This is a genomic window from Nonomuraea roseoviolacea subsp. carminata, assembly GCF_024172185.1.
Taxonomy (GTDB): Bacteria; Actinomycetota; Actinomycetes; order Streptosporangiales; family Streptosporangiaceae; genus Nonomuraea; species Nonomuraea roseoviolacea.
Genome location: NZ_JAMZEC010000001.1, coordinates 4,072,287 through 4,297,862 on the forward strand (window position 1 = coordinate 4,072,287; position 225,576 = coordinate 4,297,862).

A 225,576-nucleotide genomic window follows, 5' to 3' on the forward strand; every position below is an offset into this window, starting at 1 on the left:
CACGACGTCGACCAGGTGCTCCAGGGTGCGCGGGCCGGCGATGGAGCCCTCCTTGGTGACGTGGCCCACGAGGACGGTCGCCATGTTGCGCTCCTTGGCCAGGCGCACGAGGTTGGCGGCGACCTCGCGGACCTGGGTGACCCCGCCGGGCACGCCCGTGGCCTGGGCCGAGCCGATCGTCTGCACGGAGTCGACCACGAGGAGCTGCGGCTGGACCTTCTCGACGTGGGCCACCAGGGCCGACAGCTCGGTCTCGGCGGCGAGGTAGAGGCGGTCGCGGATCGCGCCGATGCGGTCGCCGCGCAGGCGGACCTGCGCGGCCGACTCCTCGCCGGTGACGTAGAGGACGGTGTCGCGCTCGGCGATGCGGGCCGCGGCCTCCAGCAGCAGCGTGGACTTGCCGATGCCGGGCTCGCCGGCCAGCAGGACGACCGCGCCGGGCACCAGGCCGCCGCCGAGCACCCGGTCGAGCTCGCTCACCCCGGTGGTGCGGGCGATCGCCACCTCGGCCTTGACGTTGCCGATGGGCAGGGCGGGGGCGGTGGTGGCGCCGGCCTGGACGACGTTGACGCCGGCGCGGGCGCCTTCCTCGTCGACCGTGCCCCACGCCTGGCACTCGCCGCACCGGCCCACCCATTTGGGGCTGCGCCAGCCGCACTCGGCGCAGCGGTAACCGGGTTTGGGGGCAGTCTTGGCCATGCGGAGCAGGCTAGCGGCCCCGACCGACAATCGCGGTGAGCGCCGCCGCCGGCGTCACGCCAGGCCGAGGTCGGAGACCAGCATGCGCTTGGGCTTGGCGCCGACGACCTGGCGCACCGGCTCGCCGTTCTCGAACAGCAGGAGCGTGGGGAGGCTGAGCACGCCGTACCGGGACATGATCTCGGGGTTCTCGTCGGTGTTGAGCTTGCCGATGGTCAGGCCGTACTCGCTCTCGATCTGCTGGAGCACGGGCGCGACCATGCGGCACGGCCCGCACCACTCGGCCCAGAAGTCGACCAGGACGGGCTTGTCGGCGCGCAGGACCTGCTCGTCGAAGTTCACGGTGGTGAGGGTGATCATCTCTCTCCTTGGATCGAAAACATGCAGCCGGAGCAGGACTCGCCGAGCTGGGCCGAGACCTCGGCGCGGCGGGCGAGCAGGGTGCGGATCTCGTCGTCGATCTCGACCAGCTTGCGCCGGTAGACCTCGGCCGAGTCGCGGCACGCGCCGCCCTTCTCGTGACCGGCCCGCAGGCAGTTCACGAACGGCCGGGTGTCCTCCAGCGTGAAGCCCACCGACAGCAGCGTGCGGATCTCCTCCACGAGGCGGACGTCGTCCTCGGCGTACTCGCGGTAGCCGTTGGCGCCCCGCCGTGAGGTGATCAGTCCGTGCTGTTCGTAGTAACGCAGCGAGCGGGTGCTCGCCCCCGTACGTCCGGCCAGCTCTCCGATGCGCATGGCCCCACGGTAAACGTTGACGCCAATGTCAAGGTCAAGGGGGTCAGAACAGGCGCCAGCGCAGCACGTTGGGATAGTCCAGCTCCAGGCCGGGGGTCTCGGCGATGGCCTGCCGGGCCACGTCCGGCGCGAACTCGATGCGCAGCACGGCCTCCAGGTCGGCCCGCCGCTCGAACACCATCCGCAGGTCGAGCTCCTGCCGCTGCCAGCCCTGCCGCGTCCAGAACGCCTCGACCTCGCGCGCCGAGTACGCGGGCACCGTGCGCGAGAACCAGCGGCCGAACGCCCCGCGGCCCGCGTCGAGGTCGACCACGAAGGCCGCGCCGCCGCGCCGCACGACCCGGGACAACTCGCGCAGCCCCGGCTCGCTGCCGGGACCGAAGAAGTACGCCCAGCGCGCGACGGCGACGTCCACCGACATGTCGGGCAGCGGGAGGTCCTGCGCGGCGGCGGCGTGGACCTCCACGTTGGGCAGCGCGGCGCAGCGGCGGCGGGCGAGCGTCACCAGGTCGCCGTGCGGCTCGACCCCGATCACCCGCGCCGCGGCGGCCGACAGGCCCGGCAGGTGGTAGCCGGTGCCGCAGCCGATGTCGAGCACGGTGGCGCCGTCCCACGGCCGGATCGCCCGCATGGCCGCCTCGGCCGCGCCGTCGGGGTCGACGGCGCGGTTCTCCAGCTCGTACAGCTGCGGGGTGTTCCAGATGTTGGGGCTGGGGATGGCGCCTTTTGCGATCCGGGGCATGACCCAACCGTAGGCGTCGCGCGCCAGAACCCCGTCACCGGCTTAGGCTGGCAAGGTGGCTGACGTCATCCGTGTGCCCAATGCGAAGATCGCATTGTCCACCGCCTCGGTATATCCGGAACGCACCCCTGACGCGTTCGAGCTCGCCGCTCGCCTGGGCTACGACGGTGTCGAGATCATGGTCGGCGCCGATCCCGTGAGCCAGGACATCGACGTGATCGAGCGGCTGTCCGACCACTACCAGGTGCCCGTGCTGGCCATCCACGCCCCGTGCCTGCTCGTCACGCAGCGGGTCTGGGGGCGCGACCCCTGGGCCAAGCTGGTGAGGGCCCGGCAGGCGGCCGAGCGGCTCGGCGCGTCCGCGGTCGTGGTCCACCCGCCGTTCCGCTGGCAGCGCGAGTACGCCCGCGACTTCGAGACCGGCATCGCCCGCATGCGCGACGAGACCGACGTGATCTTCGCCGTGGAGAACATGTTCCCGCTGCGCGCGCGGAACAACGACGTCGTTCCGTACTCTCCCGACTGGAACCCGATCGACTACGACTTCCCCCACGTCACGCTGGACCTGTCGCACACGGCCGTGTCGGGCTCCGACGCCATGGAGATGGCCACCAAGCTCGGCGACCGCCTGGCGCACCTGCACCTGGCCGACGGCGTGGGCGTGACGAACAAGGACGAGCACCTGGTGCCCGGGCGCGGCACCCAGCCGTGCGCGCCGATCCTGGAGCGCCTGGCGAACTCCGGCTACGGCGGGCTGGTGGTGCTGGAGATCAACACGCGCAAGGCGGCCAGCCGGACGGAGCGGATCGACGACCTCGCCGAGGCGCTCGCGTTCGCCCGCCTGCACCTCGCGGCGTCCGCATGACGGTCAAGAGGGGTCCCGGGCGCAGGCCGGGATCGGCCGACACCAGAGGGGAGATCCTGGCGGCGGCCCGGCGGGTGTTCGCCGAGAAGGGGTTCGACAAGGCGACGGTCCGGGGCATCGCCCGGGAGGCGCAGGTCGACCCGGCGCTCGTGCACCACTACTTCGACACCAAGGAGGGCATGTTCGCGGCGGCGATGCGGCTGCCGCTGACGCCCGAGCAGGTCGTGCCGGCCGTCCTCGACGGCCCGTACGAGGAGATCGGGGAGCGGCTGGTCCGGCTGCTGCTCAAGGTGACCGCCACGCCCGAGACGCGCGAGCCGATGATCGCGCTCATCCGGTCGGCGATGACGCACGAGTACGCCGCGTCGATGTTCCGGGAGTTCGTCTCCAACGCGCTGCTGTTCAAGGTGGCCGACACGATCGGCGTGCCGCACCTGCGGATCGAGGCGGCGTTCGCGCAGATGTTCGGCGTGCTGATGGCCCGCTACGTGCTCCGGCTGGAGCCGATGGCGGGGGCCGAGCCGGAGGAGCTGGTGGAGCTGCTGGCGCCGACGATCCAGCGCTATTTCACGCCGTAGCGCACCATAGAGCATTGTTCGGTAACGGCCGGTGGCCGTAGGGTGGGTCGCGTTATCCCAGTTATGTTACCGACGGGTAGGATTCTGGGGAGACCTGGTCGTTGCGTGGCTGACCGGCGCTCGTACGCTGGCAGCCAACGTCGTCTGTGGGAGGGCCCGTGCTCTGGGTAGCCATCATCGGACTCGTCATGACCGTCCTGGCGGTGGCCGTGGCGGGCCGTCGGGCGCTGTTCCTCTACAAGCTCGCCACCGTCGGGCCGCCCGCGCCCGAACGTCTGGAGTACGCCAGGACGCACGCCGGCGAGGAGATCAAGGCGCAGCTCGTCGAGGTGTTCGGCCAGAAGAAGCTGCTGAAGTGGACACCGTCCGGCGTCGCCCACTTCTTCGTCATGTGGGCGTTCTTCATCCTGCTGACCGTCTACGTCGAGGCGTACGGCGCGATCGTGCAGGGCGCGATCACCGGCCGCCCCGACTTCCACATCCCGCTCATCGGCCAGTGGGCCGTGCTGGGATTCCTGCAGGACTTCATCGCGGTCGCGTGCCTGCTGGGCCTCGTCGCGTTCGCGGCCATCCGGATCAAGAACTCGCCCAAGACGCTGGGCCGCGGCTCGCGCTTCACCGGCTCCCATCTGGGCGGCGCGTGGCTCGTCCTGTTCATGATCTTCAACATCATCTGGACGTTGTTCCTGGCCCGCGGCGCCGCGGCCGCCAACGGCAACTCTCCCTACTCCTCGGGCGCGTTCGTCTCGCTCGCCCTCGGCGACGTGCTGCCGCGCAGCTCGCTGCTGGAGGAGATCGCGCTGCTGCTGCACATCGGCTTCATGCTGGTGTTCCTGGTGATCGTGGTCAACTCCAAGCACCTGCACATCTTCACCGCGCCGCTGAACGTGCTCTTCTCCCGCCGGCCCGACGGCCTGGGCGGCGCTCCCGAGCTGCGCGTGGACGGCAAGCCGGTCGACTTCGAGGACGAGGACCTCGACGCCGAACGGCTGGGGCGCGGCAAGATCGGCGACACTACGTGGAAGGGCTTCCTCGACTTCTACTCCTGCACCGAGTGCGGACGCTGCCAGTCGCAGTGCCCGGCGTGGAACACCGACAAGCCGCTGTCGCCGAAGATGCTCATCCTCGACCAGCGCGACCACGCCTTCAAGGTGGCCCCGTACCTGCTGGCCGGGGCCGACACCAGCCACGCCGACACCGACGTGCTGGCGCTGCTGGAGAAGCCGCTGGTCGGCGAGGACGGCGTCATTCACCCCGACGTGCTGTGGTCGTGCACCAACTGCGGCGCCTGCGTCGAGCAGTGCCCGGTGGACATCGAGCACATCGACCACATCCTCGACATGCGCCGCTACCAGGTGATGGTCGAGTCGTCGTTCCCGTCCGAGGCGGGGGTGATGGTCAAGAACCTGGAGAACAAGGGCAACCCGTGGGGCATGTCCGAGATGAAGCGGGCCGACTGGATCGAGGAGCTCGACTTCGAGGTCCAGCTGATCGACGAGAAGATGCCCGAGGACACCGAGTACCTCTTCTGGGTCGGCTGCGCCGGCGCCCTGGAGGACCGGGCCAAGAAGACCACGAAGGCGGTCGCCGAGCTCCTGCACATCGCGGGCGTCAAGTTCGCCGTGCTCGGCCCCATGGAGGCGTGCAGCGGCGACCCGGCCCGCCGCCTGGGCATGGAGTACCTGTTCAACATGCTCGCGCAGCAGAACATCGAGACCCTCAACGAGGCGGGCGTCAAGAAGATCGTCGCCACCTGCCCGCACTGCTTCAACACGCTCGCCAACGAGTACCCGCAGCTCGGCGGCACGTACGAGGTCGTGCACCACACCCAGCTCCTCGCCAAGCTGGTCGACGAGGGCAAGCTCACCCCGATCACCCCGATCGAGGAGAAGATCACCTACCACGACCCGTGCTTCCTCGGCCGCCACAACAAGGTCTACTCCCAGCCGCGCGACATCATGTCCAAGGTGCCCGGCGTGCAGACCCAGGAGATGCACCGCCACAAGGACCGCGGCTTCTGCTGCGGCGCCGGCGGCGCGCGCATGTGGATGGAGGAGCGCATCGGCAAGCGCATCAACACCGAGCGGGTGGACGAGGCGCTGACCACGAATCCCGACACCGTCTCCACCGCGTGCCCGTTCTGCATGGTGATGCTCGGCGACGCGATCAACGAGAAGAAGAACAACGGTGAGGCCAAGGAGTCGCTGGAGGTCGTGGACGTCGCCCAGCTCCTGATCAAATCCGTGAAAACCCCTACCTGACACGGGAAGTCGGAACTCCTCCACAAGCAAAGTGGAGGAGTTTCGCATGTCAGGGCAACCCCCTGGAAGAAATCTGCCATCCACATAACGGGAAAATCACGGTAACCTCAACGACGCATGGCTTCATTCGACGGGGAGGGGGCTCGCGATGCGCGTCGTGGTCACAGACGCGGAAGTCACGCTCGCCGATGTGCTCTCCCTCCGGCTGGCCATGGAGGAGCCCCTGAGTGACGGCACCGAACTCGTGCTCAGGCACCGGACGACGGGGGTCGAACGCGAGGTGCTGCTGGGCACTCCCGGTGCCCGCGCGGGCGAGGCCACGCTGGCCGTCTCGCTGGCGCCGCTCATGCTGACGGCCGGGCGCTGGGACGCCTACCTGCGGCGCGACGGCCGGCGCGTGCGGCTGCGCAGCGTGGATCCGGGCTTCTCCCTCGACCATCTCGACGCGTACGCGCTGTGCAAGCGCACCCTCGCCTACCGCTCCTACCGCACCCGCAACGGCTACCTCGCACTGAAGATCGCCGACGCCGAGCCGATCGCGGAGGTGCGCTCGATCTGGTTCCGGGAGGGCCGCATGGAGGTCATGGGCCTGCTCGCCTTCACCGGCCTGGAGGACGACGACGCCCGTCACGAGGCCAGGCTCGCCCTGCACCGCAGGCAGTCCGGCGACCTCATGCGGCGCACCTGGGCGACCGTGCAGGGCGTGCGCTTCCACGCCGCGTTCTCCCTGGTGGACGTGCTCGCGGCCGACCCCGACCAGGCCGGCACCTGGGAGCCGGCGCTGGAGGTCGAGGGCGTGGCCACGCCGCTGAAGCTCGGCTCGCGGCTCGACGACGTCGACGGCAAGCGCCGCCGCCTGCACTACCCGTCGGCCCGGATCGACGGGGTGCCCATCCGGCCCTGCTACACCGCCGACGACGAGCTGCGGATCGAGGTGGGCGGGTGAAGATCACCCTGCTGCTCTCCTCCGCGTACGGCATGCGCGGCGACGTGCGCTCCACGCTCAACCTCGCCACCGCGCTGTCCGAGCGGCACGACGTCGAGGTGATCAGCGTCCGCAGGCACAAGGACCGGCCGTTCTTCCCCGTCGGGCCGGACGTGACCATGCGCTCGATCATCGACGCCAGGCCCGGGAGCCGGCGCCTGCTGCCGCGCGGGCAGGTGCGCGCCGAGGTCGCCCTGTGGCGGCTGCTGCGCAGCCTCAAGTCCGACGTGCTCGTCACCACCAGGCCGGCGCTCGGCGTCCAGGCCGCCCGCCACGCCCCGCGCGACCTGCTCAAGATCGCCCGCGAGTGGGGGCGGCCGGCCGTGCCCGCGCCGGTCAAGCGCTTCTACCCGCGCCTGCAGGCGGTCGTCACCGCCACCGAGGCCGCCGCCGAGGAGTGGACCAGGCTCCTCGACGGGTCGCCCGCCGTCCACACGGTGCCCGACGCGCTGCCGGACGGCCCGTGGCCGCGCTCGCGGATGGACAACCGCATCGTCGCCGCCGGCGGCCGGTGGATCCCGGTCAAGGGGTACGACCGGCTGATCAGGGCGTTCGCCACCGTGGCCGACAAGCGGCCCGACTGGCGGCTGCGGCTGTACGGCGGCGGCTCCGAGGAGCGGCGGCTGCGCGCGCTGGTGCGCGACCTCGACCTGCACAACCACGTCTACTTCATGGGCATGACCCCCGACCTCGCGGGGGAGTTCGCCAAGGCGTCGATCGTGGTCAACACCGCGCGCCACGGCGACCTCGGCATGACCGTGCTGGAGGCGATGGGGTGCGGGGTTCCCGTGGTGGCCTTCGAGGGCTCGCGGGGGCCCACGGAGTTCGTGGCCACGGGGTACAACGGGGTGCTGGTGCCGGAGGGCGACGGCGAGGCCGAGCTGGAGATGTTCGCATCGGCGCTGCTCGCGCTCATCGACGACGAGCGCAGGCGGCGGTCGCTGGCCGCCGGGGCGCTCGACACCGCGCTGCGCCACTCGGCCGCCGAGGTCGGGCCGCAGTGGGAGAAGCTGATCGCGGACCTCAGATGACTCGTGGCGGATGCGGATATCGTGGTGACCATGCACGGCTACACCGGTGACAAGCAGGCCTATCTGACGCGGCTCCGGCGCATCGAGGGGCAGATCAGGGGCCTGCAGCGGATGGTGGACGACGACGCGTACTGCATCGACGTGCTCACCCAGGTCTCGGCGGCGACGCGCGCGCTGCAGGCGGTCGCGCTGGGCCTCCTGGAGGACCACCTGGCGCACTGCGTGGCCGAGGCCATCAACAGCGGCGGTCCGGAGGCGGAGGCGAAGGTCAAGGAGGCCTCGGCGGCGATCGCCCGCCTCGTCAAGTCGTAGTCGTCCGTCGGGAGGAGGGTGGCCGGCGAACTGACTAGTCATGTCGTGGGAGGTGAGCCACCCTCCACACCACCGTCCCGGACCCCTCAGGAGTCCGGGACCAGGTCATGGTGATCGTCTTCAGCGACTCGCTGAAGTCCGCAATCCGAGCGCGTCGTCGAGCTCGTCCAAGGTCAGCCGCCGCTCGCTGATGGCAACAGCGGTAAGTACCTCGGCGTAGAGCGCAATCTCGTCCAACGCGACACGGTCGTGGACCCGAGAGTCCAGGTCGTCGTGCCCCACCGCGTCGTCCTTCCTTCCGCAGCCCACACCCTCTACGAGGTTACGGCCGGGGCCCTTCGGGCGACATGGCCCATCGGAGTCATTCCTTTGCGCGCCGCCGGGGCCCCACGGGGGTCATTTCCCCAATCAGAGATCACAATTCAGCTAAATAGCGGTACTTGGGGTCTTGGAACGATATAGGAGGGGTAAGAGTGAAATAACGGTATTAGTGGGTTAGGAGGGAAGATCGTCGCGCTCGTGGACGATCCTTCGCACCAGCGCGGCCTGCCCCGCGAACCCCCGCTCCGGCACCCTCGCCCCCGACACGGCCTGCCACGCCAGCCCGGCGGCGTACGCGGCGCCCAGCACGGCCGCCGCCGTGGCCCGGTCGGGCGGCTCGATCTCGAAGCCGGACGTGACGCGCTGACGCGGCCGCCGTGACAGGACCCGCCTGGCCACCGCCGCCGCCAGGCGCCCTGACCGGGTCCCCTCGCCTTCGGAGGCGCTCCGCACGATCTGGGGGAGACGTCCGGCCGCGCTCCGGGCCCGCGCGATGCCGCCCGTCCCGGTGTTGCCGGCGCCGGTGTGCTGTGACGCGCCGGCGTTTCCGGGGGCGCTCTTTCGGGGGTCGGCGTTCGCGGGGTCGGCGCTTCCCGGGCCGGTGTGTTCTGGGGCGGCGCTTCCTCCCGCGTCGCCGTTTCCCGTCCGGCCGGTGCTTCCGGTCCGGGGGATGCCGGAGCGCCCGTGCTCGCCGGAGCGCCGGAAGAGACCGGACCCGCCGCGCTGACGGTCCTCTCGGGGGTCGCGTTGGCCGGTGTTCGAGGCGTCGCGGTCGTTCGCGGCCGGACGAGCCGGAGGGTCCGGGCGGTCGAGGGCGTCCGGCCCTGTGCGCCCGAACCTGCGCGCCGCCTGATCCGGCCCGCCCGTGTGACGCCAGGGGGAGCCCACGTGAGGCTCGGGGAGCCCCGTGTGGGGCTCGGGGGAGCCGACGGAGCGTTCGGGGGAGCGGGCGTGGTCCGGCTGGCCCGTGTGGGGCTCGGGGGAGCCGGGGTGGGGCTGCGGGTGGCGTTCATGGGCGCCAGTGACAGGAAGCCCGGAGGCCGCCGCGGGGCCGCCGGGGGTCCAGGCGCCGGTGCTGTCGGCGTCGTCCGCCGGCGTCCAGGCGCCCGTGGCCGCACCGGGGTCGGCGGGCGCACCGGGGCCGCTCATCGCCTTCCGGGCGCCCGTCCAGTCCGTGGGCGTCCAGGCGCCCGTGGGGTCGGCCCGGGAGGACGAGCCGGGGGAGCGCGGCCCCGTGGGGCCGTCGGGCGTCCAGGCTCCCGTGGCGTCCGGCGGGTGCGGCGGGGCCCAGGCCCCCGTGCGCGCTCCCAGCGCCCCCGGAGGCCCCGGAAGGGGCTGGGACGGCCCCAGCACCTCGAAGCCGTCCGGATGCGTCGTCTCGGCCGCCGACGTCCCCGTCAGCCCCGCGCCGGCCAGCTCCTCGTACGCGTGCCGCAGCCGGTGGTCCAGCCGCCCCGGCAGCAGCCCGCGCGAGTCGGACAGGTCGGCCAGCAGCGTGGCCGCGGCCCGGGCCGGGTCGCGGGTGAAGGACAGCGCGTCCATCAGGTCGTACACCGTGTGCGCGAAGTGCGTCTCCGGGTCGGTCTCGGGGAGGAGGGCCCGGGCCAGCCGGGCGGGACAGCGTTCGAGCCACGCCTGCCGTACGGACTCGTCGTCGCGCCGCGCGGCCCGCTCGTCGAGCCCCGGCTGCGACAGCGCCGGCTCGACCATCGTGAGCAGCGCCAGCGCGCGCGGCCGGAAACGCGTGTCGGACAGCAGGATGTGCGCCGTGTCGGCCATGATCGCCGTCAGCCGGAGCGACTCACGAGGACGGCCGGCCCGTTGCCGTTCGGCGACCAGCCGGACGAGGTCCAGCAGCGGCGGCGCGGGCAGCCAGCGCACCCACTCGTCGCCGGGCAGGGGCCGGCGCAGGTACTCGCCGAAGATGGTCAGCAGCCGCTCGTTGCCGTCGAAGGCCGGCGCGTACGCGCACCACATCACGACCCCCCACACGGCCGCGACCGTGCTCGGCACGTCACCGGCGAAGATCTCGCCGAACGCCGTCAGCGGGAAGTCCAGCTCCGAACGTCGCCCCGCGGCCCGTACGAGCACCCGCACCTGCTCCGTGAGGTGGTCGGGCACGTCCGGCCCGACGAACGCCTGCGTCGAGCCCGGCTCGGCGGCGAAGTCCGGCCCCCGGGGGATCACCCGGGCGGGCAGCACCGCGGCGGCGTGCTCGGCCGGCCGCACCCGCGCCCCCCGGGGCGGCGGCGCCGGGTGCCAGCGGCCGTCGGCCGGGTCGTGCAGGTGCCAGCGCGCGTGCGCGCCGAACAGCCACCGGTCGCCGTCGGGCGTCACCAGCGTCCGCGACGCGATCGCCTGGGCGCGTACGGGTACGGGAAGGTCCTGCCAGCGCGGGTCGGAGACCATCGCGCGGACGTCCGCTTCGACGGCGGCGAACGCATCCCAGGGGCGCACGGCGGCCATCGTACTTGCCGCTTGGGGATCAACAACCGCCTTTACACGGCAGAATGTCCGACTATGAGGGCGAAAGTGGCAGGGATGTTGGTGGTGGCGATCGGGCTCGCCGGATGCGGGTCGGCCACCACGGCGCGGCCCTCCCCGGCCGCCGCGGGCGTGCTCGACGTGGCCAAAGCCTTACCGCCGGCCCCCGGCGGCGAGGTGGGCGAGGCGTCCACCGAGTTCGCCGCGGCCAAGGACCTGGACGCCTGGGTCAAGCTGAGCGACACCGAGAAGGACGTCGACCGCATCGCCAAGCTCGACGTGAACACCACGGCGAAGGGCTCGCTCTACCTGGAGCCCAGGACGTCGACGTGGTTCGACGGCTTCCGCGGGCCGTTCGTGTACCAGGAGCTGGCCGGCGACATCGTGATGTACGCCCGGGTGAAGGTCGAGGGCAAGAAGGGCGCCAAGCCGAGGCGGAAGTTCTCGCTCGGCGGGCTCATGGCCCGGGTGCCGGCCTCGTACGGCAACCCGACCTGGGTGTCGGTGACCACGGGCACCGCCGAGAAGAGCGGCCAGGTGGAGGCGAAGTACACGCTGAACGGCAGCTCCAAGCCGCTGGAGATCGCGGTCAAGGGGGGCTGGGTCGATCTCGTGCTGGCCAGGGCGGGCCGGCTCGTCGCGGCGTTGTACCGGGAGCAGGGCGGTTCGTGGAAGGTCGCCCAGCGCTGGCCGTCGCAGCTGCCCGAGGTGCTCCAGTGGGGCGTCACGGCGTACACCGACTGGGACAGCTACGCGGCGCTGAAGAAGGACGCGACGAAGGGCAACGCCAAGCAGGTCAAGGGCCTGCCCGACCTCAAGCTGACCGTCGACTTCGTCCACTTCCTGCGCCCGGAGCTCCCGGAGTACGCCGACCCGCTCAACACCGCCTCGGTGTCGGACGCGGCGCTGGTCAAGACGTTGACGCCTGCCGGTGCCTGATCGCCTTGGCCATGTAGTTGTCGGGCGTGCGGGCGAAGGAGGCGCGGTCGTCGTCGGTGAGCTCGCGCACGATCCGGCCCGGCACGCCGGCGACGAGCACGCCGGCCGGGAGGCGCTTGCCGGGCCCGATGACGGCGCCCGCCGCCACCAGCGTGCCGGCGCCGACATGGGCGCCGCCGAGCACGATCGCGCCGATGCCGATCAGCGCGCCGCGCTCCACGTACGCGCCGTGCACCATGGCCTTGTGGCCCAGGCTCACCCGGGGCTCCAGGATCGCCGGCTCACCCGGGTCGGCGTGCAGGCAGCACAGGTCCTGGACGTTGCACTCCTCGCCGATCTCGATCCGCTCGTCGTCGCCGCGGAGGACCGAGCCGTACCAGATGCTGGACGCGCGTCCCACGCGCACCCTGCCGACCACGACCGCGCCGGGCGCTATGTACGCCTCGGGGTGAATGTCGGGGACGGCCCCGCCGTCCAGCGCTGCGATGTACACCCGGCCCATCGTAATTCCCGCTCCACGTCAGGCGTTCCGCTTGCGGACGTGGGCAGATGGCAGGAGAGTCGTTTCCTGACGTCTCGCTGCCAGACCCTCACAACCCGCAGTTATCCCCCGGCTCACGCAAACCTTTAGGTAACCCCCATGACAAACCAGCACGAGAGCATTCCCGATCTGATGCAAGAGGACACCTTCGAGGTCGTGATGCGCGGTTACAACCGCCGTCAGGTTCACGACTACATGACGCGGACCCGCAACCAGATACGGGATCTCGAGGAACGGCTGGCCAGGGCGATCGAGCAGGCCGAGCAGGGCCGTGTCGAGCTGGCCGAGGCCCGGCGGCGCATGGTCGAGGCGCCGCAGAACTACGAGGACCTCAGCCCCAGGCTGGCGCAGATCCTCAAGCTCGGCGAGGAGGAGGCGGCGGCCAAGCGGGCCGACGCCGAGGCCGAGGCCGCCCGGCTGCGCGAGGCGGCCGCGACGGAGGCCGAGCGGCTCGTCTCCTCGGCCCGCGCGACCGCCGACGAGATCCTGACCTCGGCGCAGGCCGAGGCCGAGCGCCGGGTGGCCGAGGCCACGGCGGCGGCCGAGGGCATGCTGGCGCAGGCGGGCTCCGACGCCGAGGAGCAGCTCACCACCGCCCGCGCGGAGGCCGACGAGACCCTGCGCACCGCCCGGGCCGAGGCCGAGCGACTGGTCACCGGGGCCGAGCAGGAGTCGGCCCGGCTGCTGGAGTCGGCGAGCACCGAGGCCGAGCGCGTCCTCACCGCCGCCCGCAACGACGCCGAGTCGGCGCTGGAGGACGCCAACCGGCGCGTGGCCGCGCTGGACGAGCACGCGGGCCGCCGCGTCGAGTACCTGACCAACACCCACACCGAGGTCGTGCGCCGGCTCAGCGAGATCGGCTCGGTGCTGGGCGACCTGATGCGGAACGAGAGCGCGGCCGGGCCGCTGGTGCTGGAGCAGCCCAGGTCACCGCGCGAGCCGGCCGCCGGCCCCGCGCCCGACGACCACGCCGCTCCTAAGGACCGCGCCCCGGCCGACGACCACGCCACGCCGAAGGACCGCGCCCCGGCCGACGACCACGCCGCCTCGAAGAAGCGCGCCCCGTCCGGTGGCCACGCCACGCCGCAAGACCGGGCCGCGGCCGACGATCACGCCGCGCCGAAGGACCGTGCCGCGTCCGACGACCACGCGGCGGCCGACGACCAGGTCGGGTCCGCCGGCCAGGCCGTGCCCGCCGGCCAGGGCGCGCACGACGCGGGCACCGCGCCGGTCGGCCACAACCCGCGGCAGGCCCACGCCGCGCCGCCGCCTCAGGACCGGCCGGAGGAGGCGGGCGAGCGGCCGTTCGACCAGCGGGCCTTCGAGGGGCAGAAGACGGCCGGCGGCCCGCGGGAGCCCGCGGACCAGGACGACGTCCGCATCATCGTCCAGGACGATGAGCCTCGGCCGGGGACGCCGAACACATCCCGGGTGTCCGACGACACCGACGTCAACCTGGGCCGCCTGTCTGACCTGCACCAGTAACGCCGTTCTCACCCGGACCGCGTTCTCACCGCGACGGCCGTGAGGACGCGGCCCAGAGAGCGGAAGCCTCCGCCCCCGATCGGGTCGGAGGCTTCCGCGCACGTGGCCCCGTTGGTGGCCCGGTGCCGGGGCCGCCGAGACGCTGGACCCGGCACCGGGCTGCTCGTACGCGCCCGCCCCGGCCCGGTGCGGCCGGTGGCGCGCGCTCAGGACGGCGCGGGCCCGGCGCGCCGCTCCGGGTCACCGGCCGCGGCGGCCGGATCGCCGGCCCTGATCTCCTGCTCCCGGAGCCGCTCGCGCAGGTCCTCCGGGTCGTCCGCGTCGATGGTCATCGCGCATCCGGCGTCGCGCTGCGCGTCGCTGAGCGGTTGGTGACGTGTCGCCCACCAGCGGCCCGCGTCGCTTCGCCAGATGGTCCACTGGGGAAACTCCCGGGCGATGTCGGCGAGGTGCCGGTCAAAGGACATTCGGGTCATCCTTCCGGGGCCCCCTGCGAGGTTCCATCTCCTTGAAGGGTGCGCGACTTCTCTAGAGAAATCTATGATCGCAAAGGACAGGTCAACCTACCCGCTTGACAACGCCGCTTGACCTAGGCGTCGAAGTCGTACTGAAGTACGTAGGCCGCCGAGTCCAGCACCATCTCGTTGTACTCGACCGGCATGCCGCCCGCCGTGTACGCGGTGCGGGCGATCACGATCACCGGTGTGCCGCCCGGCAGGCCCAGCAGCTCACTCTCCCTCGGCGCGGGCATGCGGGCCCGGATCTCCTCGGTGAAGTGCGCCGGGGCGAGCCCGAGGTCGCGCAGCCTGGCGTAGACGCCGCCCGGCCCGGTGTCGGCCGCCGTGATGGCGCTGCCCTCGACCGCCCGCGCGGGGAAGTACGAGGTGGCGAGCTGCACCGGCCGCCCGTCGACGGAGTAGCGCCGCCGCCGGGTCCACGCCTCGCGGCTGTCCAGGATGTCGGCCACGTCCTCGGGCACCTCCTCACGCAGCACCTCCACCTCGTCCACGGTGAACGGCCGGCCGCGCGTGTCGGCGTCCCAGATGGCGCGTCCCTCGCCCCACTGGTCGCGTGCCAGGCGGCGCGAGCCGTGCCTGCGTATCGGCTTGAACAGGCGCACGTAGACCCCCGACCCTCGTTTGGGGACGGCAAGACCTTCGTTGATGAGGACGGCCAGCGCCTGGCGTGCCGTGGCGCGGGCGATCGAGTAGTCGGCCATCAGCGCGTTCTCGCCCGGCAGCCGGTCCCCGTCGCGCAGGTCGCCGGAGAGGATCCGGGCGCGGAGGCCGTCGGCGATGCGTCGATAGATGGGGGGATCGTGGGGTACCGGGGATTCAGACACGTTTGACCACCCTCTGTCACCAACCGGGTTTGGCGTCTCCAGAGAACTTGCCCCGTCTTGTCCACGATCGCACAGATACGCAGGTTGGTCGCGTGCTTCTTTTGAGCGAATCGTGCCCATGTGGCGAACCGGAATGGGTTTCCACCGTCCCTTATTCGGGAACCGTGCGCGTCTTTATCCGGACGCCCACCAGCGGCGAGTAACCAGCGCCGCCAGCACGGCGCCGGTGGTGTTGACGAGCACGTCGTCCACGGACGAGTAGCGGCCGAGCCGCAGCACGTACTGGAGCACCTCCACCGTGACCGACGCGGCGGCGGCGACGGCCGCCACCCGCGCCGCGGAGGCGAAGCGCGGGCCGCGTACCGGCAGCAGCGCGCCGAGTGCCGCGAACACCAGCAGATTGCCTCCGACCTGCGTCAACACCGCGCCCCCAGGCGCTCCGGCGAGAGTGACGAGGTCGGTGAACGGGACGAGACTGACACCTTCCTGACCGGTGGCCGGGGTGAGGATCATCCACAGCCAGGGAAGCGTGCCGGCCGGGATGCCGACGTCGGCCAGCGCCGTGCGGACCGGCGCGGGGTGGCCGGCGCGGGCCCGGCGCCGGGCGAGGAACCAGGCGAGGGCCGCCGCTGGCGGAAGTGCCAAAACGGCGGCGATGATGATATTTCCCCACAGCTCCCAAGTCCGCGCCATCGGACCATCATGGGGGCCGGATCATGGGTACGAGAACCTGTCCTTCAGGACAGCCCCGCCACGCCCTTTACACGTCTCCCTGACACGCCCGAACCCCGCCGGGCCGCTCACTGCCGCACTTCTCCGTGCCCGCCGAGCTCCGCTCCGTGATCATGAATCGTCCGGTAACCGGTGCGTTTACGAGATGATCGTTGATCATGGTCTTCACCTGGCTGGATGCTGTCTCCGTCGGCAGAGAGCGACTGACGGAAGGAGGTTCCCCATGATCGCCATCATCGGCTGGCCCATCTGATCCTCTGCGGCCTGGCAGCGGCCGGCCCGCGTCTTACGGCGGGCCGGCTGCCCGAACGGCCGTCGAACAGGTCAGGACAGATCAGGAGGGCGGGAGGTGGGCGTCGAGGAAGTCGAGGGCGACGCTCCAGGCGCGCCGCGCCGCCTCCGGGTGGTGGAACATCGGCGCCTCGCTGTTGTGGAAGGCGTGCCCGGCCTCCTCGTCCACGTACACCCGCACGCCGGGCCGCCCCTGCGCCGCCTCCTCGACCCGGGCCACCTGCTCGCGCGGGATGTACGGATCGCTCCCGCCGAAGACCAGCAGCAGCGGCGAGGAGATCCGCTCCATCAGCCCGGTCGCCTCGGGCACGGCCGAGCCGTAGAAGGACAGGACGGCGTCGAGCTCGGCCTGCGTGGCGAGCATGTAGTCCACCGAGCCGCCCAGGCAGAACCCCAGCGCCCCGAGCCCGCCCGTCACCTCGGGCAGCCCGCGCAGATGGACGAGCGTGAGCGCGCAGTCGGCCACGCCCTGCGGCAGGTCGAACCCGGCGGCCAGCTCGATCGACGCGGCCGTCCCCTCGGGGGTGTGCTCGCCGATCCAGCCCGGACGCAACCGCCAGAACAGGTCGGGCGCCGCCACCACGTAGCCCCGCCCCGCCAGCTCCTCGGCCACCTTCGTGATGTACGGGCCGACGCCGTAGATCTCCTGCACCAGCAGGATGCCCGGCCCGCTGCCCCGCTCGGGCAGCCAGAGGTGGACGTCGAACGAGCCGTCGTGTGCGGTCACCTGATCGATGCGCTTGTCCATGGTGTCCAGGATCGCGCATCCCGTACGAGAGCCGCACGGAATGGCCGCTGCCGCGCGGCGTCCGGCGGTGCGAAGCTGGCAGAGGGCAGGCGACGCGGACAGGACGGTACGGCATGCAGGACGAATGGTCGGACGCGGTGGACATCAGGGGACAGGCGGCCGAGCGGCTCGCCGAGGCGGCGCGCTCGGGCAAGCCGGGTCCCCCGGTCAGGGAGCTCATCAGCACGCCGGGCGACGCCTACGCCGTGCAGGAGATCGCGACCCGGCGGGCGCTCGCGGAGGGGCGGCGCCCGGTCGGCCGGAAGGTGGGGCTGACCAACGCGGCGGTGCGGGAGCGGTTCGGGGCCCGCGAGTGCTCCCACGGTGTCCTGTTCGCCGACATGGCGTTCCTGGACGGGCTGCCCGTGCCGGTGGAGCGGTTCCTCCAGCCGATGGCGGAGGCGGAGGTCGCCCTGGTGCTGGGCCGTGACCTGGTGGGCAGGCCGTTCACGGTGGCGGAGGTGATCAGGGCGGTGGACTTCGCGCTGCCCGCGATCGAGATCGCCGACTCGCGCGTGGCCGGCTGGGACATCACGCCGGTCGACACGATCGCCGACAACGCCTCCGGCGGCGGGTTCGTGCTGGGCGGCACCCCTGTCCCGCTGGCCGGGCTCGACCTGCGGGCCGCCGCGATGACGATGACCAGGGCGGGCACGGAGGTGTCGGCCGGCTCGGGCGCGGACTGCCTGGGCCACCCGCTGAACGCGCTCACCTGGCTCGCCGGGGCGGTCGGCCGCACCGACCGGCCGCTGCGCGTGGGCGACGTCGTGCTGACCGGGGCGCTCGGGCCGGTGGTGCCGGTGGAGGCGGGCGACGTGTTCGAGGCGCGGATCGAGGGACTCGGGTCCGTCCGCGCCGTGTTCGAGCGGTGATCCGGGGACGGGGGACGACCCGGTTCGCGGTGGTGCGCCGGGGGCGGGGGCCGATCGGGTTCGCGGTGGTGCGCCGGGGACTGGGGACGGCCGGGCTCGCGGCGGAGCGCCGGGGACTGGGGACGGCTGGGCTCGCGGTGGTGAGCCGGGTCCGGCCGGTGATCGGCACGGCGGGGAGGGCCGCCGCGGCGGCGGTGGCGCTGCTGGTGAGCGGGTGCGGCGCGTCGCCCGCGATGCAGGTGCGGCACGACCCCGTGGTCAAGGTGGGCGCGATCATCTCGCGGACCGGCGTGTACGCCCGGCTCGGCGAGGACATGGAGACCGCCATGCGCCTCTACCTCCAGGCCCATGACGGCCTGCTGGGCGGCAGGCCGGCGCGGCTCGTGGTCGCCGACGACGCGGGCAGCCCCGACCAGGGACGGCAGCAGGCCAGGCGGCTCGTGTCCCGCGAGGGCGTCAGCGTGATCACCGGCCTGGTCTCCTCCCCGGTCGCCGTCGAGGTGGTGAGGGAGGTGACCGGCACCCCCGTGGTGATCGCCAACGCGGGCGCGGACGAGCTCGGCGGCCCGGCGGTGTTCCGCGTGTCGTCCACCAACCGGGAGCAGGGCGAGGCGGCCGGCCGGTACGCGGCGCAGGTCCACGGCCGGGTCCGGGCCGTCGCGATGGCGTCCGACTACTCGGCGGGCGTCCAGACGCTCGACGGGTTCGCCGCGGGCTTCGGGGCCGAGCCGGTCAAGCGCGTGCTCACGCCGTTCGGCGACGCCACCGACCTCGGCCCGTACCTGAGCCGCGTCCCGGCGGACGCCGAGCTGCTGTACGCCTTCTACGCGGGAGCCGAGGCGGTGTCGTTCGCCAGGACGTACAAGCAGCTCGGTTACGACCGGAAGGTGGAGCTGCTGGCCTGCCAGCAGCTCGCCGACGAGGACGTGGTGGCGGCCGTCGGCGCCGACGCCGAGGGGATGACCAGCGTGGGCCTGTACTCGCCGGCGCTGACCAACCCGGCCAACACCGCGTTCACGGCCAGGTGGCGGGCGGCGACCGGGCGCGACCCGTCCACGGTCGCCGTGCAGGGCTGGGACGCCATGCGGCTGATCGACCTCGCCGTGTCGGAGGGCGGGGCCGACAGCGGCGACCTGACGCGGGCGCTCGGCCAGGTGAAGCAGGTGGACAGCCCGCGCGGCACGTTCCGGCTGGACCCGGTGACGCACAACCCGGTGCAGAACTGGTACGCCCGCCGCTACGAGAACGGGGTGAACCGGGTCATCGCCACCATTCCCCCCAGGGGGTGACACCGGAGCCGACGGCGGAGGGCTCGCCCGGCGGGGCGAGGCGGGCTCCCTCGTGAGAGGGAGGCGGAAGATCGCCGGTCTCGGCGATCCGCCGGAAAGGCGTGATCGACAGGATGGAGCCAGCTCGAAAACCCCTTCCGACCTGGAGATTCACCATCATGAACCGCACCCGCCTCGCCGCCGCCGCGCTCGCCGTCGCCGCCCTCACGACCGTCGCCGCCGGCCCCGCCGCCCTCGCCGCGACGCCCCGTACCGCCGCCGTCACCACCACGTACGGGACGGCCGCGGGGCTCCCGCCGATCAACGAGGCGGCGCTCAAGGCCGCCATCGCCGGCATCCCCGGCCCCGACGCCACGGCCGCCGAGGTCCGGATCGGCGGCACCAAGGGCTCCTGGCACGGCGTCACCGGCGTGACCGACGTGCGCACCAAGCGGCCCGCCCGCGAGGGCGCCCGGTTCCGCGCCGGCAGCGTCACGAAGATCTTCACCACCGCGGTCGTGCTCCAGCTCGTCGCCGAGGGCCGGATCAAGCTCGACGGCACCGTGCAGGAGTACCTGCCCGGCCTGCTCCCCGAGGACTACCCGGCCATCGCCGTCGGCCAGTTGCTCAACCACACCAGCGGCCTGCCGTCGCCGAAGGTCCCCGGCGACCTGGAGTGGGTCTACAAGACCCGGTTCCAGAAGTGGACCCCCGAGAAGTACGTCGCCAGGGCCGTCGAGAACCCGATCGAGTTCACCCCCGGCACGCGGCAGCACTACCTCAACACCAACACGTTCGTCGCCGGCATGATCATCGAGAAGGTCACCGGCCGCTCGTACGAGCACGAGGTCACCACGCGGATCCTGCGCCCGGTCGGCATGCGCGACAGCTACCTGCCCGGCGACTCGGTCCGGATCAAGGGCCGGCACAACCACGGCTACCAGGTGGTGCCCAAGGGCTTCCCCGACTCCTTCGCCTACGGCGACGCCCACCTCGTGGACATGACCGAGACGAGCGTCACCTCGACGTGGGCCTCGGGCGACCTCATCTCGACGACCGCCGACCTGGAGAAGTTCGTCAAGGCGCTGTTCTCCGGCAAGGTCGTGCCCGCGGCGCAGCTCGAACCGATGTTCACGGTCCCGGACGTCACGATGTTCGGCACGGACAAGCCGGCCGTCTACACCTCCGGCCTGACCCGCCTGGAGCTGCCGGGCGGCATCGTCGCCTACGGCAAGACGGGGGCGCGGTACGGCTCCTCGGCCGGCCTGGGCGCCACTCGCGATCTGAGCCGCACCCTGGCGTACTCGGTCAACTCCACCGACGCCAAGGCGCAGGGCCAGAACGAGCGGACCCTGCGCATCGCGCTGGCCGCCTTCGCGAAGTGAGGAGTCATGCGGTCAGGGCCGCTCGTCCAACGCCCTGACCGCCCGCTTCGGCGCGATGGTCCGGTAGCTCTCCTCGACCCAGTCGAGCAGGACCTCGGTGTCGGGCAGCTCGGCGAGGAACGGCACGGTCACCCAGCCGGCCTTGCCGAGCCCGTAACCGGTGGGGGCCGCGCCCTCGACGGTCAGCGCGTGGCCGTGCGCCTCGGACAGCAGCTTCACGCTGAAGCCCGGCGCCCACTTCCCGGCCGGGTCCTCCGTGGTATCGGCCGGCTCGTCCGTCCTCTCGGACGGCCCGTCCATGCCGAGGAAGAGGAAGACCTTCTTGCCGACCTTGACGACGGTCTCGCCCCACGGGTGGTCCTCGCGGGTCTCGGGCAGGCCGAGCGCGAAGTCCCGCAGCTCGTCACGCACTCGTGACCACTCGGTCATGTCGCCCTCCTGAAGTCGTCCAGTCTGGCCTCGATGGCGTCGCGGATCCGGTCCCGGGCCTCGGCCCGGGGGACGCCCGCCATCAGCAGCCTGTCGTAGTCGGTGTCGAGGTGACGGATCGACGCCACCACGGCCAGGGTGATCGCGTTCGCGTCGAGCGCCTTGGCCGCCGCCGTACGGCCGACCCGGCCGCTGCCGCGCAGGGCGGCGTGCGCGGCGATCTCCTCGGCCCGCTCGGGCGGGCAGCCGGGGAACAGGCTCCGGATCTCGGCCGCCATCCGCGTCAGGTACTCGACGTCCTGCTCGGCCCGGCGCTCCCGGTCGCGCTCGCGGCGGCGCAGCCGGGCCTCCTCGTCGGCCAGGCAGCGCTCCTCGGCCAGCGTGAGCGCGCGCTCCTCCACCAGCAGGCCCTTGCGCTGGTAGACCTTGCGCCGGCGGTTGTACTGCACGACGACGGCCGCGAGGCCGCTCTCCTGCTTGGCCCGGCGGCTGAGCGCCGCGTCACCCGACGGCAGGAACACCAGATGGTCCATGTCGGCGCAGGTCAGGCAGTGCGGCCGGTCGTCCTCCATGATCAGGTACGGGCCGGTGTCGCCGCACGAGGCGCACGTCCACGCCTCCAGCGGGGCGACGGCCACCAGGTCGGGGGCCTTGCTCTGGCGCTCGGCGAGCCGCCGCACCCGCGCCTCGCTCAGCTCCGGCGACACCCAATGGACGCGGAACGCCTCCTGCGGATGGTCGCCGGACGTGAACCGCAGCTCGCGCCGGTCACGGCCGCCCGACACGTACGACGCCTCCATCGGCCGCAGCCCCTGCCTCTCGGCCCACTCGCGCAGCAGCGCCGCCGCGCTGAGCAGTCGGTCGTCGTCCACCGCAGCCAGCTCGGCCAGCGTGGCGGCCCGGCCCTGCCGCCAGGTGTCGACGTGGCGCGAGTGCAGCCACCGCAGTCCGGTGACCACGTCCACGAACGTCACGTACTTCCGGTTGACCAGGGCGATCCCCGCGGCCTCGGCGACCCGGCGGGACAGGTTGGGCTTGCTCACGCCCCCCAGTGTGCCGCCTCTTTGACCTCCTATCGGCTTCGCTTGGGCCGATCACGGCAAGGATCCCTGCGGATCCGGCGCGCCGGATCAGGCAGTTCCGGAGAGACCTCGCCGCTCCGGAGTTTTCCGGCACCTCCGGAGGGGATCGTGCGCCTGTTCTGGCCCGCCATGCTCGTGCTCGCGACGTCCTGCGGAGTCGGTGACGGCGGGCTGCCGATGGTCACCGGCGCGTTCGGGGCGGAGCCGGCGGTGGCGATCCCCGCCGGCGAGCCGGGGCGCATCCCGCGCGTGGCCGTCCTGTCCATCGGCGACGGCCGCCGGACCGCTCCCGGGGACGTGGTGCTCGCGGACGTGTCCGTACGCCTGTGGTCGGACGGCAGCAGGCAGGGCGGCACGTACGACGCCCGGCAGCCCGTCCTGGTGTCCTTCGACGGCCGTGCGGTGCCCGCGACCTGGCGCGAGGCGCTCCTGGACCGGCCGGCCGGCAGCCGGGTCCTGCTGGTCGGCACGGCGGCGGAGGCGGCGGGCCCCGGCGTAGCCCTGGACGGGGTCGATCCCGAGGCGGTCGTGGTCGTGGTCTTCGACGTCCTCGGCGGCTACCCGCCGGACGCCCGCCTGGTGGGCAAGCCGCTGCCGAGCGTGCCCGACGGCCTGCCGCTCGACGGGCCGAGGACGCTCATCGACGGCTCCGGCCCGGAGGTGCGGGCGGGGGCGAGGGTGGTGGTGCAGTACCTGGCGATGCGGCTGCCCGAGCGCCGGGTCTTGGACTCGTCCTACCGGCGCGGCGGGCCGAGCGCCGTGACGCTCGCGCCGGGGGCGGCGCCCGCGTCGTGGGTGTCGGGGCTCGTGGGCGGCCACGTCGGCGCCCGCCTGGCCCTGTCCGAGCCGGGACGGGCCGCGGGCGAGCGGACGGTGTACGTCATCGACATCCTCGACGCCCTCCAGCCCGCCTGACCCCCGCCCATCACCGGGACACACGTGAGGACGGCGGCGGCGAAGGCCGGGGGAAAGGGCGGTGGCCCGGCGTCAGGAGGGGACGCCGGGCCACCGGGAGGAGGGAAGGAGATGGTTCAGGGGATCAGGTACAGTGCTCGAAGTCGCTGGTGTAGGTGGCCGTGCCCACCGAGCCGCCCCACTTGACGCACTTGTCCGCGGCCGCGGCCTGGACCGGGCCCGCGTAGTACTCGAAGTTGCCGCTGTCGGTCTTGCGCGTCGCGCCCTTGACCTCAAGGAAGGCACTGGTCGCGCTGGCCTTGCCGAGCGAGACCTTCTTGATGGTGGCGACGCAGTTCTTGCCGGCCGTGCTGCTGTACATCAGGTAGACCGTGCCGCTGGTGCCGAGGGCCTGCGAGTCGATGGTCTTGTAGCCGGAGCCGCAGACCTCCTCGGGGGTGTGCGGGTTGGTGGAGCCGCCGCCGCCCGTGCCGCCGGTCACGTAGCTCATGTACTTCGTCCAGTTCCAGTTCGGGCCCGGGTCGGTGTGGTCGGAGCCGGGAACCTGGTTGTGGCCGACGATGTGGCTGCGGTCCTTCGGGATGCCGTAGCGGTCGGCGATGTTGCGGGTCAGCGCGGCCGAGGCGCGGTACATCTGGTCGGTGAACCACGAGGCGTTGTCGACGTAGCCCTCGTGCTCGATGCCGACCGAGCGCCGGTTGTAGTTGCCGGCGTGGAAGGCCCGGTTCTTCTCGCGCACCATCTGGGTGATCTGACCGTCGGAGGAGCGGATCACGTAGTGGGCGGAGGTGGGGTTCGGGCGGGGACCGGTCTGGAACCAGGAGATCGTGCCCGCGTACGAGCCCTGCGTCACGTGGATGACGATGCGGTCGATCTTGTCGCTGGTCGGCCGGTTGGAGACGGCGTAGTTGCTGCTGTGCGCCGCCTTCCAGATGGCGCCCGGGTAGTCGGTGGAGGAGGCGAGGGCGCGCGGGGCGTCGTCGGCGTACTTGCCGCGGTCCGGGGTCACCTGCTCGGGCTCGGTCTGCACGCCCGCCACGTCGACGCCGGAGGTCAGGGCCTCGTAGACGGCGTCGGCGTAGATGCGCGCCGTGGTGTCGTCGGCCAGGTTGCCGTACGCGGCCACCGCGCCGTACCACTTGGCGGGGTCCTTGCGGGCGGTGGCGTCCAGCCCGAGCGCGTCGGCCTTGGCGCGCAGCACGGCGGCGCCGCCCAGGACGTTGGACGCGTCGTCGGTCTTCAGCTTGGCGACCGGGATGGAGGTGATCTTGGCCGCCTCCTCCAGTGCCTTGGTCTGGGGGTTGCTGACCAGGTGCATCACGCCGTAGCCGCCGCTCGCGCTCGGCTCGCCCTCGTGGTTGTCGAGGTGCGTCTCGGCGTAGCCCAGGGCGACCAGCAGGTCGCGGGGCACCTCGTACGTGGAGGCCGCCTTGGTGAAGGCGTCGGCCAGCGGGCCGGCCGCGGTGGTGGCGGCGGGGGTCGCGGTGGCGGCATGGGCCACCGCCGGGCCGGACAGAGCAATGAGTCCGGCGATCACAAGAGTTGTAGTCTTCATCATCCGCAATGCTCAGAGGGACTGGTGTAGGTGATGGACCCGGCGGAACCGCCCCATCTGACGCACTTGCCGGCGGCAGAGGCGGTCACGGGGCCCGCGTAGTACGCGAAGTCGCCGGTGTCGGTCTTGCGCGCCGCGCCCGCGACCTCCAGGTAGGCGGAGACCGCAGTGGCCGTGCCGACCGACGTCGACTTGATCGTGGCTACGCAGTTCGTTCCGTTGGAGCCGTTGTAGAGCAGGTAGACCGTGCCGGCGGACCCGAGGGCCGCGGAGTCGATCACCTTGTGGCCGGGGCCGCAGACGGACTCCGCGGTGTGCGGGTTGGGGGTGCCGCCGCAGGAGTTCCTGGAGGTGACGGTCTGCACGGGGTAGCCGAAGGTCACGCCGTCGAAGACGGCCTTCTGGATGTTCGCCGGGTAACTGGTGCCCTTGCGCACCTCGAAGTGCAGGTGCGGGGTGATGTCGTTGCCCGGTCTGCTGGTGTTGCCCACCGTGCCGATCGTCTGACCCTGCGACACGGTCTGGCCGGTGCTGACCGCGCGGCTGTTCAGGTGGGCGTAGTAGGTGGCGTAGCCGTCACCGTGGTCGATCTTCACCAGATTGCCGAAGCCGTTGGTCGAGCCCTGGTGCGCCGAGATCACGACCGTGCCGGCAGCCGCGGCGACGACGGTGTCGCCGAGGTCGGCGTCCGGGGTGCCGCCCCGGTTGAAGTCGATCTCGTACGACTGGTGGGCGCTGCTTCCGCTGGAGTTGCCCGTCCAGCTCTGGCCGCACGGGAACGGCAGCTGGAAGTTCGGTGCCGCGAGGGTCGTCGCCGTCTCCGCCGTGGCGGTGGAGGTCGGCGCGGGCACCGGCGAAGCCGTGGGGGAGGGCGCGGGGTCCGCGGAAGCGGCCGTACCGGTCCCCAGACTGACTAAGAGCGCGAAACCCGTGATCAGCGCTCCGTTGAGCTTCATCGGACGACCCTTTCTGGTGGGATCTCTGAGACAAGGGTGTGCATATGGCGCACAAGAAACGTCCAGACCCGGTACAAAGAGCTGTCACGCCTCCATAAGGAGCAGATGCGGTCATGACGGTCACTTTTCACGTGCTTGGACCGCTGGAGGTCCGGACATCGGGTCAACCCGTCCGGATCTCCGGCAAGAAGCCTCGCCTGCTGCTGGCCACGTTGTTGCTGGACGCGGGCGGGGTCGTCGGTGCCGACCAGTTGGTCGAGGTGCTCTGGCCCGAGCGCCCGCCTCGATCCGCGCAGGCCAACCTGCGCACCTATGTGAGCTCGCTCCGGACGGATCTGGGCGAGGAGGGCCGGTGCCTGCGCGGCAACGGCTCGGGTTACGCCATCGACGTGCCGGAGGGCGCGCTCGACCTCTTGGTCTTCGAGGAACTGGTGGGCCAGGCCCGCTACGAGGAGGCGCTGTCCCTGTGGCGCGGCGCCCCGCTCGCCGATCTGCCCGGCAGCCCGCTCTGGGACCGCCGCCTGGACCCCCTCCACGAGGTGCGGCTGCGCGCGGCCGAGGAACTGATCAGCCGGAGGATGGACCAGGGCGACCACGCCGGCGCCGTGAGCGAGCTGCGCGGCCTGCTCGCCGAGCACCCCTATCGCGAGGACCTGTGGGGACGATTACTCCTGGCCCTGCACCGGGGCGGCCGGAAGGCCGAGGCGCTGCGCGCCTATGCCACGGTCCGGCAGCTCCTCGTGGACGAGCTCGGCGTCGAGCCGGGCACCGGACTGCGCGCCGCGTACGAGTCGATCCTCGCCGACGAGGCGCCGCCCGCCGCCCCCCGCCAGCTCCCGCCCGACATTCCCGACTTCACCGGCCGGACCGACGCCCTCGCCGCGCTGAACGAGCCGTTCCAGGTCGCCGTCATCTCGGGGCCGCCCGGAGCGGGCAAGACCGCGCTGGCCGTGCACGCCGCCCACGCGCTGCGCGAGAAGTTCCCCGCCGGCCAGCTCCACCTCGACCTCGACGGCCGCGAGCCGGCCGACCTCCTCGCCGAGGCGCTGCGGGCGCTCGGCGCCGACCCGCCCCCGCCCACGGTCCACGAGCGCTCCGCGCACTTCCGCTCGCTGCTCGCCGAGCGCCCCATGCTCGTCCTGCTGGACGACGCGCTCGACGCCTCACAGGTACGGCCGCTGCTGCCGGGCAACGACTCCGTGGTCATCGTCACCAGCCGCCGGCGCATCACCGAGCTGCCCGGCTCCCGCCACATCGACCTCGGCGAGCTGCCGGTCGACGACGCCCTGCGGTTCCTCGGCCGGATCGTCGGACCCGAGCGGGTGGCCCGCGAGCAGGACGACGCCCGCGCCATCGTGGAGGCGTGCGGCGGGCTGCCGCTGGCCGTGCGCAGCGCCGGGGCCCGGCTCGCCGGCCGGCCCGGCTGGTCGCTGGCGGTGCTGCGGCAACGGCTGGAGGACGACCGGCTCAACGAGCTGCAGGAGGTGCGCGTCAGCCTCGACCGCAGCTACCGCGACCTGCCCGACGAGGCCGCCCGCATGCTCGGCACGTTCGGCCGGCTCGGCGCCCTCGCGCAGCCCGGCTGGGTGGTCGACGCGGCGCTCGACCGGCATCGCGCTGACGATGTGACCGATCTCCTCGTCGACGTGAACCTGCTGGAGCTCGTCGGCACCGACCCCGTCGGGCAGCCGCGCTACCGCGTCCCCGACCTGATCCGCCGCCACGCCCTCGAACGCACGCCCGACCGCGACGCCCTGGGCCGCGTGCTCGCCGCCTGGACCGCGACCACCGAGCACGCCATGGCGCGGCTGCCCACCACCGTCTTCAGCCTCACCGCCCCCCGCACGCCGCGCTGGCGCCTGCCCGAGCAGACGCTGGAGCGGCTCACCTCCAACCCGCTCGACTGGTTCGAGGCCGAGCACGACTCGCTCGTCGCGGCCGTCGGCGTGGCCGCCGAGGCCGGGCTCGCCGAGTCGGCCTGGGGCCTGGCCGCCGCCATGGTCCCGTACCTGGACCTGCACTGCCGGCTCGACACCTGGCAGCGCACCCACAGCGTCGCCCTGGAGGCCGCCCGCGCCGGCGGCGACACCTACGGCGAGGCCGCCATGCTGCGCGGGCTCGCCCAGGTCGCCCTCTACCAGGACCGCTACGAGGAGGCGGCCGACGGGTTCGTGCGCTCCCGCCAGCTCTTCCACGACCTCGGCGACGTACGGGCCGAGGCCACGACGATCTGCGGGCTCGGCGCGGTCAGCCAGTTCCGCGGGCGGCCGGCGCAGTCGCTCGGCCACTTCAAGCGGGCCCTGGCCATGTTCCTGGCCGCCGACGACCCCCAGGGCGAGGCGCTCGCCCGGCAGGCCATCGGCCGGGTCTGCCTCAAGTCCGGCGACCTGACCCAGGCGTCCGAGTCGCTGGCCCAGGCCATGCGGCTGGCCCAGGAGCTCGGCGACTCCCACCGCGAGGGCTGCGTCTGCCTCCAGATGGGGCAGTTGCACGAGGCGGTGTCCTTCCACCACCACGCCCTGGACATCTTCGAGTCGCTCGGCGACCGGCACTGCGGCGCGTACGCCCTGCAGAGCCTGGCCCGGCTCCAGGTGCGCCGCGGCGACCTGGCCCCCGCCTCGGCCGGGCTCCAGCGCTCGCTGGAGGTCTTCCAGGAGCTCGGCGACCGTAGCGGCGAGATGTCGAGCACGCAGCTCCTCGGCGAGCTGTACCGCACGGCGGGGCGCACGGGGCTGGCGCTCGACTACCTGAAGCAGGCCAGCGACCTGCGCCGCCACCTGCCCGTCTGAGATCCACCCACTTCCACGTCCGATCATTCGCAGGGGCCGTTCCGTCGGGACGTGCCGGATCGTTCCGGTCGTCCCGACGCCCCCGGCCACCCCGCTGGACGTCTCAGCACGTCCGGTCGTATCGGCTCGTCCAGGACGGCAGGGCGGCCCGCGCGGACAGGGGCGCGGGCCGGCGAGGGAGGCGGCCCGGTCCGGCGTCGCGGTCAGGAGCCGGCGACGATGCGGCGGACGAGCCGCCGCAGCCGGGACCGCTGCGGGATCCCGCGCAGCCCGTCGAGCGCCTCGGCCGCCGAGGGACGCTTGGCCGGCGAGTGGTCGAGCATCCGCCGCACCACGTCGGGCACCTCGGGCCCGAGCGCGTCCGGCCCGGCCGGCAGCTCCCCGGCGAGGAGCTGGTAGGCGATCACACCGGCGGCGTAGACGTCGGAGGCGGCCGTCATGCGGTCGGGCCGGTCCTGGCACTCGGGCGCCACGTAGTGACCGTCGAGGACGTTGCTCAGCTCATGGGCGACCGTGAAGTTGCGCGGGCCGGGCTTGGAGTAGTCGAAGCCGGTCAGCACGGCGTGGCCGTCGTCGGTGACGAGCACGCACGCGGGCGTGAGCGCGCGGTGGATGACGCCGTGGGCGTGCGCGTGCGCCAGGCCGCTCAGCAGGTCCGGGATCACGAACGGCGACCCGGCGCCCCGGCCGGGGCTCAGGTGCAGCGCCTCGCCGTGGACGTCGTCGAGCACCAGCACGAACCGGCTCTCGTCGTCGATGGCGAAGAAGTCGCGCGAGCGCACCACGCACGGGTGGGGCGGGATGCGGGCCAGCGACTGGTAGGCGTTGGCGATGCGCTGCCGCTCGGCGGCCCGGGCGGCCTCGTCGGCCAGGGGGTCGGCCTGGTAGACGCGCAGCAGCACGGTCTCGCTGCCGGGCAGCGTCGCGTTGAACGCGCGGTACTCGGTGACCCTGGTGTCGCCGCCGAGCTGCTCCTCGACCTCCCAGTTGCCGTACCTGGGGGGCGCGGTGCTGCGCCGTACGGTCTGGTTCAGGGCGTCGAGGACCGCCGTCAGGTACGGCCGGGCGTCGGGGCTGCACCCGCGCTTGACCCGCGACGCGTCGGCCAGCATCGGCACCAGACCGGCCAGGTCGGTGACGTGCGCCGCGTCGCGCCCGGTGGGATCGACGAGCTCCGCGTCGGGCGAGGTGAGCACGACGATGCTGTCGACGTAGACGCGTTCGAGCTGGGTGGCCCGGGACACCAGCAGGCCCTTGAGCGCCCGCGCGGTGCCCCGCAGCTTCGTCACCGGGGAGCCGAACGCCTCCCGGCGCGGCGGGAACCAGCGCGACCCCGACACCTGGATGCGGCCCCGCGTGCCCTTGACGTCGACCACTACCAGCGAGTGGCCGGTCAGGACCAGCAGGTCCACCTCGAAGATGTCCTCGCCGCGGGGGACCTCGACGTTGTGCAGCAGCAACCACTCGGCCGGGGCGTGGTCGCGCAGATAGGCGATCACGCGCCGTTCGGCGTCGTTGACCGGCCGTCCCCCGCCGACGATCTGTGCCATGCGCATATCCTCGCACGTGGAGGCATTGACAGCATGTTGTCGATATGACAGCGTGTTGTCATGATAAAGACGAAGAAGCCCGTACATGTAGGGATCTACGACACCTGGGCCGACTGGGAGGCCGGGCACGCGATCGCCCACCTCCGGGCCGAGCGGTTCCACCGCGAGCCCGGCGGCTACGAGATCGTCACCGTCGGCCTGTCCACCGAGCCGATCACCACCATGGGCGGGCTGCGCGTCGTCCCCGACCTCGTGCTGGAGGACCTCACGCCCGCCGCCAGCACCATGCTGATCCTCCCGGGCGCCGAGCTGTGGGACGCGGGCGACGCGCTCGCGCCCTTCGCCCGGGCGGCCCGCGAATTCCTCGACGCGGGCGTGCCGGTGGCCGCCATCTGCGGGGCCACGGCGGGTCTGGCCCGCGAGGGGCTGTTCGACGACCGCGACCACACCAGTGCCGCGCTGCCGTACCTGGAGGCGCAGCCCGGCTACGGGGGCGCCAAGCACTACCTCGACCGCGACGCGGTGACGGACGGCGACCTCATCACCGCCGGGCCCACGGAGCCGGTGGCCTTCGCCCGCGAGATCCTCGGCCGCCTCGACACGTACCGGCCCGAGGTGCTGGACGCGTGGTACAGGCTGTTCGGCAAGAGCGACCCGTCGGCGTTCAGCGTCCTGATGTCGGCATGACCGGGACGGAGCCTGCCTTTCCTGGCGATGCCGGCCACGAGGGGGCACCCGGACGTGAGGCGCGGGTGTCCGAAGGTGCCGTCGGGCAGGAGGCGGACGACGCGGCGGCGTTCCTGTCGGCCGCCGCGTTGACCGCGTTCCGGCTCAACGGCCGGTTCCTGGAGGTCGCCGAGGAGTTGGCCAGGCCCGCCGGGCTGACGGCGGCCTGGTGGCAGGTGCTCGGCGCCGTCCTGGCCGAGCCGCTGCCCGTGGCCGGCATCGCCCGCGCCATGGGCATGACCCGCCAGGGGGTGCAGCGGATCGCCGACCTGCTGGTGGAGCGGGGACTGGCCGAGTACCGGCCCAACCCCGCGCACCGCCGCGCCAAGCTGCTCCAGCCCACCAGGGCCGGCCGGGACGCGATCGCGCTGATCGTCCCCGGGCACCGGCGCTTCGCCGAGCGCCTGGTCGCGCGGCTGGGCGAGGCCGAGGCACGCGAGTGCCTGCGCGCCCTGCGCCACCTCTCGTCCGCCCTAGACGATCTGTCCCCCTGAGCGAGGCGATCTGTCCCCCTGAGCGAGGCGACCTGTCCCCCCGGGCGAGGCGACCCGGCCCCGGGGCGGGACGACCCGGGAGGAGACGGCCGCTCCCGGCGAGGCGAACGTCCTCCTGAACGAACGGCGCGCTCCAAGATTTGGATGATCGTGCTTAAACAACGACGTCCGCGCGTCGCGCCATTCTGTATATGGCGGTGATTCGGCAGGCGCCGCGGAAAGCGTGTGTGTGCCAAGAAAACGAGGTGGCTCCTTGACCGCCATGAGGCTTTCTTGGGTTGCGAGGCCCGTCCGGTGCCGGGATCGTTATTGACGGCACCTCACCGCCCCGTACAAACGACTATGGCGCCGGTGATTTCCGCGCCGATCAATGGAGGAAACAAACATGATCCGTCGTATTCTCGCCGGTGCTGCCATCGCGGGCATCGCGTTCGGTTTCTCCGCCACCGCCGCATCGGCCGACGACACCCCCTACAACAGCGGCAACAGCGTGCTGAGCCAGTTCAGCGCGCTCCACAACGCCACCGTGCTGAACGGCGTCCTCAACGACTCGGTCAAGGACATCGACGTCCTCAACGTCGGCAAGCTCGAGGACGTCAACGTCGCGGTCCTCAACAACGGCTGACCCGCTGCCACGGGGCGCGGGCGCGCGGTTCCCCGCCGACCGTCCGGCAGCGCCGGCGGGCCGGCGGCCGCCATCCCCGCGTGGTCCGGCGCCTCCTCACCTGCACAGAACGGCCGCGACTCCCCGTGAGGGAGCGCGCTCCGTCCGGCTCACCGAGCCCGACGCGACGGCGGCCCGGGACGTTCTCGCTCCGAAGCGGAACGCCCCGGGCCGCCGTCGTCGTTCTCCCGGACATCGCCGGCGTCCCTCCGCCGGTATCGGGCATTCACCGCCGCCCCCACAATAATCCGCTGAATGTGTCGTATATGGACATATCCGGGCGACGCATAATCAAGCGCCAAGTAATTGAGGGTTGCATTTGACTTGGGCTTAGCGAATTCGAGTTGCGGCGGGGCGGTGTCGCGCGGGATCGTTATTCGGCCTCTCGCGGTCCCGTGAGAGCGCGATTCAGAAGAAGCGCCTCCCCTTCCGCGCTGATTCCCACGAAGGAGAAATCAAAATGATGCGTCGCATTCTCGTCGGTGCAGCCCTCGCCGGTGCCGTCTTCGGCCTCTCGACCGTGAGCGCCCACGCGGACAGCGGCACCAGCGCGCTCTGCACCCCGAAGCCGACCGTCGTGACCGACTGCGCCCCCAAGCCCGTCGTCCTCACCCCCAAGCCGGTCATCGCGGTTCCCTGCGCCACCAAGATCGTGACGACCGCGACGCAGTGCACGACCACCTGCACCACCAAGTGCACGACCAACTCCGGGGCGACGCAGTCCTCCTCCACGCAGTCCACCCAGTCCACGCAGTCGTCGCAGTCCTCGCAGTCCTCGTCCACGCACTCCACGGCCACCAGCTCCACCGCCACGAGCTCGATCAGCTACGTGCCGATGAGCGGCCCGCTCAACACCGGCAACCAGATCGGCAGCCAGTGGTCCGCGGCCAACGACCTCGTTCTGCTGAACGACGTGGCCAACAACTCCGTCAAGCACATCGACGTCCTCAACGTCGGCAAGCTCGACAAGGTCAACGTGGGCGTCCTGAACAACCACCAGGCGGCGGCCACCTCCGTGCTCGCCCCCTGCTGAGCCACGGGTAGGCACGGACCGGCCTTCCGCCGGCTTCCGAGGGCACGCGTTCGCGCCGTGCTCGTCTGATCGGGGGCCCGCGTCCTCAGACGGCCTGGGTCCGGCCGGCACCCGTGTGCGAGCCCTCCCCGAGTGGCTCGTACGCGACGAAGCTCGACAAGGGGGAGCACCGGCCGGATGGCGGCGGTGCTCACCCGGGATCGGGCCGGCGGTGCCGGCGGGATGGTGCACTCCCAGGTGGACCCGGGCCCGCGGGTACGCGGTGACGAGCACGAAGTGATCCGCCGGCGGGTGTGGGCGGGTGATGGCGATCCTGTACTGGGGAGCCCATGCCCCGTCCGGCGGAGACCAACGCGAGGGTCAAGGCGGCCGCCCGGGCCATCAGGCCCGCGGCGGCCCGACGCGTACCGGCCCACGGGGCAGGGCGAGGGGTCGGCGGGTTGGGTACGTATCGGACAGAGCTATCTCAGACCGGCACATACCCCCACAGCCATACCACCCCTTTAGCCTAGACATCACTTAACGAAAGACAATTCGTGTAATCCTGGTTCCGGACTGGCGAGACACGCGACGCCGGTCCGTTCCCCCAGTGCGCAGGGGCCGGAGGACGACCCCCACGCTCGGAGAGATGGGGGTGCGCGGCCGATGAGCGGCGACACGGACACGAACGAGCGGCTGCTCTACGCCGACCGGCTCGTCCGGATCTCCCTGCGGATGCCTCTCCGGGATCCGCGGACCACACCCCATCTGCTGTTCACGCCGGGAAGCGCCGGCCCCGTGATCGCGCTCGTCGGCGAGATCGACGTGAGCAACTGCGAGGCGCTGACGCGGGCGCTGACCGCCTGCCGGGCCGGTGGCGGGCACGTGACCGTCGACACCGGCCGGCTGACCTTCATCGACCTGGCGGGCCTGCGGGCACTGATCATGCCCGCGCTCCCCGCGCCGCAGCGCTGGGTCCGCCTGCGCAACGTCACGCCGTACCAGGAGCGACTGCTGCACCTGATCGGCTGGCTGTACGAGCTGGACCCGGAGCCCGACAGCGCCGCGCCGCAGGCCACCCCCTAGACCGCCGACCCCCACATCATCGCCGCCGAGGTGCCGAGACCGGTGGGACCGGCCAGCCGCCACCGGGGCGGCTGGTGGTGGCGGCGCAGCGACTCCTCGTCGTAACGGCGGCAGTCGCGATGCCACACCAGGATGCCCGACATCCAGTGCTCCAGGTCCGTCACGTAGCCGCGCAGCGCCTCGCGCGCCTCCTCGCCCAGCCCGGCGTCGTCGTAGAGCACCGGCAGCTCGTGCTCGGCGACGTGCTGGAACTGCCGCATCCGCGAGTTGATGAGGTCGGTCGCGATGCCGAGCGCCTCCGGATAGCCGCAGCCGAAGAACGTCTCGGTGACCAGCACGACGTTGTGCGTCTCGCCCTCGAACTCGATCTCCTTCTGGTACGAGAACACGTCGTTGAGCAGGGCCGCGTAGTCCATGGCGGAGTTCTCCAGCGACCGCAGCGGCCCGCTGTCGTAGATCTCCGGCGGCACCCGGTCGCCGTGGGCCAGCCTGCACAGGCTCATCGTGAGCTCCGAGCCGAACGTCATGCGCCGCATCTCGACGTAGTCGACGGGGTCGGGCACCCGGTTGGCGATCTGGTTGGCCAGCTCCCACAGCCAGCTCCGCGCCATGTCCTCGATCGCCCCGCGGAACCGGCGGCGCGCCGCCGGCGCCATCGGCCCGGCCGTGCGCGTCCACAGGTCGGCCAGGCCGCGTTCGAGCGCGTTCACCGGCACGGCGAGCGGCGGCCCGTCGAGCGGCATGAACATCGTCAGCCGCTCGACGCACACCTTGGCCGCGGCCAGGTTGCGGGTGCGGCCGAACACGACGGGGAAGTAGTCGTCGCCGTAGGTGCCCCAGGCCAGCCAGGCCGACGACAGGTCGAGCTGGGCGGGGGAGGCGTCGGGGTGGATGCCCGCCGCGCACAGCGGCAGGTCGTAGTCGGCCAGCTTGTCGGCGTCCCACACGGCCGAGCCGACCACGCCGGGCTGCGCCTCCAGGATGCCCATCTCGCGCGCCCAGGTGATGACGTTGACGCGGGCCGCGCCGAGGTGGGGCGACAGCCGGGCCTCGAACGGCATGAGCAGCTCGGGGATGACCGACGGCCCGACCCGCCGGTGGGGGACGTGCGCGTACGAGCGGAACCGCTTGGCGCCGAGGATGTCGACGACCGCCCCCATGCCGAGCCCGGCGCCGCGCCCCGCGCGCTCGTTCATGTAGCGGCTGGAGCGCATGTGCCACTCGTGGCCGCCGGACTGCCAGTCCTGCAGCCCCTTGACGTAGGCGAGCACCCCGGCGCACGACAGCGGGTCGAGGCCGTGCTCGGCGAACAGCGGGCCCAGCTCGGTGGCCACCGTGTGCTCGAACTGCTGGAGCCGGGAGGTGAGCAGATCGTTGACGGAGTCGGCCGCCTCCTGCGTGGTGCAGCCGAGGAACGTCTCCAGCACCAGCACCCCGTTGCTCAGCTCGCCCTCCTCCTCCACCTCCCGCTGGTAGGAGAACAGGTCGTTGCGCAGGTGGACGGCGTCGGAGAACGTGTCGCGCAGCACCCGCATGGGCCGCGAGGCGGCGATACGGGCCGGCACCTCGGCCCCCACGGCGTGCTCGACGAGGCCGGCCGACCACGGCGCCCCGCCCACCTTGCGGCGCATCTCGATGTACTCGACCGGGTTGGGCACCCGGCCGATGTTGATGTTGGACAGCTCCCACAGCGACTCGTTCAGCAGGTTGCGGGTGCTCTCGGCGAAGCGCTCGCGCCACTGCTGCGAGCGGCTGGGCACCGTGCGCAGCCACAGGTCGGCCAGCCCGGCCTCGACCGGGTTGTCCGGCTCCGGCATGCCGGCCGCCAGATCCGGCGGCATGAAGGCGGGCAGCCGGTCGAGGTGCCGCTTGCCGGCCTCGCGGTCGCCGGTGCGCTTGAACAGCTCCAGGAAGTGGTCGTCGAAGAAGAACACCCACACGTACCAGTCGGTGACCAGGCTCAGCTCGGGCCCGTCGCAGTCGGGATGGGTGTAGGCGCACAGCAGGGCGTAGTCGTGGGAGTCGAGGTCACGCTGCTCCCAGACGCCGGAGCCCTCCAGCATGCCCATGGCGCGGGCCCACTCGCTGGAGTGGCGCCGGGCCTCCTCCAGGTGGGGGTTGAGCCGGGCGGGATACGGCAGGTAGAAGTCGGGCAGCTCGAACGGCTGGTCGGCCATGGGATCACTCCGCTCCGCTCGTGAACCTCTGATCGTGAACCTGGACGTCGGTGAGCATGCCGAGCGCGTCGGGCACCAGGACGGCCGCCGAGTAGTGGGCGCTGACCAGGTAGGAGGCGATGGCCCGCTCGTCGATGCCGGTCTGCCGCACGCTCAGCCCGGGCAGGCGCTCGCCGGGCAGGCCGGTCTGCCGCAGCCCCACCACGCCCTGGTCGTCCTCGCCGGTGCGGAACGCCAGGATCGCGGTCGTGCCCGCCCGGCTGACCGGCAGCTTGTCGCAGGGCAGGATGGGAACCCCGCGCCAGGCCGTCAGCGCGCGCCCCTCGACGGTGACGGGCTCGGGGTGGACGCCCCGGCGGTTGCACTCGCGGCCGAACGCGGCGATCGCCCGGGGGTGGGCGAGGAAGTAGCGGGTCTTCTTGCGCCGGCTGAGCAGCTCGTCGAGGTCGTCGGGGGTGGGCGGGCCGCCGCGCGTGGCGAAGCGCTGCCGGGGGTCGGCGTTGTGCAGCAGTCCGAAGCCCGGGTCGTTGACCAGTGCGTGCTCCTGCTCCTCCAGGACCGCCTCGATGGTGAGCCTGAGCTGCTGCTCGGTCTGGTCCATCGGCTGACTGAACAGGTCGGCGACCCGGGTGTGCACCCGGAGCACGGCCTGGGAGACGCTCAGCTCGTACTCGCGCGGGCCGGGGTCGTAGTCGGCGAACGTGCCGGGCAGCACCGGCTCGCCCCGGTGACCGGCGGCCACGGCGATGGCCGCCTCGCCGTGCTTGTTGCGCGGCCTGGCCAGCTCGGCGCGGTGCCGGTCGAGCCGGGCGCGCAGCGACGGAGACCGGTCGGCCAGCGTGTCGAACGCCTCCCACGGCAGGTACAGCACCGTGCAGGGCGTGCGGGCCTCCAGCGTGTACGGCCAGACCCCCTCGGCCCCGGACCGCTCGGCCCCGGGTGGCGCGGCGGCCCAGGACCGTTCGGAACCGGCGTGGTCGCCCGCCGACAGCGTCGCCCGGACCAGGGCGTCGCCGTACGGACCGCGCTCCAGCCGGGCCGCCTTGCCGTACGCCATCAGCACCAGGCCCCCGGCGGGCTCGCCGGCCCGCACGACCGCCTCGCCCGGTGCGTACTCCCGCTGCTCGAACAGGTCCGCCAGCCGCTCCAGGACGGCGGCGTCGGCGTACCCGCCCAGCGGCGGCAGCTCGGCCAGGCTGGGCGGGATCACCCGGACCCGCGCCCCCTCGAAGGCGAAGCCCACCCGGCCGCCGCCCACCGGGTAGGTGTGCCGGCGGTTGACCCGGTAGACGGCGCCGGCCACCTCCACCCAGGGCAGGACCCGCGTCAGCCAGCGAGGCGTGATCTCGCGCGCCTGCGGCGGGGTCTTGGTCGTCGTGGCGAGCAGCCGCGCGGCCTCGGTGCCGAGGCTCTGCTGTTCGGCCTCCGTGCCGAGGCCCTGCCGCGCGGCGTCCCGCTGCTGCTCCGTCAAACCGGCACCGTCCATCCTCGTTAGTGCTCGTGCCCGAGCTCGACGTCCTCCAGGACGGCCAGCGCGTCGGGAACCAGGACGGCGGCGGAGTAGTAGGCGGTGACGAGGTAGGAGATGACCGCCTTCTCGTTGATGTTCATGAAGCGGACCGACAGGCCCGGCTGGTACTCGTCGGGGATGCCGGTCTGGTGCAGGCCGACGACGCCCTGGCTCTCCTGGCCGGTGCGCATGAGCATGATCGAGGTGGTGCGGGTGTCGGTGACGGGGATCTTGTTGCACGGGAAGATCGGCACGCCGCGCCAGGCCGGCACCCGGTGCCCGCCGACCTCGCTCGCCTGCGGGTAGAGGCCGCGCTTGGAGCACTCGCGGCCGATGGCGGCGATGGCCTGCGGGTGGGCGAGGAAGAAGGCCGGCTCCTTCCACACCTTGGCGAGCAGCTCGTCGAGGTCGTCGGGCGTGGGCGGGCCGCCGCGGGTGCGGATGCGCTGGGAGAAGTCGGCGTTGTGCAGCAGGCCGAAGTCGCGGTTGTTGACCAGCTCGTGCTCCTGGCGCTCACGAAGCGCTTCGATGGTGAGCCTGAGCTGCTGGTCGAGCTGGCTCATCGGCTGGTTGTACAGGTCGGAGACGCGGGTGTGGACGCGCAGGATGGTCTGGGCGACGCTCAGCTCGTACTCGCGCGGCGCGAGGTCGTAGTCGACGAACGTGCCGGGCAGCGTCGGCTCGCCGGTGTGGCCCGACGACATGTCGATCGCGGCCTCGCCGTAGTCGTTGCGGGCGCGGTTGCCGACGTCGCGGATGCCGGCCAGGTGGTCGCGCAGCTCGGGCGACTGGTCGTGGATCTGCTGGAAGTCGTGCTGGGAGAGCACGAGGACGGTGCAGGTGGTGGCGGCCTTGGCGGTGAAGGAGAAGTGGCCCGGCTCGGTCAGGAGCTGCTCGCCGAGGTGGTCGCCGTCGGCCAGCACCCCGAGGGCCTGCTCGTCGCCGTAGGCGCCGTGGCCGCTCTTGGCGACCCGGCCGTGGGCGATCAGCACGAGCTGGTCGACGGGGCTGCCCTCGGTGACGATCGCCTGGCCGGCTTCGTACTCGCGCTGGATGAACCGGGCGGCCAGCGCCTCCAGCACCTCCATCTCGCAGAAGCCGCGCAGCGGGGCCAGCTCGGTGAGCTCCGCCGGGATGACCCGCACCTCGGCGCCCGTGGTGGTGAAGGTGATGCGGCCGTCGCCGAGGGTGTAGGTGAGCCGGCGGTTCACCCGGAAGACGCCTCCGGAGGTCTGCACCCAGGGCAGCAGCTTCAGCAGCCAGCGGGAGGTGATCTCCTGCATCTGGGGGACGGTCTTGGTGGTCGTCGCCAGATTGCGCGCGGCCTCGGTGCTGAGGCTGAGCTGCTGGTTGTGCCCGTTGGAAGCGGTCGACTCGGGTGTTTCTGTCATACTGCACCACCAATCTTCATGGGAACGACGCCGGTGGCCCGGCGCGGGGGGATGGAACGTTCCAGGACGCGGGGCGGGCGGCCGGGGCGGCCGCCGGACGCCTACCGGTCGCGGTGGGCGAGCCGCTCGGCCAGCACGGCCAGCGCCTCGCGCGCCTCGGTGGTCATGGGGGCGGCCCGCAGCTCGGCGGTCGCCTCGCGCACCCGCTGGGCGATCATGTCCTCCACCTCGGCGAGCGCGCCGGTGGCGACGATGATCTGGCGCAGCTCGTCGGCCTGCTCCTCGGTCAGGTCGGGGTGGCCGTGCCAGGTGCGCAGGTAGGAGCGCTGCGCGGGCGTGGCGCGCTGCACCGCGTGGGCGAACAGCACGGTGTGCTTGCCGTCGCGCAGGTCGTCGAGCGCCGACTTGCCCGTCTCGGCCGACGAGCCGAACGTGCCGAGCACGTCGTCGCGGAGCTGGAACGCCTCGCCCAGCGGCAGGCCGAAGCGGGAGTAGGACTCCAGCAGCTCCGGCGGCGCGCCGGCGAGGGCGCCGCCGATCTGCATGGGGCGCTCCACGGTGTACTTGGCCGTCTTGTAGCGGATCACGGTGAGCGACTCGGGCACGGAGGCGCCGGCGCGGAGCTGGGCCAGGATGTCGAGGTACTGGCCGCTGATCACCTCGCTGCGCATGGCGTCGAACAGGTGGTGGGCCACGCGCAGCCGGCCGGGCTCCACCCCGCAGGACGACAGCAGCGCGTCGGCCCAGGCCAGGCTGAGGGTGCCGAGCAGGATGCCGCCGGCCTGGCCGAAGGTCTCGGCGCCGGGCCCGGCGTGCAGCTGGGACAGGCGCCGGTGGACGGTCGCGTGGCCGCGGCGCAGCTCGCTGCCGTCCATGATGTCGTCGTGGATGAGCAGCCCGGCGTGGCACAGCTCCAGCGCCGCCGCCGCGCTGATGATCTCGTCGCAGTCGCCGCCGCCCGCCCCTCGCCAGCCCCAGTAGCACAGCAGCGGGCGCACCCGCTTGCCGCCGCTCAGGATGAAGTCGGTCAGCAGCTCGTACGCCGCGACCACGTCGGGGTCGGACACCGGCGCCCGCCACGCTTCGAGGAAGCCGGTCAAGCGCTGGTCAACGCGAGCTCCGACCAGGTTGTGAGTGAAGCCGACTGTCATGACTGAAGGCCCCTTCCGCCAAGGCCACACTACATGTAGTTATTCATCGAACACGGAGTGTGTAAAGTCTCTTCTGTGGCTCCAGGTGGGCGGCGTCGCGGCGGCCCACCGCCTGGAGGGCTCTGAGCTGGGAGGACCCGGCGACACGCTGACGCGCATGACTACGGAGCGCATCCGAAAGGTGTCTACTTGTAATTACACGCAGTGCGTTTCCAAACAAGTGGGGATTCCATGTCCATGCGCCGCTCACATCTGAGCCTGCTCCTCGTCGCCGTGGCCGCCGCCGCAACCGCCGGTTGCGGCGGCGGCGTCACCGACTCCTCCGCCTCCAGCGGGTCGTCGTCCGCGTCCGCTCCGGCCGCGAAGGCCTCCGGCCAGGACCGGGCCTGGATGCGGCAGATCCACCTGGGCGGCCTGGCCCGGCTGCAGGCGGCCAAGCTGGCTCAGGACAAGGGGTCACAGGACGTCAAGGCGCTCGGCGACACGCTCGTCAAGGACCAGGGCACCCTGGACGAGCAGCTCGTGCGCACGGCCGAGCGGCACGGCGTCCGCCTGCCCACCGGCCTGTCCAACGCCCAGCAGAAGGAGGCCGTCGCGCTGGAGAAGGCCGCGCACGCCCGGTTCGACCGGCGCTTCGTCAAGGAGATGGCCCAGTCGCACAAGCGGGCCATCAGCTCGACCAAGCGGGAGATCAAGAAGGGGTCCGCCCCCGAGATCGTCGCGCTGGCCAAGTCCACCCTGCCGTCCCTGGAGCACCACCTGGCCATGCTGCGCGAGGCGGACGACTCCTGATCCCAGGGTCGCCGTACGGCGGCTTCCGGCCGGGGCACGGGCCGCGTCCGGCCGGAGCCGTTTGGCGGCGGGTGTGGGGGTATGGGGGGTGCCGGCGGGAGGAGCGGACATGAAGGCCGTCACGTGGCACGGCAAGCGGGACGTGCGGGTCGAGGAGGTCCCCGATCCGGCGATCAAGGAGCCGACCGACGCGATCATCAAGATCACCAGCACCGCGATCTGCGGGTCCGACCTGCACCTGTACGAGGTTCTCGGGCCGTTCATGACCCAGGGCGACATCCTCGGCCACGAGCCGATGGGCGTCGTGGAGGAGGTCGGCGCCGACGTCGAGCACATCAGGCCGGGCGACCGGGTGGTCGTGCCGTTCAACATCGCCTGCGGCCGCTGCCACATGTGCGGCATGAAGCTGTACGCCCAGTGCGAGACCACCCAGGTGCGCGAGCACGGCATGGGCGCCGCCCTGTTCGGCTACACGAAGCTGTACGGCCAGGTCCCCGGCGGGCAGGCGGAGTACCTCCGGGTGCCGCAGGCCCACTTCGGCCCGATCAAGGTGCCGGACGGCCCGGCCGACGAGCGCTTCGTCTACCTGTCGGACGTCCTGCCCACCTCCTGGCAGGCCGTGGAGTACGCGGAGGTGCCCGAGGGCGGCAGCGTCACGGTCTTCGGGCTCGGCCCGATCGGCCAGATGACCGCCCGCATCGCCCGTCACCGGGGCTACCGGGTGATCGCGGTGGACGGCGTGCCGGAGCGGCTGGAGATGGCGCGCCGCCACGGGATCGAGGTCGTGGACGCGCGCGCGGCGGACGACGTGCCCGACGCGGTGCGCGGGCTGACCGGCGGGCGCGGCGCCGACTCCGTCATCGACGCCGTCGGCATGGAGGCGCACGGCTCGCCCGGCGCGAAGCTGGCCCAGACGATCACCGGCTTCCTGCCGGACGCGGTGGCCGCGCCGCTCATGAAGCAGGCGGGCGTCGACCGGCTCGTCGTGCTCAACCAGGCCATCGACACCGTGCGGCGCGGCGGGGTCATCTCCGTCATCGGCGTCTACGGCGGCATGACCGACCCGCTGCCCATGCTGCGCATGTTCGACAAGGGCGTGACGCTGCGCATGGGGCAGGCGCACGTCAAGCGCTGGATCGACGACCTCATGCCGCTGGTCACCGACGACGCCGACCCGCTGGCCGTGATGGACCTGGCCACCCACCGGCTGCCGCTGGACGAGGCGCCGCGCGCCTACGAGATCTTCCAGAAGAAGCAGGACGGCGCCATCAAGGTGCTGCTGCGGCCCTAGGGTTCCGGTCTGCGGGGTTTCGGTCCCCTTTCGGCGGGCAGCCCGGCCGGTATGAAGGTGGTGGTGGTCGGCGCGACCGGCAATGTCGGCACGAGCGTGGTGGAGGCCCTGCGGACGGACGACCAGGTGAGGTCGGTCGTGGGCGTGGCCCGCCGGTTGCCCGGGTGGCAGCCGGAGAAGGTCGAGTGGCGCCGTGGCGACGTGGTGACCGACGACCTGACGCCGATCTTCGAGGGCGCCGACGCGGTGGTCCACCTGGAGTGGCTGTTCCAGCCGACCCGGGACACCACCGTGACGTGGCGGGCCAACGTGCTGGGCGCCATGCGGGTCTTCCGCGCGGTGGCCGAGGCGGGGGTGCCCGCCCTGGTGTACGCCTCGTCGGTGGGCGCGTACTCGCCGGGCCCCAAGGACCGGGCGGTGGACGAGAGCTGGCCCACCCACGGCTGGCCGGGCGCCGCGTACGGCAGGGAGAAGGCGTACGTCGAGCGGGTCCTGGACGTCTTCGAGAACGACCACCCCGACATCCGCGTGGTGCGGATGCGGCCGGGGTTCATCTTCAAGCGGGAGGCCGCCACGGAGCAGCGCCGCCTGTTCGGCGGGCCGTTCGTGCCGCGCCGGCTGGTGCGGCCGGGGCTGATCCCGTTCGTGCCGGACATGCCGGGGCTGCGCTTCCAGTGCCTGCACGCCGAGGACGCGGGCGAGGCGTACCGGCTCGCGGTGGTCCGGCAGGTCAGCGGGGCGTTCAACCTGGCCGCCGAGCCGCCGCTGGACGCCGCCGGGCTGGCCCGGCTGCTGGGCGCGCGCACGGTGCCCGTCCCGCCGTTCCTGGCCAGGAGCGCGATGGCGGCGGGGTGGCACCTGCGGCTGCTGCCCGCGGCGCCGGGGCTGCTGGAGATGCTGCTCCAGGTTCCGCTCATGGATGTGACGCGCGCCCGGGAGGTGCTCGGGTGGACGCCCGCGCACTCCTCGCGGGAGGCGCTGGAGGCGGTCGTCGAGGGGCTGCACGAGGGCGCGGGGGCGGACACCGCCCCGCTCGCGCCCGACGAGGGCCTCGCCGGTCGGCTCAAGGAGACCGCCACGGGGGTCGGCGGCCGTCCCTGAGCCACGGGTCACCCGATGATCTGGTAGGGCCGCATCATCTCGTTGTCCTCGTGTTCGAGGATGTGGCAGTGCCAGACGTACCGGCCCGGCAGATCGAACGTCGCCTTCACCCGCGTGATCTCTCCGGGAGGCGCGATGACGGTGTCCTTGAAGCCGCGCTCCCATGGCTCCGGCGGTCGGGGGCCGCCGTCGAAGGGCTGCCGGTCGACGACCTGGAACTGCACCTCGTGGATGTGGATGGGATGGGCGTCCGCCGTGAAGTTGTACAGTTCCCAGACCTCGGTGGTGTTCAGGATCGGGTCCTCGGTGATCGGGTCGCTCCACAGCAAGGGGTTGGGGACGCCGTTCTTCACGGTGCCGAGCTGGACGATGACGGGGCTGACGTCCGGGAAGTCGACCGAGCCCTGCTCGGTGAGCGAGAGTTTCCTGTGGTTGACCGCCGGGCCGAGCGGTTGGAAGTGCGGCAGGTTCAGCCGGCTCGGCGGGGTGCTGGTGTCGTGGGAGGTGAGCCGCACGACCTCGAACTTCATGACCTGGCCGGTGGTGAGGGGGTCGGCGAACGAGTCGGGCGGCCCCGGGAAGGGCGCGTCGGGCCCCTCGTTGATCAGGTATATCTCCGTGCCCACCGGCAGGCCGGTGAAGTCCACGATCACGTCGGCCCGCTCGGCCGGCGCGAGCAGCAACTGGTCGAGCCTGACCGGCGCGGGCAGGAAGCCGCCCTCCGCGCCGATCATCCAGATGGGCAGCACCGGCTTGACCGGGCGGGGCAGCCATGGGTTCGACGCGAGCTTGAAGATGAGGAAGCGCGAGTCGCATCCGTTGAGGATGCGGAAGCGGTAGCGTCGCGGCTCCACCTCGTGCACCGGCCACGTCCTGCCGTTGACCACGATCGTGTTGCCGAAGAACTCGGGGTTCCAGATCGGCGGGACGTCGCTGGTCGGGGCGTACGGCCCGGGAAAGCCGTCGAAGAAGGTCCGGCTCCTGGGGTAGAACAGCGACCCGTCGTAGTTGAAGGAACGGTCCTGGACGGCCAGGGGGATCTCGTAGTAGCGCGTGCCCGGACGGTCGCCGACCTGCGGAGCGGGACCGGGCAGGCGCCCGCCCTGGAGGTCGCCGGGCCCGCCGCGGAGCAGGTAGAAGCCGGCGGGGCCGGCGTAGACGTTGGCCCTGGTCATCCCGAGGGTGTGGTCGTGGTACCACTGCGTGTTGGCCGGCTGGTCGTTGGCGTACTGGAAGACCGCGTTCCCGCGGCTCCAGAGGTCACCGATCGGCGACTTCTCCTTGAAGAAATTGTAGAAAGTGCCCTCGCGGGCGAATCCCGCGGGAATGTTGCGGGCCTTCGGCAGGTACCAGGCCTCGGGATAGCCGTCGCTGTAGTCGAAGGTGTGGTTGCCGTGCACGTGCGTGACGATCGGAACCGGTCCTCGGTAAGGCTGCTGGCTGGTGCCGTTCGAGTCACGGTCCGATATGCCGCCGGGCGGATTCGCCCAGTGCAGGGTCTGGTCGACCGGCAGGAGGTGCGGCAGGAAATCGCCGTTGCGGTCGACGAGGTCGTTGATCCACTTGACCCGGACCGGCCGTCGATGACGAGCGTTGATCGTGAAGGCCGGGTAGTTGAACGTGCCACGATGGTTGATCGACCCGTAGCCCCACACGGTCGTCGCCGGGAGGCCCGAAGGAAGGATCTGCTGCCTGAACTGGCGTACCGCGATCTCGTAGTAGTCGAGGCCGCGGGTGACCGAGGTCGGCGGCATGGCCGGCGGTATGACCAGCCGTGTCTCGTACTTGCGGATGACGGACGGGTTCAGCGTTCCTCTCGGCGAGGCTTGCGCCGGGGCCGCGCCGAGGAGCCGGGCCGGGGCCACCGTGACGGCTCCGGCAAGGGTGGCGATCTGGAGAAAACGTCGACGTTCCAATTCGGGCATACCTCCCCCAAGGCATACAGCTGGAGAAAGTCGCGGATTTCTTGGTTCCGTCCGACGCCGAAATATGGATATCTGCGGTTTCTCGCAAGAAAAATGGCGTCCGGTAAATCCGGATTTCCTGTGCCGAGACTGTATCGGAGGGGTCGAAGCCCGAGAGAACAGCGCGCCTTGTGTGTTGGGTAAATGGCCCCTTTATCGCCGGTCAGTTCTCGTCCGGCGTCCAGGCCGCCACCAGGGCGAGGAGGCCGGGGAAGCGCGCTTCGAGGTCGGCGACGCGCACATGGCTGCGCCGCTCCAGGCCGTACTGCCGTTGCCGGGTGACGCCCGCCTCGCGCAGCGCCTTGAAGTGGTGGGTGAGGGAGGACTTGGGGCGGTCGAGGCCGAACCAGCCGCAGGTGTGGTCGAACGCCTCCGACTCCAGGAGCAGCTTGCGCACGATCGTCAGGCGCAGCGGGTCGCTCAGCGCGCCGAGCACGGTCTCCAGGCGCAGGTCCTCGACCGCCGGTTCGGGCAGCGGCTCGGGCAGTCCCGCGGGCTCCGGAAGCGCCCTGAAGGCGGGCGCCGGACGCGTCGTCGTCGGCATGTTCGGCTCCTCGGTTCCGATGTCCGTTGTACGAGTCTCATCGTACTTCATGCTAAGTTCGACTCTGTTCGTACTGTGTCGGCCGGAAGGAGCCGCCATGTCCATGAGTCGAACGGTGCCCGTGAAACCGAGGAGCGAGCGCCAGGAGAAGGCCGCTCCCACTCGATGGGTCTGGCTGGCCGCCTGGCCGGTGACCGCGGTCTTCGTCCTGTCCAACGCGGCCACCCCGCTGTACGTGCTGTGGCAGCGTGACCTCGGCTTCTCCAAGGGCACCCTGACCGTGGTCTTCGCCTTCTACATCGTCGGCCTGATCGGCTCGCTGCTCGTCTCGGGCGTCCTGTCCGACCGGCTCGGACGCAAGCCCGTGTTGCTGCCCGCGCTCGCGCTCGCCCTCGCGGCCTGCCTGATCTTCGCCACGGCGGGCAGCGTGGCCGCGCTGATCGTGGCCCGGCTGTTCGCCGGCATCGCGGTCGGAGCCGTGGTCTCCGGCGGCATGGCCGCCGTGTCGGACGTGGCCGGCCCCGGTCGCGCGCGGCTCGGGGCCCTGCTGGCGTCCTGCGCCATGGTCTTCGGCGCCGGGCTGGGCCCGCTCCTCGCGGGCGTGCTGTCCGAGGCCCTGCCGGCGCCGACCGTGACCGTCTTCGCCGTGGAGGCGGCGCTGCTGGCGAGCGCCGTCGCCGTCGTCCTCCGCATGCCGCTCCCGGACGCCAGGGGACGCGCGTCGGCCGCGGGCTCCTGGGTACGCGTGCCCGCCGTGCCGCGCGGCAACGGCCGGCACCTCGCCCTGGGGGTGGCCGTGTTCGCGCCGGGCATCACGGCGACCTCGTTCGTGCTCTCGCTCGGCCCCTCGCTGCTGACCGGCCTGCTCGGCGGCACCAACCGGATCGTCCCGGGGGCCATGGCGTTCGTGATGTTCCTGGCCTCGACGGGGGTGCAGTTCGCGGTCCAGCGGCTGCGCCGCGGCGCGATCCTGATCGCCGGGGCGACCTCCACCGCCCTCGCCATGGTCGCGCTGGTCGTCGCCGTCCAGGCCGCGTCGATCCAGGTCCTCGCCGTCGCGGCGCTGCTGGCCGGCGCCGGTCAGGGCATGGGGCAACTCGGCGGGCTGTCCCTGCTCAACTCCACCGTCCCGGCCGGGCGGCTGGCCGAGGCGAACGCCGCGCTCAATGTCGGCGGCTACCTCCTGGCGGGCCTGCTGCCGGTGTCGGCCGGCTACCTCAGCGACGCCATGGGGCTGACCGGCGGCACGACCCTCTTCGGCGCCGTGCTGATGACGCTGGCCGTCGTCGGCGGCCTCGTGGTGGTGCTCGGCCGCCGATGGGTTCCGGAGCCCAGGTGACCAGCGGCAATCGTACTCTTGCAGATAATCCGCACTTGAACGACTTGGGTAGGCTGACGACATGACCGCGATGGCGCCCGCGCGCACCGAGACCGACCTGTCCTTCCTGCTCGACCACACCAGCCATGTGCTGCGCACCCGGATGGCGGCGGCGCTGGCCGAGATCGGGCTGACGGCGCGCATGCACTGCGTGCTGGTCCACGCGCTGGAGGAGGAGCGCACCCAGATCCAGCTCGCCGAGCTGGGCGACATGGACAAGACCACGATGGTGGTGACCGTGGACGCGCTGGAGAAGGCCGGGTACGCCGAGCGCCGCCCGTCCAGCACCGACCGGCGGGCGCGGATCATCGCGGTCACGGAGGCGGGCGCGGCCGTCGCCCGGCGCAGCCAGGAGATCGTGGACGGCGTGCACCGGGAGGCGCTGCACGCGCTGCCCGAGGACGAGCGGGAGGTCATGGTGCGCGCCCTGAACCGCCTGGTGAGCGGGCATCTCGCCGAGCCCGCCGAGGGGCCGCAGCCCGCCCGCCGGGCGCGGGAGCGGGCAAAGTAGGACCGAAGAGGATCGTCTATTACGGAACTATCTGCTACGGTCTCTCCTGTCGACTGATACGGGAGAGACCATGTCGTACATACGCAATTCGCCCTGGACCGCGCTGGGCGTGCTGTCCGCCACCGGACTGATGACCATCCTCGACGGCAGCATCGTGACCGTGGCGATGCCGGCCATCCAGCACGACCTGGGCTTCTCGCCCGCCGGGCTGAGCTGGATCGTCAACGCCTACCTGATCCCCTTCGGCGGCCTGCTCCTCCTGGCGGGCAGGCTGGGCGACCTGGTCGGACGCCGGACGATGTTCCTGGCCGGGAACGCGATCTTCACGGCCGCCTCCCTGCTGGCCGGCGCGGCCACCGGCCCCGGCCTGCTGATCGCCGCCCGGTTCCTGCAGGGCGTCGGGAGCGCGCTGGCCTCGGCCGTGGTCCTGGGCATCCTGGTGACGCTGTTCGCCGACCCCGTCCAGCGGGCCAAGGCGATCGCCATCTTCAGCTTCACGGGAGCGGCCGGCGCCTCGATCGGCCAGGTCCTGGGCGGCGTGCTCACCGACGGCCTGAGCTGGCCGTGGATCTTCCTCATCAACGTGCCGATCGGGGCGGTCACCGTCGCCCTGGCGCTGCTGGTCCTGCCCGCCGACCGCGGGGCCGGCCCGGCCGCCGGCGCCGACGTCGCCGGAGCCGTGCTGGTGACCGGCGGCCTGATGCTGGGCATCTACACGATCGTCAAGGTCGAGGAGTACGGCTGGCTCGCCGCCCACACCCTGGGCCTCGGCGCGGTGTCGCTGGCCCTGCTGGCCGCCTTCGTCGTCCGGCAGGCCACGGCCAGGACGCCGCTCATGCCGCTGCGGATCCTGCGCTCGCGCAACGTGACCGGCGCCAACCTCGCGCAGATGCTGGCCCTGTCGGGGATGTTCGCCTTCCAGGTGCTCGTCGCGCTCTACATGCAGCGGGTCCTCGGCTACGGGGCGCTCGACACCGGCCTCGCCATGCTCCCGGCCGCCGTCGGCATCGGCGCGATCTCCCTGTTCGTCTCGGCCCGGCTCAGCGCCCGCTTCGGCGCCCGCGCCGTCCTGCTGTCCGGTCTGGTGCTGCTGATCGCCGCGATGCTGCTGCTCACCCGGATCTCGGTGGACGCGGGCTACCTCACCCACCTGCTCCCGGTGATGGTGCTGATCTCGGGCGGCGGGCTGGTGCTCCCGGCGCTGGCCACGCTGGGCATGTCCGGCGCGCGGGAGAGCGACGCCGGGCTGGCCTCCGGGCTGTTCAACACCACCCAGCAGGTCGGCATGGCCATCGGGGTGGCGGTGCTGTCCACGATGGCCGCCTCGCGCACCGGCGAACTGCTGGCCGCCGGGGCGGGCCAGGCGGCCGCGCTGACCGGCGGGTACCGGCTGGCGTTCGGCATCTCGGCCGGGCTGCTGGTCGCGGCGTTCGCGGTGGGGCTCCTGGTCCTGCGCCGGCCCGCGCCGGCCGCGGACCGGCCCGAGCGGGAGGACGGCGCGGCGGTGGCGGAGCCCTCCGTGAGCTCCTGAAGCGTGCTTCTCCCGGCCGGAGGTCAGGCGACGCCGGTGCTCGTGTCGCCGGACCCTGGACCGTCAGGCGACGCCGGTGCTCGTGTCGCCGGGCCCTGGACCGTCAGGCGACGCCGGTGCTCGTGTCGCCGGCCGGGCGGCGCGGGGCTCGGGCGAGCTGAGGGCGGCGGTGAGCGCCTCCTGGACCGTGGCGTGGACGGGCAGGTGCTCGTCCACACGGGTGATCGCGACCAGACGGGCCGGCATGGGCTGCAGCGCCGCCAGCCGCACGCTCCCGCCGTGCGCCTCCGCGTCCAGGTAGGCGTTGAGCAGCGTGCGCAGCCCGGCGCTGTCCATGAACCGCACCTCGGTCAGGTCGAACACGAGATGATCGCCGGGCCGGCGGCGCGACTCGGCGATGAACGACTCCACCCGGGCGGCGTTGGCCGAGTCGATCTCGCCACCCACGGTGATCACGGTGGCTCCGGGCAGGTGCTGGCAGGCGAAGGTCAGCCGGGGCATCAACGCACCGGCCGGCCGCGGGGTCGTACGGCGCACGTCGCCATGAGCCGACGATATCCCCCAGGACCTCCGCCCACCGGCCCGGAGACCCCGGCATTCGCATCACGAATATCGCGGCGCGCCCGATGGCCCTCGCGAATTCGCTGTGCCGTGCCTCCGGGACCGGATCAGGCGTCGGCCGTGATGGCGGCCCGGGCCTGTTCGGCGTCGGGATAGAGGGCGAACGCCTGGGACAGCCCGGTCATGTGGAAGACGCGTTCCAGCCGGCTGGTCAGCCCGGCCAGCGCGATCGACCCCCCGCGTTCCAGGATGAGCTTGCGGAAGACCAGGAAGAGGCGGATGCCGGTGGAGTCGCAGAACTCCAGCCCGCTGAGGTCGAGCACCAGGTGACGGTGCTCGGGCCGCAGGGTGCTCTCCATGTCGGCCCGGAGCTGGGCCGCGCTGATGTAGTCGAGCTCACCGGCCAGGGCCAGGACGCACGTGCCCGTGGCCGGGTCAGCCGAGATCTGCGTCAGGTGAACTGGTGTGGTCACCGCGAGTGCCTTTTCACGATCGGAGGAACGGTCATGGACAGGATGGCCGTGTCGTCGGTCAATCCGGGGCCGAACGCGGACAGAGTCTCCTCCAGCCGCGTCACCACCGCCTGGGCGGGTTGTCCGGCCAGGCCGGCGGCCAGGCTTCGCAGACGGTCCTCACCGTACATGTGGCCGGCCGGTGTGCGGGCTTCGGTGAGACCATCGGTGTAGAGCAGCATGCCGTCGCCGGGGCGCAGCGTGGTCTCGGCGACGGCGAAACGCGCCTCCTGCAGGAGCCCGACGAGCATGCCGCCCTCGGTGCGCAGGGCCTCGACGTCGCCCTCGGCGCGGACGATCATCGCGGGAGGATGCCCGCCCCCGGCGACCTTGACGTGCACGCCCTCGCCGGTCGGCGTGAGCACGCCGTACAGGACCGTGCAGTAGCACGGGTCGGCGCCCAGGAACTCGTCCATGAGCACCATGTTGAGGTTGGCCAGCACGGCCTCGGGGTCCACCGCGTAGACGGCGGCGGCGCGCAGGGTGTGCCGGGCCAGGGCGGTCACGACGGCCGCGTCGGCGCCCTTGCCGCACACGTCGCCGAGGAAGAAGGCCCAGTGGTCCTCGTCGAGGCGGAACACGTCGAAGAAGTCGCCGCCCACCTGGTCGGCGGAGGCGACGTGGTAGTGCGTGGCGATGTCCAGCCCGGGGACCTTCGGCGGGGACGGCGGGAGCAGCACCTTGCGCAGCGTGGAGGTGAGCAGCTCCAGCCGGCCGCGTTCGGCCTCGGCCTGCTGGCGCAGGCGGCGTTCGAGCGTGACGGCGGCGCGGGCGGACAGCCGCGTCTCCAACTGGCCGGCCACCAGGGCGGCCAGATCGGTCAGCGTGTGCAGCACGGCCTCGTCCGCCTCGCGCGGCTCGACGTCCATGACGTTGACCGTGCCCAGGCGGTGGCCGTCGGCCGTAACGATCGGCGCGGCGGCGTAGAACCGCACGCGGGGCTCCTCACGGACCAGCGGGTGCTCGCACGCCTCCGGATGGGCGAGCGTGTCGGTCACCACGTAGGGATTCGACCCCCTGATCGCGGAGACGCACAGGCCCGGGTCACCCCCGAGGTCGTGCTCGACCCACGCCAGCCCCCTGTGCGCCTTGATCCAGACCCGCTCCTGCTCGACGAACGTCACGGACGCGATCGGCGCGCCGAAGGCGCGGGCCGCGAGCGCGACGACCCGGTCGAACGTCCCCTCGGGCGGGGTGTCGAGGACCTGGTACCGGCGCAGCGCTTCCAGCCGCGCGGCCTCGGCGCCGGGGTCGATCAGCGTTGCCGTCATGTACTCGCGTCACCGTTTCTCTTTCGAGGACGCACGAAGTTTACTTGTCAAGCTTCTCTGCTCCCGCCTGATTCGCTACAAAACCCCCAATGCCCCCAACATTCCCAAAAGATCCGGCGTGAAGACGGATCGCCGGTTCGACGGAGTACAGATGTGACCCCGTCGAAGGGACCCGACCGCATGACCGCTCCACCCGGAGTACCCGTGAGGACCGACGACGCCGCGCTCATCGAGGAGTCGTGGCGGCGTCCCGAAGCCTTCGCGGCGCTCTACGACCGCTACTTCGGCGACGTCTACAGGTACGTCGCCGGGCGGGTCGGCGCGCAGGTCGCCGACGACCTCGCCGCCGAGACGTTCGTCGTGGCGTACGGCAAGCGGGCGACGTTCGACCCCGGGCGCGGAGCCGTGCGCGCCTGGCTCTTCGGGATCGCCACCAACCTCGTGGCCCAGCACCGGAGGAGCGAGACCCGCCGGCTGGAGGCGCTGCGGCGGACGCCGGCCGAGGACGGCACGGACGACGGACACGAGGACCGGGTGGCCGCCAGGCTCCTCGCGGCGGGCGCGCGGGGGCGGCTCGCCGCGGAGCTGCGGCGGCTGCCCGACCACGACAGGGACGTGCTGCTCCTCGTGGCCCTGGCGGACCTCAACTACGAGGAGGTCGCGCAGGCCCTGGACATCCCGTCCGGCACCGTCGGATCCCGGCTCAACCGGGTCCGCAGGAAGCTGCGCGCGGCCCTCGGCGGCGCCGACCCGGCGATCGGAGGAACCGATGACTGACCTGAACGGGCGTCCCTTCCCCGGGCCTCCGGACGACCGGGCGGACCTCGACGCGGTGCGCGCCCTCGTCGGCTCGCCCGAGCCGTCGCTGGACACGGTCGTGGACGGCCGGGCCCGCCTGCTCGCCGCGCTGGCGCGGGACGCCGGCCCCACCGCGAGCGACGCCGCCTCCCTCCCCGACGCCATGTCCCTCACCGACGCCGGCGCTCTCACCGACGCCGGCCCTCTCACCGGCGCAGGCTCCCTCGCCGACGCCCGCACCTACCCCCACTGCCACCCCCACGCCGAGGACGCGGTGCCGGCGGAGCCCCGGGAGGCGCCCATCCTGCTCCGGGCCGCGCACGACCCTGCCGCCCGGGAACCGGGACGGACCCGTACGGCCGGCCGCATGAGAAGGCGGCTGGCCACCGCGGGGGCGGGGCTGGCCGCGGCGGCGACGATCCTGGTGGCGGCCGTCATCGCCGCGCCCGGCGGTCCGGTCACCTCGACGGCGCCCGGCACGCCCGCCGCCACCGCGCACGACACGCCCGACGCCTCCTCGACCACCTCGGCGGACCCGGGAAAGGCCCGCGAGATGGTGCTCGCCGCCGCCGACGCGGTCCTCAAGCAGCCCGCCGGCGAGGGCGCCTACTGGCGGACGAAGACGGTCACCCGGTGGCAGACGCCCACGGGCGACGGCGCGTACACCCTTGAGCTGGGCCTGTCGGAGGAGATGTGGCTGGCCCGCCGCCCGGGGGACAAGAGCTGGCGGATCTCGCGCTCCCTCGGCGCGAAGCCCGCCACCGCGAGCGACGAGGCGGCCTGGCGGGAGGCCGGATCGCCCTCCTCGTGGGACCTCTCGCCGTCCGGGGACAAGGGCGAGAACATCGTCGAGGCGAAGCCCTCCGAGCCGGTCCGCTCCGAGCTGCGCGGCGAGTGGAAGGGCTCCGGAGGAGACCTGGCCAAGCAGCTGATGACCTGGGACGACCTGGCGGCGATCCCCGACGACGTGGACGGGCTGCGGGCGTACCTGATGAAGCTCCTCCCCGATGCCGGAGCCACGGACCCCACCTCCGATCCGGAGGGGACGAGAAACCTGCTCGCGGAGGCGGTCGTGCAGATCATCGCCGACCTTCCGGTGACGCCGCAGGTGCACGCGACGGCCTTCCGGCTGCTCGCGACGATGCCGGGGGTGCGTGCCGAGGGCGAGGTCACCGACGGGCTTGGGCGCAAGGGCCAGGCGATCCTCTTCCGCTCGGACGGCCTCGTTAAGGCGCGGATCGTGGTGGATCCCCGTACCGGCCGGACGCTGGCCAGAGAGACGACGATCCTGGACCGGACAGGCGCCGGCCGGACGGTCCCGCTCCACCACGAGGTCTCGTACGAGCAGACCGGCTGGACCGACGAGCGGCCCCCAGGGCGGAGGTGACCTCAGCCGGTCACGCCGGGCGGACAGCGCGCCGGGATGCGGCCTGGGGCCGGTCCCCGCGCGCACCGCCCGCGCGCCACCGGCCGCTCATCCGCGCCGACAGCATCAAGGCTGACCAGCCGTACTTCTCCGGCAAACACCGCGTACACGTCGCTCATGTCGCCCGAGGACGAAACGGAGATCACTCTGCGGTGGCGTTGCTCGCCCTGGCGATGCGTGGGGCGAATTCCTCCATGTACTCGCGGTGCTCCACGTGGATCATGGACTCCGGGATGTCCCGAGGGGTGAGACAACCGTCCAGATCGGTCAGCGCGTGCAGGAGCGCCTCCAGGGCCCCCGGGACTCCTCGTGCCGGGTCAGCATGGCGATCAGCTCCCGGACCACCCTGGCTTGGGTGCCGGAGAGCAGGTTCACGCGGTCCCGAACGCGGTCGCTCGCCCCTGTACGCACGGCTTCGTCGAGACTCAGAAGGTCTCGGAGGAAGTCGACATAATGCTTGCTTTCCATGCGTCCCGTCTCTACCGGTCGAGTGTCGGTACGGCACCTACTTACCGCCACAACACCCTGACACCCGAGACCGCCTCTTCCAGATCAGCACGGCGGATAAGCCAATGTCGGGATTCGACGCCAAGGGACGGCCACGAGATTGACAGATCCAGTCCTTGTCCCCGCGGCACGGGCGCCGCCCAATAGAACATCCGACCCGAGAATCCTTGACTGCTCGCCCCGGTGTTCTGGACCGCCAGGCGCTTCGGTTGACCTTCGGCTCGCAGTTCCAAGCTCATATCGTCCAGCGACCCGGGGAGGGGAATGCTGAATCCGTCATCTGGAGGAAGCGCGTCTTCTCTTACGTGGTATCCCACCTGGACTTCCAGACCTCGAGAAAAAATCGCGATCCGCTCTACGAAAACAGCACATCGTCTGGCTTCCACGAACATCTGGCCAACCGGGATATTGGCCGGAATCTCGTTCGGTGGCAGATCGAAGGGGTCGACAATAAAGGTCATAATCTCTGTCATGTCGACCCCTTCAATGCGCCGTCACACGTTTACGATGGGCGAGCTGTCGAATCTAATCGCAGCCGATTCCGACCGCTGACGTATCGCTGTGCGCGACGTTGGTCTGCCCGTGATACTGGACCGTCAACCATACGCGAGCCTTGTAGGCGATGCTACCCTTGATGGGAGTGCACTTGTACTTCGCTTGGGACTTTGTGCCGAGCTTGCAGCCGTTCTTTGCGGGGCCGGAAGCGACAGTGATGTAGTCCTGCAGCGATTTGTCCCACCGCATGATCTCTGCCTCCAGCCTGCAATCGTCAGGCGGTGTCGGCGTACACCAGTTGATGTCACCGTCGGCGTATACTGTTTTTCCCGTACTTGTAAGCCTATAGGGATTGCTGATGTGCGCCTTGCAGGCAACAGCGTCCTGGGTTGTCAGAGGGCTCTGGGTTTCGGGGTTGATGACGGCCTCCACAGTCTCAGAGCCGTTCGCTTGGGAACCGAACTGCTCTGGTGTGGTCGGCGGTTCTGCCATGGCCGGTGCGGCCCCGACGGTGATCGCTGCCACGGCTGACGCCACCGTTATCGCAAGGCGCTTTACGCGCATGCAGGTACACTCCTCCCGGTGTTGTATCAGGCCACGAACGGGGAAATCTGGGGAGATGCACCTGTTCGTGGCCCCAAATTTTGGACACAGACAACCTTCCGCAGCTGCCGCCGCCGTTTCAAGATCCCACGGAGGGCTCGTAGGTTGCCGATACGGTAATGTAACTTTTCATATCACCTTTGTGGCCGGAAATTGGCCGCTATCCAAGTGCATTCGACGTGAAGCCGTAATAGCCGCTTCCCGAGGATCGATGACAACCGGTTTTCATTCACCGTCGGCGCGTCGTCGTTTGTTTTTGGAATCGGTAGGGTGACGGGGTCGGTACACCGTCCATCTTGTGCCGGTCCTTCCCCGGTGCTCGTCGCCGTGAGACACCACTTCTGAGCAGGTCGCACCCGGAGAGGTTTCCGTGGCCCGGCCCGGGAAAGAGGGCAGGCCATGACCACTCTGGAATCGCCTTCACGCCAGGGTGAGCGGGAGCCGGCCGCGCGATGCCCCCGGAGCGGCGCCGAGAGGTCGACGTCGCCGGTCCTGGGCGTGGACGACACCCCCGCCTTCCGGCTCAACCCGTACACCTTCATCTCCGAGCGGGCCAGGGACCTCGGCACGGACGTCTTCGACACGCGGCTGCTCCTGCGGGCGACCACGTGCATGACCGGGCCCGAGGCGGCGAGGGTCTTCTACGGCGAGCGCCGGCTCGTCCGCCACGGGGCGGCGCCGCGCCGGCTGCTGCTGACGCTGTTCGGCCGGGGCGGGGTGCAGTCGCTGGACGGCGAGGCGCACGCCGTCCGCAAGGCGATGTTCATGTCGCTCATGACGCCGCAAGAGCGGGAGCGGATGCGCGAGCTGGCCGGGGAGGCGTGGCGGGAGCGGATCGGCCGTTGGAGCCGGATGCCGCGCGTCAACCTGTTCGAGGAGGTCAGCGAGCTGCTGTGCGAGGTGGCGTGCGCGTGGACGGGCGTGCGGCTCGACCGGCGCAGCATCCCGCACGCGACCGCGCGGCTGCGCGCGATGATCGAGGCGCCCGCTGCCGTCGGCCCGCGTTACCTGCGCGGCCGCACGGCCCGCGTCCAGGCGGAGAAGGGCATCGCCGAGCTGGTGAGGCGGGTGCGGGAGCGGCCCGAGCGGTTCGCGGGCACCCCGTTGCAGGCCGTCGCGCTGCACCGCGACGCCGACGGCGCGCCGCTGGACCCGCGGGTGGCCGCCGTGGAGGTGCTGAACCTGCTGCGGCCGATCGTGGCCGTCGGCCGGTTCGTCACCTTCGCCGCCCTGGCCCTGCACGCGAACCCGCACTGCCACGAGCGGATCGCCGCCGGCGACGACGCCTACCTGGAGCACTTCGTCCAGGAGGTGCGGAGGTTCTACCCGTTCTTCCCGATGGTCGCCGCGAAGGTGGCCGAGCCGTTCGAGTGGAACGGCCACCGCTTCCCGAAGGGCCGGCGCGTCCTGCTCGACCTGCACGGCATCGACCACGACTCCCGGGTGTGGGAGGAGCCGGAGGAGTTCCGGCCGGAGCGGTTCGGCACGCGGGACGGCGGCGCCTTCGACCTCGTGCCGCAGGGCGGCGGCGACCACCACCGCGGTCACCGGTGCCCGGGCGAGTGGCTGACCGTCGACCTGATGAAGGTGGCGGTGACCGCGCTGACCCGCTGGATGTCGTACGGCGTGCTGCCGGAGCAGGATCTCAGCATCCCGCGGTGGCGCGCGCCCGCCCTGCCGACGAGCGGCTTCGTCATCGACCGGGTGATCCCCGCCTGACCGGGCGCGACGGGTCCGTCCAGTACGTGTCCATGATCGGCTCGTGCGCTTGGAGGCTACCCAGCGTTTCTGGTGATTCTCTGTCAATGCCCTAGTCAGAGGCGGTACGGGCGTCCCGCGGCAAGGTCTTTGGCGCGATCGCGTCTATGTACCGTCCGCGACGACGCCCTTACGTTCGAGTCATGTGCGATCTGAACCCACAGGAAAGCCGTGACGTTCTCGACTCCCTGAGCGAGATCCGCGCACTGTCCGACCAGGTGGCCACGCACGCCTCGGCCATCGGGGAGAGCTCCTACATGGACCACGCCGGCCTCGCCGCGCTGCTGACCGAGCTGCGCGACCGCGCCGACGCGACCCGGGTGTGGGTGGAGGCCAAGCCGCACCAGCACGCCGCGCACCACGGCCACTAGCGCCGTCAGGGCGTGCCGGTTCCGGCGGGGCGGCGGGGCTCTGCCGGAACCGGCCCTTTTTCGGGTTTTCGCGCCGACGTCCATGCGTGATTCAGCAGGTCCTCATGGCGTGCGTGTGCGAGTGGACTTTCCGCGCCTTTCCCGTTCTGATGATCTCGTCGGTTCATCCGGCGCGTGTTCGCGGAGCGAGGAGATGGCCCATGGGACCTCGGCGTCCGGCGCGGCTCACGCCTCGGTGGGCCGGTCGTAGCCTTCGGCCTCGCCGTGGACCCCGCGGTTCGGGTCCTGCTCCGGCTGGTTGGCCGGGTCCGTGGGCGACGGGTCGAACTCCTCGGCGAAGTCCGCGTCGTCGTACTCCTCGGGATTCTCCCGCCGGTCGGCGAGCGGTCGCTCGTCGGGCTGCGACATGGCTCCTCCTGCGATCGGATGCTCCGCCCGTGGCCGCGGGCCGGCGGGCGGCGGACATCGGGCCCCTGCCCGCGACGGGCGGGCTCATGTCGGCGGGCCCCCCGCAGGCCGCGCCGGGCGGCCGGTTACGGCTTCTCCCGTTCGCGAGATCCGGTCAGACAACCATGTGCCGGCATGACCGCCGCCGGGAAATTGGGCTCTAGGCGCGCATCAGATGCGGCGTTACCTTCCAGTGAGGCGGCATCGGGGGATCATGCCGCTTTTTCGCTGTGGAGGAGCCATATGCGCGTATCCATCATCAAAGGGGTCACCGCTGTCGTCGCGGCCCTCGCCCTCCCCCTGGCCGTCTCCGCTCCGGCGCAGGCCAAGGGGCTGGACGACGCCTTCGCCAAGCTGCTGATGGCGCAGGTCACGGGGGCGAACGTGCAGAAGCACCTGGCCGCGCTCCAGGGCATCGCCGACGCCAACGGGGGCACCCGCGCCGCGGGCACGCCCGGCTACGCCGCCTCGCGCGACTACGTCGCGGGCAAGCTGCGCAAGGCCGGTTACAAGGTCACGCTCAACCCGATCCACTTCGTGGAGAGCTGGACCGAGGACAGCCCGCCGACCCTGGAGCTGACCGCGCCGAACCAGAAGACGTACGCCCCGAACGACGACTTCTACACCTTCCAGCCGTCGCCGGCCGGCGAGGTCACCGCGCAGGTCCAGGGCGTGGACCTGACGCTGCCGCCGACCCCGACGCCCACCTCTACCAGCGGCTGCGAGGCGTCCGACTTCAAGGGGTTCGTGGCTGGCCGGATCGCGCTGATCCAGCGGGGCACGTGCGCGTTCGCGCAGAAGATCCGTAACGCCGGGTTCGCCGGGGCGTCCGGCATCATCGTCTTCAACGAGGGCCAGCCCGGCCGCACCGACGCGTTCCCGCTGAACATCGGCGAGTGGCGGGCCGGGGTGCCCATGGTCTTCGCCGACTTCGCGGTCGGCAACGCGCTGGCCGCCACTCCCGGCGCGACCGTCCACCTCAAGGTGAACACCACGCTCAAGCTCGGCACCGACCACAACGTCATCGCCGAGACGCGCTTCGGCGACCCGCGGAACGTCGTCATGATCGGCGCCCACCTCGACAGCGTGACGGCCGGGCCGGGCATCAACGACAACGGCTCCGGCAGCGCGACCATCCTGGAGACCGCCCTGCGGATGGCGCACTACCCGGTGCGCAACAAGGTCCGCTTCGGGTTCTGGGCGGCCGAGGAGATCGGCCTGCTCGGCTCCGACCAGTACGTGGAGAACCTGACCGACGCCGAGCGCGACCGGATCCGGCTGTACCTGAACTTCGACATGGTGGCCTCGCCGAACTACGCCTACAAGCTGTACGACGGCGACGACTCCGACGCCACCGGCTCCCCGGCGGGCCCGCCCGGATCCGCCCAGATCGAGAAGCAGCTCGAAGCGTTCTACGACGCGCGCGGGCTGGGTCACGTGGGCACCGACTTCGACGGCCGCTCCGACTACGGGCCGTTCATCGCGGTCGGCATCCCGTCCGGCGGCATCTTCACCGGCGCCGAGGGGATCAAGACGGCCCAGGAGGCCGCCGTGTTCGGCGGTACGGCCGGGACCGCGTACGACGCCTGCTACCACCAGGCGTGCGACACCACGGCCAACATCAACGCGACCGCGCTCGACGTCAGCGCCGACGCGATCGCCGACTCCACCGCCCGGTACGCCTTCAACCTGGGATCCATCCCGGAGCGGACCGGCACCGCGAGCACGTCCCGGGTCGCCCTGCGCACCGCGAGCTGACCCCGTCCGTCCCGAGGGCGGCCGCCGTGAGGCGGCCGCCCTTTCGCGTGCCGAAGATCACAGGCATAGCGGGAGGCGCGGCGCGGCGTCTGATGGATGACATCCACATCTCTTGGAGGTGACCGTGGACCCCGCAGACGAGCGAGGTTTCCGCGAGTTCGTTTCCGCCCGCTCGCCCGCGCTGATGCGCCTCGGTTACCTGATCACCGGCGGTGACCAGTACGCCGCCGAGGATCTGGTGCAGGCGGCGCTGGCGAAGCTGGCTTCCCGGTGGCGGCGCGTCGATGCGCCGGAGGCGTACGTCAGGCAGATCATGTACCGCCAGCACATCAGCTGGTGGCGCACGGCGGCCCGGCGCGGCGAGGTCGTCCAGGCCGCGCCGCCCGAGCTGCCCGGCGAGGACCGCACCCACCAGAGCGAGCTGCGCATGGTGCTGCGCTCCGCGCTGGCCCGGCTCACCCCGCGCCAGCGGACCATGCTCGTGCTCCGGTACTTCGAGGACCTGCCCGACCACCAGGTCGCCCGCGAACTCGGCTGCTCCGTCGGAACGGTACGCAGCACCACCCACCGATCCCTCGCCCGGCTGCGCGAGATCGCTCCCGAGCTCGCCGAGGAACTGGAGGCCGTCCGATGACCCGACTGCTGCGCGACACGCTGGAGGAGTGGGCCGGCGAGGCCCGGGTGCCGCACGACCTGGCCGACCGGGCGCTCGGCGTCCGGCGCCCGGCACGGACGCCGCGGGGGCGCGTCCGGCCGTGGGCGCTGGCCGCGGGCGCGCTCGCGCTGGCCGCGGGGGTGACCGTCGCTCTCGTCGTCCCGGGGACGGGCGGGGAGGACCGGGGAGCCACCGTACGGCCCGCGACGGGGCTGACGCTCCCGGAGCGGCCGTCGCCCGCGCCGACGGACATCCGCACGTACACCGAGGGACGGCCGCCGCGCACGCTCATCGCGGCCGGGAACGTCGCGGTGTCCGCCTACTGGACCACCACCACGGAGAAGGCCTCGGCGAATCTTCAGCGACTCCGGCGGACGTGGTGGCTGTACGACCCCAGGAACGACGGCTACGAGAAGACCGACTGGGCCTGGGTGGACGTCGCCCCCGGGCTGCAGACCGCCGCCGCGATCTCGGGCGGTCTGCTGGGCAGACAGATCGTGATCGTGGACATGGCGACGCGTAGGAACACGTCGGTCATCGGCCTGGAGCACGACGCCGGTTCGCTCGTCTGGTCGCCGGACGGCACCAAGCTGCTGGTGACCACCTACTCCGACTATCCCGACGTGTGGAAGGGGTCGCCGGACTCTCCCGACTGGCACACCGTCGGCGGAGGGCATCGCACCGGCTACTACCTCATCGACGTCACCACGGGCGAGAAGGAGTACCACGAGCTGCCCGAGCTGGCCGACATGCTGAACGAGCCGGCGGGCAGCGGCCCCGGCAACGGCAACAACCGCCAGGACCTCGGCTGGAGCCTGGACGGCTCGCTGATCTGGGCGCCCACCGACACCAGGCCGGACCGCCTCTTCTACACCCTGGACGGCAAGCGCCACGACCCGCCCGCCGACCGGTACATCCCCCACGCCGGCACGACAGCTCTGTCCCCCAACGGGAAGCTGGTCATCGGCCCTCGGCAGTCCGGCCTGCCCACGGAGATCACGGACGCGCGGTCCGGAAAGGTCGCCGGCCGGCAGAAGGTGCTCCAGCTCCTCGCCTGGGCCGACGACGACAACGTGGTCGCGCTGGGCTGCGCCCGGGAGTGCGACGACGAGTTCGACGCCGGGCTCGTGCTCGTCAGCGTGGACGGGACCAGGACCACCCAGCTCGCCGCCACCGGCAAGAGCGAGGGCGAGGGCTCCTGGCGTTGGGTGCTCACTCCCCGCTGACCTGCGCACACGTCTCGCCGAGGCTTGGACGCCGCGTTCTCGGGCACTCGGAAGGTCGTCTTCGGGCGATTTGAGGAGGTTCCGGTGACCACGGTGGAGAACGCCGGGCGGCAGGCCCGCGCGATGGCGCGGCGGGCCGCCGACCATCCGATGCTCGACCGGCTGGCCAGGGTGGGCCTGGCCTGCCGGGGTGTGTTGTACGCGCTCATCGGGGTGCTGGCGGTGCAGATCGCTCTCGGCAGCGGGGGCAAGCAGGCCGACAAGGGCGGCGCGATGACCACGATCGCGAGCCTGCCGTTCGGCTCGGTGCTGCTGTGGATCATGGTCGTCGGCTTCGCCGGCCTGGCGCTCTGGCAGGCGTCCGAGGCGCTGTTCGGCGGGCTGAGGATCACCAAGGACCGCGTCGAGGCGGCGTTCCGCGCCGTCGTGTACGCGCTGATCGTCGGCTCCCTGCTGACCCTGCTGCTGTCCGGGAAGTCCGGCTCCGACGACAAGAAGTCGCAGGACGTGACCGGCAAGCTGCTCGACCTGCCCGGCGGGCAGTTCATCGTCGGCCTGATCGGGCTCGGCATCATCGGGCTCGGCGTCTACTGGATCTACCAGGGGTGGAAGAAGAAGTTCCGCGAGGAGCTGGACCAGGGGCGCATGTCGTCCGGGGCGCGCAAGCTCATGGACCGCCTCGGCACGGCCGGCTACCTGGCGCGCGGCGCCGTCGCCGTCCTCGCCGGCGTGTTCGTGGTGCAGGCGGCGATCACCTACGACCCGGACAAGGCGGGCGGCATCGACGCCACCCTGCGGGCCTTCGCCGACACCCCCGTCGGGCCGTGGCTGCTCGTGGTGGTGGCCCTCGGGCTGGTGCTGTTCGCCGGCTACTGCTTCGGCGAGTCGCGCTGGCGCCGTACCTGACACCCGTCGGGTACGGATCCCGGCCGGGCCGGGGTCAGCCGTAGAGGACCGAGAGGAACCTGACCAGCACGGCCTCCCGCTGAGCCGCCGGGAGGGCGTCGAGGACGGTGTTCACCACGGCCATCTCCGGCTGGCCCCGGCCCGGCCGCAGGTCCACGCCCACGGAGGCGGCCAGCTCGGCGAACGTCGGGTCGTCCAGCGCCTCCAGGTCGAGCCCGGCGACCAGCTCCACCAGCCCCTCGGGCAGCGTGACGGGCCCGCGCAGCCGGGCCGCCTCCGCCGACTCGGCGATCACCTTGAGCATCGCGTCCACCCCGGCCCGGGTCACCCCGGTCACGGTGACGTGCAGGTTGGCCGGGATCCCCGCGTACGAGAGCTGGGGCTGCAGGAACCAGCCGCGCGCCCGCGCCTCGTCGGCCAGCACGAACACGTCCAGCCCGGCGTCGGCGGCGGCGAAGGAGACCAGTGACGACTCCGGCTCGCCGAGCACCCGCAGCCCCGGGACGCGGGCGATGCCCTCGCGCAGCGCCGCCGCCGCCTCCAGCGTGGCGCGGCCCAGCTCCAGATAGCCCGCCCGGCCGAGCGCGCGCAGCGTGGCCCAGGCGCCGGCCAGCGGCCCGGCCGAGCGCGAGCTCTGCACGGTCGCGTTGATGACGGTGTAGCCGGGCCAGGCCGCCGAGGCGAAGTACGCCCGACGGCGCATCGCCGGGTCGGCGAACAGCACGACCGAGGCGCCCTTCGGGGCGTAGCCGAACTTGTGCAGGTCGCACGAGAGCGAGGTCACGCCCGGCACCGACAGGTCGAACGCCGGCACGCGCGCCCCGGCCTCGCGCAGCCACGGCAGCAGCCACCCGCCCACGCACGCGTCCACGTGGCAGGGGGCGCCCGCGGCGGCGGCCACCGCGGCGATCTCCCCGACCGGGTCGATCACCCCCTGCGGGTAGGAGGGCGCCGAGGCCACGACGAGCACGGTGTCGGCCGTGATCGCCGCCTCGACGTCCGCCGCCCGCGCCCGGTACGTGGCCAGGTCCACCGGCGCCGGCCGCACGCGCACCCCCAGGTAGTGGGCCGCCTTGTGGAAGGCCGGATGGGCGGTGACCGGCACGACCATCTCCGGCCGCTCCCGGCCGGCCAGGTCACGGGCCGCCTTCACCGCCAGCATGATCGACTCGGTGCCGCCGCTGGTGAAGATGCCGTGGCCGCCGCCGAGCAGGTCGGCCACCGCGCCGACGACCTGCCGCTCCATCTCCACCACGCTGGGGAAGGCGGTCGGGTCGAGGCTGTTGACCTCCAGCATCTCGACGTACGCGCGGGTCGCCGCCTCGTGGACCTCCGGGCGGCCGGTGTCGTAGACGTACGCGGTCACCTGGCCGCCGCGTACGGGCAGGTCGTGCTCCTTGAGGCGGGCGACCTCGGCCAGCAGCTCCTCGGCCGTGCTCCCCGTGACGGGCAGGTTCACGCGGCCGAATGTAGATCCCTTCGGACGGAACGGTCAATCGGCGGCGGGTACGGGCCGGGCCTGCGCGCGCGTGCGCAGCCGGTGAACCCGCCGGTCGCCGCCCCAGCGGGCGATCGCCTCCTGGTCGGCGAAGGCCAGCGCGCGCATCATGTTGCCGCCGTCGGCCGCCTCGATCGTGCGGCGCAGCCGCCGCCGCAGCGGCTCCGTCAGCCGGTCCGTGCCGGCCTCCACCGCGTCGCCGTAGTGGGGGGCATAGGAGACCCCGGCGAAGCCGGTACGGCTCAGCAGGGTGCGCAGCGTCTCGGCCGAGTAGAACATCAGGTGGTTCTTGGTGAAGCCGCTCCACGTCGGGCCGTACGCCTTGAGCAGCAGCGAGCGGGCGTTCACCGTCAGCACGAGCAGCACGCCGCCCGGCGCCAGCAGCCGCCTGAACAGCGAGAAGTCCGACAACGGCCGCGGCAGGTGGGCGAGCACCGACCACAGCGTGATCACGTCGAAGCCGCCCTCCGCGATCTCCGGCACGTCCTCCGGCGCCCCGAAGTACGCCCGCGCCCGGGTCAGCCGCGCGTTGGCCTGCTCGACCGAGTCGGGCGACAGATCCACCCCGTAAGCCTCGAAGCCCCGCTGCTCGGCCAGCTCCAGGAACAGCCCCGCGCCGCAGCCGAAGTCGAGCAGCCGCCGGCCCCGCCCGTCGCTGAACACCGGCGCGAACGCGTCCATCGTCAGGCGGTAGCGGCGCTGCCGGTTGGCCGCGTAGTCGCCGGTCAGGAAGCCGCTGTAGCCGGTGGCGTACAGGTCGCCGAGGTGCTCGGGACGCACGTTCGGATTGCGGTACAGGAAGCCGCACGACGGGCAGCGGACGACCCGGTAGCTCCAGCCGTCGCCGTTGGCCGGCTCGAACAGCGGCTGCTGGCGTGACTGCCCGCACATCAGGCAGCTCACGAACTCCTCGATCGCGCCGAGCGGCGTGCGGGCCGCGTAGTCCGCGAGCGGCACCACCGGCGCGCGCCGCAGCCGCCAGCGCCACCGCGCCTCGCGCGCCAGCCGCTCGCCGGGACGCACGTAGACGCGCTGGGTCCAGTGGACACGGTCGTAGCGGGAACCGTAGACGATCCGGCTGATCAGCCGCCGCGCGGAAACCATGGCAACACCTCGAAAAAGAGCGGAATGCCGGGGATTTGCCCTCGTCTCTGAGCGGCTACGCCCTTGCCCGGGTCAAGACGGGGTTCCCGATGCCCCTGCGTGAGGTGTGGTGACCAGGGGGGCGGCGGGGGCGGCGGTGCCGTGGGTGAGGCCGTGCGCCTCGGCCCAGGCGTCCAGCCCGCGGATCGCGGCGTGGTCGGGACCGCCCGCCGGGGCGCTCATGAGCACGATCGCCTGCTCGCCGTCGTCCGCGCAGGTGAGGACCTGCCAGTCCACGCTGAACCGGCCCGCCACCGGGTGGTCGAGGCGGCTGCTGCCCGAGGTGCGCATGGTGACCAGGTGCTGGACCCACCAGGTGCGGAAGTCGGGGTCGCGTGCGGACAGCTCGCCCACGAGCTCCCGCAGCCGGGGCGCGTCGCACGCCACGCCGGCCGCCAGCCGCAGCGCCGACACGGCCTCCTGGGCGCGCTCGCGCCAGTCCACGAGCATGGAGCGGACGTGCGGGTCGAGGAACGTCATCCACACGTAGTTGCGGTGCCGGGGCTCCATCGCGGCCAGGTCGCCGAGCAGCGCGACGGCCAGCCGGTTCCAGGCGAGGACGTCGAAGTAGCGGCTCAGGACCAGGGCGGCGGTGTCGGTGAGGTTGGCCAGCAGGCGCTCCACCTGCGGGCTGACCCGCGGGGCGGAGCCGCCGCGGCGCTCGGCCTCGTCGGGGTGCGCGAGCTGGATGAGGTGGCGCTGCTGGTCGTCGTTGAGCAGCAGGGCGCGGCCGATGGCGTGCAGCACCGGCCGGGAGGCGGTGCGGACGCGGCCCTGCTCAAGGCGCGTGTAGTAGTCGATGCTGATGCCGGCGAGCTGGGCCACCTCTTCCCGGCGCAGACCGGGCACGCGTCGCGGGTAGCCGGTCTCCGGCAGGCCCACGTCCGCCGCGGTGATCAGGGAGCGCCGGGCGCTGAGGAAGTCGCCCAGCGGCCCTCTCGGGCTCGCGTCCGGTGGTCGCATCACCGGGATTATGGCATCTATACGGAGCTTTCACCGGGGAAAACCGTTCCTCGGAACGACGCATCCTTCCAGGTCAGCGCGGTAACCGCCAAGCTTTGACGTGGAGGGGGGAGGGGGCCGGCCGCCGCTGACCGGGAGGGAATCCGCAGCGGCCGGCCCCTTTCGTTGGGCCCTGTCCTGATTCGCGGCGTCCCACTGGCGCGGGCGGCTCAAAGGTGCGGGCGGCTCAGAGGTGCGCGGTGGCGCGGAACACCGGGCGGGCGGTGCCGTACGCGTCGAGGTCGTACGGGCTCTCCACGACCGGGCCGGCCAGCAGGAGCTGCGCGGGCGCCGCCTTGAGCAGCGCGGCCGCCCGCACGGCGGGCGCGAGCGTCAGCGCGAACAGCGCGCCCACGGCCGTGTTGAACAGCACGAACGCCGTCGTGCCGCTGCCCAGGCCGAGGAGCTGCGGCAGGCCGCCGTCCACGCCGGGGATCTTGGCGACGATCCAGCCGTACAGCGGGAACGCCAGCCCGGCGATCGCGACCGCCCACCACACGGTGGTGACGACGAACGCGGCCAGCGCGAACGGGAACGCCACGACGGCGTGCATCAGGTCCATCCACGCCCGGGGGCTCGTCAGCGGGTTCAGCGTCCGACGCCACCAGCCCGCGCCCGCCGGCGGCTCGGCGTACACCGGTCGTCCGACCGGGCGGCGCAGGACCTCGGCGAGCGACTCCCGCTCGCCGTCGGCGAAGTTGCGCGCGAGGGAGGCGGTGCCGGCCAGCACGGGAAGGCCGACGCCGGCGACCGCGCTGCCGGCCCCGGCCGCGACACCGGTCACGACCAGGCTGAAGGAGGCGAGCGCGGACGGCAGGCCCATGAACGTGTAGCGGGTGTCGGTCGCGATGCGGTGCCAGAGGGTCGTCATGCGGGAAACGCTACGGAACCGGACGGCGCCGGACGATGCCGCCGGCAGGTCAGCCGGGGGTAGGGAAAACCCTACCTCTGCTCGCGCGCAGGTCGCCAGGTCAGCGCATCGCCTGGCGGATGACGTCGCGGATGCGGTCGACCATCGCGACGGGCGTGCCGACCAGGAGGTTCATGGTGGCCGACTCCACGCCCGGGTGCGGGTGGGTGGGGGCCAGCGCCTCGGCGGCCTTGACGCCGGCGGCCATCGCGCGGCGCTCGGCGGGCCCGGTCTCGGCGCGCAGCCGGACGAACTCGTAGCGCTCCTCGCTGCGCGCGTGCGCGGTGACGGCGGCGCGCAGTAGCGCGAGCCGCTCCAGGAAGTCGGGGGCGTCGGGGCCCGCCTCCTCCAGCCGCTGGAGGAGCTCCTTGGCCTGCCGCTCCTCGGCCAGCCGGTCGTCCACCACGGCGTCGCCGCCGTCGACGACCTTGCGGACGTACGGGTGGACGATCTCCTCCTCGGCCGTCTCGTGGACGGCCAGCAGGCGGACCAGGCGGGTGAAGGCGGGGCCGCGCTCCTCCGGGCCCGCCTGCTCGACCTCGTCGAACATGTCCCTGATCATCGCGTGCTGGGCGAGGAGGAGGTCGATGACGTCCTTCTCCTCCATCGTCTCCGGCCGGCGCGAGCTGTCGGTCATGTCGGGTCTCCTCTCGGCTACGCCGCCGCCTACCCGTGGGGCCGGGCGCCACGCGCGTCATGACCCGTGAAACTTTCACGTCGCGAGCCAGGTGAGACCGGAAGGAACGCCGCGCGAAGCCGCCTTTCGTTGACATCCGGCCGCCGGCTCGCACAATCCTGCTTGGGAGCGCTCCCATCGCGCTCCCCGAAATCCAGGAGGTGAGGCCGCCCCCGCAACCGTGTGACCGTTCCATGACACCATCCCGCCCGGATGGCAGGGACGCGGCCGGCCGTGAGACCTCCCCCTTCTCCGCCAGCCGCGTCCTTCACGTCGTGGCCGCGCCCCGCGCTCAGCGAGCCGCCTGCCGCCGCTCGAACCGCGCGCGGGCCGCCTCGATCACCCCCTCGTCCGCGAACTCCTCGAACGCCTCCCGGTGATAGCGCTCCGGGACGATCTCCCTGACCCGGTCCGGATAGCCCGGCCCCGGCTCGGGCACCCTGACCCATGGCGCGGCGCCCAGCCGTACCGCGATCGGGCCGGAGGCGCGGACCGACATGGCCCAGTTCGTCCCTGTGCCGGTGACCGCGCACAGGTGCCGGGCGTAGACCCACCGCACCTGCGAGACCGCGCGGGCGTCCGGCGGGTCGAAGCCGAACGGCTCCACCGCGCACACCACCCGCCCGGCGTCCGCGCCGAAGTCGTGGCCGTGCTCGTGGTGCTCGGCCGGTGTCGCCCGTTCGAGCAGGGCGGTCACCTGGTCGCCGAGGCTCCGCTCCAGGTCGTGCCGTCCCGCCTGCTGGACCGCCAGCACCACGCTCACCCCGGCCAGCAGGACGAGGGCCGCGGCGACCGCCGCCACGGCCCCCTTCCGCCGGGTCAGGGTCACGCCGCCCTCCCCGGGCCGGGTGTCGCCTACGGGCTCGTGCACGTCAGCGTGGGAGCCGGGTCGGGGGCGTTGCCGGTGGCGTTGAACCCGAACGTGGTGCTGGAGTTCGCCGCTATCCGCGCGTTGTGGGTGGCGTTCTTGACCGTCACGTCGGGCGGCTGCGAGGACAGCACTCCGTTCCACGGCTGGCCCTCGAAGCCCTGGCCGCCGGAGTAGGTCCACTTGACCGTCCAGCCGTTCAGCGCGGTGGAGCCGGGGTTGCGGACGGTGACCTCGGCCTGGAAGTGGCCCGCCCAGCCGGGCGTGGCGATGGTGCGCCACGTGGCGGTGCAGGCGCCGGGGGAGGTCGGCGTCACGGTCGGGGTCACGGTGGGCGTCACGGTCGGGGTGACCGTGGGGGTGACGGTCGGGGTCGTGCCGGGTGACTGGCCGTTCGGGCCGACGCCGGTGACCTCGCCGTTGCCGCCGTCGAAGACCACGTCGGAGCAGCTGTAGAAGTTCTCCTGGCTGTCGGAGCGGATCCAGTGGATGAACAGGATGTGGCGCCCGCTCTTGCCGGACGGGAGCTGGACGTTCCAGTAGTAGTAGTTCAGGCCGCCCGTCCCGCCGGACTGCGGCGGGTTGGCCACGCTGCCGAACGACTCCAGGTCGGACCACTTGAGCGGCGCGTCGGGGTTCCAGCCGTTCTTGGTGATGTAGTACACGAACGAGCCGGGGTGCGCCGCCCAGTTGCTGTGCCGGACCTGGATGGTCGCCCCCGAGGTCAGGTGGGTGAGTGGCCAGTCGGAGCGGACCGCGTTGTAGGCGGTGAAGTCGTACGGCCCGCCCTGGCCGCCGCTGCAGATCTGGCCGTCCGGGATGAACCCCGACGTGCGGCCGCCGCCGTCGGAGCGCAGCACCGCGAACCAGTTGTAGAGCGGGGTCGTGCCGCTCTGCGCGACCGCCGCCGCGCAGGCCGGGTTGTAGGGGATGATCTGCCCGTTCTCGCGCAGGCCGTCCTGCCAGCACAGGAACGTGCGCGCGCCGGGGAACATCGTGACGCCGTGGGCCTGTGCCTGCTGTGGCGACAACGCCACCAGCAGGCTCGTCACCAGGGCCACGGCCGCCGCGGCCACCAGGGCCGCCGACCGGATCGGTCTCATGGAGGAGTCCCTTGTTCGAGCGAAAGAGGAACCCGTCCACGACCCGCCCCGCCCGGCAGCACCCGTGTGTGCGCATTGAAACACGGCGTCGCGGGCCCGGCAACGCGCGCTGAAACTTTCAGCTACGCCCGGGGGCACGCCAATGACTTCATCGCGCTCGCGAAGCTCCCGGATCTGGTCGAGGCCGCCGTACGTGCCGGGGACGCGGAGCCGGCTCGGGGCCGAGCCCTGGGCCCTGCGTGCGCGCGCCCTGTTGCGGGCGTTCCCCAAGCTGGGGATCTCGGCGCGCGCCCAGCTTCGCGACCTCGACCTCGACTGACGGGTCACCGACGCCCGTCTGCGGCGTCGCGGCGTTCACGGACGGCTGTAGCGGGCGTCGCGGGCGGCGGCGGCCAGTGCGGCGGCCCGGGCGGCCTCGGTCGGCGTGAACGGCAGGCCGGGACGCCGCAGCAGCAGCGCCCGCTCCGGGTGGACGGAGATCACCATCGTGCTGTTCAGCTCGGCCTCCTCCGCCACGGTCTCGCCCGGGCGCCGCCACTCGACCTCGGGCGCGCGCAGCAGCTCGCCCATCGCCTGGGGAAGCTGCCCGGGGTCGTCGTGGACCCGGCGGGCCAGCAGCAGACCCTGGACGCCGGGGTCGGTGAGGTCCTTGACCCGGGCGGGGACGACGAACACGTCCAGCCCGCCCGCGGCGGCGAGCGCGGCGCGCAGGGCGTCCGGCTCCAGGCCCGTGGGCGCCTCCACGACGAACTCGTCCAGCGCGTCGCAGCCCGCCGGAGTGATGGCGCTGCTGCCGGTGGGCGCGATGTGCAGGGACAGGATGTTGCACCCCAGACGGCCGAACGCGCCCGCGACCTCCGCGAGGCGGCCGGGCCGCTCGACCACGCGCATCCTGATCCGCCACAGGCTCATGACGGTCCCGGCGCCGCCCTCGGGCAGGGGCGCGCCGGAACCCTTCGCGCCCCTCCGTCCCGCTCTGGACCCCTTCGCGCCCCGCCGTCCCGCTCCGGAGGGCAGGCTGCCGTGCAGCCGCTTGTGGACGGCCGAGCCGACGACCAGCGCGGCCCCGAGCCCGACCAGCACGACCGGGCCCGGGTCCGTGTGGCCCAGGAGAGTGGCGAGCAGATGGGCCAGGCCGACCGCCAGGAACAGCGCGGTCACCTCGACGGCCTCCTGCCGCCAGGAGCGCGCGTGGTGCGGGCGGCCGGTTCCGGCACGTGGGTGGATCGCCTTCGGTGCATCGCTCATGGCCGCCAGTCTCACCACTGGCTGTTACGCGGCCACGATCCGTGGCATTGCGGCGGCATTAAACCGGGCGCACCAGGTGACCTGCGTGTGACGTCACGCGTGTCCCACGAGGTCAGGCGGCCGACGGGGCGTCGCCCGGGCGCCACATCGGCCAGAACGTCGCGCCGTCCGGCAGCGCGAACGTCTCGCGCGGCCGGTAGCCGTGCCGCAGGTACAGGTCGCGGCTGCGCGGGCTGCTCGCCTCCAGGTACGCGGGCAGCCCGCCGAGCCGGGCGTGGTGGTGGCGCAGCAGCGCGCTGCCGAGCCCGCGGCCCTGCCGCGCCGGGTGGACCGCCAGGAACGCCAGGTGGTGGTGCGGCTCGTCCGGATGGTGCTTGTCGAACAGCGAATCCAGCAGCAGGAAGCGCTCCAGCCACGGCCCGGCGGCCGCGGCGAGCCGCTGCTCGTAGCCGGGCGGCTCGGGCAGCGGTCCCACGCGCGGGAACCAGACGGCCACGGCGGGGGCGTCGTCGATCAGGTCGATCTCGCCGTGCCGGACGGCCTGCTCGACCAGGATCCGGAAGTCGGCGGTCATGATCTCGTGCCGGCCGCGCGGCTCGGGCACGAGGTACGACACGGCGGCGAGCGGCTCGAACGCCGTGGCGATCAGCTCCGCGACGCGCGGCACGTCGTAGGCGCCGGCGCGGCGGATCACGGGGGCGGGGGACGACGAGGTCATGGCGGGCTCCTCAGCGGGCGAGGTCGTGGACGGTCGCGGCCTTGGCGCCCAGGCCGACCCGGGAGTAGACGGCCGGTTGCCCGGAGCGCAGCACCATGGCCCACACCACGCCCACCACGGCGGCGACGCCGTACACGGAGGGCAGGATCCAGGCCAGCGGATCGCCCTCGGGCACGCCGAGCACGGTCGGGAAGTTGATCACCGCGAGGACGACCATGACGGCCAGCGCCGCCGCGGCCGGCACCGGCGCGGCCAGCCGCCGCCAGACGTCCTCGCCGCTCGGCTCGCGGGAGAAGAACGCGATGACCGCGATCGAGGTGGCGAAGACCAGGAGCAGCACGCCGAAGCCGCCGAAGGTGCCGCCGTAGAAGAAGAGCTGCACCAGCGGGTCGAGGCCCAGCACCGCGTACCCGACGATCACCAGGAAGCCCAGCACGCTCTGCGCGATCGAGCCGGCCTTGGGCGCGCCGGTGCGCGGCCGGGTGCGGCCGAACACGGCGGGCAGCACGCGCTCGCGGCCGAGGGCGAAGAAGTAGCGGGCCGTGGTGTTGTGGAAGGAGATCATCGCGGCGAACAGGCTGGTGACGAAGAGCGTCCGGGCGATGTCCACCACGGCGGAGCCGAGCTGCGTGGCGGCGATGACGAAGATGGTCTCGGCGCCGTCGCGGCGGGCGGCCTCGACGATGTGCGCGGGCCCGGTGGCGACCGTCATCGCCCAGGCGGACAGCGCGTACAGGCCGGCGATGATGGCGATCGAGGCGTACGTGGCGGTCGGCACCGTACGGCGCGGGTCGCGGCTCTCCTCGGAGAAGACCACGGCCGACTCGAACCCCACGAAGCCCAGCGTGGCGGTGATCAGCAGCGCGCCGACCCCCGGCACGAACAGCGCTCCCGGCGACAGCGTCTCCAGCGAGAGGCCGGCCGGCGCGGGCCCGGCGACGTCGGCCACGTCGAACAGCAGGATCACCGCGACCTCGGCCGTGAGCAGGACGGCGAGGAGCCGGCCGTTGACGTCGATCCGCATCACCCCGAGGACCGACACCAGCGCCCACGCGACCAGCGACAGCAGCCACCAGGGCGGCGAGACGCCGGTCCACCGCTCGACGAGGGGCGTGGCCGCCGCGCCGAACGCGCCGTACAGGCCCACCTGGAGCGCGTTGTACGCGATCAGCGCGACCCAGGCCGCGGCGATGCCGGCCGGGCGGCCGAGGCCGCGGCTGATGTAGGTGTAGAAGGCTCCGGCGTTGGCCATGTGGCGGGCCATCGCGACGTACCCGACGGCGAAGACGGCGAGCACGGCGCCCACGGCCAGGAACGCGACGGGCAGGCCGGTGATGCCGGTGACCGCGTACGCGGTGGTGACGACGCCGGCGACGACGGTCAGCGGGGCCGCGGCCGAGAGCACGAAGTAGACCACCGACGGCGCGCCGAGCCGGTCGGCGGCCAGCGCGCCGGCGATCGGATCAGGCCGGGTGGGGGAGGGGGCGACGGGCATCCGGTACCTCTCTGGGGGGTTCAGAACGGGGTCGGAACGGGTGCGGGGAACGGTCAGGTGCGATAGGTGAGGACGGCGTCGCCGACCGCCGCGCTGACGTGGCGGCTCAGGTCGCGCAGCGGCTGCGGCATGGCGGCGAGCACGGCGGCCAGGTAGCGGTGCGCGGTGGGCCGGTGGTCGGGGTCCTCGACGACGGTGTCGGTCATGCCGCAGGCGTCGACGAGCGCGGCCAGCAGCATGTCGTACGGGTTCAGCGGCTGGCGGCGGACCAGCGAGAGACGCAGCCGAGTGGACGGCCAGACGGCGGGCCCGAACTCGGTGGCGAAATAGCGATTCTGTTTGTGTTTCAACAATTTAGGCGTCACGCATTCCAGCAGCCCGACGGTGAGTAATCGGCCGGTGACATCGTCGAGGGAACGTTGCGCCAGATACGCCAGCCAGGTGCGCACGTCGGTGTGCTGGGGCGAATTCGCGATATCGGCCAGGGTCGCGTCGGCCACGCTCTCGCGCAGCGGCAGGCGGTCGAGGAGCTGGAGGCGCGTGCCGCTCACGGTGAGCCGGTTCTCCAGGACGAGCTCGCCGATCAGGGCTCCGGCCAGGCCCAACGTCAGGCCCTGGAGGTACAGGCGGGGCTTGCCGGTGCCGGTCGTGTCCCACGCGACGAGGAAGAAGTCATCGGCCAGCAACCGGATGCTCCCGCCGGGTGTGTCGCGACAGGTGGCGAACGGGGTGCGTCCAGGGGGAGGACAACCGAATCGGTTCGCTCACTATCGCCCTTAATGGATAGCCGGTTCATGAAATCGCGTGCTGGTGGCGCGAAAATGTTTATCAAGAACGCTGCGGCTGCGGCTAGGCCCCCCTTATCGCCAAGCCACTCCATTGGACGCATTAATGCTCTATATGATGATTTATCCGCCTTATTGAAGATCGTCACCTTGTCCTCTGGTGTCCCAGAGGACCCAGGCGTCAACCCCTGTCGTGGGTCAGATGGTGGAGCCGCCGTCCATCACCAGGTCGTGGCCCACCGTGAAGCCCGCATCCGGCGAGGCGATCCAGAGGATCCCGGACGCGGCCTCCTCCAGCGCGCCCACCCGCCCGACGGGCAACTGCTCACCGAGGCGGACGGCCCGGTCCGCCTCCGTCTCGCCCGGGCGCAGCGACATCGTCGTGTCGTGCGGCCCCGGGCTGACGGCGTTGATCCGGATCCCGTCCCGGATGTACTCCAGCGCGGCCGTCCGGGTCAGCGCGGTCACCGCCGCCTTGCTCGCCGCGTACGCGCCGGTGCCCGGGATGCGCTTGTGGGCGCCGATCTGCGAGGAGACGTTGACGATGACCCCGCCGCCGGCCGTGAGCATGTGGGCGATCTCGTACTTCATGGACAGCATCACGCCGGTGGTGTTGACCGCGAGCGTGCGGGCCCAGTCGGCCTCGTCGATCTCGGCCGCGCGTCCCATCGTGAGGACGCCGGCGTTGTTGACCGCGATGTCCAGCGACCCGTACGCCGCGACGGTCTCCGCCACCAGCCGCTCCACGTCGGCGGCGCGGGTCACGTCGGCCGTGACCGCCGTGGCCGTGCCGCCCGCCTCCTCGGCCAGCTTCACGGTCTGCTCCAGTGGCTCCCTGTTCCGCCCGGCGACCACGACGCGGGCCCCCTCGCGGGCGAAGGCGAGCGCGGTGGCCCGGCCGATGCCGGAGCCGGCGCCGGTGACCAGCGCGACCTTGTCGGCGAACCTCATGACGAACCTCTTTCCTCGCGGCCCGCCGTCTCGCGGCGGGACCTTTCAATTAGACCGAACGTTCCAGATAAAGGACATGCCGAAGAGGGGCGGGGCGGTCACAGCAGGCTGAGGGCGTGGGCCGCCGCGTCGCGCATCCGGGCCGGATCCGGCGACGCCTTGCCCATGACCCGCATGCCCTGGAGCACCACGATGAGGAAGCGGGCCAGCGCTCTGGGGTCCTTGCCCGCGTCCAGCTCGCCCTGCGCCCGCGCCCGGATGAGGGCCGAGGTCAGGGCCGTCTCCAATTTGTCCCAGTTGCGGTCGACGAACCGGCACACCTCTTCGTCGCGGGGCAGCAGCTCGGCCGCCGCGTTGACGATCATGCAGCCGCGTTTGCCCTCCTCGGAGGACGACTGCCGGGCGAACGACCCGACGAGCCGCCGCACGGCCGGAAGCGCCGGCCCGGGCTGGGACAGCAGCTCGACGGCCGACGGGTTCTGCACCTCCGTGAAGCGCTCCAGCGCCTTCATGTAGAGCTCGTGCTTGCCCCCGAATGTCGCGTACAGGCTGGCCCGGCCGATGCCGAGCCGTTCGACCAGGTCGGCCATCGAGGTCGACTCGTACCCGCGCTCCCAGAACAGCTCCAGCGCCGCGTCGAGCGCCGCGCCCGGGTCGAACTCCTTGCTCCTGGCCATGCCCGCGACACTACCTCTTTCTGGAACGATCGGTCAAAGTCGCCTGGACCCGACCAGGGAAGTGCCTTGTCGCGGCGGAAGAAGAACGTTTTAATACCCCCTGGCGCGGCCCCGCGTCCCCACGAACGCGTCCCGCGAGGAGCACCCTTTGATCGTCTACGGCGGCGACTGGAACCCTGAGCAGTGGCCCGAGGAGACCTGGGCCGAGGACGTCACCCTCATGCGCGAGGCCGGGGTCAACCGGGTCAGCGTCGGCATCTTCTCGTGGTCGTTCCTGGAGCCCGAGGAGGGCCGGTTCGACTTCGGCATGCTCGACAAGGTCATGGACCTGCTGGCCGAGAACGGCGTGCAGGCGTGCCTGGCCACGCCGACGGCCGCGCCGCCCCCCTGGTTCGGGCACACGTACCCGGAGGCGCTGCCCGTCGACGCCGACGGCCGCCGGATGTCCCACGGCAGCAGGCAGGGCTTCTGCCCCAGCTCGCCGATCTACCGCGAGCGGGCGCTGCGCGTCGCCGAGCAGGTGGCGCTGCGCTACCGCGACCACCCGGCGCTGGCCATCTGGCACATCCACAACGAGTACGGCTGCCACAACGTCCGCTGCTACTGCGACGCCTCCGCCGCCGCCTTCCGCGTCTGGCTGCGCGAGCGCTACGGCACGCTCGACGCCCTCAACGACGCCTGGGGCACCGCGTTCTGGTCCCAGCGCTACAGCGCCTGGGAGCAGATCCTGCCGCCCCGGGCGACGCCCACCTTCACCAACCCGGGCCAGCAGCTCGACTACCGCAGGTTCTGCTCCGACGCGGTGCTCGACCTCTACCGGGCCGAGCGCGACCTGCTCGCCCGCCTGACCCCCGGCGTCCCCGCCACCACCAACCTCATGGCCGGGATGCACTGGGAGATGGACTACTGGACGTACGCCCCGGAGATGGACCCCGTCTCCTCGGACCACTACCTCATCGGCGAGGACCCCCACATCCACCTCGCCTTCTCCGCCGACTTCGCCCGCTCGCTCAACCGCGGCCGGCCGTGGCTGCTGATGGAGCACTCCACCAGCGCCGTCAACTGGCAGGGCCACAACCCGGCCAAGCGCCCCGGCGAGCTGCTGCGCAACTCCGTCCAGCACCTCGCCAGGGGAGCGGACGCGATCATGTTCTTCCAGTGGCGGGCCTCCCGTGCGGGGGCCGAGAAGTGGCACTCGGGGATGGTCCCGCACGCGGGCACCGACACCAAGATCTGGCGTGAGGTCAAGGCCCTCGGCGCGCTGCTGAAGGACCTGGCCGAGGTCGAGGGCAGCACGGTCACGGCCGACGCGGCGATCCTGCTCGACTACGCCAGCATCTGGGCCGAGGACCACCCGGCCCAGCCGACCACGCACCGCGACCCGGTCGAGATCATCCGCCAGTGGTACGGCGCGCTCTGGAAGGCGGGCGTCACCTGCGACGTCGCCCACCCCGAGGGCGACCTGTCCCGGTACCGGCTGGTCGTCGTCCCCGCCCTCTACCTGATCAGCGACGCGGGGGCGGCCAACGTCGAACGGTTCGTCGCGGCCGGCGGCACCGTGCTCGTCGCGCCGTACAGCGGGATCGTGGACGAGCACGACCGGGTGCGGCTGGGCGGCTACCCGGGCGCGTTCCGCGACCTGCTCGGGGTGACGGTCGAGGAGTTCTTCCCGCTCGCGCCCGGGGAGCCGGTGACCGTCGCGGGCGGCGGCACGGGCACGGTGTGGAGCGAGCTGGCGCACGCCACCACGGCCAAGGTCCTCGACACCTACGCCGGCGGCGAGCCGGCCTGGACCCGCAACGCCTGGGGCGACGGCACCGCCCACTACCTGACCACGCTGCCCGACGGCGACCTCCTGGGGCGCGTGGTGGCCGAGGTCTGCGCGGACGCCGGCCTGGCCACCACAAACCACCCCGGGGTCGAGCTCGTCCGGCGGGCGCACCCCGACGGCCGGTCGTACCTGTTCGCGATCAACCACACGGAGGCCGCGGCGGTGGTCCCGGCCACGGGCGTCGCGCTGCCCGGCGGCCGGCCGGTGGACGGCGAGCTCACGGTCCCCGCGGGGGAGTTCCGCGTGGTCCGGCTCTTGGCCGTTTCCTGACCTCTCACTACCTACGTACGGACGCCTAGGTACCGAATTAGGGATTTATCCCGTCGTTCTGTTTCCCTGCGCCGGGCAGTCTGGGTGCTTAGACATGGGCTCAGCCGACCCGAGAAGAAGCAGAGAGGGACGAGCCATGTGCCAGCACCAGCCGCCGTGTCCACCGGCGGACGCCCCGTGCCACGACGCCGCCCGCCTGGTGGCCTTCCACCCCGAGCAGGGGTGGGGCCTCCTCTGCAACGGCGTAGTGATCTTCGATGACACGGGCGAGTTGCTGCCGGACGGCACAAGCATCTCCATCGGCCCCGTCTGCTGTGGAACGGCCGCCTGAGGCGGCTGCTGACGAAAGGACACGCAGCCCGTGCGCAGGATCCAGATCCGCAAGTCCAAGAAGCCGAGCCCCGGCCAGTCCGGCCTGGACCTGCGGACCCCGTCCGGCCGCCGCCTCCCGTACTGACCGCCCGCGGCCCCACGGGGCCGCGTCAGCCGTCGTGCTCGTTGACCCAGACCGCCACCTGGGCCCGCGAGTGGAAGCCGAGCTTGCCCATGATGTGCTCGATGTGACTCTCGGCGGTGCGCTGGGAGATCACCAGCGTGGTGGCGATCTCCTTGTTGGTCAGCCCCTGGGCGACGAGCCGGGCGATCTCCGTCTCCCTCCGGGTGAGCGGTCCGGTCCCCTTGGCCGCCGGGCGCTCACCGCCGCCGCCGGTGGAGCGCTCGCCGACGCGCTCGTCCCTCTGGAGCGCGTAGTCGAGCGCCTCGTCGAAGGAGAGCCGGACGCCCTCCTCGAAGGCCGTCTCGAAGGCGGAACGGCCGAGCGCCTCCCGGGTGAGGCGCTCGCACTGCTCGTGGTAGCGGGCCAGATGCCCGAAGCCGGACAGCGGCGCGCCGATCATCTGCCAGATGGTCCGCAGGATGCCGTACAGCCGCGCCGCCCGCCGGTGGTCGCGCTCGGTGGTCGCGATCCAGGCCAGCACCTCCAGGTTGACCCCCACGCCGAGCGGGTCGCCGAGCGCGCGGTTGAAGGTCAGGCTCTCCGCCTCCAGCGCGGCGGCCCGCGCCAGGTCGCCCTGCCGCCAGACGTCCACGCCGAGTGCCATCATCATGTACGCCTTGTGCCAGCCCTCCCCGTGCGCGTCGGCCACGGCGAGGCACTCGTCGCCCATCGCGATGGCCCGGCCGGAGTCGCCGCGGAAGGAGTGGGCCAGCGAGAGCCGGATGAGGGCCAGCGTGGTGCCGACCGGGTCGCCCAGGGCGCGGTGCCGGGCCAGGGCGTGCTCGTACAGCTCGATGGCGCCGTCGGTGTCACCCTCGCACATGGCGATCATCCCGGAGTAGAGGGCGACGTACCCGAGGACGTCCTCCAGCCCGAGCCGCTCGCCCAGGCTCTGGCTCTCCTTGAGCATCTCCGCCGCGGCCGGGACGTCGGCCTGGATGATGGCCAGCCAGCTTCCCGCCCACAGCGCCCGCGCCCGCGTCTCCGGGGTGCCCGCGCCGGCGGCGAGCGCGCGGTCGAGCCAGCGGCGGCCCTCGCCCAGGTAGTAGCCGGTGATCCAGTGGTAGAGCAGGTCGGTGGCCATCTCCAGGCAGGCTCCGGCCTCGTCGGGGTCGCACAGGCAGCGTTCGAGGGCGCTGTGCAGGTTGGCGTGCTCGTGGCGCAGCCGGGTGAACCAGGCGACCTGCGAGGGCCCGAAGAGGTGGTCCCGCGCCTCGGCGGCCAGCTCCCGGTAGTAGTCGCGGTGACGCCGTTGCAGCTCGCCCTGCTCCCCGTGGTCGGCGAGCCGTTCGAGGCCGTACTGACGGATGATCTCCAGCAGCCGGTAGCGGACCCGCGAGCCGTGCTCTTCCCTGATCAGGATGGACTTGGAGACCAGCGCGCAGACGAGGTCGAGCACCTCCTCGCGGTCGATGCCGTCGCCGGAGCAGACGGCCTCGGCGCCCTCCAGGTCGAGCCCGCCCGCGAAGACCGACGCGCGCGCCCACAGCAGCCGCTCCTTCTCGGAGCACAGCGCGTAGCTCCAGTCGATGAGCGCCCGCAGCGTCTGGTGGCGCGGCGGCTCGGCCGGGGAGCCGGCGGTGAGCAGCCGGAACCGGTCGTCCAGGCGGTCCAGGAGCTGGCGCAGCGACAGGGCGCGCAGCCGGACGGCGGCCAGCTCGATGCCGAGCGGCAGGCCGTCGAGCCGGTGGCAGATCTGCAGGACGATGTCGCGGTTGTCCTCGGTGAGCTGGAACGACGGCAGGACGGCCATGGCCCGCTCGGTGAACAGGCGCACGGCGTCGGTGCGGGCCAGCGACTCGATGGGCAGCTCCGCGCCGTCGGACCCGGGCATGGGCAGCGTCGGCACCGGCAGGATCCGCTCGCCCACGAACCCCAGCGCCTCGCGGCTGGTGGCCAGGATGCGCAGGTCGGGCGCGGCGCGCAGCAGCGCCTCGGCCAGGACGGCGCTCTCGCGGACCAGGTGCTCGCAGTTGTCCAGGATGATCAGGGCGTTCTTGTCGGCCAGGAAGTCGGTGAGCACCCGCAGCGGGGAGCGGGCGTTCTGCTGGCGGATCTCCAGCGCCTCGATCACGACCTGGGCCAGCATGTCGGGGCTCTCCAGCGCGCCCAGCTCGACGAACCACACGCCGCCGCGGAAGTCGCGCGCCATGTCGAGCCCCACCCGCAGTGCCAGCCGGGTCTTGCCGACCCCGCCCACGCCGGTGAGCGTGACCGCGCGTGACGCGGACAGCAGTCGCTTGACCTCGGCCACCTCGTGCCGACGCCCAACGAAGCTGGTCACCTCCGCGGGCAGCCGGACACACTGCTGCCGCCTGGTGTCGTTCATCGCCAGCATCATGAAAGCCCCGCCGGCCGGGCCACCGGGTTACGCCCGAGCCGTTCCTTCGAGCTTATGCGCTGGTCACCACGGGTGGGAAGGCGGGACCGGACGCCCGCTCATCCCTTGAGACCGCTGGCGAAGCCCTTGATGACGTAGCGCTGCAGCAGCAGGAACGCGACGACGACCGGCAACGCCCCGAGCACCAGGCCGGCGAAGACCAGGCCGTGGTCGGAGACGTACTGGCCGACGAACGCGAAGACGCTCACCGGGATCGTCTCGAAGCCCGACCCGCCGAGGTACAGCAGCGGGGTGAAGAAGTCGTTCCAGATGAACACGGCGTTGAGGATCAGCACCGTGCCCGTGATGGGCCGCAGCAGCGGGAAGACCACCTTGGTGAACGCGGTGAAGTGCGAGGCGCCGTCGATCTGCGCGGCGCTGGCGTAGTCGCGCGGCAGGGCCCGGATGAAGCCCGTGTAGAGGAACACGGTGAACGGGAGCTGGATCCCCGTGTAGAAGACGATCATCCCGGTGTGTGAGCCGATGAGCCCGAGGTCGGACACGAGCTGGTAGAGCGGGATCATGCCGAGCTGGAACGGCAGCACGATGCCGAGCAGGAACAGGATGTACAGCCCGTAGCCCATGCGGCTCTTGGCGCGGGCCAGGTAGTAGGCCGCGAACGAGCCGAGCGCCACCAGCGCGACCAGGCTGACCACGGTGATCACCGTGCTGTTGACCAGCGACGGGCCGAGCGCGGCGGCCGTCCACGCCTTGCCGAAGTTGTCCAGCGTGGGCGGCGCGGGCAGCGAGAGCGGGCTGTGCGCGATCTGCGCCGGGTCCTTCAACGACAGCGTGATCAGCGCGTACACCGGGAAGAGGAACGCCACGGCCACGGCGACCATGACGATCTCCAGCAGGAACGTCCGCTTCACTGGGCCACCTCACGGTTGCGGAGATAGTAGAGCTGCACCATCGACACGGCCGCCACGAACAGCGCCAGCACCAGCGCGATCGCCGTGCTGTAGCCGAACTTGCCGAAGACGAACGCCTGCTTGTACAGGACCGTCGAGAGCGTCTCGGTGGCGTACCCGGGGCCGCCGTTCGTGGCCGCGAAGACCTGGTCGAACAGCTTGAGCCCGCCGATCGTGGACAGCATCAGGTTGATGGTCAGCGACGGCGCGAGCAGCGGCCAGGTGACGTACCGGAACCGCTGCCACGTCCCGGCCCCGTCGATCATGGCCGCCTCGTGCAGCTCCGGCGGGATCCCCTCCAGCCCCGCCAGGAAGATGACCATCGAGTAGCCCGCGTACTGCCACACCACGGTGCCCGCGATCGACCACAGCGCGATCGACGGGTCGCCGAGCCAGTCGACGTGGGTGCCGAGCAGGCCGTTGAGCCCGGCGGCCGGGTCGGGGTTGTAGATGTACTTCCACAGGAAGGCCACCATGACGGGGCTGACCACCACCGGGGCGAAGAACACCACCCGCAGGACGGCGCGGCTCCTCAGCCTCACGTGCACGCCGAGCGCGAGCAGCAGGCCCACGCCGTTCTGCACGGCGACGATCGTCACGGTCAGCAGCAGCGTGTTGCCGATCGAGCCCATGGCCTGCTCGTCGTGGAACATGGCCGTGAGGTTGGCCAGCCCGACGAACGACTTGTCCGCGCCGATGCCGCTCCAGTCGGTGAAGGCGTAGACCATGCCGGCCAGGCTCGGGTAGAGCACGACCGCGGCGTAGACGAGCAGGGCGGGCAGGGCGAAGACCCACGACGGGGAGAGGGAGCTGAACCTCCTCCACGGCTTGCGGGCCGTGGAGGGAAGGCTCCCGCGGGCGATGTTCGCGGTCACTTGGCGTATGCCTCGTCCATCTTCTTCAGGGCGTCGTCAATCTTGATCTTTCCGGCGAGCAGCTCCTGGATCACCGCGAAGTGCACGGGCTGCACCTCGGCGTTCGGCCAGCGCTGGTCCATGAACGGGACGGCGCGGTCCTTGGTGAACGGCAGGAACGACTGCACGGCCGGGTCGATGGTGGAGCTGGAGTCCTGGGTGAGCGGGATGGCGGAGATGGCCTTGGCCCAGCGGTTGATGCTCTCCTGCTTGCCGAGGAAGTCGATGAACGCCTTGGCCTCGGCCACGTTCTTGCCCTTGGCCGAGGCGCCGAGGCCGACGACCACGCCGGCGGGGATCCACACCTGGTCGGCGGAGTCCGCGCCGGGCACGGGGAACATCGACAGGTCGGAGGGGCTGGTGGCCGACTTGCGGAAGTCGGGCAGCACGGCCGAGACCTGGATCGCCATGCCGGCCTTGCCGGTGGCCACCATGGAGGTCTGCTGCTCGAAGGTGGTGCCGTTGGGGTTGTCGTTGAAGAAGCCGCGCTTCTGCAGCTCCAGGTACATCTCCATGGCCTGGCGCCAGCCCGACTGGGCGAAGCTGGTCTGCCCGGCGCGCTGCTTGTCGTCGAAGGTCGGGTCCTTGGCGTACACGGTGGAGGGGACGAGCGCGTACGTGATGAGCTGGGTGACCCAGGGCGTCTGGGCGCCGAGCGCGATCGGGGTGATCCCGGCCTTCTTCAGCTTGTCGCACACGGCGAGGAACTCGGTCCACGTGGTGGGCGGCGCGTCGATGCCGGCCTTCTGGAACGCCTTGGTGTTGTAGACGGCGCCGATGACCGACGAGCCCGCCGAGTACATGTAGGTCTTGCCGTCGCTCTGGAAGGCCGGCTTGAACCCGGTCGGGATGGTCTGGGTCCACGCCTGGTCGGACAGGTCGGCGAGCAGCCCGGCCTTGGCGATCTGGCTCATCGACATGGCGCTGCCGTCACCCGGGTAGACGACGTGCAGGTCGGGGGCGTTGCCGGCGCCGAGCTGCGTGCGCACCGAGGTCTGCACCTGGTCGGTGGGGGCGAAGGTGGTGGTGAGGGAGACGGCGGGCTTGACCTGCTTGTAGGCGGCGACCAGCTCGTCCATCGCGGCCTTCTGGTCGGCGACGCCGACGAACTTGAGCTGTGTGGCGGCCGGCTGGCCCTGCGCGGTGGTGGTCTGCGGCTTGGTGGAGCAGGCGGCGCTGGCCGCGGCGGCCGCGGCCAGCCCGCCCATCATGCGGAAGAACTGGACGCGGCTCATCCTGGCTTCGCGTAGGTCGGTCATGGGGGTCTCCTCCGTGCAGGTCCCACGCGGGCGGGGGGTGTGGGCTGTTATGCGAACGTTTTAATCGGGAGGGTCCAAGATGTGAGGCGAGTCTGACAACATCCTGGGAGGAGCGTTAAATCTAACGCTAAAGAGTGTGAACTTGTGATGTTGCGTGGAGACTATGAGCCACTCCCCGAGGTGTCAAGGGTGTGAGAGATTGAGTCCCCGTAACGAACTCGGCCGTACGCGGCATGTCCATTCACGGTACGAGCATCCAGACATCGACATCCAGACATGGGAGCGCCAGCAGTGAAGTCGCGTCCACGCGCGGCCGGTGGGGCCAGCAGGCGCCAGGCGATGGCCGAGCACGTCATGCGCCAGGGCTCCGTCTCGATGACGGAGCTCGCCGAGATCTTCGAGGTCAGCGTGATGACCGTCCACCGCGACCTGGACCTGCTGGAGAGCCAGGGCATGGTGCGCAAGTTCCGCGGCGGGGCCAGCGCGCAGGCGTCCAGCGTGTTCGAGAGCAACATCGCCTACCGCAAGACCGCCCAGACGGCGGAGAAGGAGGCGATCGCCCGGCACGTGGTCGGGCTGATCGAGCCGGGCAGCTCCGTCATGTTCGACGACTCCACCACCGCGCTGGCCGTCGCCCGGCATCTGGGCGAGGTCACCCCGCTGACCGTGGTGACCAACTTCCTGGAGGCGATCCGGCTCCTCGCGCCCGTGCCCGGCATCCGGCTCATGGCGCTCGGCGGCGAGTACTACCCGACGCACGACTCGTTCCTCGGGGTGGCCTGCGTCGACGCGGTCGAGGCGATGAACACCGACACCGTCGTGGTCTCCACCTCCGCCGTGTCCGACCGGCACGCCTTCCACCAGGAGCAGGAGATCGTGCTGGTCAAGCGGGCCATGCTCGCCTCCGGCACGCGCTGCGTCCTCGCGGTGGACCACACCAAGCTCGACCGGGTGGCCCTGCACCGCGTCGCCCCGCTGGAGGCGTTCGACATCATCGTGGTCGACTCGCGCGCGCCGGAAGAGGCGATCCAGCGGCTGCGCGACCGGCACCACCGGGTGGACGTCGCCGAGGTCACCGAGCCGTAGCGGCCCCGCTCACCAGGTGACGGGCAGCGCGGTCAGGCCGTGGACGAGGTGGAAGGAGCGGAAGGACGGCCCCGGCTCGGCCAGGCGCAGCTCCGGGAACCTGCGCAGCAGCGCCGGGAACGCGATCCGCATCTCCATGCGGGCCAGCGGCGCGCCCAGGCAGTGATGGACGCCGTGCCCGAAGCCCACGTGGCCCGGCGCGCCCCGCGTGATGTCCAGCGCGTCGGGGTCGGGCAGCAGGCCCGGGTCGCGGTTGGCGGCCGGCAGCGCGCAGATGACCAGCTCGCCCGCCCGGATCGTCCGCCCGGCGATCTCGGTGTCGGCGGCGGCCACCTTGCTGGTGCCGGAGTGGACGATGCTGAGCCAGCGCAGCAGTTCCTCCACCGCGGCGTCGGCCCGCTCGGGCTCCTCCCGCAGCAGCCGGAGCTGGTCGGGGTGGCGCAGCAGGGCCAGCGTGCCGAGCGACAGCATGTTCGAGGTGGTCTCGTGGCCGGCGAACAGCAGCAGGCTGCCGATGCCGGCCAGCTCGGCCGGCGTCAGCTCGTCGCCGTGCTCGCGCACCAGCATGCCCAGCAGCTCCTCGCCGGGGTCGGCCATCACCCGCTCGACCAGCCCCGACATGTAGGCGCGCGACTCGATCTGCAGCTTCACGCGCTGCTCGACGGGCACCGACACGTCGAGCATCCGGCTGGTGCGGTGCTGGAAGCCCTCGCGGTCGTCGTACGGGACGCCCAGCAGCTCGCAGATCACCAGCGACGGGATCGGCAGCGCGAACGCCTGCACCAGGTCGGCCGGCGGACCGGCCTTCTCCATCGCGTCGAGGTGGTCCTCGACGATGCGCGTGACGCGCGGCTCCAGGCGGCGCATCCGGCGCAGCGTGAACTCGGGGGTCAGCAGCCGCCGCAGCCGCGTGTGCTCCGGAGGGTCGTGGGCCAGCAGGTTGCCCGCCCGCAGCACGGCCAGCTCCTCGTCGCTGACCGGCGGCGCGCCGGGCAGCCGGGCCAGGCCGATCTGGGCCAGCGGGAAGCGCTCGGCGTCGCCGAGGACCGCGCGGACGTCGGCGTGGCGGGTGACCAGCCACGCCTCCACGCCGAACGGGGTCATGACCCGCCGGACGCCCTCCTCGTCGCGCAGCGCCCCCAGCTCGGGGACGGGGGCGAAGCCGTCGCGGCGCATGTGCAGCGGCATCAGCGAGGTGTCCGTCATGTGTCCCCCCGGGTGACCGGCGATCCTGACCGCTCCTGACCACGACGGTACCAACCCGTCGGCGATGCGCAAGATCGAATCTTTGTCGTGGCTCTGACCTGCGGCGACCCCGGGAGGCGGCTCCGGGAGAGGCGTACGCTGAGGTTGACGGCCGGCGACGACGAGGAGGGGACCGGTCATCGGGTCGTGGAGCAGTCATGACGTCACGGGGAACTGACAGCTGGAGCGCCACCGGACTGCCGGCCGAGCTGACCAGCTTCGTGGGCCGCCGGCACGACATCGCCGAGGTCAAGCGACTGCTGGCCGGCTCCCGGCTGGTGACGCTCGTCGGCGTGGGCGGCGTCGGCAAGAGCCGGCTCGCCCTGCGCGTCGCCGCCGAGGTGCAGCGCGCCTTCCGCGACGGGGTCTGCCTGGTCGAGCTGGCCGCCCTGGAGAGCCCCGGGGTGCTGGCCCAGGCGATGATCGAGAGCCTGCGCATCGTGGACCACTCCTCCCGCGAGCCCATGGAGGTCCTCACCGACCACCTGCGCGGGCGGCAGACGCTCATGGTGCTGGACAACTGCGAGCACCTGCGTCACGACTGCGCCGTCCTCGCCGCGACGCTCGTGCGCGCGGCGCCCGGCCTGCGCATCCTGGCCACCAGCCGGCAGGCGCTCGGCGCCGCGGGCGAGCAGACCATGGTGGTGCCCGCCCTGCCGGTTCCCAGGACGAACGGCACGCGCCCCGGCGGCGAGCCGGCCGAGCGGTTCGACGCGATGCGGCTGTTCGCCGAGCGGGCCCAGGCCGTCGTGCCCGAATTCGAGATCACCGACGACAACCGCGAGACCGTGGCGCGGATCTGCCGGAGCCTGGACGGCATCCCGCTGGCCATCGAGCTGGCCGCCGTGCGGCTGCGCGTCATCTCCGCCGACCAGCTCCTCGCCCGGCTGGAGGACCGCTTCCGGCTCCTCACCACGGGCTCCCGGGCGCGCCTGCCACGCCAGCAGACCCTCAGAGCGCTCATCGACTACAGCCACGCCCTGTGCACCGACAAGGAACAACTGCTCTGGGCCCGGCTGTCGGTCTTCTCCGGCAGCGTCGACCTGGAGGCGGCCGAGCACGTCTGCTCCGGCGACGGCCTCGCCCCCGAGGAGATCGTCGATGTGATCATCGGCCTGGTCGACAAGTCCATCCTGGTGCGCGAGGAGCACGGCCCGATGGTGCGCTTCCGGCTGATGGAGACCATCCGCCAGTACGGCCGCGACCGGCTGCGCGAGTCCGGCGAGGAGGCCGAGCTGCGCCGCCGCCACCGCGCCTGGTACGTGGACCTGGCGACCCGGATGCACCACGAGTGGTTCACCCCCGCCCAGGTGAGCTGGTACGAGCGCATGCGCCTGGAGCACGACAACCTCCGCTCCGCCCTGGACCACTGCCTGTCCACGCCCGGCGAGGCCCAGGAGGGCGTGATCCTGGCGGCGGCGCTGCGCTTCTACTGGATCGCCGCCGACGCGCCGCGCGAGGCGCGCCGCTGGCTCGACGACCTGCTCGCCGCCGACCCCGCCCCGGTGCCGGGCCGGCTGTGGGCGCTCGGCGTCAACGCGCGCATCGCCGTGCTGCAGAGCGACTTCGCCGTGTCCGCCGGCCTGCTGAAGGAGTACCGCGAACTCGCCCGCACGCTCGGCGACGACACCGCCGAAGGGGGTGCCGCGTACGTCGAGGGGCTGGCCGCGCTGCTCCAGAGCGACCTGCCCGAGGCCGAGCGGCTGCTCGGCGCGGCGCTGGACTACGGGCGCGCCACCGGCGACGACATGCTCGTGGCCAACGCCCTCATCTACCTCGGGACCACCCTGTCGCTGCTCGGCCGCGCCGCCGAGGCGGTCGAGAGCTTCGAGGACTGCCTGCGCCTGTGCGAGACCCGCGAGGAACGCTGGTTCCGGTCGTACACGCTGTGGACGTACGGCATCGAGGTGTGGAAACAGGGCGACACGCGGCGCGCGGTGGAGATGGAGCGCGCGGCCATCAGGCTCAAGGAGCCGTTCAAGGACCCCCTCGGCATCGCGCTGTGCGCCGAGGCCCTGGCCTGGATGGCCGCCGGGGAGGGCGACGGGCGGCGGGCCGCGACGCTGCTCGGCGGGCTGGAGGAGATCCGGCGGGGGTTCGGCGGGCCGCTGTTCGGCAGCCTGTCGGCCTACCACGAGGCATGCGAGGCGGCGGCGCGGGCCGCCGTCGGCGACCGGGCGTTCGAGACGGCCTTCCGCAAGGGCAAGGCGATGAGCTCCGGCGAGGTCGTCGCGTACGCGCTGCGTGACGCCAGGCGCGGCGACGAGCGGCGCGGCGGGTCCTCGCCGCTGACCCAGCGGGAGATGGAGATCGCCCGGCTGGTCGCGCGCGGCATGAGCAACAAGGCCATCGCGGGCGCGCTGGTCATCGCCCAGCGCACCGCCGAGGGGCACGTCGAGAACATCCTCAGCAAGCTCGGCTTCAGCTCGCGCGTGCAGATCGCGTCCTGGGTCGGCCGCCAGGAACACCCCGAGGACGAGCCCGGACCGGGAGGCGCGCCGTGAGACCGGTGGCGGACGGTGACCAGACACGGTCCGATCCCGCCAAGGAGGCGTCGAGGGAGGCGTCGAGCTTCGTCGGCCGCAGGAGGGAGCTGGCCGCGGCCCGCAAGATCCTGTCCCGGGGGCGGCTGCTGACGCTGACCGGCACGGGCGGGGTGGGCAAGACCCGCCTGGCGCTGCGCATCGCCGACGGCCTGCGCGGCGCGTACAAGGACGGCGTTCACGTGATCGAGCTGAGCCTGCTGGAGACCGGCGACCTGCTGGTGCCCACCGTCGCGGCCGGCATGGGCCTGCGCGACGAGGGGCCCGACGCGATGGCGCTGCTCGTCGACTACCTGTCGGACAAGCGCATGCTGCTCGTCCTCGACAACTGCGAGCACCTGCTGCAGGACTGCGCCCGCCTCGTGGACCGGATCCTGCGCGGCGCGCCCCGCGTCCGGATCCTGGTCACCAGCCGGCAGATCCTCGGCGTGTACGGCGAGCAGGTGCTCGCGGTGCCGTCGCTGGCGGTGCCCGACCCCGCCGGCCCCCCGCGCGAGATCGCCCGCCACGACTCGGTGCGGCTGTTCGCCGACCGCGCGGCCAGCGTGTGGCCGGGCTTCGCGGTCGACGCCCGCAACGCCGAGTCCGTGGCGCGGCTGGCCCAGCGCCTCGAAGGGATCCCGCTGGCCATCGAGCTGGCCGCCGTGCGGCTGCGCACGCTGCGGCTCGACGGGCTGATGCGCGAGCTGGACGACTTCCTGGAGGTCCCCGCCCCCGGTCGCGCCGTGACGCTCCCGCGCCACCGCACGCTGCGCGCCACCATGGACTGGAGCTACCGGCTGTGCTCGCCGGCCGAGCAGCGGCTGTGGGCCCGGCTGTCGCTGTTCCCGGGCGGCGTGGACCTGGACACCGCCGAGGCGGTCTGCGGGGGCGACGGCATCGCCGCCGAGGTGTTCGACCTGATCGCCGGCCTGGTGGACAAGTCCGTCCTGGTCGGCGAGCGCTGCGACGACGGCATGCGGTACCGGATGCTGGAGTGCATCCGCGCGTACGGCGGCGAGCGGCTCCAGCCGGACGAGGACCGGGCCATGCGCCGCCGCTACGTCCGCCACTACCACGCCCTCGTCGGCGGCAACCGGGTGGACGAGCTCGTCCCCGAGCAGCTCGACCGCTACCGGCTGCTCCAGCGCGAGCAGCCGAACGTGCGCGCCGCCCTGGAGCTGGCCCTGAGCGAGCCCGGCATGGGGGCCGCCGCGCTGGAGACCGCCGGGACGATGTGGTCGTTCAGCCTGCCCTCCGGCTCGCTGACCGAGGGCCGCTACTGGCTGGAGCGCAGCCTGGAGCGCTCCCCGGAGCCCTGCGCCGCGCGCGCCACGGCGCTCTGGGTGGACAGCATGCTCGCCCTGCGGCAGGGCGATGTCGCCTCGGCCATGCCCCGGCTGGCGGAGAGCCAGGCGTTCGCGGCGGACACCGGCGACGAGCGCCTCCTGCCGTACGTCGTGCGCATCGCGGGGATCGCCGCGTACGTGGCCGGCGACGCCCGCCGGGGGCTGGAGCTGCTGGAGGAGTCGATCGCCCTGCACCGGGCCGTGGACGACACGGCCGGCGTGGCACTGGACCTGTACTTCGCGGCCACCTACGGCTCCGTCCACGCCCCCGAGCGGGCCGCCGCGCTCGGGGAGGAGCTGCTGGCGCTGTGCGAGGCGCGGCGGGCGGCCCTGTCGCGCGGCTACGCCCAGCTCTCGCTCGGCATCGCCGCCTGGAGCCTGGACGACCGGGAGCGGGCGGAGTCGCTGGTGCGCGAGGCCGCCGCGTTCACCGCGCAGATCAACGACCGCTGGTGCCTCACCCAGTGCCTGGAGGTCCTGGCGTGGATCGCCTGCGCCGGCGGCGAACACGCGCGGGCGGCCTGGGTGCTCGGGGCGGCGCACGCCCTGTGGCAGGCGGTCGACTCCTCGCCGACCCGGCTGTGGTACCACGCGACGTGGCACGAGCGGTGCGTGGAGCAGTCGCGGCAGGTGCTGGGCGACCGCGACTTCACCACCGCCTTCCGCGACGGGGCCCGGCACGGCCTCGACCGGGCCGTCATCCACGCGATCGGCGCCTGACGTGGGGGCGCGGCCCCCACGCCCCGGCTTTCACAGGCATGGTCTTCGCCGGTGGGGCGCTTCGCGCCTTTCGGCACAGGCTGTGTCTGATCGGGGCTTCGCCCCAAACCCCGGTCGAGGGGCTCCGCCCCTCGAGCACCCCGAGGCCGCTTGGCCACCTTGAGCCGAGGGCTTGGTTTACCCGAGCGTCATCCCCGAGACGAGCCCTCACTCCTCCTGGCGGAAGATGATCGCGGTGCCCAACGCGGCCTTGGCGGGGACGAAGATCTCTTCGCGGCCGGTTGGGCTCACATGGACGTCGTTGTCGTGCAGGAACTGTCGCGTGGCGGCGATGTCGCGTACCGACACCGTGCAGGCGACGAACGCCGGCAGGGCCGCAGGCCGTTCACCGGGTAGCAGGTCGCCGAGCGTCGAGGCGGTGACGACGGTGACGTTCGCGCGATCGAAGCTGTGCGGTCGGCCGTCGCGCGCCTGCCCGAAGTAAGTGGCATAACGCTGCGTCAGTGCAGGGAGCGCCTCGTCGGCGACGCACAGGACACATTCGACGAGCCCGGTCGCGCCGTTGGGGTGGACGGTATGCGGCTGGTTGCCGCGCAGTGGGGCCGGGGCGCTCTCGGCGAATCCGATCCTGCCTTCCGGCACGCGCCCGGCGGGCAGGCCGGGTGCGGAGATCTCCAGGTAGCGGACCGGTTCCATCGTGGTGCCGGTGTGGGTCTCGACGGGGCGCCGCACGGCGTGCACACCGGCATGGTCGATGTCGGCTGCGGTCAGTCTCGCGGCGATGCCGTCGATGTCCGGTGTATCGGCGATCATGATGTGCAGGCCCTGGAACCGCTGCAGGAACGACGCGATGTTGGCGGTGGTGGCGCCGATGGCCGCCAGCAGTCCGGGCAGCCTGTCGTCGGGCACCTGCAGCGGGGTCGGGCGGGCCTCGCCGGGCATGCGGCCGGGGTCGTCGATCACGGCCACCAACTCGATGAAGTTGCGCGGGAACTGCACGTGCGCGTTGGCCACGCCGAACGGCTCGGCGACTCCTCCGGCGACACGCGGCAGCAGGGGGTAGGCGGGCGCCGCCACGGTGAAACCAAGCCGACGATAGCAGTCCATGGCCTGGCTCATGTCGTGCACGATGTGGCCCACGTGATGCAGGCCGGTGATGTCGATGCCCATGATGAAGAGCCTCCGCGCTTCGAAGGGGTTGGATGCGCGTGCGGACCTGAGGGTGTGTCCACCCGATCGCACCTCGAACGATTTTGAGAGTACACTGTCATTAGACAGTGAGCTCTCTCTATTGGCTCAGTAGAGTTTCCCTATGGGAGAAGACGGGCTGCGCGAACGCAAGAAGGCCAGGACACGGGAGGCGATCCTTCGTGAGGCGTTCAGGCTCTTTCGTGAGCAGGGCTACCACGCCACCACCACCCAGATGATCGCCGAGGCCGCCGAGGTCTCTCCGGCCACCCTCTTCCGCTATTTCCCCACCAAGGAGCATCTGGTCGTCCTTGACCGCTTCCCGCCTCTCACCGAGGCGTTGGCCGCTCAGCCGCCAGGCGCCCCGGTTCCCCTGCTGCGGGGCGCGTTCCGCGCGGCCTTCGCTGCCCTGTCGCCGGAGGAGATCACCGCCGGACACGACCGGGAGGTGTTCGCGGCCACCGTGCCGGAACTACTGGCCGCCAACGTGCGCAGGAGTCCCGGCTTGATCGCAGAGGTCCGTCAGCTCGTGGCGGACAAGGCCAACTGCGCTCCTGAAGACCCGCGCGTACGCGACGCGATCGGCGCGGTCTTCGGGATCGTGGCCATGATCTGGATGCAGTGGGCACAGGATCCCGGCCTGGACGGTCCTGCCGAGATCGATACGGCACTGGCACACCTGGAAGCCGGCTTGAACCGGACGTAGATCAGCTGCCTGCTCGTGGCGGTGAAGTCATCGCCGGGGGAATCGACGGCACCGCGACGACGAACGCTCTTGCTTCTCACCAACATTGACATGCCGCGAGGGGAGCCAACCAGTCAGCCCTACCTCGACCAGGCGACCGAGCAAGCGGCGCGGCAGAGCACCGTGGCGGGTCCGACCAGACGTCGTGCTGCCCACGCCGACGAAGGGCCGACGCTGACGGTCTGTGACTCGGGTGACGTAACAGAGTGCCCCTGTTCTCGGGCTTGGATCGCCCGGCTGCCATCCCGGAGACGATCTGTCCGGGGGCCGGCAGCCGGGCTCGACACCGCGAGGGCCGCCGCCATTCACGAGCACCTGAACCGACGCGGCCCGCTACCCGCCGAGCACCACCTCGATGCGGGCTCGTCTTCGCGCGATGAACCGCTCATCGGCCACCCGGTTATGGCCAGGGCAGCACGGTCTCGCATTTGGTGTAATCCTCGAACTCCATTGACTGGCAGGTGTCGGTGCCCGAGTCGTAGTCGTATTCGCGGGCGTGGTCGGCGCCTCTGTCGCCCACGAGTAGATCGCCGTCCGCCCCGCCGTACAAATAGTCGTTCCCGTATGTCAGGTCGGAATTGTTGTAGTCGCCGTAGAGTTTGTCCGCGCCGGCGCCACCGTAGAGCCAGTCGTTGCCGCCATGGCCGTATATGACGTCGCCCCCGCTGCCGGGGCCGCCGTTCAGGGTGTTGTCCGCGTCGTTGCCGACGATGATGTCGGCGGACCAGCCACCGTAAATGTCTTCCACATCGTCCGGGATGTTCTCCTGTTCGCCGGCGATGCCGTCGTCGGCGACGCCATTCAGAGACGCCTGGACCTGCACCCCCTTGTCCGCGTAACTCACGACGTCCTCACCGCTGCCGCCGGCGTATGTGTCGACACCGTTCTCGCCTCGCAGGTCGTCGTTGCCCGGGCCGCCGGAAAGGCTGTCGTTGCCGTCCGAGCCCTCCAGGAGGTCGTCACCGTCCGCGCATTGCTGCGCGCACCCGCCGAAGAGCTGGTCGTTGCCGTTCTCCGGCTTTCCCTGGTTCGCGCGCAGGTCGTCCGGGCTGAGGCCGCCATTGATCCACTGCACGCCGGGGCCGCCGTAGATGACGTCGTTCCCGGAGCCGCCGTAGAGGCGGGCTGACGTCTTGTTGCTCGTGGGTAACAGGTTGATGATCGTATCGGCGCCCGCGTGCCCGTCCACGTCCAGCCCTGTGGGAGTGCCGCTCAGCCCGCATTCGACTTCGTGATCGGTGACGGCGATGCAGTCGCCGCCCGGCACCAGCGGGTAGTTCTCATCGGTGATGCGCACCCGGCCGTAGGCGGCCGGGGCAATGGTGATGCGGTTGCCCCCGTAACTTCCGTCGATGGTCAGCGTTTTTCCGGCCACGCCGACATGGCCTGCGGTGGGATCCACGTCGGCATTCGCGGCGGCCGGTGAGACCAACACCATTCCGGATGCCAGTGCTGCTGCGCCGATCCAGGGCATCTTCTTCCGCATACCACGCATCGCCGTACGAGCTCGTGCGGTTTTCTGTCGCAAGACATCGTCCTTCCTTGATGGCGCCAAGTGCGTGCGGCGCCGTGCGGATGGCCACACGGTAGTGCTTGCCGATCAAGGAATATGGGCGTTCGTAGATCTTGCCCGACGCTGGGGGGATCGTGCGTTGGCGCACGGAGGCCGCCCGCGCGGCCTGCCTGACCTGTGGTGCAGGTGGGGGCCTAAGGAGACGGGGCGCAGACGCAGGAGATCGTCCTCATGGTGCCGGCCTCCTCGTCGATGCTGGTGAGGTGGCGGCTGCCCAGGCAGTACCGGCAGTCGAGTTGCGAGGCGACGTACGGGTCCGACCAGACCCTGTGCTGCCACACCGGCGAAGGGCCGGCCGGCGGTGTCCCGGACCGCTCGGCGGGCTCGTTGGTGTCGCCCACCCAGCCGAGTCCGCCGCAGAACTGGCAGCTCAGAAACAGATCGCCGATCCGCAGGCCCTTGCGTCCCTCGCATTCGGGGCAGGCGATCCGGTCAGACAAGGCCGCTCACCGACGCCCTGTCCCGTCGCATGACGTGCAGGGCACCCACGTGCGCTCCTGGTTCTTCTTTCCGTTGAGCTCCATCCACTCGCCCTGGGCGCCGAGGCAGGTGCCGCAGATGGCGGGCTCCTGCTCGTCGTCGTCAGCCTTCTTGCCCATGGATCTCACGGTAGTTGCGTCGTGGCCTACTGTCTGTGACTTGGGTGACGTAATGAGGTGACCCTGTGCTCGGTCCCCTCCGACTAGTGACCTGACGCCTGGGCTCGGGAAGCGGGGCGAGAAGCCGGTGCCGCCGGTCACCTGTGGAGACGCTCTACTTTGCCCGGCTGGTTCGGGTGCGGCTCGTCCTGATCCTGGGTAGCTACTCTTCGAACATGTATCACTACTCTAAGTAGTTATCGGGACTTCTATGCGGTGGACGGCCAGGAGGAGAGCGACGGCTGGAGCTGTCGCATGAAGATCGCCGACGGCACCTACGACGGCTACTGGCTCGACTCCAGCGACGGGTACGTCTGCGCTGTGGGCTCCACCAGCCAGCGGTGGAAGTTCCTGGGCAGCGTTCCACCTCCGACGGGGCCAGCGGCAGGCGACTGCGCGCCCAGTACCGCGCGACCCCGGAGACCTACACCATCCGCAACATGGAGCTCTGAGCGCGCCTCGGTGAATCTCCGCCCATCGCCGGGACGCGGCGGCTTTCGCGATCGTGGTGGGCGGCGGAGTTGCGACAGGGACTCGCTGAACGACCACGGCGGCCCCAAGCGGACCTCGCTTGTGGCTCGAAACGTTTCCGCTGGTAGGGGCGTCTCCTGCGCGGACGGTTTCCACAGACATCACAGCCGGCGGCTGCTTGCGCCGCCTGCCGGGCGCGGTTCGACCCCTTCCCGGGACAGCCGCGCCGGCCTCAACGGTACGGGAGCATCATGAGCGACGACACGGAAGCGAAGCTGATCTACGGCAAGGGAGCCGAGGCGTGCCCCGAGGGCAACTTCTGTCTCTACCGGGCCTCGAACTTCAACGCGGGCCAGGGCCCGGGACGCGACAAGATCCTGGCCATCCCCATGGGCGTATACGTCAACGACTTCTCCGAGTACGGGTTCGACCACAGCGGTGACGGGGTGAGCGCCGTCGTCAACAACACGACCGAGGACAACACGCTGTTCTCGGCCGCCAACCAGCAGGGGCACTCACTGCCGGTGAACCGGGGCACCTCGATCGCGAATCTGCAGACGATCCCCATGGCCGGGAGCCCGAACGGCTCCTGGAACGACCAGGCCCAGTCCGCGCTGGCGTCCCGCTACGTGGGGAACCTGCGGGTCGAGCAGGAGCTGCGGGGCCACTGGGCGGAAGGCGGGGGACACCTCTACTCCTACCGGCTCACGATGCACGCCGAGGACACCCGCGTCATGAAATGGGCCGTGGGGTTCGGTGGCCTGCCGGAGGGAACCTCACTGTCCAAGAGCTTCATCGACACCTTCTGGGGTGAGATCCTCCGCGACGGCACCGACGGTGCCGTCCTGCTCGGCTCCCCCGAGCGCGGCGGACACAGCGTCGATCCCGGGACGGCCCTCCCCATCGACATCCAGGTCGTCTATCCCGGCCAGAGCTCCGCCTACGAACGCCTCATCGGCCTGAACGCCCAGCAACTGGGCTGACCCGGCTCGGTCTCTTCGACTGCATCGGCAAGGAGGACCTGAAGGGCCTCGGGAGAGATGCTCGGGGCCCCAAGGCCTGTTCCTGGCGCACCGCCCCCCTTGACATCGCCGCGCCGGCTGCGACGACATCGGGCTCACGCGCCTGTAGTACGGGCTGTCCGAGCGGCAGTCGTACTCCTTGTAATTCTCCATGACGAGCTTGGCCGTCCCCACCTTGACGCATTGCGTGAGCGTCCGGAAACCCCTGGTACGGCTTCCAGCCCGTGGCCGTGGCGCCGGCCGGGGTGGCGGCGGCGAGGGCGCCGACCGCGAGGGTGCCGGCCATGGCAAGGGTCACGCCGAATCGCGCGGGGGAATCCGTAGGAGCGCGCGGCGTCGCGGTGCCCGGAGCGGTCAGTAGTGACTGTTCATGGCGGCACGCACCTCGGCGAGGGTGGCATCGGCCACGGCGTTGGCCCGCTCGTTGCCCTCGCGCAGAACCCCGCGCAGGTAGGTGCGGTCCCGCGCGTACTCGGTCCGGCGGGCCCGGATCGGCGCCAGGCACTCGTTGACCGCCTCGGTCACGGTCCTCTTCAGCGCGGCGGCTCCCGCGGAGCCGATCTCGGCGGCGATCTGCTCGGGCGCGCGGTCCTGGCAGAGGGCCGCCATGAGCAGGAGAGAGGACACCTCGGGCCGGGTGGCCGGGTCGTAGGTGATGAAACGCTCGGAGTCGGTCTTCGCCCCCTTGATCAGCCGGGCCGTCTCGTCGGCGTCGGCGGCCAGGGTGATGGCGTTGCCCCGGCTCTTGCTCATCTTGGTGCCGTCCATGCCGAGCAGCAGCGGCGCGCTCGACAGCAGGGCGTCGGGACGGGGGAACACGGCGCCGCCGTCGCCGTAGCGGTCGTTGAAGCGGCGGGCGACGGTCCGGGTGATCTCCAGATGGGGGAGCTGGTCCTGGCCGACCGGGACGAGGTTGGCCTTGCAGAAGAGGATGTCGGCGGCCTGGTGGACGGGGTAGGTGAACATCAGGCCGCTGACGGCGGACTGGCGCGAGTGGGCGATCTCGTCCTTGACCGTGGGGTTGCGGTTCAGCTCGGAGACGGAGACGAGGCTGAGGAACGGCAGCAGGAGCTGGTTGAGGGCGGGAACGGCGCTGTGCGTGAAGATCGTGCTGCGTGCCGGGTCCACGCCGATGGCGAGGTAGTCCAGGACCAGCTCCTCGACGTACTCGGTCAGGTTGTCGGCGATGTCGCGGTCGGTCAGGACCTGGTAGTCCGCGATGATCACGAACGTCTCCACGCCGAGGTTCTGCAGACGTATCCGGTTGTGGAGGGTGCCGAAGTAGTGGCCGAGATGCAGCCGTCCGGTGGGGCGGTCGCCGGTCAGCACCCGGAACTGCCCGGGGGCCTGGCGGATCAGCTCCTCCAGGACGGCGCTGCGGGCGTGCGCGGCGGACGTCTTGAGGGGGTCGGCGGAGTCGGGGGTGAGGGCCTCGGAGTCCGCGGTCTGCAGGGTGGTGTCCATGAGGTGTTCTCCTGGCGGGTCGGGTCGGGTCGGTGTCGCCGTCAGGACGACACGCCCCCCTGCTCCGGGGAACACGAAAGGGCCGTCCGTCCGAACGGCCCTTTTTCTTCATGCCTGAGAGGCGGCCGCTCCTACGAGGAGCGCCACCAGCTCAGACAGGACGAAAGACGCATGGGCTCATCATAACGTCGGCTCCCCGTGCCGGGACAAGATCCAGCCGGGGACGAAGGAGGCGAAGCCGGGCGACGTATGGGTGGCCCTACCAGTACAGGGAGGCTGTCCCGACCCGTGATCTTCGTGGTCGCCGCAGGGACACGGCAGCGCCCAGATGATCCACTGGTTGCCCTTCGATGAGAAAGGAAGCGGCAGATGGAGCGGTGTGATCGGCGCGCTGCGATCGGAAGTGCGGCCGCGCTGGTGGCGAGCGGCGTGGCCGTGCTGGCGAGCGGCGGCCCCGCCCGAGCGGAGTCCTCCGGCGAGCAGGCCCGGGAGTCGTTCCGGGTGGTGGACCGCCGAGGCCGGCAGCGTTTCCTCGCGAGCTCGAGCAAACCTCCGGTGATAACGGGGGGTAAGACGTACCCCGCCGACCAACGCCAGGGGCCGGACGGCACCTACCTGATCTTCAATGACGGGGACGGCAACGAGAAAGGAGGAATCGTCGCCTCCTCCGTCGGGGCGAGTCTCTCCCTCGACTACACCAACGCGCAGGCGATCACGATGGCCACCCGCTGGGAGGGCGTCCACGGCGCGGCGATGCTGGAGATGAAGCACATGCCTGATCCAGCGCTCCCGATCGGCCAGGTGCCCGCCGTGCCGCCTCGCGTCCAGCTCGGCTGCAGCACCGTGGAAGGGGCCTTCCTCGTGCTCAGCGACTCGCGAGGACGCCCGAGGATCGTGCTGGAGATCGATGGCGCCGACAATCCGATGATCAAGGTCCTGGACTCCCAGGGCCGGGTGGTCGGGCAACTTCCCGACACCCCGGCCGGGCGGCATTCGTAACCGTCAATCGGGATCACCGGCCCGCCCGTCGGTCGGACGGCGGGCCGGGTGGACGATCTGCGAAGCCGGGCTGATGCTGATCACCTGATCGGCGGTCCCGTCAGGAGATGCGGGGGCTGCGGCGTTCGACGAGGACGACGTCGCGCCAGACGTCGTGATGGCGGCCGATCCGCTCGCGGGTGCCGACGACGCGGAAGCCGGCGCGGGCGTGCAGGGCGAGGCTGGCGGCGTTCTCGGGGAAGATCCCGGACTGGACGGTCCAGATCCCGGCCGCCTCGGTGGAGGCGATCAGGGCGCCGAGCAGGGCGGAGCCGACGCCGCGGCCCTGGGCGTCGGGATGGACGTAGACGGAGTGCTCCACGACGCCCGCGTAGGCGCATCGGTCGGAGACCGCGGTGGCCGCGACCCAGCCGAGAACCCGCCCGTCCTCGTCGAGGGCGACGTGACGGTGCGCGGGGAGCTTGACCGCGTCGAACCCCGCCCACGTGGGGGCCTCGGTCTCGAAGGTGGCGTGACCCTGGTCGATGCCGAGCTGGTAGATGGCCAGGACCTGCGCGGCGTGTTCGGGCGTCATGGCGGCGATCCGGATGGCGGCGCTGGTCATGCCGACACCTCGGCGTCGGGGAGGAGTTCGCGGATCAGGGCGCGGACGCGGGTCTCGATCTCGTCGCGGATGGGGCGCACGGCGCCGATGCCTTGTCCCGCGGGGTCGTCGAGCTTCCAGTCCTCATAGCGCTTGCCGGGGAAGATCGGGCAGGCGTCGCCGCACCCCATGGTGACGACGACCTCGCTGGCCTGGACGGCCTCGGTGGTGAGCACCTTGGGCAGTTCGGCGGAGATGTCGATGCCGACCTCTTTCATGGCCTCGACCACGGCGGGGTTCACCTGGTCGGCGGGGGCGGAACCGGCGGAGCGGGCCTGGACGCGGCCCCTGCCCAGGTTGGCGAGGAACGCGGCGGCCATCTGGGAGCGGCCCGCGTTGTGCACGCAGACGAACAGCACGGACGGAACGCGGGCGCTCATGAGCGTGACCTTTCCGGTTCGGCGACAGGATGAGCCGTGGCAGGACGGGCCACGGGTCCGGGTGCGGCCTGGGAGGCGGGGAACAGGATCTCCACCAGTCCCACACCCACGATGCCGCCCACCAACTGGGCGGCGACGAACGGGCCGACCGAGGCGGGAGCGATGCCCGCGTAGGTGTCGGTGAAGGCTCGGCCGATGGTGACGGCGGGATTGGCGAAGCTGGTGGAGGAGGTGAACCAGTAGGCGGCGCCGATGTAGGCAGCGACCGCCGGGGCGGAGAGGTGGGAGCGGCGCGTACGGGTCAGGCCGAGGACGAGCAGCACCAGCCCCGCGGTGGCCACCGCTTCGGCCAGCCACAGATGGCCGGCGAAGCGGGTGTGAGCCGACCAGTCCACCAGCGGCAGCTCGAACATCGCATTTGCGAGCGCGGCTCCGGCCACCGCGCCGCCGATCTGCGCGCCCGCGTACGCGGCCACCTCCCGCAGCGCCGGTCGCCCAGGCTCGCCTCGTTCCTGCCACCAGGCGGCCAGGGAGACGACCGGGTTGAAGTGGGCTCCCGAGACCGGGCCCAGCAAGGCGATCAGCACGCCCAGGCCGAGCACCGTGGCCAGCGAGTTGGCCAGCAGGGCCACGCCGCCGTCCGGGCTGAGCCGTTCGGCCTGGATGCCGGAGCCGACCACGACGGCGACCAGGAGCGCGGTGCCGACCGCCTCGGCGGCCATGCGCCGCCCCAGCGGTAGGCTCATCCGCCCGCGCCCGCGGGGACGGACGCCCGCACAGGCGCCTGGAGCAGGCCGGACAGCCGGTTCAACGCCGCCGGGATCACCCGGTAGTACACCCACGTCCCGCGTCGCTCGGAGCTGACCAGCCCGGCTTCCCGCAGCACCTTCAGATGGTGGGAGATCGTCGGCTGGGACACGTCGAACGGGCCGGTCAGGTCGCACACGCACGCCTCACCGCCCTCGTGCGAGGCGATCAGGGACAGCAGCCGCAACCGGACGGGGTCCGAGAGCGCCTTGAACATCCGCGCCAGCTCGGCCGCGTCGTCGCCGGCCAGCGGTTCGCGCACCATCGGCGCGCAGCACCCCTCACCGGCGGGGAACACCGGCAGCATCTGCTTCGACATTTGTCTATATTGACAGTCGCCTAATCGGAATGGCAACCTCCCCTATATCGACGCCTGTCGATACAAGGAATTCTGCGATGGGAGATCGCCATGTCCCGCGTCCAACTCGCCCTGCGCGTCGGCGACCTGGAAGGCTCGATCGCCTTCTACGCCAAGCTGTTCGGCGTCGAGCCGGCCAAGCGCCGCCCCGGCTACGCCAACTTCGCCATCGCCGAGCCCCCGCTCAAGCTCGTGCTCCTGGAAGGCGAGCAGGGCCAGGAGACCGTCATGGACCACCTCGGCGTCGAGGTCTCCTCCACCGGCGACGTCACGGCCGCCGCCGAACGGCTGGAGCAGGCCGGCCTGGTCACCTTCGCCGAGAACGACACCTCCTGCTGCTACGCCCTCCAGGACAAGGTGTGGGTGCGCGGCCCCGGCGCCGAGCCCTGGGAGGTCTACGTGGTCAAGGCCGACGCCGACACCCTCGGCAAGTCCGCCGCGGCCACCGCCACCGCCACCGCCACCGCCGGCCCGGCCGCGCCGTGCGCCTGCGGCCCGGCCGCCGAGCAGGCCGACGGGCGGAACGCGCCGGCGGCTTCCGGGACCGGCTGCTGCTGACCCGCCCCGACGCGACCATGCCCCACCGCCGCGCCGCGGTGGGGCATGGTCATGACCTCCTCGCCGGCCTCACCCCGGAGGGGCTACGTCCGGCGCACCCGCACGGAATTGACCTCAAGCTGACGTGAGGTTGCACAGTCGGGTTCATGAAGAGCTTCGAGATCGGCGTCATCCTGCCCGGGGTCGGCGCGCAGCGTGAGAACGGCATCGACCTGCGAGAGGCCGCCCGCCACGCGGAGGACGCGGGGCTGGACGGCGTCTGGCACGGTGATCACCTGGCCGTCGGCGGGCCGACACTGGACGCGCCGATCGCGCTGGCCACCGCCGCCGCGGCCACCTCGACGATCAGGATCGGCGCCAGTGTGTTCGTGCCGGCGATCCGGCCACTGGTCTGGGCGGCCAAGCAGATCGCGACCCTGCAGTACGTGTCCGGCAACCGGCTGATTCTGGGCGTCGGTTCCGGGGGCGGGCCGTGGCAGTGGGCGGCCGCCGGGGTGGATTACCGGCGGCGCGGCAGCCGTACGGACACCGCGCTGGAACTGCTGCCCGAGCTCCTCGCGGGCGAGGAGACCCGGCTGCGTGACGAGCCGGGGCAGCCGGCGGTCACGCTGGCCCCTGCCGCCGACATGCCGCCCGTGTGGGTCGGCAACGCGTCGGAGGCGGCCATCCGGCGGGCCGCGCGGCTGGGCGACGGGTGGTTCCCCTCCCTGATCCCGCCTCGGGAGGTCGCCGAGGGGCGGGCCCGGCTGGCGGAGCTGGCCGCCGGACATGGGCGGCCCCTTCCGGTCATCGCGATCGGGGGCAGCGCCGCTCTGGGGAGCGGGGCGGGTGTCCCGTCGCGGGAGCGGCTCGCGGCCGGCATCAGCGGAGCTTACGGCCGGCCGCTGGAGGACGTCATCGACATCCCGCTCACCGGCCACCCCGAGGAGGCCGCCGAGAGACTGAACGCCTACCGGGAGGCCGGGGCGGGTCACGCGGTCATCGGGGTGGCGGGGAGCGACTGGCGGGCGCAGGTCGATCTGCTGGCGGAGGTACGGGACCTGCTGCTCAGGTGACGACAGCAGGCCGCCGATTGGCCCGCGAACGCCGTAGCCGAGGCGGGCCTGACGACGCGCTCTCGGCCGGACGGGCACTCATCGACGGCGGCGCGCTCCCGGCCGGACGGGCAGTCACCGACGGCGACGCGCTCTCGGCCGGACAGGCAGTCACCGACGGCGGCGCGCTCTCGGCCGGACGGGCACTCACCGACGGCGCAGCAGGGCCGTGGCGATGGCGACCTGGGCAGGCTCCAGTGTCGCCTTGCCGTCCTCGATGTCCCACAGGGCGTTCTGCAGCACGCGGCCGAGCGTCCAGCCGGTCGCCCGCTCCCGGTCCAGGCCGAGAGCCTCCGTCAGCAGGTCGAAGCGCCGGAGCACCGCGCCGGGCACGTCGCCGGTGGCCTCCACCTCGTCCCACCGGTTGTCCAGTGCCGGCAGCAACTCGAACCCCGGGTCGCCGGCCAGCGGCTCGGGATCGATCGCCAGCCAGGGTTCCCGTTCTCCGGCGAGAACGTTGTCGTAGTGCAGATCCCAGTGCAGCAGACGGTCGCCGGGTTCGCCGACCAGTTCGGCCACGGCGGCCGCACAGGTGCGCACCAGCCGCTGCTCATCGGGGTCGCGCAGCGCCGGCACCGCCCGCTCGACCTCGTCGAGCATGGCGGCGGCGATGTCGGCAAGCCGCCGCACCCCCCGCGGGGCGGCCACCGACGTCAGCCGCGCCATCAGCTCCGCCAGGACCTGCAGCGCCACGGTGTCGTCGGGGATCGAGGACAGGGGCCGGGCCGCGTCCAGCCGCTCCAGCAACTGCGTGGCGCTGCTCTCGTCATGATCGAGCAGGCGCACGATCCCGTCGCCGTCCCACGCCCGCAGGCCGGTGGCCGTACCGGCGGTCTCCTCCCGGAGCTGCTGCAACTTCAGGACGGCGGGCGTCCCGTCGGCCTGGAGCACGGGCAGGACCAGCGAAGCCATGCCGTACGCGGGCCGGCCGTCAGGCCGCAACCCCCAGCGCTCCAGGAACTCGCCGCCCAACCGGGGCAACCCGGCGACCCATGCGCGTGCCTCGGCGCCGTGTGCGCCATAGGACGCGGCGAACGCGTCCGGTACGTCGATGGAGATCGACTTGGTCACGGAAGACTCTCCTTCGTCAGCTCAAGGTCAGGTGCGATGAACGAAGGAGATCGCGGAGGCGCCCGAGTGTCGGGCAGGCGTCAAAGCATGCTCCCATCCTAAGCGGGGACGATCACGGCGCAGAGCGGGGGCGAGTTGCCCGCTGTCACATTTCCGCCGCGCGCCGGGTCATGGAGGCGACGGAACGGGCTCGGTCGCCGACCTCACGGAGCATCTCTCGCGAGAGTCGTCACCTTCGCCGTGTCCGCCCCGTCGTGCGGGTGAAGACGAAACGCGAGCAAGTGGGTGTCCGTATATGTCAAGAACTGTGGACGCCTTCGAGGTCGTCCCGCCGGCGGCCGTCCACGAGGAGGGATCACCTGTCCTGGCACCCCCCTTTCAACGAACCCGGAGGGATTCGTCCATGAAACTCCCCGTCTTCGGCACCAGTGGTGGCGTCGATCGGCAACTGCTCGACCCGTCTCAGTGCCCACACGATCCCCCGTGCCGGATTCGCCCGTGCCTGCCGGAGGACAGGCTGGGCCGCTCTCACGGCCCTCTTTGGCCCGGGCGGGACGACCACGTTCCCACCCCGCCCCGGCCCGTCGAGCCTGCCCCGGATGACAAGGACGGCTACGAGGCGCGGACCGACAAGATCATGTCATTCGCCGACGTGATGCTGGAGGCCGCGACGAACATCGGCAGGATCAAGGCCGAGGTCCCCACGATCGGAGACGGCTGGTTCGACGTCCCCGCCGTCGTCCATCCCTTTCTCAACAGGTTCAACGGCTACGTCGAGGAATGGGTCGAAGCCGCGGGAACCCTGCAGCGCGTGCTCGAGGACGACGGGCCGAAGCTCGTCACCATGGCGAAGAACTACCGTGACGCCGACGAGGCCGCCGAAAAAGCCGTCGATCAGATCAAGCGGTGAAGGACGGCCCAGATGAGCCAGCGTGCTTCCAGTCTCGCCCTGGTACAAGGTCATATGAAGAGGCGGGCAGCCGAGGAGGCGGCCCGGCGGGCAGCCGAGCAGGCCACGGCTGCCCAGGTCGAGGTGGATCCGAGGTTCTTCAAGAGAGTGATGGCCCTGGTCGGGGAGAACAAACGGCCGGTCTTCACCGGGCTGGCCGGGGCCGGCCTCCTCGTGGCAGGCGGTGCGATGGTCGTCGCCGCCATCAGGAACGCGGCCGACCCCAGAGGGTTCTTTCAGGACCGGAGCAAGTGGAACGAAATATTGGGTGATCTCAAGCTCAGCGCCTGGGACGTGTGGATCACTTACTTCAGCGAGGTCGCGCCGTACTGGATGGGGCACGGCTCCGAAACGGTCCAGCGGTATCTCAGATTCGAGCTGATCGGCATGTTCGACGAGCTCGGCCGCGTCGCCACGGAGATAAGCAGCACCCTGACCAGCCTGGCCTGGGACGTCATGGACTACGACATGAAGCTCGTCGGGCTGCTGCTGGAGGCCGGCACGGTCTTCACCGTGCTCCTGCCGTTCAGGGCGACCGTGCCGGGCAAGATCGCCCTGGGGGCCGCCGCCACCGGGTTCCTCAAGCTGCTCCTGGACCTGATGAAGGAGTTCGCCGGCAAGATGAAGGCGCTCGACCTCAAGCTCGAAACCCTCGGCCACAAGGTCTTCGAACTCCGAGGGCTCTTCTCCGTGGGTGACGGCAAACTGCACCTGAAGCCGGTGGGCTACGACGCCAACCTCTGGGTGCCGGTCACCAAGGAGCACCGATGACGAACGGAGGCAAGGAGGAGGACCTCCCACGGTTGTTGGGTGAGATCGAGCGCGTGGCCGACGCGTTCGCGGGCGGCAGGAGCGAGCTGGACGAGCGCAGGGTGACGGGTACCGACGGCGCCGGCTGGGTGGTGGCCACGGTGTCGGGCTCGGCGCAGCTCCTGCAGGTGCGCATCGACCCTCGGGCGATGCGCGACCTCGACCATGTGGCGCTGAGCCAGGCCCTGCTGGACGCGATCGGAGCGGCGCGCGAGTCCGCGGCCGAAGGTCTGCGGGAGATCCTGGACAGGCTGAACGGTGGCCGGCCGCAGCCCGCCCAGGAGGACGATCCGTCCACGCTGCACCTCGACGCGATTCTGCGGGAGGGCGGGCTTGGATGAGACGGACAGATTGCGGATCCTCACAGAGCAGTTGGAGCGCCTGGAGCAGCGATCGGCGACTCTGGCGGAGGTCGGGGCGGCGGTGGAGCAGTGGGCCAGGCGGGAGTTCACCGGCAAGGTCGACCAGGGCGGGATCGTGGCGACCGTGGGCGCCTCGGGAAACCTGCTGGCGCTCGACATCAGCGGGCTGAGCAAGCGGCGGCACGACGGTGTGACACTCGGCGACGCGGTGCTGGCGGCGGTCCACGCGGCGGAGCAGGCCGCGGCGGAGGCGCGGACCACGATGATGCGTGACCTGGGCGCGGGGGCGCACCTGTCCACCCTCATGAACCAGGCCCGGCACGACTTCGAGGTCCGCACCACCGCCACCTCGCACCAGGACCCCGCACAAGGGTGACCGGCTCCCCGCCGCCACCGGGGTGACGGACACGACCAGCGCGGCTGGCGGGACAGCGGGGAACGCCCGCGAGGTCATGGCGCCGGCGCCTGCCCGGGCGACCCGCGGCGGTCCGGCGTCGACACGATCCCGCGTCGACGCCGGAGCCTGCGCGCCGGTTCCGATGGTCACGAGCTCCGAGGGAGTGGGGCTTGGCCGGTCTGCTCCGTCCGGCTGGTGCGATTCGCCGCTCGTGCGGTCAGGGCACCGACCGCGCAGATGATCGGCAGTCCGAACAGCACATACCGTGCCGAGGCGAGTATCGATTCACCACCCAGGTTGAGCAGAACTCCCGCGACCGCCGTCCCGAACGCGATCGACAGGCTCGTCACCGCAGCGATCGCCGCGGCGGCCCGCTGTCCTTCCTCCGGGTCGCGGGTGCTGGACATCGCCGCCACCGAAAGGTGCGGATACGCCAGACCGATGCCCGACCCCGCGACCAGCAGCACCGGCACCCAGACGGCCACCAGCCAGATCGGCGTGTCCGCGCGCTGCAGGAGCCCCTGCACGAGCAGACCGAGAGCCAGCACCATCGGGCCGAGCACGCACAACCGCCGCACCCGGCGTTCCCCGCTTACCGAAGAGCTGCCGATCTGGGTGAGTGACCACCCCAGCGAGATCGCCGCGGCGAAGAACCCCGCCACCAGCGGGGGTAACCCGGCCAGCCGCTGACCGAACAACGGCAGGAACGACTCGACGGCGACGCCGAAGGACAGCAGCCCCAGCGTCAGGTAGACCCACTTCAGTGACGACCCCCTCCGGTACGTCGCGCGCGGGAAGACCCGCAGTTCGCTTCGCCGCTCATGCATGACGAACCCGACCGCCGGCAGCAACGACCCCGCGACGGCCGCGACCTTCGCGAGCGTGCCCGGCAGCACTCCCGCCACGCTCACGGCACCCGCGGTCGCCATGACCAGCAGCAGCGACACGGCGGGGATCGGCGGGCGCGCGTCGCTGCGCTCGCCAGGCGGCATGACGCGGGGCACCATCGCGCCGCAGACGGCCGCCAGCGCCGCCATTGCCGCGAACGCCAGGCGCCAGACGCCCAACTGGGCGAACAGGCCGCCGAGCGCCGGGCCGGCGAAGTTGCCCACGCCGTACATCGCCGACATCAGCGCCGCACCGCGCGTCCAGAGCCGGGGCGGCAGCGCCGACCGGACGACGGCGAACCCCAGCCCGGACAGCAGTCCGGCGCCGAGCCCCTGGACGCCGCGGGAGAGCAGCAGCACGACCATCGACGGGCTCAACGCGCAGGCCACGGAGCCTGCCGTGAACGTGGCGTAGGCCAGAAGGTAGGCCCGGACGTTCCCCCATCGGGACAGCAGCCGACCGGTGAGCATCGTCGCGATCACCATGGCGACCAGGTAGAGGGTCATGTTCCACGCGTAGAAGCTCGCGCCGCCGAGATCGGACACCGCGGTCGGCAGCAGGCTCGCCGCGAGGTAGATGTTGATCGCGGCCACGAGTACCCCGCCGGCCAGCACGGTCGCCGCACCGAGGTGTTCTGCGCCGAGCAGTTCCCGCCAGGACGGCGGGTCGGGAGACGGGGCGACGTTCACGCGGTCACCTCCGTCGTCGGGTGCGGGCCGACGCGATCTCCGCCGAGTGCGGATTCGCCGCACGTCTTGCCGGAAGGCGTCCTATCAGGCTGTTCGTGGTCACCAGCGCTCATGGTTTCAAGCCTGTCGTTGAACCGGTCCCGGAAAGTTTCCCGTCGCCCGGTGGCGATCATGCTGGGCCGACGGGCCCGCAAGCCTCAAGCCCTGAGAAAACCTTTCGCCGGTCATGGGCGCTTACTGTGGGGGTGCGTGGCCACGATGGGGCGAACGCATTCGCGGCGTCCGCAAGCGCCGAGGCTTGACGCAACAGGGTCTGGCAGACCTCACAGGCGTGTCGGCGTATCGATGTCGTATCGAGGAGAATGCCGCAGCGTACGGCGGACGAGGGTCTCCGGACGCACGTCTCTACGCGCCTCCTGCTCCAGCTTGAGGATGAGGGAGACGTACCGGTGGCCGCTGCGTCAGGCCCCTGATGTGTGGACCGCTCTGCTGAGCGGCGAGGCACGGTAGTCAGCCACGGTCAGGCTTTCGTCCCGTGTCCAGACGTGTGGTCAACGGGGGTCGAAGGGGGGGCGGGAGCCCCCCTTGGGAGACTGTCCCGACTCGAAAGGCGCGAAGCGCCCCCATGGAGGGACCTTGCCTTTTGGCCTCTCCTACCGGGTCAGGGGAGCCAGCTCACCTTGCCGTGCAGCACCGCGTACCCCACGAAGGCCACGGCGTCGATCAGCGTGTGCGCCACGACCAGCGGCATCGCCCGGCCCCACCGTTGGTAGAGGCGGCCGAACACCAGCCCCATCACCACGTTGCCGACGAACCCGCCGAACCCCTGGTACAGGTGGTACGAGCCGCGCAGCAGCGACGAGACCGCCACCGCCCGCCAGGGGCTCCAGCCCGCCTGGTCCAGCCGGTGCAGCAGATAGCCGGCGACGAGCACCTCCTCCAGCACGCCGTTCTGCGCCGCGGCGAGCACCAGCACCGGCACCCGCCACCACTCGTCGGGCAGCGCCCCGGCCACCACCTGGAGGTTGACCCCCGCGGCGTACACGGCGAGGTAGAACGCCAGCCCCGTCCCGCCGATCACGGCCGCGAGGGCGGCGCCGCGGCCGAGGTCGCGGCCCGGCTCCCGCCCGTCCACGCCGATCGTGCGCAGCGACTCTCCGGAGCGGACCAGCAGGTAGGCGACGAGCGCGACGGGCGCTACCGTGATGGCGATGTTCACGAGCTGGAGCGTCAGGTCCAGCCAGGGGCGGCCGGGCGCGAGCGTGGGGGTGAGCACGGCGTGCTGGCTCTTGAGCCCGCTCGGGGCGGTGAGCGCGCCCACCAGCCGGACGAGCGCCACCAGGCCGCTGGCGCCCAGCGACACGGAGAACACGACGAGGAGCTCGGCTCCGATGAGCCGCCGGGACAGCACGGGAAGGCCGGTGGGGGCGGGCTGCGTGTGCACAGTCCGCAGGGTAATCGCCGATCCGTCGGACTCGGGTAAGCGGGCCCCGGGTGGCGCCGATCACAGCAACTCGGGCATATTGTCCTTTAGAGGCATTTTTCGGGTACTAGCGTTCTTCCGGGTACAGACTCACCCCGAGAGTGAGGGGCCGCCCATGCACGACCAGGCCACCACCATCTTCGGCCCCGAAGACGACGACGCTCCGGGACTGGACGAGCTGCTGGCCCACGCCGTGGGCGGCACCGGGGCGCACATGGGCGCCCTCTACCTCCTCTCGCCCGAGGGCGACACCCTGCGCATGGAGTCGACGATCGGACTCCCCACCCCCATCGCCAGCCAGTGGTCCAGGCTCCGCCTGGACGGCAGGGTCCCCGGCCCGGCCGCGGTGCGCGAGGGGCGCCTGGTGTGGGTGCCCGATCAGGAGGAGATGGCCCGGCACTACCCGGACGCCGCCCTCACCCTGCCGTATCCCTTCTCGACGGCCGCCGCGCCCATCCGAACCGACGAGCACGACTGGGGCGTGCTCGTCCTGTTGTGGCCCGCGCCGCACGCCCCCGAGCTCAGCCGACAGGAGCGGGACGTCATCGACCTCGACTGCCGCCGGATGGCCGTCCTGCTGCGGCGGGCGGCCGAGACCGGGCACCCGGTCGTGCCCGGCGAGCGGCCCCGCCTCCTCACCGTCGGCCGCGGCGTCGATGCGGACCCCGAGGAGGCCCGGGCCGCGCTCGACTACGTCAACCGGCTGCCCGAGGGGTGCTGCGCGCTCGACATGGACGGCCGCGTCACGTTCATGACGCAGACGGCCGCCGACCTGCTCGGCGGCAAGCTCTCCGAGCTGGTCGGGGCCCGGCCCTGGGAGGTGCTGCCGTGGCTGCGCGACCCGGTCTTCGAGGACAACTACCGGGCCGCGGCGCTCAGCAACCAGGTCACCGCGTTCACCGCCTGCAACCCGCGCGGCGAGCGGCTGGCCTTCGAGCTGCACTCCGACCCGTCGGGCATCAGCGTCCGGATCGTCCCCGTCCCGGGACCGGCCCGCCGGCAGGCGCCGGGGGAGACCGCGCACCTCATCAGGCCGATCCGGGCCGACACGCTCTACAACCTGGTGCACCTCGCGACCACCCTCACCCGTGCCGTCACCGTCCAGGACGTCGTGGACCTCGTCGCCGAGCAGGTCATGGTGGTCTGCGACGCCCAGAGCATGGCCATCCTGCTCGCCGAGAACGGCCGGATGCTGGTGGTCGGCTCCCGCAACTACGAGCCGGAGGTCATCGACCACTTCGACGGCCTGCCGCTCACGGCGCACACCGCGAGCCAGCACGTCATGATCACCGGCGAGGCCGAGTTCTTCGGAAGCTGGCAGGAGCTGGCGGGCCGGCACCGCGACGCGGTGCCCCAGCCCGGCATGGCCGCCTGGGCGGTGCTCCCGCTCATCGCCTCCGACCGCCCCATCGGCACGGTCGTCCTCGCCTACGAGCGCCCGCACGTCTTCACCGCCGACGAGCGGGCCACGCTCACCTCCCTGGCCGGGCTCGTCGCCCAGGCCCTGGAGCGCGCCCGGCTCTACGACGTCAAGCACCACCTGGCCGAGGCCCTCCAGGCGAGCCTGTTGCCGAGCGAGCTGCCCAGCATGCCCCGCCTGGACGTGGCCGCGCGGTACCTGCCCGCCACCCGCGGCATGGACATCGGCGGCGACTTCTACGACCTCATCAGGCTGGACGAGAGCACGGCCGCCGCCGTCATCGGCGACGTCCAGGGCCACGACATGACCGCCGCCGCGCTCATGGGGCAGGTCCGCACCGCCATCCACGCCCACGCGACCGCGGGCGCGAGCCCCGGCGAGGTCCTCTTCCACACCAACCGGCTGCTCATCGACCTCGCGCCCGACCTGTTCACGAGCTGCCTGTACGTCAACCTGGACCTGGAGCGGCACGTCGCGTGCCTGGCCAGCGCCGGCCACCTGCCGCCCCTGCTGCTGCGGCCCGGCGCGCCCGCGGAGATCGCGGACCTGCCCGCGGGGCTGCTGCTGGGGCTGGACCCGGACGCCGACTACCTGACGACGGAGCTGGCGCTGCCGCCCGGGTCCATGCTGGCCCTCTACACCGACGGCCTGATCGAGGCACCGGGCATCGACATCGGCGAGGGCATGGAGGCCCTGGGCCGCCGCCTCACCCGCTGCTCCGGCCGTCCGCTGGCCATGGTCGCGCAGACGCTCATCGACCACGCGCTCGACGTCCAGCAGCGTACGGACGACATCGCGCTGCTGCTGCTGAAGCACCTCTGAGATCACCCGAATAGCTGGGACTCCCGGCTTGACGCCATGCTTCCCTGCCCCTATAAACAGGTTATATCTACTAAATAAGTGGGGAATAGGGAGAACCAATGAACGCACGCGGGCTTCGCGGGGTGGTGGCCGCCGTGGCGGCTCTGGCACTCACGACCTTGACCGCGGCCTGCGGCGGGTCCGGCGGCGGCGACACCAAGGCGGGCGCCGCACCGGCCGAGGTGCGGCTCGGGTTCTTCCCGAACATCACGCACGCCACCGCCCTCGTCGGCGTCGAGAAGGGCCTGTACGCCAAGCACCTCGGCAGCGGCACCACGCTCAAGACCAGCACGTTCAACGCCGGCCCGGCCGCGATCGAGGCCGTCTTCTCCGGCGCCGTCGACGCCACCTACGTCGGCCCCAACCCGGCCATCAACGCCTGGTCCAAGTCCAAGGGCAAGGCCATCAACATCGTCGCGGGCGCGGCCTCCGGTGGCGTGTTCCTCGTCGTCAAACCCGGCATCACCACGCCCGAGCAGCTCAAGGGCAAGAAGATCGCCACGCCGCAGCTCGGCAACACCCAGGACGTCGCCCTGCGCTACTGGCTGACCGAGAAGGGCCTGAAGGCCGACACCAAGGGCGGCGGCGACGTCCACATCGTCCCGCAGGAGAACTCGCAGACCATCCAGACGTTCGCCACCGGCGACATCGACGGCGCCTGGGTGCCCGAGCCGTTCGCCAGCCGCCTCATCAAGGAGAGCGGCGGCAAGGTCCTCGTCGACGAGCGCGACCTGTGGCCGAACAAGCAGTTCGTCATCACCCACCTGATCGTCCGGCAGGAGTTCCTCAAGGAGCACCCCGACACGGTCCGCAAGCTCATCGAGGCGCACGTCGAGGCCAACGACCTGATCAAGTCCGACCCGGCCGGCTCCGCTCAGACCGCCAACGCCGCCCTGCAGAAGCTGACCGGCAAGGCGCTCAAGCCCGAGGTGCTCGACAACGCGTTCAAGAACATCACGTTCACCAACGACCCGATCGCCTCGTCGCTGGTCACCAGCGCCGAGCACGCCACCAAGGTGGGCCTGCTGGACCAGGTCGACCTGAACGGCATCTACGACCTCAAGATCCTCAACGAGGTCCTGGCCGCCAAGGGCCAGTCGCCCATCTCGGACAAGTGACTCCCGGACCAATGACTCCCGGACAAGTGACGGAGGTGTCATGACCGCTCCGCTGACGGAGCAGGCCGGCGGGCGGACCGACGGGCAGCAGCCCGCCGTCCGCCTCCAGGCCGTCTCCAAGACGTACGGGCAGGGCAAGGCGAGCCTGCTGGCCCTGGACAACGTCGCCCTCGACGTCGCGCCCGGCGAGTTCGTCTGCCTGCTCGGCGCCTCCGGCTGCGGCAAGAGCACGCTGCTGTCGCTGGTCGCCGGGCTCGACGCCCCCTCCGCCGGCCGCATCGACGTCGACCGGCGGCGGATCGCGCTCATGTTCCAGGAGCCGGCGCTGTTCCCGTGGCTGACCGTCTCGGCCAACGTCGAGATGGCGCTGCGCGCCAAGGGGCTCGGCAAGCGGGAGCGACGCGACCGGGCGGCGGAGTACCTGGAGATCGTCCACCTCGGCGGGTTCGGCCGCAAGCGCCCCCACGAGCTGTCGGGCGGCATGCGGCAGCGCGTCTCCCTGGCCCGGGCGCTCGCCCAGGACGCCGACGTGCTGCTCATGGACGAGCCGTTCGGCGCGCTCGACGCGATGACCCGCGACCTGCTCCACGACGAGCTGGAGCGCATCTGGCGCGAGCGCGACCTCGCCGTCCTGTTCGTCACCCACAACGTCCGCGAGGCCGTCCGGCTCGGCGACCGGGTCGTGCTGCTGTCCAGCCGCCCCGGCCGGGTCGTCGAGGACTTCCCGGTCACGCTGCCCCGGCCCCGCCGTACCGACTCGGCCGAGGTCGCCGAGCAGGCCGGCGAGATCACCCAGCGGCTGCGCCAGGAGGTCATGCGTCACGGCGCCGCGCCGAACCGCGTCCCCAGGGAGGCGGCCCCCGATGCCCGCTGACCCACCGGTCCCGACCCTCGCGATGGAGGTCGCCCCCGATGGCCGCTGACCCGCCTGCCCCGTGCCCCGCGATGGAGGTCGCCTCCGATGGCCGCTGACACCCACGCCCGGCAGATCGCCGGGCTCGACGCCCTGGAGCTGGCGCCCGCGCGCCGCGCCGGCCTGCTCACCCGGGCCTGGGCCGGCACGTGGCCCGTCGCCCTGGCCGTCGCCCTCGTGCTCGCCGCCTGGCAGCTCGTCGTGCTCGCCGGATGGTGGCCCGAGTACGTCTTCGCCGGGCCCGTGACCACGCTCACCGAGCTCGGCCACCGCCTCGGCGAGGCCGAGTTCTACCAGGCCCTGACGGTCACCATGCGCCGCGCGGTCGTCGGGTTCGCGCTCGCGATCGCCGTCGGGCTGGTCGTCGGCGCGCTGGTGTCGCGCATCCGGCCGCTGCGCCGCGCCGTCGGCTCGCTCATCACCGGCCTCCAGACGATGCCGTCCATCGCCTGGTTCCCGCTGGCGATCCTGCTGTTCGGGCTGAGCGAGAGCGCGATCCTGTTCGTGGTGGTGCTGGGCGCCGCGCCGTCCGTCGCCAACGGCCTGATCACCGGCGTCGACTACACCCCGCCCATCCTGCTGCGGGCCGGGCACATGCTCGGCTTCCGGCGGCTCACGCTGTACCGGCACGTCATCCTGCCGGCCTCGCTGCCGTCGTTCCTGGCCGGGCTCAAGCAGGGCTGGGCGTTCGCCTGGCGCTCCCTGATGGCCGGCGAACTGCTCGTCATCATCGCCAACCGGCCCTCGCTCGGCGAGCAGCTCCACTTCGCGCGCGAGCTGGCCGACTCGCCCGGCCTGCTCGCCACCATGATCGTGATCCTCGTCATCGGCATCCTCGTGGACCGGCTGTTCGGCCTGGCCGACAACGCCCTGCGCCGCCGCTGGGGCCTCCACCAGGTGACCGCCTGAACGACATGCGGATCTCCGCCCGGACCCAGTACGCCCTGAGAGCCGCCGCCGAGCTGGCCGCCGCCCCACCCGGGCCGGTGCCCGCCGAGCGCATCGCGGCGGCCCAGGGCATTCCCCGCAAGTTCCTCGACAACATCCTGCTCCAGTTGCGCCGCGCCGGCCTCCTGCACAGCCAGCGCGGCCCCGACGGCGGCTACTGGCTCGCGTACCCCAAGGAGCAGATCAGCCTGGCCGACATCATCACGGTGGTGGAGGGCGTGCCGGAGGGGGGTGACCACGGCGGGTACCCGGGGGTGGCGCGGCCCCTGGCGGACGTGTGGAGCGCCTTACGGGACCACGAGGAGACGCTGCTGTCGGAGATCACCCTCGCCCACGTGGCCGAGGGCACGCTCCCACCACCCCACGACCACCCCCGCCCCACCCCGCCGGTCGGGTCGTCTCCTCCCGACGGGTCGTCCCCGGAGGACGGGTCGTCTCCTCCCGACGCGTCGTCCCCGGAGGACGGGTCGTCCCCTCCCGACAGGTCGCCGTCCCCTCTTGACCGGTCGTCCCCACTTGTGCGGTCGTCTCCGCTTGACCGGTCGTCTCCCTCAGAGGAGTCGTCTCCTCGCGACCGGCCGACGTCCCCCTCGGACGGGGCGGGCGCGCGGCTCGCCGCCCGGCCGGGCTGAGGCGCGAGGCGGGTGCCGACGGCGGCCGCCGCGGCGGAGGGTGCCAGGATTGGGGCATGTCCGGGCTGGTGGAGCTGTGTGGGAGAGAGGCGGAGGCGGGCGCGATCGCGGCCTTGCTGGCCGGAGCCCGCCGCGGTGAGAGCGCCCTGCTGGTGCTGCGCGGCGAGCCCGGCATAGGCAAGACGGCGCTGCTCGACCACGCGGTGGCGGCGGCCGGTGACCTGCGGCTGCTGCGGGGCACGGGGGTCGAGTCCGAGGCGGAGTTACCGTTCTCGGGACTGGAGATGGTGCTGCGTCCGGCGCTCGGATGCCTCCCGGCTCTGCGCGCGCCGCAGCGCGCGGCGCTGGAGGCGGCGTTCGGGCTCGGCTCCGGGTCCGGCGCCGACCCGATGCTCGTGGGGCTCGCGGTGTTGTCGCTCCTCGCCGAGCACGCGGACAAGGACGGCCTGCTGTGCGTGGTCGACGACGCGCAATGGCTGGACCGGGCGTCCCGGGACGCGCTGCTGTTCGCCGCCCGGCGGCTGCGGGCCGAGGGCGTGGTCATGCTCTTCGCCGCGCGTGACGGCGAGGGCTCCTTCCCGGCGCCCGGCCTCCCGGAGCTGCGCGTCTCCGGACTGCGCCCGGAGGCCGCCGCGGCCCTGCTGGACCGTCACCCGCTGCCGCCCGCGCTGCGCTTCCGGCTGCTGGCCGAGGCGCAGGGCAACCCGCTGGCCCTGCTGGAGCTGCCGGTCGCGCTGGGTGCCGAACCAACCGCGGCGTTCGCCCCCGGGGCGCTGCCCATGACCAGCCGGCTGCAACTGACCTTCCACGGCCAGGTCAGCCGGATACCGGAGGCGTCCCAGACACTGCTCCTGGTCGCCGCGGCCGACGACGGCGGCGACCTCGCCGCGATCCTGCGGGCCGCCGCGAGCCTGGGGGCGGGCGTCGAGGACCTGCTGCCGGCCGAGCGGGCGGGGCTCATCGTCCGCGGCGGCCCCGAGGACGCCCTCCGCTTCCGCCATCCGCTGATCCGCGCCGCCGTCTACCAGCGCGCGCCGCTCGCCCACCGCCTGGCCGTCCACCGCGCGCTGGCCGCGGCTCTCGACGGCCCCGAGCACGCGGACCGCCGGGCCTGGCACCTGGCGGCCGCGGCCACCGGCCCTGACGAGGAGGCCGCCACCGCGCTCGAACACGCCGCGGTCCGCGCCCGCGAACGCAGCGGCTACGAGGCCGCGGCGGCGGCCTGCGAACGCGCGGCCCGGCTGAGCGCGGATCCCGAGGCGAGGGCGCGCCGGGAGGCGATGGCCGCCGAGGCCGCCCTGGAGACCGGCGACCTGGAGCGGGCCGGCGACCTGGCGCGCCGGGCAGGCGCGCGGGCCGGCGGCGTCCCGGCCGTGCGCGCGAGGCTGGCCCAGGTCCAGGCCCTCGCCGAGTTCTGGAAGGGCTCCTATCCGGCCGCCCACCAGCGGCTGCTCGACGGCGCCGCGCTCATCACCGGCGCCGACCCCGCTGCGCCCACCGGCGGCGCCGACCCCGCCGTGTCCACCGGCGGGGCCGACCCCGCCGTGTCCACCGGCGGCGGCGACCCCGCCGTGTCCACCGGCGGCGGCGACCCCGCCCAGGCCGCGGAGCTGCTGATCCAGGCCCTGCACACCGCCTGGTACCTCGGCGAACGGCAGCTCGCCGCGACCCTGGATCGGCTGTCGGCGCTGCCGCTCGCCGACACCGACCCCCTCGCCCCGATCGCCCGCTTCCTCGTGCACCTGCTGAACACCGGCGGATCGCAGCCGCCGCCGTCGCTGGGCGAGACGCTCGACGCCGTACGCCGCCGTGGCGAGGCGCCCGACCAGGCCCTGATGATCCTGTGCGGCGCGGCTTTGGCCCGCGGCCAGGACGCCGACGCCTACCTGCTGGCCAACGCGCTCGCGGCCGGACACCGGGCACGGGGCAGCGCCGGACGGCTGCCCACGGTGCTGTTCTTCACGGTCGAGGGCGAGGTCTTCACCGGACGTCACCTGGACGCGCTCACCACGGCCACCGAGGCGCTCGGCCTCGCCCGCGACACCGGGCAGCAGCAGTGGGTCAGCCAGTTCAGCAGCGTGCTGGCCTACCTCGACGCGGCCAGGGGCGACGAGGACGCCTGCGGGCGGCACGCCGAGGCCGGCCTGGCCGGGGCCGCCGCCGGGGCGATCTCCCCGGGGGCTCCCTGGGCGCACTGGTCCCTCGGCCTGCTCGACCTGGGCCTGGGACGCGCCGAGGCCGCCCTCTCCCGCTTCGAGCGCCTGGCCCGCGAGCCGATGCGCCACCACATCTGCGCCACCCGGTCCACCCCCGACCTGGTGGAGTCGGCCGTACGGGTCGGGGCGCCGGAGCGCGCGGCCGAGCCGCTGGCCCGCTTCGAACGGTGGGCGGAGTCGGTCCGGCAACCGTGGGCCGACGCGCTCGTCCTGCGCTGCCGCGGCCTGCTGGGCGCCGACGAGCAGGCCGAGCAGTCGTACGCGGCGGCGCTCAAGCTGCACGACCAGGACAGCCGCCCGGTCGAGTACGCGAGGACGGCCCTGCTCTACGGCGAGTGGTTGCGCCGGGCGCGGCGCAAGGCCGAGGCGCGGGGCCTGCTGAACGGCGCGCTGGAGGTCTTCGACCGGCTCGGCATGGCGCCGTGGGCGGAACGGGCCCGCGGCGAGCTCACCGCGACCGGCGCCCAGGACCAGGGGGCGCGTGCCGGTGGGGGAGCGGCGGCGGTGCTCACCCCGCAGGAGCTGCAGATCGTCCGGCTCGCCGCGCAGGGCCTGTCCAACCGGGACATCGCGGCGCAGCTCTTCCTCAGCCACCGCACGGTCGGCTTCCACCTCTACAAGGCGTATCCCAAGCTCGGCGTCGCCTCCCGCGGCGAGCTCAAGGACCTTGCCGTCACTCTGGGACTGTGAGTACCTTGGCCCGATGACACCGCCAGAACAGGTCCTACCTGGGCAGACACTGCCGATCGACGTCGACGCCGTCCCGGGGGTCGAGCTCGGCCCCGGAGTCCACGTGCGGATGCTTCCCGGGATGCCGGGGATCAGGACCTGGGTCGTCGATCTCAAGCCGGGCGCGGAGTGGCCGGAGCTCGACGTGCACGAGACCTACGGCGAGGCGTACTTCGTGGTCCGCGGCGAGCTCATCGAGGGCGAGCGCCCCCACGGCCCGGGCACCTACGTCGCCTTCGGGCCGAACACCAGCCATCGGCCCCGCTCCGAGACCGGCGTGCGCGCCTTCGGCTTCAACTACGACGCGTGACCGGGTCCGGCCGCGGTCGTCGTGGTCGTACGGGCGGGGGCGGACCGGTGACCGGGTCCGCCCGCCGACGTCAGGCTCCACCGGCCGGTCTCAGGCCCCGGCCGGCACCTTGTCGAGGAAGCCGAGCACCTGGGTGATCCGGCCGTCCTCGCCGATGACCGCGACGTCGAACCCGACGGCGAGCGGCTCGGCCCCCTCCGGGCCCAGGTTCCAGGTGAACCGGGCGATGTCGTGGTGGGCGTCCACGGCCCCGCCGAGGCTGAACACCAGCCCGCCGAACTGGCCCTGGACGGCGGCGATCGTCGCGTCCAGGCCGTCGAGGCCGCGCACCGACACCAGCGGGTCGGTGTACGTGGCGTCCTCGGCGAAGACCTCCGCCAGCGCCGCCCGCCGGGCCGTCGCGTCCGTCTCGTTCCAGGCGGCGAGGTAGCGCTGGATCAGCTCGTTGATGTCGCTCATGGTGCTCTCCTTCGTGGTCGTTCCTTCTGACGACTAAATTACGGAGCGGCCGGCGACGAGGAATCTGTCGTGCTTAGGTACTTGCTCAGGTACTTCGGGCACAGTCCGGATGTGAACGACGTCTGGGATCTCGTGGTCGTGGGCGGCGGCCCGGCGGGCGCGGCGGCGGCGCTGCGGGCGCGGCAGCTGCGCCCCGGCGCCCGCGTCCTGCTGCTCGACAAGGCCGGCTTCCCGCGCGACAAGGCGTGCGGCGACGGCATAGCGGCCCACGGCCGTGACGAGCTGGCCCTGCTCGGCCTGCCCGGCCTCATCGACGACTACCGGCCCACCTCCCGCCTGTCCGTGGTGTCGCCGAGCGGTTCGCGGGTGAGCGCCGAGGCGGCCCGGCCCAACCACGTCGTGCCGCGCCGCGTGTTCGACGCCCGCCTGGTCGAGGCGGCCCGGGCGCGGGGCGTCGAGGTCCGCCGCCACCGGGTCCGCTCGATCGACCAGTCCGGCCCGTACCCGGTCATCGACGCGGGGATCGCCGCCCGCGCGGTGGTGGCGGCCGACGGCGCCCACTCCGCCGTCCGGCGTCTCGTCGGCATCGCGCCCAACACGGCGCAGCACACGGCCATCGCCGTACGCGGGTACGCCGACGTGCCCGGCTCCGAGGACGCCCAGCTCATCGCCATGCAGAAGGAGGGCTGGCCCGCCTACGCGTGGTCGTTCCCGATCGGCGACGGCACCGCGAACGTCGGCTTCGGCATGCTGCTGCCCCGGCTGCACGCGCTCGGCGCGCCCGGCCGGGAGGTGCTGCACGGCCGTCTGGCCGAGCTGCTTCCCGACCGGCCGGCCCGGGAGCTGCGCGCCCACCACCTGCCGCTGTCGTCCGGACGGCCCGCGCCCGGCGCGGGCCGCGTCATGCTCGCCGGGGACGCCGCCAGCCTGATCAACCCGCTCACCGGCGAGGGCATCTACTACGCCCTGCTGTCGGGACGGCTGGCGGGCGAGGCGGCCGTCGAGGCGCCCGGCGACCCGTTGCCCGCCTACCGGCGCAAGCTGCGCGCCGCTCTAGGGCCGCACCTGCGGACCACCGACGTGCTGGCCCGCCTGGCCCAGTCGCCCGGGTTCATCGACGCGGCCATCGGCACGGCGGCCCGGCGCAAGGAGGTGTTCGACCTGCTGGTGGAGGTGGGGCTGGGGGCGGGGATGGTGCCGCTGCCGATGGCGCTCGCGGTGGGCCGCCGCTGGCTGCGCGAGTCCGTGTCGAACCTGCTGACGTTCAGGCGGTGAGAGCCGGGGGGTTACGCCCGGACGTTCAGGCGGTGAGGGCCGGGCCGTTGGCGAGCAGGACGAGGACACCCACCGCCGCCACCCCGATCGCGGCGGCGAACGGCGCCCGCGCCGACCGGCCGTGCAGCAGCGTGCCCGCCGCCACCAGCGCCCCCGACACCGCCACCGCCAGCCATCCCGCGACGCCCGTGTCACCCGGCGGCGCGAAGACCAGCAGCCACGTCGCGGCCAGCAGCGGCAGCGGGGCCAGCAGCCGTGTGCGCTCCGCGCCGAGCCGCTGCGGCCACCCGCGCACCCCGACGGCGAGGTCGTGGGGGATGTCGGGCAGGACGTTCGCCAGGTGGGCGCCGCACCCGAGCAGGGCCGCCGCGGTCACCGCCCACCACGCCGGCCACGGGTGCCCGGGAAGCCCGAGCGTCACGAAGGCGGGCAGCGAGCCGAACCCCACCACGTACGGCGCCCACGACAGGACCGTGGCCTTCACCCCCAGGTCGTAGACCCACGCGGCGGCCACGCCCACGAGGTGCGCCGACCCGGCGAGCAGCCCGGAGGCCAGCGAGAGCGGCCCGCACAGGGCGAGGGCGACGAACGCGGCGCTCCGGACGACGACGGCGCCGACCGTGCCGTCCACGATCGGTTTGCCGGCCCGCCCGGCCGCGGCGTCCTTGCCGGCGTCGACCGCGTCGTTGCACCAGCCGACCGAGAGCTGCCCGGTGAGCACGGCCGCCGCCACCAGCGCGCACCCGGCCGCGTCGCGCCCGCTCGCCACCGCGAGCGCGGTCACCAGGGACGTCACCGCGACGGTCGGGCCGGGATGGCACGCCCGCGCCAGCCCACCGGCTGTCCGCCACAGGCCACCCGGTCGCGCCGCCTCATCGCGAGTCACTTCTTGATCGTAGGCCGCGTCACCCGCCGTCGTGGATCCAGGGACGCGCCGACACGGCCGCGACGGAGAGCGGCGGATGACCGCGGCTTGCCAGGGATGATCGAAAAGGCAGGGGAATGTGGTCATCGCGATGGCTTAGCGGTCGTTGGGAGGGGAAGCGTCCGGAAGGTCGGAGTCGTACAGCGCCACGAGCCGGAGACCGCACATGACCCGTATCGCTGCCGTCCGTACGTCCTTCCCGCCCAACCGCTACCCCCAGGCGGAGCTGACGGACATGGCGGCGCGGATGTGCCTGCCCGGCGGCGCCGACCGCCGGCTGCTCGACCGGCTGCACCACAGCGCCCGCGTCGACTTCCGCAACCTCGCCCTGCCGATCGAGGAGTACGCCCGCCTCGACGGGTTCGGCGCGGCCAACGACGCGTACATCGCCACGGCCGTCGAGCTGGGCGCCGAGAGCGTGAGCGGGGCGATCAAGGCGGCCGGGCTGGAACCGGAGGACGTGGACATGATCATGTTCACGTCGGTGACGGGCGTCGCCGCGCCCTCGGTGGACGCCCGCCTGGTCGAGCGGGTCGGGCTGCGGCCCGACGTCAAGCGGCTGCCGGTGTTCGGGCTCGGCTGCGTGGCCGGGGCGGCGGGGATCGCCCGGCTGCACGACTACCTGCGCGGCTGGCCCGGCCACGTCGCGGTCCTGCTGTCGGTCGAGCTGTGCTCGCTGACCGTGCAGCGCGGCGACTCCTCGCCCGCCAACCTGGTCGCGAGCGCGCTGTTCGGCGACGGCTCGGCGGCCGTGGTGGCCTGCGGCGCCGAGCGGCAGGCGCACGGCCCGGCCGTGGTGGCCACGCGCGGGCACCTGTACCCCGACTCCGCGCACGTCATGGGCTGGGAGGTGCGCGACACGGGGTTCGGCGTGCTGCTGGACGCCAGCGTCCCGGACATGGTCCGCCGCTACCTGGCCGACGACGTGCGCGAATTCCTCGCCGGGCACGGGCTCACCGCGCGCGACATGGCCGTCTGGGTCTGCCATCCCGGCGGCCCCAAGGTGCTGGACGCCGTGGCCGAGGTGCTCGACCTGCCCGCCGGCGCCCTGGACCTGACCTGGCGCTCCCTCGCCGCCAACGGCAACCTGTCGTCCTCGTCCGTGCTGCACGTGCTGGGCGACACGCTGGACGAGCGGCGCCCGCAGCCGGGGGAGTACGGCCTGCTGCTCGCGATGGGCCCCGGTTTCTGCTCCGAACTCGTCCTCCTGCGCTGGTGACCCCATGACCTGGTATCTGATCCTCATCCTGCTCGTCGGCCTGGAACGCCTGGCCGAGCTGCGCATCGCCCGCCGCAACGCCCGCTGGAGCCTCGAACGCGGCGGCGTCGTCACCGGCCAGGGCCACTACCCCTGGATGGTGGCCCTGCACACCGGCCTGCTCGCCGGCGCACCGCTGGAGGTGGCGCTGGCCGACCGGCCGTTCCTGCCCGCGCTCGGCTGGCCGATGCTGGCGCTCGTCGTCGCCGCCCAGGCGTTGCGCTGGTGGTGCATCACGGCCCTCGGCCCCCGCTGGAACACCCAGGTGATCGTGGTGCCGGGGCTGCCGCTGGTGACGCGCGGGCCGTACCGGTTCGGATGGCTGCGGCACCCCAACTACGTGGCCGTGGTCGTGGAGGGGGCCGCGCTGCCGCTCGTCCACACCGCGTGGATCACCGCGCTGGCGTTCACCGTGCTCAACGCGGTCCTCATGGTCGTCCGCATCCGCTGCGAGAACGCGGCGCTGACCATGGCCGCCGGGCGGGCCGCCGCGTGATCGACGTCCTCGTCGCCGGGGGCGGGCCCGCCGGCCTGGCGACCGCGATCCACGCCGCCCTGGCCGGGATGGAGGCCGTGGTGGTGGAGCCGCGCGCCACGCCCGTGGACAAGGCGTGCGGCGAGGGCCTGATGCCCGGCGGGGTGGCGGCGCTGACGGCGATGGGCGTGGAGCTGACGGGCCGCCCGCTGCGCGGCATCCACTACCTCGACGGCCGCCACTCGGCGCGGGCCGCGTTCCACGACGCCGGAGGTCTCGGGGTGCGGCGTACCGTGCTGCACGCCGCCCTCGCCCGCCGCGCCGCCGAGCTGGGCGTCAAGACCGTCACCGGCCGCGTGTCGTCCGTGCGCCAGGACGGCGACGGCGTCGAGGCGGCGGGGCTGCGCGCCCGCTGGCTCGTGGCGGCGGACGGCCTGCACTCGCCGATCCGTCGCTCGCTCGGGCTCGGCCTGCCCGACGCCCGGCCACGCCGGTACGGCCTGCGCCGCCACTACCGGGTGGCCCCCTGGAACGACCACGTGGAGGTCCATTGGTCCGGCACGGGCGAGGCGTACGTGACGCCGGTGGCCGGGGACCTCGTCGGGGTGGCGATCCTCAGCACCCGCCGGGGCGGCTACGAGGAGCACCTGGAGGCGTTCCCCGCCCTGCTGGCCCGCCTGGACGGGGCGCCCGCGACGGCGGTGCGCGGCGCCGGGCCGCTGCGCCAGCGCGTGCGCTCGCGGGTGGCCGGGCGGGTGCTGCTGGTGGGCGACGCCGCCGGCTACACCGACGCGCTCACCGGCGAGGGGGTCTCGCTGGCGGCGCGGTGCGCGCGGTCCCTGGTCGACTCCCTGCGGCGGGGCCGGCCGCAGGACTACGAGCGGGCATGGGCGCGGATCTCGCGGGCGCACCGGCTGCTCACGGGCGCGCTGGTGTACGTGGCCCGCCGTCCGGGCACGGCCCGCCTCGTCGTACCGGCCGCCCAGCGCCTCCCGGCCGTCTTCACCGCCACGGTCCGCGCCCTGTCGTGAGACCGGGCTCTGACGCGTCTCCGGTGTGACGCGGATCACGGGCGCAACCGTGACAGAACGGTGTCGCGCCCTCCCGCCATCGTCGTCCTCATGACGACCACCACTCTCTCCGGCACCTTCTCCGGCACTCTCACCGGCCTGGACCCCGACGAACTGGCCGAGACGCGCGCCGTCAACGCCCGCACGGAGCGGTTGCTGGACCGCCGGACGCCCCTGCACGTCCAGGACGACGCGCCGGCCGCCCGGGAGGAACGCCGTTCGGGCGGCGGCGGGTTCCCTCCCGTCACCCTGCTCCCCGAGGCCCGATGGCGTACCGTGACGACGCCGGCAGGCCATCGGATCCCCCTGCGGGTGCTCCTCCCCGAGGAGGGGCAGCCGGACGGGGTGTACCTGCACTACCACGGTGGCGGAGGCGTGATCGGCTCCGCCGACGGTCAGGACCTTCGTCTGCGCGACCTGGCGAACGCGGCCAACGTGGCCGTGCTCAGCGTCGCCTACCGGTTGGCTCCCGAGCACCCGTACCCCGCGGGCACCGAGGACGCGGCGCAGGCCGCTCTGTGGCTGGTGGAGAACGCCGCCGCCGAGTTCGGCACGGACCGGCTGGTGATGGGCGGCGAGTCCGCGGGCGCCCGGCTCACCGTCACCACTCTGCTGCGGCTGCGGGACCGGCATGGGCTGCCGCCCGCCGAGGCGTTCCGGGCCGCGCAACTCTCGTTCGGCACGTACGACCTGGCGCTCGGCACCCCGAGCGCCCGCGGGGCGGGTGAGCGCAACCGGCTGATCAACACGCCGATCCTCGCCTGGTTCAAGGAACAGACGCTGCCGGGCCGGTCCGCGGAGGAGCGGCTCGACCCGGACATCTCACCGCTGCACGCGGATCTGCGCGGGCTCCCGCCGGCCCGGTTCGTGGTCGGCACCGAGGACCCGGTGCTCGACGACACGCTGTTCATGGCGGCCCGCTGGTGGGCCGCGGGCAACAAGGCCGAGCTGGTCGTGGCCGCCGAGGGGTGGCACGGATTCACGCTCTTCCCGACCGCGCTCGCCCGCCGCGAGCTGGCCGCACAGCAGGAGTTCGTCCGCGCCGCGGTGCGCGCCGACGGCGGCGTCTAGCCTGTGCAGCCATGAACCGCACCGAACGCCTGTACGCCCTCGTCGAGGAGCTGCGCGCGATCGCGCCCCGTCCCCGCACCGTGGGCTGGCTGGCGGCCCGGTTCGGGGTGTCGCGGCGCACCGTGCAGCGCGACATGCGGGCGCTGATGGAGGCCGGCGCGCCGGTGCGCTCCGAAGCCGGGCAGCACGGCGGGTGGTTCATCGACCGCGACACCACGCTGCCGCCGATCAACCTCACCGCCGCCGAGGCCCTGGCCGTGGCGGCGGCGCTGGCCGGGGCCGAGCACGCCACCCCCTTCTCGGCCGCGGGCCCCGGGGCCATGCGCAAGCTGGCCGCCGCACTCGGCGCGTCGGCGGCCGAGGAGGTACGGGCGCTGACCGAGCGCGTGCACGTGCTGCCCGGCGGCGCGGCCGAGGGCGTCCTGGCCGCCGTCGAACAGGCCGTGGCGCGGCGGCGGGTGGTGTGGATCCGCTACGCCGACGCCGAGGGCAGGCAGAGCGAGCGGGAGGTCGAGCCGAGCGGGCTGCTGGCGGCGTCCGGGGCGTGGTACCTGATCGGATGGTGCCGCGCGCGCCGCGCCGGCCGCGGCTTCCGGCTGGACCGCATCATGGCGGCCGAGCTGCGGGAGGAGAGCGCGCCCGGACACGCCATGCACGATCTCGACCACGAGCTGGCCGACCGCGCCCGCCACGCCGAGAGCCTGCGCACGCTCAGCGCCCGATGACGGCCGCCGTTCGCGCTCCCGGCTGTCGGCCCGACCCGGCGGTCGTTCCAAATCTGGGCATAGGCCCGCACGCCGCTCTGTCGGACCGCGGGGCCCGCCGGGAGACTGGGGCCATGAACGCGCGCGAGAGCGAGGCCGCCCCGGAGCCGGTCGAGTACGGGGGCGCCGTGTACGGCTCGCTGCTGGCCGCGTCCGTGGTGGCCGGAAGCGCGGCGGGCACGCCCAGCACGGCCGCCGACCTCGTGGCCCTGCTGATCAGCACGGGTGTGGTGTTCTGGATCGCGCACGTGTACGTCCGGCTGGTCGAGCAGGGCCTGCACCCGATGACCTGGCGCCGGATCCGCGCGGCGGGACGGGTGGAGTGGCCGGTCGCCCAGGCCGCGTTCCCCCCGGCCGCGGCGGCCGCGATCGCCTGGGCGCTGGGGCTGTCGGACGCCGTGGCCACGTGGGTGGCGCTGGGGGTGGCCGTGGCGAGTCAGGTGGCGTGGGCCGTCGCGGCGGCGGTCACGTCGGGGTCGGACAGGACCGGGATCATGGCGTCGGCGGTGATCAACCTGGTGCTGGGGCTGGTCGTCATCCTGCTGAAGACGCTCGTGGCCGGCCACTGACGGGCGTGGCCAGGACGGGCGTGGCCAGGACGGGTGTGGTCAGCGGGTGATGCGGCCCTCCCGCACCAGCCAGTCGACGGCCTCGGCGACGGCCTCCAGCGACGTGTGGCGGGGGCGGTGGCCGAGCAGGCGCGCGGCCTTCTCCATCGAGCAGTGCGGGCTGTGCGCGATATGGTCGTAGGTGACGCGGGCGTGCTCCTCCGGCACCGTCTCGCGCCAGCGCTCCCACGGCAGGTACGCCAGCCGAGCCTCGCGGCCGAACCAGCCCGCCACCGCCTCGGCGTAGCCGCGCAGCGTGAGCGCAGTGGCGGCGACCGAGTGGAAGCTCTCGCCGACGGACGCCGACGGGTTGGCCAGCGCGTCCATGAACAGCCGCGCCACGTCGTCGGCGTGGACGTGGTGGACGGTCTCCATGCCGAGGTTGGGCAGGGTGACCTCGTCGCCGTCGGCCAGCGCCTGGAACACGCCCGTGTCGAGGTTGCCCGCCGGGTTGACCGGCACCCAGCCCGGCCCCACGATGTGGCCGGGGTGGATCAGCGTGGCGGGGAACCCGTCGCGGTGCGCCCGGTCGAGCAGGTACGCCTCGATCGCGACCTTCTGGCGGCCGTACTCGCCGATGGGGCGGCGCGGACGGTCCTCGGTGGTGGGCACCCGGGTGCTCGGGCCGTGGATCCAGATCGTGCCGCAGTGCAGGAAGTGGCGGACGCGGCCGGTCAGGGCCTCGGCGAGCTGCCGGGCGCTGTCCTCGGTGAAGCAGATGAGGTCGATGACCGCGTCGGCGCCGAGCTCGGCGACGCGCCGGCCGAACTCGCCGCGCGCCTCCTCGGCCTTGCGGTCGACGGTCACGGTGGTGACCCGCTGCCACGCGCCATGAGGCGTGTACGGCTCCCGCTTGCCGCGGCTGACGGCCACCACCTCATGGCCGGCGTCGACCAGCCGGGGGACCAGGTAGGTGCCGATGTGGCCGCTGGCTCCGATCACCGCTACGCGCATGCGCCACAGCCTAGACCGGCGGCCCGCCTCCGTACGAGGGCCGCCGGCCGGACGGCGGAGGCCGCGAGCGCGCGGCTCCGGCCCGCTGGGGGAGGTAGCGAGCGCGGGGCTCCGGCCCGGCGGGGGAGGCCGGGAGCGCGGGCCTCCTGCCCGGCGGGGGAGGTCAGGCGCGCAGGGCGGCGGCGATGCTGTCGGCCAGCGGGGTCGTCGGGCGGCCGATGAGCCGCGACAGCTCGCCGGTCCTCCCCGCGAGGAGCCCGCGCGCGATGGCGCCGTCGATGTCCTGGAGGAAGGCGATCATGGGCTCGGGCACGCCGGCGCCGGCGAGGACCTCCCGCTGCTGCTCGGGCGGCACGGCCCGGTACGTGATCTCCTTGCCGGCCTGCCGGGACAGCTCGGCGGCGAACTCGTCGAAGCTCCAGGCGACGTCGCCGCTCAGCTCGTACGCCTTGTTCTCGTGGCCCTCGCCGGTGAGGACGGCGACGGCGGCGGCGGCGTAGTCGGCGCGGGCGGCGGAGGCGACCCGGCCGTCACCGGCACTGCCCAGGATGGCGCCCTGCTCCAGGAACTGGCCGAGGTTCTGCGTGTAGACCTCGGAGTACCAGCCGTTGCGCAGGAACACGTAGGGCACGCCGGAGTCGAGGATCGCCTGCTCGGTGTACTGGTGGTCGCGGGCCAGCCCGAAGTCGGCCGCGGGGCCGCCCAGGATGCTGGTGTACGCAAGGAGGCCGACGCCGGCCTCCTTGGCGGCGTCGACGACCGCCTGGTGCTGGGCGGGGCGCTGCCCGACCTCGTTGCCGGAGATGAACAGCACCCGGTCGCCGGCGGCGAAGGCGGCGCGCAGGCTCGCCGGGTCGCCGTAGTCGGCGAGACGGAGCTCGACCCCGAGGGCGGCCAGGTCGGCGGCCTTGTCCTTGTCGCGGACGACGGCGGCGACCTGGTCGGCGGGGACCCGGTCGAGCAGTTCCTTGACGGCGAGACGGCCGAGGGCTCCGGTGGCTCCGGTGACGACGTACATGGTTGTCCCTTTCCTGGTGGTCTGCAGGGCCGCACGTCAGGAGGCGAGCCCCTGTCGTGCGGACACCCCACCATGGCACTTTCTGCGAGAAAGTGCAAACTAAAAGAAAGTGCTAACCAGGGGGTAGTATCTGGGCATGGACGCACTCGTACAGCCCGCCGTGGAGGCGGAGCGGACTCTGCCGGCGCTGGAGTTCGACGTCTTCGCCCGCGCCTGCCCCTCGCGCGCGACCTTCGAGCACATCACCGGCCGCTGGGGCTCGCTGGTCCTGATCGGCCTGAACGAGCACCCCATGCGCTTCAACGAGCTGCGCCGCCGGGTCGACGGGGTGAGCGACAAGATGCTCACGCAGACGTTGCAGGCGCTCGAACGCGACGGGTTCGTCCACCGCAGCGCCCGCGAGGGGTTCCCGTCGCGGGTGGACTACAGCCTCACGCCGCTCGGCGAGCGCACCGCCGTGAAGCTGTGGGCGCTCATCGAGCTGCTGGAGGCGGACATGCCCGAGGTGCTGAAGGCGCAGGCGGCGTACGACGAACGGCGCTCCGGATGACGCAGATGCCCCGAAATAAAGGGACTTTTGGCCCCTATCTCCGCAAGTCGCCGGCCAGCAGACTGTTCGGATGTTCCGCATTCGGATGTCGCGCATGACGGCGGGCGGGCCGGTGCGATGACCGCCCGAGACCTCAAGGAGCTGTCGCAGGCCGACGCGCTGCGGCTCGTGGAGGACCCCGAGGAGGCGGCCTCCTATCGGGAGCGGCTGACCCCCTGGGTGGCGGGAGAGATGGACCAGGTCATCCGCATCCGCCCGGAAATGGTGACCGGATTCGAGCTGGTGCCCGCCGTGTCCTGGAACGACGCGCGGCACGCCGCGGGAAACGCCTTCGACGTGACCCGAGGCGGATAATGCCAAACACTGGGCGCGGGAAAATCCGTGGCATTTCCATGGCCGAAAGAAGGCCGTTGTCAATGAGCGGCGCGGCCCTTTCGTTTTCCGGGCGCCGGGGTATCATGAGCGCATCGGAGTTCGCCTTGCGGGCCCGTCGTCGGCGTGCGCTCCGGCGCGTCAGGCCGCTCGCCGCGAGGGCGGGCGGCCTTGCGCCGGGCGGTCACAGGAAAAGCTGGACCGTCGCGTTGTCACCGGTTACCAGGACGATGGTCACGACTACGGTGATCAGGCTGAGGATGAGAAAGGTGCGGCGTGGCGGCCGTACCCGAAACTCTCCGTCGATCCTGATCCTCAGGTTGCGAGAGGACTTCGGCATGACGCCCTCCTTCGGGTGGGCAATGGTCCGGCGGGGTCCGCTGGTTGACGGCCTATGGGCCTCGCCGGGCTGTTGATAATGAGCGTATCCCCACTAATGCACTCCGCCAATGATTTCCAGCTTCAACACGTCAATAAGGATTAGAGGCGGACCGTCGCGTCGTCCCGGGTAAAGGCGGCGCGACGGAAAAATCATCAGGTTGATGCCGCCCGGTGGATTGAAATCGCGAACGGCCGAGTGCGAGCGCGCCTCTCACCCCGATTTCTCGGTCGTGGACCAGATGGATCGGGATGGCGTCCATGAGGTCCGCGTGCTCGGCGCCCGCCGGGCGGAACGCGGCCGTCAGGCAGCCGTCGGCCATGAGGAAGTCGGCCACCCCTGGCGCCCGGAGCACGCTCCCGCACAGCCACACCGAGCCGCCCCGGCCGAGCGTCACCAGCGCCATCGAGCGCAGGAACTGCCCCAGGATCCCGCCGAACAGCCGCATCACCTGGACACAGAACTCGTCACCGGCCAGCGCGCCGGCGATGACGAGCGGGGCGATGCCGAGCCGTTCGCTCCTCGCGCGTTCGACCCCCGCGGCGAGCAGCGGCGCTGGGTCGATGCTCAGCGCCACGAAGTCGTACAGGTGCGTGAACCCCCGTGACCCGGAGATCGACTCCTCCACCGAGACGGCCCCGGCGGAGCCGGGAGGGGAGGCGTGCGCGCCGGGGGCGGGGGAGCCGGTGCGGTGGCCGCGCAGCCAGGCGAGGTAGTCGCTCTCGCGGCGGGTGCGCGGCTGCCAGGGGATGTGGCCGCCCTCGGTGCCGTGCGGGCGCCCGTGGGGGTCGAGGTGGCCGACGCCGACCCCGGAGTCCACGGCGACGACCAGCCGCGCCCGCCCGTCCGCCGCCTCTCCCGGCCCCGGCCCCGGCTCCGCGCCCGGCTCCGGGCTCGCGGCGGCGGTGAGGCGCTGGTGGCCGCTCTCGTCCAGCTCTCCGACGCCGGCGGCCATCGCCTCCATGTCGTTCACGGTCTCCACCCGGATCCCGTACGTCGCGGCGAAGCGGTCGCGCCGGAAGACCGGCCAGTCGGGCCGGTTGGTGACGCGGACGTCGCCGTTGGGGCGCGGCTGCCCGGCCACGCCCGCGACCAGCATCTGAGGCGTCCGCCCGATCATCGTCAGGCAGTGGTGCAGGAGGGCGTCGAGCGAGCCGAAGTCGGCTCCCCGGAACCCGATGGTCTCGCCCGTGGGCTCCCCGGTGGGCTCGTGCCGCACGAGGACCGTCATGCCCCCGGCGTCGACCCCGGCCAGACCCGTGCCGTCCGGCTCGACGGGCGGGAAGCGGTGGTCGAGCCGTCCCCCGGACCGATCCTCAGGCAAGATCCTGTCTCCGTCCGCGAGGCGAGTCGAGCGGCGGTACGGATCACATCATGACATTTACGTCCTGCGCCGGACGGCTCAATCCGGGAATAGGTCCGGGGATTCGCGGCGGCATTTCCTGGGGTGCGCCGGAAATACGCCACGACATAATGAGAATTATTCGGAAATATCGGTTTTATCAGCGCGGGCGTGGGCGCGGGCCACGCTGAGGCTGTCCTCGTAGATGTGGTACCGCGTGATCAGCCCGTCCTCGACCGTGAGGTGCAGCGCGAAGGGCGAGGTGTACGCGCGGCCGTTCGCCCGCACCGTCTGCCTGATGTGCCCCAGCACGACCGCGTCGGGCCCGTCCACCAGGATCCGCGCCACCGACGTGCCGTTCAGCTCGGGCACGTGGTACTCCTCCAGCATGCGGAAGTGCCCCGCCACGTCGCCCCGGCCGGTGCGCCGGCGGATCCACGGGGTGTCGGGGTGTTCCCCCTCGGGCCAGTCGAGCTGCCAGTCGATCTCCTCGGCGAACAGCTCGGCGGCCCCGTCGTGGTCGCCCTTGGCCATGCGGCCGAGCAGTTCCGCGACGGTTTCGCGGGTGGCGTTCATCAGGCGTTCCTCTCTGTACGCGGTGGTGCGGCACCAGTCTCGCGAACGCGCCTGACCTCAGTCGATTACCCGCCGGGTAATGCGCCTGCCTACCTTGAGGAAGCTTCGCAAAAAACGGATAATCCGCGGACCGATGAGTTTCCGTGCCGGCACCGGTCTGCACAACCGACGACCACAAGGGAGACAAAGATGATCAATGACCCCGCACTGCAGGCCCTGTCCAGGCTCGTCGGCACCTGGAAGATCTCCGGGGGACACGAGGGGACCGTGACGTACCGCTGGCTGAACGACTTCTTCCTCCAGCAGGACGTCCAGCTCGGCGACACCCACGGCATCGAGATCATCGGCCGGGAGCGGAAGCTGATGGCCGAGCCCAGCGCCGACATCAAGTCCCGCTACTACGGCGACGACGGCAGCACCCTCGACTACACCTACGCGCTCGACGGCGACACGCTCACCATCTGGGCGGGTGAGCGCGATTCCCCCGCCTACTTCCGGGGCGTCTTCAGCGCCGACGACCGCACCCTCACCGGAGCCTGGGTCTACCCGGGCGGGGGCGGCTACGACTCCAACGCCGAGCGCGTCGACTAGCGCCTCAGGGGAGACCGGCGCCTCAGCGGAGCTGGATGCCGATGACGCAGGTGTCGTCGTCCGTGTCGGACTTGCTGTACGTGAGCAGATGGTCGAGCCGCTGCTCCAGCGACGACACCTCGGCCGTGGCGACCGTCAGGAGCTGGCGCTGCGAGTGCTCCAGGCTGCGGTCCTTGCGCTCGATCAGCCCGTCCGTGTACATGAGCAGCACGTCGTCCTTGTGGAGCTGCACGCTGCCCTCCTCGAACCTGGCCTCCGACAATGCCCCCAGCAGGACGCCCTCGATCAGCGGCAGCTCCGACGCCTCGCCGTCGCGCAGCATGATCGGCGGGAAGTGCCCGGCCCGCGCCCACCGCAGGACGCGGGTCTCCGGGTCGAACAGGGCGCACACGGCCGTCGCGGTCACCTGCTCGGTCAGGTGGTGGGCGACGAGGTTGAGCCAGGTGAGGAGCTGCGCGGGCCCGGCGCCGGTGGTGGCGAGGCCGCGCAGCGCGTTGCGCAGGACGACCATGCCGGTGGCCGCCTCGATGCCGTGGCCGGCCACGTCGCCGAGCGACAGCAGCACCTGCTTGGACGGCAGCACCACGCAGTCGTACCAGTCGCCGCCGACCAGGTGCTCCTCCTCGGCCGGCCGGTAACGGACCCCGATGCGCAGGTCGAAGGCGTCGATCGGGCCGTGGGTGGGCGGCATGATCGCCTGCTGGAGCTGCAGGGCCAGCCGGTTGCGCTCGGCGGCCTGCTGCTCGGTGTGGGCGAGCTGGTCGCGGGTGGCGGCGAGCGCCACCTCCGTCCAATGCTGTGCGGAGATGTCCTGGTACGCGCCCCGCACGCTGAGGAGCCGCCCGTGCGCGTCGAGGACCGGCTCGGCGACCACGCGGATGTGCCGCGACACCCCGTCGGAGCGCTGGAGCCGGAAGGCCGTGGAGGCGGGCCGCTGGTGGTGCAGCAGGGCGCGCAGGAAGCGGCCGAGCGCCACGGCGTCGTCCGGGTGCGCGTGCGCCGGGAGTTGCTGGAGCGGGATGGGCGGCGCGGTCTGCGGCAGGCCGAGCAGCGTGAAGAGCTGGCCGTTCCAGGTGATCTCGCCGTTGACGAGGTTCTCCTCGAAACCGCCCATGCGCCCGAGCCGCTGCGCGTGCTGGAGCAGGCCGGCCACCCGCGCCGCCTCGTCGAGCACCCGCCACAGCAGCAGCACGCAGTCGCCGTGGCGGCTGATGCTGACGCTGGCCACCGCGGTCAACGGCACCTGGTCGATGATGGCGGTCAGCGGCATGCGCTCGGCGCGGAACGGCTCGCCGGTGGCGTGGACGCGCTCGACCTTCTCGAACAGCCCGCCCTCGCCGGCCGCCAGCGGGTACGCCTCCAGCAGCAGCGCCCCGTTGACCGCGCTGCGCGGGCGGCCGGCGAAGTCGACGAAGTTCGTGTTGACGTGCTGGATGCGGAAGTCGGCGAGGTTCCCGTCGGCGTCGAGGTGCGGCCGCAGGATCAGGGTGGGGTCGTGCAGGCCGTTGGCCAGGTCGAGCAGCTCGGAGTCGGGCGGGCGCGGGATCGACCGCGTCTCCGGATGGTCCTCCAGGGTGTGGGCGATCAGCTCGGCCAGCGCCTCCACCTGCCGCTGCACCGCCTGCGGCTGCGGCGGCAGCGGGTGCGGCCAGACGATCTCCAGCACGCCGAGGACACGCCCTCCGGTGCCCGTGGGGACCGCGACCCGGGCGCCGCTCTCGTCGGGAAGGTGGCCGATCGACGGCAGCCCGACCTCCGACACGTCGCCGAACCACACGGTGCCCCGCTCCTCCAGCGCCTGCCGGGCCGGCGTGACGACGCCGGGCGGCACGTACCGCCACCGGCCCGCCTCCCCGGGCGCGAACCCGGCCGCGCCCGCCAGGGTGAGCGAGCCGTCGGTACCGGCCGCCCAGACGGCGACGGCCGTCGCGCCGAGCGGCGCCAGCGCGTGCTGGAGCAGCGACTCGCTGACCGCCTGGGTGTCGTCCGCGGCGAGGACGCCGCTCTCCGCCGTGCGCAGCCGCAGCGTGATCGACGGCTTGCCGTCGCCGGAGCCGCCCGCGTCGGCGGCGGAGCCCTGACGGCCGACGGTCGCGCTGACGAACTGGGCGGCCGCCTCGGTCAGCCGGTCCTGGGCGGCCTGGTTGACGATGTCGGCGGCCAGTTCGAGCTGCGACAGCCCGGCCTGCTCGGCGAGCGAGGAGAGCTGTCTGGCGGCCTCGGCCGGGTTGCAGCCCAGCCGCTCCACCAGGATGCCCTTGGCCAGCTCGATCAGGGCACGGCCGTCGGCCGCCGCGTGCGCCTCGCGCACCTCGCGGCGCAGCCGCTCGACGGTGGCGGCGAGCCGCCCGAGGCGGGTGCCCTCATCGGCGGGCTGCTGCGGGTCGTGCACGTGCTGCTCCTCGACGCTGGTTGGGGCCGGCTGACGAACCGGGCGGCTGGATGACACGCCCAGGGGCTACCGGTTCAGCCAGCGCTGGATGCGGGCCAGCAGGTCGTCCGCGTCCACCGGCTTGGTCACGTAGTCGCTCGCCCCCGAGGCCAGGCTCTTCTCCTGGTCGCCGGGCATCGCCTTGGCCGTGACCGCGATGATGGGCAGGTCGGCGTACTGCGGCATCTTGCGGATGGCCGCCGTGGCCGCGTAGCCGTCCATCTCCGGCATCATCACGTCCATCAGGACGAGGTCGATCTCGGGGTGCGCGGTCAGGGTCTCGATGCCCTTGCGGCCGTTCTCCGCGTGCAGCACCTGGAGGCCGTGGATCTCCAGGATGCCGGTCAGCGCGAACAGGTTGCGGGCGTCGTCGTCCACGACCAGCACCGTGCGGCCGGCGAGGGTGTCGTCGACCTCCTTCGTGACCTGCTGGCGCACCTCCTCGGGCCGCACCAGCGGCAGCACGTCGTGCGGCCCCTCGGCCGACAGGTGCAGCGCGATGCGCTCGCGCAGCTCGTCCAGGCTGGAGAGCAGTTCGAGCGGCTGGGTGCCGGTGCGGGCCTGCAGGTTGGACTCCTGCCGGGGGTCGAGCCGCCAGTTGTTGTAGGCGAGCACGGGCACCCCCCGCAGCGCGGAGTCGCCGTCCATGTCCTCCAGGAAGCGCAGCGCCGCCCCGTCGGCCATGTCCAGCTCCAGGACGATGCAGTGGTACGCCTGGGCGGCGAGCGCCGTGGCGGCCTCCTGCACCCCGACGGCGGTGATGACCTCGACGGGGCCGCGCAGGTCGCCCCGGTCGCGGTTGTTGGCCAGGTCGGCCACCGCGCTCTCGGCCACCAGCGACAGCAGTCCGCGGTCGCGCTCCTCGATCACCAGCAGCCGCCGCTGCTGCTGCGGCTGGGGCGCCGCGACGGGCGGGGCGGCCGGGGCCGAGCCCGGCTCCAGCGCCTCGCGCTCCGGCCGCTCCTGCACGGCCGAGCCCGCGGGCGGCTCGTCGAAGTCGGGGCGCGCCACCGGCAGGTAGAGGGTGAACACGCTGCCCTTGCCGGGGGCGCTCTGCGCGGTGATCGCGCCGCCGAGCAGGTAGGCGATCTCGCGGCTGATCGACAGGCCGAGCCCGGTGCCGCCGTACTTGCGGCTGGTGGTGCCGTCGGCCTGCTGGAACGCCCCGAAGATGGCCTCCAGGTGCTGCTCGGCGATGCCGATGCCGGTGTCCTTGATGCGGAAGGCGATGGCCGAGCCGTGCATCCGCACCGAGGCGGGCACCTCGGCGGTCGAGGCCGGCTCGATGTGCAGCTCCACGCTGCCCGTCTCGGTGAACTTCACCGCGTTGGACAGCAGGTTGCGCAGGATCTGGCGGAGCCGGGAGTCGTCGGTCAGCACGTCCACCGGGACCCCGGTGGCCGTGGTGACGACGAAGTCGAGGCTCTTCTGCGTCGTCATCGGCCGGAACGTGGCCTCGATGTCGTCGAGGAGCTGCCGCAGCGGCACCCGCTCGGGCGCGATATCCATCTTGCCCGCCTCGACCTTGGACAGGTCGAGGATGTCGTTGATGAGCTGGAGCAGGTCGGAGCCGGCCGAGTGGATGATGCTCGCGTACTCGACCTGCTTCGGGGTGAGGTTGCGCGTGTGGTTCTGCGCGAGGAGCTGGGCCAGGATGAGCAGGCTGTTGAGCGGGGTGCGCAGCTCGTGGCTCATGTTGGCCAGGAACTCGCTCTTGTACTTCGAGGCCAGGGCGAGCTGCTGGGCGCGGGTCTCCAGCTCCTGCCGGGCCTGCTCGATCTCCAGGTTCTTGGTCTCGATGTCGCGGTTCTGGCTGGCCAGCAGCGCCGCCTTCTCCTCCAGCTCGGCGTTGGAGCGCTGGAGCTCCTCCTGCTGGTTCTGCAGCTCCTCCGAGCGGGCCTGGAGCTCGGCGGTGAGCCGCTGCGACTCGACCAGCAGCTCGTCGGTGCGGGCGTTGGCGATGATGGTGTTGACGTTGACGCCGATGGCCTCCATGAGCTGGTCCAGGAACGCCCGGTGGACGGCCGTGAACGCGTAGACCGAGCCCAGCTCGATGACGCCGAGCACCTGCTCCTCGACCACGATCGGCAGCACGATGACCGAGGTGGGCGCGGTCTCGCCGAGCGCGGAGGACACCTTGACGTAGTCGGCCGGGACCCCGTCCATCGCGATCGTACGGCGGGTGCGGGCGGCCTGGCCGACCAGCGACTCGCCCAGCCCGAACCGCGTGGGCCGCTCGGGGTCGGCCGGGTAGCCGTAGGCGTTGATGAGCTTCAGGACCGCGCCGCCGGGCGCCTCCTCGGCCAGGAAGAACGCGCCGTACTGCGCGGTCACGAGCGGGGCCAGCTCGCTCATGACCAGCTCGGCCACGGCGCTGAGGTCGCGGTGGCCCTGCATGAGGCTGGAGATGCGGGCCAGGTTGGACTTGAGCCAGTCCTGCTCCTGGTTGGCCCGCGTGGTCTCGCGCAGCGAGCCCACCATCGAGTTGATGTTGTCCTTGAGGTCGGCCAGCTCGCCCTCGGCGTCGACCGTGATGGAGCGGGTCAGGTCGCCGGAGGTGACGGCGCTGGTGACCTCGGCGATGGCGCGCACCTGGCGGGTGAGGTTGCCGGCCAGCTCGTTGACGTTCTCGGTGAGCCGCTTCCACGTGCCCGAGACGCCCTCGACCTCGGCCTGGCCGCCCAGCCGGCCCTCGCTGCCCACCTCGCGGGCCACGCGGGTGACCTCCGCGGCGAAGGAGGAGAGCTGGTCGACCATGGTGTTGATCGTGGTCTTGAGCTCCAGGATCTCGCCGCGGGCGTCGACGTCGATCTTCCTGGTGAGGTCGCCGCGGGCGACGGCCGTGGTGACCTGGGCGATGGAGCGCACCTGGTTGGTCAGGTTGTCGGCCATCGAGTTGACGTTGTCGGTGAGGTCCTTCCAGGTGCCGGCCACGTTGGGCACCCGGGCCTGGCCGCCGAGCTGCCCCTCGGTGCCGACCTCGCGGGCCACGCGGGTGACCTCGTCGGCGAACGCGGACAGCGTGTCGACCATCGTGTTGATCGTCTGGGCGAGCGCGGCGACCTCGCCCTTCGCCTCGACCGTGATCTTCTGCGACAGGTCGCCCTTGGCGACCGCGGTGGCCACCTGGGCGATGGAGCGCACCTGGCCGGTCAGGTTGGAGGCCATGAAGTTGACGTTGTCGGTGAGGTCCTTCCACGTGCCCGACACGCCGCGCACGGTGGCCTGGCCGCCGAGCTGGCCCTCGGTGCCGACCTCGCGGGCGACGCGGGTGACCTCGTCGGCGAAGGCCGAGAGCTGGTCCACCATCGTGTTGATGGTCTCCTTCAGCTCCAGGATCTCGCCCCGGGCGTCCACCCGGATCTTCTGCGACAGGTCGCCCTTGGCCACCGCGGTGGTGACCTCGGCGATGGAGCGCACCTGGGCGGTGAGGTTGTCGGCCATGACGTTGACCGACTCGGTCAGCGCCTTCCAGGTGCCCGACACGCCCTTCACGTCGGCCTGGCCGCCCAGCCGCCCGTCGGTGCCGACCTCGCGGGCGACGCGGGTGACCTCGTCGGCGAACGAGGAGAGCTGGTCGACCATGGTGTTCAGCGTGTTCTTCAGCTCCAGGATCTCGCCCCGGGCCGACACGGTGATCTTCTGGGAGAGGTCGCCGCGGGCGACGGCGGTGGCGACCTGCGAGATGTTGCGGACCTGGGCGGTGAGGTTGCCGGCCATGTAGTTCACCGAGTCGGTGAGGTCGCGCCACGTCCCGGCGACGCCCTTCACGTCGGCCTGGCCGCCGAGCTGTCCCTCGGTGCCGACCTCGCGGGCGACGCGGGTGACCTCGTCGGCGAACGAGGAGAGCTGGTCGACCATCGTGTTGACGGTGTTCTTCAGCTCCAGGATCTCGCCCCGGGCGTCCACGGTGATCTTCTGCGACAGGTCGCCCTTGGCGACCGCCGTGGTGACCTCGGCGATGGAGCGCACCTGGCTGGTGAGGTTGCCGGCCATGGCGTTGACCGACTCCGTCAGGTCCTTCCAGGTGCCCGACACGCCGGGCACCTCGGCCTGCCCGCCGAGCCGCCCGTCGGTGCCGACCTCGCGGGCGACGCGGGTCACCTCGGAGGTGAACAGCGAGAGCTGGTCGACCATGCCGTTGAAGACCAGGGCGATCTCGCCCAGCAGGCCACCGGCGTCGGTGGGCAGCCTGGTGCCGAAGTCGCCGTCGCGCACGGCGGTCAGCCCGGCCAGCAACTGCCGGAGCTCGGGCTCCTGCGCCCTGCTCACGCCCCGGCCGGGACGTGCCTGCTGACGGGAGCCGCCGGCCGTCGTCTCGCCCATCTCCACCCTCGTTCCGCTGAACCGCATGCGGTCGCATGCTCGGACATCATTATCGCTATATGGGGCATAACGGGCGGCCAGTCGCTGGGCCGCGCTGTGAATGTACCGGCAAGTAAACAGTTGTTCGGCACGGTCAGAAGAACCGTATCGATGTGGTCAAGATGCGTCACGCGGGACACCGCCCGGTCTGGTCGCCCGGCGGCCGATAACGTTCCCACTCCTCGCGGGTCAGGCCCCGGGCGGCCAGCAGGCACGCGCGCCGCGCCAGCGCCTCCGGCGCGAGCGGCCACTCCCGCAGCGTCCCCTGGGGGCCGGCGGCCAGCAGCGAGCCGCGTGCCGTGAACTGGAGGCCGCTCTGGAGGGTGTCCAGCAGCGGCTCGCCGAGCGGTTCCAGGGTCGCCGCGTCCCACAGCCGCAGCGGCTCGCCGCCCGCGAGGAGCGCGCCGTCGGGGCTGAATGCCAGGTCGCCCGACCCGGTCCTGAGCGTCCGCCGCGTCCCGCAGGCGCGCAGGTCGAGGAAGCGCAGCACGCCGTCGTCGCCGGGCACCGCCAGCTCCCGCTCGCCCGGCGCGTACCCGGGCTGCCCGGAGCCGGTGCTGGTCACCACGGCCCGCTGGTCGCAGCCGATGATCCGACGTCCGGTGGCCACCTCGCGCTCCGCGTACTGGCCGGGGGTCAGTGTCTCGGCCAGTCGGTCGCCCGCGTGGTTCAGCGTCCACTGGACCTTCAGCAGGGTGCTGGTCAGCCCCTCGGGCTGGGCGTAGTCCGACAGGACGACCCGGCCCGTCTCCGCCAGCCCCGGGACGCGGCGCGCCACCACGGTCATGCGGCCGGTCGCCGGGTCCTCGTCCGCGACGCCGAGCACCCGCCCGTCGCCGCTGAAGCGGGCCTCCCCGGTGACGGGCAGCCGCCCGACCACCTGGCCCTCGGCCATGCTCCACAGCAGGTGCTCGCCGCCGGTCGTGACCAGGAGGTGGCGGCCGTCGGGGGAGAAGGCCAAGCCGTCCAGGCTCTGCTCGGCCGGGAGGTCCAGCAGCTTGGCGTCGCGGCCCGTACGCAGGTCGCGCAGCGCCACGGACGCGCCGGGGCCCGGGTGGGCGGCGCGGGTGCCGTCGGGCGCCGGGACGATCAGCGGCAGCGCGCCCGCCGACGGGATCGTCGCCACCCGACCCGGCCGCAGCGCGGTCTCGGTGTCCCAGACGACCGCCGCGCCCCCGCTGCCCGCCGCCACCAGCCGGCGGCCGTCGTCGCTGAAGGCCAGCGCCTCCAGCCCGTCGAGGGCGCCGGGGAGCGGGTGGGGGCTCGGCCGCTCCTCGGTCAGGTCCCACAGGGTGACCTCGGTCGCCGACGTCCGGGTGGAGATGAGGGCCAGCGAACGGCCGTCCGGGGAGACCGCGGAGGCGTGGAGGGCCTCGAGGGACTGCTTTGCGCCGACGTCACCGGTGTCGGTCGTGACGGCCGCCGCCTCGTCCCAGCCCCACCGCACGGCCGTCCGCTCGTCGGCGGAGAACGCGACGCCGTCCGCCGGGGCCCGCGACCGATGCGCGCCGGTACGGGCGTCCAGCAGAGTCATGGCCCGCGCGCCCGTGCCGGCCGCCACTCCGGCGGCGAGCACGGTCCCCCTGGGGCTGAAACGGAGGGTGGGCCGCGGGTCGGGTATGTCGGGGACGGTCATCCGCGCTGACAGGGCCGTGCGTCGCCCGTCGGACACGCGGTAGGCCCCGATCCGCCCATCGGCCGTCCACACGGCCACGACCGCACCCTCGGGACCGCCTCCCGCCACGCGCTCACGCCCGCCCTTACCGGAGCGAGGGCCCTTTCCGGGGCCTCTGCCGCCGCCTCCTCCGGCCATCTCAGCGAGCCCCATGAGTCCTCCCGGAGCCCAGCCGAGACCCGCGAGCCCCGCCCCCATGCTTCCTCCCGGAGCCCTCCCGAGACCCACGGCCGCGGCCCTGCTTCCTCCCGTGGTCCTCACAAGCCCCGCACCATTCCCCAGACCCGCGCTGGCTCCCAGGCGCGCACCACTTTCGAGACCCGCACTGCCTCCAAGACGCGCACCGGTCGCGTGGCCCGCGCCGTCTTCGAGACGTCCGCCGTCCCCCAGACGCGCACCAACTTCGAGACCCGCACCAGTCGCGTGGCCCGAGCCGTCTACGAGACCTTCCCCTCCTCCCAGGCCCGCGCCTTCGACAGAGGGCGCGCCCTTCCCGCCGCCCACGCCTCCACCCGAGGTCACGCCTTCGGCGAGGACGGTGCCCTTTCCGGCGGCCGGGCCCGCAGCAGGGACGGGGCGGGCGGTCATGGCCACGATCCGCGACCCCTTCGACGGGCGGACGCTCCAGCGCAGCCCCCCGGTACGGGCGTCGAAGACGGACAGGCGGTCCGCGCCGCGCCCGGTGGCCAGCAGCACCAGCCGCCCGTCAGGGCTCAGCCCCGCGTTCTCGTACGGCCCACGGTGCCGGAGCCGCACCACGCGATCGGAGGTCATGTCCCACAGCACCGGGAACTCGGCGCGGTCCTTGCCGAACGCGTGCCGCCCGTCCGGGGCGATCCCGAACAGGGTGCCCGCCCGTTCGCCGGCCGGTTCGCCGGTGAGCAGGTCGGCGAAGACGACCCGCCCGGCTCCCGCCTGCGCCGCGACGCGCCGATGGTCGGCCGACACCGCCATGGGTCTCGCCGCCTCGGAGGAGAACGCGGCCAGCGTCCGCGCGGCGCCCGTCGTCAGGTCCCACACCCGGACGTCGCCGTCCTGCCCCGCGGCGGCCAGGAAGCGCCCGTCCGGGCCGAACGCGAGCTGCCGTACCTCGCTGATCTCCTCGGGCGGCCCGCGCAGCACCCGGGCGAACGGACGGCCCTCGGTCCACACGTAGATCCGCCCGTCGAGCGGGGCGCCCGCCGAGCCCGCCTCGGCGTAGTGGGAGGCCGCGATCACGCGTCCGCCGGGGGCGACCGCGACCGTGCCCAGGGAGAAGGGCACCGGGTCGCCCGGCCGGACGCGCGGGAACGCGACGATGCCGCGCATCGCCTCGTGCGTCAGCGACAGCAGGCTTCCGCGCGCCTGCGCGGTGCGGGCGGTGCGCCACGCCTCGGCGGCGAGGACCAGGGCGGCGTCCATCCGGCCGGCCCGCTCGGTCAGCGCGAGCGCGGCCAGCCGCCCGGACTCGGCGGCGAGGAACCAGCGGTTCGCCTTGTCGGCGTTGCGCGTGGCCACCACGGCCGCGGCCGAGGCGGACGCCGCGAGCACGGCCAGAGCCACGGCCACCGCGACGATCAGCCGCCGGGTCAGGCGGTGCTGCCGGACGTCCTCGCCGGTCAGGTCCTCCTTCGGCCGCCCGTGCAGGGGCGCGGCGAGCTCCGCCACCGCGTCGCCGAAGCGCGGGTCGCGCATGTGGAGCCCGTCGCGCGAGCGCGCCCACGTCAGGTCCACCCAGCGCGGCTCCTGCGGGTACGCGTCGCGCAGGACGGCCGGCAACGCGTTCGACCGCGCCGGGTCGAAGCCGTCGCCGGCCCATTCCAGCGTGCCGTCGGTCAGCACGAGGAGGAGGTCGTCCACCGAGTGGCCGGCCAGCCAGTGCTCGATCTCCCTCGACGGCCAGGGGGAGGCCGCCGCCTCCGGGGAGGCCAGCAGGATGAAGCACCGGGACGAGTCGAGCGCCTCGCGGATCGACGGCCACAGCCCGGGGTTCGCCGACAGGCTCGCCTGATCAAGAAAAATCCGTAAAGCGCGCATTTTGTACCAAGGGCGGATGAACCTATGCAGTTCATCGCGCAGCGCCTTGGCGATGGGAGCGTCCTTGGCCCTGCTGTACGAGATGAAGGCGTCGTAAACGATCGGCACTTTTGCCGGAAAAGGGGAGAATTCGCTCGCCGGGATCACCTCTCCGGTCGTGCCGCTGCCCGTCGGAACGCCGATGCTTCACCGTCAAGCCTAACAATGGCCGACTCCGTTGAAGGCCCTTCTCCGTTCTCGTACATTCAGGTGAGCCTTTTCCGGGATCTGGAGGTGGCCGTGCGGCACGCATTGTTCGCGGTATTCTCCTGGCTGCACTCCTCCATGAGCGCAGGGCGCCCGGCAAGCCCGACCAGCCTAGGAAGGCCCCAGACCCCAGCGCTCACGGTTCACCAGTTGGCGGGCACGCCCGGGATGTTCGCCGGCAACGCGTGCCCCGGCGGGTGGATGACGTACACGATGCCGCCGCTGCTGGAGCTGCGCTGCCACACGTTCTCGAAGTCGGCCCGCGGATACACCCGCCGCACCGCGTCGTTGCTGGACGAGGCCGGGTCGTTGGCGATCACGTCGCCGGTGGCGGTGAAGCCGACGACCACCATGATGTGCCCGTTGGTCCCGTACCCGGCGCCCGGCAGCTCGCCCTTCTTGAACGACTGCGAAGTGATCACCGGGATGCCTGCGGAGATGAATCGTTCCAGCTCGGTGAGAGACCGCAGCCGCGTCACGAACCCGTCCATGCCGTAGCGCCCCGCGTAGGCGGTGTTGAACGGCCAGTTGCCCGCGCCCTGGTAGGCGTGGTCGTAGCTGTACCGGGCGGCGTAGTCGACCTCGGGGTTCGGGTCGGACGGGTCCACCCAGGCGGTGTCCTCGGCGCTCGGCCACCTGTCCCAGTAGCCGAGGACCATCGTGGTCGAGGTGGGGCTGCACCAGGCCTGCCCGCCGCCGTCCCACTCGGGGTAGTGGCCCTCGTGGACGTTCTGGGAGCGGCGCGGCACGGGCAGCTCGACGCCCCACGCGCCGCCGGCCGGGCTGGCCGGTACGGTCTTGCGTTCGGGTACGGACGAGGCCATCGCGCCGAGCGTGCGCACCCGGGGCGTGACGCCGGAGCCGGGCGTCCGGTAGAGGGTGAGGCGGAGCTGGTAGGCGTCGATCTGCCGGCCGGCCGCGGCGACCAGCGTGTCGACGGAGACGGTGGCGTCGGCGTCACCCTGGCCGGGCACCGACGTGCGGCGGATGGCGTCCTCGCCGTAGGCCCAGCGGCCCAGCACGTACCACTTGGTGAGCCCGGCGGAGTTGCGGGCGCGCGCCTCGACCTGCATCCAGCTCCCGGCCGGGATGTCGGCGGTCCAGGAGGCGATCAGTTCGGTGGCGGGGAAGCCGACCTGCTCCTCGGGACCGGTCCAGCGGGCGTACTCCCACGTCCTGGTGCCGAGCGCGTCGGTGTAGTCGGTGGTGCCGATCGCGGAGGCGAAGGTCAGGCTGTCGCCGTCGCCGGCCGTTCCCTCGGGGGTGCCGGTGGAGAAGTCGGAGCGCCGGTAGGCGACGTCCGAGGTGCCGGTCGCCGGTTTGGCCCGGACCGCTCCAGCGGCTGGGGTGGTGAGAGTCGTGACCACCAGGACGGTGGAGACCAACATGGATAACGCGCGCATGAACCCACCTTGCTCGGACGCCGCTCGACGCGGCCGAGAGTAGACAGATCCGGCATGTCACCACATCGGGAAATCTACGTATGCCCAGCAAGGGCGATGGGTGCCGACCGCCGGGTCAACACGCTGTGAACAGCTCGTGACTCGCCTCGGGGTGCGCGAAAGGGACGCCTCATGAGCAGTTCCGAGGGGGTGCGAAGGGAATTGCCGGGATCGGTGGAGTAAGCGGTGTAGGCAACAGAAAGGGACCCTCCGCATGACCGCTCCACCCGAGGTGGGCGATCCCCTGACCCAGGCAGCCGACGACGCCGTCGCCATCGTCGCGTCGGTGCGGGAGCCGGAACGGTTCGCGACCCTCTACGACCGGTACTTCGAGGAGATCTACCGCTACCTGGCGGTGCGGGTCGGCCCCGAAGCGGCCGACGACATGGCCGCGGAGACGTTCCTGACCGCCTTCCGCAAGCGGCACACCTTCGACCCCGACCGCGGAGCCGTACGGCCGTGGCTGTACGGCATCGCGACCAACCTCGTCGCGCTGCACCGGCGAGGGCTGTCGCGCATGCTCGCGGCCTTCCGCCGCGCGCCGCGCGCCGACGAGGTCGAGGCCGGGCTGGAGGACCGGGTGACCACCCGGGTGGACGCCGCGGGCGCGCGGGGGCCGCTCGCGGCGGCGCTGGCGGGGCTCTCCCGGGGCGACCGCGACGTCCTGCTGCTCGTCGCGCTGGCCGGCCTGACCTACGAGGAGGTGGCCGAGTCGCTGCGCATCCCGTACGGCACCGTCGCCTCGCGGCTCAGCCGGGCGCGCAGGAAGGTGCGGGCCGTCCTCGGCGACGTCAACCCCATGAACGGAGACGCAGATGGATGACCTGTCCGCGGTACGGGAGCGGTGCGCCGTGCCGGGACCCTCGGCGGAGACGAAGGCACGCGGCCAGGCCCGGCTGTGGGCGCTGATCGAGGAGGAGCGCTCCGGATCCGTCCGCGCCGGCCACGAAGGGTCCGCGCACCCGGGGCCGGCGGACCACGCCGGGCCGCCGGCGCCGCCGCGGTCCCATCCGGCCGGGACCAGCCGGAGCGGGCGGCCCGGCGACGGACCGGCCTGGGGATCGGCGCGATGGCGTTCCGGGATGTCCGGCCGAGGCGGGGCGCGAGGCGGCCGGCCGCCCGCCGCGTCCGGCCGAGCCGGGCGGCGGCCGATGCGGGCAGCGCTGTGGCCCGCGCTCGGGATGGGCCTGGCCGGCGCCGCCGCGGCCGTCACGCTGGTGCTCTCCTCGGCCGCTCCGCCGCCCGCCGCGCCGCCGGCGCGGCCGAGCGCCCAGCAGATCCTGCTGGCCGCCGCCACCTCGGCCGCCCGGCAGCCGGCCGACGGCGACTGGTGGGGCGACAAGCTCGTACGCGGCGTCCGGGTACGCGAGCCGGCCGGCCGCTACACCCTCCAGGTCACCGGCTCCGAGCAGACCTGGATCCCCGTGGCGAAGCAGGACTCGTACTGGCTCGTGCAGCGCTACCTGGGCGCCCGGCCGGCCACGCCGCGCGACGAGCAGGCGTGGCGGGCCGACGGCTCGCCCACGGCCTGGACGTACGAGAAGACGACGACCGGCGCGGCGGTCATGGTCGGCGCGGACCCCGACCGGCTGGAGGCGGCGCCAGGCCCGGCGGAGTCCACGGAGTCGGCGGACGTCGACTGGCGGATCATGTTCGCGGGCAAGCCGCTGACGAAGATGGACGACTTCCCGGCGGACCCGGTGCGGCTGCGCGCGCTTCTGGAACCCAAGCCGGGCGCCACCGCCGCGTTGCTGGCCAACCTCACCAGCCTCATCGCTCATGTCCCGGTCTCCCCGGCGACCCGGGCCGCCGCCTACGAGCTGATGGCCTCCCTGCCGGGCGTCACCGCGCAGGGCGAGGTCACCGACCAACTGGGACGCACCGGCCAGGCGGTCGCCTACACCGGGCCCGACCCCCTGCGCTCCGAGCGTGAGGTGCGGACGCGGCTGATCGTGGACTCCGCGACCGGCGCCCCGCTGGCGGTGGAGACGCTCGCCGCGGACACGGGCGAGATCATCCGGTTCACCGCGGTCGAGTCGATCGGCTGGACCGACAGGAAACCAGACCTGCCCGACCCCCATCCCCTCGACGACGAGAACTGACGAGAACTGACGAGAACTGACGAGAACTGACGAGAACTGACGAGAACTGAGGAACCTGATATGCGCAAACCCCTCGTGATCACCGTCGCCGCGCTCGCCCTGGCGGCCACGGCGAGCCCCGTCCTCGCCGCCACGGCGCCTCCGGCCTCGGCCGCGGTCTCGGCGGCGCCGCAGGGCACGTACTGGCACGTCAGGAGCGTCTACACCGCGACGCATCCCCGCCAGGTGGGGACCAAGGAGAAGTACTGGGTCGTGACGGAGCGGGTCTCCGAGCACTGGGCCGATCACGACGGCCGTATGTGGTGGTCCACCAGCGACCAGGCGCGGCCGAAGAGCGCCGCCGACCTGGCCGCGTGGAAGCGGGACGGCTCGCCACAGAAGTGGACGTACCGCACCGAGGGCATGCTGGTGAAGCTCACCGCGAACCCGCACCAGACCCCGGTCAAGCCGATGAGGGGCAACGACTGGCTGATCGGCGAACGGAAGCTGTCGTTCCAGGAGATCCAGAGCCTGCCGACGACGCCCGAGGGGCTGCGGGGCTGGCTCGTCGAGGCGTCCGCCGTGGGAGAGGACCCCGTGCTGCCCCAGAACTTCGACGACTGGGTGAAGGGCGCGTACACCAGCCTGCTCTACCGGCTGCCGGCGCCCAGGCCGGTCCGCGTCGCCGCGTACCAGGCGCTGTCGGGCCTGGCGGGGGTGAAGTCCGCCAAGCAGGCCGGGAACGCGGTCAAGCTGACGTACGGCTACGACGCCGCGGGCTACGAGGCCAGGTTCGGGATCGTGGTGGACACCGGGGCCATGGCGGTGGTCGAGACGTCGGTCGACACCAGCCGCGACGGCAAGCCGTTCAAGGCCAAGACGTCCGTCACGAGGTACGAGACCGGGTGGAGCGACACGCTGGGGTCGTGACCTGAGATCGTGGCGAGCGCGGACCTCTTCCCCGCGCTCGCCATCCGGTATCACTGGAAATCGGATGAATCACTACGCTGCCTCCGTGACCACCGAGAGCCCGGCGGCTCCTCCCGGCGCCGCCGAATGGGCGCGCCGGATCGCCTGGGGAGCGCTCGCGCTGTTCCTGGCCGCCTTCGCGATCTTCGAGAGCCAGAAGTACGGGCTGCCGACCACGCTGGCCATGCTGGTGTTCCTGGCGCTGCCCGACCTGGCCAGGTTCGCGGGGGTCCGTCCGCCGGGCCCGCTGTACGGGGCCGTCCACAGGGTGTGGATACCGCTCGCGATCCTCGTGGGCTACACCGTGGGGCAGGTCTCGTGGCCGCCCCTGTTCACGGCGGGGCTCGGATGGCTCACCCGCATCGCCGTCGAACGCGCCCTGGGCCGCCGCCCGACCTCCCCACCCCGCTGACCCCGAGGCCCCCGAGGGGCGGGCTCCGGTGCTCGCGCCCACCCGGCCTACGCCGGCGGGGCCTCCGGCACGGGCATCCGGTCGAGCAGGTCCGCGAGGAGAGCCGGGTCGGTCCCGCCCACGGCCGTACGGGCGCCGTCCAGTACGGAGGCCGCGAGCGGATCGCCTCCCTCGGCGGCGCGCCGCAGCCACTTCTCGGCCGTCCAGTCCTCCCGGTTGGCGCGGTGCGCCTTGGCCAGCCGGAACGCCGCCCCGGCGTGCCCCCGCGACGCCGCCAGCAGGAAGAAGAACATCGCGTAACTGAGCCGGGGAGGCTCGGCCTCCTGGTAGCCGATGCCGTGAAGATAGGCGTGCCCGGCGGCGCGCTCCTCCGGCCGGGGATGGTTGAACAGCTCGGTGGCCTCGTGCCGGCCCGCGTCCCCGGCCCGGCGCAGCCAGTCGCGCGCCACGTCCGGGTGGTTCCTCAGCAGCGTGACCACGGCCAGTCGCATGCAGTCCCGGCCGTCGGCGGGGTCGCTCTCGCGCAGCAGGCGCAGCCCGGTCCTGCCGTAGATCCGCAGCAGCTCCCGTTCCTTCTCGGACACCGGCTCCGCGGGCTCCTCCGCTCCCTCATCGGGTACTCCGCGCAAGACGGGTGGTTCGGCCGGGTCGCCGGGGACGGGCCTGCGGGGCCGCCACGGCAGCACGCCGGAAGCCGGGGCCGCGGGGTCGGCGCCGACCACCGGCGCAGGCTCGGCACCGACCACCGGCGCGAGCTCGGCGACGGGCCGCGGCAGGTGGCCGGGGACCGGCTGGGACGGCGGCGCGAGAACGGCGGGCGGCTGGGGTGGTGGCGCGAGGACGGCGGCGGGCGGCGCGACGGCCAGCGCCGTGGCCCCGCTCAGGGCGGGGACAGGGGTGAGCGCGGCGGCGTCGTGCGCGGCCCGCCAGCACGCGTACCACGCCTGGATGTCGCCCATGCCGCCCACGTCCAGCCCGCCCTGCCCGGCCGCCGTGGCGCAGGTCGTGACGAAAGAGTGGACGAACGTCCACTTCGGCACCCGCTTGCGTTTGCCGGTCAGGACGTCGGAGACGGTGCTCTTCCTCAGCTCCATACACGCCTTGTTGGAGCGTGACAGCCGGCACAGCTCGGACAGCGCCGGGGATCCGGCCAGCGCGTGCAATTCCCTGAGCCGCATGACGAAGGGGTGCGGGGCCCCGTCGTGAAGTAGTTCAGCCATCGTCCCAGCCGGAAAATGAGTGATCTTTGATAAACGGTGAATAACACAAGTCATCCTGGCACCAGTGGGCGCACAAGCACGGCGAGATCCGATATTTCCTGTCGTCCGAGATCAACCGGCGACCGCACCGCCTCAGACTCCCCGCGCCCGCCGTCCCGCCGCACGCGCAGTCGGACGCATCCGTATATAGGCGAACTATTCCGGACGACTCCGGACGACTCTGAACAGCTCTGAACGGCTCTGAACGCTTCTGGACGACTCTGGACGACATCGGATGACACGCGGCGCTGCATCGGCACGCTTATCCGGATATAGCGCTATCTGCTCCGGAGTTGTCCGGAGGCGTTTGCATCGGTGGCACCCGAGCCCGTCGCCTCGGCAGTGTTGACCGCGTCCCGACCGCCGACGATGGAGAAGCTCATGCCGTGCGCCGCCGCCGCTCCGCACACCTTCCTGCGCGTCACCGGCGACCGGCGGCCGGGTCGTCCCCCGGGGCCGTGGGCCCACGACGACGACCAGCTCCTCATCCTCCTGGTGACGACGTGGGCGCTGGCCACGGGCCGCACACCGCCCGGCCGCCCCGCCGACCGGCTGACCCCCGAGGAGCTGATCGAGTTCTGGGCGGACGAGCGGACCGCGTCCGGCGACCCGCCGCCTCCCGGGCGACGCCGACCCACCTGTTGAAAGGATCTCCGATGGGCATTTCGCACTGTCACCTCCCGGCGCTGCCCGCGCCCGGCTCGCGGGCCGCTGTGATCATCGTCGTGGTCGTCGTCTCGGGGGCGGCGGTCCTGCTCCTGCGCGCCGGCATCGGCGTCGAGGGCGCGATGGGCCTGCTGGCGGCGATCACGGCGTGCGTCGCGGGCGTCGCCCGCCACCTGCATCCCCGTACGCCGGGAACGGACACCCCGCCGGCCGCCTGACCGGCCCGCTCCGACCGCCCCGCCACGAGCCGGCGGGCGGAAATCCGCTGGCCCGGAGGGTGGCGGGGCGGTCATCATGGCCCGCATGCCGATCCGCGCCGCGCTCCCCGGCGATCTGCCCGCCCTGCTCGCCATGGCCGTCGACTTCTACGCCGAGGACGGCTTCACCACCTCGCGCGAGGACCTGCGTGCCAACCTCGCCCACCTCGTCGCCTCGCCCGCCGCCCGGGTGGCGGTGAGCGAGGAGGAGGGCCGCGCCGTCGCGTTCGCGATCACCACGACCTCGTTCGGGCTGGAGTCGGGCCCGCTCGCCGAGCTGGAGGACCTGTACGTCGTCCCGGACGCGCGCCGGCGGGGCGAGGCGGAGCGGCTCATCGAGGACAGCCTCCGCTGGGCCGCCGCACGAGGATGCACGGCGGTCGAGATCGTCGTCGCGCCCAACGGCCACGACGTGAGCCACCTGCTCGCCTACTACGGCCGGCGCGGCTTCCGCGACGAGGGCCGCCGCCTGCTCACGCATCCGCTTGATCTTCGTCCGCCCGTCCGGCAGGCTTTCCCGGCAGAGACGGAGGGCTGACGCCGATGGATTTCGCGACGGTGATGCGGGTGATCATCGGCGTCTTCACGCTCGTCCACATCGCGGCCGCCATCTACACGTCGCTCACCGGACGGACGCCGCCCCTGCTCAGCCGCCGGCCGGTCGGTCGCATCCGGCCCCGCGTCTGGGGGCACCTTCTGGCGGGGGTCTTCGGCGTCATCGCGCTCAGCGTGCCGGCCGTGAGCGACTCCACTCTGGTCATGGTGCTGTCCGGGCTGGGGTTCGCCTGCATCGCGGCCGCCCCGATCCTCTTCCTGGTCTCGACGCACCCGCCGAAACGCGCCCCCTGACCTGGTCCTCCGACCTAGTCGACAGCCTTTCGGAGCGCGCCCACGTCGAGCAGACCGGCGTCGACCACCGCGCGGCCGAAGGGGCGGGCCAGCTCGGCCAGCCGCTCGCAGCCGTCCTCGCCCAGGGCGCCGTACGCGGGCAGGGCCAGAGCGTCGGTGCGGTCCTCGATGTGCCGGCGCAGGGCCGCGCCCTCGGCGCTGAGCGTCTCGTCCGCGCCGAGCAGGCCGCGCTCGCGCAGCCGGTCCACGGCGGCGGCCCACTCCTCGTCCGGCCAGGCGCGGCTGACCCGCAGGACGGCGGAGGGCACCTCGCCGGCGGCCCCGTGCAGCACCAGGGCCTCCAGGCCGCCGACGCCCTCGGTGAGCAGCGCCGCGATGTGGCCGTCCCCGCGGAACTCGCGCAGCAGGGTCTGGGCGTGCCACAACCGCCGGATCGGCTCCTCCGGCCACGGCAGGGCGGCGTGGGCGGCGAACAGCGGGCGGCCCTGCAGGTGCTCGCACGCCGCGAGGGCCGCCCGGCTCGCGAGCGCGACGGTCTCGTCCAGGTGGGGAAGCTCGTGGAGGCCCGCCCGGCGGAGTGCCTCGGCGGCGGCGTCGGAGCGGGCGGTCAGCATGTCCTCGGGGGTGACGACGTCCCAGGCGGCGGGAAGCGCCCGGCGTACGAGGTCGGGGCAGAAGTTGTAGAACGTCGCGATGACCTGTTCGGCCGAGGCGCGCCCCAGCGCGGCGCCGCGGGAGGCGAAGTACCCGGCCCGGCCCTTGAGCCCCAGCGCGGCGTACCGGCGCGTCGCCTCGGGGGCGAAATAGATCATGCCGTGGACGGGCTCCAGCCGCCGCCACGCCTGCCGTGCAGCCTTCATGCGCTCCGCCTCCGGTTGGACCGACCAGTCAGTATGTAGAATCTAGTTCGGTACTTGAGGCCGCGTCAATGATCCTCCAGGCCAACCGACAAACTGGACATAAAGCTATAAATCGGAAATATGGAGGTGCGCCATGCCGGTGACCAGCCGTGCGGTCCATCTGATCGCCCGTCCCGTCGGCGAGCCGAAGCCGGGCGACTTCGAGCTTGTCGAGTCGACGCTGCCCGACCCGGAAGAGGGGCAGATCCTCGTACGCAACGACTGGCTGTCCGTCGACCCCTACATGCGCGGCCGGATGAACGACACCAAGTCCTACGTCCCGCCGTTCCGGCTCGGCGCGGCCATGGACGGCGGCGCGGTCGGCACCGTCATCGCCTCCAACGCCCCCGGTGTGCCGGTCGGCGCGACCGTGCTGCACTCCCGCGGCTGGCGCGACCACGCGCTCCTCGACGCCTCCCACGCCCGGGTCGTGGACACCGACATCGCGCCGGCCCGCACCTATCTCAGCGCGCTCGGCATGACCGGGCTCACCGCCTACGCCGGGCTCAAGGAGGTCGCGCCGGTCACGGAGGGCGACGTCGTGTTCGTCTCGGGCGCGGCCGGAGCCGTCGGCATCGTCGCGGGGCGGGTGGCCCGCCACCTGGGCGCCTCCAAGGTCATCGGCTCCGCCGGCGGCCCGGAGAAGACCCGCCGCCTGGTGGAGGAGTTCGGCTACGACGCCGCCGTCGACTACCGCGCCGGAGACCTGGGCGGCCAGCTCGCGGCAGTCGCCCCCGACGGCATCGACGTCTACTTCGACAACGTCGGCGGCGACCACCTGCAGGCGGCCCTCGGCGCGCTCAACACCTTCGGGCGGGTCGCGCTCTGCGGCGCGATCTCCCAGTACAACGCCACCGAGCCCGTCCCCGGCCCCACCAACCTCTTCCTGGCCGTCGGCAAGCGGCTGACGCTGCGCGGCTTCATCGTCAGCGACCACCAGCACCTGGCCGCCGAGTACGCCCGGCTCGCCGCCACCTGGCTCCGCGAGGGAACCCTGCGCAGCCAGGAGACCGTCGTGGACGGCCTCGACAACGCCGTGGACGCCTTCCTCGGCCTCCTGCGCGGCGCGAACACCGGCAAGATGCTCATCCGCCTCACCTCCGCGGATTGAGGTCGGGCGGTCAAAAGCCGGGCGTTCAAAAGCCGGGCGGTCAGCAGCCGGTCGGTCAGGACGTGTGACAGACCGTGCCGTTCAGGGTGAAGACCGGCGGCAGGATGTTCGGGCCCGTGTACCCGGCGACGAAGCCCGCGCTCACGCTCCCCCCGCGCGCCGCGAGCCGGCCGTTGGAGTCCAGGCTGGTGGCCTTGACCGTGCGGCCGTTCTGGTCCCAGGTGGCGTTCCAGCCGCCGTTCATCCGCTGCCACGCCGTCGGCCAGTCGAACGTCAGCGTCCAGCCGTCGATCGCGTCCGGGCCGTCGTTGGTGATGTCCACGCCCGCGACGTAGCCGTTGCCCCAGTCGTTGTTGTCGGTGAACCTCACCGTGCACGTGCTCGTGGCCGGGCTGCCGGTGGTGAACGTGAGCGGCGGCGAGGGCGGGCCGAGCTTGCCCGCCGTGTCGCGGGCCAGCACGTTGACCGTGTAGCGGGTGCCCGGGATGAGGTTCGCGACGGTGAACGACGTGCCGGTGGTCTCGCCGAGCTGCTCGTCGGTCGCGCCGTTCTGCCGGTGCAGCTCGTACTTGGCGACGGGGTGCCCGCCCGCCGCGGCGGCCGTCCAGGTGAGGGTGGCCGTGCGGTCGGTGACGGCGGACACCGTGGGTGAGCCGGGCGCGCCGGGCGTCCCGGTGACCTGGCTCGCCGGGTGCAGCACGAGCGTGGTCAGCGAGTACGGCGGCAGCGTCCGGCTCGTCGCCGTGCCGGACTGCGCGGTGGTGAGGCCGGTGCCGCCGTTGACGTAGGTGTGGACGGTCGGCGCGGCGGCGGCCGGGGTGTAGCCGGTGTACGCGATGCCGACCGTGCGGGCCGCGTCCGGGTCCTTGTTGACCAGCAGCACGGCCAGGTCGCCGTCGGGGCGGCGGACGGCGTGCGCGGTGACCAGCGGGTCGTCGGTGCCGGCCCGGACGAACCGGTCGCCGGGCCGGGCGAAGGCGTTCATCATGGCCAGGCCGTGGTACGGCGCGAACGGCGTGTTCAGCGGCGGCTCGCAGGTCGTGCCGTCGGCCAGGCAGGTGCCGCTGGACAGCAGGCCGAAGTCGCCGTAGTCGGTCCGGCCCGCCACCGTCGAGACCGTGCCGATGCCGTTGTGCACGTTCCACCACTGGACCGTGAAGACGCCGCTCTCCAGCAGCCCGCTGTAGGCGTCGGCGAGGAACAGCGCGCCGGGCTGGGTGTCCGGGCCGACGCCCACGTTCGTCTCGGTCAGGCTGATGCCGATGCGGCCGGCGTCCGCCGGCGCGTACCGGGCGATCTGCTCCCGGGCCAGGTACACCGCGTCCGTGATCTGCTCCGGCTTGGCCAGCGACTCGGCGGCGGTGCTCCCGCCCGGGTACCAGTGCAGGTCCACGAAGTCGATCTTCGATCCGGCGACGGTCAGCACGGTCCGGTTCCACGTGGCGGGATCGCCGCCGGCCACGATCCCGTCCGGCCAGTTGCCCGGCATGGTGAGCACCGCGCCGACCTTGATCGTGGGGTCGACGGCCTTCATCGCGTCGGCGAACGCGACCACGCCGTCGGCGTACGCCTGGGGGCTCTTGTCCGGATGGTTGTCGGCCTCCCATTCCGAGCCGTAGTGGCCGTTGCCGTAGTTCTCGTTGCCGACCGTCCAGTACGTGGCCCCGTACTTCTTGGTGACGTTGGCGTACCGCACCCAGTCGGCCGCCTCCTCCGGCGTGCCGGTGCCGTAGTTGGCGATGATCATGGGTTGGGCCCCGGTGCGCTGGACGGCGGCCATGAACGTGTCGAAGTCGGTGCCCGGGGCGACGTAGCCGCCCGGCGCGGTGTGGGTCTTCCAGTGGTAGATGTCGCCGTAGGAGCCGCCCGGATACCTGACCATCCGCACGCCCGCGTTCTTCAGCAGGTCGGACACCGCGGTGGTGCCCAGCTCCTTGTCCCAGATCGCGTCGTTGATCCCGAGCCCGGTGTCGGGCATGGTCGCGAGGCCCGCGTTGGCGTTCACGGTGACCTGCACCGGCGCCCCGGCCGTGCTCGCGGCGGACGGGTCCGGCCCGGCGAGGACGAGTGCGCCCAGGAGCGCCGCCGAGGCCGTGGCGGCGCGGAGTCGGTGAGTCCGCATGGGGGTCCAATCGACGCGCGGTGATCGAGGTGGCCTCATGCTGGGTTCGCCCCGGCCGCCTGTAAAGGATCACCGCGACCGGGGCCCGGCGGGTGCCGAGAAGACGCCGGTGGACGCCGGAGACCGCGGGTCCCGGCGTGAAAGTTTCACCCCGCGCGAGGGCGCGTCCTCACTGGCTGCTGAGGTAGGTCAGGACGGCGAGGACGCGGCGGTGGCCGCTGTCCTCGGGTGAGAGGGCGAGCTTGGTGAAGATGCCGCCGATGTGCTTGTGGACGGCGTTCTCGGTGATGACGAGCCGGGCCGCGATCGTGGTGTTGTCCGCGCCCTCGGCCATCAGGGCGAGCACCTGGCGTTCGCGCGGAGTGAGGCCGGCGATCGGGTCGTGGGCGCGACGGGTGAGGAGCTGCGCGATCACCTCGGGGTCCATGACGGTGCCGCCGCCGGCGACCCGCCGCAGCGCGTCGACGAACTCGCTCACCCGGCTCACCCGGTCCTTGAGGAGGTAACCGACGCCGCCGCGCCCGTCGGAGATCAGCTCGCCCGCGTACTGCTGCTCGACGTACTGGGAGAGGACGAGCACGGGCAGGCCGGGATGCCGGCGGCGGACCTGGAGGGCGGCGTGGATGCCCTCGTCGCGGAAGGTCGGCGGTAGCCGGACGTCGACGATGGTGACGTCGGGGCGGTGCTCGGCGACGGCGGTGACGAAGCCGGCGGCGTCCTCGGTGATCGCGGCGACGTCGAAGCCCCTGGCGGTCAACAGGAGCTCCAGCCCGCTGGACAGCAGGACGTTGTCCTCGGCGATCACGACTCGCACGGCAGGCTCACAGTGATCGTGGTCGGGCCACCGGCAGGGCTGTGGACACTCAAGACGCCGTCGAGCGCCAGGACGCGGTGGCGGATCCCGGCGAGGCCGGTGCCCAGCGTGGCGTCGGCGCCGCCGATCCCGTCGTCGGTGACCTCGATCGACAGCCGGTCGCCGGCGCGTGCGGCGCGGACGGTGGCCCGGGTCGCCCGGCTGTGCTTGGCGGCGTTGGTGAGCGCCTCGGCGATCGTGAAGTAGGCCACGGCCTCGACCGCGGCGGGGATCGTGCCGAGGTCGCCGATGTCGAGGGCGGTGTCGATCGCCGATCGGGAGCCCAGGGCGGTCAGCGCCCCGGCGAGTCCGCGGTCGGCGAGGATCGGCGGGTAGATCGTCCGGATCACCCCGCGAAGCTCCGCCATGGCCTCCTCGGTGTTCTCGTGCGCCTCCCGCAGGAGCCTGCCGACCAACTGCGGGTCCTCGCCGAGCGACTCGCGGGCCACGCCCAGCCGCATCGCGATGGCCACCAGCCGGGCCTGGGTGCCGTCGTGCAGGTCACGTTCGATCCGGCGCAGCTCCGCGCCGTGCGCCTTCATCGCGTCGGCCCGCGTCTCGGTCAGCGTCTCCACCCGCCGCGCCAACCGGTCCGCCGCCGAGGGGGACAGCGACGCGACGCAGATCCGGGCGTGCAGGCGCGCCAGCAGCGGGACCAGCCAGTACGTCAGAGCCGCGAAGGCGGCGAACTGCGCGGTCCCCAGGGTCAACGCCGTTCCCCATCCGGTCAGGGGGACACCGGCGGCGAAGCCGCCCGCGCGGGTGCCGGGCGGGAGCGCCCACCACAAGGGCACCGTGACGGCCGTGGTCACCGCGTTGCCCGCGCACACCACCACGACGATCCCGAACGCCAGACTCGTCCCGATGAACGCACCGAGCCACCCGAGGACACGCCACGTGCCGACACGGACGGGACCAGAGGGCGGAGACAGGAGCAACCGGTCGGCACGGTGACGATGCCACGACGCCCAGGCGCGAGCCATCGCCGGAAACACGAGCACGGGCAGCGCGAACAGGGCGACCACGGCGGTGGTCAGGCTTCCCAGCAGATAGCCCAGACCCCGCCACATCGCCCGAAACCTGCCGGCCCCATGGTGGTTCATCCGCACAAGTCTGAGCCATGGCCACCGGGCCGGGCACTACAGCCCGCTACCCCCTTTTCTCGCTAGTGGGCTGTATCGTCCGGTTCCCCCCGCCGGACCTAGCGTCGAGACCCATGACGAGGACTCATTCGCCGCGACGGCGCGGCCGATCCATCCGGCGGAACCTGACCCTGGCCGCCGTCGTGGCCGCCACCCTCTCCGCCGGCCTGCCCGGCGCGAGCGCCGCCGACCGGCCCGACGACCGGTCCAGGCTCCGGCGCGACGCCGCCGCGATCACCGCGCTCGGCGTCACGGGCGTCCAGGCCCGCCTGACCACCTCTGACGGCCGGGACCTGACCGCCACCAGCGGCGTCGCCGACGTGAAGACCCGGCGGCCGGTCCCCTCGAACGGCTACTTCCGGATCGCCAGCGTCACCAAGGCGTTCGTGGCCACCGTGGTCCTGCGGCTCGCCGCCGACGGCCGGCTCTCGCTGGACGACCCGGTCGAGCGCTGGCTGCCCGGCGTGGTGTCCGCGAACGGCGACGACGGCCGCGCGATCACCATCCGCCACCTGCTCCAGCACACCAGCGGCATCCACGACGACTACCCCGACTTCACCTCGGCGAAGGACTTCCGCCGGCACCGGTACGACACCTTCACCCCCGAGCAGACCGTCGCCAGGGCGATGCGTCACCGCCCGGACTTCCGGCCCGGAACGCGGTGGAGGTACTCCAACACCGGCTACGTCCTGCTCGGCATGATCATCGAGCGGGTGACCGGAAACCCCTGGCATCAGGAGGTGCGGGACCGGATCGTCCGGCCGCTCGGTCTCCGCCACACCTTCCGGCCCGGCGCCTCACCCACGCTGCCCCGGCCGCACGCCAGGACGTACCAGCAGTTCAAGCCCGGCGAACCCCGCGTGGACGTCACCGAACAGGTCGGCCCCGGCACGAACGGAGAGGCCGGGCTCGTCTCCACCACCGCCGACGTCAACCGGTTCTTCCGCGCCCTGCTCGGCGGCCGGCTCCTGCCCCCGGCGCAACTGGCGCAGATGAAGCGGACCATCCCGGTCGGCAAGGAGTTCGAGCCGTTCATGCCGGGCGCGCGTGACGGCCTGGGGCTCTTCTCCCGCCCGCTGTCGTGCGGCGGCACCTACTGGGGCCATGAAGGCGGCGACTCCGGCTGGGTCGGCGCCGCCGGCGTCACCGCCGACGGCCGGCGCGGGGTCACCGTCTCGTTGTCGGGCGTGTCCGCTCCTTCCGCGGACGACGTCCTGCGCGTGGAAAAGGCGATGAGCAAGCTGATCGACGACGCGCTGTGCGCCGGGCACCCCGCGAAGGCGACGTCGCCGAGCCGCTGACCTCCCCCTTCAACTCCTCCGCAGGCGCGGTGGCCGAACCTGCCGTCACCTCGCAAGCCGGTTGAAAGCGGTATGACGGACATTGCGGTCAGTCACGAGAGGTCAGCCACGAGAGAGGAACTCTCCGATGTCGATCGCCCGCCCCCTGATCGCCCTGTCCGGTCTCGCCGTCGCCCTCGTCGCCTTCACCCCCGCCGCGCAGGCGGCCGCGGCCACTTCCTGGGGCCCGTACTACGCCCCGGGCCACGCGGCGAAGGCCGCCGGAAGCCTCACCGCCTCGGGCGAGGACCACGCCGACATCCCGGCCGCCGACGTCGTCAGGATCGCCGGAACGGTCCAGGACAACACCCGGTCCACCGCGACCTGCGGCTGGGCCGTCTTCCGCGTCACGTACCGGGACTCCTCGAACAACCTGCCGTTCATGCACCACAGCTTCCGCGACTGCTCGTACGGCACCCCGAAGCGGTTCTCCTTCAGCCACCACGACGTCTACCAGGTCGAGCTGAAGGTCTGCGCGCAGCCCAGGAGCGCCACCAAGCCCTCCGACACCTGCCTGTACGCGGGCACCTGGAAGGTCCTCTACCTGTCGAAGTAGGACGCCGGGTCAGCCCGTCAGGGAGTGGACGGCGCGGACCTCCGTCACGGTGAACTCGTCCACGATGTGCCGGTTCTGCACCAGGAACCCGACCAGGCCCGCCACGGCCTCCACCCCCTGGGCCGCCCGCACCTGCCCGGTCAGGAGGAAGATCAGCGGAGTGGACGGCTGGTCGAGCGCGAAGTGCTGGCCGTGGCGGTGCACGTCGTGCAGCGCCCTGATCGGGATCGGCCGGGCCGAGGTGAACCACGCCGCCACCTCCCAAAGCGGCAACGACGCGTCGGCGTCGGCGCAGGCCTGGTAGCACGTCACACAGCCCTGCCCGGCGTGCCGGCCGTGGGGACAGGTCCAGCGGTCGACCTCCGCCTGCGACTGGGCGCGACCGGCGAGGATGGCCCACTCGGTCACGCGGCGGCGCACCGGCCGTGCCGGGGATGACGCGGCGTGTTCGCTGATGAGGACTCCTTCGCGTTCGCCGACCGTATGTCCACCATACGCCCGGACGGGAGATCTACCGGGATCCCGACGCGACGGCGGCGGCGATCAGCAGGACGCAGACGCCCGCGATCGCCGCCACCACCCCGGCCACGCCGATCGCCGCCACCGCGAGCGGCAGCAGCAGGACGACGGCGACCCCGCCCAGCAGCACGGCGGGACGCACGACCGGCCGGTCCGCGATCGCCGCGTGGACCAGCCACAGCAGGACGAGGAACACGCCGACCGGGATCGCCACGGCGTAACAGATCACCAGGGGCGACGCCGCGACGTGGTGCCCGGTCTGCTCGACCGCGACCTCCAGGCCGGCGCCCAGAGCCGCGAGAGCCGCGAACACGCCGTAATGACCGTATCCCCACCGGAACGACCGATCGCGGCGGTCGCTGAGCCCTTCGCCCGCCGGCGCCAGGAAGTACAGCCACCACAGGGCGAACAGCAGGACCAGCCCCGAGACCGCGATCACCACGAGGGTGCCGCCGACCGCGGTGAACTCCAGCGCCGCCGTGACCCCCCGCGTCACGGCCAGCACGCTCTCGCCGAGCAGGATGATCGTGAACAGCCCGTAGCGCTCGGCGATGTGGTGCGGATGCCAGGCGGTGGACCGGCTCCGCTCCGCCCACCACGGCACCATGAGCTCCAGAGCGGCCAGGGCGACGAAGGACGGCACCCGGGCGGCCGGCGGCAGCGCGTCCGACTCCGCGAGCACCAGGCGGATCACCCAGCCCACCTGCACGGCCGTGATGCCGGTCGCGTAACGCAGCGCGGTACGCCGGCCCGCCGGATCCTCCACGCCGGCCCGCACCCACTGCGCGACCAGCGCGACCCGCATGATGAGGTAACCGATCGTGACGACGCGGTAGTCGGCCGAGGCCGCCGCGGCCGGCACACCGGCGGCGAGGACCAGCACGCCGCCCATCTGCAGCATGGTCAGCAGCCGGTAGGCGATGTCGTCGGTGTCGTACGACGAGGCGAACCAGGTGAAGTTCATCCACGCCCACCAGATCGCGAAGAACACCTGGAGGAACAGGACGAGCCCGGCCGTCGCGTGACCCGCGGCGACGTCGTGCGCGAGCTGGGCCGTGGCCGCCGCGACCGCCACCACGAACGTGAGGTCGAACAGCAGCTCAAGCTGGCTGGAGACACGGTGCGGCTCGTCGACCGCCCGCGCGCTCATGGGGACGCGCAGCCTCGTGCCGGGTGGTCGCATGGGTGATGACACGTCTCCGACGATATTTCGCCGCCACCGTCACGGGCACACGGCCCCCTGGGCCGGCGGGCGCGTCAGCCGGATGAGGCGTCGCGCTCCGCGAGGCGGGCCCGCAGCCGGGCGGGGTCGGGCCAGTGCACCCCGTACGCCCAGCCGGTCCGCTCGAACCAGCGGATCAGCCGGGCGCTCGGATCGACCTGCCCCCGGAGCACCCCGTGCCGGGCGCAGGTCGGCTCCACGTGGTGCCAGTTGTGCCAGCCCTCGCCGAGTGTCAGCAGCGCCACCCACCACACGTTCGACGAGCGGTCGCGGGTGCGGAACGGGCGCTCGCCGAAGGTGTGGGCCACGGAGTTCACCGACCACGTGACGTGGTGGACCACGGCGTAACGGACCAGCCCGCCCCAGAAGAACGCCGTCCACGCGCCCGTCCACGACCACGACCACAGCCCGCCCACGAGGGCCGGCAGCGCGAACGACAGCGCGGCCACGGCCGGATAGGCGGCGTCGAACCGGCGCACGTCCGGGTCGGCCAGCAGGTCGGGCACCCAGTGCCGGGGGCTGGAGCGGCGGCGCGCGGTGTAGAACCAGCCGACGTGGGCGTGCGCCATGCCGCGCAGCAGGGCCCAGCCGTCGTCGCCGTAGCGCCACGGGGAGTGCGGGTCGCCCTCGCGGTCGGCGTACTTGTGGTGCCGCCGGTGCTCGGCCGTCCACAGCGTGACCGGGCCCTCGACCGCCATGCCGCCCGCCAGCATGAGCGCGACGCGCAGCGGCCGGCGGCACCGGAAGGCCCGGTGGGTGAACAGCCGGTGGTAGCCGATGGCGATCCCGAAGATGCTGACCAGGTACATCACGACCGCGATGACGAGGTCGCGCGGCCCGACGCCCCACCCCCACGCGGCCGGCACGGCGAGCGCCAGCAGCAGCACGGGGAGCACGACGAGGACGACCAGGTAGACGGTGCGGCGGCCGGTGGTGACCGTCACCGTCTCCGCCGTGCCCGTACCCGTGCCCGGCTGGGGGATGGCCGACGAGGTCACGCTACCTCCCGTGATCATGAAGGGGATGCGGCTTCTCATTCAAAGGTCGCGTCCCCCGAGCCTGGCAATGGCCGGGAAGTGACGACATCGTCACTGTGAGGAAGCAAAACACTGCGCACCGTAGCCCTGAGCCCGCGCCGCGTCCCTGTCTAGATTGTGGCTACACAACGTGATGATCTCTGTTCGCTCCGGCTTCAGACGGAAGGGGCCACTGGCATGGGCGCTGCCGGTCAGACGACCACGGGCGGCTTTCTCGACCGATACGACGAGGCGCTGGCCCGCGACCCGATGTCCGCGTTCGGCCTCGTGCGGGAGTGGATGCGCACCGACTGGCGCGACCTGTTCGCCGAGCTGCGCGAGCGGCGTCCCGTCTTCGTCACACCCGCCTTCACGGTGGTGACCCGCTTCGCCGACGTCGCCGAGGTGCTCTCCCACGAGTCGGTCTTCTCGGTACGCGCCTTCGGCCCGCGCCTCGACGCCGCGCTGGGCGGCCCGTTCATGCTGGGCCGCGACGCCACCGCGATGAACTGGCGCGACCGGGGCCTCATGCAGGTCATGCTCGACCAGCGCGACACGGAGCGGGTGCGCGAGCTGGCCGGGCGCGTCGCCGACGAGGCGCTCGACGCCGCCTGGCCGCACGGCCGCGTCGAGGCCGTCCACGCGCTGTTCCGCCACGTCGCGCTGGAGGTCTGCGCGACCTACTTCGGTTTCCCCGGCCCCGACCCGCAGACCCTGTCGCGGTGGACGCGGGCGATCGTCACCGACGGATTCGCCAACTTCGCGGGCGACCCCGACCTCCAGGCCGCGTCGGCGCAGGCGGGCGCCGACATGACGGCGTACCTGCGCGACCGGCTCGCCGAGCTCCGGGCCGCCCGGCGAGCCGGGGAGCGGCCGCCCGACCACGTGTTCGCCCGGCTCGCGGACACCGTCCTGCCCGCCGGCATCGGCGTGGACGACGAGCGCATCGTGGTCAACATGGCCGGCCTGCCGCTCGGCTTCGTGGAGAGCGCGCCCGGCGCCATGACCGAGGCGGTCGAGCAGCTCCTGCTGCGACCCGAGGTGCTGGCGCGGGCCGTCGAGGCGGCCGCCGGACCCGATCCCGCCCGCTTCGACGCCTACGTCTGGGAGGCGCTGCGGTTCAACCCGTTCTTCAAGCTGCTTCCCCGGCTGTGCGAGCACGACCACGTGCTCGCCGCCGGCACCCCGCGCGCCACGCTGATCCCCGCCGGGACGTTCGTGCTCGCCGCGCCGGCCTCGGCCATGTTCGACGCCGACGTGGTGGCCGAGCCCGACGCGTTCCGCCTCGACCGGCCCGCCCACCACCACCTGTTCTTCGGCCACGGCCACCACGCGTGCCTCGGCGTCCATCCCGCCAGGGTCGTCATCTGCGAGGTCGTCCGCCGCCTGCTGCTGCGCCCCGGCGTACGCCTGCTCCCGCCGCCGGAAGGGCAGGTCGTCCGCTCGCACGGGATCTTCCCCGACCGGTTCGTCCTCGGGCTCGGCGGCGAGGGGGAGCGGGCATGACGGGCGCGCGCGGCATCGCGGTCGACGGGGCCGCCAACCGGCTCAGGTTCCTGGCGCTCACCAACGGCCGGCCGTTCTGGGACCTCGTGCAGTCCGTACCGCCGCTCCGGCGCCGCCTCAACGCCGCGCTGATCGACCACGCGGTCCGCGAGATGCCCCCACGGCCCGAGCCGCTGAGCACGATGGCCGGCTACACGTCCTGGGCGTCGCTCACCGACCGCACCTACAGCGGCCGGCACCTGCCCCCGCACACCGCGCCCGGCGACGGCCGGCCCACCCCCGAGCGGGCCGCCGAGCTGTTCACCCGCGGCGACGCCATGATCCCGTGCCCGCGCTCCACGGTGCTGTTCGCCTACTTCGCCCAGTGGTTCACCGACGGCTTCCTGCGCGGCGACGTCAACGTCCCGCGCGACCCGCGCAAGAACAGCTCCAACCACCACATCGACCTCAACCAGCTCTACGGCCTGCACCCCGACGCGACGGCTGCGCTGCGCGCGTTCGACGGCGGGCTGCTCAAGAGCCAGCTCGTCAACGGCGGCGAGTTCCCGCCCCACCTGTGCGAGAACGGCAAGATCAAGCCCGAGTTCGCGCCGCTGCGCGTGATCCGCTTCGACGAGCTCACCGACGCCCAGCGCGACACGCTGTTCGCGACCGGCAGCGACCGGGGCAACATCCAGATCGGCTTCACCATGCTCACGGTGCTGTTCCTGCGCGAGCACAACAGGGTGGCCCGGCGGCTGGCCGAGGCCCATCCGCGCTGGGACGACGAGCGGCTGTTCCAGACCGCCCGCAACATCCTCATCGTGCTGCTCATCAAGCTGGTCGTCGAGGAGTACATCAACCACATCACCCCCTACCACTTCCGCTTCACCCTCGACCCGCGGCTGACGACGCTGCTGGCCCGCGCGCCCTGGCACCGCGAGAACTGGGCGTCGGTCGAGTTCAACCTCGTCTACCGCTGGCACGGGCTGATCCCCTCGCGGCTGGCGGTGGGCGAGCGCGAGCTGCCGATGGCCGACACGCTCCTGGGCGGCGCGCTGATCCCCGAACCGGGCCTCGGGCGTCTCTTCGAGGACGCCTCCCGCCAGCGCGCCGGCCGGATCGGGCTGTTCAACACCGACCCGCTGCTGCGTGAGGTGGACGCGGCCAGCATCGCCGACTCCCGGACCCTCGCCCTGGCGCCGTACAACAGCTACCGCGAGCACTGCCGGTTCCCCCGGGTGCGCCGCTTCGAGCACGTCTCCGGCGACCGGCGGGTCAGCGGGGCGCTGCGGGAGCTGTATCGCGACGTGGACGACCTCGACCTGTACGTGGGGCTGTTCGCCGAGGAGCCGGGATCTCCCGACGCCATCCTGCCGCCGCTCCTCACGAAGATCATCGCCATCGACGCGTTCTCCCAGGCGCTGACCAACCCGCTGCTGGCGCCGAGGGTGTTCAACGCCGCCACCTTCTCGCCGACCGGCATGCGGATCATCGCGTCCACGCGGACGCTGTCGGACGTGGTGCGCCGCAACGTCCCCGAGGACCCGCGTCCGCGCTTCGTCAGCATGACCCGCGCCGCCGCCCCCTTCTCCCGCGCCGGCACGACCCACGGCGCGCCCCGATGACCGCCGACCCCGGCACGTCCGGGGAGCCGTCGCGTGGGCCGGCGGGCGACGGTGCCGGCCCGGCTTCGGAAGCGTCGAGCGGTTCGGCGGGCGGCGGGACCGGTGCGGCCGGGGGATCACCGGGTGATCCGGCTGGCGGCGAGGCCGGTCCGGGGGCTGAGTCGTTGCGGGAGGCGGCGCGTGAGCTGGTGGACCTCGGGGTCATGATCCGCGGGGCGGCCGTCCACGCCACGGCCGCCATCACCGACGCCGCCCTGCTCCAGGCCCTGCCGCACGCCCCCTCCGCGGGCCGGCGGACCCTGCGGGCGCTGCTGCGCGCGATCACCGACCGCAGGGGCCTCGGGTGGGCGCCCGCCGGCGGCCGGCCCGCGTCCCTGGCCGCCGCGCTCGGCGCGTTCGCGGGCGCGGAGAGCCTGGCCGTACGCGTCCTGGCCACCTCGCTGCGGCTGCGGATCGCGGCCGTCGCCCTCGACCACCCCGAGCTGACCGGCGACCCGATGCTCAACCGGCTCGTCGAGGCGGCCGCCGCCGACCGCGACCTGGAGGCCGTCCGCGCCCTGCGCGCGCTGCTCAGGGACCGCGGCGCCGTGCGCGTGCTCAGCCAGCTCGCCCCGGTCTTCGGCGAGGTCCTCGCCCTGCGGGCGCTGCTGGACGAGAACCCGCTCAACGACGCCACCGCCTGGCTGATCGCCACGGGAACGGGCTACGCCACGGCCGACCCGGTCACCGGCATGAGCAACCGGGCCGTCGCCGTGCTCGACAGGGGCGAGGGGGCCGCGCGCCGGGTCGAGCCGGCCGAGGCCGAGTCGGCGCGGCTGGCCACGAAGGGGTCCCTGCTCGGCTTCCTCGGCAACATCAGCGTGATCGGCACCACCGGCCGCGTCCTCATCCAGAGCGTCGAGGGCCCCGACGGGGTGGTGCGCCACGTCGTCCAGGCGCCCGGCATGCGGACCGGACGGCCCGACCACGACTCGCCCCAGGACCTGCTCGGCGCCTTCAGCAGCGCCGTGCTGGCCGCGAGCCCGTACAGCCGCGCCCTGGCCAAGGCCGTCGCCGACTACGGCCTGCCCGAGGGCGCCGAGCTGGCTCTGATCGGGCACAGCGCGGGCGGCGCGGCCGTCATGAACCTCGCGCAGGACCCCGCCTTCTGCGCCCGCCACACCGTCACCCACGCCATCGCGGTCGGCGCGCCCGTCGACTTCAAGCGGCCCGCCGACCCCGGCACCTGGGTCGCCAGCGTCACCAACCAGCACGACATCGTCCCCACCCTCGACGGCCAGGGCGCCGGCGGCTGCTTCGACCTGCACCCCGACTGGTACGTGGTGGACTACTCCGACGCCACCCACCTGTTCCCGCTCTGCCACAGCATCGACCGCTACCTCGCCAACATCGCCGCCGACCTGCCCGAGGCCCGCGACCACATCGACGGCCGCCTCGCGCCGTACCGGGGGCCGGTCGTGCGCTCGCAGGTCTATCGGCTGTTCGACCACCCGCCCGAACCCGAGGGGTTCCCCTTCCTCACCGTGCCCACCCACGCGGTGCCCGGCCCGGGCGGCCGGGTCGAGCTGCCGATCCGGTGCCAGGACGGCGGCGCGCTCACCGCGTACTTCGCCGCCGACCCGGCCGTGGCGGCGGCACTGCTGGAGGGCACCGGGCTCGGTCCCGCCGTGCGGGTCGCCGGCCGCGCCGTCGTCGCCGTGCACGCGGCCTGGAACCGGCGTACGAGCGTGGGCGTCCACCGCGAGCTCCACGTCGGGATCGTGGTGCCCGGTCCGTGGCGGGCGCGGGGGCCGCTCGGCTGGTACGACCTGGTGCGCGGGGCCGACCGGCGGCGCTCGGGCCTCTTCCTGGCCGGCTCCGTGGTGGACACCGCCGTCGTCGCCGCCCTGGCGCCGCGACTGTGGGGCGGCGAGCCGTCGCTGCTGCCGCTGGAGTTCGGGCTGGCCACGGGGGTCGCCCACATCACGGCCGGGGCTTCCGGTGCCGGGGAGTGGCTGCTCGTCCTGGGCGGGCGGCTCGGTCCCGGGCTGCCGGTGAGCGAGCGCGACCTGGTCGGCTACGCGCGGGCGGCGGGCACGACGCTGCGCTCCTGCGTACGAGCCCGTGGCCGGGCACTGCTGCACCCCGCGCCCCGGCTCCGGCTCACCGTCGCGCCCGGCTCGCCCCACCCGCTGGCCCACCTGCTCCGCGACCTGGGCCTCGACGGCGCCCGCCCGCTGCTCTGCGTGTCGGCCACCGCCCGCCGGACCCTGCGTGACGCCGCCGTCCCGGTGCCGACCACCTGACCCGCCCTACCGTCCGTGGTGCCGCCGTCCCGGTGTCGCCCCTCTGATCGGAGGACCACATGCGCCGTCACCCCGCCAGGCGATCGGCCCGGCGCCCGGTCGATCCCGCGTCGATCACCGCGCACGCCGTCGTCCTGGAGACCGACGCCCGCACGCTGGCCGAGTGCGCCGAGCGCCTGCGCGGGATCACCGAGCGGCTGGAGGCGGGCGGCGTCGCGCCGCGCTGGCTGCGCCAGGCGGTGAACGCCCACCTGGCCGCCTGCGCGACCGCCGCCGCCGACCTCGCCACGGCCGCCGCCCACCTGCGCCACTACGCCGCCGGCGTCCGCCCCGCCCCCCACTGACCCTCACCCGCGAGAAGCCCTCGCGCCGAGCGTCGGTCCGAGGTCAGGGAGCCTCGTGCACCGCCTGTGCCGCGCTCAGCCCCGACTCCAGCGCCCCCTCGATCCACGCGTGCCACAGCGAGCAGTGCTCGCCGGCGAAGTGCACCCGCCCCTCCGGCGCGACGATCGCGTCGTGCAGGCTGGTCTGCTGGTGCGGCTCGAACAGGGCGAACGCCCCGGCCGCGTAGGGGTCGTTGTACCAGGCGTGGGTGACGCCGAACTCGAAGTGGTCGTGGATCTCGGGGTGGATCTTGGCGACGTCCTCCAGCGCCTGCTCGATCCGCTTCTGCGGGGACATCGCCCCCCAGCGCAGCGCGTCCTGGCCCCAGGTGTAGCTGGCCAGCAGGACCGCGCGTTCGTCGCCCGGCGCGGGGTGCGAGGGGTAGCAGATGCGCCGGATCGGCAGGTCGGTGACCGTGGTGCCGCCGACGATGCCGTCGCCGCGCTCCCAGAACGGCCGCCGTACCTGGAACAGGATCTTGGTGGAGGCGTTGTAGTGCAGCTCGCGGATGGCGCGCTGCTTGCGGCGCGAGAAGGCGGGCCTGGTCTCGACGTCGCGCAGCACCGAGAACGGGATCGTGCAGATGGCGAAGTCGCCGGTGAACGTGGTGCGGCCGGAGGCGGTGCGGACGTGCAGGGTCACCGAGTGGTCGTCCTGCTCGATGGCGGTGACCTCGTGGCCGAAGCGGACGTGGTGCCTGAGCTCGTGGTAGAAGGCGGTCGGCAGCAGGTCGCAGCCGCCCTCGATCTCCTGCATGTCCTCGAACGCCCGCCCGATGATCTCGCGGAACTGCTCGATGACTGCCGCGTTGAGGTTGGCCTCCCGGAAGCTCATGACGCCGTAGAGCTCGACGGCGCCCTCGGAGAACCCGCGCTCGTGCAGGAAGCTGCGGATGGAGTAGCGGTCGTACTCGGCGCAGATGCGGTCGAGCGCGTTCTCGCCCTCCCGCTCGTACAGCTCGTGGATCTCCTGGGTGGCGGTGCGCCAGAGGTCCTCGTAGGTGCGGCCGCGCTCGTGCTCGGCCAGGCCGAAGTCGACGATCCCTGGGTCGTCGTTGAGTTGCCCGAGCGTGGTCCTGACGCCCTGGATGTAGGCCAGGGCGGCGGGGTTGCCCATGACGAACGGCCGCAGCTTCAGGCCGAACTTCGCGCAGTAGGCGAGGGTGAGGTCGTGCACGCGGGGGATGCGCATCGCGCCCGCCTCGGCGTACAGGCCGGGCGCGAACCCGCGCAGCGTGAGCACGCGCCCGCCCACCCGCTGCTGCGCCTCCAGCACGACGGGCTCGTGGCCCTGGCGCATCAGCTCGTACGCGGCCACCAGCCCGGCCATGCCGCCGCCGATGACCAGCACGCGCTTGCGGGGACGGCCGCCGCCGGCCAGGCCGCGCTCGGCGGTCGCGACCACGCCGGCCGGCACTCGGAGATCGTGACTGGGTCGGGGCGCCGACGACGTCGACTGGCTCTCGTCCAGGGTTTCACACTCCTTCATCGTCACGTAAAGCGATTGTAGAATCGCTTTACGTGACGATCCAGAGCTGGGCGCCCACCGGAGCGCCAGGTGGCTTGCGGCGCGCGTTCCAGCCGGGCCGCCCGGCCGCGTCGCTGCCGCAGCACCTCGACGTCATCGAGGCGATCTGCGCCGGCCTTGGTCGTGGCGTCACGACCTGACGGCGGGTCGGCGCAGGTCGTGCCGGTCCGCCCAGGCCGAGACGGCCGCGGCGATCAGGGCGGGCTGGTCCTCCGGCGTGTGGTGCCCGGCGACGGCGTCGGAGCGCTCGATCTCCAGGGCCGCCATGGTGTCGGCGCACCACGCGACCATGTCGTCGCGCACCATCACCCCCACCCCGGGCGCGAACGTCATCATCAGCTTGGGCACGTCCGCGCTGACCGCCAGCCACCGGTCGTACGCCTCGACCCGGGCCACGACGTCGGCGGGCTCGCCGTCCAGCGGCATCGAGCGCGCCCACCGCAGGAGCGGCAGCCTGCTCTCGCGCGTCGGGTACGGCTTGCGGTAGACGTCGAGGTCGCCCTCGGACATCGGCGTCGCGGTGCTGCCCGGCAGGCCCTGCTCGATGAAGGCGTTGTGGTCCAGGAGCATGGCCTCGCCGACGCCCTCGGTCTTGATCGCCCGGAACAGCTCGCGGCCGTCCTCGGGGAACTCCTCCCAGGTCATCGGCTTGACGATGGTCTCGGTGAACGCGATGCCGCGCACCCGGTCCGGGTGGCGCGCGGCCCAGTCGAAGGCCAGGGCGCCGCCCCAGTCGTGGCCGACCAGCACCACGTCGCGCAGGCCGAGCGCGTCGAACCAGGCGTCGAGGTAGCGGGCGTGGTCGGCGAAGGTGTAGGCGATGTCGGGTTTGCCGGACTCGCCCATGCCGATGAGGTCGGGGGCCAGCAGCCGCCCGGCGCCCACGGCCGGCATGACGTTGCGCCACAGGTAGGAGCTGGTGGGGTTGCCGTGCAGGAAGACGAGGGGCGTCCCGGTGCCGGACTCCCGGTAGTGGATGGTGGAGTCGAGGACGTGCTGGACAGGCATGATCGGTTCCTTAGAGGTTGAGCCGGATGACGCGGTCGACCGCGATCTCGATGACCACGCGGCCGGGCGGGTTCGGCGGCGGCGACCCGTAGCGGGCGGCGTAACGGCGGGCGCCCTCCGCCACCCGGTCGGGGGCGTCGTGGACGGTGGCGGCGCCTTCGAGCGTCACCCACCGGAACCCCTCCGCCTGGCAGAGCGCCACCCGCCCGCCCGGCCGGGCCAGGTTCCGGGCCTTGCGGGTGGCGCCGGTGGTCAGGACCCGCGCCAGGCCGGCGGCGGGGTCCCAGGTGAAGCGCACCGCGACCACGTGCGGCGAGCCGTCGGGGCGCAGGGTGGTGAGGGTGGCCAGCCGCGGCTCGGCGAGGAAGCGCTCGGCCGCGGCGCTGAGGAGGGTGGTGGCGCTCATCGGAAGGCGGCCAGGTCGTGGGCGGTGGTGCTCATCGGAAGGCCGCCACGTTGCGGGCGGCCCAGTCGGCGAAGGTGCGCGGCGCGCGGCCGAGCACGCGCTCGACGTCGGGGCTGACGGCCTGCTCGGCCGCCGTGGGCGTGCCGAGGATCGCCAGCGTCCCCTCGACGACGGGCTCGGGCATCACCTGGAGCAACTGCGCCCGCGCCTCCTCGCGGGTCTGCTCGACGAACCGCACCGGCTCGCCGAGGGCCGCGCCGATCGCGGCCGCCCGCTCGCGCGGGGTGACGGGCGCGGGTCCGCTCAGCTCGTACGTACGGCCCGCGTGCCCGGGCTCGCGCAGCACCGCGGCGGCGACCTCGGCGATGTCGGCCGGGTCGATGGCGGGCAGGCCGACGTCGCCGAAGGGCGCGGCGGCGGTGCGCGTGGTCCGGATGGACTCGGCCCAGGCGAAGGAGTTGGAGGCGAAGCCGCCCGGCCGCAGGATCGTGAAGTCCGCGCCCGACTCGCGCACGGCCTCCTCGTACTGGACCGGGTGCCGGTAGACCTCGGGCCGGGTGCCGGCGCCCTGCGAGGACAGCAGCACGATCCGCCCGACGCCCGCGGCCTCCTTGAGGATCGCGTGCGGGTCGCCGCCCGCCACGAGCAGGAAGAGCGCCGCGGCGCCGTCCAGGGCGGGCCGCAGGCTCGCGGGGTCGTCCAGGTCGGCGCGGTGGTGCCGTACTCCGTCGGGGACCTGGGCGGCCTGGCGGGAGACGGCCGTGACCTGCTCGCCGGCGGCGGCGAGGGTGGCGACGAGCGCGCGGCCGACGTTGCCGGTGGCTCCGGTGACGACGATCATATTGTCTCTCCTAAGAGTTAGTTATTTGGCTGACTGAAAGGAACCCTAGCGGGTCGTGAGGGTCGGTGTCCACAGCAAGTCAGTCGAATGACTAACTTCTCCGACGAAAGATCGTCGGCGCGGCCGAACCGACGGCGCCGGCACCGCCGCCTTCGTTACGCTCGAAGATCCACGAGCAAGGGATGGACGCCGTGCTGATTCGATTGCTCGGACCCGTCGAGGTGGAGCGCGCGGGCCGGCCCCGGCCCGTGCGGCCCCCGCAGGTCGCGCTCGCGCTCGCCGCGCTCGCCTGGGAGGCCGGCCGGGTCGTGCCGGTCGAGTCGCTGCTCGCCCGCGTGTGGGGCGACCAGGTCCCGGCCGGCGCGCGGCACACCCTCTACACGGTCATCACCCGCATCCGCCGCGAGATCCTCGGCGACGACGGCGCGGTCGTCCACCGGCTCGGCGGCTACCTGCTCGACGTGGACGAGTCCGCGGTGGACGTGTCGAGGTTCCGCGGCCTCGCCGACCAGGCGATGGCCGACCCCGACCCGGCCCCGCTGCTCGGCGAGGCCCTCGCGCTGTGGCGCGGCGACCCGTTGACCGGCCTGCCCGGCGAGTGGGCCGAACGGGCCCGCAGCCGCCTGCGCGACGAGCGCAAGGAGGCCGCGCTGCGCTGGGCGCGGCTGATGACCGGCCGCGACGCCGCCGCGGCCGTCGCGGCGCTGTCGCCGCTGGCCGACGAGTACCCGCTGGACGAGTTGCTGGCGGCCGCGCTCATCGAGGCGCTGCACGCGTGGGGACGGACCGCCGAGGCGCTGGCGCACTTCGCCCGGGTGCGCCAGACGCTGGCCGAGGAGCTGGGCGTCGAGCCCGGCACGGAGTTACGCCGCGTGCACCGGATGCTGCTGCTGTCCGGCGACGCGGCCGAGACCGCCGGCGTGGTCCCCGCCCAGTTACCGGTCGATCTCCGGTTCTTCGTCGGGCGGGCCGCGGAGCTCGACCGGCTGGCCGCCGTCGCGACCGGCGACCCGCCGGCGACCGCCGCGATCTGCGCCATCTCCGGACCGCCGGGGGTGGGCAAGTCATCCCTCGCGCTGCACTGGGCGCACCTGAACCGCGACCGCTTCCCCGACGGGCAGCTCTACGCCGACCTCAGCGGGGTCGACGCCGCCGACGCCGCCGTGATCCTGCCCCGCTTCCTCGGCGCGCTCGGCATCCCCGAGGCGCAGATGCCGTCGGGCGTCGAGGCCCGGGTCGGGCTCTACCGCAGCCTGCTGGCCTCCCGCCGCATCCTCGTCGTGCTCGACGACGCCCACGGCGCCGAGCAGGTGCGCCCCCTGCTGGCCACCGCGCCGGGCTGCATGACGCTGATCACCAGCCGCGCCGAGCTGTCCGGCCTCGCGGTCGCCGAGGGCGCTTCCCTGGTACGGCTGGGCGTCCTGCCCGACGACGACGCCCACCGCCTGCTGGCCGCGCGCCTGGGCGAGCCCCGGCTGGCGGCCGAGCCGGAGGCCACGGAGCAGATCATTGACCGGTGCGGCCGGCTGCCGCTGGCCCTGGCCATCGTCGCGGCCCAACTGGCCGGACGCGCCGACCAGTCGCTGCCCGAGGTCGCCGCCGACCTCGCCCGGAGCGGCGCCGATCTGGAGCCGTTCGCCCACAGCGACCCGGCCATCGACCTGCGCACCGTGTTCGGCCGCTCGTACCGGGACCTGCCCGAGCCGGCGATCCGGCTGTTCCGCCGCCTCGGCCGCCACCCGGGCCCCCACCTGCCGCTCGCCGCGGCGGCGAGCCTGGCCGCCGTGCCGGTGGACCGGGCCAGGGAGCTGGTCGCCCGGCTCGAACGCGCCAACCTGGTCGACGTCCGCGCGCCCGGCCGGCTGCGGCTGCACGACCTGCTGCGCGCGTACGCGGCGGAGCAGGAGCGGGCCGCCGAGAGCCGGTCGGTGCGGCGCGGGGCCACGCGGCGGCTGCTCGACTACTACCTGCACTCGGCGTGCGCCGCGAGCGAGGTCTGCTACCCCCACCGCGAGAAGCTCGACGTGCGCCCCCGGGCGCGAGGGGCCGTGGCGGAGCGCTTCGCCGGGCGGGCCGATGCCCTGCGCTGGTACGCCGACGAGGTCGTGGCGCTGCCCGGGCTGCTGGCGGAGGCGACCGGGGCCGGGCTGGACCGGCACGCGTACGAGCTGGCGTGGGCGTTCGCGGAGTTCATGCAGCGCCGCGGCCCGTGGGAGCAGATCCTGCGCGTCCAGGCCGTGGCGCTGGAGGCGGCCGGCCGGGCCGGCGACCCGCTCGCCCGGGCCCGCTGCCACAACAGCATCGCCCGCGCCCACGCCAGGCTCGGCGGCCACAAGGAGGCGGTCGAGCACTTCGAGCGGGCGGTCGACCTGCACCGGTCGCTCGACGAACCGGTCCTGGAGGCGCACGTCCACCTGGGCCTGTCGGCCTCGCTCACCGTGGTGCGACCCGGCGAGGCGCTGGACCGCCTGCTGGGCGCGCGGGATCTGTTCCGGCGGGCCGGCGACGTCGTCGGCGAGGCGCGGGCGTTGAACAACGCGGGCTGGCTGCGCGCCCAGAACGGCGACCACGAGCGGGCCCTGGCCGACTGCCGCCGGGCGCAGCGCATCCTGGCCGAGCACGGGTACGCCCAGGGCGAGGCGCACGCCTGGGACAGCATCGCGTACATCCTGCAGACCATGGGCGAGCACGCCCAGGCGGTGGTCTGCTACGAGCGGGCGGTGGAGCTGTTCCGCTGGTGCGACGATTTGTACCCGGCCGCCGAGACGCTGGTCCGCCTGGGCGAGGCCCACGTGGCGGCGGGCGACACCGCGGCCGCCCTGGACGCCTGGGAGCGGGCGGCCCGGTGCTACGACGCCGTCGGCGACGCCCGGGCCCGTACGGTACGCGACCGCGTCGCCGCCCATGGTCAGCACGGAGCGGCCGTTGAGAAATCATTGAGAAATCGCTCAGACCTCTGACGCAGTCTCAGCGACGAGCGGCGGGACGGCGACCTCGTGAGGTGAGCCGTCGCTCCCGCCGCGCCGGGCGCGGGAAGCCACGCCCGGAGCGTCGATTGGGAGGTTCCATGCGCGTCATGAACAAGATGGCCGACCGGCTCCTGGAGCTGTTCGCGCCCCACACCGCGGCTCGGGCGACGGACTGCGACTACCAGTGCTGCAACCGGTCCACCAAGAAGTACTGCTGCTACTACCCGAGCGGCGGCCAGCACTGCGGCGGCTGCGTGTCCACCAGGGACTGCGCCTGACGGCACCCCTGGACGCACGTCCCCGCGACGCGCGCGGGCCGCGGCCCCCAGGCCGCCCGCGCCCGTCCCCACGGTGACGAGCCCGTCGCGATGACCGTGCCCGGCGGCGGCCGTCCGCCGCCGGGCACACCCTCATGATCTTTCGACACGGAGGTGTCCTGTGCCCTATCTGATCGCCATCGTGGTCGTCGTGGGCCTCCTGTGCCTGGTGGACCTGCTGCTGACCCTCGGGGTGGTCCGGCGGATCAAGGAGCACACGAAGCTCATCGACGCCCTGTACGAAGTCGTCGCCTCCGGCGGCATGCCCGGGACGAACGCCGGCCTGGCCGTGGGCGAGGCCGTCGGCGACTTCGACGCGACCACCGTGGACGGCGACCACGTGACGCGCGACGGCCTGGCCGACGGCACCGTCGTCGCGTTCCTGTCGCCGGACTGCGCGGGCTGCCGGGAGCAGCTCCCCGAGCTGGCCTCCTGGGCGGCCGGTCAGGACCGCTCCCGCGTGGTGGCGGTGGTCGACGGCCGCGAGGGCGACGTCGCCCACCTGGTCTCGACGCTGTCGCCCGTGGCGCGGGTGATCGTGGAGGACGCGACGCCGCCGCAGGTCGCCGAGGCGTTCAAGCTGCAGGCGTTCCCGACCTTCTACCAGGTCGGCGCGGGCGGCAGGCTCCTCGCGACGGTGCCCAAGGTCTCTCGGCTGCCGGCCGGGTCGCCGGCGTGACCAGCCGCCGGCCGGACGCGCCGCCGGCGCCCCACGGCCTGGCGGGATGCGCGGTCCGCGCGGCCGGGATGGTGTGGCGGGCGGCGCCGGCCCACGTCCTCGGGTACATGGCGGTCACCCTCGTGGGGGCCGCCGCCCCGGTCGCCCTGGCCTGGCTGACGAAGGCGGTGCTGGACGGCCTGGCGCACGGCCGGACCACCGTGCTGCTCGGCCTGGCGGTGGCGATCGCCGTCGTGACGACCGTCGCCGCCGCGGCCGCGCACGCCACGCAGTACGTACGCGCCGAGGTGGACCGCCGGGCGGCGCTGCGCGCCAAGGACGAGCTGTTCGCGGCGGTGACCCGCTTCACCGGACTGGCCCGGTTCGAGAGCCCCGCCTTCCTGGACCGGCTGCGCCTGGCCCAGATGAGCGCCGCCAACCCGGGCAGGCTGGTGGACACCGCCACCTCCGCCACGCGCAGCGCGGTGACCGTCGCCGGGTTCGTCGGCTCCCTGGCGCTGATCAGCCCCGTGTTCACCGCCCTGGTCCTGTTGTCGGCCGTGCCGGCGCTGTTCATCGAGCTGCGCATGTCGCGCCGGCGGGTCGCGATGCTGTGGCGGATCGGGCCGGCCGAGCGCCGTGAGGCGTTCTACGCGCAACTGATGGCGACCGCGGACGCCGCCAAGGAGATCCGCCTGTTCGCCCTCGGCGACTTCCTGCGCCTTCGCATGCTGGCCGAGCTGCGGACCGCCGACGCCGCCCGCCGCCGGACGGACCGGCGGGAGTTCGTCGTGCAGGCGAGCCTGTCGGCGCTCTCGGCGGGCGTGGCCGGCGTGGGACTGGTCTGGACGATCCTCGCGGCCGGGCGCGGCGAGCTCGGCGTGGGGGACGTGGCGATGTTCGTCGCGGCGGTCACCGGTGTCCAGTCGGCGCTGAACATCATGGTGTCGGCCGGGGTGATGGCCCACGAGCAGCTCCTGACGTTCCGCCATCACGTCACGATCGTGTCCGCCGGGCACGACCTGCCCGAGCCGCGCGACTCCCGGTCGCTTCCCGCGCTGCGCCGCGGCATCGAGCTGCGCGACGTGTGGTTCCGCTACGGAGAGGACCATCCGTGGGTCCTGCGCGGCGTCGACCTGTTCATCCCGCACGGCTGCACGGTCGCGCTCGTCGGCCTCAACGGCGCCGGCAAGAGCACGCTGGTGAAGCTGCTGTGCCGGTTCTACGACCCGACGCGTGGCGCGATCCTGTGGGACGGTGTGGACATCCGCGACGTGCCGCCGGAGACGCTGCGCTCCCGTGTCGGCGCGGTCTTCCAGGACTTCGTGGCGTACGAGCTGACTGCGGCCGACAACATCGCGGTGGGTGACCTGGGCGCCGCCCAGGACCGGACGCGGATCGAGCGGGCGGCGCGGGAGGCCGGGGTTCACGACGCCGTCGCGGCCTTGCCCCGCGGCTACGACACGCTGCTGAGCCGCGAGTTCGACCAGGACCCGGAGGACGAGGCGGATGCGGAGGACTCGTTCGCGGGGGAGCCGGCCTCGGAAGGGTCGGCCTCGGGTGTGCTGCTCTCGGGTGGGCAGTGGCAGCGGCTGGCGCTGGCGCGGGCGTTCCTGCGCAGCGACCGGGACCTGATGATCCTCGACGAGCCCAGCTCCGGCCTCGACCCCGAGGCCGAGCACGAGATCCACAGCCGGCTCGCGCTGCTGCGGTCCGGCCGTACCAGTGTGGTGATCTCCCACCGGCTCGGCGCGATCCGTGAAGCCGACCGGATCGTGGTGCTGGGCGACGGGCGCGTGACCGAGGAGGGCACGCACGCCTCGCTGCTGGCGGACGGCGGCGCTTACGCCCGGTTGTTCACCCGGCAGGCCGCCGGCTACCGGGACGACGTCGCGGAGCCCGTCGGCGCTTCGGAGGCCGGGACGGGGGTGGCGCGGTGATCGGCGTCGTCGTGGTGGCGGCCGCGTGTGTCGTCGTGGCGCTGGCCGTGGTGTGGGTGCTGCGGCGGCGGTACGTGGTGGTGACCGTTCACGGGGAGAGCATGCTGCCGACGTACCGGCCGGGGGAGCGGCTGGTGGTGCGGCGCGCGTCGGCCCGCTCCCTGCGCGGCGGGCAGGTCGTGGTTCTCGCCGGTCACGCCCACCGGCCGCGCGCGGACGGAACGCCCGGGGACGAGGCGGGGGAGGAGGCGTGGAAGAGCCCGCGCTGGATCGTCAAGAGGGTGGCGGCCGTGCCGGGCGACCCGATACCGCGGGAGACGGTGCCGGCGCTGCGCACGGCGCCGGGGACGCGGGTGCCTGACGGCCACCTGGTGGTACTGGGCGACAACCCGGACAGGTCCCACGACTCCCGCCACGCCGGATATATGACGACGGACCGCCTTCTCGGCGTGGTGCTCCGCAAGGTCGGCCAGCCATGACACACGCCTCGTGGGAGGCTTGACCGCGACCGGGAGACTTGACGGTGATCGGGGGACGCCCCGAGGGCCTCGCTGATACCTTTCATGCAGTGTTGACGCGTTCTGGGGGGCCAGAGTGAACCAACCGCTGATGGACGACGATCCGCGGCGGCTGGGCCCGTACGACATCACGGCACGCCTCGGAGAGGGCGGCCAGGGCGTCGTCTACCTGGGACGGACGGCGACCGGCGAACAGGTCGCCGTCAAGCTCCTCCACCACGGCCTGCTCAGTGACCCCGAGGCGCGGACCAGGTTCCTGCGCGAGGTCGAGCTCGCCCGGCGCGTGGCCCGGTTCTCCACCGCGCCCGTGCTCCACGCCGACCTCGCGGGCCGGCGGCCGTACATCGTCAGCGAGTACGTTCCCGGGCCCTCGCTGCGCGAACTGGTCACCGGGGAGGGGCCGCGCCGCGGCGCCGCGCTGGAACGCCTGGCGATCAGCACCGCCACCGCGCTGGCCGCCATCCACCGCGCGGGCATCCTGCACCGGGACTTCAAGCCCGCCAACATCCTGATGGGGCCGGAAGGTCCCGTCGTGATCGACTTCGGCATCGCCCGCGCTCTGGACGCGCCGGGCGTCTCCTCGACCGGATCGACGATGGGAACCCCGTCCTACCTCGCGCCGGAGCAGCTCGGCGGGGAGGCGGTGACGGAGGCGGCCGACGTCTTCGCATGGGGCGTGACCATGGTGTTCGCCGCCTCGGGACGCCCCGCGTTCGGCGCCGACTCCACCCCGGCCGTGATCAACCGCATCCTCAACCAGGAACCGATGCTCACCGGGCTGGACGGGACGCTGCTCGCCCTCGTCACCGCCGGCCTGTCCAAGGACCCGGCCCGGCGACCCAGCGCGGAGGACCTGGTCGCCGGACTGACCTCCCACCCCGGGCGCCCCCTCGGGCGGTCGCTGCCGCCTCCCGAACACCCTGCGCCGCCCACCGCCCTGGCCGGCTCAGGGGCGCCTCCCGGGCGGCCCGTGGACTCGCCGACGGCTCGGGGCCGAAGCCGCCGCCGTACGCTGGCCGTCACCATCGCCGGCGGCGCGGCGGCGGCGGCGCTCCTCGTGACGGTTGCGGTGCTGGTCAAACCCGGCGGCGACGACCCGGTCGGCTCGTCACCCGCCGTGGCGGAGACGACGTCCCAGCCCTCGGCACGACCCACCACGGCCGCCGCCACGGCGGCGTCCCCGGCGATGTCCACGAAGAAGGAAAGCCGGACCCCGCCCCCGGCCCCCAAGCGGACGCCCCACTTCAGGACCCCGGCCCCGACCGCGAAGCCCGCCCGCACGGGCAGACACGTGGTCACGCCGCCCAACGACGAACCCCGGCGCGACGCGACCACCGACCCCACCGCCGACACCGTCCCCGACCGGGCCCCCGAGACCACCGCCGCCCCACCCCCGCCATGGCAGCAGCCCACCCTGGAGAACCCGTTCACGTGCATCCCGCAGACATGCTGATCCTTCGCGGCTGAGCTGACCGGGACCGGCGAGACGCGACCTTCTTCTCGCTCCGCCGAACGGCCGGCGGAGACGTAGGCGCGAGCGTTTCCTGCCGGTGGCGCGGTCGATGGCGAGAATCCGTTGGAAGTTGTCGATCCAGCCCATGGGAGCCGGTGGCGGGCCGCCCTAACGTGGCCGGCACGCCCTCACCTCAGAACGGAACGCGACCTCCCATGTCCATCATCATGCCCATCGTCATCGGACTGATCGCCGTCACCCTCGTCTCCCTGATCCCCGAGCCGCAGCGCCGCCTCGTCAACGCCGTGCTGGTCGCCGGCGCGGGCGCCGCCTACCTCAGCGGAGGCGGCCTCGGGTACGCGGAGTTCATCCTGCCGATCGTCATGACCTACGTCGCCTACCGCGGGCTCAGCAGCTGGACGTGGATCGGCATCGGCTGGCTGCTCCACACCACCTGGGACGTCCTGCACCACCTCGGCGACAGCCCCCTCCTGCCCTTCGCCCCGCTCTCCTCCTTCGGCTGCGCCATCTGCGACCCGGTGATCGCGCTGTGGTGCTTCGCCGGTGGGCCGTCGGTGCTGGGCCGACTCCGCGACCGCCTGTCCCGCAGGGCGGAGGACGCACCGCAGGTCTGACCGCTGCATCAAGCCAGGAGATGGGCCGTGGGATCGGCGACCGTCCATCCATGACTGTGGGCTGTGATCAGCTCTCGGATGAGTCCGCGGGTATCAGGGTCGCGTTCGGCGATCGCTCGCAGGGTTCCGGCTGCTCGTCCGACGCGCTCCACGATCGCCGCGATGACGTCGATCGTCTCGCCTTCCTGGCCGGTGTACGACTCGAAGCCTGGTTCAGGTTGGAAACACCCCCACCAATCGAGCAGGACGCAAAGGGCGATGCGCCTCGGCAGTCCGGGATGGTCGGCGATGACCTCCAACAACAGGTCGGTCCCTGCGACGGCGGCCGGGTAGAGCGTCCCCGCGTGGTCGTTTCCCAACGCCGACCGAATTCCGTATCCCTCGTCCCGGTCACTGCTCGCGCTGCCGAGCAAGTCGTCGAAGGCTTTCACGATGTCCTCAGGCCGGTACCACTTCGGCCCAGGAATGGCCGCCCAGTCCACAGCCTGTGGATTCATGCGGCCACCATAGACCGTGGCGCGACAATGCGTTTCCGGAAGCGGCCGTGCTGGAGGGGCAGGAGTTGCGTGCGGTCGAGCTTCTCGAGTACGTGGGAAATGACATGGCTCAAGGCACGGTGGCGGTCAGTTTCGTCTTTCGGGACGGCCGGATAACGGTCTACAACGCGCTGGACGAGAACGGCATCGACTTCGAGCCGCCGGGCTGCCGAGATGTCCGCCACATCGCGGGAGAAGCGAGCGACACGTAGGCGGCCTGAAAGGTCGGTGTTCTCCACGACCGGCCAGTCGCCGTCCGCGGCGGCCCCACGGCCGGGCGGCCGGCCGGGCGATGTGCTCCCGGCCGGCCGCCGGCCCCCGTGGTGTTACGGGCGTACTCGTCCAGCGGCTGAAGCGGCTGCCGCCTCAGCCGGAGAAGACGGCGCTGTGGACGTCCACCGGGTTGGCGGTGTCGCCGGTGGCGACGCTGTACGTGGCCGTGAAGCCCGTGCCGGTCGAGACCAGGCCGGTGTAGTCCCCGACCAGGCGTCCCGCGCTCGTCGCCGGGACCTTCCGCGCGTCGAACGGCCCCTCGATGTGCTGCTCGCGCCACGCCCCGGGCGTCGTGCAGCTCTTGGCGCACGTCACGGCCCAGAAGTCGGTGGGCAGGGTGGCGGGGTCGGACGTGTTGTTGCGGAAGTCGTAGTACGTGACCGCCACGGTCCCCGTACGGGACACCGCGACGGCCGGCACGGCGGCGGAGCCGGTGGGCGTCCGGTCCACGCGGACCGGGCTGGACCACTTCTTCCCGCCGTCGGTCGACCGCGAGTAGGCCACGTGGAAGGTGCCGTCGGAGTCCTGGCTCTGCCAGACCGCGTTCACCACCTGGGTGCCCGGCTGGGCGGCCAGCAGCGGCAGGGAGGCGTTACGCACCGGGTCTCCCGAGTTGTCGGGGTCCGGGATGCGGGGGCCCACCGCGAGCGGGGCCGGAACGTTCAGCGTCGGCGCCGACCAGGTGCGGCCGCCGTCGGTGGAGCGGATGACCTGGGTGGCGCCCTCGGTGTCGGTCTCGTGGTGCATGCCGATCAGCAGCGTCCCGTCCGGGAGCGGCACGAGCTGGGTGCCGATGACGCCGCTGTTGGTGGGCACGTCGTACACCTTGCTGGTGGTCCAGGTGCGTCCGTCGTCGGTCGACTTGGCCAAGTAGATCGGCTGTACCCAGTTCTCGGTGGTGTCGGTCGACTGGTTGTCGATGCGGTCCCACACCGCGTAGATCACGCCCGGGTGGTACGGGTCCGCGGTCACCGAGGGGCGGTCGTTGAAGAACCGCGGGTTGTCGTCGCGCTGCAGGGTGACCGGCGTGTCCCACGTCCAGCCGCCGTCAGCGGACCGGGAGACCAGGATGGCGGTCACGTCGCCGGTACGGGACAGAGAGAACGACGCGGCCACCGCGGTGCCCGTCGGTGCGACCGTGACCCAGTTGTCGGTCGTGACGTCGTAGTCCCCGCCGTTGGCGGTCGTGCCGCCGTTGCACCGGGAGAAGGCGGGCAGGTTCTCGGACGGCTGCCAGGTGCGGCCGTAGTCCTCCGACACGGCGGTGACCGCGCCGTTGCTGCCGTACCGGTTCCAGCGGTCCTGCTGGAACACCGTGACGAGGTGCCACGGACGGTTGGGGTCCCGCGCCAGCATGGGCAGGACCTCGGTGTTGGGGTTCAGCGTGTAGCCGTCGGCGGGGGGAAGCCCGCAGTTCGCGGGCAGCGGGCTGAAGCCCGAGACGGGCCGTACGGCGGCGGACGTGGGAGATGCGGCATCATCCGCGGAAGCGGGCTGGGCAACGGCGCAGGCCAGCAGGACGGCCGCTGCGACTAAGGATGCCCTGGAGCGTCGGATCACGTGCTTTCCTCATCTTCGCTGTGACTAGAGGGCGCGTTACCGCCTCGCCTGGGCGCGGGGCGTACCCGGTGAGCCAGGCAAACGATCAAGGGCAGGGTACTGCAGAAGATCAGTTTCGTCCTGTCCGTTATTCATGACTGCGGTGGAGAGGTCTCGTCAGCGCGGGCAAGTCCACCCTGACTCGCTCGACAGGCGAGGCCGGATCGAGGAGATCGGCAGGGCGGCGTTCTGGACCGAGCGCGGCGGCTCGGCCACGATGAGGCCATGACGGGAAGCGGATCAGCGGGCGGAGGAGCAGGCTCCGGTTTGAACTGGACAGCGGTGAGCGCCATGGCGGGTGCGATCGCGGCCGTGGTCGCGCTGATCGCCTACCTGGCGCCGCCGACTCCGGTTCCACAGCCCCAACCCCAGCCGCAGCCCGACACGGTGGTCCCCACTCCGGCCCCGGAGTCATCGTCTCCGGACCCGGTCCCCACCCCCCGGCATACGTCAAGGACCCGGCGTCCCACGCATGAGCCCAGCACGCCCGAACCGCCGCCGAGCCCCACTTCCGAGGTGCCGGACTCGTCCCCACTGGTGGCACCGGTCCGGCCCGGCGGCTGCGACGAAGCGGCGGAGGCGCTGACCGCATACCGCCGGAACGCCGGGACCGTCCGCAGCAGCCAGGCGGCGGCGGCTCAGCAGGCGGGCCAGGACCTGATGAGCGCGGTCCTCGACGCGCAGGGAGTGGTGGGACAGAAGATCAGTCTGCTGTCCCGCGAGTTCCAGGAGCTGAACTTCCGCCTGACCGGCATGGTCGTCAGCGACCCCAACGAGGTGATCGCGGACATCAACACGGACATCGCGGAGCTCAACCGGCTGTGCAAACCCACCTGAGAACCCCCGTGGCGCCCCATCAGGTCGTGTCGACGACCTCTTCCACCGCGCTGCTTCCGCTGCCCGGGCGGGACTCCCACTCCCATGACTCGTCCAGTCGCAGACGTCCGTCGGCCAGCACCGTGATGCGGGATACGCAGTGACCGCTGGAGGTCTCGCCCGCCAGGTTGAGCTGGGTGTAGCGGAAGTCGACGCGGTCGCCGTCGAGGGTGCCGACGAGGAAGCCGCGACGGACTGAGCCGCCCGCGTAGGTGCCCCAGATCTCGCTGCCGTCCTGGTGATAGGTGAAGATCGTCTCGGTGCCGACCTCGCCGCCTGCCACATCCGCGACCGCGCGGAAGCGGCGGCCGTCCAGTGAAGGAACCGTCATGAAAGCCTCCTGCCGAGGACCCGGTTGCCCGGGCGAAGTGCCCAGGAGGCGAGGGTGCACAGCGCGAAGAGCGATGTGTAGGCGACGTGGTACCACGCCGAGCCCGACACCAGGTGAGAGGTGACGGCGCCGGAGAAGTTGAAGAACGCGCCCGCGTACGCCCATTCCTTCAGCCGGGTGAATCCCGGCAGCAGGATCGCCGCGGGCGCCAGCACCTTCCAGAAGCCGATGACGTACAGGAAATACCCGGGGTAGCCCAGGGCCACCATGCCTCCGACGGTTTCCGGGCGATGAATCAGGTCGGCCACACCACCGCTCAGCAACGCGCCCGTGAAGCTCAGTGAGACCACCCAGAAGGCGATCGTCGTCGCCGTGTTTCGCCGCGGAACGCCCGGGAACAGATCGGCGGCGGAGTACGGCGCCGGGTGGCGGCGGCTCGCCGGCCGCAGCGCCCAGGAGATCATCGTGATGGCGGCGAAGCCCAGCGGGCCGATGCCCGTGCCGACGTTGCCCACGAAGAAGTGCGAGGCCGCGGCGCCCGTATAGACGAAGATCGCTCCCGCGTAGACCCATTCCTTCAGCCGGGGGAAGCGCCGGGCCACCAGGATGAGCGCGCCGGGGATCTTCCACACCCCCAGGATGACGGCCACGTACCACGGGTAGCCCAACTGCCGCTCCAACACGTCACGGACGTAGTCGGTCCGCAGCACGTCCCACACGCCGCCCACCGCCGACTCCAGAGCGATGATCGCCGTGGTCAGCCAGTAGAGGATGCCGCGAACGCGGGAGCCGGTGTCGGAATCGAGGACGCGCATCGGCGTGATCGTCTTCGCGCCTTCGGACAAGGCGTACTCCTCTCGGGTCACACCAACGGCCGTCCGCTGGTCATGACCATGACTCCGGAAACCCGAAGAATGTGACCACTCCCGCTGTCACATTTCCGCCGCGCGCGGAGTCATGGAGGCGACGGAACGGGCCCGGCCGCGTCTCTCCGAGGCTCTCCCGCCGGTCGCCGTCCACGAGCGGGGATCACCTGCCCCGGCAACCCTCTTTCCACGAACCCGGAGGGATTCGTCCATGAAACTCACCGTCTTCGGCGCCAGTGGCGGCGTCGGCCGGCAGTTGCTCGACCAGGCTCTGGCCAAGGGGCACGACGTGACGGCCGTCGTACGGAATCCGGCCAAGCTGGACGGCAAGCCGGTCCGCGTCGTGCGTGCCGCCGACCTGGCCACGGCCGACGTCGGAACCCTGCTGCCCGCCGTCGAAGGAGCCGACGCCGTTCTGTCGGCGCTCGGCCCGCCGAACAACGCCGCGGCCGGGGTGGCCTCCAGAGGCACCAGGGCGATCCTCGCCGCGATGCGCGCCGCCGGGACCCGTCGGCTGGTCGTGGTGAGCGCCGCGCCGGTGGGCACCACCCCCTCTCCCGGCCGTCCCAACCCGCCCCGGCACGACCCCGGCGACGGGCCGTTCCTGCGCTACCTGGTGTATCCGATCGTCAAGGCCGCGCTCCGTCCGCAGTACCTCGACCTGGCCGTCATGGAGGACGACGTGCGCGACAGCGGCCTGGACTGGACGGTGCTCCGGCCGGTGCAGCTGACCGACAAGCCGGTGACCGGCGCCTACCGGACGGCGGTGGGACAGAACGTGCCGGGCGGCCGGTACGTCTCACGCGCCGACGTGGCCCACGCCATGCTCGCGGTGCTCGACCGGCCGGACACGGTCGAGCAGGTCATCGGCATGGCTAACTGACCCCCTCATCACCGACCACAAGGGAGAAATCATGAACGAAGTACCGATCACCCGTACCGAGACGCCGGTCGACGAGCCGATCACCATGATCAACGCCTTCACCGTCCCGGTGGAGGAGTCGGAGACGTTCCTGCCGCTGTGGATGGAGAACGCCGAGATCATGGCGAGGCAACCCGGATTCGTCCGCGCCCGGCTGCACCGGTCGATGATCGACGACGCCGAGCTGCGGTACGTCAATGTGGCCCACTGGGAGAGCGGGAGGCAGCTCGAAGAGGCGCTGAGCAGGCCCGAATGGCAGGAGAGCGCCCAGCGGCTGCTCAATGATCCCGGTCTGCACATCACCGCGCGGCCCAGCATCTACGAGGTCATCGTCGACCTCCAGCCCTCCGACGACGGAAGCGCCGCAACGATCTGAAGCCGGCGCCGTGGCCCGGGCATCCGCTGAAGGAGACGCGGATGCCCGGGCCACGGTGTTGTGTACGGCAGGCGACCGGAGTCCCCTACCGGACGGTCGACGCCCGGCGGATGCTCCGCTCGTCGAGAGGGTGGAGAAGGTCCCGCCAGTCCGCCGGCCAGTTCGCCAGCGCCACGCCGATCATGATGGTCAGGTGCAGCGGCGCCGACACCTCCTCATACCAGGGCGCGACGTCGATGAGGTGCGTCGTCACCGCGCCGATCAGCACGAACACCAGCCCCGCCGCGCCGATGAACCTGACCCGCCGCCGCGGGACGAGCATCATCAGCCCGAGGACGAGCTCCAGGGCGCCGACCACGAACCGCATCCACGGCGGCCAGCCCCAGTCGACGAACTTCTCCGCGTAGGCCGGACCGAAGAAGGTCGGCCCGGGCCAGAACTTGGTGACGAAGCCGATGAAGAACGACGCGGCCAGATACCAGTAGAGGATCGTGGCCAGCCGTCGTGGCCAGGTACGTGCGGTCATGAGCACTCCGTCGTGTTCGCCATGCGGCTCAGCCCCACTTCTGGCCGGCGAGCTGCCGGGTGGTGACGTTGAGCCGGTTCGACAGGTTCGTGACCGCGGCCATCAGGATGATCGCGGCCAGCCCCGCCTCGTCGTAATGCCGGGCCGCCTCGTCCCAGATGTCGTCGGGGACCGGGTCGCTGCGGTCGGCGAGCCGGGTGGCGGCCTCCGTGAGGGCCAGCGCGGCCCGCTCGGCGTCGGTGAAGTACGGCGTCTCTCGCCAGGCCACGACCAGCCCCGTCCGCTCGTCGCTCTCGCCGCTCTTCCTGGCGCTACGGACCCCCGACTCCACGCAGGGGCCGCACCCGTTGATCTGGCTGGCGCGCAGGTGCACCAGCCCCAGCGTGGTCTCCGGCACGCCGCCCGTACGGGCGGCCTTGAAGAGCTCCTGGATGGGGGCCATCGCCGCCGGCAGGACGACGGCGGGATTCTTCATCCGTGTCTGCATGTGTTTCTCCGCTCCATGGGCTGGACTTCCGCCCTGATGACGCGCCCCGAGGGAAGGTTGTGACAGCGCGCCGTCTGTCACATCTCCGCGGTCGTTTGCGTCATCTGTTGCAGAGAGCACGAGAGGGACGGCGTCATGGTCATGGAGGAGAAGGAGCTGCTGGCCGGTTGGTTCCAGCAGCATCGCGACCATCTGTGGGCGGTGGCCTACCGGCTGCTCGGCTCGTCGAGCGAGGCCGACGACGCGCTCCAGGAGGCATGGCTGCGGCTCAGCCGCGCCGGCGCGGAGGACGTGCGGAACGTTCCGGGCTGGCTCACCACGATCGTCGCGCGGGTGGCGCTGAGCATGCTGCGCGATCGCCGGACGCGCCGCGAGGAGCCGCTACGTGTCTCCGGTCCGGACCCGATGGCCGGCCTTCGCGAGGCGGACGACCCCGAGCACGAGGTGGTCGTCGCCGACTCGGTCGGCCTGGCTCTGCTGGTGGTGCTCGACATGCTCGCGCCGGCGGAACGGATCGCGTTCGTCCTGCACGACATGTTCGCGGTGCCGTTCGGTGAGATCGCGTTGATCGTGAACCGTTCGCCGGCCGCGGCCCGGCAACTGGCCAGCCGCGCCCGCCGGCGCGTCCAGCACCCGACGACCCCGGAGGGCGGGACCGACTCCGTCAGACAGCGGGAGATCGTCGCCGCCTTCCGGGCCGCGTCACGCGACGGAGACTTCGCGGCCCTGCTCGCGCTGCTCGACCCCGACGTGGAGATCAGCGCGGACCGCACCGCCGTGCTCTCCGGCGCGTCGAGCCTGGTACGCGGGGCGGACGGCGTGGCGGAGACGTTCGCCGGCCGGGCCCAGGCCGCCGAGCTCGCGCTCATCGACGGGGTGCCGGGTCTGGTCTGGGCGCCGGGCGGACGGCCACGGGTCGTCTTCGCCTTCACCATCGCGAACGACCGGATCACCCATGTCGACCTGCTCGCCGACCCCGAGTACCTGGAGGACGTCGACCTGGTGATGCTCGGCGGGTAGGCCGCCCCTCGCCGGCCGAACAGGGAAGTGCTCAGGGTGAGGCGCGGGCACCGCGTCCTCACCCTGAGCGAGTCCGCCGGTTACTGCCTCCACTGCTCCGTCGGCGACACACCGGGCAGCGGCTTGCCGATGAGGGCCAGGGGGATGAAGAAGCAGACCTGGCCGATGGCCATGATGAGCGTGGCGAGGGCCTTCTCGTCGTAGTGCTCGCGCGCCCGCTCGTACAGCTCGTCGGAGACGCGCTCGCCGGTCGGGTTCGCGGTGAGGACGGCCTCCACCAAGGCGAGCGCGACGCGCTCGGCGTCGGTGAAGTAGGGGGCGTCCTGCCAGGACGCCACGGCGGTGATGCGCTCCTCCGCTTCGCCGGCCTTGCGGAGGTTGCCGGTGTGCAGGACCGTCAGGTACGTGTTGCCGACGATCTGCCCGGCGCGCAGCTGGAGCAGGCTGATGGTGGTCTCCGGGATGGAGCCGTTGCCGGTCGCCCTGAACATGGGGCCGCCGATGTCCTTCAGCTCGGGGACGAGCACGGCGGGGTTGGACAGGCGCGACTGGCGGTGCTGCTGCTCGGTGCTGGTCATGGTGATGGGATTCCTTTCTGAACGGTGTTTCGCCGCTATGACGCGCCCCGCGGGTCGAAGGTGACCGGCGACGGGCGTCACCGGGGGGTGCTGCCGAGGGGCTCGGCGCTCCGGCTGACGGGACGTGGCCGCAGGAGCAGGACGGCGGCGAGGATGGCGGCCAGGTAGAACGCGCCCGCCCCGAGCAGGCCGGCGGTGTAGCCGCTGGTGAGCGCGTCGTGCGGGGGCGTGCCAGGCGGTCGGCTCGCGGTGGCGGCGACGGCGATGCCGGCCAGGACGGCCAGCCCGAGTGCGCCGCCGATCTGCTGGCTGGTGTTGACCAGGCCGGAGGCGATGCCGGAGTCGCGGGACGCCACGCCCTGGACGCCGCCGATGGTGGCGCCGACGAAGCCGACGCCCAGGCCGACGCCGCCGGCGAGCTGGGCGGGCAGCAGCACGAACAGGGGGTTCTGGTCCGGGGTGAGGAGACCGAACCAGCCCATCGCCGCGGCGGCCACCGCCATGCCGGTCGCCAGGACGGTCCGGGTGGAGGTGCGGGCCTGCAGCGCGGGACCGACGACGCCGGAGCCGATGCCGATGCCGACGGCGAACGGCAGGTAGGCCAGCCCGGTGATCATGGGGGAGTACTGCTTGATCGTCTGCATGTAGAGGGTGAGGAAATAGAAGGTGGCCAGTTGGCCGGCGCCCATGAGCAGCATGACTATGTTGGCGCCCAGCCGGCCGCGGTCGGCCAGCACGCCTGACGGCAGCATGGGGCTGCGCGCGCCGCGCTGGATGGCCACGAACGCGACGAGCAGCGCCACCGCCACCGCGCCGAAGGCCAGGGTGAGCCCGTCGCCGATGCCGTGGGACCCGGCCCGGTTGATCGCGTAGACGAGCGAGCCGAGGGCCAGGGTCGCGGTGAGCGCGCCGGGCAGGTCGAGCCCGCCGCGCTCACGGGTGCCGGGCACCAGGGCGAACGTGCCGGCCAGGACCAGGAGCGCGATGGGGATGTTGACGAACATGATCCACCGCCAGCCCAGGTACTCGGTGAGCGCACCGCCCAGGAGCAGGCCGGCGACCGAGCCAAGGCCCCCCATGGCGCCGTACACGCCGAGCGCCCTGTTGCGCCGGGGACCGGCCGGGAAGGTGTCGGCGAGCAGGGACAGCGCGGCCGGGGCGACGATCGCGGCGCCGAGGCCCTGCAGGGCGCGGGCGGCGATCAGCACGCTCGCGTTGCCCGCCAGGCCGCCCAGCAGGGAGGCGGTCAGGAAGACCGTCAGTCCGGCGCGGAACAGCCTGCGCCGGCCGAACAGGTCACCGGCCCGGCCGCCCGCCAGCAGCAGGCCACCGAAGGCCAGGGCGTAGGCGGTGAGGACCCAGTCCAGGTCCGCCTCGTCGATGCGCAGGCCGGCTCCGATGACGGGCAGCCCCACGGTCACGATGGTGCCGTCCATCACCATCAGCAGTTGCGCGGCCGCGATCACCAGCAGGGCCAGGCTGGTGTCGCGGGTTCCGGAATGCGAGGTCATGTGGGCTCCTCAGGAGGCGGTGGCGGCGCTGTGGACGGCGGCGGCCAGCCGGTCGTGTTCGGGGTAGGACCAGCCGAAGCCGAAGCGGCGGCGGGTGTAGCCGAAGGCGATGCCGCTGAGCGGGTCGGCGAAGGACTCCGAGCCCGCCGAGCCGTCGTGGCCGAAGGCGTTCGCGGCGAGGAACGGGTAGCGCAGGCCCTTGGCCTGGAAGCCGAGCGCGTAGTTGCCCTGCTCGCCGCGGACCAGGTCGGCGCCGGTGGAGTGCAGCATGGAGAACTCGCCGACGGTGTCCGGCTTGAGCAGCGGGGGAAGTCCGTCGATGCCCCAGACGGCCGCCGCGTACAGGCCGGCCAGGCCGCGGGCGCTGCCCACCCCGCCGGCCGACGCCTGGCCGTTGGCGCGGACGGCGCGGGTGTTGGCGAAGGCCACCTGGTCCAGCGGCGGCGTGCTGTTGAGCCCGTACCCGATGCCGAGGATGCTGTGCGGGCCGGGCACGTTCGACCAGAACGCGGCCTCCTGCTCCGGGGTGGCGGTCCACCACCGGATCGGCCGGAAGCGGTGCTCCTCGGCCTCGGGCAGCCCCAGGTAGAGGTCCAGCCCGTACGGGGCGCGGATGCGCTCGTCGTAGACCTGCTGCAGCGACCGGCCGGTCACCCGCCGGATCACCTCGTTCACCATGGCGAACGAGACGAACCCGCCGTAGCCGTAAGCCGAACCCGGCTTCCAGTACGGCCGCTGCCCGGCCAGGCGGCGCGCGATCACCGCGTCGTCGGCCAGCTCGGCGGCCGACAGCCCGCCGTCGACGCCGATGACGCCGGAGCGGTGGGTCAGCACGTCCCGCAGCGTGATCCCGTCCTTGCCGGCGGCGGCGAACTCCGGCCAGTGCCGGGCCACCGGCTCGTCGAGACCGAGGACCCCCTCCTGCACCAGCAGCGCCACCACCAGCGTCGCGGCGCCCTTGGTGGAGGAGTACACGCCGGTCAGCGTGTCGCCGCTCACCTCGTCCCCGGTCCACAGGTCGACCACCCGCCGGCCGTGCGCGTAGGCGGTCAGTTGCGCGCCCACCTCGCCGTCCTGCTCGGCGGTCACCTCGGCGAACGTTTCGCGGACCTGCTCGAAGCCGTCCGCGACCGTTCCGTGGACATCTGTCCTGCTCATCCTCGGCAACCCTTCGTGAGTGAGTGTCGGTCGCCGGCATGACGGACGGTCAGGGGGAAAGGTGACCGGGTGCGTTCGCGGTCACCTTTTACTGGTTCGACGCGTCAGCATTCTGACCTGGCCGAGATGAGAGGAATGCGATCGTGACGCCCCATGACTTCCTGGCCGACCAGTTCCAGGGGCATCGCCCGCGTCTGCAGGCGGTCGCCTACCGCATGCTCGGCTCGCTGAGCGAGGCCGAGGACGCCGTCCAGGAGGCATGGCTGCGGCTGGCGCGCTCGGACGCGCGCGACATCGACAATCTCGGTGGCTGGCTGACCACCGTGGTCGGCCGGGTGTGCCTGGACATGCTCCGTGCCCGCAGGTCCCGACGCGAGGAGTCGCTGGAGGAGCGCCTGCCCGACCCGGTGATCAGCCACGCGGATGCCACCGACCCGGAGCGGGAAGTGCTGCTGGTCGACTCGGTGGGCCTGGCGCTGCTGGTCGTGCTGGAGTCCCTGACTCCCGCCGAACGGCTGGCGTTCGTGCTCCATGACATGTTCGGGATGCCGTTCGAGCAGATCGCGCCCATCGTGGACCGCACCCCCACGGCGGCCAAGAAGCTCGCCAGCCGGGCACGCCTGCGGGTCCGCGGCGCGACCCCGAGCCCCGACCCCGATCTGAGCAGTCAGCGCCGGGTGGTGGACGCCTTCCTCGCCGCCGCCCGCGACGGCGACCTCGCCGCGCTGGTGTCCGTCCTCAACCCCGACGTGACGCTGCGCGCCGACGGCGGGACGCTCACCGGCGGCATGCAGGTCGTCAGAGGTGCCGCGGCCGTGGCGGGACGGCTCGCCACCTTCCAGCGCATGGCCACGAGCGCCACCACCCACCCGGCGCTGGTCAACGGCCTTGCCGGCCTGGTCAACACCATCGACGACGAGCTGATCTCGGTCATGAGCTTCACCGTCTCCGACGGGAGGATCGCCACGATCGACATCCTGTCCGACCCCGACCGGCTGGCGCAGCTCGACCTCACCCACCTGGAGCCGTGACGAAGATGAACTTGACCCTGACACCGTGTCAGACGGCACTGTGCGGAGCATGTCAGTGACCTATGTCGGCTCCGGGCCGTACTGCTACGCCAACTCCCTCGCGATGGTCCTGGGCGGCGAGGCGCCGCCTCCGGCCGTGATCGAGGTCCTGACGGGCTCCCCGTACGGGATGCAGCTCATCGGCGGCCGGTTGCCGCTGTTCGACGCGTTCGGCTGGGACCCCGAGATCGGGATCGACGCCGCGCTCGGCCTGCTCGGCTGGGAGTGCGAGCGCGCGGACGGCGGGACGGCGGCGGCGGCGCTCGACCGGCTGCGCCGGGCCTGCCAGGACGGCCCGGTGCTGGCCGGGCCGCTTGAGCTCGGTCTGCTGGCATACCAGCCCGGGTCGGGCAGAGCGGTCGGCGCCGACCACTACCTGGTGGTGCTGGAAGTGGCCGGCGACACCGTGCTCGTGCACGACCCGCAGGGCTACCCGTACGCCACCCTGCCGGTCGACGCCTTCGCCGAGGCGTGGCGCGGAGAGCTGATCCCCTACCTGGAGCGGCCGTTCCGGATGCGGCACCGGTTCACCCGTCGCGAGCAGGTCGGCCCGGAGGAGGCGCTGCGGCGTTCGCTGCCCGCCGGACTGGCCTGGCTGGCAGGCCGTACGGACGTGGAGGTCCCGCCCGGCACGCTGGGGCTGGCCGAGGCCGCCGAGCGCACGGCCGAACTGGTGGAGGAAGGGCTGGACCCCGAGATCAGGACGCTGTGGCAGGCGTTCGCGGTGCGCGTGGGCGCCCGCCGCCTCAACGACCTGGCGGCCTGCCTGTCGTCCCTCCGCCTCGACGCGGGCGCCGCCGTCGCCGCCGAGCAGGCCCGCATCGTCGGGGGGCTGCAGGGTCCGCTGGTGTGGGGCGACGACGCGGCGCTGGCGGCGGGCCTGCGCCGGTTGGCTCCGACGTACGAACGGCTGCGCACAGCCCTGATCACCGCCTGAAAGGCGTCCCAGGACATGGAGGAAACACATCAACGAATGATCTGACGATCGATCGCGCTTCGATCAGGCTTTACGGCCGGTCGCCAGGACGAATATCGAGGGCGACTTGGTAGACCCCGGGCCGTGGAATCACATGAAGGCCGGGATCGTCCATCAGCCGTTGCATCGAGGCGCGCCATCCAGGGTCGGTCCGGGCCTGCTGGAGAGCTTTTCCGCTCTCCCATTCGGCGTGCGTGATGAAGCGCAGCTCGATGTCGTCGACCAAGGACCGGTACATACGGGTCCGGACGAATCCCGGCAATGCGGCCATGGCGGCCGCATTGCCTGTCCACAGCTCCAGAAATCGCTCTGCCTCCTCCAGCGGCACGGTGAAAGCATTGATCATCGTCACCGGCTCACTCACGGGCGCTTCGGGGATCGACACCTTCTCGCTCATTCATTCTCCTTTCTGTCCTGCACGCACCCATGGGCGGCGCAGGGAATGGCATCAATTGCTGACGCTCATCACTCGATCCACCTGAATCTCGATGACCACGAGCCCGGGCTGGGAGAGCGGCGGGGCAATATAGCGCCTGGTGTAGCGGCGCACTCCCTCAGCCACCCGCGCGGGGTCGTCGAATACCCTGGCGGGTCCTTCGAGTGTGATCCAGTGGAAGCCCGCCACCTGACACACCACAGCGCGGCTCCCGGGAGCAGCGATCAGGTTCCGGGCCTTGCGCCGCGCGCCGATCGTCAGGACACGGGCCAACCTCGCCCTTCCGTCCCAGGTGAAACGCACAGGCGCGACATGAGGGGACCCGTCAGGACGCAGGGTGGTCAGCGTGCACACGTGATCCTCGGCCAGGAACGCCTCGGACCAGGCCGGCAACCGCAGGGAACCCACCTTCATCATCCTCTCCACTGGTCGCTTCCCGCTCACGGCTGTGGCACGACACCCAGCTGCTGCATGACCTCAAGGGCGTTGAATTGATTCCAGTGCTCGCTGACCTTTCCGTTCTTGAAACGGAAATAGTGGAAATCGGCCAGGTCGACCGGCTTCCCCGTCGGTGGCACGCCCATGAGCGGCCCGTCATGGACGCCGGTCGCGAGAACGCGAGCCGCGACGAGATCGCCCTCGGCCACCACCAGGTCCAGTTCCGCCTTCAGACCACTCAACCCGTTTCGGGCCATGAGCGCCATCTGCTTGAATCCCTCGCGGTCGGAAGCCGCCGAGAAGAATCGCGCATGCTGCAGCGAGTGGTCGACGAAATCCTCCGCGAGGAGTTCGTCGACGACCTCCACGTTGCCTTGTTCGAAGACCTCGCGCACGATCCTGCGGATGACATCCTTCTGCATCTCCAGCATTTCCGACTTCTCCTTGCGTCGCGGCTCACGTGCGACGCTATCAACGACCTGTTCAGTACCGTCAACGCACCGAAGGGTGCGTTTTCCGGAGAAAATCAGACGCGATCACCTAGCATGACTTCATGGACGTTCACGCTGCTGCTCCTCCCGAAGCGGCGACCTGCCCGATCGAGCTGGCGATCCACATCATCGGCGGAAAATGGCGCATGCTCGTGCTCCGCTCGCTGTTGCTGGGAGGAGCCCAGCGGTACAACGGTCTTCTGGCGAGCGTCGCGGGCATCAGCCCGAAGGAACTGACGCGGAATCTGAGAGGGCTGGAAGACGCGGGGTTGATCGTCCGGGAGCCGGTACGGCGCGGTGAGTGCGAGATCGACGTCTACGCGGTGACCGAACTCGGCTCTGCCCTGCGCCCTGCCTTGAGCAGCCTCGGATCATTCGGAGTGCGCCTCATCCAAGACTTCGCGGCAAGGGAAGGGCGGGAGCGGCGGTGAGCTCGCGTGGCGAGGTGTGGCGTTTGGCGCGTCATGAGAAGGCAGAGGCGCTCGTCCCGCGGGGAGCACCCCGAACCGGCGGTCCCCCTTCGGTCTCCCAAGAGAGCTCCAGGAACTCCGCGGATTCCGGGACAGGGGTGAAACCACTGGTCAGGAGGGCGAGGAGTGGTAGGGCGCCCGGGGCTCGAACCCGGAACCTACGGATTAAAAGTCCGCAGCTCTGCCAATTGAGCTAACGCCCCATGCACAGCAAGGGTACAGAGACTACCGTCCGGTACGCGACGCCGTTCTCGCCTCATCACAGTAGCGGATCGGCGCCCCGCCGATGTCCCGCGCGGGCCGCCTTCATCGGTTCACGACGGGTCGGCGTGCAGGCGGTGGAAGTCGTCCAGGCTCTTGCGGTAGAGGGCGAGGTCGCTCTCCAGTTTCTGCCTGGTCAGCCGCTCCGGCTCCGCCTCGCGTACCGACCTGCCGAGTTCGGTCCAGAACGCGTCCGGAGGCAGTTCGTCCTCGTCCGGCGGGAAGAACTTCAGCGCCTCGGCGACGGCGTCGGCGGCGAAGCGCCAGTCGGTCGCCACACTCTCGTAAAGGTCGTCGTCCGACGGGTCGGCGGCGGCGAACAGCGCGCCTTCCAGCGCCCGGCTCGCGTACGTCGTGGCGACCAGGGCCCACTGCCCGGGGTCGATCAGCTCGGACATGCCGGAGCCGAAGAGCGCTCCTTCCTCCCGGGCGCCGGCCTCGGCCTCGTAGGGGACGAGGATCTCCGTGGCGCCGAGGGTGACGACGATCCCGTCCGGCTCGCGGGTGAGCGTCGCCTGCCGCGATGCCCCGGGCTCGCCGTCGTGGTTCAGCAGGTCCAGGTGGAGGTACGCCTCCACCAGGGAACGGGCCAGGCCGCGCTCAGGCATGGCCGGCCGCCAGTTCCTGGTAGGTGTCGCGGACGACCAGGAGCCGGTCGAGCTCGAACCGGCCGGGTTCGGTGGCCCGCATGCGTTGGCCGCGCTCGGACCAGAACGCGTCGTCGGGCACCGCGTCGGCCCCGGGCGGCACGAACTTGACGACCTCCTCCACGGCCGCCGTGGCGACCCGCAGCGCCCGCCGCGCCTCGGCCTGGTCGTCCACGGGCACGTTGCCGGCGCTCAGGTCGGCCACCCACAGCCACTCGCCCGCGTCGAGCAGCTCCGACGGTTCCGTGCCTCCGAACGTCGGATAGCCCGTGGGCATCACGGGCCGCTCGGGCAGCCCGAACAGGTACTCGCGGGAGGTCCCGCACTCCTCGCACGCGCCCGCGTAGCGGTTGACCAGCTCGCCCTCGACGCTGACCAGCCCGCTGCCCCAGGTGGTCTCCGCCGACCCGCACGCGCACGGGTGCAGGTCGAGATAGAGATGCGCCTCGTCCCTCGTCCGCGCCACCGCGAATCCCATAGTCGTCCTCTCCTCGACAGTCCATCATGCCGGAACCCGAAACGCCGTCGTGCCCCTCACACCGCGATCACGCGCTCCTCGGGCGGCGTCCGCTCGGGCTCCGCGCCGGGGCGACGGCCGCACCGGCACGGCTCGTCCGCGGGGCATTCGCACTCCGGCTCCTCCAGCTCGTCCGGCTCCTCCAGCTTCTCCGGCTCCTCCGGCGGCAACCAGCCGGTGGTGTCGGAGAGCGCGCGCACGCGGTTCAGGTACGCCGCCCAGTCCCGGGGACGTCTGCCGCTCCTGAGCTCGGCGAGCTCGGCGGCCACCGGCTCGGGGAGGAGCCGCCACACCTGGAGCGGGGTCGTGGTGATCAGGTCGTACAGCATGCCGAGCCGGCCGCGCTGCTGGGACGCGGTGGCCGTGCGCGCCTGTCGTACGGCCTCGTGCAGCTCGGCCAGGGCAGCGTGGTGGCCGGGGTGGCCGCCCCGCGCCCGGGCGACGGCCGCGGCGGCGGTCGCGGCCGCGGCTCGTTCGTTCGCGCCGATCGTGAGCCGGCCGTCCACCCGGTACGTCAGCATGCCCGGCTCGGGAGCCCCGGCCCGTTCCGGCTGGACCTCGACGGGGATGGGCGGGCGGCCGGGGATCACGATGTCCAGCAGGCCGGGGCCGAGCACCTGGACATGCGCCCCCATGAGCGCCGCCGCGCGCGCCATCGCCGCGGCCGCGGCCGTCTCGGGCAGCGTCTCACCGCCGCGGATGGCGGCGACGTCGGCGGGGGAGAGCGCGCCCGCCCGCGCGAGCGCCAGCAGCCTGGCGGCGGCGCCGTCCTGGCCCGGCGCGAGTCCCGCCCGGCTCATCTCGGCGCGCAGCGCGGACCGCGCGGCCGCGGCGCCACGGAGGCCGCCCTCGGAGATCATGTGGACGAGGCCGCGGAGCCGGGCGAGCGTCATGGCGTCGGGCACGCCGAGCGCCCGGGGGGACACGACCGGGCCCGGCCCGAGCAGCCGTTCGCCGGACCGTCCGGCCAGGATCGCGGCGTGCCCCGCCACCTGCTCGGCCACCGCGGCCGTCACGCCGGCCCCGCCCTCGCCGGGCACCCGGAGCGTCAGCCGGTCCCTGGTACGCGTCTCGACGCTCACCTCGGTGGCGTCCCGCGCGGCCTCGACCAGCTCCAGCGTGAACCCGCCGCCGGGCGTGGTCACCGTGAACTGCCTCACCTGGCCCGGCACCAGGCTCACGTCGGCCACGCCGGCGATCCGGGCCACCTGGGACAGCCCAGCCGGTGAGGTGTCCAGCCCCGTGGCGGTCCCGCCGCCGAGCAGCCGGGCGATCCTGCTCTGGGGTTCGGCGGGGGCCGGCGCGCGCGGGCCCGTGCCCCACGGCGGGGCGGGCGGGGTGTGGCCGCGCTGTTCGATGTCGGCGGCGATGGCGTCGATCGCGTCGGCCAGCACGGCGCGCGTGGCGCGGTCGGGGGCGGCGCGCCACTTGCCGGACAGGTGGGCGTGCTCGTTCAGGCGCGGGACCAGGCAGTGATCGGTGCCCTCGGCCTGCTCCTGCGCGAGCGAGGACCGCAGGACGCCCTGCGGCGCGCCCGCGGCGACGGCGGACGCCTCCTGCAGGACGTGGGACAACTCGTGGACCAGGACCGAGGACACGACGTCCGGGTGGATGCGCGTCCACATCCGGATCACGTGCGGGTCGTCCGGCGTGCCGGCGCGTGGCTCCACGGCGGCGTTCAGGTCCTCGCCCGGATCCGCCATCACCACGCGGACGTGCTGGTCGGGCGCGCCGGGTACCTGGACGGTCATCGTGTCGCCCGACCTCCAGGTGACGCGCGCGGCGGCCCCGCCCAGGTCGGCCGCGGAGACCGCCTGGGCGCGCACCTCCGCCACGGTGAGGTCCGGAACGGTGTCGGGGCGGGCCGACCGGGAGAAGGGGGTGTTCTCGATCGCGGGCGAGGTCACGCTGGGAGGCGCCACGTTCTGGCCGACGCTCCCGCCCACCGGCTGGCTCGCGAGCCGCCGCTCGGCCGGCCAGAGCGGCTTCTGGGTGTCGACCGCCAGGACGCCGTGCGCCATCAGCGCGGCCTTGACCTGCTTGGTGAACGTGCCGGGCACGTCGGTGTTCAGGAAGACGTCGCGCAGGTCGAGGCCGATGGCCGAGGCGGCGTCCAGCACCGTCGCGGGCAGGGTGGCGAACGCCTCGGCGAACCAGCCGTCGGGGGTCGTGCTGCGCATGGAGCCGTCCGGGTGGACGTGGTAGCGGTGGAGGCCGTACGCGTCCCTGACCGCCACGACGGCCACCGCGCCGCGTTCGCGGGCGGCCAGCCGCGCGTCCCGCAGGGCCTCGATCAGCCCCTCCCGGCCGCGCGCGGGGAGGAACATGAAGGTCGGCTGCCCGGCGACCGGCGGCGCGACCCGGACGTTCGCCTCCATCCTCGCCTGCAGCTCGGCCAGCTCGTCCGCGAAGAGGACCACGTCGACCACGCCGCTGGTGGCCCCCGGCAGGTGGACGGGCCTGCCGACGGGATGATCGTCGCTGCTCCGCGGCCGGGCCACGTTCTGGAAGGTCAGGTCGTAGTCGACCCTGAGACGGACGGTGTACGCGAGGCCCTTCCGGAACATGCTGCGCTCGCGCCGTCCCCCGTGGTGGTCGCTCACGCTCTCGGAGGTCTGCTCGCCGACCTTCCCGCCGCCGTCGAGACCCGTCTCGCTGTCCTTGACGTTGCCGCCCATGCCGATGGGGACCACGTAGTTGCGCGACACGGTCGCGTTCTGGGCGTCGGCCAGCCGGTCGACCTCTCCGATCTCCGCCTCGAACGGCCCGGAGACGATGGTGAGGTCCGACAGGCGGGCCTTGACGTTCACCTCGGTGCCCTGGCTCCTGAACTTCTGCCTGGCCGTCCGCACGAGCACCTCGCCGTCGGGCTCGACCATCCGCTCGAACGCGGTCAGCAGCGAGGACGGGAGCAGCCGCCGGACCAGCTCCGGACGGATCTCCTCGACCGCATTGGGGCCCACCATCTTCGTGAGCTGCGCCGTGATGACCTCGTACAGGCTGGGCCGGTTCGGGTCCCCCCAGATCGACGACGGGAACTGGCCGGGCAGCAGCTCGACCCGACGCGGATCGGACACGGTCGGCATCGGCCCGGGATCCTGCGACGCTGGCCGGATCATGCCGGTCGGGATGAGCCTGGTCAGGGAGGCCCGATAGACGACCCGTCGCGAGGGACGGACCCTGCGCCGGAGCTTGCCGGCCACCCGGTGGACGCTGCTCGACACCCGGCCCCGCACCGGCCGGCGCTCGACCTCGATGACCAGCATCATGTCCTGCTGGACCCGGTCGAGGCCGTTGAACAGGCCGATCCGGTTGAGCCGGGTGCTCTGCCGGTTGATCGAGCCGTTGTACGAGCCGCCCCGGTGCGTGGACACGCCGCCGCCGTTGCCGCCGCTCGCGTCCGAGGTGCTGTAGTCCAGCCCGCCCGAGTAGGAGCGGTTGTACGACCGCGAGTGCGAGCGATCGGTGAAACGGTAGCGCTGGATGATGATCCCGGCCTCGTTCGTGTGGGAGAGGAACCTCGCGCGGCGGGGGTTCTTGGAGTCGGCCGGCACCAGCCGTGCCCTGACCGTCACCTCCTCGATCTTCGAACCCGGCAGGGTGCCCTGCACGTGGTAGCTCTTCTCGTACCCCTGGGGCGACCACATGTCGAGGACGTGGATCCGGGCCGCGTCGTCGGAGAAGTTGACGGCCAGCTCCTCGCTCAGGGTCGGGCTGCTCTCCACCGCCCCGGGGATGGTGGCGCTCACGGCCCGGGTCACCGCGTCCAGCATCGACACCGGTCTGCCGCGCTTGCCGTGCGTGCGGCTCCAGTGCCAGCCGCGCTTCTCGGTCAGGTCCAGCGACTCCACCGTGCTGGTGCCCACCGCGCGGTCGTGCGAGGGGGCCAGCACGACGTCCCGCGAGCGTTCGAGGAGATCCGCCGCGGCGCTGAGAGTCCGCTTGAGCTCCTTCGCCGGGTTGCCCCGGCGCCGGCCCTCCTGAGCCGCAGCCGGGTCGGGCGTGATGCCCATCACCTCCTTGACCCGGGCGAGCAGGGCCTGCGGGGTGTGCCGCGCCGCGTAGCCGACGTCCGCGCCGGCCTTGCGCGCCCTGGCCACGTCCTTGACGTAGCGCTGGACCAGGGGGACGGCGACGCTGGGGTCGAGGTCGAGACTGCGGTTGAGGAAGCGCTCGACGGCGTCGGCGACGAGGGCTGCCGGCAGCTTGAGCTCGCCGTCGATGTACATCTGCAGCGCCTCGTACTCGGAGATCATGCCGAGCACGGTGCCCTGCGCCGTGGCCGTCCGGGTGTGGCCCTGGGGTATCCGCCGCCCGGACGGCAGCGGGTGCGCCCCGCTCTCCGTGCCGGTGAAGGTGAGCGTCGTCGACGCGCGGACGATGTACTGGCGGCCGTACTTGATCGTGAGCTCTTCGTTGCCCCAGATGTCGAGGATCGAGGTGGAGTCGGCGGTGCCTGCCGACCGGGAGGGCAGCGTCACCGTGCCTCCGTCGCTCGACGTGCCTCCGTCGTCGAGGTCGGAGGCGCTCACCGAGGAGCCGACGGACAATCCCGACGATCCGCCCCAGGACACGCCGGCGCTGCCGAGCCCGAGGAGGATGTCGCCGTTGACGTGGTCGACGGCGCCGATCACCTCCGCCTCGCCGAGCTCGCCCTCCACCGACAGCGTGGAGCGGGAGGGACGGCCTTCGGAGCCCACGCCGAGGACGACGGACAGCGCCCGGGTGAACAGCTTGGTGTGGGCGACGAGGTTGCGCACGCTCAGCATCGCGGCGATGATCTGCCTGGCCCGGGAGCCGGCGCGCATGCTCCCCGGCGCCACCTGCCGGGCGGCGTCGTGACTGCCCGGCACGTCCATGTGCAGGATCATCAGCTTGCTGCGCGCCCTCCTGGACAGCTTGCCCAGGGGCGCCGGCGGGGTGCCGTTCTCCTCCGGCAGGAGGTCGGCGGCGAACTTCAGCTCGGCCCGGCCGCTCTCGGTGGCCAGGTTCGTCGACCCGCCCTTGTGCTCCAGGTCCGCGATCAGGTCGTGCCCGAGAGTGGTGATCGCGACCAGATCGCCGCTCTCGTCCAGCTTCACGACGTTGTCCGTGGTGCCGTCGCTGGAGCCGTGCGTACGGGTGCGGTTGCCGCCGCCGTTGACGCCCACCTCGTGCGCCAGGCCGTCGTGGCCCTTGTCGGGTCCGTCGCCCTCGCTGACGGAGACGCCGCCCGAGTACGTCCGCGAACGGCTCACGGCCCGGGCCGAGGTGTCGGAGCCGATGTCGAGGTTGACCACCGTCTGGGAGTCGGTGTGCTTGAAGGGGCCGACCTCGTTGAACTTCTGCTTCAGGGACAGGCGCAGCGTGTACTCCTGCGGGCCGTGCGGGCCGTGCAGCGTCAGGTCGAGGGTGATGCCCCCCTGCGCCAGGGTGTCGTAGGCGGCCCGGATCCGGTGCTCCGTCAGCTGCTCCATGACCTCCTGCTCGTTGAGGATCTGGCTGGCGCGTTCGAGCGGGTTGGACGCGTACTGAGCCCTGCCGTCGACCATCCTCGGGACGATGCCGCGCTTCGCGAGCTCCTTCAGCACCTTCTCGCGGAACTCGTCCACACCTGTGACGTCCCCGACGAGGGCGGGGCCCGCGCCGCGCATCTGCCCGGGGCCGTCGCCGAGCCAGACGGGCAGCGCGGCCTTGCGGCCCGGGGGCGGACCGGGCCGCGGATCGCCGCGCAGCACCTGGTTGCCGTCCGCGTCGAGCAACGGCCGGCCGTCCTTGTACACCAGCGCCGCGCTGTCGACGGGCAGCCCGTAGCGGTAGGCGGCCGACTCCCGCATGCTGACCACCGCCGTGCTCCGCATCGGCCGCAGCTTGACCGGAGGCTTGCCGAACACCTCCACCGTGAACGTGGTCTCCACGACGAGCTTGTAGCTCTGCTTGGGGCTGGTCTTCCTGTGCACGCTGGGGTGGATCGCCTGCTTGTTCGCGGTCGAGGAGTACGACTGCGACACCGACCTGGACCCCCTGGCCCTGGGCCCGATGGCGGGTTCGTAATCGCCGGGGCCGTCGAACTCCTGCAGCCAGGGGGTCTTGTAGCCGACGGAGGCGTTGCCCTCCAGCGACCTGCCCGCGGAGGCCCCGCTCGGCAGCGCGACGAAGTCGGTGACCACCTCCTCCTCCCACTCCTCGGCGTTAGCCCCGCCCAGCGGCTCGCACCGCACCAGGACGACCCGGCTTTCGGCGCGGACCTTCGCGTGGGGCTGGCCGTCGCGGGTGAAGACGCGCTCGTAGCCGTTGTTGACCGCCTCACGCAGCTGCAGGGGCAGCTCTTCGGTGACGAACGTGCGGAGCTCGTCGTGCGTGACGGCGCCCACCCGGGTGTAGTCGCCGCCGAGCGCCGCCGCGACGGCGTCGAGGCCGCCCTCCAGCCCGGTCATGTGCGCCAGCACGTGCCGGGGAAACTTCGGGTCGCGCTTGGCCTCGTCGATGCGGGCCAGCTTGCGCGGGGGGTGGTCGGCGTAGGACTGCGAGAGCCAGAGCCGCTGCGCGGTGGCGTCGCCCGGGGCGCCGGTGTCGACCGTGACGCTGTCGGACCAGCCGTCGGACTTCCTGGTGCGCACCTCGACGCGCCAGCTCGCGTCGGCGTCGAACAGCAGCGGCTCGCTTCTGTCGTCGGCGACGTAGCCGCCCTGCGCGAACGCCGCGGCCCCGCCGGTGACCGACCAGTTGCGCCCGACGCTCGCCCCGACGCTGACCCCCAGCATCTCGACCAGGTGCCTGGCCGTCTGGCCCTCGGCCAGCAACGGCGCCAGGGCGGCGGTGTTGAAGCCCCCGGACATGTTGGTGCTGTCCGCCTCGGTGACCGTGGCCGTGCGGCTCGACTGGAAGAACAGGCCGACCATCATCTCCGACCCCTTGATGGCCGGATCGATCACCTCGACCAGGTCGGACAGGGTGAGCTTGACCCGCACCTGCGCCGCCGACGAGCCGCGGCCCACCCGCAGCACCACGCCGTCGGGGGAGACGGCCTTGTGGAAGTCGGCCCTCAGCGCCTGCTCCAGCTCCAGCGCCGTGAATCGGTAATCGGACTTGTTGTCCGCCAGCATCTCGTTGACGGTGGCGGTGAGCCTGGTCAGATGGGGCAGCCGGCCCGTCGGCAGGGCCGCGGACAGGCCGATCTCCTGCGGCAGCGCCACCGCCAGCGCGTCCAGGTAGCCCTGGTGCTGCCGCCGGGCCCTGGCCTCCAGGTTCTGGGCGATGTGACGCATGCCCACCTCGCCGGGCCGGGTGGCCGTGCCCGACTGCTTCATGGCTATGACGAGCTGCTCGTACGTCTGGCGGGCCTGCGTGGCCTCGGCCAGCGCGGCACGGTAGGCCGCGGCGCTCCTGAGGTTGCGGGCCCGGGCGGCGCGCAACGCCCGGTTCTTCTGCCGCTCCTTGCGTGCTCGCGTGAAACGCCCCTGGTCGTGCTGCTTGGCAGCCTTACGGGCCTCACGCGTGGCCTTGCGGGCCTGCTCCTTCGCCTCCTCGGCCTTGCGGGTCTTGGCCTGGATCTGCCGCCTGAGCGCGTCCTCGGCCTTCAGGAGCGCGTCGACGACGCCCTGGATGTGGTGGGCCGGCGAGTCCTTGGGGGGTAAGGACGGAGCCTGCTGGGTCCGCGTGCCCGGGCTGGGCGCCCAGGGCGGTGGCGGCGGGTTCTGGCCGCGCTCGATCAGCTGGCGGGACACGCCGTCGAAGTCCACGGCGAGCCGGCGCTGCTCGGCCGGCGTCGAGGCGCCGTGCCACTTCTCGGCCAGCAGCGCGAGTTCGTTGAGCTGCGCGTTCGCGCACATGTCGCGGGTGTTCTCGCCGGCGTGCCGGTGCGGCAGCATGCGCTGCCGTCCGCCCTCCTCGGAGGCCAGCACCTCCTGGAGGGTGTCGGTGATCTCGTGCAGCCACACCCGGGAGACCTGGCCCTCGCCGATGCGCGGGCCGAAGTGGACCAGGTGCGGGTCGCTCCTGGTGCCCGTCCGGATCTTGGTCTCGCCCATCAGCTTCGGGCTCATGCCGCCCTCGTCGGCGAGCCGGAGCAGGGCGTTCGTCTCGTTGCCCGTCAGGGCCAGGGCCTGGGCCAGGGTGGTGAGCGTCTGCGCGGACGGACGCCGCCCTCGGCCCTCCTCGATGCGGGCGTAGTCGCCGGGTGACAGGCCCGCCCGGCGCGCGACCTCCTCCCGGCTCAGCCCGTGGCGGGTGCGGTGGCTGGTCAGGGCGCTCAGGACGTCCGTCCACCCGATGGCGGGGCGGAAGTAGAGGGTGCCGTTCGACTTCGTGTGGACCGCGAGCAGGCTGCCCTGCTCCAGCCACGTGAACCCGGTCACCTCCTCGCCGAGGAAGTGGCGTGGGCGCACGTCGGCGAAGGCGCGGTGCACCTCGTCCAGGGTCAGGTCGGGGCCCTGGCGGCCGTCGGGCACGTGCCTGGTGCCGGGGACCGGCCGCGCGGTGACCGTGCCCGGCTTGCCGGCCGGCGCCGTGGCCGCCGGGTCTCCCTGACCGGGCGCGGGGGCCGGGGCGGTGCTCTCGCCCTCCTGGGCGACCAGCAGCATCGCGGCCGCCTCCGCCTGCAGGTCCGTGACGTCGGTGACGGCCTGGGCGCGGGTGTTCAGAGCGGCGCGTACGCGGTGCATGGTGGCGGCGGGGATCACGCGCACGTCGGAGCCCGAGGTGATGAGCAGGTCCCCGGTCGGGCCGATCACCGCGTCGGGGAAGCCGGTGGCGAGCGCGCCGATCAGAGCTGTGCGGGCCCGCTCGGCGGCGGCCTGGGCGGTCATCGCGGCGTTCTGCCCCGCGGAGGCTGCGGTGTCCACCGTGCCCTGGACGGCCGGACCCGTCTGACCCGCGTGGTGGGCCGGCTGGGCGGACGCGGTCTGGTCGGTCGTCGTGGCCGGGGCGGCGTGGGACGACTCGCCGGAGGCATGGGCGGGCCGGCCGTCCGGCTGGGCATCCGGTTGGGCGTCCGGCTGCGTGGCCGGGTGATCCGGTTGCGGGGCGGCGTCACCCCTTCCTTGCGCCTGCCCGTCGGCGGCGCGCCGGCCCTGCGCGTCCCCGGAGTCGGGCCCGCCGGGCGAGGGCTGCTGCGCCGTGTGCGGTGCCGTCCCCGTCTGGCCCTGCGCCTGCGCGCCGGGGCCGCGCCCGGCAGGGCGGTGCGCGCCGTCGGCCGCATCAGGCGCGGCGCCGGTCCGGCCCTGCGCGTCCGGCTGGGCCTGCGCGTCCGGCCGGCCCTGCGCGTCCGGCTGGGCCTGGTGCGCCTGGGAGCCGGAGCCGCGCCTGGCGCCTGACCCGCCCAGTTCCGGGGCGGCGGCTCCGCGCCCGGCGCCGTCGCTCTGGCCGGCGGCCGACGGGCCCGCACCCGCCGTCGCGGGGGAGTGAGGGGTGGCGCCGGCCGCCCTCGGAGCACCGGCCATCGCGGGCTCGGGCACGCGCACGACACCGCCCTGGTGACCGCCGTCGGGGCCTCCACCGGTGCCGGGCCCGCCGCCCGCCGGACCTCCATCCGGGCTTCCCCCCGGGGGGCCGCCGGCCGCGTGGGCGGCGTCGGCCCGCGCCGCGAGGTCGTAGGCGGAGGCCAGCGTGGTCAGCGGGTGGATCAGCGCCGAGGCCACCGAGGGATTGAACGGGCTGATGGATCCGGTGCGCCCGGCGCCGCCGAAGAAGCCGCCCATGATGCTGTCGTAGGTGAACGGGTTCTCCCACTGGCCGTAGATCAGGCCGTTGGCGACGTAGCTGCCGACCGGGGAGGCGATCGTGTTGGTCACGCCGGTGGTGAGCGCCCGGCCCGCGAACCCCGGCACGCGGCCGGTGACGCGGGAGACGGGCCCGGCGACCCCCATGCCCGCGATCGCGCCGCCGCCCGCCCCGATGATCGCGGCCAGGGACCGGTCGAAGTCCCATTCCTTCCTGGTCCCCATCTTGATCTGCTGGTACTGGGCGACCGCGTCGATGAAGAACTCCTCGCCGATCTCCTCGACGAGTTCGTGGCCGATCGTGGTGCCCAGCAGCCGGCTGATCAGGCCGGGACCGGTGGCGCCGCTGAGCGTGCTCACCCGCGAGAGCTGCGTCGCGGTGATCGGCCTGGAGGCGGCGACCGCGAGCCTGACGAGGATCCGGCTGATGACCGCGCGGGCGCCGGCCGCGGCCGGGCCGATGAGCGCGGTGGAGGATCCCGCGGTGAAGAAGTTGACGATGATGGCGATGGCGATGGCGACGACCGTGACCCAGAACGCCACGTTGATGGACAGCTTCGAGTACTGGGTCTCGACGGCGAAGTTGCTCGCCTGCTGCGCGTAGGCATGCGCGTTCCTGGCGACCCCGGCCATACCGCCCTGGTGGCCGTACAGGAACCTGGCCCTGGCGACGAAGTTGGCGGTGGCCGGCGCCTTCCAGCCGGTCACGATGGTGCGCGCGGCGGTGCCGGCCCGCGGCGTGCAGCCGGTGACCCCCTCGCCCAGGCCCTCGTACGCCTGGCACAGCTTCGACAGCCCGCTCTCGCTGGCCTCCGGCCATTTCTGGCCGGCGGACAGCATGGGGATCAGCCAGTTGACGACCCAGGGCGGCAGCGCGTTGGTCTCCCAGGCCGGCATGACGTCCCGGTCGATGCGCACGGTCGACCGTTCGCCGGGCCCCGAGCCGCTGTAGCTGACGGGGCCGGAGGCGCCGTTGTGGCTCACGTCGTGGGCCTCAGATCTCCTTCAGCCCGGTGGTGACGTCCTCGTAGGTGGCCGCGTTCGCGTACAGGGTGTTGTCCACGGTCGTGCGCAGCCTCTCGCCGGCGTCGGTGATCTGCGTGGTCAGGTCGACGCATTGGGTGAGCATCTGGTTCGGGCCGTCGCCGTTGAAATGCGCGGCCTTGAACTGCAGGCCCTCGATCCCGTCGCCCCACGGCGCGGCGGCCAGCGCTTCGCTGACGGCCGCCATGAGCTGCGGCGCTTCGCGTTCCCAGTCCTCGGCCATCGTGGTCCACTGGGAGAGGCCCAGCTCCACGACCTGCTTGGCGACGTCCACGCCATCCCGGGGGTTCAGCGGGTGCCTCCCATCTGCTCGGTGAAGCGCGCCATGACGGCTTCGAGGTCACCGTCGAGGTGCGCCTGGATCTCCTCGGCGGGGATCACCGGCTCGAAGATCTCGACGATGCGCTCCTGGGCTCTGACCGTCGCCCGCCTGGCGGTCTCCGCGATCGTGTCGGCCAGGTGCCGCGCGTCGGGCCGCCGGTAGATGCGGGGGTCGAGGTCCAGCCGGACGAGGTCGCCGCGAGCACCCACCGTCACCGAGACCAGGCCGTCGCGCGAGGTCTCGGTCACCTGGATCGCCCTGGCCTTGGCGTGCAACTCCGCGCCGGCGTCCTGGATGCGTTGGAACATGCCTTGCAGTTCTTCGGCGTACGCCCTCATTCCCGCTATGTCGGGTCGGTCGAGCGAATCCATGACACCCCCAGACGCACAAGCCCGCGTGTGTCTCTTACGGCACTGTCGTATTTCCCCCAAGTTTCCGTCACATGAACATCAATAGACAAGAGTTTCCTGTCAATCGTGATGTTGCCCGATTTCAAGGGGTACGGGCTGCTCGTGTAGGTCGGTGACCTCCGCTGCGGGAACCCACAGGCGGTAGACGCCCCGCTCGACCCGTTCCAGCCCCAATGCCCGCGCGGTGAGGGCGGACCCGCCCAGGTATTCGAGCAGCAGCAGCCCGTCCCGTTCGTCGTGCACGTCGAAACGCTCGCCGCGCCACCGGCACACCGTCGAGACGAATTCCAGGCCGTCGCATTCCGCCGCGGGGACCGTGCGCACGTGACATCCCGGCTCGACCTGCTCGAAACCCGCCACGGGTTCGGAGCTGCGCAGCCGTATCCACAGTTCGAGGGAGTGCGGCTCGGGTGCGGCCACATACACCGCGCCCCGCCAGCGGGCCCGGTAGAAGTGCAGGCTCACGCTGTCCGCCTCCCCACCAGCAGCCACCGCCGCAGGTCGCCGTGGTACATCGCGCGCCGTCGCTCGGTCCCCTCCAGCGTGAGCTCCCAGATCTCCGCGCCGTGGGGCAGGCCCACGCCGTACACCTTGTACTCGCGGATGAGGTGATCAGGGCTGGGCACCAGGCCCATCCCGATGAACGGCGGCTCCTCGACCACCCAGCCGGCCACCGCGCTCATGCTCTCGTCGTCGATCCCCCCGTAGGGGGTGCGGTAGAGGTTGAGGCCGACGGGCCGCCAGCGCAGGATGATCAGGGATCCGTCCTCGGTCACCATGCCGGGCTGGCCCAACGCCTCGGCGAGGAGGGCGGGCGTGGCGATGTGGGAGACGTCCAGCGCGTGGTGGCAGTAGCCGGACACCCGAGGCTCACCGCCGGTCAGCAGGTCGTGGGCGTCGGCGGGGGACAGCAGCTTCTGCACCACCGGCACGCCCGCCCCGGGGTCGAGCAGCAGGTCCTGCGTCAGCGTCGGGACCGCGAGCCTGGCCACGGTGCCCGGCTCCAGCAGGAAGGCGGTCGGCAGGCCCGGGTTGACCGCGAGGCCCCAGCGCGGGTCGGGCCAGCCGGCCGCCAGTTCGGGCAGCGAGGAGATCCGGCAGTGCGTCGCGACGCCGCCGGTGGCCAGGCGCATGGCCTCGACGGAGGTGTAGGCCAGCAGCCAGGTCCGCTCGGAGTCCGCGGCCGTCGCCCAGGCGGCGGTCGCGGTCCCGTCCGCCGCGGCGGCCGTGATCGGCAGTGCCAGGTCGGCGTCGCGGAGCAGGCTCAGGCACAGGGCTTCCTGGCCGTCCTCACGGGCGGCCAGCAGCCGCTCCTCGAAAGGCGTGGCCGGGTGAAGATCACTCCTCATGCGCCCAGTCTGCCCGCAGCGCGACGAGGCGGGCTCAGCGGAACGCGTCGAGCCCCGTGAGCGCCTTGCCCAGCGTCAGCAGGTGGACCTCCTGCGTGCCCTCGTACGTGAGCACGCTCTCCAGGTTGTTCATGTGCCGGATGACCGGATACTCCAGGGTGATCCCGTTGCCGCCCAGGACCGAGCGCGCCTCCCGGGCGATGTCCAGGGCCGCGCGCACGTTCGCCAGCTTGCCGAAGCTGACCTGCTTCGGCTCCAGGCGTCCCGCGTCCTTGAGCTCGCCCAGGTGGAACGCGGTCAGCGACGCCTGCGCCATGCCCACGTACATCCACGCGAGCTTCTCCTGCGTGAGCTGGAACGACCCGATCGGCTTGCCGAACTGCACGCGCGTCTTCGCGTACTCCACCGCGGCCTCCAGGCACGCGCGCGCCGCGCCCACGACCCCCCACAGGATGCCGAAGCGCGCCTCCGACAGGCACGACAGCGGGCCCTTCAGGCCCGTCACCCCGGGCAGGACGGCCGAGCCCGGCAGACGGACGTCGTCGAAGTACAGGGACGACGTCACCGAGGCCCTCAGGGACAGCTTGCGGTGGATCTCGGGGGCGGAGAAGCCCGGCGTGTCGGTCGGCACGACGAAGCCGCGGATGCCCTCGTCGGTCTGCGCCCACACGACGGCGACGTCGGCGACCGAGCCGTTGGTGATCCACATCTTGGAGCCGTTGAGGATCCAGTCGGACCCGTCGCGCTTGGCGTAGGTGCGCATGCCGGCCGGGTCGGAGCCGTGGTCGGGCTCGGTCAGGCCGAAGCAGCCGATCGCCTCGCCGGCCGCCATCCGGGGCAGCCACTCCTCTTTCTGCTCGTCGGAGCCGTACCGCCAGATGGGGAACATGGCCAGCGAGCCCTGCACCGACACGAACGAGCGCAGCCCCGAGTCACCGGCCTCCAGCTCGCGGCAGGCCACGCCGTACGACACGGCGTCGGTGCCGGCGCAGCCGTACCCCTCCAGGTGCATGCCGAGCAGCCCGAGCGAGCCCAGCTCGGGGGCCAGCTCGCGCGCCGGGAACACGCCCTCCTCGAACCAGCCGGCCACGTGCGGCAGGACCCGGTCGGACACGAACGAGGCCACCGTGTCCCGGATCAGCCGCTGATCACCGTTGAGCCGGTCGTCCACGCGCAGCAGGTCGTCCATCGGGATCCTCTCCTCGCACCAGCGCCTACACGTAAGGGGCTACCAGGGTTTCTACAGGGTGATTCCCGATGTGCCAAAGAGGGCCGCGGAGGCACTCTTGAGACATGAACGACAACATCAAGCAGTTGCGCAGGACTCACGACGGCAGGATCATCGGCGGCGTCTGCTCGGGCGTCGGGGAGTACCTCGGCGTCGACGCCAACCTGGTGCGCATCGCGCTCGCGGTGGCGACGCTCTTCGGCGGGGTGGGGGTCGGCCTGTACGCGATCGGCTGGCTGCTCATGCCGGAGCAGGGCAGGGACACCTCGATCGTCCAGGACGTGCTGGCCAAGCAGCAGGCCAAGTCCACCTGGCAGACCAGCACCAGCACCCCCGCCTCCTGGGACGACGAGCAGAAGCCCCAGCAGTGATCAGGTGGGCGCCGAGGCGCGGACCCGGCGGGGGCCGTCAGTCCGGGACTCGGTCCAGAGCATGGCCAGCGCGGCCGCGCACGTCACTCCCATGACGCCGGCCAGCGCCACCACGAGCTCCGGGCCGAGTCTCTCGGCGGCCAGGCCGCCCACGAGGATCCCGGCGCCCTGCGCGGCCATCAGCCCCGACTGCGCCAGCCCGAACGCCTGCCCGCGCCGCTCGGCCGGCACCCGCTGCACGAACGCGGCGTTGGCCGCGAGCTGGTAGGCCCCGCCCACCCCCGACAGGACCCAGGCCGCCAGCACCACGACCAGCGGCGGCCGCAGCGCGCTGACCGCCAGCGGCAGGCAGCTCAGCACCGCCATCCAGCCCATCAGCCGCAACCGCCGCGACGGCGAGACGAACCTGCTGAACAGGAACGCCCCCAGCACCGTGCCCGTCGGCATCGCCGCCATCAGCAGCCCGGTGACCACCGGGGCGGGCAGCGCGTCGGTCGCCAGGGTCGCCGCGTACGGCGCGGCCAGCCCCTCCGGCAGCACGTAGAACCCGCACAGCCAGGCGAACATCACCAGCGTGCGCAGCCCCTTGTCGCCGAAGACCAGCCGCGCGCCCTCCCTCGTCATCGCCCACATGGACGGCCGCTCGCCCTCGGGCGCCGCCGACGGCCGCCGCCGTACCCCCGAGACCAGGATCAGCGCCGAGCCGAGGAACGTCGCCGCGTCGAGCGCCAGCGCGCGGTACGGGCCCAGCGTGGCGATCACCGCGCCGCCCGCGGCGAAGCCGAGCATCTGGACCGCCTGGTTCGTCATGTTCTGCAGCGCCGTGCCCACGACGTACCGGTCGCCCTCCAGCACCTCCGGCAGCAACGCCGCCCGCGCCGCCGAGAACGGCGCGCCGAGCAGCACCACCAGGAACACCAGGGCGCACAGCACCGGGAACGGCATGCCCGGCAGGGCCATGACGGCCACCAGGACCGCGCGCAGCAGGTCGCAGGCCAGCATGACGCCCCGGCGGGCGAACCGGTCGGCCAGCCCGGCCAGCAGCGGGCCGCCGGCGATCGACGGCAGGTAGGTCAGCGCGTAGACGGCGGCGGTGGCGAGCGGCGACCCGGTGCGGTCGTAGACGAGGACGGCGAGGGCCACCTGGGCGAGCTGGTCGCCGAGGAGCGACAGGCCCTGGCCGTACCAGAGGGCCCGGAACTCGCCGATGGCGAGGACCTCGCCGTAGGTGGCTTGGTGATCTTCAGCACGGCGATGCCGTCCCGGCAGCCGTCGCGTCCGCATGGCCCCCATTGGACTCCGCTGTGCCTGACTCTGAGTATTCAGTACGTCACCTAAGGTGCCTGATCAGGCCACGTACCGCAAGCAGAAGAGGACAACCGGCGCCCTCCGGGTCACCAGCCCAGCTCGTGCAGGCGCGCGTCGTCGATGCCGAAGTGGTGCCCCACCTCGTGCACCACCGTGATCCGCACCTCCCGTACGACCTGCTCCTCGGTGTCGCAGACCCGGCAGATCGCATTGCGGTAGATCTCGATCCGGTCGGGAAGAACCGCTGAGTACCAGTCGCCACGCTCGGTAAGGGGAATTCCGGTGTACAGGCCCAGAAGGTTGGGTTGGGGCGGATCGTCCACCACCGTGACGACGACGTTGCTCATGACGCGGGTCAGCTCGGGAGGGATCGTGTCCAGCGCCTCGGAGACGAGCTCCTCGAACTTCTCCCGCGTAACCTCGATCACAGATGCCATTCTGCCTCGCGAGGCGGGTAGGCACGTCACCCCATGAACGTCGCTCGCATCCTCCGGACAGTCGTCGCGTCCAGAGCGTCGAGGATCGCGGCCGTGCTCGTCGTCGCGGCCGTCGGCGCCTGGCTCGGCATCTTCCTCAGCGGCACCGTACGGGCCCAGGTGGGCCCCGTCGAGACCGGCATGTCGCTGCGCCCGGCCTGGCGCGGCGAGACGGTCGTCGACGCGAGCCCGTTGGGCACGCTCGCCTTCCACACCCACGACGCGCCGCTGCGGCTGCGCATCACCCTGGAGAACATCGACCAGGAGCGCGCCAAGGCCCTCATCGAGGACCCGCGCCTGGCCGACCGGCTGCCCGGCATCATCGAGCGCGACCTGCTCGACGGCGTGCGCGCCCTGGTGATCCGCTCGCTGCTCTGCGCGGGGGCCGGGGCGCTGGTGGCGGGGGTGCTGGTGTTCAGGCGGCCCAAGGTCGCGCTGCTCGGCCTGCTGGCCGCCGCGGTCGGGCTCGCCGGCACGGGCGCGCTGGCCGCGTTCACGTTCCGGCCGAACTCGCTGGTCGAGCCGCGCTACTCCGGCCTGATCGCCGCCGCGCCGTCGCTGGTGGGCAGCGCGGAGTCGATCGTGACGAAGTTCGAGTCGTACCGGTCGCAGCTCACCAAGCTCGTGACGAACGTCTCGAAGCTGTACGACACGGTCTCGACGCTGCCGCTGTACGACAGCGACCCGCGCTCGATCCGGGTGCTCCACGTCTCGGACATCCACCTCAACCCGCTCGCCTGGAACGTGATCCGGTCCCTGAAGGACCAGTTCGCCGCCGACATGATCATCGACACGGGCGACATCTCCGACCACGGCACCAAGCCCGAGAACAAGTTCGTGGAGGAGATCGGCCGGCTCGGCGTCCCGTACGTCTACATCCGCGGCAACCACGACTCCATGACCACCCAGAAGGCCGTCGCGAAGCAGAAGAACGCCGTCGTGCTCGACGACAGGTCGCAGACCGTCGGCGGCCTGACCATCTACGGCCTCGGCGACCCGCGCTTCACCCCGGACAAGTCGGTGGCTGTCGACTCCGACCCCGCCAAGCTGGAGCAATGGGGACGCGACCACCTCGCCAAGGCCGGCAAGCCGGACCTGGTGGCGGTCCACGACGGGATCATCGGCCGCGGCTTCTCCGGCGCCACCCCGATGGTCCTCGCCGGCCACGCGCACGCCCGGTCCACCACCATGCTGCCCACGGGCACGCGCGTCCTCGTCCAGGGCTCCACGGGCGGCGCCGGCCTGCGCGCCCTCGAACACGCCGAGCCGACTCCCGTGCAGGCGTCCGTCCTGTACTTCGACCGGGAGACGAAACGCCTGCGGGCCTGGGACGACATCACCCTCGGCGGGCTGGGGGAGCAATCGGTGTACATCCAGCGTCACGTGGAGGAGAACCCGGGACGTATGATTTCCCCAGCGCCGACGAACACCCCGACACCATCGGGGACCGTGAGCGGCGCGCGAACGCCGGCCGCCGGCCCGCCACTTTGGCATCAGGGGCAATCGTCCCCTATGCTTCAGAGGTCTCCGACGGAAGGCGACAGGGAAACCTGAGCCCCCATCGTCTAGCGGCCTAGGACACCGCCCTTTCAAGGCGGCGGCACGGGTTCGAATCCCGTTGGGGGCACCGCGAAGCGCCTGGCGCTACCGGGGAAACGGCAGGTCGAAGACCTCCGAAGAACTGGTAAGCTAAGCGAGTCGCAAGGCAAGAACAGCAAGACAAGCAAGGTCCTGTAGAGCAGTTTGGAGTGCTCGCCACCCTGTCAAGGTGGAGGTCGCGGGTTCAAGTCCCGTCAGGACCGCTCTGGGTCAGGTAGCTCAGTTGGTACGAGCGTCCGCCTGAAAAGCGGAAGGTCGGCAGTTCGACCCTGCCCCTGACCACCTTCTTGAACAACCAAGATGCCCCGAAGCGTTCAATCGCTCCGGGGCGTTTTCGCGTTCTGGCGAGGACGAGTGAGCGGGAGCACGTCGCGCTCGTGACCAGCATGCGAAGCGTCATGGCGAGCCAGGCCCCCTTCGCAGGCTTCAGAGCCCCTGCCAGCGCCACCGGTCGAGCTCGGTCCACTCCGCTTCGAGGGCGGCGGCGAGCCGGCCGCCGAAGGCGACCGTTCCCTCGTGGGAGGCGAACGCGATCCAGGTGAGCGTGTCATCGCTCCACACGCCCTCGGCGCCGGTGTAGTGAGGTGCGAACATCTCTACATCCACGAGGTAGTCCGCGCCGTACTCGCGGAGTTCTGTCACACGGCCGCCGCTCATGTCGTGTAGTGCGGCGCGTACCTGGGCGAGTGCCTGTTCGCTCCACATCGACGCCTCCATCAGCACGAGCACGTCGGGTGGAGTCGGCTCGGCGAGCATGGGGTGCCACGACCTGCCCACCAGCCCCCATCGCTGCCGCAACTGTTTCTGTCGTTCCGCCGACTCGGCGGGCGTCAACACGCGTCTGTACGGCAGCGGTTCCACCGGAAGGTCGGCCCGCGTTGCCCAGTCTTGCAGGATCGACTGAAACAGCCGGCGTTCCTCGGCCATCGCCTTGGCCTCGGTCCTGTTCGATGCCGGTTGTGTGAACGGCGACTGGGCCGTTTCGGCCGCCTCGGACAGGGCGTCGACGAGGTCGGCGAACTCGGGCAGCCGGTCTGGATCGAGCCGTTCCACGTGTTCCAGGATCGCTGCGATCACGTTGTAGCGAGGGAAGATGCGCCAGGCTTCGCGACGGTAGGAGTATCCGAATGCGGACCGTCCCTCGTCGGGCAGCGCGGCGTACTCGTCCTCCAACTCGTCGTAGCGCTCCATCAGGTACCGACGTGCCGCCGTGTGCAGCGTTACCGCGTCCATGCCGCAGATTCTCCATCAGCCGGCAGGGCATGGAGGACGCGACCAAAGGGGCGTATCAGCCGCACCGGCGCAGAGGTGGTCACATGCCGAGGCGGCCGGGGACAGCCCTCGTACATCCCCGGCCGACCTCGCGTCCGTGTCCGGGTTACGGGACGTCGCCCGCCTCGTCGACGATGCCGGTGGCCACCTGGGCCACGGACAACATCACCTCGCCCTCGGGCGACCCGCCGAGATGGACGGTGCGTCCGCCGAGCAGGGCATAGGTGTTCGGGTCGATGATGACTTCCCGGCGTGTGTCCTCGTCGTCCATGTAGATCCCCACTCCCTCCCGGTCGAGGAGGTCGCGCACCCTCTCCACGCCGACGCCGTCCAGTCGCGACAGGACGGTGTAGAGAGCGGCGCGCAGGCGAGCCGGCGGAGCGCCTTGCTCAAGGATGAGCTTGGTATGGATGAACACCGCCTGTGCCCGGGGCACGGGAATCTCCCTGGCGTCCTTCGTGAGGCGTTCCAGCAAGGCGGACGGCTCCAGCGGGAGCGAGCGCAGGTAGGCGGGGTCGAGCCGGAGGCGGGGGTCCTCCCCGCCTGAGCGTCTCTCGAGCGTCGTGCTGCCTTCCTTCCGCAGAGCCCTCTTCTTGCCGTCGCCCCGGACCCACCATTCGGTGGTGTACCGCGAAACCTTCTCGCTCTGCTCGTTCGCGAACTTGGGCGATCCGTAGAAGTCCCATTTGACGTAGACCCACTGGTCGTCCCGCGGGTAGACGTCCGGCTGGTGGGCCGCCGCCGCCGTCGCGCGCTTGGCCAGGGTCTCGGCGTTGGCGACGGACAGCCACGCCGGGGCGCCGGCGGTCCCCTTACCCGGGCCGGCCGTGGGGAGGTTCTGCGCCACCGTGACGCCGGCCGCGATCGTGATGCCGAGGGCTCCTACGGCGGCGACGCGCAGCACCGGACGGGGGAGCCGGCGGCGGCGCGGTTCGGGGGCCATCGCGGCCAGCAGTCGCCGCCGGGCGCCGTGCAGGTCGCCCGCCTCGCTCTGCCGTACCTGTGAGCGCAGGTCGCGGACCAGGTCCAGGTCCAGGTCGTTCATCATGCCTCCTCGATGACGTCGGTCGGGTTGCTGCCGCCCAGGGCATGGGCGATCTTGCGGCGGGCGCGCGACAGGCGGGACCGCACGGTGCCGACGGGCACGTCCAGCGCCCGTGCCGTCTCCTCGTAACTGAGGTCGCCCCAGGCGATCAGCAGCAGCACGTCGCGCTGGTCCCGCCCCAGCTTGGCCAGGGCCGCCGCGAGGCGGTCCCGGGTCGCCGAGGCGGAGAGCCGGGCGACCACGCGCTCGTCGAAGGCCGCCGCCACGGGGTCCTCGCCCGTCCGGGCCAGGGCCCGGTATCCGCGTGTCTCCGCTCTCCGGTGACTGCCGATGATGTTGGTGGTGATGCCGTACAGCCAGGGCAGGGCGTCCGCGCGGTCGAACGCGTACTTGTGCCGCTTCTCGAAGGCCCTGGTGAAGGTCTCGGCCACCACGTCCTCCGCGTGGGCCGGGCCGAGGCGCCGGACGACGTAGCGGTGCAGTACGGCGGCATGCCGGTCGAACAGCTCGGCGAAACGCTCAGGATCGCGCAGCGACGCTCTGATGACCGCCGAGTCCTCCGGCCGGTCCGGCTCGTCGACCGCCGCCGGGGCCTCCGCCGGGGCCTCCGTCGGGACCTCTGCGGGAGCCGGCTCTGACGCGTCCGCCCAGGAGGGTGTTCGCGACTGGACGGAGCCCGCGAGGCGGACGCTCCGGCCCGCTATGGGGGGTTCTCCGTGTGGAATGGATGTCACGACCGTACTTATCCGGATGCGCGAAGCGGGTTCCAGCGGGCGAGGCTCGTGACGGTCAGCCGCTTGCCGGCGCGGGTCTGGGGAGGTCGGTCGCGTACGCGGAGCCGGCGACCGCAGCCGATCGGTGGATACGCCGCGAAGGGATTTCGCGGTGTTGACGTGTTCGTGATCAATTCTGGATTCACTGTTTTCCGTGGCGCATCCGTGGGCGAAACTCTCGCGTTGGCGACGTGTCCGATTATGGGCGTCCGTGGCCGCGGTCTTTCTGGTTCTGTTCTCCTGCCAGGGGGTGTCCGGGCGCAACGTTCAGGCGGTCACCTACGGCGAGGCCGCGGAGTGCCCGGGTGAGCCGGACGAATCACTCGCGTCGCAGCTCGCGGAGGAGACGCGCATCGAGTGCGTGGGGTGGACGCTGCACGTGCCGTACGGCGTGGGCATCCGGCTCGCCGGCGCCGTCAACCGGATCCGGCCCGCGGAGGCGGATGACGACGGCGTGGTCCCCATCGAGATCACCCCGGACGGGCACCGCGTCGCCTACCTCGACGTGGGGCGGCTCCGGTACCTGGTCAAGGACCTGCGTTCCGGCGCCGTCCGGCCGATCACGCCGCGCCTGACCGCGGAGGAGATCGCCGGGATCACCTCGGTGGTCAGCTCGTCCGACGGCCGCCGTTTCGCCGTCTCCACCAGCGAGAACCGCCGGACGTACGTCGCCGACTTCGAGACGGGGCGGACGCGGAGCCTCGACGAGGTGTGCTGGGCGTACGGGCTGACCGCCGACAGGCTGATGGGCAGTTCGGGGTGCTACGGCGCCGATGTCGCGATCGACATCGTCCGCTTCGACGGCACGGCGACCCGCTTCCGGTCGGAGGAGAACGCCCCCGACGGCATGTCGCCGGATCTGCGGCGATACCTCGACGGCGACGCCGTGCACGAGACGGCGACCGGACGGAAGACGCTGGTGGTGCCCGGCGGCCGGTACGTCGGCGCGCGGTGGGCGGACGACGACACCCTGGTCGAGCTGGACGAGGACGACGAGGAGTACGTGGCCGTCGACGCGAGGACGGGCGAGGTCTCCTCGACCGGCATCCCGGAGGTCGAACCGATCGCGTTCGGGAGGGTGCGGTGATGTCCGAGTGGTCGGGGCCGGTCCGCCGTACGGCGTCGCTGCTGGTCGGGCGCACGCCGGACGCCGAGCGGATGGCGGCCAAGGCACTGAACGCCAAACTCCACTCCAAAAACTCATTTTTCGTCCTTTATCGCCTTTATCTCAGTCGTTTTCGTTTCTGGCCGGAACCCGACTGGGGAAAGGGGCTGTCCCGTTTCCAGCGGGCCGTTCTGGTCGCCCTGCACCATGACGGCTGGAGCGAGCAGGAGACCGCCTACCTGTGCGGCCGGAGCAGGAAAGCCGTGCGGCGGGCGGCCGAGAAAGGGCTCCGGGTTCTGGGCGCCGAGAGCGCCGCCGCGTTGCGGGCCGTGACGGCGGACCTTCCCGCATCGGCCGGACGGGAGCCGGGTCCGGACGGGATCCGCTCGCTGATCGTGTGCTTCGTCGTCCTCGCCGCCGTGCTGGCCTGCTGCTCGGCCTCGGACACCTGGATGCGCTGGGACCTGGGAGGCCGGGTCTCCGTCGCCCTTCCCTACGCGCCGCTCCTACCCCTGCGCGGCGCCACGGGAGAAACGATCCGGTACGCCTATCTCGTCGAGGACGCCGAGAGTGGCTCCACCGAGGAGGGCCACTGGGTGGTCGTCACCGGACCGGGCCGGCGGCTGGCCGTCGAGGACGCCGCCCCCGAGGACCTGCGGATCAGCGCCGACGGCCGCAGGCTCGCCTATCAGAGCCGCGAGGAGCGCGCGCTGGTGCTGTACGACCTGCCGTCAGGGAAGATCAGCACGGTGTCGCGAAGTGATGGCGCCCCTGACGGCACCCTGTTCCTCTCGCCGGACGGGCGCCGCCTCGCGTTCACGTACGAGGAGAAGGTCTACGTCTGGGACGGACGGCGGCGGCGTGTGGCGGGGGCGGCGTCGCCGATCGGCTGGCTGCCCAGTGGGCGGGGCCTGCTGCTCGACACCGGGGAGCGCGTCCGGGCGGTGGACCTTCGCGGCGGCGTCCTCTTCGACGCAGCGGGACGCCCGGACGAGGGCGACCTGTCCCCCGACGGGAGGACGTGGATCGAACTCGACTACGAGCGGAACCGGTTGACCAGGCACGGCCGCCGCACCGGCCGTCTGGACCTGGGTCTGCCCGCGGCCGCGAGGCTGCGGTGGCTCGCGTGCTGGGCCGACGCCGACACCGTCGTGGTCGGCACGACCGGCTACGGGCCCAGCCGCTTCTACCGGGTGGACATCGGCACCGGCCGGGCCGTCCCCGTCCCCGCCCTGGTTCCGGCGAACAGTCAGGAGGTGAGATTCGCCGGCTGCACGTGACCGGGTCCCCGTCACATCCGTCGCGTCCCGCGGGTCTACCGTTCGTACCTGCGAGAGAGGAACGTGACACGGTGGACGAACGGGACTGGCTGACCAGGCGTTTCGAGGAGGAACGGCCGCATCTGCGGGCGGTGGCCTACCGGATGCTCGGCTCGGTGAGCGAGGCCGAGGACGCCGTGCAGGACGCGTGGCTGCGGCTCGACCGCGCCGACACCCGCGAGGTGGACAACCTCGGGGCGTGGCTGACCACCGTGGTGGCCCGGGTGTGCCTGAACGTGCTGCGCTCGCGCGAGCACCGGCGCGAGGACCCGCTCGACGTGCGGGTCCCCGATCCGATCATCGGCCCGGAGGAGGGCGGCGACCCGGAGCACGAGGCGGTGCTGTCCGACTCGGTCGGGCTGGCGATGCTGGTGGTGCTGGAGACGCTGACGCCGGCCGAGCGGCTCGCGTTCGTGCTGCACGACATGTTCGCCGTGCCGTTCGAGGAGATCGCGCCGATGATCGAGCGGTCGCCGGCCGCGGCGAGGCAGCTCGCGAGCCGGGCGCGCCGCCGGGTGCGGGGCCAGGCGCCCTCGCCCGACCCGGACCTCGGACGGCAGCGCGACGTGGTGAACGCGTTCCTGGCCGCGGCCCGCGACGGCGACTTCGACGCGCTGGTGTCGGCGCTGCACCCGGACGTCGTGCTGCGGTCGGACGGCGGCACCGCGCGTGCCCGTCACACGGTGCTGATCTCCGGCGCCCGGGCGGTGGCCGCGCAGGCGGTCACGTTCGGCCGGCTCTCGCCGTTCGCCCGGCCGGTGCTGATCAACGGGGCGGCGGGTGTGGTCGTCACGGTGGAGGGACGGCGGGTGTCCACCATGGCGTTCACGGTCACGGACGGCCGGATCGTCGCCATCGACGTGCTGTCCGACCCCGAGCGGCTGGACGCGCTCGATCTCACGGCGCTGGACGACTGAACCCGCGCCGGAGTTGACAGGTTAGTGAGTACTCACCCATCCTGAAGAGGTTAGTTAGTACTCACTAGCCGAGGGTGCGTCATCATGAGAATCACTGTGTTCGGCGCCACGGGGCGCACCGGATGGCGGGTGGTCGGGCAGGCGCTGCACGCCGGGCACGAGGTGACGGCCGTGGTCAGGGACCCCGCCGCGCTGGAGCGCCACAACCTCGGCGGTCCGCGCCTCACCGTGGTCAGGGCGGACGTCATGGACCCCGCGGCGATCCGGCCGGCCGTCGCGGGACACGACGCGGTCGTGTCGGCCATCGGCCCGCGCGGCAGCGGCCCCACCACCGTGTGCGCCGACTCCATCGCCTCGATCATGGAGGCGATGGCGGCCGAGGAGGTGCGCCGGCTCGTCGCGGTCAGCGCGAGCGGCTTCGTCAGGGAGGGCGACGGGCCGCTCACCCGCCTGGTGGCCAAGCCCATCCTCAGCCGCGTCCTCAGGCACGCCTTCGCCGACATGCGCCGCATGGAGGACCTCGTGCGGGCGAGCAGGCTCGACTGGACGATCGTCCGCCCGCCCCAGCTCACCGAGGGGCCGCGTACCGGCTCCTACCGCAGCGCGATCGACCGGAACGTGCGCGGCGGCGTGCGGGTGTCGCGGGCCGACCTGGCCGACTGCGTGCTGCGCTGCCTGGACGAGCGCGGCCCTCTGCACGCGGCGTTGGCGATCGGCAACTGACCTCCCCGCTCAGAACGCGGAGGTGCCCAGGTCGCGGACGACGGCGGCCAGGGCACGGATGACGTCGTTCTCCGCCTCGCCGCGCCACACCATGCCGAAGGCGAACCGTTCCAGGCCGGTGAGGGGCAGCCAGAGCACGTCGGGCCGGGGCCAGTAGCGGGCGGTGTGCGCAGGGAAGACGTTGACGATCTCGCCGGTGCTGACCAGGGTCATGATGTCGTCGGCGGAGGTGACGAGCGGGCCGCGTTCGATGGGACGTCCACCGGGGGTGTGGAAGGGGACGAAGGCCGACTCCCAGTAGTCGGGGACCGACGTCGTGCCGGAGTGCCGGAAGTCGGCGATGCTCTCGACCGTGACGGACGGCCGCGCGGCGAGCGGATGGTCGAGGGCCACGGCCAGCACCCGGGAGTCGCTGAACAGGACCGGCCCCATGACCAGGTCGGGCTCCGCGATGGGCAGCCAGGCGATGAGGACGTCGATCTCGCCCCTGCGCAGCCCGCCGAAGGGGTCCACGAAGGGCGCGTGCCGGAAACGCAGCTCCCACCGCGGGTGGCGGGCGTGGAAGGCGTCCCAGTACGGGCGCAGGTCGTGGCCGTTGCCGTTCATCGTGCCGACGCGGAGCGTGGCCGTGACTCCGGTGGCGGCGGCCCGCGCCCGCCGCATGGTGTCGCGCAGGGCGAGGCGGATCGGCTGGAGCTCGTCGCGGAGCTGGCGGCCGAGGGGCGTCAGCCGCACGCTGCGGCTGTTCCGCTCGAACAGCGGGCCGCCGAGGTCGCGCTCCTGCTTCTTGATCGCCTGGCTGATCCGGGCGGAGGTGAGGTGCATCCGCTCGGCCGTGCGCCCGAAGTGCAGCTCCTCCGCCAGGGTCAGAAAGATCTCGATGTCACGCAGCTCCATGATTCCTCTGGAACGTTAAGTCGCGATTGACGCACCGTTGCGAGACTCGTCGTTGTTCCAGCCAGGCACCCTATTCGATGCTGGGCACCTTGTCGGAAACCTCCCCTGTTCATAGGAGTGGAACGTGAAGGTCCTCATCTCCGGTGCCAGTGTGGCCGGGCCCGCCCTGGCGTACTGGCTGCACCGCCACGGCTTCGAGGTGACGGTGGTGGAGCGCGCCCCCGCGCCGCGCGACAGCGGGTACGCGGTGGACTTCCGCGGCGCCGCCTTCGACGTGCTGGACGGGATGGGCATCCTGGAGGAGGTGCGCGGGCACGAGACCATGATGCGCGGCACAGATCTGGTGGACGAGGAGGGGCGCAAGACCGGGGAGCTGCCGGCCGAGGCGTTCGCCGGCGACCTGGAGGTGCCCAAGCGCGAGCTGACCCGGATCCTGTACCGCCTCACCGAGGGGGACGTCCGGTACGTGTTCGGCGACTCCATCAGCCGTATCGACCAGGACGACTCGGGCGCGCGGGTGGAGTTCGAGCGCGGCGAGCCCGGCGTCTACGACCTCGTCGTGGGCGCCGACGGCGTGTACTCCACGGTGCGGCGGCTGGCCTTCGGCCCGCACGAGCGGTTCGTCCGCCACCTCGGCATGTCCGGCGTCGGCTTCACCACGGCCAACCACCTCGCCCTGGACCACCGGGGAGTGCTGCAGACCGCCCAGGGCAGGGCCGTCTACCTGTTCAGCGCGGCCGACGCCGACCGGATGACGGTCAGCATGTCGTTCGGCACCGACTCGGCCGAGCTCGACCTCATGGAGCGCGACCGCCAGGAGGAGATCGTGCGCGAGCGCATGGCCGGAGCGGGCTGGGTGGTGCCGCGCCTGGTGGAGGACATGGCCGCCGCCTCCGACTTCCTCTTCTCCTCGGCGTGCCAGGTGGAGATGGAGCGCTGGTCGGACGGCCGCGTCGTGCTGGTCGGCGACGCGGGGTACTGCGCCGCGCCGACCTCGGGCATGGGCACCTCGCAGGCCCTCATCGGCGCGCACACGCTGGCCCGGCACCTGGCCGCCTCGGCCGCCTCGGCCGGTGGACACGCCGCCGCGTTCCAGGCGTACGAGGAGGAGCTGCGGCCGTACGTGCTGGAGAACCAGAAGCACGGCCGCGTCGGATGACACACCGGACCGGAGATTTTCTCCGGTCCATTTCCCCGGCCATCGGGAAGCCTATGAAAAACGAGGCTGGGAAACGGGAAGAGCCTGTGGTTTCCTTGCCGCGTGCGTGGTGATCTTCTGGATCTCGTTCTGCTCGCCATGGCGATCGGATTCGGCGTCTCGGGTTACCGGCAGGGATTCGTCCTCGGGGTGATGAGTTTCGTCGGGTTCGTCGGCGGGTGCGTGTTCGGCGTGTACGTCGCGCCGCCCGTCGCCGCGGCGCTGGTCGACGGGGACGTCATGCAGACCCTGGTCGCGGTCGTGGTCGTGCTGGTCGCGGCGCTGCTGGGCCAGCTCGTCTGCTCCACGCTGGGCGCCGTGGCGCGTTCCCACGTGCGGGAACGACAACGGGCCAGGCTGCTGGACGCGATAGGCGGCACAATCGCCGGGGTCCTGTCGGTGCTCGCCATTTCCTGGATGGTGGGCAGCCTGCTGGTCTCCAGCACATTCGCGCCGGTCGTGGAACAGATTCGCGGCTCGCTGTTATTGTCGGCCGTCGACCACGCGATGCCCGACGGCGTGCGCGCCTGGCAGAAACCGTTCAAGAAATTCATCGACCGGTCCGAATTCCCGCCCGTGCTGGACGCCATCAGGGGCGACGACGTCACCGTTGACGTCCGCCCGCCCGACCCGGCGGTGCTGAACGCCGCCGGGCTCCAGCAGGCGCGTCCGGGCATCGTGCAGGTGCGGGGCACCGCGCGTTCCTGCGACAAGCAGATCGAGGGCACCGGGTTCGTGTTCGCGCCCGACCACGTCATGACGAACGCGCACGTCGTCGCCGGCGTGGACACCGCGCTCCAGATCATCGACCACACCGGGCAGTCCCGCCCGGCCACGGTGGTGCGCTTCAACCCGCGGCGCGACGTCGCGATCCTCTACGTGCCCGGCGCCGGCCTGCCGCCGCTCGCCTTCCACGGCGAGGCCGCCAAGGGCGACGACGCCATCGTGGCCGGCTATCCCCAGGGGCAGGGGTACGCGCCGCGTCCCGCCCGGATCGCCGCCCGGAAGAAGGCCAGCATCCCCGACATCTACCGCGAGAAGGACGTGACGCGGGACGTCTACCTCATCCGCGGCACGGTCCAACCCGGCAATTCCGGCGGGCCGCTGCTCACCCCGGACGGGCAGGTGCTGGGCGTGGTCTTCGCCGCCGTGACCGGCAAGGCCGAGACGGCGTACGCGCTGACCGCCTCGGAGGTGTCCGCCGACGCCCGCATGGCCGCCACGGCGACCGCGCCGGCGGGCACCCGCGGGTGCGACTAGCCCGGCCCGGCTGCACCCATCCGGTGGAGCGGCCACACCGGCTGCTCCATCCGGTGTAGCCGGTACTCCGGACGGTGCGCCCTCAAGTGACGGCCGACGGAGGACGCGCCGCCGCCGTGGCCCGCCCTAGCGTTGCGCCGGCGATCTCCGAGCGGGGATCGCCCACGCACGTCGCATTCACAGAGGAGCCACCATGAAGAGGGCATCGATCGCCACGGTCACCGGGCTGATCCTGACGGCGGGCCTGCTGGGGCAGGGAGCCGCCGGCGCGTCCGCCGCCGACACGTCGGGGCCCGCCAACGTCGCCGCCGCCACGACGGCCGCGCCGAAGCCGCCGAAGGGCGCCCGAGCGGTGGTCCAGGTCAGCCCCAACCCCACGACCAGGCGGGGCCAGGAGATCACGATCACCGGCAACTGCGGGGGAGGCCAGAAGCTCAAGGAGGTGATCGGCGGAGTCACCCAGAGGCCGGTCCTGACGAACATCCGCATCATCGACGACAATCCTGAAGGATTCGTGGCGAAGGCCACCCTCGCCCGCGAGGTCGGCAATGGCGTCGGCCCCATCATGGTGAGCTGCGGCGACGAGATGGGCGTGACCCTCCTGGTCACCCACGTCTGACCCTCCCGGCCATCAACGCAGAAAGGTCCGTCCTCTTGGCCGCCATCCCCACACCACGACAGGCCGTGACCCCCACACCGCGGCAACCGGCCACGGTCCGCCACGCGGCCAGGCTCGCGGACGCCGCCCTCGCCGCGCTCACCGTGGTGGGCGTCATGACCGGCGTCCTGGCCGCCGAGGTGCACGAGTCACCCTGGGAGGGCCTGATCCAGCTCTCGTTGTTCCTGGGTGCGCTCATGTTCGTGCGGCGCCGCCTGCCCATGACGGTCCTCCTGCTGTCCATCGCGGCGATCTTCGTCTACCGCGCCGGCAGCCACTTCCAGGGCGGCTGGATCTGGCCCGCGTGGGCCGCGTACTTCAGCGCCGCCACGACCCGGCACGTGCGGTGGGTGGCGCTCGTCGGCGTCGCCCAGCTCGTTCACGCGACCGTCGACTTCTGGCCGGTCCTCGACAGGAACGTCGGCCGCTTCGTCATCCACATCGCGGGCGAGGGTCTGCTGCTGGTGCTCTTCATCACCGCAGGTCTGGCGTACGCGAGCGTCGCGCGCTGGCGGGAGCGGCTGCGGGAGAGCGACGGCCGCGCCCGCGACGCCGAGGAACGGCTGCGGGTCTCCCGCGAGGTGCACGACATCGTCGCCCACACCCTTGCGGTCGTCGGCGTTCAGCTCAACGTCGCCGCCGACGCGCTGCAGGAGGCCCCGGACGAGGCCGCCGCCGCGCTGCGCCTGGCGCAGAACGTCCGGAAC

211 protein-coding genes, 4 tRNA genes and 1 pseudogene (2 of these 216 running past the window's edge) are annotated in these 225,576 nt (G+C 72.3%); 108 read left to right on the forward strand and 108 right to left on the reverse strand.

Features of this window, described 5'->3' with window-relative positions:
- The 4 genes in view from radA to HD595_RS19070 are tightly spaced (at most 54 nt apart) and all read right to left on the reverse strand, a layout consistent with a single transcriptional unit that may run on beyond the window.
- A protein-coding gene (radA, locus tag HD595_RS19055) for a DNA repair protein RadA (protein ID WP_253770861.1) crosses the window boundary here: on the reverse strand, positions 1-699 show its 5' portion. 708 nt of this gene lie to the left of the window's left edge; only the first 699 of its 1,407 coding nucleotides appear in the window; the start codon lies at positions 697-699; the stop codon falls past the left edge of the window.
- Between the two features lie 54 nt (positions 700-753).
- Complete coding sequence (gene trxA, locus HD595_RS19060; protein ID WP_253770863.1) at positions 754-1,059, reverse strand: thioredoxin; 306 nt, start codon at positions 1,057-1,059, stop codon at positions 754-756.
- Positions 1,056-1,436 carry a MerR family transcriptional regulator gene (locus tag HD595_RS19065; protein ID WP_253770865.1) on the reverse strand — a complete coding sequence of 127 codons (381 nt, stop codon included), beginning with the start codon at positions 1,434-1,436 and terminating at the stop codon, positions 1,056-1,058. Before HD595_RS19065 ends, trxA begins: the two co-directional genes overlap by 4 nt.
- 43 nt (positions 1,437-1,479) lie before the next feature.
- Entirely contained in the window at positions 1,480-2,178 is a 699-nt protein-coding gene (locus HD595_RS19070) for a class I SAM-dependent methyltransferase (protein ID WP_253770869.1), read from the reverse strand.
- A 55-nt stretch (positions 2,179-2,233) separates the two neighbouring features.
- On the opposite strand from HD595_RS19070, the gene HD595_RS19075 reads away from it, so the two are divergent.
- The 6 genes from HD595_RS19075 to HD595_RS19100 all read left to right on the forward strand — a co-directional run bounded on the left by HD595_RS19075 (position 2,234) and on the right by HD595_RS19100 (position 8,210).
- Positions 2,234-3,043 (forward strand): sugar phosphate isomerase/epimerase family protein, encoded by an 810-nt coding sequence (locus HD595_RS19075; RefSeq protein ID WP_253770871.1) that lies wholly within the window; start codon positions 2,234-2,236, stop codon positions 3,041-3,043.
- Entirely contained in the window at positions 3,040-3,621 is a 582-nt protein-coding gene (locus HD595_RS19080; protein ID WP_253770872.1) for a TetR/AcrR family transcriptional regulator, read from the forward strand. Before HD595_RS19075 ends, HD595_RS19080 begins: the two co-directional genes overlap by 4 nt.
- A gap of 158 nt (positions 3,622-3,779) precedes the next feature.
- The gene (locus HD595_RS19085; RefSeq protein WP_253770874.1) at positions 3,780-5,882 is read left to right on the forward strand and encodes a (Fe-S)-binding protein; all 2,103 of its coding nucleotides are present in this window, start codon (positions 3,780-3,782) and stop codon (positions 5,880-5,882) included.
- A gap of 148 nt (positions 5,883-6,030) precedes the next feature.
- Complete coding sequence (locus HD595_RS19090; protein ID WP_253770876.1) at positions 6,031-6,828, forward strand: hypothetical protein; 798 nt, start codon at positions 6,031-6,033, stop codon at positions 6,826-6,828.
- A complete protein-coding gene (locus HD595_RS19095) occupies positions 6,825-7,898 on the forward strand; it encodes a glycosyltransferase (RefSeq protein ID WP_253770878.1) in 1,074 nt (357 codons plus the stop codon). The genes HD595_RS19090 and HD595_RS19095 overlap by 4 nt, the downstream gene beginning before the upstream one ends.
- A gap of 30 nt (positions 7,899-7,928) precedes the next feature.
- Positions 7,929-8,210: a metal-sensitive transcriptional regulator gene (locus tag HD595_RS19100; RefSeq protein WP_253770881.1), complete on the forward strand. Its 282-nt coding sequence runs from the start codon at positions 7,929-7,931 to the stop codon at positions 8,208-8,210.
- 120 nt (positions 8,211-8,330) lie between these two features.
- Here the strand turns inward: HD595_RS19100 and HD595_RS19105 are convergent, their stop codons facing one another.
- Complete coding sequence (locus HD595_RS19105; protein ID WP_175589978.1) at positions 8,331-8,492, reverse strand: hypothetical protein; 162 nt, start codon at positions 8,490-8,492, stop codon at positions 8,331-8,333.
- Between the two features lie 213 nt (positions 8,493-8,705).
- Positions 8,706-10,988 carry a hypothetical protein gene (locus tag HD595_RS19110; RefSeq protein ID WP_253770883.1) on the reverse strand — a complete coding sequence of 761 codons (2,283 nt, stop codon included), beginning with the start codon at positions 10,986-10,988 and terminating at the stop codon, positions 8,706-8,708.
- A gap of 75 nt (positions 10,989-11,063) precedes the next feature.
- On the opposite strand from HD595_RS19110, the gene HD595_RS19115 reads away from it, so the two are divergent.
- On the forward strand, positions 11,064-11,954 hold the full coding sequence (locus HD595_RS19115; protein ID WP_253770885.1) for a hypothetical protein: 891 nt from the start codon (positions 11,064-11,066) through the stop codon (positions 11,952-11,954).
- On the opposite strand, the gene HD595_RS19120 is transcribed toward HD595_RS19115, so the two are convergent.
- Positions 11,926-12,447: a gamma carbonic anhydrase family protein gene (locus tag HD595_RS19120; RefSeq protein ID WP_253770887.1), complete on the reverse strand. Its 522-nt coding sequence runs from the start codon at positions 12,445-12,447 to the stop codon at positions 11,926-11,928. The two genes, HD595_RS19115 and HD595_RS19120, sit on opposite strands and share 29 nt — an antisense overlap.
- Before the next feature lie 147 nt (positions 12,448-12,594).
- On the opposite strand from HD595_RS19120, the gene HD595_RS19125 reads away from it, so the two are divergent.
- On the forward strand, positions 12,595-13,980 hold the full coding sequence (locus HD595_RS19125) for a hypothetical protein (protein WP_253770889.1): 1,386 nt from the start codon (positions 12,595-12,597) through the stop codon (positions 13,978-13,980).
- A 206-nt stretch (positions 13,981-14,186) separates the two neighbouring features.
- Here the strand turns inward: HD595_RS19125 and HD595_RS19130 are convergent, their stop codons facing one another.
- The 4 genes from HD595_RS19130 to HD595_RS19145 form a co-directional block, all read right to left on the reverse strand.
- Positions 14,187-14,447: a hypothetical protein gene (locus tag HD595_RS19130; protein WP_175589973.1), complete on the reverse strand. Its 261-nt coding sequence runs from the start codon at positions 14,445-14,447 to the stop codon at positions 14,187-14,189.
- Between the two features lie 122 nt (positions 14,448-14,569).
- Positions 14,570-15,322 carry a GntR family transcriptional regulator gene (locus HD595_RS19135; protein WP_253770890.1) on the reverse strand — a complete coding sequence of 251 codons (753 nt, stop codon included), beginning with the start codon at positions 15,320-15,322 and terminating at the stop codon, positions 14,570-14,572.
- Positions 15,323-15,496: 174 nt separating this feature from the next.
- The gene (locus HD595_RS19140; RefSeq protein ID WP_253770894.1) at positions 15,497-16,015 is read right to left on the reverse strand and encodes a VanZ family protein; all 519 of its coding nucleotides are present in this window, start codon (positions 16,013-16,015) and stop codon (positions 15,497-15,499) included.
- A 373-nt stretch (positions 16,016-16,388) separates the two neighbouring features.
- On the reverse strand, positions 16,389-17,093 hold the full coding sequence (locus tag HD595_RS19145) for a dienelactone hydrolase family protein (protein ID WP_253770896.1): 705 nt from the start codon (positions 17,091-17,093) through the stop codon (positions 16,389-16,391).
- A 113-nt stretch (positions 17,094-17,206) separates the two neighbouring features.
- Between HD595_RS19145 and HD595_RS19150 the strand changes: the two genes are divergently transcribed.
- The 3 genes from HD595_RS19150 (at position 17,207) to HD595_RS19160 (ending at position 20,657) form a co-directional block, all read left to right on the forward strand.
- On the forward strand, positions 17,207-18,004 hold the full coding sequence (locus HD595_RS19150) for a 2-keto-4-pentenoate hydratase (RefSeq protein ID WP_253770898.1): 798 nt from the start codon (positions 17,207-17,209) through the stop codon (positions 18,002-18,004).
- A complete protein-coding gene (locus HD595_RS19155) occupies positions 18,001-19,293 on the forward strand; it encodes an ABC transporter substrate-binding protein (RefSeq protein WP_253770901.1) in 1,293 nt (430 codons plus the stop codon). The genes HD595_RS19150 and HD595_RS19155 overlap by 4 nt, the downstream gene beginning before the upstream one ends.
- A 158-nt stretch (positions 19,294-19,451) precedes the next feature.
- Positions 19,452-20,657, forward strand: coding sequence for a serine hydrolase domain-containing protein (locus HD595_RS19160; protein ID WP_253770904.1), 1,206 nt, complete (start codon positions 19,452-19,454; stop codon positions 20,655-20,657).
- A 12-nt stretch (positions 20,658-20,669) separates the two neighbouring features.
- On the opposite strand, the gene HD595_RS19165 is transcribed toward HD595_RS19160, so the two are convergent.
- Together HD595_RS19165 and HD595_RS19170 are read right to left on the reverse strand one after the other, a co-directional pair.
- Positions 20,670-21,086, reverse strand: coding sequence for an MmcQ/YjbR family DNA-binding protein (locus HD595_RS19165; RefSeq protein WP_253770906.1), 417 nt, complete (start codon positions 21,084-21,086; stop codon positions 20,670-20,672).
- Positions 21,083-22,129, reverse strand: a complete 1,047-nt coding sequence (locus tag HD595_RS19170; protein ID WP_253770908.1) for a DUF2293 domain-containing protein — start codon at positions 22,127-22,129, stop codon at positions 21,083-21,085. The genes HD595_RS19165 and HD595_RS19170 overlap by 4 nt, the downstream gene beginning before the upstream one ends.
- 147 nt (positions 22,130-22,276) lie before the next feature.
- On the opposite strand from HD595_RS19170, the gene HD595_RS19175 reads away from it, so the two are divergent.
- Complete coding sequence (locus tag HD595_RS19175) at positions 22,277-23,083, forward strand: FKBP-type peptidyl-prolyl cis-trans isomerase (protein WP_253770910.1); 807 nt, start codon at positions 22,277-22,279, stop codon at positions 23,081-23,083.
- Between the two features lie 124 nt (positions 23,084-23,207).
- On the opposite strand, the gene HD595_RS19180 is transcribed toward HD595_RS19175, so the two are convergent.
- A complete protein-coding gene (locus tag HD595_RS19180) occupies positions 23,208-24,641 on the reverse strand; it encodes an N-acetylmuramoyl-L-alanine amidase (RefSeq protein WP_253770912.1) in 1,434 nt (477 codons plus the stop codon).
- Positions 24,638-25,594: a M23 family metallopeptidase gene (locus HD595_RS19185; RefSeq protein ID WP_253770914.1), complete on the reverse strand. Its 957-nt coding sequence runs from the start codon at positions 25,592-25,594 to the stop codon at positions 24,638-24,640. Before HD595_RS19185 ends, HD595_RS19180 begins: the two co-directional genes overlap by 4 nt.
- 113 nt (positions 25,595-25,707) lie before the next feature.
- Here HD595_RS19185 and HD595_RS19190 point away from each other — a divergent pair, with 113 nt between their 5' ends.
- Positions 25,708-28,383, forward strand: coding sequence for an AfsR/SARP family transcriptional regulator (locus tag HD595_RS19190; protein ID WP_253770917.1), 2,676 nt, complete (start codon positions 25,708-25,710; stop codon positions 28,381-28,383).
- A 203-nt stretch (positions 28,384-28,586) separates the two neighbouring features.
- Here the strand turns inward: HD595_RS19190 and mads6 are convergent, their stop codons facing one another.
- Entirely contained in the window at positions 28,587-29,933 is a 1,347-nt protein-coding gene (gene mads6 / locus HD595_RS19195; protein WP_253770919.1) for a methylation-associated defense system protein kinase MAD6, read from the reverse strand.
- Positions 29,934-29,993: 60 nt separating this feature from the next.
- On the opposite strand from mads6, the gene HD595_RS19200 reads away from it, so the two are divergent.
- From HD595_RS19200 to HD595_RS19220, 5 genes are all read left to right on the forward strand, one after another.
- Positions 29,994-30,620 (forward strand): type 1 glutamine amidotransferase family protein, encoded by a 627-nt coding sequence (locus tag HD595_RS19200; protein ID WP_253770921.1) that lies wholly within the window; start codon positions 29,994-29,996, stop codon positions 30,618-30,620.
- A gap of 65 nt (positions 30,621-30,685) precedes the next feature.
- Positions 30,686-31,153, forward strand: coding sequence for a MarR family winged helix-turn-helix transcriptional regulator (locus HD595_RS19205; protein ID WP_253770923.1), 468 nt, complete (start codon positions 30,686-30,688; stop codon positions 31,151-31,153).
- A 385-nt stretch (positions 31,154-31,538) separates the two neighbouring features.
- Positions 31,539-31,778: a hypothetical protein gene (locus tag HD595_RS19210; RefSeq protein ID WP_253770926.1), complete on the forward strand. Its 240-nt coding sequence runs from the start codon at positions 31,539-31,541 to the stop codon at positions 31,776-31,778.
- Positions 31,779-32,277: 499 nt separating this feature from the next.
- The gene (locus HD595_RS19215; RefSeq protein ID WP_253770928.1) at positions 32,278-32,850 is read left to right on the forward strand and encodes a hypothetical protein; all 573 of its coding nucleotides are present in this window, start codon (positions 32,278-32,280) and stop codon (positions 32,848-32,850) included.
- 645 nt (positions 32,851-33,495) lie between these two features.
- On the forward strand, positions 33,496-33,915 hold the full coding sequence (locus HD595_RS19220) for an STAS domain-containing protein (protein WP_253770930.1): 420 nt from the start codon (positions 33,496-33,498) through the stop codon (positions 33,913-33,915).
- Here HD595_RS19220 and HD595_RS19225 read toward each other — a convergent pair.
- From HD595_RS19225 to HD595_RS19240, 4 genes are all read right to left on the reverse strand, one after another.
- Entirely contained in the window at positions 33,912-36,092 is a 2,181-nt protein-coding gene (locus HD595_RS19225) for a terpene synthase family protein (protein ID WP_253770932.1), read from the reverse strand. The genes HD595_RS19220 and HD595_RS19225 overlap by 4 nt on opposite strands.
- 4 nt (positions 36,093-36,096) lie before the next feature.
- Positions 36,097-37,563 carry a family 2B encapsulin nanocompartment shell protein gene (locus HD595_RS19230; protein WP_253770934.1) on the reverse strand — a complete coding sequence of 489 codons (1,467 nt, stop codon included), beginning with the start codon at positions 37,561-37,563 and terminating at the stop codon, positions 36,097-36,099.
- A gap of 20 nt (positions 37,564-37,583) precedes the next feature.
- On the reverse strand, positions 37,584-38,993 hold the full coding sequence (locus tag HD595_RS19235; RefSeq protein WP_253770936.1) for a family 2B encapsulin nanocompartment shell protein: 1,410 nt from the start codon (positions 38,991-38,993) through the stop codon (positions 37,584-37,586).
- 101 nt (positions 38,994-39,094) lie between these two features.
- Positions 39,095-40,144 (reverse strand): polyprenyl synthetase family protein, encoded by a 1,050-nt coding sequence (locus tag HD595_RS19240; protein WP_253770938.1) that lies wholly within the window; start codon positions 40,142-40,144, stop codon positions 39,095-39,097.
- Between the two features lie 237 nt (positions 40,145-40,381).
- Between HD595_RS19240 and HD595_RS19245 the strand changes: the two genes are divergently transcribed.
- From HD595_RS19245 to HD595_RS19255, 3 genes are all read left to right on the forward strand, one after another.
- Entirely contained in the window at positions 40,382-40,936 is a 555-nt protein-coding gene (locus HD595_RS19245) for a DUF4142 domain-containing protein (RefSeq protein ID WP_253770940.1), read from the forward strand.
- A 109-nt stretch (positions 40,937-41,045) separates the two neighbouring features.
- Complete coding sequence (locus HD595_RS19250) at positions 41,046-42,227, forward strand: zinc-dependent alcohol dehydrogenase (protein WP_253770942.1); 1,182 nt, start codon at positions 41,046-41,048, stop codon at positions 42,225-42,227.
- Positions 42,228-42,278: 51 nt separating this feature from the next.
- A complete protein-coding gene (locus HD595_RS19255; protein WP_253770944.1) occupies positions 42,279-43,328 on the forward strand; it encodes an NAD-dependent epimerase/dehydratase family protein in 1,050 nt (349 codons plus the stop codon).
- 8 nt (positions 43,329-43,336) lie between these two features.
- On the opposite strand, the gene HD595_RS19260 is transcribed toward HD595_RS19255, so the two are convergent.
- Positions 43,337-45,253 carry a multicopper oxidase family protein gene (locus HD595_RS19260; RefSeq protein ID WP_253770946.1) on the reverse strand — a complete coding sequence of 639 codons (1,917 nt, stop codon included), beginning with the start codon at positions 45,251-45,253 and terminating at the stop codon, positions 43,337-43,339.
- Positions 45,254-45,455: 202 nt separating this feature from the next.
- Positions 45,456-45,836, reverse strand: coding sequence for an ArsR/SmtB family transcription factor (locus tag HD595_RS19265; RefSeq protein WP_253770948.1), 381 nt, complete (start codon positions 45,834-45,836; stop codon positions 45,456-45,458).
- A gap of 97 nt (positions 45,837-45,933) precedes the next feature.
- On the opposite strand from HD595_RS19265, the gene HD595_RS19270 reads away from it, so the two are divergent.
- The 3 genes from HD595_RS19270 to HD595_RS19280 all read left to right on the forward strand — a co-directional run bounded on the left by HD595_RS19270 (position 45,934) and on the right by HD595_RS19280 (position 49,256).
- Complete coding sequence (locus HD595_RS19270) at positions 45,934-47,175, forward strand: MFS transporter (RefSeq protein WP_253770950.1); 1,242 nt, start codon at positions 45,934-45,936, stop codon at positions 47,173-47,175.
- A 61-nt stretch (positions 47,176-47,236) separates the two neighbouring features.
- Positions 47,237-47,725, forward strand: coding sequence for a MarR family winged helix-turn-helix transcriptional regulator (locus tag HD595_RS19275; protein ID WP_253770952.1), 489 nt, complete (start codon positions 47,237-47,239; stop codon positions 47,723-47,725).
- Positions 47,726-47,795: 70 nt separating this feature from the next.
- Complete coding sequence (locus tag HD595_RS19280; RefSeq protein ID WP_253770954.1) at positions 47,796-49,256, forward strand: MFS transporter; 1,461 nt, start codon at positions 47,796-47,798, stop codon at positions 49,254-49,256.
- A 63-nt stretch (positions 49,257-49,319) separates the two neighbouring features.
- On the opposite strand, the gene HD595_RS19285 is transcribed toward HD595_RS19280, so the two are convergent.
- From HD595_RS19285 to HD595_RS19295, 3 genes are all read right to left on the reverse strand, one after another.
- Positions 49,320-49,757 (reverse strand): STAS domain-containing protein, encoded by a 438-nt coding sequence (locus HD595_RS19285; protein WP_253770956.1) that lies wholly within the window; start codon positions 49,755-49,757, stop codon positions 49,320-49,322.
- Between the two features lie 167 nt (positions 49,758-49,924).
- The gene (locus HD595_RS19290) at positions 49,925-50,290 is read right to left on the reverse strand and encodes an STAS domain-containing protein (RefSeq protein ID WP_253770958.1); all 366 of its coding nucleotides are present in this window, start codon (positions 50,288-50,290) and stop codon (positions 49,925-49,927) included.
- The gene (locus tag HD595_RS19295; protein WP_253770960.1) at positions 50,287-51,600 is read right to left on the reverse strand and encodes a PP2C family protein-serine/threonine phosphatase; all 1,314 of its coding nucleotides are present in this window, start codon (positions 51,598-51,600) and stop codon (positions 50,287-50,289) included. The genes HD595_RS19290 and HD595_RS19295 overlap by 4 nt, the downstream gene beginning before the upstream one ends.
- 204 nt (positions 51,601-51,804) lie before the next feature.
- Between HD595_RS19295 and HD595_RS19300 the strand changes: the two genes are divergently transcribed.
- Complete coding sequence (locus tag HD595_RS19300; RefSeq protein ID WP_253770962.1) at positions 51,805-52,377, forward strand: RNA polymerase sigma factor; 573 nt, start codon at positions 51,805-51,807, stop codon at positions 52,375-52,377.
- On the forward strand, positions 52,370-53,785 hold the full coding sequence (locus tag HD595_RS19310) for a CU044_5270 family protein (protein WP_301309541.1): 1,416 nt from the start codon (positions 52,370-52,372) through the stop codon (positions 53,783-53,785). Before HD595_RS19300 ends, HD595_RS19310 begins: the two co-directional genes overlap by 8 nt.
- 548 nt (positions 53,786-54,333) lie before the next feature.
- Here the strand turns inward: HD595_RS19310 and HD595_RS19315 are convergent.
- Together HD595_RS19315 and HD595_RS19320 are read right to left on the reverse strand one after the other, a co-directional pair.
- Positions 54,334-54,804: a hypothetical protein gene (locus HD595_RS19315; RefSeq protein ID WP_253770964.1), complete on the reverse strand. Its 471-nt coding sequence runs from the start codon at positions 54,802-54,804 to the stop codon at positions 54,334-54,336.
- A 52-nt stretch (positions 54,805-54,856) separates the two neighbouring features.
- The gene (locus tag HD595_RS19320; RefSeq protein ID WP_253770966.1) at positions 54,857-55,351 is read right to left on the reverse strand and encodes a hypothetical protein; all 495 of its coding nucleotides are present in this window, start codon (positions 55,349-55,351) and stop codon (positions 54,857-54,859) included.
- Between the two features lie 477 nt (positions 55,352-55,828).
- Between HD595_RS19320 and HD595_RS19325 the strand changes: the two genes are divergently transcribed.
- Both HD595_RS19325 and HD595_RS19330 read left to right on the forward strand, forming a co-directional pair.
- The gene (locus HD595_RS19325; RefSeq protein ID WP_253770980.1) at positions 55,829-57,148 is read left to right on the forward strand and encodes a cytochrome P450; all 1,320 of its coding nucleotides are present in this window, start codon (positions 55,829-55,831) and stop codon (positions 57,146-57,148) included.
- A 182-nt stretch (positions 57,149-57,330) separates the two neighbouring features.
- A complete protein-coding gene (locus HD595_RS19330) occupies positions 57,331-57,558 on the forward strand; it encodes a hypothetical protein (RefSeq protein ID WP_253770982.1) in 228 nt (75 codons plus the stop codon).
- A 225-nt stretch (positions 57,559-57,783) separates the two neighbouring features.
- On the opposite strand, the gene HD595_RS19335 is transcribed toward HD595_RS19330, so the two are convergent.
- A complete protein-coding gene (locus HD595_RS19335; protein ID WP_253770983.1) occupies positions 57,784-57,966 on the reverse strand; it encodes a hypothetical protein in 183 nt (60 codons plus the stop codon).
- A gap of 282 nt (positions 57,967-58,248) precedes the next feature.
- Here HD595_RS19335 and HD595_RS19340 point away from each other — a divergent pair, with 282 nt between their 5' ends.
- The 4 genes from HD595_RS19340 (at position 58,249) to HD595_RS19355 (ending at position 62,550) form a co-directional block, all read left to right on the forward strand.
- Positions 58,249-59,763, forward strand: a complete 1,515-nt coding sequence (locus HD595_RS19340) for a M28 family metallopeptidase (protein WP_253770984.1) — start codon at positions 58,249-58,251, stop codon at positions 59,761-59,763.
- Positions 59,764-59,887: 124 nt separating this feature from the next.
- The gene (locus HD595_RS19345) at positions 59,888-60,397 is read left to right on the forward strand and encodes a SigE family RNA polymerase sigma factor (RefSeq protein WP_253770985.1); all 510 of its coding nucleotides are present in this window, start codon (positions 59,888-59,890) and stop codon (positions 60,395-60,397) included.
- Positions 60,394-61,644: a hypothetical protein gene (locus tag HD595_RS19350; RefSeq protein WP_253770986.1), complete on the forward strand. Its 1,251-nt coding sequence runs from the start codon at positions 60,394-60,396 to the stop codon at positions 61,642-61,644. The genes HD595_RS19345 and HD595_RS19350 overlap by 4 nt, the downstream gene beginning before the upstream one ends.
- Before the next feature lie 84 nt (positions 61,645-61,728).
- Positions 61,729-62,550: a DUF1206 domain-containing protein gene (locus HD595_RS19355; protein WP_253770987.1), complete on the forward strand. Its 822-nt coding sequence runs from the start codon at positions 61,729-61,731 to the stop codon at positions 62,548-62,550.
- A 34-nt stretch (positions 62,551-62,584) separates the two neighbouring features.
- Here the strand turns inward: HD595_RS19355 and HD595_RS19360 are convergent, their stop codons facing one another.
- The 7 genes from HD595_RS19360 to HD595_RS19390 form a co-directional block, all read right to left on the reverse strand.
- On the reverse strand, positions 62,585-64,009 hold the full coding sequence (locus tag HD595_RS19360; RefSeq protein WP_253770988.1) for a pyridoxal phosphate-dependent decarboxylase family protein: 1,425 nt from the start codon (positions 64,007-64,009) through the stop codon (positions 62,585-62,587).
- A gap of 33 nt (positions 64,010-64,042) precedes the next feature.
- Positions 64,043-65,152 (reverse strand): class I SAM-dependent methyltransferase, encoded by a 1,110-nt coding sequence (locus tag HD595_RS19365; RefSeq protein ID WP_253770989.1) that lies wholly within the window; start codon positions 65,150-65,152, stop codon positions 64,043-64,045.
- A 72-nt stretch (positions 65,153-65,224) separates the two neighbouring features.
- Positions 65,225-66,154: a helix-turn-helix transcriptional regulator gene (locus HD595_RS19370; protein WP_253770990.1), complete on the reverse strand. Its 930-nt coding sequence runs from the start codon at positions 66,152-66,154 to the stop codon at positions 65,225-65,227.
- Between the two features lie 226 nt (positions 66,155-66,380).
- Positions 66,381-67,064, reverse strand: a complete 684-nt coding sequence (locus tag HD595_RS19375; RefSeq protein WP_253770991.1) for a sensor domain-containing protein — start codon at positions 67,062-67,064, stop codon at positions 66,381-66,383.
- 100 nt (positions 67,065-67,164) lie between these two features.
- Positions 67,165-67,740 carry a hemerythrin domain-containing protein gene (locus HD595_RS19380; RefSeq protein ID WP_253770992.1) on the reverse strand — a complete coding sequence of 192 codons (576 nt, stop codon included), beginning with the start codon at positions 67,738-67,740 and terminating at the stop codon, positions 67,165-67,167.
- Between the two features lie 331 nt (positions 67,741-68,071).
- The gene (locus HD595_RS19385) at positions 68,072-68,608 is read right to left on the reverse strand and encodes a hypothetical protein (protein ID WP_253770993.1); all 537 of its coding nucleotides are present in this window, start codon (positions 68,606-68,608) and stop codon (positions 68,072-68,074) included.
- A 26-nt stretch (positions 68,609-68,634) separates the two neighbouring features.
- Positions 68,635-69,750: a lytic polysaccharide monooxygenase gene (locus HD595_RS19390; RefSeq protein ID WP_253770995.1), complete on the reverse strand. Its 1,116-nt coding sequence runs from the start codon at positions 69,748-69,750 to the stop codon at positions 68,635-68,637.
- Between the two features lie 193 nt (positions 69,751-69,943).
- Between HD595_RS19390 and HD595_RS45920 the strand changes: the two genes are divergently transcribed.
- Positions 69,944-70,069 carry a hypothetical protein gene (locus HD595_RS45920; RefSeq protein WP_301309542.1) on the forward strand — a complete coding sequence of 42 codons (126 nt, stop codon included), beginning with the start codon at positions 69,944-69,946 and terminating at the stop codon, positions 70,067-70,069.
- A gap of 35 nt (positions 70,070-70,104) precedes the next feature.
- On the opposite strand, the gene HD595_RS19395 is transcribed toward HD595_RS45920, so the two are convergent.
- From HD595_RS19395 to HD595_RS19420, 6 genes are all read right to left on the reverse strand, one after another.
- Positions 70,105-70,998, reverse strand: coding sequence for an ACT domain-containing protein (locus HD595_RS19395; RefSeq protein WP_253770997.1), 894 nt, complete (start codon positions 70,996-70,998; stop codon positions 70,105-70,107).
- A 112-nt stretch (positions 70,999-71,110) separates the two neighbouring features.
- A complete protein-coding gene (locus tag HD595_RS19400) occupies positions 71,111-71,716 on the reverse strand; it encodes a GNAT family N-acetyltransferase (RefSeq protein ID WP_253770999.1) in 606 nt (201 codons plus the stop codon).
- A gap of 10 nt (positions 71,717-71,726) precedes the next feature.
- Complete coding sequence (locus HD595_RS19405) at positions 71,727-73,211, reverse strand: APC family permease (RefSeq protein WP_253771001.1); 1,485 nt, start codon at positions 73,209-73,211, stop codon at positions 71,727-71,729.
- Between the two features lie 53 nt (positions 73,212-73,264).
- A complete protein-coding gene (locus HD595_RS19410) occupies positions 73,265-73,897 on the reverse strand; it encodes a GOLPH3/VPS74 family protein (RefSeq protein WP_253771003.1) in 633 nt (210 codons plus the stop codon).
- Positions 73,898-74,194: 297 nt separating this feature from the next.
- A complete protein-coding gene (locus HD595_RS19415; RefSeq protein WP_253771004.1) occupies positions 74,195-74,947 on the reverse strand; it encodes an SDR family NAD(P)-dependent oxidoreductase in 753 nt (250 codons plus the stop codon).
- Between the two features lie 98 nt (positions 74,948-75,045).
- Entirely contained in the window at positions 75,046-75,624 is a 579-nt protein-coding gene (locus HD595_RS19420) for a TetR/AcrR family transcriptional regulator (protein ID WP_253771006.1), read from the reverse strand.
- Between the two features lie 148 nt (positions 75,625-75,772).
- Here HD595_RS19420 and HD595_RS19425 point away from each other — a divergent pair, with 148 nt between their 5' ends.
- Entirely contained in the window at positions 75,773-77,725 is a 1,953-nt protein-coding gene (locus HD595_RS19425) for a beta-galactosidase (RefSeq protein WP_253771008.1), read from the forward strand.
- A gap of 136 nt (positions 77,726-77,861) precedes the next feature.
- Positions 77,862-78,056 (forward strand): DUF5999 family protein, encoded by a 195-nt coding sequence (locus tag HD595_RS19430; protein WP_253771010.1) that lies wholly within the window; start codon positions 77,862-77,864, stop codon positions 78,054-78,056.
- Positions 78,057-78,207: 151 nt separating this feature from the next.
- Here the strand turns inward: HD595_RS19430 and HD595_RS19435 are convergent, their stop codons facing one another.
- The 4 genes from HD595_RS19435 to HD595_RS19450 form a co-directional block, all read right to left on the reverse strand.
- Positions 78,208-80,550, reverse strand: coding sequence for a LuxR C-terminal-related transcriptional regulator (locus HD595_RS19435; RefSeq protein ID WP_253771012.1), 2,343 nt, complete (start codon positions 80,548-80,550; stop codon positions 78,208-78,210).
- Between the two features lie 110 nt (positions 80,551-80,660).
- A complete protein-coding gene (locus HD595_RS19440; protein ID WP_253771014.1) occupies positions 80,661-81,473 on the reverse strand; it encodes a carbohydrate ABC transporter permease in 813 nt (270 codons plus the stop codon).
- Entirely contained in the window at positions 81,470-82,387 is a 918-nt protein-coding gene (locus HD595_RS19445) for a carbohydrate ABC transporter permease (protein WP_253771016.1), read from the reverse strand. The genes HD595_RS19440 and HD595_RS19445 overlap by 4 nt, the downstream gene beginning before the upstream one ends.
- Complete coding sequence (locus tag HD595_RS19450; protein WP_253771018.1) at positions 82,384-83,685, reverse strand: extracellular solute-binding protein; 1,302 nt, start codon at positions 83,683-83,685, stop codon at positions 82,384-82,386. Before HD595_RS19450 ends, HD595_RS19445 begins: the two co-directional genes overlap by 4 nt.
- A 291-nt stretch (positions 83,686-83,976) precedes the next feature.
- Here HD595_RS19450 and HD595_RS19455 point away from each other — a divergent pair, with 291 nt between their 5' ends.
- The gene (locus HD595_RS19455; RefSeq protein WP_253771020.1) at positions 83,977-84,771 is read left to right on the forward strand and encodes a DeoR/GlpR family DNA-binding transcription regulator; all 795 of its coding nucleotides are present in this window, start codon (positions 83,977-83,979) and stop codon (positions 84,769-84,771) included.
- Positions 84,772-84,780: 9 nt separating this feature from the next.
- On the opposite strand, the gene HD595_RS19460 is transcribed toward HD595_RS19455, so the two are convergent.
- The gene (locus HD595_RS19460) at positions 84,781-85,977 is read right to left on the reverse strand and encodes a cytochrome P450 (RefSeq protein ID WP_253771022.1); all 1,197 of its coding nucleotides are present in this window, start codon (positions 85,975-85,977) and stop codon (positions 84,781-84,783) included.
- Positions 85,978-86,174: 197 nt separating this feature from the next.
- Between HD595_RS19460 and HD595_RS19465 the strand changes: the two genes are divergently transcribed.
- Both HD595_RS19465 and HD595_RS19470 read left to right on the forward strand, forming a co-directional pair.
- Complete coding sequence (locus tag HD595_RS19465) at positions 86,175-88,520, forward strand: ATP-binding protein (RefSeq protein WP_253771024.1); 2,346 nt, start codon at positions 86,175-86,177, stop codon at positions 88,518-88,520.
- The gene (locus HD595_RS19470; RefSeq protein ID WP_253771026.1) at positions 88,517-90,607 is read left to right on the forward strand and encodes an ATP-binding protein; all 2,091 of its coding nucleotides are present in this window, start codon (positions 88,517-88,519) and stop codon (positions 90,605-90,607) included. The genes HD595_RS19465 and HD595_RS19470 overlap by 4 nt, the downstream gene beginning before the upstream one ends.
- A gap of 207 nt (positions 90,608-90,814) precedes the next feature.
- Here HD595_RS19470 and HD595_RS19475 read toward each other — a convergent pair whose 3' ends face one another.
- Positions 90,815-91,777: a VOC family protein gene (locus tag HD595_RS19475; RefSeq protein ID WP_253771028.1), complete on the reverse strand. Its 963-nt coding sequence runs from the start codon at positions 91,775-91,777 to the stop codon at positions 90,815-90,817.
- Positions 91,778-91,919: 142 nt separating this feature from the next.
- Here HD595_RS19475 and HD595_RS19480 point away from each other — a divergent pair, with 142 nt between their 5' ends.
- Entirely contained in the window at positions 91,920-92,501 is a 582-nt protein-coding gene (locus HD595_RS19480) for a TetR/AcrR family transcriptional regulator (RefSeq protein WP_253771030.1), read from the forward strand.
- 439 nt (positions 92,502-92,940) lie between these two features.
- Here HD595_RS19480 and HD595_RS19485 read toward each other — a convergent pair whose 3' ends face one another.
- The 3 genes from HD595_RS19485 to HD595_RS19495 all read right to left on the reverse strand — a co-directional run bounded on the left by HD595_RS19485 (position 92,941) and on the right by HD595_RS19495 (position 94,712).
- The gene (locus HD595_RS19485) at positions 92,941-94,026 is read right to left on the reverse strand and encodes a calcium-binding protein (protein WP_253771032.1); all 1,086 of its coding nucleotides are present in this window, start codon (positions 94,024-94,026) and stop codon (positions 92,941-92,943) included.
- A 221-nt stretch (positions 94,027-94,247) separates the two neighbouring features.
- Positions 94,248-94,553 carry a hypothetical protein gene (locus tag HD595_RS19490; protein ID WP_253771034.1) on the reverse strand — a complete coding sequence of 102 codons (306 nt, stop codon included), beginning with the start codon at positions 94,551-94,553 and terminating at the stop codon, positions 94,248-94,250.
- Between the two features lie 6 nt (positions 94,554-94,559).
- On the reverse strand, positions 94,560-94,712 hold the full coding sequence (locus HD595_RS19495) for a hypothetical protein (protein WP_253771036.1): 153 nt from the start codon (positions 94,710-94,712) through the stop codon (positions 94,560-94,562).
- A 761-nt stretch (positions 94,713-95,473) separates the two neighbouring features.
- Between HD595_RS19495 and HD595_RS19500 the strand changes: the two genes are divergently transcribed.
- On the forward strand, positions 95,474-96,205 hold the full coding sequence (locus tag HD595_RS19500) for a peptidase inhibitor family I36 protein (RefSeq protein ID WP_253771038.1): 732 nt from the start codon (positions 95,474-95,476) through the stop codon (positions 96,203-96,205).
- A 393-nt stretch (positions 96,206-96,598) separates the two neighbouring features.
- On the opposite strand, the gene trpS is transcribed toward HD595_RS19500, so the two are convergent.
- A complete protein-coding gene (gene trpS, locus HD595_RS19505) occupies positions 96,599-97,708 on the reverse strand; it encodes a tryptophan--tRNA ligase (RefSeq protein ID WP_253771040.1) in 1,110 nt (369 codons plus the stop codon).
- Positions 97,709-98,137: 429 nt separating this feature from the next.
- Between trpS and HD595_RS19510 the strand changes: the two genes are divergently transcribed.
- Positions 98,138-98,707, forward strand: coding sequence for a hypothetical protein (locus tag HD595_RS19510; protein WP_253771042.1), 570 nt, complete (start codon positions 98,138-98,140; stop codon positions 98,705-98,707).
- Between the two features lie 100 nt (positions 98,708-98,807).
- Here the strand turns inward: HD595_RS19510 and HD595_RS19515 are convergent, their stop codons facing one another.
- Genes HD595_RS19515 through HD595_RS19530 form a run of 4 tightly spaced genes read right to left on the reverse strand, consistent with a single transcriptional unit; the run spans position 98,808 to position 100,856 of the window.
- The gene (locus HD595_RS19515; protein ID WP_253771044.1) at positions 98,808-99,311 is read right to left on the reverse strand and encodes a GNAT family N-acetyltransferase; all 504 of its coding nucleotides are present in this window, start codon (positions 99,309-99,311) and stop codon (positions 98,808-98,810) included.
- The gene (locus HD595_RS19520) at positions 99,308-99,730 is read right to left on the reverse strand and encodes an arsenate reductase ArsC (RefSeq protein ID WP_253771046.1); all 423 of its coding nucleotides are present in this window, start codon (positions 99,728-99,730) and stop codon (positions 99,308-99,310) included. The genes HD595_RS19515 and HD595_RS19520 overlap by 4 nt, the downstream gene beginning before the upstream one ends.
- Entirely contained in the window at positions 99,727-100,476 is a 750-nt protein-coding gene (locus HD595_RS19525; protein ID WP_253771049.1) for an aquaporin, read from the reverse strand. The genes HD595_RS19520 and HD595_RS19525 overlap by 4 nt, the downstream gene beginning before the upstream one ends.
- The gene (locus HD595_RS19530; RefSeq protein WP_253771051.1) at positions 100,473-100,856 is read right to left on the reverse strand and encodes an ArsR/SmtB family transcription factor; all 384 of its coding nucleotides are present in this window, start codon (positions 100,854-100,856) and stop codon (positions 100,473-100,475) included. The genes HD595_RS19525 and HD595_RS19530 overlap by 4 nt, the downstream gene beginning before the upstream one ends.
- Before the next feature lie 90 nt (positions 100,857-100,946).
- On the opposite strand from HD595_RS19530, the gene HD595_RS19535 reads away from it, so the two are divergent.
- Together HD595_RS19535 and HD595_RS19540 are read left to right on the forward strand one after the other, a co-directional pair.
- On the forward strand, positions 100,947-101,453 hold the full coding sequence (locus tag HD595_RS19535; RefSeq protein ID WP_253771053.1) for an ArsI/CadI family heavy metal resistance metalloenzyme: 507 nt from the start codon (positions 100,947-100,949) through the stop codon (positions 101,451-101,453).
- Positions 101,454-101,599: 146 nt separating this feature from the next.
- Positions 101,600-102,508 (forward strand): LLM class flavin-dependent oxidoreductase, encoded by a 909-nt coding sequence (locus tag HD595_RS19540; protein ID WP_253771055.1) that lies wholly within the window; start codon positions 101,600-101,602, stop codon positions 102,506-102,508.
- Positions 102,509-102,694: 186 nt separating this feature from the next.
- On the opposite strand, the gene HD595_RS19545 is transcribed toward HD595_RS19540, so the two are convergent.
- The gene (locus HD595_RS19545) at positions 102,695-103,618 is read right to left on the reverse strand and encodes an aminoglycoside phosphotransferase family protein (protein ID WP_253771057.1); all 924 of its coding nucleotides are present in this window, start codon (positions 103,616-103,618) and stop codon (positions 102,695-102,697) included.
- 403 nt (positions 103,619-104,021) lie between these two features.
- Here HD595_RS19545 and HD595_RS19550 point away from each other — a divergent pair, with 403 nt between their 5' ends.
- The 4 genes from HD595_RS19550 to HD595_RS19565 are packed head-to-tail and all read left to right on the forward strand — an operon-like array spanning position 104,022 to position 106,115.
- Complete coding sequence (locus HD595_RS19550) at positions 104,022-104,528, forward strand: WXG100 family type VII secretion target (RefSeq protein ID WP_253771058.1); 507 nt, start codon at positions 104,022-104,024, stop codon at positions 104,526-104,528.
- 54 nt (positions 104,529-104,582) lie between these two features.
- Complete coding sequence (locus HD595_RS19555) at positions 104,583-105,338, forward strand: hypothetical protein (protein WP_253771059.1); 756 nt, start codon at positions 104,583-104,585, stop codon at positions 105,336-105,338.
- A complete protein-coding gene (locus HD595_RS19560) occupies positions 105,335-105,718 on the forward strand; it encodes a YbaB/EbfC family nucleoid-associated protein (protein ID WP_253771060.1) in 384 nt (127 codons plus the stop codon). Before HD595_RS19555 ends, HD595_RS19560 begins: the two co-directional genes overlap by 4 nt.
- A gap of 10 nt (positions 105,719-105,728) precedes the next feature.
- Positions 105,729-106,115, forward strand: coding sequence for a YbaB/EbfC family nucleoid-associated protein (locus HD595_RS19565; protein ID WP_253771061.1), 387 nt, complete (start codon positions 105,729-105,731; stop codon positions 106,113-106,115).
- Positions 106,116-106,282: 167 nt separating this feature from the next.
- On the opposite strand, the gene HD595_RS19570 is transcribed toward HD595_RS19565, so the two are convergent.
- Both HD595_RS19570 and HD595_RS19575 read right to left on the reverse strand, forming a co-directional pair.
- A complete protein-coding gene (locus HD595_RS19570) occupies positions 106,283-107,713 on the reverse strand; it encodes an MFS transporter (protein WP_253771062.1) in 1,431 nt (476 codons plus the stop codon).
- 661 nt (positions 107,714-108,374) lie between these two features.
- Positions 108,375-109,157: a CPBP family intramembrane glutamic endopeptidase gene (locus HD595_RS19575; protein WP_253771063.1), complete on the reverse strand. Its 783-nt coding sequence runs from the start codon at positions 109,155-109,157 to the stop codon at positions 108,375-108,377.
- Between the two features lie 154 nt (positions 109,158-109,311).
- Here HD595_RS19575 and HD595_RS19580 point away from each other — a divergent pair, with 154 nt between their 5' ends.
- The 7 genes and pseudogenes from HD595_RS19580 (at position 109,312) to HD595_RS19610 (ending at position 118,343) form a co-directional block, all read left to right on the forward strand.
- Positions 109,312-111,438, forward strand: a complete 2,127-nt coding sequence (locus HD595_RS19580; RefSeq protein ID WP_253771064.1) for a SpoIIE family protein phosphatase — start codon at positions 109,312-109,314, stop codon at positions 111,436-111,438.
- A gap of 98 nt (positions 111,439-111,536) precedes the next feature.
- Entirely contained in the window at positions 111,537-112,595 is a 1,059-nt protein-coding gene (locus HD595_RS19585; protein ID WP_253771065.1) for an ABC transporter substrate-binding protein, read from the forward strand.
- Between the two features lie 40 nt (positions 112,596-112,635).
- Positions 112,636-113,469 (forward strand): ABC transporter ATP-binding protein, encoded by an 834-nt coding sequence (locus HD595_RS19590; RefSeq protein WP_253771066.1) that lies wholly within the window; start codon positions 112,636-112,638, stop codon positions 113,467-113,469.
- An 87-nt stretch (positions 113,470-113,556) separates the two neighbouring features.
- Positions 113,557-114,417 carry an ABC transporter permease gene (locus HD595_RS19595; RefSeq protein WP_253771067.1) on the forward strand — a complete coding sequence of 287 codons (861 nt, stop codon included), beginning with the start codon at positions 113,557-113,559 and terminating at the stop codon, positions 114,415-114,417.
- A 5-nt stretch (positions 114,418-114,422) separates the two neighbouring features.
- Positions 114,423-114,812, forward strand: a pseudogene (locus HD595_RS19600) (RrF2 family transcriptional regulator); the annotation flags it as partial.
- Positions 114,813-115,144: 332 nt separating this feature from the next.
- The gene (locus tag HD595_RS19605; RefSeq protein WP_253771068.1) at positions 115,145-117,994 is read left to right on the forward strand and encodes a helix-turn-helix transcriptional regulator; all 2,850 of its coding nucleotides are present in this window, start codon (positions 115,145-115,147) and stop codon (positions 117,992-117,994) included.
- Between the two features lie 13 nt (positions 117,995-118,007).
- Positions 118,008-118,343, forward strand: a complete 336-nt coding sequence (locus tag HD595_RS19610) for a cupin domain-containing protein (protein ID WP_253771069.1) — start codon at positions 118,008-118,010, stop codon at positions 118,341-118,343.
- A gap of 90 nt (positions 118,344-118,433) precedes the next feature.
- Here the strand turns inward: HD595_RS19610 and HD595_RS19615 are convergent, their stop codons facing one another.
- Positions 118,434-118,802 (reverse strand): nuclear transport factor 2 family protein, encoded by a 369-nt coding sequence (locus HD595_RS19615; protein ID WP_253771070.1) that lies wholly within the window; start codon positions 118,800-118,802, stop codon positions 118,434-118,436.
- Between the two features lie 111 nt (positions 118,803-118,913).
- Between HD595_RS19615 and HD595_RS19620 the strand changes: the two genes are divergently transcribed.
- Complete coding sequence (locus HD595_RS19620; RefSeq protein WP_253771071.1) at positions 118,914-120,077, forward strand: NAD(P)/FAD-dependent oxidoreductase; 1,164 nt, start codon at positions 118,914-118,916, stop codon at positions 120,075-120,077.
- A gap of 25 nt (positions 120,078-120,102) precedes the next feature.
- Here HD595_RS19620 and HD595_RS19625 read toward each other — a convergent pair whose 3' ends face one another.
- Positions 120,103-120,963, reverse strand: a complete 861-nt coding sequence (locus tag HD595_RS19625; protein ID WP_253771072.1) for a UbiA family prenyltransferase — start codon at positions 120,961-120,963, stop codon at positions 120,103-120,105.
- Between the two features lie 205 nt (positions 120,964-121,168).
- On the opposite strand from HD595_RS19625, the gene HD595_RS19630 reads away from it, so the two are divergent.
- The 6 genes from HD595_RS19630 to HD595_RS19655 all read left to right on the forward strand — a co-directional run bounded on the left by HD595_RS19630 (position 121,169) and on the right by HD595_RS19655 (position 126,209).
- Entirely contained in the window at positions 121,169-122,221 is a 1,053-nt protein-coding gene (locus tag HD595_RS19630; protein ID WP_253771073.1) for a type III polyketide synthase, read from the forward strand.
- A gap of 4 nt (positions 122,222-122,225) precedes the next feature.
- Positions 122,226-122,756: an isoprenylcysteine carboxyl methyltransferase family protein gene (locus HD595_RS19635; RefSeq protein WP_253771074.1), complete on the forward strand. Its 531-nt coding sequence runs from the start codon at positions 122,226-122,228 to the stop codon at positions 122,754-122,756.
- On the forward strand, positions 122,753-123,766 hold the full coding sequence (locus HD595_RS19640) for an NAD(P)/FAD-dependent oxidoreductase (RefSeq protein WP_253771075.1): 1,014 nt from the start codon (positions 122,753-122,755) through the stop codon (positions 123,764-123,766). Before HD595_RS19635 ends, HD595_RS19640 begins: the two co-directional genes overlap by 4 nt.
- A gap of 90 nt (positions 123,767-123,856) precedes the next feature.
- Positions 123,857-124,876 (forward strand): alpha/beta hydrolase, encoded by a 1,020-nt coding sequence (locus HD595_RS19645; protein ID WP_253771076.1) that lies wholly within the window; start codon positions 123,857-123,859, stop codon positions 124,874-124,876.
- A gap of 11 nt (positions 124,877-124,887) precedes the next feature.
- Positions 124,888-125,601: a helix-turn-helix transcriptional regulator gene (locus HD595_RS19650; RefSeq protein ID WP_253771077.1), complete on the forward strand. Its 714-nt coding sequence runs from the start codon at positions 124,888-124,890 to the stop codon at positions 125,599-125,601.
- A 113-nt stretch (positions 125,602-125,714) separates the two neighbouring features.
- Positions 125,715-126,209, forward strand: a complete 495-nt coding sequence (locus tag HD595_RS19655) for a hypothetical protein (RefSeq protein ID WP_253771078.1) — start codon at positions 125,715-125,717, stop codon at positions 126,207-126,209.
- A 39-nt stretch (positions 126,210-126,248) separates the two neighbouring features.
- Here the strand turns inward: HD595_RS19655 and HD595_RS19660 are convergent, their stop codons facing one another.
- Positions 126,249-127,202 (reverse strand): NAD-dependent epimerase/dehydratase family protein, encoded by a 954-nt coding sequence (locus tag HD595_RS19660; protein WP_253771079.1) that lies wholly within the window; start codon positions 127,200-127,202, stop codon positions 126,249-126,251.
- 163 nt (positions 127,203-127,365) lie between these two features.
- Positions 127,366-128,220, reverse strand: coding sequence for an SDR family oxidoreductase (locus HD595_RS19665; RefSeq protein WP_253771080.1), 855 nt, complete (start codon positions 128,218-128,220; stop codon positions 127,366-127,368).
- Between the two features lie 136 nt (positions 128,221-128,356).
- Between HD595_RS19665 and HD595_RS19670 the strand changes: the two genes are divergently transcribed.
- Complete coding sequence (locus HD595_RS19670) at positions 128,357-128,770, forward strand: winged helix-turn-helix transcriptional regulator (RefSeq protein WP_253771081.1); 414 nt, start codon at positions 128,357-128,359, stop codon at positions 128,768-128,770.
- A gap of 117 nt (positions 128,771-128,887) precedes the next feature.
- Entirely contained in the window at positions 128,888-129,124 is a 237-nt protein-coding gene (locus tag HD595_RS19675) for a hypothetical protein (RefSeq protein ID WP_253771082.1), read from the forward strand.
- 202 nt (positions 129,125-129,326) lie between these two features.
- On the opposite strand, the gene HD595_RS19680 is transcribed toward HD595_RS19675, so the two are convergent.
- From HD595_RS19680 to HD595_RS19690, 3 genes are all read right to left on the reverse strand, one after another.
- Entirely contained in the window at positions 129,327-129,482 is a 156-nt protein-coding gene (locus HD595_RS19680; protein WP_253771083.1) for a hypothetical protein, read from the reverse strand.
- Between the two features lie 130 nt (positions 129,483-129,612).
- Complete coding sequence (locus tag HD595_RS19685) at positions 129,613-130,845, reverse strand: glucokinase (RefSeq protein ID WP_253771084.1); 1,233 nt, start codon at positions 130,843-130,845, stop codon at positions 129,613-129,615.
- A 156-nt stretch (positions 130,846-131,001) separates the two neighbouring features.
- Positions 131,002-131,439 (reverse strand): nuclear transport factor 2 family protein, encoded by a 438-nt coding sequence (locus tag HD595_RS19690; RefSeq protein ID WP_253771086.1) that lies wholly within the window; start codon positions 131,437-131,439, stop codon positions 131,002-131,004.
- Positions 131,440-131,628: 189 nt separating this feature from the next.
- Between HD595_RS19690 and HD595_RS19695 the strand changes: the two genes are divergently transcribed.
- Complete coding sequence (locus HD595_RS19695) at positions 131,629-132,030, forward strand: hypothetical protein (RefSeq protein WP_253771088.1); 402 nt, start codon at positions 131,629-131,631, stop codon at positions 132,028-132,030.
- Positions 132,031-132,052: 22 nt separating this feature from the next.
- Here the strand turns inward: HD595_RS19695 and HD595_RS19700 are convergent, their stop codons facing one another.
- From HD595_RS19700 to HD595_RS19715, 4 genes are all read right to left on the reverse strand, one after another.
- Positions 132,053-134,422 carry a SpoIIE family protein phosphatase gene (locus HD595_RS19700; protein ID WP_253771090.1) on the reverse strand — a complete coding sequence of 790 codons (2,370 nt, stop codon included), beginning with the start codon at positions 134,420-134,422 and terminating at the stop codon, positions 132,053-132,055.
- A gap of 66 nt (positions 134,423-134,488) precedes the next feature.
- Entirely contained in the window at positions 134,489-138,814 is a 4,326-nt protein-coding gene (locus HD595_RS19705; protein WP_253771092.1) for a HAMP domain-containing protein, read from the reverse strand.
- 139 nt (positions 138,815-138,953) lie between these two features.
- Positions 138,954-142,664, reverse strand: a complete 3,711-nt coding sequence (locus HD595_RS19710; protein WP_308211187.1) for a WD40 domain-containing protein — start codon at positions 142,662-142,664, stop codon at positions 138,954-138,956.
- 242 nt (positions 142,665-142,906) lie between these two features.
- Entirely contained in the window at positions 142,907-144,166 is a 1,260-nt protein-coding gene (locus tag HD595_RS19715) for a C39 family peptidase (protein ID WP_253771094.1), read from the reverse strand.
- A 253-nt stretch (positions 144,167-144,419) separates the two neighbouring features.
- Between HD595_RS19715 and HD595_RS19720 the strand changes: the two genes are divergently transcribed.
- From HD595_RS19720 to HD595_RS19735, 4 genes are all read left to right on the forward strand, one after another.
- Positions 144,420-145,028 (forward strand): RNA polymerase sigma factor, encoded by a 609-nt coding sequence (locus tag HD595_RS19720; RefSeq protein WP_253771096.1) that lies wholly within the window; start codon positions 144,420-144,422, stop codon positions 145,026-145,028.
- Positions 145,021-146,307, forward strand: coding sequence for a CU044_5270 family protein (locus tag HD595_RS19725; protein WP_253771098.1), 1,287 nt, complete (start codon positions 145,021-145,023; stop codon positions 146,305-146,307). The genes HD595_RS19720 and HD595_RS19725 overlap by 8 nt, the downstream gene beginning before the upstream one ends.
- 60 nt (positions 146,308-146,367) lie before the next feature.
- Complete coding sequence (locus tag HD595_RS19730) at positions 146,368-147,216, forward strand: hypothetical protein (RefSeq protein WP_253771100.1); 849 nt, start codon at positions 146,368-146,370, stop codon at positions 147,214-147,216.
- A gap of 85 nt (positions 147,217-147,301) precedes the next feature.
- The gene (locus HD595_RS19735; RefSeq protein WP_253771102.1) at positions 147,302-147,667 is read left to right on the forward strand and encodes a hypothetical protein; all 366 of its coding nucleotides are present in this window, start codon (positions 147,302-147,304) and stop codon (positions 147,665-147,667) included.
- 47 nt (positions 147,668-147,714) lie between these two features.
- Here the strand turns inward: HD595_RS19735 and HD595_RS19740 are convergent, their stop codons facing one another.
- Positions 147,715-148,887, reverse strand: a complete 1,173-nt coding sequence (locus tag HD595_RS19740) for an SEL1-like repeat protein (protein WP_253771104.1) — start codon at positions 148,885-148,887, stop codon at positions 147,715-147,717.
- Between the two features lie 384 nt (positions 148,888-149,271).
- On the opposite strand from HD595_RS19740, the gene HD595_RS19745 reads away from it, so the two are divergent.
- The 4 genes from HD595_RS19745 to HD595_RS19760 all read left to right on the forward strand — a co-directional run bounded on the left by HD595_RS19745 (position 149,272) and on the right by HD595_RS19760 (position 150,698).
- A complete protein-coding gene (locus HD595_RS19745; RefSeq protein WP_253771106.1) occupies positions 149,272-149,571 on the forward strand; it encodes a hypothetical protein in 300 nt (99 codons plus the stop codon).
- A gap of 11 nt (positions 149,572-149,582) precedes the next feature.
- Entirely contained in the window at positions 149,583-149,810 is a 228-nt protein-coding gene (locus HD595_RS19750) for a hypothetical protein (protein ID WP_253771108.1), read from the forward strand.
- Positions 149,811-149,895: 85 nt separating this feature from the next.
- Positions 149,896-150,387, forward strand: a complete 492-nt coding sequence (locus HD595_RS19755) for a GNAT family N-acetyltransferase (RefSeq protein ID WP_253771110.1) — start codon at positions 149,896-149,898, stop codon at positions 150,385-150,387.
- A 5-nt stretch (positions 150,388-150,392) separates the two neighbouring features.
- Positions 150,393-150,698, forward strand: coding sequence for a hypothetical protein (locus tag HD595_RS19760; protein ID WP_253771112.1), 306 nt, complete (start codon positions 150,393-150,395; stop codon positions 150,696-150,698).
- A gap of 14 nt (positions 150,699-150,712) precedes the next feature.
- Here the strand turns inward: HD595_RS19760 and HD595_RS19765 are convergent, their stop codons facing one another.
- Entirely contained in the window at positions 150,713-151,558 is an 846-nt protein-coding gene (locus tag HD595_RS19765) for an SCO6745 family protein (RefSeq protein ID WP_253771114.1), read from the reverse strand.
- Between the two features lie 133 nt (positions 151,559-151,691).
- Here HD595_RS19765 and HD595_RS19770 point away from each other — a divergent pair, with 133 nt between their 5' ends.
- Positions 151,692-152,708 (forward strand): NADP-dependent oxidoreductase, encoded by a 1,017-nt coding sequence (locus tag HD595_RS19770; RefSeq protein ID WP_253771116.1) that lies wholly within the window; start codon positions 151,692-151,694, stop codon positions 152,706-152,708.
- A gap of 55 nt (positions 152,709-152,763) precedes the next feature.
- Here the strand turns inward: HD595_RS19770 and HD595_RS19775 are convergent, their stop codons facing one another.
- From HD595_RS19775 to HD595_RS19785, 3 genes are all read right to left on the reverse strand, one after another.
- Positions 152,764-154,830 carry a cellulose binding domain-containing protein gene (locus HD595_RS19775; protein ID WP_253771118.1) on the reverse strand — a complete coding sequence of 689 codons (2,067 nt, stop codon included), beginning with the start codon at positions 154,828-154,830 and terminating at the stop codon, positions 152,764-152,766.
- Positions 154,831-154,999: 169 nt separating this feature from the next.
- Positions 155,000-155,644: a response regulator gene (locus tag HD595_RS19780; protein ID WP_253771120.1), complete on the reverse strand. Its 645-nt coding sequence runs from the start codon at positions 155,642-155,644 to the stop codon at positions 155,000-155,002.
- Positions 155,632-156,753, reverse strand: a complete 1,122-nt coding sequence (locus tag HD595_RS19785) for a sensor histidine kinase (RefSeq protein WP_253771122.1) — start codon at positions 156,751-156,753, stop codon at positions 155,632-155,634. The genes HD595_RS19780 and HD595_RS19785 overlap by 13 nt, the downstream gene beginning before the upstream one ends.
- Before the next feature lie 146 nt (positions 156,754-156,899).
- Here HD595_RS19785 and HD595_RS19790 point away from each other — a divergent pair, with 146 nt between their 5' ends.
- Both HD595_RS19790 and HD595_RS19795 read left to right on the forward strand, forming a co-directional pair.
- Complete coding sequence (locus tag HD595_RS19790) at positions 156,900-158,126, forward strand: serine hydrolase domain-containing protein (RefSeq protein WP_253771124.1); 1,227 nt, start codon at positions 156,900-156,902, stop codon at positions 158,124-158,126.
- Positions 158,127-158,253: 127 nt separating this feature from the next.
- Entirely contained in the window at positions 158,254-158,721 is a 468-nt protein-coding gene (locus HD595_RS19795; protein ID WP_253771125.1) for a hypothetical protein, read from the forward strand.
- A gap of 9 nt (positions 158,722-158,730) precedes the next feature.
- Here HD595_RS19795 and HD595_RS19800 read toward each other — a convergent pair whose 3' ends face one another.
- The 3 genes from HD595_RS19800 to HD595_RS19810 form a co-directional block, all read right to left on the reverse strand.
- On the reverse strand, positions 158,731-159,129 hold the full coding sequence (locus HD595_RS19800; RefSeq protein WP_253771127.1) for a hypothetical protein: 399 nt from the start codon (positions 159,127-159,129) through the stop codon (positions 158,731-158,733).
- A 103-nt stretch (positions 159,130-159,232) separates the two neighbouring features.
- Positions 159,233-160,435: a low temperature requirement protein A gene (locus HD595_RS19805; protein WP_253771129.1), complete on the reverse strand. Its 1,203-nt coding sequence runs from the start codon at positions 160,433-160,435 to the stop codon at positions 159,233-159,235.
- Positions 160,436-160,497: 62 nt separating this feature from the next.
- Positions 160,498-161,478: an acyl-CoA desaturase gene (locus HD595_RS19810; RefSeq protein WP_253771131.1), complete on the reverse strand. Its 981-nt coding sequence runs from the start codon at positions 161,476-161,478 to the stop codon at positions 160,498-160,500.
- A gap of 198 nt (positions 161,479-161,676) precedes the next feature.
- Here HD595_RS19810 and HD595_RS19815 point away from each other — a divergent pair, with 198 nt between their 5' ends.
- From HD595_RS19815 to HD595_RS19830, 4 genes are all read left to right on the forward strand, one after another.
- On the forward strand, positions 161,677-162,984 hold the full coding sequence (locus HD595_RS19815; protein ID WP_253771133.1) for a cytochrome P450: 1,308 nt from the start codon (positions 161,677-161,679) through the stop codon (positions 162,982-162,984).
- The gene (locus HD595_RS19820; protein ID WP_253771135.1) at positions 162,981-164,591 is read left to right on the forward strand and encodes a peroxidase family protein; all 1,611 of its coding nucleotides are present in this window, start codon (positions 162,981-162,983) and stop codon (positions 164,589-164,591) included. The genes HD595_RS19815 and HD595_RS19820 overlap by 4 nt, the downstream gene beginning before the upstream one ends.
- A 164-nt stretch (positions 164,592-164,755) precedes the next feature.
- Positions 164,756-166,876 (forward strand): thioesterase domain-containing protein, encoded by a 2,121-nt coding sequence (locus HD595_RS19825; RefSeq protein WP_253771137.1) that lies wholly within the window; start codon positions 164,756-164,758, stop codon positions 166,874-166,876.
- Between the two features lie 59 nt (positions 166,877-166,935).
- A complete protein-coding gene (locus HD595_RS19830) occupies positions 166,936-167,220 on the forward strand; it encodes a hypothetical protein (RefSeq protein WP_253771138.1) in 285 nt (94 codons plus the stop codon).
- Positions 167,221-167,263: 43 nt separating this feature from the next.
- On the opposite strand, the gene HD595_RS19835 is transcribed toward HD595_RS19830, so the two are convergent.
- Complete coding sequence (locus tag HD595_RS19835) at positions 167,264-168,676, reverse strand: flavin monoamine oxidase family protein (protein ID WP_253771141.1); 1,413 nt, start codon at positions 168,674-168,676, stop codon at positions 167,264-167,266.
- 104 nt (positions 168,677-168,780) lie between these two features.
- Here HD595_RS19835 and HD595_RS19840 point away from each other — a divergent pair, with 104 nt between their 5' ends.
- Positions 168,781-168,927, forward strand: a complete 147-nt coding sequence (locus HD595_RS19840; RefSeq protein ID WP_253771143.1) for a hypothetical protein — start codon at positions 168,781-168,783, stop codon at positions 168,925-168,927.
- Here HD595_RS19840 and HD595_RS19845 read toward each other — a convergent pair.
- From HD595_RS19845 to HD595_RS19855, 3 genes are read right to left on the reverse strand one after another with little or no spacing between them, the layout of a single operon-like run.
- Positions 168,917-169,795: a haloalkane dehalogenase gene (locus HD595_RS19845; RefSeq protein WP_253771145.1), complete on the reverse strand. Its 879-nt coding sequence runs from the start codon at positions 169,793-169,795 to the stop codon at positions 168,917-168,919. The genes HD595_RS19840 and HD595_RS19845 overlap by 11 nt on opposite strands.
- Positions 169,796-169,805: 10 nt before the next feature.
- Positions 169,806-170,201, reverse strand: a complete 396-nt coding sequence (locus HD595_RS19850) for a pyridoxamine 5'-phosphate oxidase family protein (RefSeq protein WP_253771147.1) — start codon at positions 170,199-170,201, stop codon at positions 169,806-169,808.
- 31 nt (positions 170,202-170,232) lie between these two features.
- Positions 170,233-171,042, reverse strand: coding sequence for an NAD(P)H-binding protein (locus HD595_RS19855; RefSeq protein ID WP_253771149.1), 810 nt, complete (start codon positions 171,040-171,042; stop codon positions 170,233-170,235).
- Positions 171,043-171,233: 191 nt separating this feature from the next.
- Between HD595_RS19855 and HD595_RS19860 the strand changes: the two genes are divergently transcribed.
- The 7 genes from HD595_RS19860 (at position 171,234) to HD595_RS19890 (ending at position 179,532) form a co-directional block, all read left to right on the forward strand.
- A complete protein-coding gene (locus tag HD595_RS19860; protein ID WP_253771151.1) occupies positions 171,234-174,002 on the forward strand; it encodes an ATP-binding protein in 2,769 nt (922 codons plus the stop codon).
- 107 nt (positions 174,003-174,109) lie between these two features.
- Positions 174,110-174,289 (forward strand): hypothetical protein, encoded by a 180-nt coding sequence (locus HD595_RS19865; protein WP_253771153.1) that lies wholly within the window; start codon positions 174,110-174,112, stop codon positions 174,287-174,289.
- Between the two features lie 160 nt (positions 174,290-174,449).
- On the forward strand, positions 174,450-175,007 hold the full coding sequence (locus HD595_RS19870; RefSeq protein WP_253771154.1) for a TlpA family protein disulfide reductase: 558 nt from the start codon (positions 174,450-174,452) through the stop codon (positions 175,005-175,007).
- Positions 175,004-176,926 (forward strand): ABC transporter ATP-binding protein, encoded by a 1,923-nt coding sequence (locus tag HD595_RS19875; RefSeq protein ID WP_308211188.1) that lies wholly within the window; start codon positions 175,004-175,006, stop codon positions 176,924-176,926. Before HD595_RS19870 ends, HD595_RS19875 begins: the two co-directional genes overlap by 4 nt.
- Positions 176,923-177,405: a S26 family signal peptidase gene (locus HD595_RS19880; protein ID WP_253771156.1), complete on the forward strand. Its 483-nt coding sequence runs from the start codon at positions 176,923-176,925 to the stop codon at positions 177,403-177,405. Before HD595_RS19875 ends, HD595_RS19880 begins: the two co-directional genes overlap by 4 nt.
- A 115-nt stretch (positions 177,406-177,520) precedes the next feature.
- On the forward strand, positions 177,521-178,897 hold the full coding sequence (locus HD595_RS19885; RefSeq protein WP_253771158.1) for a serine/threonine-protein kinase: 1,377 nt from the start codon (positions 177,521-177,523) through the stop codon (positions 178,895-178,897).
- A gap of 215 nt (positions 178,898-179,112) precedes the next feature.
- Positions 179,113-179,532 carry a DUF6010 family protein gene (locus HD595_RS19890; protein WP_253771160.1) on the forward strand — a complete coding sequence of 140 codons (420 nt, stop codon included), beginning with the start codon at positions 179,113-179,115 and terminating at the stop codon, positions 179,530-179,532.
- 8 nt (positions 179,533-179,540) lie between these two features.
- On the opposite strand, the gene HD595_RS19895 is transcribed toward HD595_RS19890, so the two are convergent.
- Entirely contained in the window at positions 179,541-180,029 is a 489-nt protein-coding gene (locus HD595_RS19895) for a hypothetical protein (RefSeq protein WP_253771162.1), read from the reverse strand.
- Positions 180,030-180,076: 47 nt separating this feature from the next.
- Here HD595_RS19895 and HD595_RS19900 point away from each other — a divergent pair, with 47 nt between their 5' ends.
- A complete protein-coding gene (locus HD595_RS19900) occupies positions 180,077-180,280 on the forward strand; it encodes a hypothetical protein (protein WP_253771164.1) in 204 nt (67 codons plus the stop codon).
- 154 nt (positions 180,281-180,434) lie between these two features.
- Here HD595_RS19900 and HD595_RS19905 read toward each other — a convergent pair whose 3' ends face one another.
- Positions 180,435-181,901, reverse strand: a complete 1,467-nt coding sequence (locus HD595_RS19905) for a sialidase family protein (RefSeq protein ID WP_253771166.1) — start codon at positions 181,899-181,901, stop codon at positions 180,435-180,437.
- 576 nt (positions 181,902-182,477) lie between these two features.
- Between HD595_RS19905 and HD595_RS19910 the strand changes: the two genes are divergently transcribed.
- Positions 182,478-182,777: a hypothetical protein gene (locus HD595_RS19910; protein WP_253771168.1), complete on the forward strand. Its 300-nt coding sequence runs from the start codon at positions 182,478-182,480 to the stop codon at positions 182,775-182,777.
- A 19-nt stretch (positions 182,778-182,796) separates the two neighbouring features.
- Here the strand turns inward: HD595_RS19910 and HD595_RS19915 are convergent, their stop codons facing one another.
- Together HD595_RS19915 and HD595_RS19920 are read right to left on the reverse strand one after the other, a co-directional pair.
- Positions 182,797-183,147: an avidin-fold protein gene (locus HD595_RS19915; RefSeq protein WP_253771169.1), complete on the reverse strand. Its 351-nt coding sequence runs from the start codon at positions 183,145-183,147 to the stop codon at positions 182,797-182,799.
- A complete protein-coding gene (locus HD595_RS19920) occupies positions 183,144-183,992 on the reverse strand; it encodes a DoxX family protein (protein WP_253771171.1) in 849 nt (282 codons plus the stop codon). Before HD595_RS19920 ends, HD595_RS19915 begins: the two co-directional genes overlap by 4 nt.
- A gap of 232 nt (positions 183,993-184,224) precedes the next feature.
- On the opposite strand from HD595_RS19920, the gene HD595_RS19925 reads away from it, so the two are divergent.
- Positions 184,225-184,896, forward strand: coding sequence for an NAD(P)-dependent oxidoreductase (locus HD595_RS19925; protein ID WP_253771173.1), 672 nt, complete (start codon positions 184,225-184,227; stop codon positions 184,894-184,896).
- 31 nt (positions 184,897-184,927) lie between these two features.
- Positions 184,928-185,311, forward strand: a complete 384-nt coding sequence (locus HD595_RS19930; protein ID WP_253771175.1) for an antibiotic biosynthesis monooxygenase family protein — start codon at positions 184,928-184,930, stop codon at positions 185,309-185,311.
- Between the two features lie 85 nt (positions 185,312-185,396).
- On the opposite strand, the gene HD595_RS19935 is transcribed toward HD595_RS19930, so the two are convergent.
- Entirely contained in the window at positions 185,397-185,837 is a 441-nt protein-coding gene (locus HD595_RS19935) for a DoxX family protein (protein ID WP_253771177.1), read from the reverse strand.
- A 28-nt stretch (positions 185,838-185,865) separates the two neighbouring features.
- Complete coding sequence (locus HD595_RS19940; RefSeq protein WP_253771179.1) at positions 185,866-186,324, reverse strand: carboxymuconolactone decarboxylase family protein; 459 nt, start codon at positions 186,322-186,324, stop codon at positions 185,866-185,868.
- 135 nt (positions 186,325-186,459) lie between these two features.
- Here HD595_RS19940 and HD595_RS19945 point away from each other — a divergent pair, with 135 nt between their 5' ends.
- Positions 186,460-187,344 (forward strand): sigma-70 family RNA polymerase sigma factor, encoded by an 885-nt coding sequence (locus HD595_RS19945; protein ID WP_308211189.1) that lies wholly within the window; start codon positions 186,460-186,462, stop codon positions 187,342-187,344.
- A gap of 80 nt (positions 187,345-187,424) precedes the next feature.
- Here the strand turns inward: HD595_RS19945 and HD595_RS19950 are convergent, their stop codons facing one another.
- The 3 genes from HD595_RS19950 to HD595_RS19960 form a co-directional block, all read right to left on the reverse strand.
- On the reverse strand, positions 187,425-187,922 hold the full coding sequence (locus HD595_RS19950) for a carboxymuconolactone decarboxylase family protein (RefSeq protein ID WP_253771181.1): 498 nt from the start codon (positions 187,920-187,922) through the stop codon (positions 187,425-187,427).
- A gap of 77 nt (positions 187,923-187,999) precedes the next feature.
- A complete protein-coding gene (locus tag HD595_RS19955) occupies positions 188,000-189,433 on the reverse strand; it encodes an MFS transporter (protein ID WP_253771183.1) in 1,434 nt (477 codons plus the stop codon).
- Positions 189,434-189,442: 9 nt separating this feature from the next.
- The gene (locus HD595_RS19960) at positions 189,443-190,591 is read right to left on the reverse strand and encodes a serine hydrolase domain-containing protein (RefSeq protein WP_253771185.1); all 1,149 of its coding nucleotides are present in this window, start codon (positions 190,589-190,591) and stop codon (positions 189,443-189,445) included.
- Between the two features lie 143 nt (positions 190,592-190,734).
- Here HD595_RS19960 and sigJ (HD595_RS19965) point away from each other — a divergent pair, with 143 nt between their 5' ends.
- Both sigJ (HD595_RS19965) and HD595_RS19970 read left to right on the forward strand, forming a co-directional pair.
- Entirely contained in the window at positions 190,735-191,622 is an 888-nt protein-coding gene (sigJ, locus tag HD595_RS19965; RefSeq protein WP_253771187.1) for an RNA polymerase sigma factor SigJ, read from the forward strand.
- 49 nt (positions 191,623-191,671) lie between these two features.
- Positions 191,672-192,598, forward strand: a complete 927-nt coding sequence (locus HD595_RS19970; RefSeq protein WP_253771189.1) for a cysteine peptidase family C39 domain-containing protein — start codon at positions 191,672-191,674, stop codon at positions 192,596-192,598.
- Positions 192,599-192,668: 70 nt separating this feature from the next.
- Here the strand turns inward: HD595_RS19970 and HD595_RS19975 are convergent, their stop codons facing one another.
- The 3 genes from HD595_RS19975 to HD595_RS19985 are packed head-to-tail and all read right to left on the reverse strand — an operon-like array spanning position 192,669 to position 193,942.
- The gene (locus HD595_RS19975) at positions 192,669-193,034 is read right to left on the reverse strand and encodes an antibiotic biosynthesis monooxygenase family protein (RefSeq protein ID WP_253771190.1); all 366 of its coding nucleotides are present in this window, start codon (positions 193,032-193,034) and stop codon (positions 192,669-192,671) included.
- Positions 193,035-193,085: 51 nt separating this feature from the next.
- On the reverse strand, positions 193,086-193,490 hold the full coding sequence (locus HD595_RS19980; protein ID WP_308211190.1) for a TIGR03618 family F420-dependent PPOX class oxidoreductase: 405 nt from the start codon (positions 193,488-193,490) through the stop codon (positions 193,086-193,088).
- Between the two features lie 23 nt (positions 193,491-193,513).
- Complete coding sequence (locus HD595_RS19985) at positions 193,514-193,942, reverse strand: ester cyclase (RefSeq protein ID WP_253771192.1); 429 nt, start codon at positions 193,940-193,942, stop codon at positions 193,514-193,516.
- A 122-nt stretch (positions 193,943-194,064) separates the two neighbouring features.
- On the opposite strand from HD595_RS19985, the gene HD595_RS19990 reads away from it, so the two are divergent.
- Positions 194,065-194,433 (forward strand): winged helix-turn-helix transcriptional regulator, encoded by a 369-nt coding sequence (locus HD595_RS19990; protein ID WP_253771194.1) that lies wholly within the window; start codon positions 194,065-194,067, stop codon positions 194,431-194,433.
- A 166-nt stretch (positions 194,434-194,599) separates the two neighbouring features.
- Here HD595_RS19990 and HD595_RS19995 read toward each other — a convergent pair.
- From HD595_RS19995 to HD595_RS20035, 9 genes are all read right to left on the reverse strand, one after another.
- Positions 194,600-194,675: transfer RNA gene (locus HD595_RS19995), tRNA-Lys, on the reverse strand.
- 111 nt (positions 194,676-194,786) lie between these two features.
- Complete coding sequence (locus HD595_RS20000; protein ID WP_253771196.1) at positions 194,787-195,341, reverse strand: hypothetical protein; 555 nt, start codon at positions 195,339-195,341, stop codon at positions 194,787-194,789.
- Positions 195,334-195,858, reverse strand: a complete 525-nt coding sequence (locus HD595_RS20005; RefSeq protein WP_253771197.1) for a hypothetical protein — start codon at positions 195,856-195,858, stop codon at positions 195,334-195,336. The genes HD595_RS20000 and HD595_RS20005 overlap by 8 nt, the downstream gene beginning before the upstream one ends.
- A gap of 56 nt (positions 195,859-195,914) precedes the next feature.
- Positions 195,915-206,579 (reverse strand): WXG100-like domain-containing protein, encoded by a 10,665-nt coding sequence (locus HD595_RS20010; protein ID WP_253771198.1) that lies wholly within the window; start codon positions 206,577-206,579, stop codon positions 195,915-195,917.
- Positions 206,580-206,589: 10 nt separating this feature from the next.
- Positions 206,590-206,913, reverse strand: a complete 324-nt coding sequence (locus tag HD595_RS20015; protein ID WP_253771199.1) for a hypothetical protein — start codon at positions 206,911-206,913, stop codon at positions 206,590-206,592.
- A gap of 14 nt (positions 206,914-206,927) precedes the next feature.
- Positions 206,928-207,269, reverse strand: coding sequence for a YbaB/EbfC family nucleoid-associated protein (locus HD595_RS20020; RefSeq protein ID WP_253771200.1), 342 nt, complete (start codon positions 207,267-207,269; stop codon positions 206,928-206,930).
- Between the two features lie 162 nt (positions 207,270-207,431).
- Positions 207,432-207,836: a hypothetical protein gene (locus tag HD595_RS20025; RefSeq protein ID WP_253771201.1), complete on the reverse strand. Its 405-nt coding sequence runs from the start codon at positions 207,834-207,836 to the stop codon at positions 207,432-207,434.
- Complete coding sequence (locus HD595_RS20030) at positions 207,833-208,720, reverse strand: SseB family protein (protein ID WP_253771202.1); 888 nt, start codon at positions 208,718-208,720, stop codon at positions 207,833-207,835. Before HD595_RS20030 ends, HD595_RS20025 begins: the two co-directional genes overlap by 4 nt.
- A 34-nt stretch (positions 208,721-208,754) precedes the next feature.
- The gene (locus tag HD595_RS20035; protein ID WP_253771204.1) at positions 208,755-209,909 is read right to left on the reverse strand and encodes an acyl-CoA dehydrogenase family protein; all 1,155 of its coding nucleotides are present in this window, start codon (positions 209,907-209,909) and stop codon (positions 208,755-208,757) included.
- A 104-nt stretch (positions 209,910-210,013) separates the two neighbouring features.
- Here HD595_RS20035 and HD595_RS20040 point away from each other — a divergent pair, with 104 nt between their 5' ends.
- Positions 210,014-210,319 (forward strand): PspC domain-containing protein, encoded by a 306-nt coding sequence (locus HD595_RS20040; RefSeq protein WP_253771206.1) that lies wholly within the window; start codon positions 210,014-210,016, stop codon positions 210,317-210,319.
- Here HD595_RS20040 and HD595_RS20045 read toward each other — a convergent pair whose 3' ends face one another.
- Both HD595_RS20045 and HD595_RS20050 read right to left on the reverse strand, forming a co-directional pair.
- Entirely contained in the window at positions 210,320-211,603 is a 1,284-nt protein-coding gene (locus tag HD595_RS20045) for an MFS transporter (RefSeq protein WP_308211191.1), read from the reverse strand.
- Between the two features lie 110 nt (positions 211,604-211,713).
- The gene (locus HD595_RS20050; protein WP_301309543.1) at positions 211,714-212,064 is read right to left on the reverse strand and encodes a metallopeptidase family protein; all 351 of its coding nucleotides are present in this window, start codon (positions 212,062-212,064) and stop codon (positions 211,714-211,716) included.
- 93 nt (positions 212,065-212,157) lie between these two features.
- Here HD595_RS20050 and HD595_RS20055 point away from each other — a divergent pair, with 93 nt between their 5' ends.
- The 4 genes from HD595_RS20055 (at position 212,158) to HD595_RS20070 (ending at position 213,984) form a co-directional block, all read left to right on the forward strand.
- Complete coding sequence (locus HD595_RS20055; protein ID WP_253771212.1) at positions 212,158-213,657, forward strand: metallophosphoesterase family protein; 1,500 nt, start codon at positions 212,158-212,160, stop codon at positions 213,655-213,657.
- Positions 213,658-213,730, forward strand: a tRNA-Glu gene (locus tag HD595_RS20060). It begins immediately after the preceding gene.
- A 100-nt stretch (positions 213,731-213,830) separates the two neighbouring features.
- Positions 213,831-213,905: transfer RNA gene (locus tag HD595_RS20065), tRNA-Asp, on the forward strand.
- A 5-nt stretch (positions 213,906-213,910) separates the two neighbouring features.
- A tRNA-Phe gene (locus HD595_RS20070) sits at positions 213,911-213,984 on the forward strand.
- 144 nt (positions 213,985-214,128) lie between these two features.
- On the opposite strand, the gene HD595_RS20075 is transcribed toward HD595_RS20070, so the two are convergent.
- The 3 genes from HD595_RS20075 to HD595_RS20085 all read right to left on the reverse strand — a co-directional run bounded on the left by HD595_RS20075 (position 214,129) and on the right by HD595_RS20085 (position 216,753).
- Positions 214,129-214,935, reverse strand: a complete 807-nt coding sequence (locus HD595_RS20075; protein ID WP_253771214.1) for a hypothetical protein — start codon at positions 214,933-214,935, stop codon at positions 214,129-214,131.
- A gap of 145 nt (positions 214,936-215,080) precedes the next feature.
- Positions 215,081-216,022, reverse strand: coding sequence for a CU044_5270 family protein (locus tag HD595_RS20080; RefSeq protein WP_253771216.1), 942 nt, complete (start codon positions 216,020-216,022; stop codon positions 215,081-215,083).
- Positions 216,019-216,753 (reverse strand): RNA polymerase sigma factor, encoded by a 735-nt coding sequence (locus HD595_RS20085; protein WP_308211192.1) that lies wholly within the window; start codon positions 216,751-216,753, stop codon positions 216,019-216,021. The genes HD595_RS20080 and HD595_RS20085 overlap by 4 nt, the downstream gene beginning before the upstream one ends.
- 250 nt (positions 216,754-217,003) lie before the next feature.
- On the opposite strand from HD595_RS20085, the gene HD595_RS20090 reads away from it, so the two are divergent.
- From HD595_RS20090 to HD595_RS20105, 4 genes are all read left to right on the forward strand, one after another.
- Positions 217,004-217,879, forward strand: a complete 876-nt coding sequence (locus tag HD595_RS20090; RefSeq protein WP_253771218.1) for a hypothetical protein — start codon at positions 217,004-217,006, stop codon at positions 217,877-217,879.
- Positions 217,879-219,177, forward strand: a complete 1,299-nt coding sequence (locus HD595_RS20095) for a TolB-like translocation protein (protein WP_253771220.1) — start codon at positions 217,879-217,881, stop codon at positions 219,175-219,177. Before HD595_RS20090 ends, HD595_RS20095 begins: the two co-directional genes overlap by 1 nt.
- A 71-nt stretch (positions 219,178-219,248) precedes the next feature.
- Positions 219,249-220,133, forward strand: a complete 885-nt coding sequence (gene sigJ, locus HD595_RS20100; RefSeq protein WP_253771222.1) for an RNA polymerase sigma factor SigJ — start codon at positions 219,249-219,251, stop codon at positions 220,131-220,133.
- Between the two features lie 84 nt (positions 220,134-220,217).
- Positions 220,218-220,856, forward strand: coding sequence for an NAD(P)-dependent oxidoreductase (locus HD595_RS20105; protein WP_253771224.1), 639 nt, complete (start codon positions 220,218-220,220; stop codon positions 220,854-220,856).
- Between the two features lie 9 nt (positions 220,857-220,865).
- Here HD595_RS20105 and HD595_RS20110 read toward each other — a convergent pair whose 3' ends face one another.
- Complete coding sequence (locus HD595_RS20110; protein WP_253771226.1) at positions 220,866-221,753, reverse strand: LysR family transcriptional regulator; 888 nt, start codon at positions 221,751-221,753, stop codon at positions 220,866-220,868.
- A gap of 124 nt (positions 221,754-221,877) precedes the next feature.
- On the opposite strand from HD595_RS20110, the gene HD595_RS20115 reads away from it, so the two are divergent.
- From HD595_RS20115 to HD595_RS20130, 4 genes are all read left to right on the forward strand, one after another.
- Positions 221,878-222,912 carry an FAD-dependent monooxygenase gene (locus HD595_RS20115; protein ID WP_253771227.1) on the forward strand — a complete coding sequence of 345 codons (1,035 nt, stop codon included), beginning with the start codon at positions 221,878-221,880 and terminating at the stop codon, positions 222,910-222,912.
- 102 nt (positions 222,913-223,014) lie between these two features.
- Positions 223,015-224,211: a MarP family serine protease gene (locus HD595_RS20120; protein WP_253771229.1), complete on the forward strand. Its 1,197-nt coding sequence runs from the start codon at positions 223,015-223,017 to the stop codon at positions 224,209-224,211.
- A gap of 193 nt (positions 224,212-224,404) precedes the next feature.
- A complete protein-coding gene (locus HD595_RS20125) occupies positions 224,405-224,830 on the forward strand; it encodes a hypothetical protein (protein WP_253771230.1) in 426 nt (141 codons plus the stop codon).
- Between the two features lie 65 nt (positions 224,831-224,895).
- Positions 224,896-225,576: the 5' portion of a sensor histidine kinase gene (locus HD595_RS20130; protein ID WP_253771232.1), read on the forward strand. It continues 459 nt past the right edge of the window; 681 of the gene's 1,140 nt are visible here — the first part of the coding sequence; its start codon is at positions 224,896-224,898; its stop codon lies beyond the right edge, outside the window.

Coding starts and splice junctions, on each gene's coding strand:
- HD595_RS19280 (WP_253770954.1), top strand. CDS start 47,796: ATGTCGTACATACGCAATTCGCCCTGGACCGCGCTGGGCGTGCTGTCC.
- HD595_RS19450 (WP_253771018.1), bottom strand. CDS start 83,685: ATGACCGACCTACGCGAAGCCAGGATGAGCCGCGTCCAGTTCTTCCGC.
- HD595_RS19610 (WP_253771069.1), top strand. CDS start 118,008: ATGACACCGCCAGAACAGGTCCTACCTGGGCAGACACTGCCGATCGAC.
- HD595_RS19915 (WP_253771169.1), bottom strand. CDS start 183,147: ATGACGGTTCCTTCACTGGACGGCCGCCGCTTCCGCGCGGTCGCGGAT.
- HD595_RS19080 (WP_253770872.1), top strand. CDS start 3,040: ATGACGGTCAAGAGGGGTCCCGGGCGCAGGCCGGGATCGGCCGACACC.
- HD595_RS19240 (WP_253770938.1), bottom strand. CDS start 40,144: ATGACAGTCGGCTTCACTCACAACCTGGTCGGAGCTCGCGTTGACCAG.
- HD595_RS19500 (WP_253771038.1), top strand. CDS start 95,474: ATGAGCGACGACACGGAAGCGAAGCTGATCTACGGCAAGGGAGCCGAG.
- HD595_RS19265 (WP_253770948.1), bottom strand. CDS start 45,836: ATGCCGACGACGACGCGTCCGGCGCCCGCCTTCAGGGCGCTTCCGGAG.
- HD595_RS19605 (WP_253771068.1), top strand. CDS start 115,145: ATGTCCGGGCTGGTGGAGCTGTGTGGGAGAGAGGCGGAGGCGGGCGCG.
- HD595_RS19955 (WP_253771183.1), bottom strand. CDS start 189,433: ATGACCTCGCATTCCGGAACCCGCGACACCAGCCTGGCCCTGCTGGTG.
- HD595_RS19770 (WP_253771116.1), top strand. CDS start 151,692: ATGCCGGTGACCAGCCGTGCGGTCCATCTGATCGCCCGTCCCGTCGGC.
- HD595_RS19530 (WP_253771051.1), bottom strand. CDS start 100,856: ATGTCGAAGCAGATGCTGCCGGTGTTCCCCGCCGGTGAGGGGTGCTGC.
- HD595_RS19520 (WP_253771046.1), bottom strand. CDS start 99,730: ATGAGCGCCCGCGTTCCGTCCGTGCTGTTCGTCTGCGTGCACAACGCG.
- HD595_RS19615 (WP_253771070.1), bottom strand. CDS start 118,802: ATGAGCGACATCAACGAGCTGATCCAGCGCTACCTCGCCGCCTGGAAC.
- HD595_RS19865 (WP_253771153.1), top strand. CDS start 174,110: ATGCGCGTCATGAACAAGATGGCCGACCGGCTCCTGGAGCTGTTCGCG.
- HD595_RS19160 (WP_253770904.1), top strand. CDS start 19,452: ATGAACCGCACCCGCCTCGCCGCCGCCGCGCTCGCCGTCGCCGCCCTC.
- HD595_RS19765 (WP_253771114.1), bottom strand. CDS start 151,558: ATGAAGGCTGCACGGCAGGCGTGGCGGCGGCTGGAGCCCGTCCACGGC.
- HD595_RS19400 (WP_253770999.1), bottom strand. CDS start 71,716: ATGACCTCGTCGTCCCCCGCCCCCGTGATCCGCCGCGCCGGCGCCTAC.
- HD595_RS19650 (WP_253771077.1), top strand. CDS start 124,888: ATGAACCGCACCGAACGCCTGTACGCCCTCGTCGAGGAGCTGCGCGCG.
- HD595_RS19630 (WP_253771073.1), top strand. CDS start 121,169: ATGACCCGTATCGCTGCCGTCCGTACGTCCTTCCCGCCCAACCGCTAC.
- HD595_RS19660 (WP_253771079.1), bottom strand. CDS start 127,202: ATGCGCGTAGCGGTGATCGGAGCCAGCGGCCACATCGGCACCTACCTG.
- HD595_RS19140 (WP_253770894.1), bottom strand. CDS start 16,015: ATGGCGCGGACTTGGGAGCTGTGGGGAAATATCATCATCGCCGCCGTT.
- HD595_RS19130 (WP_175589973.1), bottom strand. CDS start 14,447: ATGTCCTTTGACCGGCACCTCGCCGACATCGCCCGGGAGTTTCCCCAG.
- HD595_RS20050 (WP_301309543.1), bottom strand. CDS start 212,064: ATGGCATCTGTGATCGAGGTTACGCGGGAGAAGTTCGAGGAGCTCGTC.
- HD595_RS19810 (WP_253771131.1), bottom strand. CDS start 161,478: ATGATCACGGGAGGTAGCGTGACCTCGTCGGCCATCCCCCAGCCGGGC.
- HD595_RS19925 (WP_253771173.1), top strand. CDS start 184,225: ATGAAACTCACCGTCTTCGGCGCCAGTGGCGGCGTCGGCCGGCAGTTG.
- HD595_RS19960 (WP_253771185.1), bottom strand. CDS start 190,591: ATGAGCAGGACAGATGTCCACGGAACGGTCGCGGACGGCTTCGAGCAG.
- HD595_RS19395 (WP_253770997.1), bottom strand. CDS start 70,998: ATGAGCGATGCACCGAAGGCGATCCACCCACGTGCCGGAACCGGCCGC.
- HD595_RS19940 (WP_253771179.1), bottom strand. CDS start 186,324: ATGCAGACACGGATGAAGAATCCCGCCGTCGTCCTGCCGGCGGCGATG.
- HD595_RS19495 (WP_253771036.1), bottom strand. CDS start 94,712: ATGGGCAAGAAGGCTGACGACGACGAGCAGGAGCCCGCCATCTGCGGC.
- HD595_RS19285 (WP_253770956.1), bottom strand. CDS start 49,757: ATGCCCCGGCTGACCTTCGCCTGCCAGCACCTGCCCGGAGCCACCGTG.
- HD595_RS19790 (WP_253771124.1), top strand. CDS start 156,900: ATGACGAGGACTCATTCGCCGCGACGGCGCGGCCGATCCATCCGGCGG.
- HD595_RS19845 (WP_253771145.1), bottom strand. CDS start 169,795: ATGCCTGTCCAGCACGTCCTCGACTCCACCATCCACTACCGGGAGTCC.
- HD595_RS19715 (WP_253771094.1), bottom strand. CDS start 144,166: ATGCGCGCGTTATCCATGTTGGTCTCCACCGTCCTGGTGGTCACGACT.
- HD595_RS19390 (WP_253770995.1), bottom strand. CDS start 69,750: ATGAGACCGATCCGGTCGGCGGCCCTGGTGGCCGCGGCGGCCGTGGCC.
- HD595_RS19720 (WP_253771096.1), top strand. CDS start 144,420: ATGACCGCTCCACCCGAGGTGGGCGATCCCCTGACCCAGGCAGCCGAC.
- HD595_RS19330 (WP_253770982.1), top strand. CDS start 57,331: ATGTGCGATCTGAACCCACAGGAAAGCCGTGACGTTCTCGACTCCCTG.
- HD595_RS19950 (WP_253771181.1), bottom strand. CDS start 187,922: ATGACCAGCACCGAGCAGCAGCACCGCCAGTCGCGCCTGTCCAACCCC.
- HD595_RS19210 (WP_253770926.1), top strand. CDS start 31,539: ATGATCCGTCGTATTCTCGCCGGTGCTGCCATCGCGGGCATCGCGTTC.
- HD595_RS19420 (WP_253771006.1), bottom strand. CDS start 75,624: ATGGCCAGGAGCAAGGAGTTCGACCCGGGCGCGGCGCTCGACGCGGCG.
- HD595_RS19430 (WP_253771010.1), top strand. CDS start 77,862: ATGTGCCAGCACCAGCCGCCGTGTCCACCGGCGGACGCCCCGTGCCAC.
- HD595_RS19335 (WP_253770983.1), bottom strand. CDS start 57,966: ATGTCGCAGCCCGACGAGCGACCGCTCGCCGACCGGCGGGAGAATCCC.
- HD595_RS19270 (WP_253770950.1), top strand. CDS start 45,934: ATGTCCATGAGTCGAACGGTGCCCGTGAAACCGAGGAGCGAGCGCCAG.
- HD595_RS20075 (WP_253771214.1), bottom strand. CDS start 214,935: ATGGACGCGGTAACGCTGCACACGGCGGCACGTCGGTACCTGATGGAG.
- HD595_RS19375 (WP_253770991.1), bottom strand. CDS start 67,064: ATGACGACCCTCTGGCACCGCATCGCGACCGACACCCGCTACACGTTC.
- HD595_RS19980 (WP_308211190.1), bottom strand. CDS start 193,490: ATGATGAAGGTGGGTTCCCTGCGGTTGCCGGCCTGGTCCGAGGCGTTC.
- HD595_RS19695 (WP_253771088.1), top strand. CDS start 131,629: ATGATCAATGACCCCGCACTGCAGGCCCTGTCCAGGCTCGTCGGCACC.
- HD595_RS19350 (WP_253770986.1), top strand. CDS start 60,394: ATGACCCGACTGCTGCGCGACACGCTGGAGGAGTGGGCCGGCGAGGCC.
- HD595_RS19945 (WP_308211189.1), top strand. CDS start 186,460: ATGGTCATGGAGGAGAAGGAGCTGCTGGCCGGTTGGTTCCAGCAGCAT.
- HD595_RS19820 (WP_253771135.1), top strand. CDS start 162,981: ATGACGGGCGCGCGCGGCATCGCGGTCGACGGGGCCGCCAACCGGCTC.
- HD595_RS19340 (WP_253770984.1), top strand. CDS start 58,249: ATGCGCGTATCCATCATCAAAGGGGTCACCGCTGTCGTCGCGGCCCTC.
- HD595_RS19275 (WP_253770952.1), top strand. CDS start 47,237: ATGACCGCGATGGCGCCCGCGCGCACCGAGACCGACCTGTCCTTCCTG.
- HD595_RS19975 (WP_253771190.1), bottom strand. CDS start 193,034: ATGAGCGAGAAGGTGTCGATCCCCGAAGCGCCCGTGAGTGAGCCGGTG.
- HD595_RS19185 (WP_253770914.1), bottom strand. CDS start 25,594: ATGAAGCTCAACGGAGCGCTGATCACGGGTTTCGCGCTCTTAGTCAGT.
- HD595_RS19515 (WP_253771044.1), bottom strand. CDS start 99,311: ATGACCAGCGCCGCCATCCGGATCGCCGCCATGACGCCCGAACACGCC.
- HD595_RS19680 (WP_253771083.1), bottom strand. CDS start 129,482: ATGCCGAAGTCCTCTCGCAACCTGAGGATCAGGATCGACGGAGAGTTT.
- HD595_RS19760 (WP_253771112.1), top strand. CDS start 150,393: ATGGATTTCGCGACGGTGATGCGGGTGATCATCGGCGTCTTCACGCTC.
- HD595_RS19985 (WP_253771192.1), bottom strand. CDS start 193,942: ATGCTGGAGATGCAGAAGGATGTCATCCGCAGGATCGTGCGCGAGGTC.
- HD595_RS19180 (WP_253770912.1), bottom strand. CDS start 24,641: ATGATGAAGACTACAACTCTTGTGATCGCCGGACTCATTGCTCTGTCC.
- HD595_RS19795 (WP_253771125.1), top strand. CDS start 158,254: ATGTCGATCGCCCGCCCCCTGATCGCCCTGTCCGGTCTCGCCGTCGCC.
- HD595_RS19245 (WP_253770940.1), top strand. CDS start 40,382: ATGCGCCGCTCACATCTGAGCCTGCTCCTCGTCGCCGTGGCCGCCGCC.
- HD595_RS20020 (WP_253771200.1), bottom strand. CDS start 207,269: ATGTTCCAACGCATCCAGGACGCCGGCGCGGAGTTGCACGCCAAGGCC.
- HD595_RS20035 (WP_253771204.1), bottom strand. CDS start 209,909: ATGGACGACCTGCTGCGCGTGGACGACCGGCTCAACGGTGATCAGCGG.
- HD595_RS19645 (WP_253771076.1), top strand. CDS start 123,857: ATGACGACCACCACTCTCTCCGGCACCTTCTCCGGCACTCTCACCGGC.
- HD595_RS19480 (WP_253771030.1), top strand. CDS start 91,920: ATGGGAGAAGACGGGCTGCGCGAACGCAAGAAGGCCAGGACACGGGAG.
- HD595_RS20125 (WP_253771230.1), top strand. CDS start 224,405: ATGAAGAGGGCATCGATCGCCACGGTCACCGGGCTGATCCTGACGGCG.
- HD595_RS19260 (WP_253770946.1), bottom strand. CDS start 45,253: ATGCCCGAATTGGAACGTCGACGTTTTCTCCAGATCGCCACCCTTGCC.
- HD595_RS19150 (WP_253770898.1), top strand. CDS start 17,207: ATGCAGGACGAATGGTCGGACGCGGTGGACATCAGGGGACAGGCGGCC.
- HD595_RS19125 (WP_253770889.1), top strand. CDS start 12,595: ATGACAAACCAGCACGAGAGCATTCCCGATCTGATGCAAGAGGACACC.
- HD595_RS19475 (WP_253771028.1), bottom strand. CDS start 91,777: ATGGGCATCGACATCACCGGCCTGCATCACGTGGGCCACATCGTGCAC.
- HD595_RS19310 (WP_301309541.1), top strand. CDS start 52,370: ATGACTGACCTGAACGGGCGTCCCTTCCCCGGGCCTCCGGACGACCGG.
- HD595_RS20040 (WP_253771206.1), top strand. CDS start 210,014: ATGAACGACAACATCAAGCAGTTGCGCAGGACTCACGACGGCAGGATC.
- HD595_RS19670 (WP_253771081.1), top strand. CDS start 128,357: ATGGACGCACTCGTACAGCCCGCCGTGGAGGCGGAGCGGACTCTGCCG.
- HD595_RS19970 (WP_253771189.1), top strand. CDS start 191,672: ATGTCAGTGACCTATGTCGGCTCCGGGCCGTACTGCTACGCCAACTCC.
- HD595_RS19755 (WP_253771110.1), top strand. CDS start 149,896: ATGCCGATCCGCGCCGCGCTCCCCGGCGATCTGCCCGCCCTGCTCGCC.
- HD595_RS19485 (WP_253771032.1), bottom strand. CDS start 94,026: ATGCGGAAGAAGATGCCCTGGATCGGCGCAGCAGCACTGGCATCCGGA.
- HD595_RS20000 (WP_253771196.1), bottom strand. CDS start 195,341: ATGCCTGAGCGCGGCCTGGCCCGTTCCCTGGTGGAGGCGTACCTCCAC.
- HD595_RS19220 (WP_253770930.1), top strand. CDS start 33,496: ATGAGCGGCGACACGGACACGAACGAGCGGCTGCTCTACGCCGACCGG.
- HD595_RS19595 (WP_253771067.1), top strand. CDS start 113,557: ATGGCCGCTGACACCCACGCCCGGCAGATCGCCGGGCTCGACGCCCTG.
- HD595_RS19730 (WP_253771100.1), top strand. CDS start 146,368: ATGCGCAAACCCCTCGTGATCACCGTCGCCGCGCTCGCCCTGGCGGCC.
- HD595_RS19465 (WP_253771024.1), top strand. CDS start 86,175: ATGACGTCACGGGGAACTGACAGCTGGAGCGCCACCGGACTGCCGGCC.
- HD595_RS19070 (WP_253770869.1), bottom strand. CDS start 2,178: ATGCCCCGGATCGCAAAAGGCGCCATCCCCAGCCCCAACATCTGGAAC.
- HD595_RS19325 (WP_253770980.1), top strand. CDS start 55,829: ATGACCACTCTGGAATCGCCTTCACGCCAGGGTGAGCGGGAGCCGGCC.
- HD595_RS19750 (WP_253771108.1), top strand. CDS start 149,583: ATGGGCATTTCGCACTGTCACCTCCCGGCGCTGCCCGCGCCCGGCTCG.
- trpS (WP_253771040.1), bottom strand. CDS start 97,708: ATGGACACCACCCTGCAGACCGCGGACTCCGAGGCCCTCACCCCCGAC.
- HD595_RS19200 (WP_253770921.1), top strand. CDS start 29,994: ATGATAAAGACGAAGAAGCCCGTACATGTAGGGATCTACGACACCTGG.
- HD595_RS19255 (WP_253770944.1), top strand. CDS start 42,279: ATGAAGGTGGTGGTGGTCGGCGCGACCGGCAATGTCGGCACGAGCGTG.
- HD595_RS19405 (WP_253771001.1), bottom strand. CDS start 73,211: ATGCCCGTCGCCCCCTCCCCCACCCGGCCTGATCCGATCGCCGGCGCG.
- HD595_RS19090 (WP_253770876.1), top strand. CDS start 6,031: ATGCGCGTCGTGGTCACAGACGCGGAAGTCACGCTCGCCGATGTGCTC.
- HD595_RS19705 (WP_253771092.1), bottom strand. CDS start 138,814: ATGCGGTTCAGCGGAACGAGGGTGGAGATGGGCGAGACGACGGCCGGC.
- HD595_RS19930 (WP_253771175.1), top strand. CDS start 184,928: ATGAACGAAGTACCGATCACCCGTACCGAGACGCCGGTCGACGAGCCG.
- HD595_RS19740 (WP_253771104.1), bottom strand. CDS start 148,887: ATGGCTGAACTACTTCACGACGGGGCCCCGCACCCCTTCGTCATGCGG.
- HD595_RS20080 (WP_253771216.1), bottom strand. CDS start 216,022: ATGATGAACGACCTGGACCTGGACCTGGTCCGCGACCTGCGCTCACAG.
- HD595_RS19590 (WP_253771066.1), top strand. CDS start 112,636: ATGACCGCTCCGCTGACGGAGCAGGCCGGCGGGCGGACCGACGGGCAG.
- HD595_RS19725 (WP_253771098.1), top strand. CDS start 145,021: ATGGATGACCTGTCCGCGGTACGGGAGCGGTGCGCCGTGCCGGGACCC.
- HD595_RS19890 (WP_253771160.1), top strand. CDS start 179,113: ATGTCCATCATCATGCCCATCGTCATCGGACTGATCGCCGTCACCCTC.
- HD595_RS19365 (WP_253770989.1), bottom strand. CDS start 65,152: ATGGTTTCCGCGCGGCGGCTGATCAGCCGGATCGTCTACGGTTCCCGC.
- HD595_RS19935 (WP_253771177.1), bottom strand. CDS start 185,837: ATGACCGCACGTACCTGGCCACGACGGCTGGCCACGATCCTCTACTGG.
- HD595_RS19675 (WP_253771082.1), top strand. CDS start 128,888: ATGACCGCCCGAGACCTCAAGGAGCTGTCGCAGGCCGACGCGCTGCGG.
- HD595_RS20045 (WP_308211191.1), bottom strand. CDS start 211,603: ATGCGGACGCGACGGCTGCCGGGACGGCATCGCCGTGCTGAAGATCAC.
- HD595_RS19065 (WP_253770865.1), bottom strand. CDS start 1,436: ATGCGCATCGGAGAGCTGGCCGGACGTACGGGGGCGAGCACCCGCTCG.
- HD595_RS19535 (WP_253771053.1), top strand. CDS start 100,947: ATGTCCCGCGTCCAACTCGCCCTGCGCGTCGGCGACCTGGAAGGCTCG.
- HD595_RS19665 (WP_253771080.1), bottom strand. CDS start 128,220: ATGTACGTCGTCACCGGAGCCACCGGAGCCCTCGGCCGTCTCGCCGTC.
- HD595_RS19225 (WP_253770932.1), bottom strand. CDS start 36,092: ATGGCCGACCAGCCGTTCGAGCTGCCCGACTTCTACCTGCCGTATCCC.
- HD595_RS19315 (WP_253770964.1), bottom strand. CDS start 54,804: ATGACAGAGATTATGACCTTTATTGTCGACCCCTTCGATCTGCCACCG.
- HD595_RS19580 (WP_253771064.1), top strand. CDS start 109,312: ATGCACGACCAGGCCACCACCATCTTCGGCCCCGAAGACGACGACGCT.
- HD595_RS19415 (WP_253771004.1), bottom strand. CDS start 74,947: ATGAGGTTCGCCGACAAGGTCGCGCTGGTCACCGGCGCCGGCTCCGGC.
- HD595_RS19100 (WP_253770881.1), top strand. CDS start 7,929: ATGCACGGCTACACCGGTGACAAGCAGGCCTATCTGACGCGGCTCCGG.
- trxA (WP_253770863.1), bottom strand. CDS start 1,059: ATGATCACCCTCACCACCGTGAACTTCGACGAGCAGGTCCTGCGCGCC.
- HD595_RS20030 (WP_253771202.1), bottom strand. CDS start 208,720: ATGAGGAGTGATCTTCACCCGGCCACGCCTTTCGAGGAGCGGCTGCTG.
- HD595_RS19165 (WP_253770906.1), bottom strand. CDS start 21,086: ATGACCGAGTGGTCACGAGTGCGTGACGAGCTGCGGGACTTCGCGCTC.
- HD595_RS19635 (WP_253771074.1), top strand. CDS start 122,226: ATGACCTGGTATCTGATCCTCATCCTGCTCGTCGGCCTGGAACGCCTG.
- HD595_RS19555 (WP_253771059.1), top strand. CDS start 104,583: ATGAAGAGGCGGGCAGCCGAGGAGGCGGCCCGGCGGGCAGCCGAGCAG.
- HD595_RS20105 (WP_253771224.1), top strand. CDS start 220,218: ATGAGAATCACTGTGTTCGGCGCCACGGGGCGCACCGGATGGCGGGTG.
- HD595_RS19145 (WP_253770896.1), bottom strand. CDS start 17,093: ATGGACAAGCGCATCGATCAGGTGACCGCACACGACGGCTCGTTCGAC.
- HD595_RS19815 (WP_253771133.1), top strand. CDS start 161,677: ATGGGCGCTGCCGGTCAGACGACCACGGGCGGCTTTCTCGACCGATAC.
- HD595_RS19235 (WP_253770936.1), bottom strand. CDS start 38,993: ATGACAGAAACACCCGAGTCGACCGCTTCCAACGGGCACAACCAGCAG.
- HD595_RS20005 (WP_253771197.1), bottom strand. CDS start 195,858: ATGGGATTCGCGGTGGCGCGGACGAGGGACGAGGCGCATCTCTATCTC.
- HD595_RS19215 (WP_253770928.1), top strand. CDS start 32,278: ATGATGCGTCGCATTCTCGTCGGTGCAGCCCTCGCCGGTGCCGTCTTC.
- HD595_RS19380 (WP_253770992.1), bottom strand. CDS start 67,740: ATGACCGACAGCTCGCGCCGGCCGGAGACGATGGAGGAGAAGGACGTC.
- HD595_RS19435 (WP_253771012.1), bottom strand. CDS start 80,550: ATGAACGACACCAGGCGGCAGCAGTGTGTCCGGCTGCCCGCGGAGGTG.
- HD595_RS19655 (WP_253771078.1), top strand. CDS start 125,715: ATGAACGCGCGCGAGAGCGAGGCCGCCCCGGAGCCGGTCGAGTACGGG.
- HD595_RS19850 (WP_253771147.1), bottom strand. CDS start 170,201: ATGAGCGCCACCACCCTCCTCAGCGCCGCGGCCGAGCGCTTCCTCGCC.
- HD595_RS19785 (WP_253771122.1), bottom strand. CDS start 156,753: ATGTGGCGGGGTCTGGGCTATCTGCTGGGAAGCCTGACCACCGCCGTG.
- HD595_RS19525 (WP_253771049.1), bottom strand. CDS start 100,476: ATGAGCCTACCGCTGGGGCGGCGCATGGCCGCCGAGGCGGTCGGCACC.
- HD595_RS19990 (WP_253771194.1), top strand. CDS start 194,065: ATGGACGTTCACGCTGCTGCTCCTCCCGAAGCGGCGACCTGCCCGATC.
- HD595_RS19190 (WP_253770917.1), top strand. CDS start 25,708: ATGACGGTCACTTTTCACGTGCTTGGACCGCTGGAGGTCCGGACATCG.
- HD595_RS19540 (WP_253771055.1), top strand. CDS start 101,600: ATGAAGAGCTTCGAGATCGGCGTCATCCTGCCCGGGGTCGGCGCGCAG.
- HD595_RS19560 (WP_253771060.1), top strand. CDS start 105,335: ATGACGAACGGAGGCAAGGAGGAGGACCTCCCACGGTTGTTGGGTGAG.
- HD595_RS19895 (WP_253771162.1), bottom strand. CDS start 180,029: ATGAATCCACAGGCTGTGGACTGGGCGGCCATTCCTGGGCCGAAGTGG.
- HD595_RS20110 (WP_253771226.1), bottom strand. CDS start 221,753: ATGGAGCTGCGTGACATCGAGATCTTTCTGACCCTGGCGGAGGAGCTG.
- HD595_RS19585 (WP_253771065.1), top strand. CDS start 111,537: ATGAACGCACGCGGGCTTCGCGGGGTGGTGGCCGCCGTGGCGGCTCTG.
- HD595_RS19830 (WP_253771138.1), top strand. CDS start 166,936: ATGCGCCGTCACCCCGCCAGGCGATCGGCCCGGCGCCCGGTCGATCCC.
- HD595_RS19855 (WP_253771149.1), bottom strand. CDS start 171,042: ATGATCGTCGTCACCGGAGCCACCGGCAACGTCGGCCGCGCGCTCGTC.
- HD595_RS19775 (WP_253771118.1), bottom strand. CDS start 154,830: ATGCGGACTCACCGACTCCGCGCCGCCACGGCCTCGGCGGCGCTCCTG.
- HD595_RS19690 (WP_253771086.1), bottom strand. CDS start 131,439: ATGAACGCCACCCGCGAAACCGTCGCGGAACTGCTCGGCCGCATGGCC.
- HD595_RS19250 (WP_253770942.1), top strand. CDS start 41,046: ATGAAGGCCGTCACGTGGCACGGCAAGCGGGACGTGCGGGTCGAGGAG.
- HD595_RS20095 (WP_253771220.1), top strand. CDS start 217,879: ATGTCCGAGTGGTCGGGGCCGGTCCGCCGTACGGCGTCGCTGCTGGTC.
- HD595_RS19460 (WP_253771022.1), bottom strand. CDS start 85,977: ATGACGGACACCTCGCTGATGCCGCTGCACATGCGCCGCGACGGCTTC.
- HD595_RS19550 (WP_253771058.1), top strand. CDS start 104,022: ATGAAACTCCCCGTCTTCGGCACCAGTGGTGGCGTCGATCGGCAACTG.
- HD595_RS19370 (WP_253770990.1), bottom strand. CDS start 66,154: ATGCGACCACCGGACGCGAGCCCGAGAGGGCCGCTGGGCGACTTCCTC.
- mads6 (WP_253770919.1), bottom strand. CDS start 29,933: ATGGCACAGATCGTCGGCGGGGGACGGCCGGTCAACGACGCCGAACGG.
- HD595_RS19295 (WP_253770960.1), bottom strand. CDS start 51,600: ATGACGGCAACGCTGATCGACCCCGGCGCCGAGGCCGCGCGGCTGGAA.